The organism is Pedobacter sp. FW305-3-2-15-E-R2A2 (assembly GCF_038446955.1).
GTDB lineage: Bacteria > Bacteroidota > Bacteroidia > Sphingobacteriales > Sphingobacteriaceae > Pedobacter.
This window is the reverse complement of sequence record NZ_CP151803.1, coordinates 5939390-6170075: the sequence shown is the minus strand read 5'-3', so window position 1 is coordinate 6170075 and position 230686 is coordinate 5939390. Positions and strand designations below refer to the sequence as shown.

At 42.2% G+C, this 230686-nt stretch carries 169 protein-coding genes, 4 tRNA genes and 6 rRNA genes (2 of these 179 cut by a window edge); 115 read left to right on the top strand and 64 right to left on the bottom strand.

Annotated elements, in window-relative coordinates:
- From dnaE to AAFF35_RS24885, 3 genes are all read left to right on the top strand, one after another.
- Positions 1-1220: the end of a DNA polymerase III subunit alpha gene (dnaE, locus tag AAFF35_RS24895; protein WP_342329246.1), read on the top strand. The gene continues 3211 nt to the left of window position 1, outside the view; 1220 of the gene's 4431 nt are visible here — the last part of the coding sequence; the start codon falls outside the window, past its left edge; it ends in the stop codon at positions 1218-1220.
- A gap of 134 nt (positions 1221-1354) precedes the next feature.
- Positions 1355-1675: a thioredoxin gene (gene trxA / locus AAFF35_RS24890; protein WP_342329245.1), complete on the top strand. Its 321-nt coding sequence runs from the start codon at positions 1355-1357 to the stop codon at positions 1673-1675.
- 67 nt (positions 1676-1742) lie between these two features.
- Positions 1743-2663 carry a DUF58 domain-containing protein gene (locus AAFF35_RS24885; protein WP_342329244.1) on the top strand — a complete coding sequence of 307 codons (921 nt, stop codon included), beginning with the start codon at positions 1743-1745 and terminating at the stop codon, positions 2661-2663.
- Between the two features lie 4 nt (positions 2664-2667).
- On the opposite strand, the gene AAFF35_RS24880 is transcribed toward AAFF35_RS24885, so the two are convergent.
- The 6 genes from AAFF35_RS24880 to AAFF35_RS24855 are packed head-to-tail and all read right to left on the bottom strand — an operon-like array spanning position 2668 to position 7421.
- Entirely contained in the window at positions 2668-3861 is a 1194-nt protein-coding gene (locus AAFF35_RS24880; RefSeq protein ID WP_342329243.1) for an aspartate aminotransferase family protein, read from the bottom strand.
- Positions 3862-3876: 15 nt separating this feature from the next.
- Complete coding sequence (locus tag AAFF35_RS24875; protein ID WP_342329242.1) at positions 3877-4326, bottom strand: hypothetical protein; 450 nt, start codon at positions 4324-4326, stop codon at positions 3877-3879.
- An 11-nt stretch (positions 4327-4337) separates the two neighbouring features.
- A complete protein-coding gene (locus AAFF35_RS24870; RefSeq protein ID WP_342329241.1) occupies positions 4338-5018 on the bottom strand; it encodes a hypothetical protein in 681 nt (226 codons plus the stop codon).
- Positions 4999-5559 carry a sigma-70 family RNA polymerase sigma factor gene (locus AAFF35_RS24865; protein ID WP_342329240.1) on the bottom strand — a complete coding sequence of 187 codons (561 nt, stop codon included), beginning with the start codon at positions 5557-5559 and terminating at the stop codon, positions 4999-5001. The genes AAFF35_RS24870 and AAFF35_RS24865 overlap by 20 nt, the downstream gene beginning before the upstream one ends.
- A gap of 52 nt (positions 5560-5611) precedes the next feature.
- A complete protein-coding gene (locus AAFF35_RS24860; RefSeq protein WP_342329239.1) occupies positions 5612-6571 on the bottom strand; it encodes a transketolase family protein in 960 nt (319 codons plus the stop codon).
- A gap of 4 nt (positions 6572-6575) precedes the next feature.
- Complete coding sequence (locus AAFF35_RS24855; protein ID WP_342329238.1) at positions 6576-7421, bottom strand: transketolase; 846 nt, start codon at positions 7419-7421, stop codon at positions 6576-6578.
- A gap of 241 nt (positions 7422-7662) precedes the next feature.
- On the opposite strand from AAFF35_RS24855, the gene AAFF35_RS24850 reads away from it, so the two are divergent.
- Both AAFF35_RS24850 and AAFF35_RS24845 read left to right on the top strand, forming a co-directional pair.
- Positions 7663-8946 carry a sugar MFS transporter gene (locus AAFF35_RS24850; RefSeq protein WP_342329237.1) on the top strand — a complete coding sequence of 428 codons (1284 nt, stop codon included), beginning with the start codon at positions 7663-7665 and terminating at the stop codon, positions 8944-8946.
- 180 nt (positions 8947-9126) lie between these two features.
- Complete coding sequence (locus tag AAFF35_RS24845) at positions 9127-10629, top strand: response regulator (RefSeq protein WP_342329236.1); 1503 nt, start codon at positions 9127-9129, stop codon at positions 10627-10629.
- A gap of 48 nt (positions 10630-10677) precedes the next feature.
- On the opposite strand, the gene bcp is transcribed toward AAFF35_RS24845, so the two are convergent.
- The 4 genes from bcp to AAFF35_RS24825 all read right to left on the bottom strand — a co-directional run bounded on the left by bcp (position 10678) and on the right by AAFF35_RS24825 (position 14030).
- The gene (gene bcp / locus AAFF35_RS24840) at positions 10678-11139 is read right to left on the bottom strand and encodes a thioredoxin-dependent thiol peroxidase (protein WP_342329235.1); all 462 of its coding nucleotides are present in this window, start codon (positions 11137-11139) and stop codon (positions 10678-10680) included.
- Positions 11140-11143: 4 nt separating this feature from the next.
- Positions 11144-12865 (bottom strand): M23 family metallopeptidase, encoded by a 1722-nt coding sequence (locus tag AAFF35_RS24835; RefSeq protein ID WP_342329234.1) that lies wholly within the window; start codon positions 12863-12865, stop codon positions 11144-11146.
- A 5-nt stretch (positions 12866-12870) separates the two neighbouring features.
- Positions 12871-13482, bottom strand: coding sequence for a fumarylacetoacetate hydrolase family protein (locus AAFF35_RS24830; RefSeq protein WP_342329233.1), 612 nt, complete (start codon positions 13480-13482; stop codon positions 12871-12873).
- An 89-nt stretch (positions 13483-13571) separates the two neighbouring features.
- Positions 13572-14030, bottom strand: coding sequence for a T9SS type A sorting domain-containing protein (locus AAFF35_RS24825; protein ID WP_342329232.1), 459 nt, complete (start codon positions 14028-14030; stop codon positions 13572-13574).
- A 251-nt stretch (positions 14031-14281) separates the two neighbouring features.
- On the opposite strand from AAFF35_RS24825, the gene AAFF35_RS24820 reads away from it, so the two are divergent.
- Both AAFF35_RS24820 and bamA (AAFF35_RS24815) read left to right on the top strand, forming a co-directional pair.
- Complete coding sequence (locus AAFF35_RS24820; protein ID WP_342329231.1) at positions 14282-16234, top strand: KUP/HAK/KT family potassium transporter; 1953 nt, start codon at positions 14282-14284, stop codon at positions 16232-16234.
- 320 nt (positions 16235-16554) lie between these two features.
- A complete protein-coding gene (gene bamA, locus AAFF35_RS24815; protein WP_342329230.1) occupies positions 16555-19101 on the top strand; it encodes an outer membrane protein assembly factor BamA in 2547 nt (848 codons plus the stop codon).
- A 482-nt stretch (positions 19102-19583) separates the two neighbouring features.
- On the opposite strand, the gene AAFF35_RS24810 is transcribed toward bamA (AAFF35_RS24815), so the two are convergent.
- From AAFF35_RS24810 to yihA, 4 genes are all read right to left on the bottom strand, one after another.
- Positions 19584-21539 carry an amino acid permease gene (locus AAFF35_RS24810; RefSeq protein WP_342329229.1) on the bottom strand — a complete coding sequence of 652 codons (1956 nt, stop codon included), beginning with the start codon at positions 21537-21539 and terminating at the stop codon, positions 19584-19586.
- A gap of 57 nt (positions 21540-21596) precedes the next feature.
- Positions 21597-23312 (bottom strand): M3 family oligoendopeptidase, encoded by a 1716-nt coding sequence (locus tag AAFF35_RS24805; RefSeq protein ID WP_342329228.1) that lies wholly within the window; start codon positions 23310-23312, stop codon positions 21597-21599.
- A gap of 167 nt (positions 23313-23479) precedes the next feature.
- Positions 23480-24349: a UbiA-like polyprenyltransferase gene (locus AAFF35_RS24800; RefSeq protein WP_342329227.1), complete on the bottom strand. Its 870-nt coding sequence runs from the start codon at positions 24347-24349 to the stop codon at positions 23480-23482.
- 10 nt (positions 24350-24359) lie between these two features.
- Positions 24360-24989: a ribosome biogenesis GTP-binding protein YihA/YsxC gene (gene yihA, locus AAFF35_RS24795; protein ID WP_342329226.1), complete on the bottom strand. Its 630-nt coding sequence runs from the start codon at positions 24987-24989 to the stop codon at positions 24360-24362.
- Between the two features lie 52 nt (positions 24990-25041).
- Here yihA and ubiE point away from each other — a divergent pair, with 52 nt between their 5' ends.
- The 15 genes from ubiE to AAFF35_RS24720 all read left to right on the top strand — a co-directional run bounded on the left by ubiE (position 25042) and on the right by AAFF35_RS24720 (position 39448).
- Positions 25042-25773 (top strand): bifunctional demethylmenaquinone methyltransferase/2-methoxy-6-polyprenyl-1,4-benzoquinol methylase UbiE, encoded by a 732-nt coding sequence (ubiE, locus tag AAFF35_RS24790; RefSeq protein ID WP_342329225.1) that lies wholly within the window; start codon positions 25042-25044, stop codon positions 25771-25773.
- Between the two features lie 37 nt (positions 25774-25810).
- Positions 25811-26572: an outer membrane beta-barrel protein gene (locus AAFF35_RS24785; protein WP_342329224.1), complete on the top strand. Its 762-nt coding sequence runs from the start codon at positions 25811-25813 to the stop codon at positions 26570-26572.
- 125 nt (positions 26573-26697) lie between these two features.
- Positions 26698-27453 (top strand): SDR family NAD(P)-dependent oxidoreductase, encoded by a 756-nt coding sequence (locus tag AAFF35_RS24780; RefSeq protein ID WP_342329223.1) that lies wholly within the window; start codon positions 26698-26700, stop codon positions 27451-27453.
- A 19-nt stretch (positions 27454-27472) separates the two neighbouring features.
- Positions 27473-27919 (top strand): GatB/YqeY domain-containing protein, encoded by a 447-nt coding sequence (locus AAFF35_RS24775; protein ID WP_342329222.1) that lies wholly within the window; start codon positions 27473-27475, stop codon positions 27917-27919.
- Between the two features lie 115 nt (positions 27920-28034).
- Positions 28035-28799: an alpha/beta hydrolase gene (locus AAFF35_RS24770; protein WP_342329221.1), complete on the top strand. Its 765-nt coding sequence runs from the start codon at positions 28035-28037 to the stop codon at positions 28797-28799.
- Positions 28799-29461, top strand: coding sequence for a CBS domain-containing protein (locus tag AAFF35_RS24765; RefSeq protein ID WP_342329220.1), 663 nt, complete (start codon positions 28799-28801; stop codon positions 29459-29461). Before AAFF35_RS24770 ends, AAFF35_RS24765 begins: the two co-directional genes overlap by 1 nt.
- A 9-nt stretch (positions 29462-29470) precedes the next feature.
- Positions 29471-30352, top strand: a complete 882-nt coding sequence (locus AAFF35_RS24760; protein WP_342329219.1) for an NAD kinase — start codon at positions 29471-29473, stop codon at positions 30350-30352.
- A 1-nt stretch (position 30353) separates the two neighbouring features.
- A complete protein-coding gene (locus AAFF35_RS24755) occupies positions 30354-31184 on the top strand; it encodes a DUF6089 family protein (RefSeq protein WP_342329218.1) in 831 nt (276 codons plus the stop codon).
- 18 nt (positions 31185-31202) lie between these two features.
- Positions 31203-31943, top strand: coding sequence for an isoprenyl transferase (locus AAFF35_RS24750; protein WP_342329217.1), 741 nt, complete (start codon positions 31203-31205; stop codon positions 31941-31943).
- A 113-nt stretch (positions 31944-32056) separates the two neighbouring features.
- Positions 32057-34555 (top strand): outer membrane protein assembly factor BamA, encoded by a 2499-nt coding sequence (gene bamA, locus AAFF35_RS24745; protein ID WP_342333376.1) that lies wholly within the window; start codon positions 32057-32059, stop codon positions 34553-34555.
- A gap of 14 nt (positions 34556-34569) precedes the next feature.
- Positions 34570-35100 (top strand): OmpH family outer membrane protein, encoded by a 531-nt coding sequence (locus tag AAFF35_RS24740; protein WP_342329216.1) that lies wholly within the window; start codon positions 34570-34572, stop codon positions 35098-35100.
- 41 nt (positions 35101-35141) lie between these two features.
- A complete protein-coding gene (locus AAFF35_RS24735; protein ID WP_124580800.1) occupies positions 35142-35696 on the top strand; it encodes an OmpH family outer membrane protein in 555 nt (184 codons plus the stop codon).
- Positions 35697-35759: 63 nt separating this feature from the next.
- Positions 35760-36590: a glutamate racemase gene (gene murI, locus AAFF35_RS24730; RefSeq protein ID WP_342329215.1), complete on the top strand. Its 831-nt coding sequence runs from the start codon at positions 35760-35762 to the stop codon at positions 36588-36590.
- A 196-nt stretch (positions 36591-36786) separates the two neighbouring features.
- A complete protein-coding gene (locus AAFF35_RS24725) occupies positions 36787-37329 on the top strand; it encodes a DUF2807 domain-containing protein (protein WP_342329214.1) in 543 nt (180 codons plus the stop codon).
- Positions 37330-37546: 217 nt separating this feature from the next.
- Positions 37547-39448, top strand: coding sequence for an amidophosphoribosyltransferase (locus tag AAFF35_RS24720; protein WP_342329213.1), 1902 nt, complete (start codon positions 37547-37549; stop codon positions 39446-39448).
- Positions 39449-39521: 73 nt separating this feature from the next.
- Here the strand turns inward: AAFF35_RS24720 and AAFF35_RS24715 are convergent, their stop codons facing one another.
- Positions 39522-40148: a LysE family transporter gene (locus tag AAFF35_RS24715; protein ID WP_073232555.1), complete on the bottom strand. Its 627-nt coding sequence runs from the start codon at positions 40146-40148 to the stop codon at positions 39522-39524.
- A gap of 250 nt (positions 40149-40398) precedes the next feature.
- On the opposite strand from AAFF35_RS24715, the gene AAFF35_RS24710 reads away from it, so the two are divergent.
- The 5 genes from AAFF35_RS24710 to AAFF35_RS24690 all read left to right on the top strand — a co-directional run bounded on the left by AAFF35_RS24710 (position 40399) and on the right by AAFF35_RS24690 (position 46278).
- Complete coding sequence (locus tag AAFF35_RS24710) at positions 40399-41829, top strand: MFS transporter (RefSeq protein WP_342329212.1); 1431 nt, start codon at positions 40399-40401, stop codon at positions 41827-41829.
- A gap of 65 nt (positions 41830-41894) precedes the next feature.
- The gene (locus AAFF35_RS24705; protein WP_074612288.1) at positions 41895-42359 is read left to right on the top strand and encodes a dCMP deaminase family protein; all 465 of its coding nucleotides are present in this window, start codon (positions 41895-41897) and stop codon (positions 42357-42359) included.
- A 43-nt stretch (positions 42360-42402) separates the two neighbouring features.
- Positions 42403-43932 (top strand): glutamine-hydrolyzing GMP synthase, encoded by a 1530-nt coding sequence (gene guaA / locus AAFF35_RS24700; protein WP_342329211.1) that lies wholly within the window; start codon positions 42403-42405, stop codon positions 43930-43932.
- Positions 43889-45118 carry an amino acid ABC transporter substrate-binding protein gene (locus tag AAFF35_RS24695; RefSeq protein ID WP_342329210.1) on the top strand — a complete coding sequence of 410 codons (1230 nt, stop codon included), beginning with the start codon at positions 43889-43891 and terminating at the stop codon, positions 45116-45118. Before guaA ends, AAFF35_RS24695 begins: the two co-directional genes overlap by 44 nt.
- A complete protein-coding gene (locus tag AAFF35_RS24690; protein ID WP_342329209.1) occupies positions 45115-46278 on the top strand; it encodes an RsmB/NOP family class I SAM-dependent RNA methyltransferase in 1164 nt (387 codons plus the stop codon). The genes AAFF35_RS24695 and AAFF35_RS24690 overlap by 4 nt, the downstream gene beginning before the upstream one ends.
- A 157-nt stretch (positions 46279-46435) precedes the next feature.
- On the opposite strand, the gene AAFF35_RS24685 is transcribed toward AAFF35_RS24690, so the two are convergent.
- The 3 genes from AAFF35_RS24685 to AAFF35_RS24675 form a co-directional block, all read right to left on the bottom strand.
- Positions 46436-47002: a MarC family protein gene (locus AAFF35_RS24685; RefSeq protein ID WP_074612401.1), complete on the bottom strand. Its 567-nt coding sequence runs from the start codon at positions 47000-47002 to the stop codon at positions 46436-46438.
- Positions 47003-47158: 156 nt separating this feature from the next.
- A complete protein-coding gene (locus tag AAFF35_RS24680) occupies positions 47159-48862 on the bottom strand; it encodes an amino acid permease (protein WP_342329208.1) in 1704 nt (567 codons plus the stop codon).
- A 129-nt stretch (positions 48863-48991) separates the two neighbouring features.
- Complete coding sequence (locus AAFF35_RS24675) at positions 48992-51286, bottom strand: sodium-translocating pyrophosphatase (RefSeq protein ID WP_342329207.1); 2295 nt, start codon at positions 51284-51286, stop codon at positions 48992-48994.
- 416 nt (positions 51287-51702) lie between these two features.
- On the opposite strand from AAFF35_RS24675, the gene AAFF35_RS24670 reads away from it, so the two are divergent.
- Positions 51703-53166 (top strand): amino acid permease, encoded by a 1464-nt coding sequence (locus AAFF35_RS24670; protein WP_342329206.1) that lies wholly within the window; start codon positions 51703-51705, stop codon positions 53164-53166.
- A gap of 58 nt (positions 53167-53224) precedes the next feature.
- The gene (locus tag AAFF35_RS24665; RefSeq protein WP_074612295.1) at positions 53225-53806 is read left to right on the top strand and encodes an XRE family transcriptional regulator; all 582 of its coding nucleotides are present in this window, start codon (positions 53225-53227) and stop codon (positions 53804-53806) included.
- On the opposite strand, the gene AAFF35_RS24660 is transcribed toward AAFF35_RS24665, so the two are convergent.
- The 3 genes from AAFF35_RS24660 to AAFF35_RS24650 all read right to left on the bottom strand — a co-directional run bounded on the left by AAFF35_RS24660 (position 53807) and on the right by AAFF35_RS24650 (position 54820).
- The gene (locus tag AAFF35_RS24660; protein WP_342329205.1) at positions 53807-54277 is read right to left on the bottom strand and encodes a GNAT family N-acetyltransferase; all 471 of its coding nucleotides are present in this window, start codon (positions 54275-54277) and stop codon (positions 53807-53809) included.
- 7 nt (positions 54278-54284) lie between these two features.
- Positions 54285-54482, bottom strand: a complete 198-nt coding sequence (locus tag AAFF35_RS24655) for a DUF5808 domain-containing protein (RefSeq protein WP_342329204.1) — start codon at positions 54480-54482, stop codon at positions 54285-54287.
- Positions 54483-54679: 197 nt separating this feature from the next.
- Complete coding sequence (locus tag AAFF35_RS24650) at positions 54680-54820, bottom strand: hypothetical protein (RefSeq protein WP_342329203.1); 141 nt, start codon at positions 54818-54820, stop codon at positions 54680-54682.
- A gap of 173 nt (positions 54821-54993) precedes the next feature.
- On the opposite strand from AAFF35_RS24650, the gene AAFF35_RS24645 reads away from it, so the two are divergent.
- Positions 54994-55758, top strand: coding sequence for a hypothetical protein (locus tag AAFF35_RS24645; RefSeq protein ID WP_342329202.1), 765 nt, complete (start codon positions 54994-54996; stop codon positions 55756-55758).
- Position 55759: 1 nt separating this feature from the next.
- Here AAFF35_RS24645 and AAFF35_RS24640 read toward each other — a convergent pair whose 3' ends face one another.
- From AAFF35_RS24640 to AAFF35_RS24625, 4 genes are read right to left on the bottom strand one after another with little or no spacing between them, the layout of a single operon-like run.
- On the bottom strand, positions 55760-56665 hold the full coding sequence (locus tag AAFF35_RS24640; RefSeq protein WP_342329201.1) for a DMT family transporter: 906 nt from the start codon (positions 56663-56665) through the stop codon (positions 55760-55762).
- Positions 56666-56722: 57 nt separating this feature from the next.
- A complete protein-coding gene (locus tag AAFF35_RS24635) occupies positions 56723-57292 on the bottom strand; it encodes a Crp/Fnr family transcriptional regulator (protein WP_342329200.1) in 570 nt (189 codons plus the stop codon).
- A gap of 3 nt (positions 57293-57295) precedes the next feature.
- Positions 57296-57592: a CatA-like O-acetyltransferase gene (locus tag AAFF35_RS24630; protein ID WP_342329199.1), complete on the bottom strand. Its 297-nt coding sequence runs from the start codon at positions 57590-57592 to the stop codon at positions 57296-57298.
- Positions 57592-58281 carry an HAD family hydrolase gene (locus AAFF35_RS24625; protein WP_342329198.1) on the bottom strand — a complete coding sequence of 230 codons (690 nt, stop codon included), beginning with the start codon at positions 58279-58281 and terminating at the stop codon, positions 57592-57594. Before AAFF35_RS24625 ends, AAFF35_RS24630 begins: the two co-directional genes overlap by 1 nt.
- A gap of 167 nt (positions 58282-58448) precedes the next feature.
- Between AAFF35_RS24625 and AAFF35_RS24620 the strand changes: the two genes are divergently transcribed.
- The 3 genes from AAFF35_RS24620 to AAFF35_RS24610 all read left to right on the top strand — a co-directional run bounded on the left by AAFF35_RS24620 (position 58449) and on the right by AAFF35_RS24610 (position 61709).
- Complete coding sequence (locus AAFF35_RS24620; RefSeq protein WP_342329197.1) at positions 58449-59270, top strand: universal stress protein; 822 nt, start codon at positions 58449-58451, stop codon at positions 59268-59270.
- Positions 59271-59541: 271 nt separating this feature from the next.
- Positions 59542-60564 (top strand): sugar kinase, encoded by a 1023-nt coding sequence (locus tag AAFF35_RS24615; RefSeq protein ID WP_342329196.1) that lies wholly within the window; start codon positions 59542-59544, stop codon positions 60562-60564.
- 32 nt (positions 60565-60596) lie between these two features.
- Positions 60597-61709 (top strand): D-TA family PLP-dependent enzyme, encoded by a 1113-nt coding sequence (locus AAFF35_RS24610; protein ID WP_342329195.1) that lies wholly within the window; start codon positions 60597-60599, stop codon positions 61707-61709.
- Here the strand turns inward: AAFF35_RS24610 and AAFF35_RS24605 are convergent.
- Positions 61706-62482 (bottom strand): DeoR/GlpR family DNA-binding transcription regulator, encoded by a 777-nt coding sequence (locus AAFF35_RS24605; protein ID WP_342329194.1) that lies wholly within the window; start codon positions 62480-62482, stop codon positions 61706-61708. The two genes, AAFF35_RS24610 and AAFF35_RS24605, sit on opposite strands and share 4 nt — an antisense overlap.
- Before the next feature lie 59 nt (positions 62483-62541).
- Entirely contained in the window at positions 62542-65139 is a 2598-nt protein-coding gene (locus AAFF35_RS24600; RefSeq protein WP_342329193.1) for a family 20 glycosylhydrolase, read from the bottom strand.
- 143 nt (positions 65140-65282) lie between these two features.
- Between AAFF35_RS24600 and AAFF35_RS24595 the strand changes: the two genes are divergently transcribed.
- The 3 genes from AAFF35_RS24595 to AAFF35_RS24585 all read left to right on the top strand — a co-directional run bounded on the left by AAFF35_RS24595 (position 65283) and on the right by AAFF35_RS24585 (position 69467).
- Positions 65283-67601 (top strand): family 20 glycosylhydrolase, encoded by a 2319-nt coding sequence (locus AAFF35_RS24595; protein ID WP_342329192.1) that lies wholly within the window; start codon positions 65283-65285, stop codon positions 67599-67601.
- Positions 67602-67607: 6 nt separating this feature from the next.
- Positions 67608-68921, top strand: coding sequence for a gluconate:H+ symporter (locus AAFF35_RS24590; protein ID WP_342329191.1), 1314 nt, complete (start codon positions 67608-67610; stop codon positions 68919-68921).
- A gap of 72 nt (positions 68922-68993) precedes the next feature.
- On the top strand, positions 68994-69467 hold the full coding sequence (locus AAFF35_RS24585) for a rhodanese-like domain-containing protein (protein WP_342329190.1): 474 nt from the start codon (positions 68994-68996) through the stop codon (positions 69465-69467).
- Here the strand turns inward: AAFF35_RS24585 and AAFF35_RS24580 are convergent.
- The 3 genes from AAFF35_RS24580 to AAFF35_RS24570 form a co-directional block, all read right to left on the bottom strand.
- The gene (locus AAFF35_RS24580) at positions 69415-70035 is read right to left on the bottom strand and encodes a hypothetical protein (protein WP_342329189.1); all 621 of its coding nucleotides are present in this window, start codon (positions 70033-70035) and stop codon (positions 69415-69417) included. The genes AAFF35_RS24585 and AAFF35_RS24580 overlap by 53 nt on opposite strands.
- A gap of 424 nt (positions 70036-70459) precedes the next feature.
- Complete coding sequence (locus AAFF35_RS24575; RefSeq protein WP_342329188.1) at positions 70460-71608, bottom strand: hypothetical protein; 1149 nt, start codon at positions 71606-71608, stop codon at positions 70460-70462.
- Entirely contained in the window at positions 71569-72207 is a 639-nt protein-coding gene (locus AAFF35_RS24570) for an ATP-binding cassette domain-containing protein (protein WP_342329187.1), read from the bottom strand. Before AAFF35_RS24570 ends, AAFF35_RS24575 begins: the two co-directional genes overlap by 40 nt.
- 171 nt (positions 72208-72378) lie before the next feature.
- On the opposite strand from AAFF35_RS24570, the gene AAFF35_RS24565 reads away from it, so the two are divergent.
- Genes AAFF35_RS24565 through AAFF35_RS24555 form a run of 3 tightly spaced genes read left to right on the top strand, consistent with a single transcriptional unit; the run spans position 72379 to position 75548 of the window.
- Positions 72379-72726 carry a hypothetical protein gene (locus AAFF35_RS24565; RefSeq protein ID WP_342329186.1) on the top strand — a complete coding sequence of 116 codons (348 nt, stop codon included), beginning with the start codon at positions 72379-72381 and terminating at the stop codon, positions 72724-72726.
- 60 nt (positions 72727-72786) lie between these two features.
- Positions 72787-74886, top strand: coding sequence for a TonB-dependent receptor (locus AAFF35_RS24560; protein WP_342329185.1), 2100 nt, complete (start codon positions 72787-72789; stop codon positions 74884-74886).
- A 26-nt stretch (positions 74887-74912) separates the two neighbouring features.
- Entirely contained in the window at positions 74913-75548 is a 636-nt protein-coding gene (locus AAFF35_RS24555) for a hypothetical protein (RefSeq protein ID WP_342329184.1), read from the top strand.
- 93 nt (positions 75549-75641) lie between these two features.
- Here the strand turns inward: AAFF35_RS24555 and AAFF35_RS24550 are convergent, their stop codons facing one another.
- On the bottom strand, positions 75642-76277 hold the full coding sequence (locus tag AAFF35_RS24550) for a hypothetical protein (RefSeq protein WP_342329183.1): 636 nt from the start codon (positions 76275-76277) through the stop codon (positions 75642-75644).
- A gap of 151 nt (positions 76278-76428) precedes the next feature.
- On the opposite strand from AAFF35_RS24550, the gene AAFF35_RS24545 reads away from it, so the two are divergent.
- The 7 genes from AAFF35_RS24545 to AAFF35_RS24515 all read left to right on the top strand — a co-directional run bounded on the left by AAFF35_RS24545 (position 76429) and on the right by AAFF35_RS24515 (position 87203).
- Positions 76429-76995, top strand: a complete 567-nt coding sequence (locus AAFF35_RS24545; RefSeq protein WP_342329182.1) for a sigma-70 family RNA polymerase sigma factor — start codon at positions 76429-76431, stop codon at positions 76993-76995.
- 54 nt (positions 76996-77049) lie between these two features.
- A complete protein-coding gene (locus AAFF35_RS24540; RefSeq protein ID WP_342329181.1) occupies positions 77050-77430 on the top strand; it encodes a glyoxalase in 381 nt (126 codons plus the stop codon).
- 133 nt (positions 77431-77563) lie between these two features.
- The gene (locus tag AAFF35_RS24535; protein WP_342329180.1) at positions 77564-78634 is read left to right on the top strand and encodes a FecR domain-containing protein; all 1071 of its coding nucleotides are present in this window, start codon (positions 77564-77566) and stop codon (positions 78632-78634) included.
- Positions 78635-78804: 170 nt separating this feature from the next.
- Positions 78805-82251: a SusC/RagA family TonB-linked outer membrane protein gene (locus AAFF35_RS24530; protein ID WP_342329179.1), complete on the top strand. Its 3447-nt coding sequence runs from the start codon at positions 78805-78807 to the stop codon at positions 82249-82251.
- A 37-nt stretch (positions 82252-82288) separates the two neighbouring features.
- Positions 82289-84175, top strand: coding sequence for a RagB/SusD family nutrient uptake outer membrane protein (locus AAFF35_RS24525; RefSeq protein WP_342329178.1), 1887 nt, complete (start codon positions 82289-82291; stop codon positions 84173-84175).
- Between the two features lie 143 nt (positions 84176-84318).
- Positions 84319-85776 carry an aminoacyl-histidine dipeptidase gene (locus AAFF35_RS24520; protein WP_342329177.1) on the top strand — a complete coding sequence of 486 codons (1458 nt, stop codon included), beginning with the start codon at positions 84319-84321 and terminating at the stop codon, positions 85774-85776.
- A 311-nt stretch (positions 85777-86087) separates the two neighbouring features.
- A complete protein-coding gene (locus tag AAFF35_RS24515; RefSeq protein WP_342329176.1) occupies positions 86088-87203 on the top strand; it encodes a serine hydrolase domain-containing protein in 1116 nt (371 codons plus the stop codon).
- Positions 87204-87297: 94 nt separating this feature from the next.
- Here AAFF35_RS24515 and AAFF35_RS24510 read toward each other — a convergent pair whose 3' ends face one another.
- The 5 genes from AAFF35_RS24510 to AAFF35_RS24490 all read right to left on the bottom strand — a co-directional run bounded on the left by AAFF35_RS24510 (position 87298) and on the right by AAFF35_RS24490 (position 93837).
- Positions 87298-88368: an SO2930 family diheme c-type cytochrome gene (locus AAFF35_RS24510; protein ID WP_342329175.1), complete on the bottom strand. Its 1071-nt coding sequence runs from the start codon at positions 88366-88368 to the stop codon at positions 87298-87300.
- Positions 88369-88370: 2 nt separating this feature from the next.
- A complete protein-coding gene (locus AAFF35_RS24505) occupies positions 88371-89654 on the bottom strand; it encodes a parallel beta-helix domain-containing protein (RefSeq protein WP_342329174.1) in 1284 nt (427 codons plus the stop codon).
- Positions 89655-89679: 25 nt separating this feature from the next.
- Positions 89680-92433, bottom strand: coding sequence for a carboxypeptidase-like regulatory domain-containing protein (locus tag AAFF35_RS24500; protein WP_342329173.1), 2754 nt, complete (start codon positions 92431-92433; stop codon positions 89680-89682).
- An 87-nt stretch (positions 92434-92520) separates the two neighbouring features.
- Positions 92521-93123 carry a TetR/AcrR family transcriptional regulator gene (locus AAFF35_RS24495; protein ID WP_342329172.1) on the bottom strand — a complete coding sequence of 201 codons (603 nt, stop codon included), beginning with the start codon at positions 93121-93123 and terminating at the stop codon, positions 92521-92523.
- Positions 93124-93318: 195 nt separating this feature from the next.
- Positions 93319-93837, bottom strand: coding sequence for an OmpA family protein (locus AAFF35_RS24490; protein ID WP_342329171.1), 519 nt, complete (start codon positions 93835-93837; stop codon positions 93319-93321).
- A gap of 143 nt (positions 93838-93980) precedes the next feature.
- Between AAFF35_RS24490 and AAFF35_RS24485 the strand changes: the two genes are divergently transcribed.
- Positions 93981-95324 carry a deoxyguanosinetriphosphate triphosphohydrolase gene (locus AAFF35_RS24485; RefSeq protein ID WP_342329170.1) on the top strand — a complete coding sequence of 448 codons (1344 nt, stop codon included), beginning with the start codon at positions 93981-93983 and terminating at the stop codon, positions 95322-95324.
- On the opposite strand, the gene AAFF35_RS24480 is transcribed toward AAFF35_RS24485, so the two are convergent.
- Positions 95314-96552 carry a DUF6266 family protein gene (locus tag AAFF35_RS24480; protein WP_342329169.1) on the bottom strand — a complete coding sequence of 413 codons (1239 nt, stop codon included), beginning with the start codon at positions 96550-96552 and terminating at the stop codon, positions 95314-95316. The two genes, AAFF35_RS24485 and AAFF35_RS24480, sit on opposite strands and share 11 nt — an antisense overlap.
- A gap of 262 nt (positions 96553-96814) precedes the next feature.
- Complete coding sequence (locus AAFF35_RS24475; protein WP_342329168.1) at positions 96815-97978, bottom strand: MFS transporter; 1164 nt, start codon at positions 97976-97978, stop codon at positions 96815-96817.
- A 119-nt stretch (positions 97979-98097) separates the two neighbouring features.
- Here AAFF35_RS24475 and AAFF35_RS24470 point away from each other — a divergent pair, with 119 nt between their 5' ends.
- On the top strand, positions 98098-98457 hold the full coding sequence (locus AAFF35_RS24470; protein WP_342329167.1) for a helix-turn-helix domain-containing protein: 360 nt from the start codon (positions 98098-98100) through the stop codon (positions 98455-98457).
- Between the two features lie 104 nt (positions 98458-98561).
- Here AAFF35_RS24470 and AAFF35_RS24465 read toward each other — a convergent pair whose 3' ends face one another.
- Complete coding sequence (locus tag AAFF35_RS24465) at positions 98562-99032, bottom strand: hypothetical protein (protein WP_342329166.1); 471 nt, start codon at positions 99030-99032, stop codon at positions 98562-98564.
- A 31-nt stretch (positions 99033-99063) separates the two neighbouring features.
- A complete protein-coding gene (locus AAFF35_RS24460; RefSeq protein ID WP_342329165.1) occupies positions 99064-100350 on the bottom strand; it encodes a hypothetical protein in 1287 nt (428 codons plus the stop codon).
- 426 nt (positions 100351-100776) lie between these two features.
- Here AAFF35_RS24460 and AAFF35_RS24455 point away from each other — a divergent pair, with 426 nt between their 5' ends.
- Positions 100777-101313, top strand: coding sequence for a hypothetical protein (locus tag AAFF35_RS24455; RefSeq protein WP_342329164.1), 537 nt, complete (start codon positions 100777-100779; stop codon positions 101311-101313).
- Positions 101314-101344: 31 nt separating this feature from the next.
- Here AAFF35_RS24455 and AAFF35_RS24450 read toward each other — a convergent pair whose 3' ends face one another.
- Both AAFF35_RS24450 and AAFF35_RS24445 read right to left on the bottom strand, forming a co-directional pair.
- Positions 101345-102901: a YdiU family protein gene (locus AAFF35_RS24450; protein ID WP_342329163.1), complete on the bottom strand. Its 1557-nt coding sequence runs from the start codon at positions 102899-102901 to the stop codon at positions 101345-101347.
- A gap of 115 nt (positions 102902-103016) precedes the next feature.
- Positions 103017-103808, bottom strand: coding sequence for a hypothetical protein (locus tag AAFF35_RS24445; RefSeq protein WP_342329162.1), 792 nt, complete (start codon positions 103806-103808; stop codon positions 103017-103019).
- Positions 103809-104022: 214 nt separating this feature from the next.
- Here AAFF35_RS24445 and AAFF35_RS24440 point away from each other — a divergent pair, with 214 nt between their 5' ends.
- From AAFF35_RS24440 to AAFF35_RS24385, 12 genes are all read left to right on the top strand, one after another.
- Positions 104023-104211, top strand: coding sequence for a hypothetical protein (locus AAFF35_RS24440; RefSeq protein ID WP_342329161.1), 189 nt, complete (start codon positions 104023-104025; stop codon positions 104209-104211).
- The gene (locus AAFF35_RS24435; protein WP_342329160.1) at positions 104198-104719 is read left to right on the top strand and encodes a hypothetical protein; all 522 of its coding nucleotides are present in this window, start codon (positions 104198-104200) and stop codon (positions 104717-104719) included. Before AAFF35_RS24440 ends, AAFF35_RS24435 begins: the two co-directional genes overlap by 14 nt.
- A gap of 133 nt (positions 104720-104852) precedes the next feature.
- A complete protein-coding gene (locus tag AAFF35_RS24430) occupies positions 104853-106709 on the top strand; it encodes a 7TM diverse intracellular signaling domain-containing protein (protein ID WP_342329159.1) in 1857 nt (618 codons plus the stop codon).
- Entirely contained in the window at positions 106696-107334 is a 639-nt protein-coding gene (locus AAFF35_RS24425; protein ID WP_342329158.1) for a response regulator transcription factor, read from the top strand. The genes AAFF35_RS24430 and AAFF35_RS24425 overlap by 14 nt, the downstream gene beginning before the upstream one ends.
- On the top strand, positions 107334-107879 hold the full coding sequence (locus tag AAFF35_RS24420; RefSeq protein ID WP_342329157.1) for a hypothetical protein: 546 nt from the start codon (positions 107334-107336) through the stop codon (positions 107877-107879). Before AAFF35_RS24425 ends, AAFF35_RS24420 begins: the two co-directional genes overlap by 1 nt.
- A gap of 330 nt (positions 107880-108209) precedes the next feature.
- Positions 108210-111023 (top strand): TonB-dependent receptor, encoded by a 2814-nt coding sequence (locus AAFF35_RS24415; protein ID WP_342329156.1) that lies wholly within the window; start codon positions 108210-108212, stop codon positions 111021-111023.
- 472 nt (positions 111024-111495) lie between these two features.
- Positions 111496-112425 carry a metallophosphoesterase gene (locus AAFF35_RS24410; RefSeq protein ID WP_342329155.1) on the top strand — a complete coding sequence of 310 codons (930 nt, stop codon included), beginning with the start codon at positions 111496-111498 and terminating at the stop codon, positions 112423-112425.
- A gap of 25 nt (positions 112426-112450) precedes the next feature.
- On the top strand, positions 112451-113422 hold the full coding sequence (locus AAFF35_RS24405; RefSeq protein WP_342329154.1) for a metallophosphoesterase: 972 nt from the start codon (positions 112451-112453) through the stop codon (positions 113420-113422).
- A gap of 258 nt (positions 113423-113680) precedes the next feature.
- The gene (locus tag AAFF35_RS24400; RefSeq protein WP_342329153.1) at positions 113681-114625 is read left to right on the top strand and encodes an FHA domain-containing protein; all 945 of its coding nucleotides are present in this window, start codon (positions 113681-113683) and stop codon (positions 114623-114625) included.
- Positions 114626-114670: 45 nt separating this feature from the next.
- The gene (locus AAFF35_RS24395) at positions 114671-118495 is read left to right on the top strand and encodes a TOMM system kinase/cyclase fusion protein (RefSeq protein ID WP_342329152.1); all 3825 of its coding nucleotides are present in this window, start codon (positions 114671-114673) and stop codon (positions 118493-118495) included.
- A gap of 1 nt (position 118496) precedes the next feature.
- Positions 118497-121487, top strand: coding sequence for a TOMM precursor leader peptide-binding protein (locus AAFF35_RS24390; RefSeq protein ID WP_342329151.1), 2991 nt, complete (start codon positions 118497-118499; stop codon positions 121485-121487).
- Between the two features lie 17 nt (positions 121488-121504).
- Positions 121505-122422, top strand: a complete 918-nt coding sequence (locus AAFF35_RS24385; RefSeq protein WP_342329150.1) for a hypothetical protein — start codon at positions 121505-121507, stop codon at positions 122420-122422.
- 422 nt (positions 122423-122844) lie between these two features.
- Here AAFF35_RS24385 and AAFF35_RS24380 read toward each other — a convergent pair whose 3' ends face one another.
- Complete coding sequence (locus tag AAFF35_RS24380; RefSeq protein WP_342329149.1) at positions 122845-123105, bottom strand: hypothetical protein; 261 nt, start codon at positions 123103-123105, stop codon at positions 122845-122847.
- Positions 123106-123110: 5 nt separating this feature from the next.
- Positions 123111-123854: a ParA family protein gene (locus AAFF35_RS24375; RefSeq protein ID WP_342329148.1), complete on the bottom strand. Its 744-nt coding sequence runs from the start codon at positions 123852-123854 to the stop codon at positions 123111-123113.
- A 664-nt stretch (positions 123855-124518) separates the two neighbouring features.
- Here AAFF35_RS24375 and AAFF35_RS24370 point away from each other — a divergent pair.
- From AAFF35_RS24370 to AAFF35_RS24320, 11 genes are all read left to right on the top strand, one after another.
- Positions 124519-124935, top strand: a complete 417-nt coding sequence (locus AAFF35_RS24370; RefSeq protein WP_342329147.1) for a hypothetical protein — start codon at positions 124519-124521, stop codon at positions 124933-124935.
- A 399-nt stretch (positions 124936-125334) separates the two neighbouring features.
- Entirely contained in the window at positions 125335-125931 is a 597-nt protein-coding gene (locus AAFF35_RS24365) for an RNA polymerase sigma-70 factor (protein ID WP_342329146.1), read from the top strand.
- Positions 125932-126133: 202 nt separating this feature from the next.
- Positions 126134-127165, top strand: a complete 1032-nt coding sequence (locus AAFF35_RS24360) for a FecR domain-containing protein (protein WP_342329145.1) — start codon at positions 126134-126136, stop codon at positions 127163-127165.
- A gap of 245 nt (positions 127166-127410) precedes the next feature.
- Positions 127411-130848 (top strand): TonB-dependent receptor, encoded by a 3438-nt coding sequence (locus tag AAFF35_RS24355; protein ID WP_342329144.1) that lies wholly within the window; start codon positions 127411-127413, stop codon positions 130846-130848.
- On the top strand, positions 130848-132530 hold the full coding sequence (locus tag AAFF35_RS24350) for a DUF4397 domain-containing protein (protein WP_342329143.1): 1683 nt from the start codon (positions 130848-130850) through the stop codon (positions 132528-132530). The genes AAFF35_RS24355 and AAFF35_RS24350 overlap by 1 nt, the downstream gene beginning before the upstream one ends.
- Positions 132531-132537: 7 nt before the next feature.
- Positions 132538-133734: a hypothetical protein gene (locus AAFF35_RS24345; protein WP_342329142.1), complete on the top strand. Its 1197-nt coding sequence runs from the start codon at positions 132538-132540 to the stop codon at positions 133732-133734.
- Positions 133735-133764: 30 nt separating this feature from the next.
- Positions 133765-134850, top strand: a complete 1086-nt coding sequence (locus AAFF35_RS24340) for a fasciclin domain-containing protein (RefSeq protein WP_342329141.1) — start codon at positions 133765-133767, stop codon at positions 134848-134850.
- Between the two features lie 20 nt (positions 134851-134870).
- Positions 134871-136106, top strand: a complete 1236-nt coding sequence (locus AAFF35_RS24335) for a fasciclin domain-containing protein (protein ID WP_342329140.1) — start codon at positions 134871-134873, stop codon at positions 136104-136106.
- Positions 136107-136141: 35 nt separating this feature from the next.
- Entirely contained in the window at positions 136142-137134 is a 993-nt protein-coding gene (locus AAFF35_RS24330) for a fasciclin domain-containing protein (protein ID WP_342329139.1), read from the top strand.
- Positions 137135-137155: 21 nt separating this feature from the next.
- On the top strand, positions 137156-140407 hold the full coding sequence (locus tag AAFF35_RS24325; protein WP_342329138.1) for a TonB-dependent receptor: 3252 nt from the start codon (positions 137156-137158) through the stop codon (positions 140405-140407).
- A gap of 3 nt (positions 140408-140410) precedes the next feature.
- Positions 140411-142624, top strand: coding sequence for an IPT/TIG domain-containing protein (locus tag AAFF35_RS24320; protein ID WP_342329137.1), 2214 nt, complete (start codon positions 140411-140413; stop codon positions 142622-142624).
- 69 nt (positions 142625-142693) lie between these two features.
- On the opposite strand, the gene AAFF35_RS24315 is transcribed toward AAFF35_RS24320, so the two are convergent.
- Positions 142694-143179, bottom strand: a complete 486-nt coding sequence (locus AAFF35_RS24315) for an SRPBCC domain-containing protein (RefSeq protein WP_342329136.1) — start codon at positions 143177-143179, stop codon at positions 142694-142696.
- A complete protein-coding gene (locus AAFF35_RS24310; RefSeq protein WP_342329135.1) occupies positions 143166-143501 on the bottom strand; it encodes a metalloregulator ArsR/SmtB family transcription factor in 336 nt (111 codons plus the stop codon). The genes AAFF35_RS24315 and AAFF35_RS24310 overlap by 14 nt, the downstream gene beginning before the upstream one ends.
- A 243-nt stretch (positions 143502-143744) precedes the next feature.
- On the opposite strand from AAFF35_RS24310, the gene AAFF35_RS24305 reads away from it, so the two are divergent.
- From AAFF35_RS24305 to AAFF35_RS24290, 4 genes are all read left to right on the top strand, one after another.
- On the top strand, positions 143745-143978 hold the full coding sequence (locus tag AAFF35_RS24305) for a hypothetical protein (RefSeq protein ID WP_342329134.1): 234 nt from the start codon (positions 143745-143747) through the stop codon (positions 143976-143978).
- Between the two features lie 63 nt (positions 143979-144041).
- Positions 144042-144584 carry a hypothetical protein gene (locus AAFF35_RS24300; RefSeq protein ID WP_342329133.1) on the top strand — a complete coding sequence of 181 codons (543 nt, stop codon included), beginning with the start codon at positions 144042-144044 and terminating at the stop codon, positions 144582-144584.
- A gap of 55 nt (positions 144585-144639) precedes the next feature.
- A complete protein-coding gene (locus AAFF35_RS24295; RefSeq protein ID WP_124580636.1) occupies positions 144640-144984 on the top strand; it encodes a hypothetical protein in 345 nt (114 codons plus the stop codon).
- Between the two features lie 40 nt (positions 144985-145024).
- Positions 145025-145981, top strand: coding sequence for a TIGR01212 family radical SAM protein (locus tag AAFF35_RS24290; RefSeq protein WP_074612360.1), 957 nt, complete (start codon positions 145025-145027; stop codon positions 145979-145981).
- Here the strand turns inward: AAFF35_RS24290 and AAFF35_RS24285 are convergent.
- The gene (locus AAFF35_RS24285; RefSeq protein WP_342329132.1) at positions 145960-146442 is read right to left on the bottom strand and encodes an SRPBCC family protein; all 483 of its coding nucleotides are present in this window, start codon (positions 146440-146442) and stop codon (positions 145960-145962) included. The two genes, AAFF35_RS24290 and AAFF35_RS24285, sit on opposite strands and share 22 nt — an antisense overlap.
- 330 nt (positions 146443-146772) lie before the next feature.
- Here AAFF35_RS24285 and AAFF35_RS24280 point away from each other — a divergent pair, with 330 nt between their 5' ends.
- The 3 genes from AAFF35_RS24280 to AAFF35_RS24270 all read left to right on the top strand — a co-directional run bounded on the left by AAFF35_RS24280 (position 146773) and on the right by AAFF35_RS24270 (position 149923).
- Positions 146773-148155 (top strand): ammonium transporter, encoded by a 1383-nt coding sequence (locus tag AAFF35_RS24280; protein WP_342329131.1) that lies wholly within the window; start codon positions 146773-146775, stop codon positions 148153-148155.
- Between the two features lie 72 nt (positions 148156-148227).
- A complete protein-coding gene (locus tag AAFF35_RS24275; protein ID WP_342329130.1) occupies positions 148228-149253 on the top strand; it encodes an outer membrane beta-barrel protein in 1026 nt (341 codons plus the stop codon).
- 85 nt (positions 149254-149338) lie between these two features.
- Positions 149339-149923, top strand: a complete 585-nt coding sequence (locus tag AAFF35_RS24270) for a hypothetical protein (RefSeq protein ID WP_342329129.1) — start codon at positions 149339-149341, stop codon at positions 149921-149923.
- Here AAFF35_RS24270 and AAFF35_RS24265 read toward each other — a convergent pair whose 3' ends face one another.
- Complete coding sequence (locus AAFF35_RS24265) at positions 149924-150397, bottom strand: ribonuclease H-like YkuK family protein (RefSeq protein WP_074612365.1); 474 nt, start codon at positions 150395-150397, stop codon at positions 149924-149926.
- Positions 150398-150660: 263 nt separating this feature from the next.
- Between AAFF35_RS24265 and AAFF35_RS24260 the strand changes: the two genes are divergently transcribed.
- From AAFF35_RS24260 to AAFF35_RS24220, 9 genes are all read left to right on the top strand, one after another.
- On the top strand, positions 150661-150879 hold the full coding sequence (locus tag AAFF35_RS24260) for a hypothetical protein (RefSeq protein WP_342329128.1): 219 nt from the start codon (positions 150661-150663) through the stop codon (positions 150877-150879).
- A gap of 19 nt (positions 150880-150898) precedes the next feature.
- Positions 150899-152203, top strand: a complete 1305-nt coding sequence (locus AAFF35_RS24255; RefSeq protein WP_342329127.1) for a DEAD/DEAH box helicase — start codon at positions 150899-150901, stop codon at positions 152201-152203.
- Between the two features lie 51 nt (positions 152204-152254).
- Positions 152255-152503 (top strand): DUF1456 family protein, encoded by a 249-nt coding sequence (locus AAFF35_RS24250; RefSeq protein WP_074612368.1) that lies wholly within the window; start codon positions 152255-152257, stop codon positions 152501-152503.
- 630 nt (positions 152504-153133) lie between these two features.
- The gene (locus AAFF35_RS24245; protein WP_342329126.1) at positions 153134-171544 is read left to right on the top strand and encodes a gliding motility-associated C-terminal domain-containing protein; all 18411 of its coding nucleotides are present in this window, start codon (positions 153134-153136) and stop codon (positions 171542-171544) included.
- 22 nt (positions 171545-171566) lie between these two features.
- Positions 171567-172562, top strand: a complete 996-nt coding sequence (locus AAFF35_RS24240) for a type IX secretion system membrane protein PorP/SprF (protein WP_342329125.1) — start codon at positions 171567-171569, stop codon at positions 172560-172562.
- A gap of 15 nt (positions 172563-172577) precedes the next feature.
- A complete protein-coding gene (locus AAFF35_RS24235; RefSeq protein ID WP_342329124.1) occupies positions 172578-174578 on the top strand; it encodes an OmpA family protein in 2001 nt (666 codons plus the stop codon).
- A gap of 222 nt (positions 174579-174800) precedes the next feature.
- On the top strand, positions 174801-175667 hold the full coding sequence (locus AAFF35_RS24230; protein WP_342329123.1) for an ROK family protein: 867 nt from the start codon (positions 174801-174803) through the stop codon (positions 175665-175667).
- Between the two features lie 11 nt (positions 175668-175678).
- A complete protein-coding gene (locus AAFF35_RS24225; RefSeq protein ID WP_342329122.1) occupies positions 175679-176497 on the top strand; it encodes an alpha/beta hydrolase family protein in 819 nt (272 codons plus the stop codon).
- A gap of 320 nt (positions 176498-176817) precedes the next feature.
- The gene (locus AAFF35_RS24220; protein ID WP_342329121.1) at positions 176818-177912 is read left to right on the top strand and encodes a hypothetical protein; all 1095 of its coding nucleotides are present in this window, start codon (positions 176818-176820) and stop codon (positions 177910-177912) included.
- Positions 177913-177989: 77 nt separating this feature from the next.
- Here the strand turns inward: AAFF35_RS24220 and AAFF35_RS24215 are convergent, their stop codons facing one another.
- Entirely contained in the window at positions 177990-180530 is a 2541-nt protein-coding gene (locus tag AAFF35_RS24215) for an ATP-dependent Clp protease ATP-binding subunit (RefSeq protein ID WP_342329120.1), read from the bottom strand.
- A gap of 534 nt (positions 180531-181064) precedes the next feature.
- On the opposite strand from AAFF35_RS24215, the gene ettA reads away from it, so the two are divergent.
- On the top strand, positions 181065-182744 hold the full coding sequence (gene ettA, locus AAFF35_RS24210) for an energy-dependent translational throttle protein EttA (protein ID WP_342329119.1): 1680 nt from the start codon (positions 181065-181067) through the stop codon (positions 182742-182744).
- A gap of 66 nt (positions 182745-182810) precedes the next feature.
- Here ettA and AAFF35_RS24205 read toward each other — a convergent pair whose 3' ends face one another.
- Positions 182811-183728 (bottom strand): TIM barrel protein, encoded by a 918-nt coding sequence (locus AAFF35_RS24205; protein WP_342329118.1) that lies wholly within the window; start codon positions 183726-183728, stop codon positions 182811-182813.
- A gap of 235 nt (positions 183729-183963) precedes the next feature.
- Here AAFF35_RS24205 and AAFF35_RS24200 point away from each other — a divergent pair, with 235 nt between their 5' ends.
- The 4 genes from AAFF35_RS24200 to AAFF35_RS24185 are packed head-to-tail and all read left to right on the top strand — an operon-like array spanning position 183964 to position 188294.
- On the top strand, positions 183964-184929 hold the full coding sequence (locus tag AAFF35_RS24200) for an SUMF1/EgtB/PvdO family nonheme iron enzyme (protein WP_342329117.1): 966 nt from the start codon (positions 183964-183966) through the stop codon (positions 184927-184929).
- 46 nt (positions 184930-184975) lie between these two features.
- Complete coding sequence (locus AAFF35_RS24195; protein ID WP_342329116.1) at positions 184976-186295, top strand: Gfo/Idh/MocA family oxidoreductase; 1320 nt, start codon at positions 184976-184978, stop codon at positions 186293-186295.
- Between the two features lie 15 nt (positions 186296-186310).
- Complete coding sequence (locus AAFF35_RS24190; protein ID WP_342329115.1) at positions 186311-187321, top strand: FAD:protein FMN transferase; 1011 nt, start codon at positions 186311-186313, stop codon at positions 187319-187321.
- Positions 187322-187358: 37 nt separating this feature from the next.
- Positions 187359-188294, top strand: coding sequence for a TIM barrel protein (locus AAFF35_RS24185; RefSeq protein WP_342329114.1), 936 nt, complete (start codon positions 187359-187361; stop codon positions 188292-188294).
- Between the two features lie 6 nt (positions 188295-188300).
- Here the strand turns inward: AAFF35_RS24185 and AAFF35_RS24180 are convergent, their stop codons facing one another.
- The 12 genes from AAFF35_RS24180 to AAFF35_RS24125 all read right to left on the bottom strand — a co-directional run bounded on the left by AAFF35_RS24180 (position 188301) and on the right by AAFF35_RS24125 (position 201141).
- A complete protein-coding gene (locus tag AAFF35_RS24180; RefSeq protein ID WP_342329113.1) occupies positions 188301-189374 on the bottom strand; it encodes a PA0069 family radical SAM protein in 1074 nt (357 codons plus the stop codon).
- Between the two features lie 39 nt (positions 189375-189413).
- Positions 189414-190682 (bottom strand): carboxypeptidase-like regulatory domain-containing protein, encoded by a 1269-nt coding sequence (locus AAFF35_RS24175; RefSeq protein ID WP_342329112.1) that lies wholly within the window; start codon positions 190680-190682, stop codon positions 189414-189416.
- 62 nt (positions 190683-190744) lie between these two features.
- Entirely contained in the window at positions 190745-191569 is an 825-nt protein-coding gene (locus AAFF35_RS24170) for an SDR family oxidoreductase (RefSeq protein ID WP_124580590.1), read from the bottom strand.
- A gap of 75 nt (positions 191570-191644) precedes the next feature.
- Positions 191645-193300, bottom strand: a complete 1656-nt coding sequence (recN, locus tag AAFF35_RS24165) for a DNA repair protein RecN (protein ID WP_342329111.1) — start codon at positions 193298-193300, stop codon at positions 191645-191647.
- A 112-nt stretch (positions 193301-193412) separates the two neighbouring features.
- On the bottom strand, positions 193413-195374 hold the full coding sequence (locus AAFF35_RS24160) for a M56 family metallopeptidase (protein WP_342329110.1): 1962 nt from the start codon (positions 195372-195374) through the stop codon (positions 193413-193415).
- Between the two features lie 3 nt (positions 195375-195377).
- Positions 195378-195761, bottom strand: a complete 384-nt coding sequence (locus tag AAFF35_RS24155) for a BlaI/MecI/CopY family transcriptional regulator (protein ID WP_124580580.1) — start codon at positions 195759-195761, stop codon at positions 195378-195380.
- A 99-nt stretch (positions 195762-195860) separates the two neighbouring features.
- Positions 195861-196775, bottom strand: a complete 915-nt coding sequence (locus AAFF35_RS24150) for a DUF4835 family protein (protein WP_342329109.1) — start codon at positions 196773-196775, stop codon at positions 195861-195863.
- 26 nt (positions 196776-196801) lie between these two features.
- Complete coding sequence (gene coaBC, locus AAFF35_RS24145) at positions 196802-197998, bottom strand: bifunctional phosphopantothenoylcysteine decarboxylase/phosphopantothenate--cysteine ligase CoaBC (protein ID WP_342329108.1); 1197 nt, start codon at positions 197996-197998, stop codon at positions 196802-196804.
- 43 nt (positions 197999-198041) lie between these two features.
- Positions 198042-198368, bottom strand: a complete 327-nt coding sequence (locus AAFF35_RS24140) for a DNA-directed RNA polymerase subunit omega (protein ID WP_069379952.1) — start codon at positions 198366-198368, stop codon at positions 198042-198044.
- Positions 198368-199297 (bottom strand): outer membrane protein assembly factor BamD, encoded by a 930-nt coding sequence (gene bamD, locus AAFF35_RS24135; RefSeq protein WP_342329107.1) that lies wholly within the window; start codon positions 199295-199297, stop codon positions 198368-198370. The genes AAFF35_RS24140 and bamD overlap by 1 nt, the downstream gene beginning before the upstream one ends.
- A gap of 369 nt (positions 199298-199666) precedes the next feature.
- Entirely contained in the window at positions 199667-200602 is a 936-nt protein-coding gene (locus AAFF35_RS24130; RefSeq protein ID WP_342328044.1) for an IS3 family transposase, read from the bottom strand.
- On the bottom strand, positions 200599-201141 hold the full coding sequence (locus AAFF35_RS24125; RefSeq protein WP_342328045.1) for a hypothetical protein: 543 nt from the start codon (positions 201139-201141) through the stop codon (positions 200599-200601). The genes AAFF35_RS24130 and AAFF35_RS24125 overlap by 4 nt, the downstream gene beginning before the upstream one ends.
- Before the next feature lie 30 nt (positions 201142-201171).
- Here AAFF35_RS24125 and AAFF35_RS24120 point away from each other — a divergent pair, with 30 nt between their 5' ends.
- The 3 genes from AAFF35_RS24120 to AAFF35_RS24110 all read left to right on the top strand — a co-directional run bounded on the left by AAFF35_RS24120 (position 201172) and on the right by AAFF35_RS24110 (position 204753).
- A complete protein-coding gene (locus AAFF35_RS24120; protein WP_342329106.1) occupies positions 201172-201354 on the top strand; it encodes a YdeI/OmpD-associated family protein in 183 nt (60 codons plus the stop codon).
- 74 nt (positions 201355-201428) lie between these two features.
- Positions 201429-202205 (top strand): carboxypeptidase-like regulatory domain-containing protein, encoded by a 777-nt coding sequence (locus tag AAFF35_RS24115; RefSeq protein WP_342329105.1) that lies wholly within the window; start codon positions 201429-201431, stop codon positions 202203-202205.
- Between the two features lie 142 nt (positions 202206-202347).
- Entirely contained in the window at positions 202348-204753 is a 2406-nt protein-coding gene (locus AAFF35_RS24110; protein WP_342329104.1) for a glycoside hydrolase family 3 N-terminal domain-containing protein, read from the top strand.
- A gap of 12 nt (positions 204754-204765) precedes the next feature.
- Here AAFF35_RS24110 and AAFF35_RS24105 read toward each other — a convergent pair whose 3' ends face one another.
- Positions 204766-205152: a DUF5655 domain-containing protein gene (locus AAFF35_RS24105; protein WP_342329103.1), complete on the bottom strand. Its 387-nt coding sequence runs from the start codon at positions 205150-205152 to the stop codon at positions 204766-204768.
- 340 nt (positions 205153-205492) lie between these two features.
- On the opposite strand from AAFF35_RS24105, the gene AAFF35_RS24100 reads away from it, so the two are divergent.
- The 19 genes from AAFF35_RS24100 (at position 205493) to AAFF35_RS24010 (ending at position 229247) form a co-directional block, all read left to right on the top strand.
- Positions 205493-206323 carry an ABC transporter ATP-binding protein gene (locus tag AAFF35_RS24100; protein WP_342329102.1) on the top strand — a complete coding sequence of 277 codons (831 nt, stop codon included), beginning with the start codon at positions 205493-205495 and terminating at the stop codon, positions 206321-206323.
- A gap of 6 nt (positions 206324-206329) precedes the next feature.
- Complete coding sequence (locus AAFF35_RS24095; RefSeq protein ID WP_342329101.1) at positions 206330-207109, top strand: hypothetical protein; 780 nt, start codon at positions 206330-206332, stop codon at positions 207107-207109.
- A 1-nt stretch (position 207110) separates the two neighbouring features.
- The gene (locus AAFF35_RS24090) at positions 207111-207485 is read left to right on the top strand and encodes a GntR family transcriptional regulator (protein WP_342329100.1); all 375 of its coding nucleotides are present in this window, start codon (positions 207111-207113) and stop codon (positions 207483-207485) included.
- 24 nt (positions 207486-207509) lie between these two features.
- Positions 207510-208235, top strand: coding sequence for a hypothetical protein (locus tag AAFF35_RS24085; protein WP_342329099.1), 726 nt, complete (start codon positions 207510-207512; stop codon positions 208233-208235).
- A gap of 774 nt (positions 208236-209009) precedes the next feature.
- Positions 209010-210531, top strand: a 16S ribosomal RNA gene (locus AAFF35_RS24080).
- A 183-nt stretch (positions 210532-210714) separates the two neighbouring features.
- A tRNA-Ile gene (locus AAFF35_RS24075) sits at positions 210715-210789 on the top strand.
- Between the two features lie 14 nt (positions 210790-210803).
- Positions 210804-210880: transfer RNA gene (locus AAFF35_RS24070), tRNA-Ala, on the top strand.
- Between the two features lie 214 nt (positions 210881-211094).
- Positions 211095-213972, top strand: a 23S ribosomal RNA gene (locus tag AAFF35_RS24065).
- Positions 213973-214069: 97 nt separating this feature from the next.
- Positions 214070-214181, top strand: a 5S ribosomal RNA gene (gene rrf, locus AAFF35_RS24060).
- The 16S, 23S and 5S rRNA genes sit together here with 2 tRNA genes alongside, the layout of an rRNA operon.
- A gap of 416 nt (positions 214182-214597) precedes the next feature.
- Entirely contained in the window at positions 214598-215719 is a 1122-nt protein-coding gene (locus AAFF35_RS24055; protein ID WP_342329098.1) for a Fic family protein, read from the top strand.
- 760 nt (positions 215720-216479) lie between these two features.
- Positions 216480-218001: ribosomal RNA gene (locus AAFF35_RS24050) — 16S ribosomal RNA — on the top strand.
- Between the two features lie 178 nt (positions 218002-218179).
- Positions 218180-218254 (top strand) — tRNA-Ile (locus tag AAFF35_RS24045).
- Between the two features lie 14 nt (positions 218255-218268).
- A tRNA-Ala gene (locus AAFF35_RS24040) sits at positions 218269-218345 on the top strand.
- A gap of 214 nt (positions 218346-218559) precedes the next feature.
- Positions 218560-221437 (top strand): 23S ribosomal RNA (locus AAFF35_RS24035).
- A gap of 97 nt (positions 221438-221534) precedes the next feature.
- A 5S ribosomal RNA gene (gene rrf, locus AAFF35_RS24030) occupies positions 221535-221646 on the top strand.
- Positions 221647-221928: 282 nt separating this feature from the next.
- The gene (locus AAFF35_RS24025) at positions 221929-222909 is read left to right on the top strand and encodes an acyl-ACP desaturase (protein ID WP_342329097.1); all 981 of its coding nucleotides are present in this window, start codon (positions 221929-221931) and stop codon (positions 222907-222909) included.
- A gap of 272 nt (positions 222910-223181) precedes the next feature.
- On the top strand, positions 223182-224405 hold the full coding sequence (locus AAFF35_RS24020) for an ROK family protein (RefSeq protein WP_342329096.1): 1224 nt from the start codon (positions 223182-223184) through the stop codon (positions 224403-224405).
- 47 nt (positions 224406-224452) lie between these two features.
- Positions 224453-227599: a SusC/RagA family TonB-linked outer membrane protein gene (locus AAFF35_RS24015; protein WP_342329095.1), complete on the top strand. Its 3147-nt coding sequence runs from the start codon at positions 224453-224455 to the stop codon at positions 227597-227599.
- A gap of 25 nt (positions 227600-227624) precedes the next feature.
- Complete coding sequence (locus AAFF35_RS24010; RefSeq protein WP_342329094.1) at positions 227625-229247, top strand: RagB/SusD family nutrient uptake outer membrane protein; 1623 nt, start codon at positions 227625-227627, stop codon at positions 229245-229247.
- Positions 229248-229324: 77 nt separating this feature from the next.
- Here AAFF35_RS24010 and AAFF35_RS24005 read toward each other — a convergent pair whose 3' ends face one another.
- On the bottom strand, positions 229325-230686 hold the end of the coding sequence (locus tag AAFF35_RS24005) for a methylmalonyl-CoA mutase family protein (protein ID WP_342329093.1). It continues 2031 nt past the right edge of the window; 1362 of the gene's 3393 nt are visible here — the last part of the coding sequence; the start codon falls outside the window, past its right edge; it ends in the stop codon at positions 229325-229327.

Sequence of the window (230686 nt, the reverse complement as noted above, 5' to 3'; positions counted from 1 at the left end):
AATATATGGCGGCGGTACTTTCCAACAACATGAGTGACATTAAACAGGTGGCATTCTTTATGGAAGAGTGTAAGCAGATGGGGGTTTCTGTACTTGGTCCGGATGTAAATGAGTCTGGAACGAAGTTCTCCGTAAATATTAGCGGACAGGTTCGTTTTGGTTTATCGGGAATCAAAGGTGTGGGAGAAAAGGCGGTAGAAAGCATTATTCTGGAACGCAACGAGGGTGGTCAGTACAGGAGTGTATATGATTTCGCTAAGCGTTCAAATACGCGTACAGTAAATAAGAAAGCTTACGAGAGTTTTGTCTATAGCGGTGCTTTTGATGGATTTGGCTACCACAGGGCGCAATATTTCTTTGTAGGGATCAATGATAAGATGAACGGCATCGAGAAGATGATCAAGTTTGCCAATGATTTCCAAAACAATGAATCTTCTGCTCAGTCGTCCTTATTTGGAGGCTCTGTTGCAGACATGATTTATGAGCCAAGCCTGCCGGTTGCTCCGGAATGGAGTTTGATCGACAGGTTGAAATTCGAGAAAGATGCGATTGGGATCTTTTTGAGTGGTCACCCGCTGGATAATTATAAACTGGAGCTGAAAGAATTCTGTCAGCATAAAGTGAAACACTTGTCGTTGGTAAATAAGATCAGGACCGGGGATTCTAATGAGGAGGTGCTTGCTGAATTTGAGGGAATCAAAAACCGGGAGCTGGTGGTTGGTGGATTGGTGGTTATTGCCGCGCAAAGGATGACTAAAACCGGGAAACCTTTCGGAACGATTGTCTTTGAAGATTACGACGATACCTGTGAGCTTGCATTGTTTGGTGATGATTTCATTAAGTTCAAACAATTCCTTACAGACGGATATTTCCTTCAGATTCGTGGAAGGGTTGGTGAGCGTTTTAGAAAAGAGGGCGACTGGGAGTTTAAGATCACTTCGATCAACCTGTTATCCGAACTGCGGGATAAACTGGCCAAGAGTGTAACCATTCAGGTACCTATAGAGAAGATTACGGATGACTTTATGAGTAAGATCCATGCCATTCTGGAAGAGAACAAAGCGAATACGGATCACCAGAATTGTCAGTTATTATTTGACGTTTATGATCAGGAACAAAATGTAAATGTTAAATTGCCCTCGAAATCATTGAAGATTAATCCCAACAATAATTTTTTAGAGCAATTAACTGCCTTAAACGTTAATCCTAAGTTGAACTAATGTCATTTTGGCATTGTCAGGCTGATGGCATTACAATTGATTATATCTTTGTACTCTGGTTTGGGTACGAAGGCAATGCCTAAGTATTCAGGCAAGTAGAAGATAAAAAAACTAATAAAATAAAAATAAGAATTATGGCTTTGGAAATTACAGATGCAAACTTCGAGGAAGTTGTATTAAAATCAGATAAACCCGTTTTGGTTGATTTTTGGGCAGAATGGTGTGGTCCATGTCGCATGGTAGGACCAATCGTAGACGAAATCTCAAAGGAATACGATGGAAAAGCAATCGTAGGTAAAGTGAATGTGGATAACAACCCTCAAATTTCGACTCAATTCGGTATCCGCAACATCCCGGCCCTATTATTCTTCAAAAACGGAGAAGTAGTAGATAAGCAGGTTGGTGCAGTTCCAAAATCAGTATTGGCACAAAAATTAGATAAGCAATTATTATAATCAACTCCATATATACGGATTCAAAAAAGCGTTCATAAACTATGAACGCTTTTTTTATATTTACGCTATGCAGTCAGCGATTGATGAACAAACACTCCATTTCAACGGTAACCTGGAATTATTAGCCAGACAAGTGGTTGAAGGTTTTATTACCGGGCTCCATAAAAGTCCCTTCCATGGATTTTCTGTGGAGTTTGCGGAGCACCGTTTATACAATGTAGGAGACAGTGTAAAGAACATTGACTGGAAGCTTTTTGCCAGGACCGATAAGTTATTTAGCAAGCGGTACGAGGAAGAGACCAATCTAAGGTGTCAGTTTATTGTTGATGTTTCCTCTTCTATGTATTTCCCCGCGAAGGAATATAATAAACTCAATTTTTCTGTACAGGCTGTTGCTTCGTTGATTTATCTGCTCAAAAGACAAAGAGATGCTTTTGGGCTTAGTTTGTTTACCGATCATTTGTTATTGAATACTCCTGCCAAATCAACGACTACGCATCAGAAATACCTGTTTAATCGTTTGGAGCAGCTCCTGGTTTCGGAGCAGATGAATGTGAAGACCGATGTGGCCCAGGCTTTACATCAGATTGCGGATTTGATTCACAAGCGTTCATTGGTAGTGATTTTTAGTGATATGCTGAATACATTTCATGGAGATGATCATATTGAAGCCTTATTCTCTGCACTTCAACATTTGAAATTCAATAAACACGAGGTGATTATTTTTAATGTAACGGACAAATCTAAGGAGGTCGATTTTCAGTTTGAAAACCGCCCTTATGAATTTGTCGATATGGAAACAGGAGCAGTTATTAAAGCACATGCATCAAACGTCAAGGAAGATTACCTTTCCCGGATGAGCAGTTACAGAAAGGCCATCGATCTGAAATGCAGTCAGTATAAGATCGACATGATTGATGCCGACATTGCTGCTGGCTTTCATTCTGTTTTACAAGCTTATCTGATTAAGCGGCAAAAAATGAGTTAAGGAATTAATTTCCGGCAATTGCAATTACATTTCTTAGAATGATCTCGCAAGCTTCATGAATTTCTTCTGTTGTGATGATCAATGGGGGAGCTACACGCATAGAATTGCTGCAATGCAAAAACCAGTCGCTGATTACCCCATCGGCAATACAAGCATCAATGATCTTTTTATTGATCTCAAAGTTTTCAAATTCTATCGCTATCATCAGGCCTTTTCCACGTACTTCTTTAATGGCAGGATGAACCAATAGTTTTTTGAACAATTCTCCTTTTTCCTCTACTCCGTCAACGATATTTTCATTAAGGATCGTTTGAAGGGTGGCGAGTCCAGCTGCACAACTTACCGGATGACCACCAAAAGTAGTCAGGTGACCTAAGATCGGATTCGTTGCCAAAGCCATCATGATTGCTGTAGAGCTGATAAAGGCACCAATCGGCATACCACCGCCAATTCCTTTGGCCAGGAGCAGAATGTCAGGTGTAATTCCGTAATGCTCAAAACCGAAAAGCTTTCCTGTACGTCCGAAACCGCATTGAATCTCGTCGAGGACTAGTAAGGTGCCTGTTGCAGTACATTTGCTTCTAAGGGCTTCAAAATAGGCTTTATCTGCAATTCTGATCCCTGCTTCACCCTGTATCGTTTCTATAAAAACTGCAGCAGTTCGGTCCGTGATTTGGTCCAGATCTGGTAAACTGGCATAGTTGACGAAAGTGATGTCGGGAAGGAGGGGCCTGTAGGCCTGTTTGAATGCCTCATTGCCCATTAAGCTAAGTGCACCCTGAGTGCTTCCGTGATAAGAGTTATGGCAGGAAATGATTTCTGATCTTCCGGTATATCTCTTTGCCAGTTTCATCGCACCTTCCACTGCTTCTGCTCCGGAGTTGACGAAATAAGTACAGTTTAGATTTTCCGGAAGAACGTCAGCCAGTGCTTTTGCGAAATTTACTTGTGGACTTTGAACAAATTCACCGTACACCATAATGTGCATATAGGTTTCTACCTGTTCTTTTACTGCATTGACTACGGCCGGATGACAATGGCCAACATTGCTTACCCCAATACCCGCAATCAGATCCAGGTGCTTTTTTCCTGTTGTATCATAAAGATACATCCCGCTGGCTTTGGTGAATTCTAAAAGAAGAGGCTCTAGTGTGGTTTGGGCGTTATGTTGAAGAAATAATTGACGTTGTGTAAGCATGCACAAAAATACAAATTAATTTCGGTCAGGTCCTCCTTTTTTGTATCTGGAGAGCAGTTCTCTTTTGAAAGTTTCCTGTGCACGGTAGTATTTTCCGATTACTTTTATGGGTAAATTGGATTTGAGTTTGTAATAGTATTTCTTTTCAATGGCCAAGTTTCTTTGTTTAAAATTCAGCTCATTTACAATCAGGGTTTGCACTTCTGTGTCGGAAAGGTTGTCAATCTCAGGGATCTTCCTGAAACTGATCATGTTCTGATTTCTTTCTTTATTTAAAGCGGTCTGTTCTTTCTGAAATTCATTAAATATTGGCCAGAAGACTTTGGCTTCGTCCTCAGAAAGATCCATTTTTTGTGTTAAATAACTAATTCTGAATGCTTCTATTTCCGGAGATCTTTCTCCTCTTTGTGCGGAAGCAAAGAATGGTAACATCAAAAGAAAGGCGACAATGACTCTGTTTTTCATTTTGGTAATAATTATAAATCTGAAGCAATATCATTCTGGCTATAATTGCTGAGAATGTAGTTTTCTAAATCGGCGTCTGCTACAGCAGGGCTTTCCGCTTTCAGACTATTGGATTGAATGTGTTCTATAATGGTATTTTCGTCGATATCGTAAAGCATTTGTTCATTCGCCAGTTCCACGGAGGCCGCCTGTCGGTCGGAAGTCCCTGGGTACAGGTAAATTGCTGTGGTACTGATTAATACGAAGCAAGCTGCAGAAGCATACTTTAATAATTTAGAATGCCAAAGGCGAATGATTTTGGTTTCTTTATTCTTTGTTTTTTCGGAAATCTTAGCCTGTAACTGGTTAAAATAATCTCCCGGAAGGGCAAAACCCTCATTCGGCACCATTTCTTTTAATCGCCCGGCGGCAAGCTTAGCTTCAATTCCTGCACTGAGCTCATCGAAATAATTTTCCGGAACTTTAAAACCATCTTCCGAAAGTTCTGCCTTAAGATTTTCCAGATATATGGACTGATGAATATGCTCAGGAAGTTTTTCGAAATAGCCTTCAGGAACCGCAAAAAGAGATTTCACACCAAGCCCGGCCAGGTAGGGGGCTTCGTTTTTCCAATCGCTATTTTCTAAATCATTTTCCATCACTACTATATTGATACAATCCGGGGCAAAAGGTTTAAAAGGTAATGTCTTCATTTAGCATAAAAACTTCAACTTTCTTTACTGCAATGTGAAAAGAGGCTTTAAGCGCTCCTACGCTCGTTCCTGTGATCTCAGATATTTCTTCATATTTGAGGTCGTCAAAGTATTTCATGTTAAAAATCAGGCGTTGTTTTTCGGGTAAAGTCAGCAAGGCTTGCTGTAATTTCATCTGAATTTTATCTCCATTAAAATAGGAGGAGGCGACGAGGGTTTCTGCAAGTTCTTCAGAAACTTCATCCAGCGGGGTATTGTTCCGTTGTTTCTTTTTATTCAGGAAGGTAATTGATTCATTGGTGGCGATGCGGTACACCCAGGTATATAATTTGGAATCGCTGCGAAACTTATCCAGGTTTTTCCAGACTTTAACGAAGGTTTCCTGAACCAGATCGTCGGTATCGTCGTGATCGATGACTAAACGGCGGATGTGCCAATAGATCTTTTGCTGATATTTACTAAGAAGCAGGTTAAAGCCTTCATGCCGAGTTTTTTCGTTGGAAAATTTCTCTAAGATTTCTGAATCTTCAACCTGCTTCATTTATTGTCTTTTATCTGTGAGTTTTATACAGATACCAGAACCATTACGGTTCTTATTTGTTTGCTCTTTTCATGACTTTCTGAACTGCTTCGATGATGTTAATGGTATCCAGACCATATTTAGTCATCAATTGATCAGGTGTTCCACTTTCTCCGAAACTGTCATTTACTGCAACAAATTCCTGAGGTGATGGAAGCTCTGTAGAAAGTAATCTGGCGACACTTTCGCCAAGACCACCAAATTTATTGTGTTCTTCAGCCGTAACCACACAACCTGTTTTTTTGATAGATTTCAGGATAGCTGCTTCGTCCAGAGGTTTGATGGTATGAATATTGATGATTTCTGCATCAATGCCCATTTCTGCTAATTTCTCTCCGGCTTCAATTGCTTTCCATACCATGTGTCCGGTAGCGACGATGGTTACATCAGTACCTTCATTTACCATCCATGCTTTACCAATTTCAAATTTTTGATCAGGATCAGTAAATACAGGAATTACCGGGCGTCCGAAACGTAAGTAAACAGGGCCTTCAAATTCTGCGATTGCAATCGTTGCCGCTTTGGTTTGGTTATAATCACAAGTATTGATCACGGTCATGCCCGGAAGCATTTTCATCAAACCTATATCTTCCAGGATCTGGTGAGTTGCCCCATCTTCACCTAAGGTTAATCCGGCGTGCGAAGCACAGATTTTTACATTTTTATTGGAATAAGCAACGGATTGTCTGATCTGGTCATAAACCCGTCCTGTAGAGAAGTTGGCGAAAGTTCCTGTAAAAGGAATTTTTCCACCGATAGTCAGACCTGCAGCGATGCCGATCATATTTGCTTCGGCAATGCCGATTTGGAAAAAGCGCTCTGGAAATTCTTTAATAAAGGCGTCCATTTTCAAAGATCCCACTAAGTCGGCACAAAGTGCAACCACTTCGGGATTCTTTTTTCCGGCTTCAAGTAATCCTGCTCCAAAACCGGAACGGGTATCTTTCTTTTCAGTATATGTGTACTTTTTCATGATCTTAGTAGTCTTTTAGGGTCGTGTTTAATTGTGCTAAGGCTGTTGCAAGCTGCTCATCATTTGGAGCAACACCATGCCATTTGTGAGATCCCATCATGAAATCTACACCATTACCCATGATTGTACTCATTAAGTTTAAAATTGGTTTGCCTTTACCGGTTAAAGATTTAGCATAGTGCAATGCTTTAACGATATCGTCCATATCATTACCATTAGAGGTAATTACATGCCATCCGAAAGCTTCAAATTTAGCTTGCAGACTTTCCAATGAAAGTACTTTTTCTGTAGGACCATCGATCTGCTGACCATTGTAATCAATGGTAGAAATCAGGTTGTCTACTTTATTAAAAGGTGCATACATGATGGCTTCCCAATTCTGACCTTCCTGTAATTCACCATCTCCATGTAAGGAATATACGATGGACTTATCTTTATTTAATTTTTTAGCTTGTGCCGCCCCAATTGCTACAGACATGCCCTGACCTAAAGATCCGGAAGCAATTCTGATTCCCGGAAGGTGCTCATGAGTGGTTGGGTGTCCCTGTAATCTTGAATTCAATTTTCTGAAGGTTGCAAGTTCGCTCACCTCAAAGTAACCTGATCTTGCCAATACACTATAGAAAACCGGTGAAATGTGTCCGTTAGAAAGGAAAAATAGATCTTCTCCGATTCCATCCATTGTGAAATCAGTAGAGTGGTTCATGACGTCAAAATACAAGGCAGTCATGAAGTCTGCACATCCTAATGATCCTCCCGGGTGGCCTGACTGGCAACCGTGCACCATTCTAACAATATCTCTTCTTACTTGAGAAGCGATATCTTCTAATTCATTGATTGTATGTTTCATTAATTGGGGTTATTGATTAATATGACAAATGTAATTAAAAATACTTTGGACGTAACATGTTAAGGTAAAGTTTGGTATCAGGCCAAAAGGTAGGGATATTTGTTTATTTTGCTACGCTTTTTGCAAGATAAGCTTGATATTCCATAGAATTCTATATTTTTAGGGACTGATATCTTCGATTTTCATAAAAAAACTAACCAAACACCGCAAAATTGAAAACTAAAAATACTTAAACCAAATCATGACAAACCAAACACAAAAATCAGTAATTTCTCCCATTGTAACCATTGGGGCTTTGTTCTTCATTTTTGGCTTTGTAACCTGGGCCAATAGTACCTTAATTCCCTTTCTCAAATTAGCTTGTGGTCTTAAGACCGATTTCGAGGCTTTTCTGGTAACATTTGCTTCCTATATCGCCTATTTCTTTCTTGCACTTCCTTCTTCCTGGATTTTAAGAAAACTTGGCTTTAAGAACGGGATTATTATAGGTTTACTTATTTTGGCATTTGGCTCGCTGATTTTTATTCCGGCAGCGAATACCAGAAGCTTTGGTTTATTTCTGACTGGTATTTTCATTCAGGGTGCGGCTTTATCCTTATTGCAGACTGCCTCTAACCCATACATCAGTATCATTGGCCCAATAGAAAGCGCAGCGAAACGGATCAGTATTATGGGACTGTGTAATAAGTTTGCGGGTCTGATTGTACCAATTATCATGGGAACTATTTTCCTTAAGAACGCTTCTGCTATTGAAACAAAAATCGCTGATGCGGCGACGACTGTGTTGGAACGTGAAGCTTTATTACAAGAAGTATTGGGTCGTGTTCATGCTCCATATATTGTATTGGCGATCGTTTTCTCTGCTTTTGCTTTGTTTATCAAATATTCGAATCTTCCGGAAGTGGATGTAGATAAAGAAGAGGTTCTGGCAGACAATGAGGTTCGTGTAACTAAAACCTCTATTTTCCAGTTTCCGCATTTGTTCCTTGGGGCCTTCTGTATCTTTGTTTATGTAGCTGCAGAAGTAATGGCAGGTGATATTATCGGAGTTTATGGTAAATCTCTTGGAATCAGTGCTGATATCAGTAAATACTTTACTACGTTGACACTGGCGAGTATGTTGGTTGGTTATGTGATTGGAATTATTGTGATCCCTAAATACATTACCCAACAAGCGGCTTTAAAGATCTGTGCTATTTTGGGTGTGATTTTTATCACTGCAGCCTACCTGACCACAGGTTATACTTCGGTTGTATTTGTAGGCTTATTAGGATTGGCAAATTCACTGATGTGGCCGGCGATTTTTCCTCTGGGAATTAAAGACCTGGGTAAATTTACAAAAACAGGATCTGCAATCATGATTATGGGTATTGCCGGTGGAGCGATCTGGCCGCTGATTTATGGTTATTTAAAAGATTATGCACATATGCATTTCCAGCTGGCGTTTTTTGTCAGCGTATTGCCTTGTTATTTATACATCTGGTTTTTTGCTGCTCGTGGGCATAAGATCAGAACTAAATCTTAAAATAAAACAGGGGAAGCATTCAGCTTCCCCTGTTTTATTTTCTATCTCTTCTGTTCTAAATTAGGTTATCTGTTTAATACTGAACAAAATGAACGGACATTTTAAAAACAAATTCAGGTGTAAAATAGTATTTTTATATATCATCCGATAGGGGGGCCGCTCACGCTTTAACGTTTTTATATGCTCATTTCCACCTTAAGAAAGAGGCTGAATAATATTTCTATTTCAGGAAAGTTATATCTGTTGATATTGCTTATCATCCTCTCTACGCTCATCGGATATGGTACATTACTGTTTTCCGATAAAAGTCCGTTAATGATTGGTTTGTCCTTATTTGCAGGAGGAATGGTTCTCGTTTTATGTTTTATTTTAGTAAAACGTGTTAAAAGTTATTTTGACCAGCCTGAGGCCATTGTCGAGCCGGTATTGCCATCTTATCAGGAACTAAGGGAAGCACTTAGCCATCAAGGAAGTTCTCTGGAGTTAGCAGAGCAGAAGATCATCCGGGAGCAGGGAAAGAGAGAAGCTTCAGAGAAGGCCAAGCAAATTTTTCTGGTAAATATTAGTCATGAGATCCGGACACCAATGAACGGTGTTTTGGGATTTGCAAAGCTACTGGAAGAATCACTGGTGGATGAGGATCATCGGGAATCCCTTCAAATGATTATTAAATCTGCCGACCAGCTTATGGCCATACTTAATGATATTCTCGACTTTTCCAGGTTAGAGTCGGGCGACATCAATTTCGTTAACCAGCCATTCGAACTTAAAGATACCGTGCGTTCCATATATCGGTTAATGGAACCTGCAGCAAAGCTTAAAGGTTTGAATTTCAGTTATTTGATTCCTGAAGAGCTGCCGATGGTCCTTAGTGGAGATGCAGTGCGTTTAGGACAGATTCTTTTGAACCTCACCTCCAATGCGATAAAGTTCACCGAGCATGGAGAGGTCTGGATTTCCCTGCAGTTGGTTGAAAATCTGGAAGAAAGGGTAATCATAGAATTTCGGGTAAAGGATACTGGAATTGGGATTCCTAATGATAAACATCAAAAAGTGTTTGATTTCTTTGAGCAGGTCACCAATGATACTTCCAGAAGGTATGCCGGAACAGGACTTGGGTTAAGTATTGTGAAACGATTGGTAGAATTACAAGGGGGGAAGGTGTTTCTAGACAGTATTGTCGGACAGGGCTCTGATTTTTATTTCAGATTGCCTTTTGGGAAAGTAAGTGATGAAGTCAGCAAAGAAACACAGCATCTATTGTTAAAATTGCCGGAAACCGTTCTGGAAACAGGTAAAGGTGTTCGGATTCTGGTGGTAGAAGATAATCCGATTAATCAGCTTTTGGTGATCAAATTACTGGATAAGAGAGGTTACGAGACTACGGTTGCCGAAAATGGCAGTGTTGCCCTGGAAGAATATCGAAATGGAGATTTTGACATTATCTTAATGGACCTGCAAATGCCCGAGCTGGATGGTTATGAAGCTACGCGGATCATTAGAAAGATGCCTGGAAATAAGGGCGATATTCCTATTGTAGCCATGACTGCCCATACGATAAAAGGAGAATTGGAAAAATGTGCTGATATTGGAATGAACGATTATATCTCCAAACCTTTTGATTCCACAGAACTGTATCAAAAGATAGAAACGCTGGTAGGCAGCACAGCCGGGGGGCTATAGAGAGTCATGACGGCGGCTTTATCAATTGCCGTCGCCATGTCCTTTTTTTTATTTTAACAGCTCCAATACTTGTGCTGTTGAGTTTTTGGTGTCTACCTTACTGATAATATGTGAGATGTTTCCTTCTTCATCAATCAGGAATGTTTTCCTGTTTGTTCCCATGTATTTCTTGCCATACATATTCTTTTCTCCCCAAACGCCATAAGCTTCCACGATCTTTTTATCTGTATCTGCTATAAGGGTAAAAGGAAGACTATGCTTCGTCGCAAATTTCTGATGAGATTTTTCGTCGTCCACACTTACACCCAATACCACAATTCCCTTTGCGGTTAAACCCTGGTAATTGTCTCTAAAGTCGCAGGCTTCGGCAGTACATCCCGGGGTATCATCTTTTGGATAGAAATAAAGGACCACTTTCTTTCCTTTAAATTGATTTAAAGAAATGGCATTTCCATCCTGATCTGTTGCGGTAAAGTCAGGAGCTGCCTGACCTTCTTTTAATTCACTCATAATGTTATTTATAAAACGTGATTGAATAGTTTCTGTTGTTGTCTTTCATATCAGTAACAATTACTTCCAGGGTATGTTTTCCCGGAGTTGTCCTGTCATCAAAGGTATGCCATAGGCTGGCCGACTTGGTGTCGAATTCCATTAAGATCCACTTGCCGTCAATAAAGCCATTGAAACTTTTAATGCCGGATAAGTTGTCCCTTAACTTGAAGGACATCTTGCTGATCCCTGCCATATTTTTCCCATCGCTGATGTTGATCGGTGTGAGTGTAGGAGGGAGGGTATCTATGGCGATAAAAAAGGCACCAAAATTCCGGGGCTTGGCTTTTACATATCCATTCTCAAAGTAACCACCCTGAGAAGATCTGCCTGTATTTACGATCAATGCCTTTTCTTTATATTTACTCAGGCTACTGTCTGCTTTAATCCAGATTTCAAACCCGGTATGAAGCGGAGTCAGGCTATTCTGAATCTGATGAACAGCAGAGTAGGCATTTCCGGCCGGTTTTGGTAAAGTTTTGTAATGGAAATTCAGGTCATTATATAGCGTTCCTTTAGGGAAAATTACTTTTACTTCTCCATTGTTGAATTCATTTTGATTAGCATAGGAGTAAAGTGTTCCAGGGTTCTGCTCCGGGGTATTGATGGTCGATTTGCTATCTGCCTGAACATTAAATGGAAGGATGCTCTTATTGCCTTTTGAATCTGTAATGATGTATTTTAACTCGTGAAGCTTTCCATCTGAGAAGTCAATTCTTCCGTTATTGATCAGATTGCTGTAAATGGTTAATGGATTTCCAGGGTCCACGAAGCTTTTTTGAATGCTCTTTCTGGTATTGATAAACGTAGGATAATCAATATGAGAATTTATGGCTTTACTGTTTTCAAATTTAAATTTCTCTAAAGAGGAAGTGAAGACGGTCTTGCCATCCAGTTCCAGTTCTATAGAATAAACGCCATTAGTACCTGATGCACCATTGTGTTTATCGGTTGTGATGATTCCAAAACCTACTTCTCCGCTGAGGTTGATGGTGTTTACTTTGTTTAGCTTATAATTGCCTGACCCACCAATCACCTGAAAATATTGCTTTGGTGTAAATTCATTAAAGCTTTTTTTATTCAGCCGGTATACATACATCGAATAGATCACCGGAGGAATATTATCCGGAATCTCGAAGCCAAACAACTGAGGGTTGATAGTCGCTTCAGTCTTGGTGTCCCTGACTTCAAAGTGTAAATGCGGACCTCCTGAGCTTCCTGTATTTCCCGTATAGGCGATCACCTCTCCTTTACGCACCGGAATTTGTATGGAATTGGGAAACTCATCTATTTCATAAGATTTCTTTTGATACTGTATCGCCTTTACCTGTGTTGCGATTTTTGGGTTAAATCGCTGTAAATGGCCATATACTGAAGTGTAACCATTTGGATGATTGATGTATAGTGCAAGTCCAAAACCACTATTCTCTACTCTTAGGCGGGAGATATAGCCGTCCGCGATCGCATATACAGGATATCCTTCGCGTTGATTGGTTCGATAATCCATTCCGGAATGGAAATGGTTAGGTCTGAGTTCCCCGAATGAACCTGCCAGTGCCGGAGGAACAATGTCCAGAGGTGATCTGAAATCTACCAGCGGGTATTTGTTATTGCTGAAAATCTGCTGAGCCTGAGCAAAGCCGCTCAGAAATACCAGCGAAAGAAGTAGGAATTTTGCTTTAATCATTGAAGCTATTTTATATCGAAATTAAGTAATTGCTGTCCGGCCATCCAGGCCTCCAGTTTGTCGCCCTGATGAACCTGGCCCACACCTTCAGGGGTGCCTGTAAAAATAAGGTCTCCTTTTTTTAAGGTAATGTATTTGGAGACAAAGGAAATAATGTGCTCATAAGAGAAGATCATATTTTTCGTATTTCCATTTTGTCTGGATGCCCCATTGATTTTAAGTTCAAAAGGGAGGTTGTAAATGTCCTCAATTTCTGTTTTTGGAACAAAGCTGCTGAAAGCTGCACTATGGTCAAATGCTTTAGCGAGTTCCCAAGGCAATCCTTTTTCTTTATGGATGGCCTGAATGTCTCTTGCTGTAAAATCGATCCCGAGTCCCAGCTCTTCATAATAGTTCGGAGCGAACTTTTCCGAAATGTGTTTTCCTTCTTTACAGATCTTCAGCACGACTTCCAGTTCATAGTGAATGTCTGACGAGAAATCAGGGATATAGAAAGGTTTGTTGTCTTTTAAAGCGGCAGTATCCGGTTTAAGAAATATAACCGGGCTTACCGGAACGGGATTGTTCAACTCGTTGGCATGCGCGACATAGTTGCGGCCAATGGCAATTATCTTCATCTTCAGATTTGTGTTTAATAATTATGTAGCTAACAAGATAAAATCCTGAAAGTTTCCTCAAGGCCAAAAATACTAAAGAATAGGAGGAATTATAGAACGGATATACGTTTTACCACAGTTTCAGATCCGGAAACAATCTTTAAGAAATAAATACCACTGTTTAAGCGGTTGGGGATCGTATAACTTTTTGTTTGTTCACCCGAGGGGATACGTTCATTGGAGAGGGTTACCACTTCATTGCCCAGAAGGTCCATTATTTTTACCGAAAGATTCGATTCGCGGTCTAACCTGAGGATCAAGTTGATCTGGTCACTTACCGGATTCGGATATACTTTTAATACCGTAAGGATTTTGTCCTGCTTAATATTGGAAGTAGTCTTTGTATTGGCAACCTCATTGTAAGGAATGTATCCAAAAGTAGATCGGGGCTTATAAGTAGGAATATTTGCTTTGATCTGAGGCGTTTTATAAATCTTTTTTGCCCTTACATTGGAGATGGTACTGTCTGAACGCTGAGCGAAAACATTAAGGCTACAGAAGACACTCATGCATAAAATGCATAAAATGTTTAAGAGCAGCGCTATTCGTAGTTTTCTATTCATGTTTGGATGATGCCAAAAATATAAATAATAAAACAAAAAAATCAATGATTTTGTTTACTTATTAAATATTTAACAATATTTAACAACTTACGTCGTTCCTTACATTTGGCATTTTATAGAAAAAGGAGAGCCTCCTGCATTTTATGGGATTGTAAATTTGTTTATTTACTGTAATTTTACCGCATAATTAGAAGAAAGTGTCAAATCAAAAAAATTTAAATGCGCTCAGTGCCGGAGGGTTACTCATTAGTCTTGGAATTGTTTACGGGGATATTGGTACTTCACCACTCTATACATTAAAGGCAATTTTTACAGTGGTAAAGGGCGCCGGACAGGCAGTTACCCCGGAGTTGGTGCTTGGCGCAATTTCCTGTATCATTTGGACACTGACTTTACAGACGACCATTAAGTACGTGGTCATTACACTTAAAGCGGATAATAAAGGGGAGGGAGGAATTTTTTCGCTGTATTCCCTGGTCCGAAAGAACGCCAAATGGCTCGTCATTCCTGCTGTTATAGGCGGCTGTGCGATGCTCGCCGATGGAATCATTACTCCCAGTATTACGGTAACTACCGCGATTGAAGGATTACAACTAAAGTTTCCTGATGTTCCGGTCATCCCGATCGTCATCATTATCATTTCCATTTTGTTTATCATTCAGCAGTTTGGAACGAATCTCGTCGGGAAACTTTTTGGTCCGGTGATGTTTTTATGGTTCACTGCTTTAGGAGTATTAGGGATTCTATTCGTTGTTCAGGATTTCAGTATCTTAAAGGCATTAAATCCTTATTATGCCGTCACTTTATTAATTAATAATCCTGCGGCGTTACTCATTTTAGGTGGTGTTTTTTTATGTACTACCGGAGCGGAGGCTTTGTATTCTGATATGGGGCATTGCGGAAAGAATAACATCAGGGTGAGCTGGGTTTTTGTAAAAACGATGTTGATTCTGAATTACCTCGGACAGGGAGTTTGGGTATTACACAGACCTCATTATGAAGTAGAGCTAAATCCTTTCTTTGAAATTGTACCTCCTGCTTATTTGCTGTTTATGGTTGCCTTGGCCACATTAGCTGCGGTTATTGCCAGTCAGGCGATGATAACGGGTTCATTTACCCTGATCTCTGAAGCGGTAAGGTTAAACTTATGGCCTAAAGTTCGTATCAATTACCCAAGTAACCAAAAGGGACAGATTTATGTACCTTCGATCAACTGGCTACTTTGGATCGGTTGTGTGGCTATTGTATTGATCTTTAAAAAATCGGGAGCAATGGAAGGGGCTTATGGATTGGCCATCAACCTGACCTTCCTGTCGACCACCATATTGGTAGCGGCTTATATGAAGCGTAAAAAAGTGCCGCTATATGTGATTCTGATATTTCTGGCGATCTATGGTGTGATTGAATCTACCTTCCTGATCGGTAACCTTGCTAAATTTTTCCATGGTGGCTGGATGACCGTATTGATCGGCTCAGCACTATTTACTGTAATGTGGAGCTGGTATGTCGCCAGGAAAATCAAAAATAGATTTGTTAAATATGTGGAGATTGAAGACTACTATCAGATCATTTCTGAACTGAGTGTGGATGAATCCGTTCCTAAATATTCTTCTCAACTGGTTTATCTGACCAGTGCAAACTTTAAAACGGAGATTGAATCAAAAATTATTTACTCTATTATTCAAAAGGAACCTAAGCGGGCAGACATCTACTGGTTAGTTCACGTTGATGTAGTGGATGAACCTTATACAAGAGAGTACAAAGTAGAATTCCTGATTCCAGGAAAACTGATCCGGATTGACTTCAAACTGGGATTCCGGGTAGAGCAGAGCGTAAATCTGTTGTATAGAAAGGTAATCGAAGACCTGGTAAAGAATGGAGAAGTCGATATTACCAGTCAGTATACCTCACTTAATAAACATAAAATTGCAGGAGATTTCAGATTTGTGCTTTTAGAAAAGCATTTGTCTAAGTTCTCGAAACTGAGCTTTTATGAGCGTAGCGTAATGGACTACTACTTTATTCTGAAACGTTTCAGTCTTTCTGAGGAGAGAAGTTTTGGTCTGGATTCCAGTTATGTGGATGTAGAAAAAGTTCCATTGATCTTTGTCACTCCAGATGATATTGAATTGACCAGGCTTCCGGTATAAGGCCATTTAAAATTATTAAAATTGAATCTAAAGGGCCCCATCAAGGGGCCCTTTTATATTTTATGGATTTTTTCTTATTGGTTTACTTTAGGGAAAATAATCAGGTTTGAGTTGTTGCTGTCTTAGGATGAAAATCGGATTCGGTAATGCCTGTTAAAATCTTTTTTTGCCGCCTTTTTATGAATAAACTGTATTTGTCTCTTAGCGATGAGTTGCAATTCCCTCTTAACATTCCTTAACGTTTTTTAGGCTTATTTAACATATTTTAAATTAATTTAACATATGTTAAAACTAATTTGCGATCGATTTTAAGACCGTAAATGAAAAATATATATCAACTGTTACCATTCTTGTTATTGATTGGTTTACCAGCAATGGCACAGATCCGTCCCCAGTCCAATCCTGCAACTCCTACCTTAAAAGTTAATGGCCTGGATCTGGATTATTTTAATCCCAAAGAGTATACGATCGCTGATGTGACGCTTACGGGAGCGAAATTTTTAGACAAAGATGTGATCATTACCCTTTCCAAACTGATCAAAGGCGAACGTATTGTTCTTCCTGGTGAAGCCACTGCCAATGCCCTTAAAATTCTTTGGGAACAAGGTCTGTTTGATGATGTCCAGTTGGATATTGTTAAAATTGAAGGCGATTCCGTTTTCTTTGATATTGAAGTGCTGGAACGTCCGCGTTTAAGTTTCTTTGATATTCAGGGGCTCAGCAAATCTCAAAGAACGGACATTCTGGAGAAGCTGAATGCAAAAGCGACCAAGACGATCATCAATGATAACCTGTACAATACCACTACAAGTACCATTAAAAAGTACTTATTGGAAAAGGGGTATTTCTTTACTGCAGTAACGTATAAAACCAAGGTTGATCCCAATCAGGAAAACCACATGATTTTGGAAGTTGAAATAAACAAAGGCCGTAAGGTAAAAGTTCATGAAATTAACTTTACCGGAAATCAGGCATTTTCTGATGCGAAGCTGCGTAAGTTCTTAAAAAAGACAAAGCAACAGGCATTCTATAAAATCTTTGGTTCGGGTAAATTCAATAAAGAAAAATACGAAGAAGATAAAAAAACACTGATTGCCAAAATGCAGGATAAAGGTTACCGTGATGCGGTAATTCTGAAAGACAGCATATATCAGTATAGCGATAAAGCAGTAAACATTAAGCTGGATCTTTTTGAAGGGCCTAAATACTACTTCGGAAATATTACCTGGGCTGGTAACGCAAAGTATACAAAAAAACAGCTGGAGCAAATCCTTGGCCTTGAAAAAGGGGAGGTATTCAGCGAGGAAAAACTGGAAAGGAAATTAAGAGGCAGCCCTAACAGTGATGACGTTTCCAGTTTATACCTGAACGATGGTTATTTAACTTTTAACATAGATCCTGTTCAGACGAAAGTCTATGGTGATACGGTCGATGTGGAAGTGCGCATCTTTGAAGGTCCTCAATATACCAATAACCGGATTACGGTTAAAGGAAACACCATCACCAGCGACAAGGTGGTATTGCGTGAGATACGTACCAAACCGGGAGAAAAATTCTCTAAGGAACAGGTGGTTCGCACCTTGCGTGAGATTGGGCAGATGGGGAATTTTGACGAGTCTAAAACAATGCCAGTCACTAAACCAAATGCGGCAGATGGAACAGTGGATATTGAATATGCAGTAGAAGAAAAACCTTCAGATCAGATTGAATTGTCAGGTGGTTTTGGTGGCGGTAACATCATCGGTACTTTAGGTCTTACTTTCAATAACTTCTCTTTGAAAAACCTCTTAAACGGAACTGGTTTTCAACCATTGCCCAGGGGCGACGGACAGAAGCTAAGTTTACGTGGACAGACAAATGGCAAATATTACCAATCGTATAGCTTCTCTTTCTCTGAACCATGGTTAGGCGGTAAAAAGCCAATCAGCTTCGGACTCAGTGGTTTTACTTCTATGCAGTCGATTTACAGCTCTGTGCCCAATGCAATACCAGGTAAAATCCGTTTAAATGGAGTGACGGTAAGTTTGGGTAGGAAGTTAAACTTCCCGGATAACTATTTCCAGTTAACACATGCCCTTAGTTTTCAGCAATATGTTTTGAACAATTATCCCGGATATAAGTTTAACACAGGTACAGCCTATAACATCAGTTTATCGCAGGAGTTGAGCAGGGATTCCCGGGACCATCCAGTCTTTCCTACAGGAGGCTCTTTCTTTAAATTTACGATTCAGGCAACGCCTCCATATTCCTTATTAAATAAATTGAATTATGCTACCGCATCAGATAAGCAGTTTTATAAGTTCACAGAATACCACAAATGGAAGTTTGAATCTCAATGGTTTCGTAAGGTGGCTGGTAAGTTGGTACTAAAGGCACAGGCACAGTTTGGTTTTCTTGGGTCATATAACAAAGCAGTAGGAGATCCGGCATTTGAGCGTTTTAAACTGGGTGGTGATGGTATGCAGGGATTTGATTTCCTTCAGGGATCAGAGCTGATCGCTATGCGTGGTTATGAAAATAGTGCTGTTGTCCCCATGGGGGCGAATGTAGATAACGCGCAAAAATCAGGAAGTCCAATTTTTACAAAATACATGTTAGAACTCAGATACCCTGTTATTGCCAGTCCCTCTGCTACTGCTTTCCTTGTGGCATTTGCGGAGGGTGGAAATACCTGGAATAAATTTTCTGAATTCAATCCTTTCAATGTGAAGCGTTCTGTGGGCATTGGTGCAAAAATATTTCTTCCAATATTTGGATTGCTGGGCGTCGATTATGCTTTTCCCCTTGACAAGATACCAGGACTTCCAAATAACGGACAAAAAAAATTTTCCTTCAGTATTGCCCAACAACTTGGCGGGTTTAATTAAATTTCTGCTTCAGAGCGTTCTCTTTAGTAAAGTTAAGGCTTGTGGTGTTTGTAGGATTCTGATCAAATAAAAAAGGCTCCGGGGAGGAGCCTTTATTGCTGGTCATCTAACCAGGCAATTATAGGGATAATTATAGGAGGGCAATTCAGGGATGTCCAGTGTCTTTATTGTCGATTTTGTGGGACATCGTTTTAATCTTATTATTTCTAATAAGTCTAATGTATAAATATATTTTCTAAAAAAATAATATATTGAGAAATATTCTCGAATATGATTTGAAAATAAGGTTTTTCCGGAAAGGAGTCAGGCTTTCTGATTAAGTAGGAGTAGGCGATAATGAATGGAATCTAAAGGTTCAATCGCGAGCGATTTGTTCGGTTGTTGTTCGTAGCTTCTTCGACCGTCACAGCAATAAGATGGCTTTGAGAAAATAAAAGCCCCTGATCAAAATCAGAGGCTTTAGTATAGTCGATCTTTTTGTGCTAAACAGATGGGACAGGTTGTTTCCCCAGCTTGCTATGTCTGTAACCATAAAGGAAGTAAACTACAAGACCAATAATCAGCCAGATGCCAAAACCAATCCAGTTGGAAATACCAAGTTCACACATCATGTATAAACAGCTGATTAAACCAAGTACCGGAATCAGAGACAGGTTTTTGGTAATGCAATAATAGATAATCACCAGACAGATGATCAGGAAAATCCACATTGGGATTTTATGCTTAAATAAGCCCCATCCTGATTCGTATTTTTTCTCTATGCTCACCGTAGACTGGTCCATAAAGCTTTGGTACTGGTCTTCGGACAGGTCATTAAGGTAAGCTGCAGCATCCTGATTTTCTGCCGTATTTATTTTTACTGATGAGTTTTTAATTTCGCCTTTAACCAACTCGAGTTCAGAAGCATTCAGTGAAGTAATAAAATGTACAGGCTCATATACCCTAGGCGTATTGAAGATAAAAGCATTTGTTTCTTTTTTATACTCTGTAAACCCGACAATCAGCATTCCTATAAAAACGATAGGAACAATGTATTTCGAATTGACATAAGGGGTTTTGAACTTCCCTCTTTGAATGTTTGGTTTGTTTTGCAATACCAAAACTCCTGCACATACCAATACGAAGGCGAACAATGTTCCTATAGAACAAAGGTCGGTTACGATAGTGAGGTTCATAAATAAAGAAGGAATGGCTACGACAAAACCAACCACTATAGTTGCAAAGGAAGGAGTTTGGTATTTAGGGTGGATTTTAGAAAATGATTTCGGCAATAAGCCATCACGGCTCATGCTCATCCAGATTCTAGGTTGTCCCATTTGGAAAACCAACAATACACTTGCCATTGCAAATACCGCACTCACTGCAATGATTCCACTCATCAGCTTGAGATTGATGTGATCAAAGACAAATGCCAAGGGATCTCCCACGGCTAAAAGGCTATAATTTACGATACCGGTAAGGACCAGCGCTATCGCTACATATAAGATCGTACAGATAATAATTGCCCACATCATTCCCCTTGGAAGATCGCGCTGCGGATTCTTACACTCTTCTGCAGTAGTAGAGATGGCATCAAATCCGATGTAAGCAAAGAATACCGCAGAAACTCCCTTTAGAACTCCTGAAACGCCATTAGGTGCAAAAGGATTCCAGTTGGCAGTATCTACATAGAAAATACCTACGGCCAGTACCAGCAAAATCACGGCAAGCTTTACAACTACCATGGCATTACTCGCATTTCTGGATTCTTTCATTCCTCTGTAGATTAGCCAGGTGATAAAGATGATGATTGCCAGCGCCGGCAAGTCGGCTACAATATGAAAACCTCCGATTTTAGGAGCTGTTATCCAGGCATTATTGGCAATTCTGGTGGCATCATCAAGATTGGCAAAGCTCTTTCCTGCATTCACCAATGCTTCTGCATGTTTGTGTCCATTGTAAGCAGAAAGGTAATCCATAGTTGCCCAATCGGGAACATGAATGCCTTTAATGCCTAGGGCGGGAATATTTATGGAAGAGAGGAGTCCCGTAAAATAATCCGACCAGGAAATAGCTACCGTAATATTTCCAATAGAATATTCCATAATGAGTGACCATCCAATAATCCAGGCCACCAATTCGCCGAATGCGACATAAGAGTAGGTGTAAGCGCTACCCGAAACCGGAACCATTGAGGCGAATTCTGCGTAAGCAAAGGCCGCAAAGCTACAGGCAATAGCAGTAAAAATGAATAGGAATATAACCGCAGGACCGCCATCGGCACTGGCCTTTCCAATGGTACTGAAAATTCCTGCACCAATAATTGCGGCAATTCCAAAGGCGGTAAGGTCTCTTACTCCTAGTGTTTTATGTAAAGAAGTTCCATGTTCTCCATAGCCTTTTTCTGCATCTTCTAATATTTTGGTAATAGATTTCTTTCTGAAGAGTTTTTCAAACATAGAATATTGGTTAGTTTAGTTTGTATTATTCAAACTTATAAATTTACTTCTAAACTATTAACCTAATTTCTGTAATTCGTCTTTTACAAAAGAGGCCAACTCTTCAATATAGCTTAAACTGAAGTCAAATTTAATCCCTGCCGTCTCATAAATTTCATTGATCGGTTTCGTATAGCCCAGAGAAAGTGCCGCCAGATATTGTTCCATTGCCTTTTGTGGATGCTCTTTGTAGTTCTTCCAAATGGCAATGGCACCCAATTGCGCGATCGCGTATTCTATATAATAAAAAGGAACTTCAAATAGATGAAGCTGTTTTTGCCAAAGGTTGCCAAATTCGGCTTCCTGTCCTTCCCAATTGGAGAATCCGGCACCGAAACGGGCATATATTTGCTTGAACGTCTCTTCTCTATCGGCAGCATTATGACTTGGGTTGGTATAGATCCAATGTTGAAACTGGTCGATCACCGCTACCCATGGAAGGGTTTTTAAGACATCCTGTAATTGTTCTCTTTTTGCACGAAGAAGGTCTTCCTCGTTGTCAAAATAGATGTTCCAGTTGTCCATAGAGATGAGCTCCATGCTCATTGAAGCGAGTTCAGCAACCTCAGAAGGACAGTGTTTGAAATCGTTCAGTTCCAGATGGGCTGTAAGGAAGGTATGGATCGCATGACCACCTTCATGAACCATCGTCGTTAAATCTCTAAGAGAATTGGCGGAGTTCATGAAAATAAAAGGCGCTCCGGTTTCTGCAAGCGGGTAGTTGTAGCCACCAGGTGCCTTCCCTTTTCTGCTTTCCACATCAAACAGATTATTTGCCTTCATTGTGGCCAGCATTTGACCTAGTTTCGGATCAATGGCATTAAAGCATTCAATACTTTTATCGATTAGTTCTGCTCCATTTTTAAATGGTTTTAAAGCAGCTTTTCCGGTTGTACTCACTTCTGTATCCCAGGGTTTAAGGATTTCGATTCCTAAAGCATCTGCACGTTTTTGAGCTTGTTCCTTTAAGATTGGAACGACTTGTTTTTCAATTGCTTCATGGAAATGATAACAATCCTGAGGGGTATAATCAAATCTGCCCAGTGCCTGGAACATATAATCTCTGTAATTCTCAAAGCCGGCATTTAAAGCAACCTGATGACGCATGGCTACAAGTTCATCAAACAACATGTTTAAATCGTCTTTGTCTACCAGGCGACGTTGCTGAATGGTTTCCCAAGCCTGTTGTCTGACGCTTCTATCTGTATCTTTTATGAAATTTGCCGCTTGTTCCAATGTATATTCCTGTCCGCCGATCTCTACACTCATCGCTCCCGTGACACCCTGATATTTCTGCTGGGTAACCTGTAATTTGGTCAGCAGCTCTACATTTTCTTCCCGATAGATTTCTATCGCTTTTCTGATGGCCCTGATGTAAACGAAATATTTCTCCTGATCCAGTTCATCAATAAAGGGGCTGTCGTTGAATTTTTGGTTCAGCTGATTCGCAATAGGGGAGATCTTTGGTTCGATCTCTGTGGCAAAATATTGAAAAGATTGTAGCAATTCTTCATTTGCCGTATCGCAGCTCATTTTGATGTATCTCCATGCAAAATCCTCCTCAAGTGCAGCTTCAAGCTCGCTCTTGTCTTTCAGCCATTGCTCCAGACCGGAAACATCCGCTATCGGACGTGCGAGTAATTCATTTAGAATAGGCTCCAGGTTGTCCCATTTCATTTCCAGGTCTTGGGGGATATAAGCTCTTTGTTTTGCAGGTATATTGAGATTGATCATAGATTTTTAAAAATTAAGGTAAAGCAAATATAAGGAACGGGGAGGTCGTCAGCAATCGGAAAAGACAATTGATTTTAACGAGCGGAAAAGCGATGGGTTTCCATTGGAAGCATAAAGAGCCCGTTTTCAGCTTAAAGTTGAAAACGGGCCCCTTAGATCATAATATATTAATGCAATATTGTCCTGAAAAGTACATCTGCCAGAAAGCAGACGGCAAACACGACAGACGCAAAACCGTTGGTGGTTGCAAAAGCCTTATTGACTTTACTGATGTCGTTTGGTTTTACCAGTAAATGCTGATAAATCAACATAAAGCAGAAAAATGCGACACCTATGTAGTAGAACCAGCTGAAATTATGCGGCGTAAAGAAAATCGGCAGGATCACACATAGCGCGGAGAAAACATGCAATACCACAGAAAGTCTCAATGCATTTTTAATTCCTAAAGCGGCAGGGATGGAGTGTAATTTCTCTTCCCGGTCAAAATCTTCATCCTGCAGGGCATAGATGATGTCGAAACCACTTACCCAAAACAATACCGCAAAGGAATACAATACGGGAACGATGCTGAATGCTCCGGTTACCGCGATGTATGCACCAATGGGAGCCAGAGACAGACCCAGGCCGAGTACCAGATGGCACAATGCTGTAAACCTTTTGGTATAACTATAGAACAAAACGACAAATAAGGCAACAGGCGACAGATAAAAACAAAGCGAGTTGATAAATGCAGTGGTTGCAATAAATAGAATACAGTTAATGATGACAAAGATCAGGGCTTCATTTGCAGAAACCTTTCCTGCGGGAATGTCACGCATCTGAGTACGTGGATTCTTTGCATCAATATTTCTGTCCAGATACCTGTTAAATGCCATTGCAGCATTGCGGGCAAAGACCATACACAACAGGACCGCTACCAATAACACCCAGTTGAAAGGATTATCAGTTGTCGTTACTCCCAGGAAAAATCCAATCATTGCGAAAGGAAGTGCAAAGATAGAATGGGCAAAGAGCACCAGTGAAAAATACTTCTTCATGAAAAGGATATTAAAAATCTGTATCCGGTGTTAAAATAGGCATGGCAAAGTCAAGGTTTGTCTGATCTACAAACTTTAGGATCTCTTCCCTTCCCAGGTTTTTTTCTGAGGAGGTCACAAAGCATGGAGGAATCTCTTCAAACCATCCGCCCAATGCTTTTTTAAAGGCCGCAACGTTTTGATTTGTTTTTGCTGTCGACTGCTTATCTGCTTTCGTGAAAGCCAATACGAAAGGAATCTGAATTTCTCCCATCCAGCAGCAAAACTCAAGATCTATTTTTTGAGGCTCTAAACGGCTATCTATCAATACAAAAACGCATTGTAAGCTTTCTCTTTTTGTAATGTAATTACGGATGAATTTCTCCCAGTTTTCTCTGCTGTTTTTAGAAACTTTCGCATATCCATATCCGGGTAAATCTACGATGTACCATTTTTCGTTGATTAGAAAATGGTTGATCAACTGGGTTTTCCCCGGTCTTTGAGATGTTTTTGCTAAACCATGCTGGTTTACCAGCATATTAATTAAGGAAGACTTTCCAACGTTGGAACGTCCGATGAATGCGTATTCGGGCATATTGGCTACAGGCAAAGCTGAAACCTTTGTATTACTACAAATAAATGTTGCTGATTTTATAATCATTTGACAAAGGTAGAAAATTAGTTTTCAACAATACTTATCTTTGCGCCTTACTATGAACGAAAAGATCTCCACCTCCCACTCTGCAACGGCTCCTAAAAAGGAACAAGTAGCCTCAATGTTTGATAAGATATCAGGAACTTATGATTTTTTAAACCACTTTATGTCGCTCGGAATTGATATCCTATGGCGTAAAAGGGCAATTGCTGAGCTCAAGTCCATCAAACCGCGTTTGATGCTTGATGTCGCAACAGGAACCGGAGATTTTGCTTTTGAGGCGATCAAAATTCTTAATCCTGAGAAAGTAATCGGAGTAGATATTTCTGAAGGAATGCTGGAAGTGGCCCGTAAAAAGATTAATGACCGGAATTTACACCCTGTTTTCTCTGTTCAAATGGGAGATTCAGAAGGTTTACATTTCGACGACAATCATTTTGATGCAGTAACGGTGGCCTTTGGGGTCAGGAATTATGAAAATCTGGAAAAAGGGATAAAAGATATGTACCGCGTACTTAAACCAGGTGGAAAAATAGTTATTCTTGAGTTTTCAAAACCAAGGAAGTTCCCTGTTAAACAAGGGTATAACTTTTACTTTAATTATGTAACACCGTTCTTTGGGAAGGCCTTTTCTAAAGATGCCAGCGCCTATACTTATTTACCAGAGTCTGTTGCCGCCTTTCCTGATGGAGATACGTTTAATGCGATGTTGACAAAGGTTGGTTTTAAAAACGCAAAAGACATCAGGTTGACGTTTGGCATCTGTGCGATTTATACGGGAACAAAATAAAATTTAAAATAACGGGCGAAATTGCTCAGTCATCTATATGAACATGAAACTGCTCCTTCCTTTGATGTGTCTGCTAACTGTTACAACAGTAAGGGCTCAGAATTGGGGTGGCGGGATCGATGACAATAACCTCCATTTTGGATTTACTTTTCAGTATGTTTCTTCGGAATATAAGATTTTGAAGAAAGTGGATTGGAAGGATGTTGATGTCGATCAATGGGGGCTTAATACGAATGTTCCTAAAGGGTTGAGTGCTATTTCTTCAAAACCATCCCCAGGATTTGGAATTGGATTTGTCATCAACCAAAAGATACATGAAAATGTAGATGTCCGCTTAACACCGATTTTAGTCTTTAACGACAGGATTTTAAATTACCGTTTTGAAGAGCCACCAGGTACTGGTTCCGGGCAGGCACCTATGGATGTGCAGAGAAAACTGGAAACCACTTTTGTAGACTTTCCGTTGAGTTTGAAGATCAAGTCCAATAGAAGAAACAACTTCCGGGCCTATATGATGGGAGGGGTTAAGTATACATCAGATATATCTTCCAGGAAAAAATCCGATAACAATAACGTTACCGACCCCATGGAAAAGTTTGTGAATAACCGCCGTAACTTCTTTTCTTACGAAGCCGGACTAGGAATGGACCTGTACTTTGAATATTTCAAAATGTCACCGGAAGTCAAATTGTCTTATTCTTTTGATAGTGTGAAGAAAAACGAAGCACTGCATGTGTTTTCCACTCCGATTGATAAGCTCATGTTGCGACATGTGACATTCAGTTTATTTTTTGAATGATGTGACTTGAAAAAAAGTTTTAGTTTTGTTAAGACAATACCCATCTTAAAAAGGAATAATCATAGTACCAGTGAAACCACAGTTTGATAATGGTTTCATAACCGATAAAAAATAAATATACACAGATGAAAACGGCATTAATTACAGGAGCAACTTCAGGAATCGGAGAAGCCTGCGCAGACTTATTTGCTGCACAGGGGTATCACTTAATTTTAGTGGCAAGAAGAGAAAATTTATTAAAAGAGGTGGCCAAACGCCTGGAAGATAAATATGCCATTGAAACAAAAACGCTTGTTGCCGATGTAAGGATTCACGATGATCTATCTTATGCATTGGAAACTTTACCTGCCCGATGGAAACAGGTGGATGTGCTGATCAATAACGCGGGACTAAGTCAGGGCTTAGATCCTATTGACAAAGGAAATATTTCTGATTGGGATACCATGATTGATACCAATGTTAAAGGATTGCTTTATGTGACCAAGATCGTTTCTAACTGGATGATCAGCCAAAAGTCAGGTCATATCATTAATATCGGTTCTATCGCCGGACAAGAAGTATATCCTAACGGAAATGTTTACTGTGCTACAAAACATGCAGTCGATGCCCTGAATAAAGGTATGCGCATAGATTTGTTGCCTCATGGAATAAAAGTAACGGCCATCAATCCGGGAATGGTAGAAACAGAGTTTTCTAAAGTTCGTTTTAAAGGAGATGAAGGTAGAGCAAAGAAGGTGTATGATGGCTTGGAGCCATTGGTTGCCAATGATATTGCAGAGGCGATTTGGTTTGCCGTAAGCAGGCCTGCACATGTAAATATCAACGACATGCTGATCATGCCTACTGCCCAGGCTACAGGTGCCATTATTAAAAGAAACTAAAATATTAATCGAAACAGATATGATATCAACTACAATAGATCAGGAGATTAAAAAAGCGATGCTGGCTAAAGATCAGGCGCAATTACGAGGTTTAAGAGCGATCAAGGCAGCTTTGTTGCTGGCTAAAACAGAAAAAGGATCAAGCGAAGAGATCACAGAAGAAGCGGAATCAAAGATCTTACAGAAGCTGGTGAAACAACGTCGTGAATCTGCCGACATCTATAAGCAACAGGGGCGTGAAGACCTGAGCGTGATCGAAGAAGAAGAAATTGAAGTGATCAGCCGCTTTATGCCTAAGCAATTGGAACAGGCGGAAATTGAAAGTATCATTGCTCAGATTATCAAAGATTCTGGTGCAGCTTCAGTGAAAGAAATGGGTAAAGTAATTGGCCTTGCAAACAAGGAACTTGCAGGTAAAGCGGACGGAAAACTGATCGCTGAGATCGTGAAAGCGCAATTGGCATAAAATATGCTTGAAAATTTATGTGTTTAAACCTTTTTTCAAAAAATTAATCTTTTAAATTACATTAAATTTAATTTACTCTACTAACTTAGTAGCATTACCTTACTTAACACAAAATATGAAATACGAAGTAATAGACGAAGACGGGTTTAAATATATTGAGGCTGGAAAAGGAGAACCCCTGGTATTACTTCATGGTTTAATGGGAGAGTTGAGCAACTGGGAACAGGTAATTGATCATTTTAAAGGCAATTACCATGTTTTGGTGCCTATTTTACCAATTTATGAGCTCCCTATACTTACTTTAGGTGTAAAGAGCTTATCAAAATATGTAAACAGATTTTTAAAATATAAGAAACTTAGTCAGGTCGTTTTAATTGGCAATTCATTGGGCGGACACGTGGGGCTTGTATTTACGACTTCCCACCAGGAAAACGTAAAAGCACTGGTATTGACAGGAAGCTCGGGCTTATATGAAAATGCTTTTGGCGGATCATTTCCAAGAAGAGAAAGTTATGATTATATTAGGGAAAAGGTAGAGTTTACTTTCTATGACCCTGCAGTTGCTACCAAGGAGTTGGTAGATGATGTTTATAAAAGTGTGAATGACCGTTCCAGGGTAATCCGGATTCTGGCTTTAGCCAAGTCGGCTATCCGCCACAACATGTCGAAAGACCTGTCCAGGATTACGATCCCCGTTTCTTTAATCTGGGGGAAACAGGATAAGGTAACCCCTCCTGAGGTTGCGGAAGAATTTCACGAACTATTACCTAATTCGGAATTGAATTGGGTGGATAAATGCGGACATGCACCGATGATGGAGCGTCCGGAAGCATTTAATGAATACCTGGAAAAATTTTTAAATAGAATATTACTTAAATAATGTTTGCATCTGAACTCATATCAAATTCAATTCCCCCGCTAAAGACTTCTGACTCAGTTCAGAAAGCTTTGGAGCGGATGACTGAGTTCAAGCTATACCATTTACCCATTGTAAATGAAACCCAGTTTCTGGGGCTGCTGGCAGAAGAAGAGTTGATTGAGGTAAGGGATACAGAACAGGCAATCGGCAGTTTGCCTTTGTCTATTTTAAATCCTTTTGTTTATGAAGATGCACACATCTACGACATCATCAGACTTTTTCATCAATTGCACTTATCGGTAGTTCCTGTTCTGGACTATAAAAAAAACTATTTAGGATTAATTGCTATAAATAATCTGTTAGATTATACTGCCGATATTTACGCGGTAAAAGAACCGGGGGGGATTATTGTACTGGAAATCAGTAACCGCAACAATTCCCTTTCTCACATGGCGCAGATTGTGGAAGCCGATAATGCGCAGATCCTTTCTTCTTATGTGCAGTCTTTTCCCGATTCTACAAAATTGGAAGTCACTCTAAAAATCAATAAAACTGAATTGTCGGGAATTATAGCCTCTTTTGAGCGGTATAATTACCAGGTAAAAGCTGTGTTTAACAGCACCATTTCAGATAATGGTACCGAAGACAGATATAATTCATTCATGAATTATTTAAACGTATAAAACCCATAAATGAGAACTGCAATTTACGGTAGAGAGTTCAATAATAGCGTTTTACCATATGTACAGGAAGTATTCAATGTTCTGGGCGAATCAAAAACGCCCATTCTTGTTTCCAAAGATTACCTCGACTTCATAAAAGATAAAATCAAGTTGCCTGAAGGCATTGTTGTTTTTAGTAACCATACCGAATTGGTCGGTCAGGCAGACGTCCTGATTAGCCTGGGTGGGGACGGAACGTTACTGGATACGCTATCGCTGATCCGCGATTCGGGAATCCCTGTGATCGGAATTAACTTTGGCCGACTGGGATTTTTAGCAAGTATCAATAAAGATGAGATCAGAATCGCGATCGAAGCACTTCGCAATAAAGAATATTCTCTGGATAAAAGGACTTTACTGAGTCTGGAATCAAAATTTGACCTTTTTGGTGAGGAAAACTTCGCTTTAAATGACATTACGATTCATAGAAGAGATAAGTCAGCGATGATGATCATTCATGCTTACATGAATAATGAATTTGTGAATTCTTATTGGGCAGATGGTTTGATCATTGCTACACCTACGGGCTCAACGGCTTATTCTTTAAGCTGCGGTGGCCCGATCATCTATCCGAGTTCGCAAAATTTTGTGATCACCCCAATTGCACCACATAACCTGAATGTAAGGCCAGTCATCATTCCTGATGATGTTTCGCTTACATTTGAAGTGGAGGCCAGAAGTGCAAAATTCCTGGTTTCCTGCGATTCAAGAACAGAAACGGTAGACCGTTCTGTAAAGTTGACCTTAAATAAAGCCGCCTTTCATGTAAATCTGATCAGGCTGAACAATGAAAGTTACCTCACCACGTTAAGAAATAAACTACTTTGGGGTATTGATACCCGCAATTATTAAGATGCGATACGGAACAAGGCTTTTCTGTTTTTTTGCGATCTCTTTCATTGGACTTAACGCTGCTGCTCAAACAATGGAGCTCGGCGTGGTCGGTGGAGCTGCAGGATATATGGGCGACCTGAACCAGACAAAACCTTTAAAAATTAGCGGAATGTCTGCCGGAGCTTATGTAAAGATGAATTTTGATCCTTACTGGGCCCTTGGTATCCATTACAATTTCGGTAAAATCAAAGCAAATGACCTGAGTTCTGACAATGCTCAATTTAGAGATAGGGGTCTTAATTTTAAGACTTCTCTGAATGAAATCAGCCTGCAGGTTGATTTTAACTTCTTAGAGTATTTTGCCGGCGGAGGAACGAAAAGGTTTACGCCTTATATATTCACGGGAATAGGAGGGGTTTTCTTTAGCCCAAAAGGATATTATCCGCATGTTGCCGAGTTGGGCGATCAGGAGTATAACCTGAGATTTTACAGAACAGAGGGGCAAACCGAACCTTATAAAAATTACGCGCTGACGGTTCCTTATGGGATCGGTTTTAAAACAAGATTAAAGGAAAACTGGGGGTTGTTTTCGCAGATTGGCTATAGAACAGCATTCAGCGATTATCTGGATGATGTAAGTGGAAAATATCCAGGTATTGATCATCCGCCTGCTGATGGAAACAGAGGGTTAACGCTTTCAGATCCCAACAGAGGTCCCTTAGCATCAGGCACTCCCCCAAGAACTCTTTCAGGGACCCAAAGAGGCGATTTTAGAAAAAGAGATACCTATATGTTTGTAGGTATTGGCATATCTTATACCTTTGTGTCCCAAAAATGTTATACATTTTAAGCATATTTGCAATTATAAATGGGATTTAAAGAACAAATTGACGTTACACGCCTGCCTGAGCACATCGCAATCATCATGGATGGAAATGGGAGATGGGCAAAAAATCAAGGCAAATTCAGGCACTTTGGCCATGAAAGTGGGGTGTTATCTGTAAAAGATATCGTAGAAGGTTGCGCAGATATAGGGATTAAATACTTGACTGTATATGCTTTTTCTACCGAAAACTGGAATAGGCCCATAGAGGAAGTAAATGCTTTGATGGAGCTGCTGATCTCGACCATTAATCAGGAAACCGCAACGCTTAATAAGAATAACATCAGACTTAACGCCATCGGGGATATCTCTTCTCTTCCACAAAAATGTATTGACGACCTGAAAAGTGCGATGGATAACACTGCAAAAAATACGCGTTGTACCCTGACACTTGCTTTGAGCTATAGCGCGAAATGGGAAATCATTGAAGCGGCAAAGAAATTGGCTCAAAAAATTAAAGATCAGGAAATTAATATTGATGAAATCAATGAAAATACTTTTTCAGCCCAGCTGACGACGACCAATATTCCCGATCCTGAACTCATGATCAGGACGAGTGGCGAACATAGGATCAGCAATTTTCTGTTGTGGCAGATGGCTTATACCGAACTGTATTTTACCGATACTTTGTGGCCTGACTTTAGAAGGGAAGACCTTTTTGAAGCAATTGTAGACTACCAAAAGCGCGAACGCCGCTTCGGTAAAATTAGTGAACAGTTGAACTAATTTTACTTTTAACACTTTTTAACATGTGTTTAAATTAACTTAGCATCGATTTTTAGATTTAAATGAAAAGAATATATCAACTCATATTGTTGTTATTGATTGGTTTACCAACAATGGCACAGATCCGTCCCCAGTCCAATCCTGCAACTCCTACATTAAAAGTTAATGGCCTGGATCTGGATTATTTTAATCCCAAAGAGTATACGATCGCTGATGTGACGCTTACGGGAGCGAAATTTTTAGACAAAGATGTGATCATTACCCTTTCCAAACTGATCAAAGGCGAACGTATTGTTCTTCCTGGTGAAGCCACTGCCAATGCCATTAAAATTCTTTGGGAACAAGGTCTGTTTGATGATGTCCAGTTGGATATTGTTAAAATTGAAGGCGATTCCGTTTTCTTCGATATTGAAGTGGTGGAACGTCCGCGTTTGAGCTCTTTTGATATTCAGGGAGTCAGTAAATCTCAAAGAACAGATATTTTGGAGAAGCTGAATGCAAAAGCGACCAAGACGATCATCAATGATAACCTGTACAATACCACTACAAGTACCATTAAAAAGTACTTATTGGAAAAGGGGTATTTCTTTACTGCAGTAACGTATAAAACAAAGGTTGATCCCAATCAGGAAAATCACGTCATCCTGGAAGTTAATGTAGACAAAGGCCGTAAGGTAAAAGTTCATGAAATTAACTTTACCGGAAATCAGGCATTTTCTGATGCGAAACTGCGTAAGTTCTTAAAAAAGACAAAGCAACAGGCATTCTATAAAATCTTTGGTTCGGGTAAATTCAATAAAGAAAAATACGAAGAAGATAAAAAAACGCTGATTGCCAAAATGCAGGATAAAGGTTACCGTGATGCGGTAATTCTGAAAGACAGCGTGTATCAGTATAGCGAAAAAGCGGTTGGCATTAAGCTGGACCTGTTCGAAGGACCTAAATATTATTTCGGAAATATCACCTGGGCAGGTAATGCAAAGTATGCAGGAAAAGATTTGGAACGAATCCTCGGCCTTGAAAAAGGAGAGGTATTCAGCGAGGAAAAACTTGAGAAGAAATTAAGAGGCAGCCCTAACAGTGATGACGTTTCCAGTTTATACCTGAATGATGGTTATTTGACTTTTAACGTTGATCCGGTTCAGACTAAAATCTATGGTGATACAGTTGATGTGGAAGTGCGCATCTATGAGGGGCCTCAGTATACCAATAACAGGATTACGGTTAAAGGAAATACCATCACAAACGATAGAGTTGTATTGCGTGATGTACGTACTAAACCGGGAGATAAATTCTCTAAAGATCTATTGATCCGTACCGTTCGTGAGATCGGACAAATGGGTAACTTTGATGAGTCTAAAACAGTACCTACGCCTAAGCCAAATCCGGCAGATGGAACAGTGGATATTGAATACGCCGTAGAAGAAAAACCTTCAGATCAGATTGAATTGTCAGGTGGTTTTGGTGGTGGTAACATCATCGGTACTTTAGGTCTTACTTTCAATAACTTCTCTTTGAAAAACCTGTTTAACGGGAGTGCTTATAAACCATTGCCAAAAGGTGACGGACAGAAGCTAAGCTTACGTGGACAGACAAACGGTAAATACTATCAGTCTTATAGTTTCTCTTTCTCTGAGCCATGGTTAGGTGGTAAAAAGCCAGTTAGTTTTGGAGTGAGTGCATTCACCTCATTACAGTCTAACGGACTAAAAGAAAATGACAGCCGCGGACAACAACAAAGAATTCGCTTAAACGGGGTAACAGTAAGTTTGGGTAGAAAGTTGAACTTCCCGGATAACTATTTCCAGTTGAGCCATGCTTTAAGTTTCCAGCAATATGTTTTGAACAACTATTCCGGATATAAATTTAGTACAGGTACTTCTTACAACATCAGTTTAGCACAGGAGTTGAGCAGGGATTCAAGAGATTCCCCAATCTTCCCTACTGGTGGTTCATTCTTTAAATTTACGATTCAGGCAACGCCTCCTTATTCCTTGTTGAATAAGTTGAACTATGCTACTGCACCAGATAAAGAATTCTATAAATTCACGGAATACCACAAATGGAAATTTGAATCTCAATGGTTCCATAGATTAGCGGGCAAGTTTGTTGTAAAAGCACAGGCACAGTTTGGTTTCCTTGGGTCATATAACAAAGCAGTAGGAGATCCGGCATTTGAGCGTTTCAAACTAGGTGGTGATGGTATGCAGGGATTTGACTTCCTTCAGGGATCTGAGTTGATTGCCATGCGTGGTTACTCTAACAGTGCGGTGATTCCTAATGGTTCGAATGTAAGGATTGCACAACAATCAGGAAGTCCGATCTTCACCAAGTATATGTTGGAATTAAGATACCCGGTTATTGCCAGTCAGTCGGCTACGGCCTTCCTTGTGGCATTTGCTGAAGGTGGTAATACCTGGAACAAGTTCTCTGAATATAATCCTTTTAACGTTAGACGCTCTGCCGGTTTTGGTGCAAAGATATTTTTACCGATATTTGGTTTATTGGGAATTGATTACGCGATTCCTTTTGATAAGATTCCTGGAGTTGAGAATGGAGGAAAGCAAAACTTTACTTTCAGTATCGCACAGCAGTTAGGTGGATTTAACTAATTAAAAACAGACGAATGAAAAAATATCTTTTAATATGCTTCCTGAGTTTTACCTGCATGGGAGCCTTTGCTCAGAAATTTGCCTACGTGGATACTGAATATATCTTGAAACATCTTCCGGAATATAAATCAGCTTTAACTCAGCTCACTGCCTTATCTAATCAATGGCAGGGACAGGTGGATCAAAACTTTGTAGAGATCGACAAGATGTACAAAGCTTATCAGGCTGATCAGGTTTTATTAACCGCAGACATGCGCAAAAGAAGAGAAAACGATATCATCGAAAAAGAGAAAGCGGCGAAAGATTTTCAACGTAATATCTTTGGTCCTGATGGAGAGCTTTTCAAATCGCGCACTAAACTATTGAACCCGATTCAGGAAAAAGTAACAAAGACCATCAGTGAAGTTGCTAAAGCTAAACTTTTTGATTTCATCTTCGATAAAAGTAGTGAGTCGACCATGATGATTTATGCCAGCAGTAATTATGATGTAAGTAATGACGTGATCAGGCTACTTGGATTTAAACCAGGTTCAACTTTAAAATAACATATACAAATAAGTAAAAACAATTATTAAGATAAATAGAAATGAGAAAGTCAATTAACGCATTTTTTGTAGCAGCGGGGTTATTGTTTACTGCCAACATTGCAAATGCACAACAAAAATTCGCACATTTAAATTCAGCAGTGATTATTGAAGCAATGCCGGAAGTTAAAGCAGCAAGAACAGCATTGGAAGCTTTTGGAAAAACCAAACAAGCTGATGTTGAGAAAATGATCTCTGAGTACCAGGTTAAACTGAAAGCAGCAGAAGATAAACAAAAGTCGTTGAGTGAAGCAAACAAAGAAACTGTAGGTAAAGAGTTACAAGCTATGGGTGCTGACTTGCAGGATCTTCAAAAACGTATCGAAGATGCAAGAGCTAAAGCTCAACAGGAAATGGAAGCTAAAAATGCAGAATTGTTTAATCCTATCCAGGTAAAAGCTGATGCTGCAATTAAAGCGGTTTCTAAAGAAAAAGGTTTTGCTTATGTATTTGATACTGCAAACCAGGCTTTAGTATATTGGGATGGTGGTGATGACATCACTGCAGCCGTTAAAACTAAATTGGGCATCACTGCAACTGCAGCTCCTAAGAAATAATTAGAATTAAAATATTTAAATTGCGGGATTGAGTGATAAAACTCAATCCCGCTTTTTTTTATAATGAATATTGGACAATCTATTGGCGTTTTTGATTCTGGTTATGGTGGTTTAACAGTGTTTAAATCTATTGCTGAAAAGTTACCTCAATACAATTATATCTATCTGGGCGATAACGCCCGGTCTCCCTATGGAGATCATTCTTACGAAACGATTTATCAGTATACACTAGACTGTGTGGAATGGCTTTTTGCTCAGGGTTGTCCCCTGGTGATTCTTGCCTGTAATACGGCTTCCGCAAAGGCTTTACGCAGCATCCAGCAGAAGGTGCTCCCGGTAAAGTATCCGAATCATCGGGTGCTGGGCGTAATCAGGCCAACGGCAGAAGTAGTGGGGGACTTTAGCAGGAGCAAAACTATTGGTGTAATGGGGACCAGGGGAACGGTCAATTCTTTGTCTTACCCCATGGAGATTGCTAAGTTTTTTCCGGAATTGAAAGTCTTGCAGCAAAGTTGTCCGATGTGGGTGCCTTTGATTGAGAATAATGAACACCTGAATCCGGGAGCCGATTATTTTGTAGATAAGTACCTGAAAGAACTGTTGGAAAAGGATGCCGATATTGATTGTATTCTGTTGGCTTGTACGCACTATCCACTGCTGATTCCAAAGCTTAAAGCCATGCTTCCAGAGGGCATTCAATTATTGGGGCAGGCAGATATTGTTGCCGATAGCCTGGATACCTATTTAAAAAAACATCCGGAGATCGCGATAAAGATTGCGCATGGCGGAGAAAAACACTTCTATACTTCTGGCGACCGGCAGGTCTTTGATCAGCATGCTTCCATCTTCTTTGGAGCGGAAATCGAATCTGAACAGATGCACCTTCAAATCTAAATACTTACCAGCCCCTGTCCAGGGGCTTTTTTTTGCGCTATTATTTTTTGTCTGTTGGTCGAATAGTAATGGCAGTTGGTCGACTGTTACTGCGGCATGGTCTAATGTGCCAAAAAACGCTGAAACGTTTCCTGTGGGATGGCGTCTTATCTACAAAACAACAAATAAATAATTAAAAACTTAAAATATAAAAGATATGAAAACTGCCATCAAAACCCTATTCGCTTCAGCTTTAACTGCTATCGTTTTAACTTCTTCAGCCTTCAGTACTTTCGCTAAAGACACCACACCTGTAAGCGCATCTGCTAAAGTAAAATTCAATAAAGTAGTGGTAACCGGAAATGCCAAAGTGGTATTGGTACAGGCAAAATCAGAAAGCATCACTACGAATGAAGAGCTGACTGCAAATACTACCGTTCAACAAAAAGGATATACTTTGTACATCAACTCTACTGAGCAAAGTCCTGCAACGATCTATATCTCTGTAAAAGACCTGCAAAGAATTGACGCTGCCAACACAGCTGAGGTAAAAACCAATGGTAACTTTGACCTTGCCGTTCTTCAGATCTTTTTAAAAGATGGTGCTAAAGCAAATGTAAATGCAAAAGTTGGTAGCCTTTATACCGACATGAAAGACCAGTCAGATTTGAAATTAAGCGGTTCATCTGCAGAACACAACCTGGTTAGAAATGATGTTTCTAAATTAAACCTGAATGATTTTGTAATTGCCAAACTATAAAAGACACCAAGCCATCGATAAGGAAGGAACAAAAATCCTTTCCGCAAGAAACCGCTCATCCAGATGTGCGGTTTTTTGTGTTTAATTGTCTGTTTTTATACTGCTAAACGGTTTAAATGATGTTTGAACATTTGAATATAATCTTTATGAAAGATTCCATTTCTTTCTAGGTTCTAATTATTATTAACGGTAAATTTGCGGCTCAAATCACACACCAATGAGCGACTCGATCAAGCATGAATGCGGAATAGCCTTTATCCGTCTTTTAAAACCTCTCTCATACTACCAGGAAAAATACGGTACAGCACTCTGGGGACTGAATAAGCTTTATCTTTTGATGGAAAAGCAACACAACCGCGGACAGGATGGAGCCGGTATTGCCACCATTAAACTTGATGTTAAACCAGGACACCGCTACATCAGCAGGTACAGGTCTATGGCACAAAATGCAGTTGCAGACATTTTTGGATATGTACAAAGCAAATTTGTAGACATCCAGAATGAAACACCTGAATTAATGCAGGATGCTGAATGGCTAAAATCCAATGTTAGTTTTATCGGGGAAGTTTTATTAGGTCACCTTCGATATGGTACCCATGGTCAGAACAGTATTGAAAACTGCCACCCATTTTTGCGCCAGAACAACTGGATGACCCGTAACCTGGTGATTGCAGGTAACTTCAACATGACGAATGTGGAAGAGCTGCTGGAGCAATTGTATGAGCTTGGACAACATCCAAAAGAAAAAGCAGATACGGTTACTGTCCTTGAAAAAATTGGTCATTTCCTTGACGATGAAAATCAGGAACTTTTTGATGCTTACAAGAAAGAAGGACTGGATAACGTAGAAATTACCCATAAAATCTCTGAAGGTTTAGACATCGCCAAGATCTTACGTCGCTCAGCGAAAAACTGGGATGGTGGATATGCAATCTCCGGAATCGTTGGTAATGGTGATGCTTTTGTACTTCGTGATCCTTCGGGAATACGTCCTGCATTTTACTATGCTGATGATGAAATCGTAGTTGCTGCTTCAGAAAGACCAGCAATTCAGACGGCCTTCAACATTCCATTCAAAGATGTTAAAGAAATCGAACCGGGACATGCTTTAATCGTTAAGAAAAGCGGTAAAGTTACTCAGGAAGTATTCAGAGATCCTCAGGAAAAAAGAGCTTGCTCATTTGAACGCATTTACTTCTCCAGAGGAAGTGATGCTGATATTTATAAAGAAAGAAAACAGTTAGGTGCCTTATTGTGCGATCAGATCCTGAAAGCAGTCAGTGCAGACCTTAAAAATACCGTATTCTCTTTTATCCCGAATACTGCTGAAGTATCTTTCTACGGAATGGTGGAAGGATTGCACAGCTATATCAGAGGGGTTCAAAAAGATACCTTACTGAACCGTAAAGAACAACTGAACGATCAGGAGCTGGATGAATTGCTTTCTATGAACCCAAGAGTAGAAAAGCTGGCTATTAAAGATGTGAAATTAAGAACATTCATTACCCAGGATGCCGACAGGCAGGATATGGTAGCGCATGTTTATGACACTACTTATGGTATCATCAAGAACAATACAGATACCTTAGTGGCGATAGATGATTCTATCGTAAGGGGAACAACTTTAAAGCAAAGTATCATTAAGATCATTGACAGGTTGCATCCTAAGAAGATCATTATTGTTTCTTCTGCTCCTCAGATCCGTTACCCGGATTGCTATGGTATTGATATGTCTAAAATGGGACAGTTTGTTGCTTTTGAAGCGGCCATCCAATTGTTAAAGGAACGCGGAATGGAACACATCATTGAAGAAGTTTACCAGAAATGTAAAGCTTCCCTGTTGTTGCCTAAAGAACAGATTGTAAATCACGTGAAAGACATTTACAGACCTTTTACTCAGGAAGAGATCTCTGCTCAGATTACCAAAATCATTACTCCTGCAAACATTAACGCAGAAGTAGAGGTAATTTACCAGACTTTAGATAACTTACATGTGGCTTGTCCGGATCATACCGGCGATTGGTATTTCTCCGGAAACTACCCAACCCCAGGTGGAAACAAAGTTGTCATCAAGGCTTTTGTAAACTGGAAAGAAGGAAACAACCAGAGAGCTTACTAGAATAAAGCTTATAAAATATAATCCCCGCTATAGTAAAGGCTATAGCGGGGATTTTTGTTTAAAGATCTGATGACTACTTGTAATGCTTGAGGATGACCTCTACAAATAACCTGATTGCAAAGATGATGATCACCGCACCGGCGATTCTGTTCAGGTTCTGAATGGTCTTCTCTTTGATTCTATACCTTAACTTGGCCGCATAATAAGTCTTTATCCCATCTACAGAAAGCTGGGTGGCCATGGCAATAATAAAGAATACAATCTTTTCTGCCATCGTATAATGAAGCTGTACGGATATGATCCCTCCAACCATTACCCAAAACATAAGGGTAGTAGGAGATAAGAGGCACATTAAAAAACCTTTTAGAATATAACCGCGTTTTCTGACTTTGGCGATCTCAGAGATATCGTAACTCACTTTTACTTTATTGAAAAGGTAGTACACCCCTATCCCAAATAAGAAAAGACCTCCAACGATGCCTATATATTGAAAATACTCCGATTTATAATCTACAAACTGCGCACTGAAGATGGTGAGCGTAATAAATATGATGTCACTAAAAATCACCCCCACAGCAAGCGAAAATCCCGCTTTAAAACCTTTCTCAATGCTGGTTTTTATCATGGAAAAGAAAACAGGTCCCGTTAAAAAGGAGAATAAAATACCTGCACCTATTCCTTGTAATATTGCTTCAAACATTCACCTAAACATATAAAATTACGCTAATATGCAATTTTATGAATAAAATTGACCCTATTATAATTAGTTTATTTTACAGGTGACTTCAATTACAAGGCCAGCTTTAATTTTGTTTATCGCTGATTCTCAAATTTGTGTCTGCGATGACCATACCAATTTGGAAATGACGGAACATCATTGTGTAAATTATACACTTTACAAAGCAGTTTTTTTTATTTATGTTTAACCCCAGTATAAACCAATTATAAATATGATTGCAGAAAATTCTCAAACAAAGTGGGGACAGTTCATTCCTTTAGTTACCGTGTTCTTTTTTTGGGGCTTTGTAGCGGCGAGTAATGATATCCTGATTCCAGTATTTCAAAAAGCTTTCCATTTAACACAAAGTCAAAGTCAATGGGTATCCTTAGCTTTTTATATCGCTTATACCGTGGGGTCATTGATCTATATGGGCGTCTCTATTTTAATCAAAAAAGATCTTGTCAATAAAATCGGATACAAAAATGGTCTTGCATTGGGCTTATGTATTTCTGCAGTTGGAACCTTATTGTTTTATCCCGCGGCAAATTATGGTTCATTTCCATTAATGCTGTCTGGTTTGTTTATTGTTGCATTGGGATTTTCCTTACAGCAAACGGTAGCAAATCCCCTGGCCATTGCCTTAGGTCCTATTAAAACAGGATCTCAGCGTTTAACGCTTGCTGGTGGGATCAATAACTTTGGAACGACCATCGGACCGCTAATTGTAAGTTTTGCAATTTTTGGATCTGCAGGCAGCAGCGACATCAGCATTGAAAGTGTTAAAATACCTTATCTGATCCTGGGTGTAGCCTTCCTCGCAGTGGCGATCTTCTTAAAATTATCCCCACTTCCGGACAGACCAGCTTTGGTAGAAGAGTCGGCGGATGATGCCGGAGCGTCCAGAAGTTCTGCACTTAAATACCCTCAGTTGGTGTTGGGTATGATTGCCATCTTTGTTTATGTAGGTGTTGAGGTGTCTACAGCAAGTAACCTGCCTGCTTATATGGAAAAAGAATTGGGTTTTGCCTTGAAAGATGTAGCCCCATACATTTCTCTATACTGGGCGAGTATGATGATTGGTCGCTGGACAGGTGCGGTAGAAGCATTTACTGATAATGTACAGGTTCAGAAGATCCTGAGATTTGTGGCCCCTTATTTAGCTTTTGGTATTTTCTTAGGCGTTAATGCGATTGCAAAACATGATTTAGCTCCTTTTTATGTATATGGCTGGATCATTCTTGTGTTAATTGCTGCTGATATGCTGAGTAAAGGAAATCCTGCACGTATGTTGCTGATCTTTGCTACTATTGGTATCATTGCTTTATTGATCGGTATGTTTACAACAGGCATGGTCAGCGTTTACGCCATCACCAGTGTAGGTTTGTTCTGTAGCACATTATGGCCTTGTATCTTTACCCTTGCGGTGAGCGGACTGGGTAAAAATACCAGTCAGGGAAGTAGCTTCCTGATCATGATGATCATGGGCGGTGGTATCATGAGCTGGGTTCAGGGCTATGTATCAGAATTTATTGGCATTCAAAATAGTTATATTGTCGGAATTCTTTGTTTTGCATACCTGGTATTTTATGCCTGGAAAGTGAGTGGAATTCTTAGGGCTCAGGGCATCTCTTTCGATAAGAAGATTTCAGGAGGCCATTAATCCTATTAAAAAACAGAAAAAGCTTCTCATTTATTTAATGAGAAGCTTTTTAATTTATATCGATAATGAGTAAGAAAAGTTTTGATCATATTTATATGCACCTGGCCGCCGATCTGGCCGCACGATCACATTGTGTAAGGGCACAGGTAGGAGCGGTGCTGACAAAAGATACCAGGATTATTTCCATTGGTTATAACGGACCGCCGCCGGGAACACACAATTGTGATGAGGAATGGCCGGAGACAGGTTGCGAAAGAGATTCCAGAGGAAGCTGTTCCTTAGCTTTGCATGCAGAAGAAAATGCCATATTATACGCTTCAAAAAACGGATCTAAGATCGAGGGATCGACTTTATATACCACACTTTCTCCTTGCATTGCCTGCGCAAGGCTGATCTTGTCATCGGGAATAAAGAAAGTGCTGTACATGGATTCTTATGCGGAATACAAAGGATTACCGAGTGATGAAGGGGTTGATTTTCTGCGCAGGTTCGGTGTAGAAGTGAATAAGTATCAAATCGAGGTTAATTGATAATCTGTCTTGTAGCAGCAGCTAAGTTTTCTTAACTTTGGCCATGCTAGAAAAAATCATTATTCTCGATTTTGGTTCCCAATACACACAGCTAATTGCCCGCAGGGTACGCGAACTAAATGTGTATTGCGAAATTCATCCATTCAACAACATTCCTGAAATCTCATCTGATGTGAAAGGTGTCATCTTTTCAGGAAGTCCATATTCAGTTCGTCAGGAAGATGCTCCTCAGATAGACTTAACCAAATTCCACCTTAAATTTCCGGTTTTAGGAGTTTGTTATGGTGCGCAATATATGGCTCAACAATTAGGAGGTGAAGTTCAGGCCTCTTCGACACGTGAATACGGCAGGGCTAACCTGAATTTCGTTGCTAGCGGAAATAAATTATTTAAAAATATCAACCTGGATTCTCAGGTATGGATGTCTCATGGAGATACCATCACTAAAATCCCTGAAAATTTTGAACTGATTGCAAGTACAGACAGCGTAAAAGTTGCTGCTTATCAGATTAAAGATACCGAAACTTATGCCATTCAGTTTCACCCTGAGGTGACTCACAGTACCGATGGAAAACAGCTTTTGGAAAACTTCCTGGTAGACATCTGCGGATGTAGCCAGTCATGGACTTCTGAAGCTTTTGTAGAAACGACTATTGCAGATTTACAAGCAAAATTAGGTGACGATAAAGTGGTTCTGGCCCTTTCAGGAGGAGTAGATTCCAGTGTTGCTGCCATCCTTTTACATAAAGCAATCGGCACAAACCTTCATTGTATTTTTGTGGACAATGGTTTACTTCGTAAAGACGAATATGAAGGGGTATTAGAACAATATAAACACCTTGGATTAAACATCAAGGGGGTGGATGCTAAAGAACGTTTCTTAAGTCAGCTTGCCGGTGTTACGGATCCTGAATTGAAACGTAAGGCGATCGGTCGGGTATTTATCGAAGTTTTCGACGATGAAGCACACCAGGTACAAGATGTGAAATGGCTTGCACAAGGAACAATTTACCCGGATGTAATTGAATCCATCTCTGTAAACGGTCCGTCAGCAACCATTAAATCACACCATAATGTAGGTGGATTACCTGACTTCATGAAGTTACAGGTAGTAGAGCCATTAAATACCTTGTTTAAAGACGAAGTGAGAAGAGTAGGTACTTCATTAGGATTGGAGCATTTCATTATTGGCCGTCACCCTTTCCCGGGACCAGGTTTAGCGATCAGGATTCTTGGTGAAGTGACTCCGGAGAAAGTAGCGATCTTACAGGAAGCGGATGCCATTTACATCAACAATTTAAAAGAAGCAGGACTATACGATAAAGTATGGCAGGCAGGTGCCATCTTCCTTCCTGTGCAATCCGTAGGAGTAATGGGTGATGAGCGGACTTACGAGAATGCCATTTGCCTTCGTGCAGTAGAATCTGTAGATGGAATGACAGCAGATTGGTGTCATTTACCGTACAATGTACTCGCCAAAATTTCTAATGAAATTATTAACAAAGTAAAAGGAATAAACCGCGTTGTATATGATATCAGCTCAAAACCCCCAGCTACAATTGAGTGGGAATAAATATTGGCTGATCCTTTGTATTGGCTTGTTGTTTTCGGCGTGTTCGCCGAAAACACGGCCCAATACAAATAAAAAACCTGATACTCCCCCAAAAGAAAAAGAAGTAGAGAAACCGGTCGAACGCTTCAGCGAAGCCAATATTTCCTTACTCATCCCTTTTCGTTTAAACGAAATCAAGTTAAAGACGGCAACCAAAGCCGAAGTAGAGAAATCTGCTATGGCCATTGATTTTTATCAGGGCTTTAAGCTTGGGATAGACTCTGCGGCGTCTTTAGGCCTGAATTTTAAAGTCAACGTTTACGATACCCGTGATAATAACTCACAATTGGAAGGACTGATCAATAATGGCGGTCTACTGTCCAGTAACCTGATTGTTGGTCCGGTATTTCCGCAGGGTGTAAAGTATATTACGCAATATTCTATTGCGAAAAATATTCCTGTGGTATCGCCTTTGGCAGCTTCACATCCGGAAGAGTTCTCCAATCCTAATCTGATCTCTATTGTCAATAACATTGACCTTCATGCAGAGAAAATTGGCAATTATATCATTAAGAATTACAATCCGGACAATACAGTGATCGTGCTGATCAATCCAAAGACAACCAGTGATGAGATTATGGCTGCACCTTTGCGTCAGTTTTTTCATTATAATAAAAAGGTCTATCTGCTGCAGGAATACCCTTCGGTATTCAGTTTCGAAACTAAAATGGCAAAGAACAAGCAATACGTGGTGATTGTGACTTCTTCTGACCGTAAGTTTGTAGTGCCTACGCTGGACAGATTGGTGAAGATCAAAAACAAAGGGTTTAATGTAAACCTGTTCGGTCATCCGGATTGGGTAAAACAAAATTATAATATCGACAGGCTTCAGGCCTTAAATACCAGCATTACTTCTTCTTACAAAGTCGATTACCAAAATGGAGAAACGATCACCTTCATTAAGAAATACCGGACTAAGTTCAATTTTGAACCTGGTGAATATTCTTTTAAAGGCTTTGATATTGGTTTCTATTTTGGTAAATTGTTTGCAGAACATGGAGCCAATTACCTGAAATACCTGACCAAAGAAAGATATAAAGGGCTGCATAATTCCTTTACGTTCTATCATAATGAGAAACTGGGCTATATCAATACCAGTTTAATGCTTTTACGTTATAAGAACTTTGCGCTAAACGTTATAGAATGAGAATAGAACATCAAATCAGGGCTTTTGAGCAGATCTTTAAAAACTATGATGGCTTATTGCCTTTGCATCGGTTTTTGTTTATCTATTTCAAGCAGAATAAAAAGATGGGCTCTTCCGACAGAAGATGGTCCAGCCGCTATATCTATAGCTTTTTTAGGCTTGGAAAGGCCCTGATCAAAGAGCAGCAGGTGCTTCGCCTTGCGGTAGCTGATTTCTTATGTAATACTACGCCAAGTCTTGTGGTAGAGACGCATTTGCCTGCTTTGGCAGCGAAGATGGAACTGCCGGTAAAAGCCAAACTGGAACTGGTACAACAGGCATTTGCCGATTTTAAATTGGCGGATGTCTTTTCTTTTCATCAAAACCTTTCAGCAGCGGTAGAGAAGGAAGATTTCTTTGAATCCTTCTTTACACAACCAGACTTATTTTTAAGAATCACTACTGGTCATTTAAAATCATTACTGGAAGCTTTGAAAGCGCATGAAGTGCCTGTTCAGGAGCTGAGCGAGACCACACTGGCCTTGCCGAATGGTACAAAGCTGGAAAATGTATTCCCCAATCAGAAGTTCTATCAGGTGCAGGATCTTTCTTCTCAAAAGACAGGGATGTTCTTTGAGCCCAAAACCTGGGATTACTGGTGGGATTGCTGTGCTGCCTCAGGCGGCAAATCCCTGCTTCTGCACGATCTTGAGCCTAGCGTGCAGCTGTTGGTGAGTGATGTTAGAGAAAATAGCTTAAACAACCTCGATGATCGTTTTCACGAGGCGGGAATTAAAAAGTATCAAAAGAAAGTCCTGGATCTGCTGCAAAACAATGATCAGGATTTACACCATTATGAATTTGATGGGATTATTCTGGATGCACCTTGCTCCGGTTCAGGAACCTGGGGACGTACACCGGAAATGCTGTATTTCTTTGATGAACATAAAATCAGCAATTATACCAGATTACAAAAGGCCATTGCATCGAATGTTGTGAAATACCTGAAACCGGGAAAACCGCTCATCTACATCACCTGCTCTGTTTTTAAGCAGGAGAATGAGGAGGTGGTCAGCTATCTGGAAGAAAACCTTTCGCTGAAACTGGAGAAAATGGAAGTGATCAAAGGTTATAAAGACAAAGCGGATACCATGTTTGTAGCCCGCTTGACTAAGGTTTAGTGCTTTTGCGTACTAAACCAATGCCTGATCTTTTCCTTTGCATGCCTTAGGGCTTCAAAGAAAATGGCCAAAGCGCCAATGATGAGGGTAAATTGCTCGAAGTTATTCATCTTCTTATATTGGTTTCTTAATATAAGACGCGCCCGAAGCAGATATGTTACAGTCCGGTATTGTTACGGAAGAGTTTGATGGCAATCGCAAGTAATATGATTCCAAATGCCTTTCTTAATACATTCAACCCGGACTTTCCAAAAAGTCTTTCCAGTCTGTTTGTATTCTTCAGTACAAAGTATACAAAACTCATATTGATCAGGATGCCCACAATGATATTTTGAGTGGCATATTCTGTTTTTAACGATAAGAGGGTGGTCATTGTTCCTGCACCTGCAATTAAAGGGAAGGCCAGAGGTACAATGGATACGGTTTCAGGAACTTCTTCTTTAAATATGGTTAAGCCGAGGATCATCTCCATTGCAATAAAGAAGATTACAAAGGAACCTGCAATGGCGAAAGATTCCACATCAAGACCAATGACTTTTAACAGGGTTTCTCCCGCAAAAAGGAAGATAATCATTAGCACTGTTGCTACTATGGTCGCTTTTTCAGACTGAATATGACCGGCTTTTTTTCTGAGTTCTATCACCACAGGGATGGAGCCCAGGATATCGATGATGGCAAAAATAACCATCGAACACGACAAGATTTGACTGAAATTGAATTCCATAGCAGTTAATTTATGCTGCAAAGGTAAATTAAATTGTAATAAAAATGAGACAGTTTTACTGTTGAGTGCAGAATATAAGGAAATAACAAGGCCTGATGTTAGGATTAACATCAGGCCTTATCACGTAATAAAGAATAGAAATCCTTTAAACGGTTGTTAGTTTATCTTGGCTTTCACGTTTTTAGAAGTGGAAAGACGATAGGCGTATAATAGTAAATGTACCGCAGCATAAACCAGAGAGAAATAATACAAGCCTGTATCTTTTCCGTCTGTGATGCTATGGTGAATGAAGGCAACAGCAACCAATAGTGCAGCCAAAGCCAGTCCGATTAAGGAAACTACTTTATTGCTTCTTGCCAGTGTTACCGGGTTATTGTCAGATAATAAACTGTTTTTGATACCATAGAACAGGTAAACATCCATACCAAGGATCATCCATACCAATAAACGAACCCAGGTATCTAAAGGAAGGAATACCATCATTCCTAAACATACCACCACACCTAAGATCGGGATTAGTGGCACCAATGGCACTTTAAATGCTCTTGGAAGATCTGGCATGCGTTTTCTAAGAATCACAATTCCGATACATACCAGGATAAATGCAAGTAAGGTACCGATACTGGTCATCTCACCAACTACGCCTGCCGGAACAAATGCAGCAAATAAACTCACAAACACCATGAAAAGTAAATTGCTTTTCACAGGAGTACTGAATTTAGGATGAACACTGGAGAATACTTTAGGCAATAAACCATCTTTACTCATCGAGAAGAATACCCTTGATTGTCCCAGTAACATCACCAGGATTACAGAAGCATAACCACCTAAAATCGCAAGGATGATCAATTTATTTAACCATGGGAACGCAGGCGTAACCACACCGGCCGCATTTTTAACTCCCATATTATCAATAGCAACAGCAACCGGCGCAATACCATCCTGACCTTTAAACATGTCATAGTTGGCAACACCTGTCATTACGTGTGCGAATAAGATGTAAAGAACGGTACATACAAACAGGGAAACGAGAATCCCGATTGGCATATCTTTCTTTGGATTCTTAGCTTCCTGTGCTGCAGTAGAAACGGCATCAAAACCAATATAAGCAAAGAACACAATTCCCGCGGCCCGAATGACACCTCCCCATCCATTGGTAAAGAAGCTGTCATGACCTGGCTTATCTGCAGGAATAAAATATGGAGAATAGTTGTCTGCGTTGATGTATTTCCAACCTAAGAAAATAAATATGAATACGATAACTACTTTAATCGCTACAATCAAACCATTGATAAAAGCAGACTCCTGAGTGCCTCTCATTAATACCAATGACATCAGACATATGATAAATACCGCCGGAAGGTTGAACATTCCATGAACGGTTGTTCCGTCAAGCAATTGTGCAGTCTCAAAAGGTGACATCGTCACTTCCGCAGGGAGGTGGACGTCGTAATAAGCAAGAAACTTAACGAGATACCGGCTCCAGCTGATGGAAACCGTGGCCGCACCAAGCGCATATTCCAACACTAAATCCCAACCAATAATCCAGGCAACTAATTCGCCCATGGTGGCATAAGAATAGGTGTAAGCACTTCCTGCAACAGGAATCATGGAAGCAAACTCTGCATAGCATAAGCCTGCAAATCCGCAACCAATTGCTGCAATGATAAAGGAAATGGTGATGGCCGGGCCGGCATTATTGGCGGCTGCAGAACCGGTGATGGAAAATAGTCCAGCACCAATAATGGCTCCAATACCCAAAGCTACCAGGTTAACGGGGCCAAGGGTCCGCTTCAGGGTGCCCTCTCCGCTCTCAGCAGCTTCTTTTGTAAGTAAGTCGATTGACTTTCTAAAATTCATAATTTAAGATTTAGTAATAGTTTTCTATAGTCTTTGGTTTGTAATCTGATTGTCAAACCTAAATAAAATATGTTTAAAAATAAAAGGGATTCTTATTCAAAATCCCTTTTAGCAGTAACAATTATAATATTATGGCTTGACGGTCAAGGTGTCAATGGTATTTTTTACCGTATCCATTGTTTCTTTTCCCAGAGAATCGACCGTTTTAATGACCCTGATCTCTTTTTTGATCTCCTGTTTTGTTTCTGTCATCACTCCAACGGCAATGTACGGAGCGATCACCAGAGAAACGATAGACATCAGTTTGATCAGGATATTCATCGATGGACCTGAAGTATCTTTGAAGGGATCACCGACGGTATCACCAGTCACTGAAGCTTTATGTGGTTCCGATTTTTTATAGAACATTTCTCCATTGATCGATACCCCTTTTTCAAATGATTTTTTTGCATTGTCCCAGGCACCACCGGCATTGCTCTGGAAAATCCCCATCAATACACCTGATACGGTAACACCAGCAAGCAGACCACCTAAGATCTCCGCAGAACTTACCGAAGGAAATACACCTTTAAGCCCAAAGCCAACGATGATCGGAACCAGTAAAGCGATTGCCCCTGGTAACATCATTTCGCGGATAGAAGCTTCTGTAGAGATCGCCACACATTTCTCGTATTCCGGTTTCGCTTTATATTCCATAATTCCCGGAATCTCACGGAACTGACGACGAACCTCCTGAACCATGTCCATTGCGGCCTTACCAACAGCAGCAATACATAAAGCAGAGAAGATAAAAGGAATCATCGCTCCTACAAATAAGCCCGCCAAAACAGGGGCCTTATAAATATCGATGGCATCAATTCCTGCAACGCCAACAAAGGCCGCAAATAAAGCCAGTGAGGTTAAGGCTGCAGAAGCAATGGCGAAACCCTTACCCGTAGCCGCTGTAGTGTTTCCTACTGCATCTAAATTGTCTGTACGTTCCCGAACTTCTGGTGGAAGCTGGCTCATTTCGGCAATTCCACCTGCATTATCTGCAATAGGACCGAAAGCGTCAATGGCCAGTTGCATCGCCGTTGTGGCCATCATTCCTGCTGCGGCAATGGCCACACCATATAAACCTGCAAAGGCATAAGAAAAGATAATTCCGGCTGCCAGTACCAGAATCGGGGCTACGGTAGATTTCATCCCTACAGATAAACCACCGATAATATTTGTGGCATGGCCGGTTCCTGATTGCTGAATGATCGAATTCACCGGGCCTTTGCCCATAGCGGTATAATATTCTGTAATGATACTCATCAAAGTACCCACGATTAACCCAACAATGATGGCAAAAAATACATCCAGACTGGTAAAGTTAACGCCACGTAAATGCAGCTGAGCAGGAAGCATGAACATCACAATAAAATAAGAAGCGATAGCGGTAAGTACGATAGAGCTCCAGTTTCCTAAGTTCAGGGCAGTTTGTACATTGGAATCTTCTCCTTTAATGCGAACGAACCAGGTTCCTACGATGGAGAACAAAATTCCCAGTCCGCAAATTACCATTGGCAGCAATACCGGCGAGAAACCATTCAGGTTATCGACCGCTACACCATTTAATTTATCTACCACGATTTCTTGTCCCAACACCATGGTTGCGAGTATCGTTGCTACATAAGAACCGAATAAATCGGCACCCATTCCAGCCACATCCCCCACATTATCACCTACGTTATCGGCAATTGTCGCCGGATTTCTTACATCATCTTCCGGAATTCCGGCTTCTACTTTACCTACCAGATCGGCACCTACATCGGCTGCTTTGGTATAAATACCGCCGCCAACACGGGCAAATAAGGCGATAGACTCTGCACCCAGGGAGAAACCTGTCAGCACTTCTATTGCTGTTTTCATTTCTGTACTGTTGGCTTCTACGACATTAAATACCTGCATGAAGACAATAAACAAACCTCCTAATCCCAAGATTGCCAGTCCTGCTACACCCAGTCCCATTACTGTTCCTCCCGTGAAGGAAACTTTTAAAGCTTTGGATAAACTCGTTCTTGCAGCCTGGGTAGTACGTACGTTGGCTTTTGTAGCGGCTTTCATCCCGATATATCCTGCAGTAGCAGAAAATACAGCACCAATCACAAAAGCGACAGCAATGATCCAGCTGGAATGCAATTCCACTCCGTTGACTTCGTGAACGGTTCCGGAATAGGCCAGTAAAGCTGCGGTGAAGACCACGAAAATGCTCAATACTTTCCATTCTGCTTTTAAAAAGGCCATCGCCCCGTCGGCAATATAGCCGGCCAACTCTTGCATGTTTGCATCACCAGGATCCTGCTTGTTTACCCAGGCACTTTTAATAGCCATGACGATAATGCCAATTAATCCCAGGACGGGAATAAAATAGATTAGATTGTTTTGTAAAAACTCCATACTTAATTTCTGTTTATTTGGTTCTTTATTTGGTTTTTGCGGTTAATTGCGGCCCCTTCATTATCATGAGTGGTTAGAGCGTTGATTATGAAGGTAGAGCAACGTAAAAATAAGGGTGTTCTTTTAAAAAGCAAATTTTTAATGAATTGATTGTTAAGCTTTTTTCGAGAAATATTAATTTAATATTCCGAATGCCAATCAGGGCAATCTGATTTTAATTATTTTAAATATATTAGCACAAACTAACCAAACAAAATGAAACCATCAAATTGAACCACAATTAATTGTGCAGATCAGTGCTGACAGGATCGTTTCATTTTGAAAAACCAAAACCAAGTCTATGAATGTTTCAGGTATTGCAGGAACCACAAATGCAACAATTGAAAGATTCAGGGCTAAAAACTAAAACAAACTAAATGGAAAAAGAAAATCAAGATGGCTCTTTCAAGAGAGAACTTGGCTTATTAGATGGTACAATGCTGGTCGTAGGTTCTATGATCGGCTCCGGAATCTTTATTGTCAGTGCCGATATCACCAGGCAGGTAGGATCGGCAGGCTGGCTGATTTTAATCTGGGTCATCACCGGACTGGTTACCGTAATTGCAGCGGTAAGTTATGGGGAATTGAGTGCTATGTTTCCCAAAGCAGGCGGTCAATACGTATACCTGAAAGAATCTTATAACAAGTTGATTGCTTTTCTCTATGGATGGAGTTTTTTCGCCGTCATTCAAACCGGGACCATCGCCGCGGTAGGCGTGGCCTTCTCTAAATTTGCAGCTTACCTTTATGAACCCCTGAGTGAAACAAACATCCTTTGGCAGCTAAAGATCGGGACGGATGCAGCCGGAGCACCGGAATTTTTCTCTTTAAGCGCGGCACAAATTGTGTCTATTCTGACCATTATCCTGCTGAGTTACATCAATAGCCGTGGGGTGAAAGACAGCAAAACCTTGCAGACTTTTCTAACCATTATCAAAATTTTATCTCTTTTCGGACTGATCATATTTGGCTTTACCCTGGGTGCCAAATCAGAAATCTGGAATGCCAACTGGGCAGATGCCTGGAGCACCAGATCTTTTAACGTAGAAAGCGGCTCCTGGATGACGGTTGGAGGTTCTGTACTTTTCGCAGCCGTTTCTGCCTCCCTTGTGGGCTCTTTATTTTCCAGTGATGCCTGGAATGGCGTAACCTTCATTGCCGGGGAAATCAAAAAACCGGAACGTAACGTAGGGCTTAGCCTGTTCCTGGGAACCTTTATTGTAAGTGTTATCTACATCCTTGCGAACTTAATGTATGTTGCCGTGATTCCTTTAAACGACATAGCTACGGCAAAGTCTGACCGTGTTGCGGTAGTTGCTGCCCAACATATTTTCGGAAATGCAGGAACGATTATCATTGCGGTTATGATCATGATCTCTACTTTCGCCTGTAATAACGGATTGATCATGGCAGGGGCAAGGGTATATTATACCATGGCAAAAGATGGTCTTTTCTTTAAGAAAGCGGCCAATTTAAACAAAGCAAGTGTACCGGCCTGGGCCTTATGGATTCAGTGTTTCTGGGCCTCAGCCCTATGTCTTACCGGAAAATATGGTGCTTTACTGGATTTTGTGATGATCATTGTGATGATTTTCTATATCCTGACGATTGTCGGAATTTTTATCCTGAGAAAGAAAATGCCGAATGCCGAACGTCCATATAAAGCTTTTGGATACCCAATATTGCCATTGTTATACATCATCTTCGCAACTGTATTCTGTGTGTCTCTGCTGATCACGCGAATCAGCACCTGTGGATGGGGTGTAGTGATCATGCTGGCCGGGATTCCTGTTTATTATCTGACAAAACAAAAGGAACCGGGCTCTGTTAACACAAATTAGTTTAAATAGAATGGTGATGCGGCTGTAAATTGATTATTTTTGGACAAGAAAAAAAACTATGGAAGAGGATGTAATCCTGAAGATCAGTTACCGGATAAAAGAAATAAGAAAAGAAAGAGGCATCACCATTCAGGAATTGGCGGATCGGGCAGGCGTAAGTAAAGGTCTGATTTCACAAATTGAAAACAACCGTACTGTACCTTCTTTGATGGTGCTGATAGACATTATCAAATCCCTTGACGTTGACCTGAACCAGTTTTTTAAAGACATCTCTGCGAGTTCGAACAAAGCCCCGGTGGTGGTGAAAAGAAAAGCAGAATATGAGTCTTTTGAAAAAGAACAGGCACTGGGATTTCTATACCAGCGGATTCTGACCAAGTCGATCAAGAATTCTACCGTAGATATTGTCCTGCTGGAACTGGAACCTGACGCGACCAGACCAATGGTGACTACCGAAGCCTTCGAGTACAAATATATTCTGGCTGGAAATATCAAATATATCTTTGACGATCAGGAGATCGAATTGTCGGCAGGAGATTCCCTTCTTTTTGATGGACGCCTTTCTCATACGCCAAGGAATATAGGGAAAGATAAAGCAATGATGCTGATCATCTATTTCTTTGAAGAAACCAGAGCCTGATTATTTTTTATTGATCCAGCGGATGGCTACCGCCGACATTTTTTCCAGTTCAAGTCTGGTTTCCGGAAGAATGATGAATTCATTTTTCAGGTAAAAGCCTAATGGAGACCGGTAGTATTCTCCGTTTTCTTTCAGGTCTTTGTTATGATCGATCACCCAGCCATTCAGTTCGGCTGTGTTCTTCTTCATTTCTTCCAGCAGACGACGGCCATGACCTTGTCCATGTAAATTGCTGTCTACTACAATCGCAAACCAGGGTTGGTTATTTCTCGTGAACCGTAGAGCCCAGCCCACTACTTCTTCGGAAGGACCAGTCAGCAGGTGATACTCCACATCGGCAAGACCGCTCAGGTAATCATCCAGCTCTTTTAATTCTCCGTGTTTTAGTTTGGCGGGATATTCTTTATTCCACAGATCATGGATCGCTTTCTTCTGAACCGGATTAATTGTGCTGGACTGAATGATTTTCATTTCCTGTCTATTGGAGATACATCGCCGTATAAATTACAAGCGCCGTAATGACCACTAATATCAGAATGTTAAGTCTATGGGCAAAATTTAAAGTGTAACCCATTGACCTTTCGCGTTTGGGTACGATTAATCTTGAATCTGCGGGATTCCAATAAATGATTCCCACTTTATAATTGACAATATTGTCTACAGGGTCTATATCCATCGTTAAAAAAATAAATAATCTTACTAAGAGCTTTAATGAAAATTTTAGTCAATTTAAGAAAGATTGTGATAGAAACAATACGAAATGTAAGAAAATCTAAATCGAAAGTACTGGTAATGAAGCAGGCAGACCAATAACCCTGTCTGCCTGCGAACCCGACCTCTTCCGGAAGCATATTTTCCGATGAATATTTTGTCTTATTTTGCGCTTTTCTTTTTATGGGTAACCACTTTCTTCGCATCTTTTGCGGAAGTTGCATTTTCCGGTTCAGCGCCCTTTGCTTTCTTTGTGACTTCCTTAAGTTCTTTTTGTTCCGTTTTATTTCCTGGACTTTTCATAGCTATACGATTTAAATTGATCTGAAGTATAAACACACCAGGAACAAATAAGTTTAATATCGATAAAAGCGGACTCTTAAAATTGCTGTTCCTAAAATGATCGCCCTGGTTACTGAAAACAAAATATCTGCTGGTTTGTAGTATAGAAAAGTACAAGATCAAAAACGATACTCATGGAAAAAATGATTCAGGCCTTATTCAATTCTGAAGTGGAGGCATTCAAAGGACTACAGGCATTACAGGAACTTCACCTTACAAAAGATGTTTCTGTAGGAGAAACTTATGTTTTGACCCGAGATGGAGATGGGAAGGTGAATATCCGGTCAGCCAAAAATGAATCAGAAGGAGCGAGGGTGATTGGCGGAGGATTGATTGGCGGACTGGTTGGCCTTTTAGCAGGACCATTGGGCTTTATTGTCGGACTGGCAGGAGGAATGATTGCGGGCTCTGCAGGAGAAACACTAAAAGCCGAAGGGGTGTCAGATTATCTGGATCAGGTTTCTGCAAATATTCCTAACGGCAAATCAGTCTTGATTGCCCATGTTTGGGAGAATTGGGAAACACCTGTGGATACGGTTTTGTTACCACTCAGTACAGACCTGAAGCGGTTTAGTTTAGAGGAAAAGGTCTTTGTTCCTGCAAAGACAGAGCTCGATAGGCTAAATGCGGATATTAAAATGGCAGAAATCAGTGTCGAATCAGCAAGCGCTTCGGAAAAACAGGATTGGGTAGTGACGCTTGCTGATCTGAAGGCCAAAAGGGCGGCCCTGGAAAATAAACTGAAAATTCATACAGACCACCAGGAACAACAATATCAGATCTGGGTAGATGAACATCCTTCAACCGATGAAACCCATGATGAAGAAAGACGTCAATACCTGGAAAACAGAATTAATGAACAAAAGACCCGCCTGGATCAGTTAAAGAAAAACAGATAACCTATACCGCTATTTCTGCCTGCTTTGGTTTCTCGATATTCATGAGCACCACTGCAGCCAGAATGAGTGCAATTCCCAGCCATTGGAACACGTTAACAGGTTCCTTTAAGAGGAGGTGCGCCATCATTACAGATACCGGAATCTCTACTGCGGCAATAATGGTACCTAATCCCACTCCGGTGAGTGGCATTCCCATCGTGAATAGCAGTGGGGGTAAAATGGTGCCAAATAAAGAAAGCACAATCGCCCATCGCCAAAAGATGCTAAAGCCGAAATCTGCGGTCAGAGAAGAATGGAAAATACATAGAATGACGATCAATCCGCCGAGAACAAGGTATAGGCTTCTCCTGATAGAAGGTAAATGCAGGGCGATTCCATTGGAAGCATACACTGCCACCGTATAAGCCATTGCAGCCAGCATACCCCAACCAATTCCACGCCAGTCTATGGCAATCTCTGCGCCCCAAAGATTGGTCGCCAGGACGGTTCCTGCCAGAATGATCAGCACAGCAATGACCTTCCGTGTCCCGGGAAGCTTCTTATGCATGATCATCTCCAGAATGACACCCATCCAGACCGTTTGCATTAACAAAACAATACCTACACTTACGGGAATATATTGTACAGACAGGTAATAAAAAACACTGGTTAATCCCATCGAGGTTCCGGCTGCCATCAGTTTGGTAATGCTTTTCCATTTGGGAACTGCAGTTATCACCTGAGGCGTCTTTTTTGAAAACATGCTCAATAGCAACAGACCAATTACGCCTAAGGTGAATTGAGAAATGGTGACTTCGGCGGTGGTGTAATGTTCTTTATAAGCCATTTTCACAAACGTGGCCAGCATGCCATAGCTGGATGATCCCAAGGCAACCAGAATACTTCCTTTGATAATATTGTTTTTCATTCCGCCGCAAAGAAAGCTCATATTTATGAGCTTCCCCTTTACCTATGTTGATATAATTTATAATACTGCCCTGATTCGGCTCAGCTGTGTTGGGGTAACCCCCAAATAAGAAGCCATATGGTGTTGCTTTAGGCGGGCAAACAACGCTGCATTATTTTCCTTGAAATCCAGATACCTTTGTTTGGCAGTTTGATATTTAAGGCTGATCTCACCGATTTCCTTTTCGATGATCCAATGCTGCTCCATATAATGAATGTAAAAACCTGCAATATCGGGGTATTCCAGTGTCAACTCCCGGAATCCCTCAAAACCATAACTGATAATTTCCGTTTCTTCCAGCGCCTGTATGGTAAATAAGCTGGGCTGCTGCAGTAACATCGCACTGGTGGAGGCAACCAATGTTTGCTCAGGAAAGAACTTTTTGATCACGGTTGCGCCGTCTTGGTCGGTGTAGTAATAAGAGAAAAGCCCTTTTTTTACAAAAGCGATCCTTTTAGGAATACTCCCTTCCATCAGGAAGTATTCTCCTTTACTGATGGTCTTTTCCTGTAATAGCTGCTGCCAGGCATTTTGCGCAGCCTCAGAAATTGCGGTATAGCTTTTGATGTATTGCCAGAACGCTTCCATTTGTTATGAAAAGCCAAAAGTTCCATCCGGACGGTCTACCGTAGACGATACATCCACTTTATCGTAAATCCAAACCTGATCTTCCACAATCCGGTATCGGAAAGCAGCGATTTGGTTTGCTGCAGTCAACGATTTATGTAGGTAATACAAGAAAAATGGAATCCCTTTTGCCTTTGCTGAAGCATAAGCGAGGGTACAATCTATATTTACGGTGACACCAAAAAAAGGTTCATCAAATTGTTTAAAGAAATGAAAATGTTCTTTTCTTGCCCAGCCGTTTAAATCTAAAATTTGTTTCATTATAATAATTGTGGTAAAATCTCGGCCAATGCTTTGACCTGATAAAAGTTATCATGTTCCAGGGTATGGTCAATCTGCTCATGTGCCCAGGTAGTATGATATGGAATATGTACGGCATGTCCCCCGATTTCAAGAACGGGCATCACATCTGATTTTAAGGAATTGCCCAGCATCAGAAAGTGTTCCGGTTTACAATCCAGGTGTTTCAGCAGTTTCTCATAATCTTTCTCTTTTTTATCACTCATGATTTCAATGTGATGGAAATAGGAGGATAATCCCGACTTGGCCAGTTTCCGTTCCTGATCCAGAAGATCGCCTTTGGTCGCAACCACCAGGCGGTATTTTCCTTTTAAGGCTTCTAAAACTTCTTTCACATCGTCCAGCAGTTCAATAGGCTTATTGAGTAATTCTTGTCCGTACTGAATGGTTTTATGTAAGATCTCCGGGTTTGCGGTATTGTTCGTCACCCTCAGCACAGTTTCTATCATGCAAAGCATAAAGCTTTTTACCCCATATCCGTACAAGGAAAGGTTTTGCATTTCCGTTTTGAAAAGCTCCTGAGAAACACTGTGATGGGGAAGGTAATCCTCCAGTAAGGCGCAGAACTTCTGCTCCGCTTCTAAAAAATAAGGTTCGTTCACCCAAAGCGTATCGTCCGCGTCAAATGCGATTACTTTTATATTCTTCATGGTCAAATGTTAGCAAGGCAAAGATCGTTTTTTTTTCTGCCATTCGATTTGTCATATTAGATTGACCTTTCAGTTTGTTTATTGTAAAATTATTTTCTGAGACGATTAAAATCAACAGTCAGGGGAAACTATTGGTTAAATTTACGGATAACCAATACACAATTCTTATGGTAACTATAATTGTCGCAACAGATTTTTCCGAGGTAGCTGAAAATGCAGTAGAGTATGCTGCAGCAGCTGCAAAACATGGTAATGCAAGACTGGTTTTATTCAATTCTTATGTCCTTCCCGTTCATGCCGCCAACACGATTTTACCTGCTTCCAGTATTCAGAAGCTAATGGATGAAAACGAAAACCGATTGCAGGAAAGGGCACTTTATCTTTCCAAAACCTATGGCATCAAAGTCGGTTTCGAAGCCCGCTTTTCATTTGTAGAAGATGAGTTGAGCGATCTGATCGACAGGCATAAAGCAGATTTGCTGGTATTGGGCATGAAAGCCAGAACGCTGGAGCAGGACCTGATGGGAAATACCACTACAGCCGCGATTAAAAAGCTGAAATTTCCTGTGCTCGCAGTGCCGATAGGAGCTAAGTTTGGAGAGATTAAAAAGATCCTGTTTGCATGCGATGTACTGAGAGGTGTGCCTGAAAAGATTTTGAAACGAATTAAGGAACTGGCTACGAGCCTGAATGCTGAAGTAGAAGTTTTCCATGTAAACAATGCGATCGAAGATCTGAAAGCAGATGATCCTGCATTGTCTTCAAAAGATGGAATCGGCAACGGTCTGTCCGGTGTCAGCTATTATTATAAAAATGTGAAATCTAATGAGGTGATTAAAGAGATCGAAAAAGAAATCAAAGAATTCAAAGCAGACCTTTTGATCATGATCCCTAATAAATATGGTTTCTGGGCCTCATTGGTGCACCGCAGTAAAACAAGAGTCATGGCCTCCGGACTGGACATTCCTTTATTCTCTATTCCAATTTAATTCCATGGGACTTCACTCGGGTAGTGTTATGGTTGCGTTGTAGTCGGAGTCGAAGAAGAATGCAAAGAATCGCAGCATATTCGGCCAGAACATAGAGAACGATACAACACAACCATAACACTACCCGAACAGATCCCTGAGATATACCTCTTCAAATGTGTTGTTCTGCAAATATTTTGCATACTATTTATGCAATTTTTACGCATATTAGCTGAACAGTTATATATTTGATAAATTAGCCTATCAAACCAAATATCACAGGTTATTGCCTATGAATCCTACTCCTAATATCACCTGTTTTGGTGAACTGTTGTTGCGTTTTAATACACAGCTGGGCCTGCGCTTTGTGCAGTCCAATTCATTTAATGTTCATGTTGCAGGTGCAGAAGCAAATGTAGCGGTGCTTCTCGCCAGACTTGGTCTGAACAGTAAAATGGTCACCAGAGTTCCCAACAATGCTCTGGCAGATATGGCCATTGCAGAACTCCGGAAGTATGGAGTGGATGCGACAGGAATTCTTAAAGGAGGAGAGCGTCTGGGCACGTATTACGTGGAAAACGGAAACCATATCCGCCCAACACAAGTCATCTATGACCGCTCAGGTTCTTCCTTTTCACAGCTTCAGCCGGGAATGGCCGACTGGCAGCAGTTACTGAAATCATCTTCCTTATTCCATTGGTCTGGCGTTGCAGCGGCGCTTTCCGAGAGTGCCGCAGAAGTGTGCAAAGAGGCGATAGAAATCGCCCACCAAAAAGGAATCATGATTTCGGCGGATTTTAACTACCGTAAGAAATTATGGAAGTATGGAAAGGAGCCGCAGGAGATCATGCCTGGCTTATTGCGTTATTGCCAGGTAGCGGTCGCCGATCTGGATAGTGCAGCCATTTATTTCGGCATAAAAACCAAAGAAGGAATGTCTTTAAGGGATCGGTTTGAATACTGTTTCTCTTTTTTGAAAACAAAAATGCCGCTTCTTAAAACCTTTGCCATGAGCTTCCGGGTAGTAGAAGGGCTCCATCATGAATATTTTGCCGGATTGGCGCATGAAGGACAATTTTATTACTCTACAGTACATACCCTTCCCATGGTTACAGACCAGATTGGAACAGGAGATGCCTTTACCGCTGGATTGTTATATGGAATATCGTCCGGTTTTGATCCTCAAAAGATGGTCAACTGGGCCGCAGCCTGTGGCGTGCTGAAACAAAGTATTCATGGCGACTGGGCCTTAACGGATAAAGAGGAGATCGACGCTTTTATGCAAAGCGGCATCTCGAGTAAAATAAACAGATAACAAGGGAAACCTCCTAATTAATTTATTATAGTATGGAAAACTGGCAGGAAATTTCAAACCTGAATGCGTATGATACCCCCTTATTTGTGGTCTACGAAGCGCGTATTAAATCTAATATAGAAATCGCGCTGGCCATGCTGTCCGGAAATACAGACCGGTTCAGGCCTCATATTAAAACGCATAAGATCGGTGAGATCATCCAGCTTTTTTCCGGATATGGCATCAGTAAGATTAAATGTGCAACGATTGCAGAGGCTGAACTTGCTGCTGCAAATGGAATGAGCGATGTATTGATTGCCTATCAGCCGGTAGGCTTTAAAATCAACAGACTGATCGAATTGATCATGGCGTTTCCGAAATGTTCATTTTCCTGTTTAGTAGATCACCTGGATGCTGCCGATCAAATTGCGGCGATGGCACTGGCGCATCAGCTGGAGATTGCTGTATATCTGGATTTGAATACCGGGATGAACAGAACAGGTTTTCCGGTTACTGGGGAGCTCGTCAGCTTCTGTTTGGCATTAAGTCAGATCAAAGGATTGAAATTACAAGGCCTGCATGCTTATGATGGTCATCTTCATGATTTAGATCCTGCAGTCCGTGCGGAAAAAGCAAAACCTGCATTGGAAAAGGTATTTGCAGCTGCGGATGAACTGGCTAAACTTGGCCTCCCTGATTTGAAGATTGTTGCAGGAGGATCCAATACCTTTACTTATTATGCTGGTCAGGATCGCGTGGAATGCAGCCCCGGAACTTTCGTTTTCTGGGACGACAATTACACGAAGCATTTGCCTGAATTACAGTTTCAGCCTGCTGCATTGCTGATTTGTACGGTGATTTCGCTTCCTGCCGATGACCTGATCTGTGTAGACCTGGGTTATAAGTCGGTCTCTTCGGAAAACCCCTTAGAGAAACGGGTACTCTTTCCATGGAATACAGATTTAATCCCCTATGGTCATTCTGAAGAACACCTGACCTTAAAGCATAATGAATCTATAAAATATCAGATCGGCGACCGCATTTATGGAATGCCTTACCATGTTTGCCCAACCTGTGCGCTTTATGAAGAAGCGCAGGTAGTCAGGGGAAAACAGATTGAAACCAGCTGGAAGATTAAAGCCAGAGACAAAAAGATCTCTATCTAAAGAAAAGTCAGATTTGGGTTGGCTCTTTTGTATGGGCTTAGTAGCTCTGCATCAGGCGAAAGCTCGGTCACGATATAATCGACTTCAGATAAGTTGGCAATCTTGATTTTCATCGTTGAGTTTAACTTCTCAGAGATGGAAACAATGGCTACCTTCTCTGAAGAGGCCAGCATTGCTTTCTTTACCTGAACCGTATCCCAGTCGGAATCAGAAAAACCTCCTTCAATATCTAATGCATTGGTGCCCAGGATGCAAAGGTCAGTTTTGAGGTGCGAGAGCTGGTTAAATACATCCCCGCTAAAGCTCATCTGACTATAAGTAGAAATCTGTCCACCAAGCATGATGGTTCTGATATTGGGCTTATCCAATAATTCCACTGCCGATAAAACACTGGCCGTCACAATGGTGATCCTTAGGTTTCCCGGAATCAGTTTGATGAACTCCCTGATCGTTGTTCCTCCACCCAATAGCAACAACATGTCCTTCCTCAATAGGGGAAGTAATTTCTGAGCGATGGTAATCTTATCATCTTGTGAATAAGCTTTTTGTTCGGAAGTGTGGTGGTAAGCGCTGGCCATCGCACCTCCTTTGACCTTGATCACCAGATTTTCTTTTTCCAGCTCATTGATGTCCCTTCTGATGGTGTCTTCAGAAACGTTGACAATCAATGCTAAATGCTCAAATGTAGCACGGGTATGGATGTTAATCTCTTTAACAATGAGCTGCTTACGTTGCGCTTTTGTTAGGGTAGCTGGTTGTTGATCGGTAGTCATTAATTAGTATATAATTACAATAATACGGCTTAATTATAAAACTCTATACAATTTTATATTTATGGTAACTCCTTAGGAGTCACGTTCCATTCCACTTCGTTTACGATGGAAGTAGACCTTCCTCCGCGTCCCTCGCTGTCGAATGTACGGAACCTGATGAGTCCTTTGGTGGTAATCGGTTTGGTATATACCGGGCTCTTTGCTGTTGGTATCGTTTGATCGGTGGTATAACGGATGGTAATCCCGGGGAACTGATTGTTCAAATGTACCTGTCCGTCTTTTACAACCGCACCGGCAGGGGGTAACCTGTAATTCAGTTCTCCAAATGCAGCGTCTATCCTCGGCAGTTCTTTTTTTCCAAGCCTGTTGGCAAATCTGGCCCAGGCTTTATCATACATTCCTTTTCTTTTGATGGAGTCCGGTTCATTGGCCCATTCCGGATCTGTTGCCCATGCCCTTTCTGCAAGGCCCAAAAGTTTCGGCATGATCATGTACTCCAGATCTTTGCCTCCTTTAATCGTTTCGCTCCATAATAATCCCTGCAGCCCTACAATATTTGCTTTCCCTTTTGCGGTTAACCGTTCTTTAGTATCATAAAAACCAGGTTTTAAGGTATTGCCAAACTTATCCATATTGGAATTGAGAAAGGAATTGAAAGGAATGAAATTAAAAGCCTTATCGATATCCGCATACTCGCCCCAGTAATAGCCTGGTTCATCAAATGATTTCTGATAAGCCATGTCGAAGTATAGATTGCTTACCCCGCCAAGAATCACTTTGTATCCCGTATTGGCCAGTCTGTAAGCCAGGTCTTCTGCACCCCAGCCTATAATGTTGTTCCAGACATTCAGGTGGATGTTTTTATCGCCCAATGCAGGATTGATCACATAGGACTTCTTTCCATCTGCAACAACTGGCTGCATGCCCACTTCCTCCCATCCTGAAAGGTATAAGTTTCTGCTTTTCAAGATGCGGTCTATATTGCTGTAGAAGTAAGCCCAAAGGCCATTTACATCTTTTAGTTCCGGATGTTCTTTAACGAATTTCAGGCTGTTTGGAGAACCTTCCCATGCGCCATCTGGTACTTCATCTCCTCCAAAATGTATGGTTTGTAAAGGTGCGCCTGCGGTTTTATACATGGCGATGATCTCGTCGCTGATCTTTTCTATAAAGGTATACGTGGAAGGAATAGATACATCCATCACATTGTCGTTCCAGTTTTGTACAGAACGGTAAGTAGAGCGGTCGTTGAGGTCATGTAACAGGTAACGCTTTGCTTCTTCAGGCTTGCCTTCTTTCATCAGCCTGTTGTAACGTGCATGCATGGAACGGACTGCTGCCCTGGCATGTCCCGGCGCTTCTATCTCCGGAATCACCCGGATATGACGTGCATTGGCATATTTTAAGATTTCAATGAAATCAGCTTTGCTGTAATGACCTGTTCCATGATGTTCGTTTAGGAAAGGACCCGAACCAAAAGAAGGAGGCAGGTGACTAAGCGTCGTATCCGAAAAATGTCCCCTTCTGGAACCCACCGCAGTTAACTCCGGTAAATCCTGAATTTCCAATCTCCAGCCTTCATCGTCATTTAAGTGAAAATGAAGTACGTTTAATTTGTACATCCCCATCAGGTCGAGTACTTTTAAGATCTCCTCTTTTGTTTGGAAATTTCTCGCAACATCAATCATAAGTCCGCGGAAAGGAAAGCGTGGCTGGTCAGTTACTACAGCATTCTGTAATTTAATAACCGCAACTTTCTGTCCCTTTTTTTGCAAAGGAAAAGTACTGAGTAAAGATTGAATGCCGTAAAAAATACCTGCTTTCTCTGATGCTGTAATCCGGATCTGTTTGCTGTTGATTTCCAGTTGATAAGCTTCCGCTCCTAACGATTTATCCAGTTTTAGCTGAATGGTCTTTCCGGTCTGAGTTCCCTTTCCTGTGCTTAGCACACGGGTTAATCTTTCCCGAAGGAAAGTGCTTTCTGATGTAAAAGCCGGGTCAGCACTCAACTTTACACCCTGGTCCAGGATGAATTCTCCCGCTTTCTCTTCGTATTGCGCCGGACTGGGGAAGATCTTTTGCAAATCTTTCTCAGGAAGGTCTATGCTGTTTTTATTTTGCTCATAAATGATTTGAGGAGTGATGGAAGGAACACGGTCCTGCTTATTCCTGGCAAATTGTGCCGCGCGCGTAGAAGGAATGGCCTTCACATTCCTGATAGGGATTGCCTGTTTCGGTGCGTCATCATAGATCAGGTAAAATCCTTCCGGCGCATCCGTGGCATTCACTGCCCAATCTTTGGAGGCAAATTCAGTCGTAGCCGATGCCCCATTATGAATAGGCTTGAATTTATCTGTCGGACGGATATAGTATAAGTCTCCGTTAACATGTACAATTTCTACATTTCCTGTCGTTGTTCCCGGAACAATCCTCCTGGCAAAGTTGAAATACAGCTTCCAGTTTTTGTTAGATAATGCCAAAGGGCCATTGTTTTGAACATTCAAACTGGACAGGAATTGTCCACCATCAGCATAACTATTTTCTATTATTTGCCAATTAATTGCAATGTTTTTTGCATTTATGGCGTCTTTTTTTACTTGTGCAGTAGAAATTAGTCCCAATAAGAGCATTGGTAATTGAAAGAGTAATCGTCTCATGTTTACATATTAAAGTAGCCTAAGGTAGTTTTATTATAATTAATTTACAACAGGAAATAACTTGTTGTTAATAATTTTAGTCATGCAATGAAAATTAATATTTTAATCCTTATGTTTGAAATATGCAATTTATTGCAAAAAATATGCAAACAAACCAAAGCTGTATGATCTTCCGGAATGCCATGAATAAAACCGTCCGATTGTTTTTACTGATTACCTTTCTGTTTATAGGTTCTGCTTTGCATGCTCAGCAAGCATCGTTCGCCGTCATTCCCGAACCCGTTTACCTCAAAAAAAGCAAGGGCAGCATCAATATCTATGCTGCTACAACGATCACTTATCCTGATGAACTAAAGGCCAGCGGAGCATTGCTGAATGAAGCCATCCGCTCTTATACCGGGGTTCTGCTTGCTGTAAATGCCAAATCCCGCGCAAATCAGATCATCTTAAAGCTGGATTCAGTAGCGGTTAAAGAAAAGGAAGGCTATCATTTGTTGGTGGAAGGTGATCAGATTCTGATCAAGGGGCATGACCAGGCGGGTGTATTTTATGGCATCCAATCTTTAATGCAATTATGGTCGCCCGTAGCGAAAAATACATTACATATAGAAAAAGGGGAAATCAGGGATTATCCGCGCTTTAATTATCGCGGTATGCACCTGGATGTGGGCAGACATATGTATTCCGTTGCTTTTCTTAAAAAGTTTATCGATTTGCTGTCGGTCTATAAGTTCAATATTTTTCATTGGCACCTTACTGAAGACCAGGGCTGGCGGATAGAAATTAAAAAATACCCTAAGCTCCAGTCGGTATCTGCCTGGAGGAATGGCACGATCATCGGTCATAAAAAAGAAGCGCCTCATACCTTTGACGGTCAGAAATATGGAGGTTATTATACACAGGACCAGATCCGTGAAGTAGTGCGTTATGCGACTTCGAAATATGTCAATATACTTCCGGAGATTGAAATGCCCGGACATGCTTTAGCGGCGCTAGCGGCCTATCCTCAATTGGGTTGTACGGGAGGTCCTTACAAAACCGCTCAGTTCTGGGGGGTATTTGATGATGTTTTCTGTGCCGGTAATGAGGAAGTTTATCAGTTTATGGAAGACGTACTGGATGAGGTGGTCACTTTGTTTCCTTATGCTTACGTCCATATTGGCGGAGATGAATGTCCGAAGCTGAAATGGAAACACTGCGCCAAATGCCAGCAAAAGATCAAAGAAAACGGACTTAAAGACGAGCACGAACTTCAGGGCTATTTCATGAAAAGGATAGAGAAATACCTGAACAGTAAAAACAGAAAGGCTGTAGGCTGGGATGAGGTACTGGAAGGTGGGGTTTCTAAAAATGCCACGATTATGAACTGGAGGGGAGAGCAGAGCGGAATTGTTGCTGCAAAAGAAAAGTATGAAGTCATCATGACCCCGGAGAATATGCTGTATTTCGACTATTATCAGTCGCTGGATAAAAATGAGCCCATTGCTGCAGGAAATTACACCCCTTTATCGAAGGTCTATAGTTATGAACCTGTACCGGATTCTTTAAGCCCTGAGCAGGCCGCTTACATCAAAGGCGTTCAGGGTGGCATCTGGACGGAATACATGAAGGAGGAGAAACACCTGGAATATATGGTATTTCCCCGTGCATTGGCCTTGTCGGAAATCGCCTGGTCTGACAAAAAAGGGAAAAATTACCCTTGGTTTCTGAAGAAATTGAGGGACCATAGGGATTTCATGAACCGGATGAAGGTTAATTATTATCCTTATTTTGAGGAGATTACTTCAGAAGTGAAATCTGGAGCCAATGGAAATCCTCTTTTGACCTTAAAAACAAATTTGCCGAAAGCGCAAATCAGATATACCCTGGATGGCTCGGCTCCAAATATGAAAAGTAAACGGTATCAGGGGCCAGTTTTATTGAACCGTTCAATGACCTTGAACGCCGGGCTCTTTGTTGGAAATAAACGTTCAGGAAGGACTTTTAATCAGGCCTTCCTGCATCACTCCGGAATTCAGAAAAAGATCAGCCTGGCTCATGCTCCTGCAGGTAAATACAATTTTCCAGCTGGCCTGCTGCTCAATGGAATGGAAGGACACCATCGTTTTAACGATTCACAATGGTTGGGCTTTAGTGGGGAGAACCTGGATGCCCTTATCGATTTAGGTGCTTTAACACCGGTTTCTCAAATTGGTATCAATGTGCTTCATTACCCCTGGCAAAGGATGTGGGCACCGAAGAAACTGAGTTTTCTGGTGTCTGTTGATGGAAAGGAATTTAAAGAAGTTTATACCGGAGGAAATTTCGATCTTAATGGCATCAATAAAGTCCGTGCAAAGTTTCCTTTGGTAAAAGTTCAATACCTGAGAATAATTGGAGAAAATATCGGCAGAGTACCTGTCGGCGGATATGGAGAAGGAGAAAAGGCCTGGCTGATGGCAGATGAAATCATTATAAACTAAAAATCCATGACTGTACTTATCGTTATCGGTTGCATTCTGTTGCTTGTTTTGCTGACCACCTGGGGCAAGATCAATGCCTTTATTGCTTTTCTTTTTGTGTCTATCCTTGCAGGTTTATCATTGGGTGTTCCCTTAACGGGCATTACTAAATCTGTACAAAAAGGAGTAGGGGACATCCTGGGTTCCTTGATTATTGTGATCGTATTTGGAGCCATGCTGGGCAAGCTTGTTGCTGCAAGTGGAGCTGCACAGAAAATCGCTGCGGTAATGATGAAGATCTTTGGACGTAAATACATTCAATGGGGATTAATGACTACTGGCTTTATCATCGGGATTCCTTTATTCTATAATGTTGGTTTTGTACTCATGGTGCCGCTTATTTTTTCGGTGGTCTACAAATACAAATTACCTGCAGTATACCTGGGGCTTCCAATGCTGGCTGCTTTATCGGTTACACATGGTTTCCTGCCGCCACATCCTTCACCTGCTGCTTTAGTATTACAGTTCCATGCCAATATGGGACTCACCATGTTTTACGGTATCATGCTCGCTATTCCAGCGATCATTATCGCAGGGCCTGTTTATTCAAAAACATTAAAAAATATTGTTGCCGTACCGCTTAAAACTTTTCAGTCTGATGATTTACCTGAAGAGAAATTGCCGGGTACCTGGAATAGTTTCATCTCGGCGCTGTTGCCGGTAATTGTAATGGCATTGACGACGGTCTGTGTCTTGCTGTTTAAAGACAACCCTGCGGTAACGGGCTTTGCCGGTTTCTTAGCTGAGCCTTCCATTGTGATGTTTCTTACTTTATGTCTGACCACTTTCACCCTTGGGATAAAGATGGGAAAGAGCATGAAGGAAGTGATGTCCATCTATGGCGATGCGGTCAAAGATATTGCCATGATCCTGCTCATTATTGGTGGATCAGGTGCTTTAAAACAGGTGCTTTCGGATAGTGGGGTGAGTAAAGAAATCGGGGATGTCCTGGCAGGTTTGTCTATCGAACCTTTATTCCTGGGCTGGCTGATTGCTGCGGTGATCCGCGTTTGTCTGGGTTCTGCAACTGTTGCGGGCTTAACTGCTGCCGGAATTATTGCGCCGCTAATGATCAACTCGAACGTAAATCCGGAGCTGATGGTACTTTCCATCGGTGCGGGAAGTTTAATGTTTTCTCATGTCAATGACCCTGGATTCTGGATGTTCAAAGAGTATTTTAACCTCGGAATTAAAGATACGATCCGGTCCTGGTCTATCATGGAAACGCTGGTAGCGGTGATTGGCTTAATAGGGGTATTGATCTTAAACCAGATCGTGTAAAGAATGTATTGATCTTTCCGGAGTTTTCCGGCTTATGTTTAACTTGCTCCGCTACAGCATTATTTAAAGAATATGAACAATACCACCTTTCGCAGCACGCTGCTGACCCTGTTAATGGTCGGCATATTTGGCTTTTCACAAGCACAGGTACTTCCTTCTACGGGCGCTACTTTACAGAAAAATACCTGGACAAGCAGCCAGTTGATGAAACCTGAAACCCTGGTTAAAATGATCCGTGGGGGTCAGAAGGTTAAGATCTATAACATTGGCGTGGTTCAGAACATTAAAGGAGCGGTAAATATGGGTGCTGCCAGTGAAAAGGAAAACCTGAAGAAATTCGCACAAGCATTAAAAGGACTTCCTGCAAATACAGCATTGGTGGTTTATTGTGGCTGTTGCCCGATGGATAAATGTCCGAATATCAGGCCTGCATTTCAGCTGCTCAACGACCTGAAGTTTAAGAATGCCAGGCTATTGGAATTGCCTGTAAATGTTAAGACGGATTGGATTGATAAGGGCTATCCTTTAGCTGAAAATACAAAGTAAGGACTTTGCATAACCACCAGATAAAAACGAGTACATACGCCGTTACTAAAAAAGCAATCAGGTAGAAAGGCCAGATGAAATCTGCCGGGATCATAAAAAAGAAGATTTCCAGCAGGAATACCTGGATCAGATACCTTAAATATTGAAGGATATTGGTTGTTTTATGGGTTTCCTTATTGCGGAGAAAAAAGCCGAAAACATTACATAACGTATAGCCGAGTGCATTGGCATACCAGTATTTAAGCTGAAGTGTTTCCAGAGCGGTAAACATCTGAGAGAGACAGAACAGGGCTAGGAATTGAGGGATATAGTGCCAGTAAAGCGGGCGTTTTGATTTTTTTGTCTGCTCCTGAGCAACCCATTCCTGTGCAACCAGAAGGACCGTCAAGACTAAAAACAACAAGCGGAAGAAAGAAGTACTGGTTAAAAAATTGGTTAAAGTAGCAGCGGAACTGATGATATCCGGTTGGACAGGAGTTTTAAGTGCCAGTTGAAAAAAGCTTAAACCAATCACAGTACCGTACATCGCCTGTATAAATACAGGCATTTTCTCTTTCCTACTCCTCATGTATGTGTCGCTTTTTATTTCCCCTTTAGCAGGCTGCAAAATTACATTAATTGCAAAACACTTCCAAATCAATAAGTTGCAGGGCTTGATGATTCAATTTAAATAGAATAATTTGCATAAATATTTATGTTAAGAACGATACAAGGAGCTGGTTTAAAAATTATATACGGCATAGGGGTTTTCCTGGTTAGTCCGATCATTTTATTTTTTATATGGCCAGAGGAAGTTTTCCCTTTCCAAGGATATATTCAAGTTTTTTTTAGTGGACCATTACTCCTGTCTGTAGGAATAATTTTGTTCTTTGCCTATAAAAAGAGAGTCTCTGGGCTCTTGTTTTTTGGAATAGGTTTTTGCTTACTTTGTGCCATCGCTTACGAACTTTACGACTATTTAAGCTAATATTGATTGCTGCTGAAATCCTATTTTACCGGTAATAATTTCTGAAAAACAAGGCATAGGATAAAAAGAAGTTTATCGGAATAAGAACCCAGATCCACTGAAACATAATGATCCAGAAGAACAGGATAAAAAGTCCAAAGACCCAGGGCAGGTAACTGTTCATATGGAGTCCCAGCCAATACAGCAGGCTGCGGAACAATAAGGTAATGCTCAGCATCAGAAGAAATAAACCTGATGCGGTGATCGCATCAAAGCGGATGAACAGCCAGATTCCTTCAGGCAATAAAAGCAAAACATACAACAGGGTGAGTTGTACATAAAGCCTGTTTCTGGAATAAGGAAAATTTTTAGAAAAGCTTAAATACTGAACCTCAAAACGCTGCCCCTGATAGATCAGGAAAGTATGGGCAACCGCAACCCCTAATATCGCCATTCCTGCGATCCTGAGATCGTTTCTTAAATCTGCAAAAAGCAAAAATATACCCGATAAAATCGCCCAGCAGAGTATTTTAGTGATTAAAAAAGCCAGTTTCTTCCGGTGGATGATGTCATAAAGAAACAAAATGGAGAATGGCTTTTTCCAACTATTCGTCAGTTTGTTTAGCGTGGTCGATTCCTCGTTTCGCATGATGCGGTTCATCAGCTGAAGATAAAGGAAGGCGCTGATGCCATTTAATAACAGCAGGTAAATAACGATCAGCACAGGGATGAGGTAATGTCCATAAATGGCTCCTGCAACCAGACTGAATAATCCATAAACAATGAGGGGAATGGAAATGAACAGTTGCGCGAAAAACCAGCTTTTAAATTGTTTTCTTTTACTCAGGGCAGTACTGCTGTAAAAAAGGAACTGGTATTGATCCATGCGCAGTTGTGCCGCTACATATTGCCAGCTTTTTACGGTATAAATCAGCCAGACGATAAAGACGAGAATCATCATGATCGGGGCGCTCGCAAAGCTGAGCAGAAAAATAATGTTAAATACCAATGCTTTGTCTGGCGTGATCGTTCCTGCCGTCAGGATAAAGAAACAATAGCTGAAAACTGCGACAAACAAAAACAGCAACATTCCCGAATGCACACGGAAGAAGCCTCTGGAGAATGTTTTGATCAGCAGTTGCGTTAAAGATCCGGTCATTGGGCAATGGCTTTTAAAGTCTGCTTTTCTACCCATAATACCTGGGCTTTGGAAAGGCTTTCATGTTCCAGTGCCTGGTGAGAAGCCAATAGAAAACTGGTTCCATCTTTTTGATGCTTTTCTACGATCCAGGAGTAAAGGACCTGGAGAGAGTCGCTGTCAATGGTAATTAAGGGTTCATCCAGTAAGATCAGTTCGGGCTGACCAATGAAGGCCAGAACGAGTGATAATTTCTTCAGCATTCCGCTGGAATAAGTACTGATGGGTTGCTTTACATAGTGCTGCATTTGCATGCTTTCCAGGTAATCTCCCGCTTGTCCGGGCTGACCAGCTTTGGCACTGGTAAACATCTGGATCATTTCCTCTCCCGTCAGGAATTCGGGGAAGATCGGTTCGGCCTCCGCAAAATTGACGACTTTCCGATAGGCTACACTTTGTTTTTTCAAGTCGATACCAGGAGAGAGGCTGATCTGTCCTTCAAAAGAAAGCAGTCCGGCTATGGCTTTTAACAACGTACTTTTTCCTGATCCGTTTGCGCCCTTCAGCCAGTAAATCCCGGGATCGATGGTCATTTTATCAATTTCAAGGACAAGGTGCCCGGCGTATAATTTTTTGAATTGTTGAAAATCTAACATATCGGCTTTGATCTTTTAATGGCATAAAGCTTTTATTTAATTAAGATGGAGATCAGCTTATATTGTTACAATGAGCGAGTTACGGTTGCAGAGATCTTTTGGTAAGCGCCGGATTCAAAAATAATCTGGGATCGAGTATGAAGTTAAGGAAATAAAACGCAACTTTGTTGCGTGATAAAAGGAAGAAAAGAACTGTTTTTATGGGTAGCAACAAGATTGCTCCTCTTCCTGATGGTTGCTGTTTTTTCGGGGATGCCTATTTTGGAGATGCATCACCATCACGACGAAGGTTTGGAATTGAGACCTGATGGTCATGATAAATTGAGTACCAACCACATCAAATGTAATTTTTGTCAGCTGCTGACGAAGCATCATCCCATCCCTTTAATTGCTATCACTTCAGTTTTCCTGGCCCATCTGGATATAGCTCAGCTTACGTTTGAAGCCACTGCTGAGAAAGGGTTAATCCGTTTGCCGATCGTTGGCCGGATCAACAGAGGCCCCCCGGTTTTAGCTTAGGCTTTTATTTTTCTATGCGTTGCATCCAGCGCATCATCATTTCATTTTTAATTTTTTTCTATGTTAAAGAGGTTATTTTTAATCCCTTTTGCCCTGTATTTATCTGCGGGTTATTCCTATGCGCAGAAAACTCCGGATACCTTGTCGAAACCTGCTGTGATTCAGCTGAAAGAGGTGGGGGTAAAAGGAGGGCAAAAACAACGGCCTAAAACCAGTATTTCTACCACACTAAATCAAAGGGAGCTGGAACTTTCTAAGGGAGGAACATTGGCGGAGACCTTAACTGCTGTTTCGGGCGTAAGCATGCTGAAATCAGGTGCTACCATTTCTAAACCAGTGATCCATGGACTACACAGCAACCGCATCCTGATCCTGAATAATGGGATCAGACTGGAAGGGCAGCAGTGGGGGGCAGAACATGCTCCGGAAATTGATCCGGCAATTGCAACGCGGATACAGGTGGTCAAAGGAGCTGAATCTGTCAGGTACGGTGCAGAAGCACTCGCGGGGGTGGTGATTGTAGAACCGCCTGTTTTGCCAGTCTCTGAAGGGATTGGCGGAAGTATAAACCTCAGCGGGGCTTCGAATGGAAGGGCCGGTACTGCTTCCGCAATGCTTAACGGCGGACTGAAACAATTACCTGGATTTGGCTGGAGGGTTCAGGGGACATTAAAGAAAGCTGGAAATATCCGAACTGCTGATTATTACCTGGGAAATACCGGAGTCAACGAACTGAATTATTCTGCTGCATTGGGATACACGACTGCGAATTCAAGTTATGAAGCCTTCTATAGCCGGTTCAGTACGGAACTGGGAATTTTATACAGTGCACATGTGGGCACAAAGGAAGATATTGAAGCCAGAATAGCCCATGGACGGCCTTTGGAATCGTATGATTTTACCTATCGCATTACTGCTCCGAGACAACGGATTTTCCACGACCTGATGAAGCTAAAAGCCAATTATGATTTTAAGGAAGGAAAATCCCTGTCTGTGGTTTATGGTTATCAGCGGAATCATAGAAAAGAGTTTGATTTCCGGCGTGGAGACCGGGAGGCTTTACCGATCACAGACCTAGTACTCCGTACGCATACCATGGACCTGAATTTCGAACAACAGCTGCAAAACGGATCTAAGCGTTTGTTTGGATTTAATGGAACTGTTCAGGTCAATAACAATATCCCTGGAACACTGGCCAATACTTTTATTCCAAATTACGACAGCTTTACATCGGGTGTATTTTTGATGCAGCGTTGGGCCGGAAAGACTTTTGAATTTGAAGCAGGAATACGTTACGATTTTAAAACATTTGAAGCTGCAGGGTTCAGGTATCAGTATGAACAATCCGAATCTTATGGCGGACAGCGTCGTTTTCACAATGTAACGGGATCTGTTGGCGCATTATGGAAAATCAATCCAGAATGGCATTTGTCTTCCAATATCGGCCTTGCCTGGAGGGCACCAACGGCAAATGAGTTGTTTAGTAACGGCTTACATCATGGTGCCGGTTTATTTGAAATCGGAAATGCAGACATCAAAGCCGAACAAGGCTATAAATGGGTAAGCTCCATCAGACGTATTTCTTCTGAACTTTTTTTCAATCTGGATGTATACGCCCAATACCTCCACAATTATATCTATACCAGGCCGGATGACAATTTCCGCCAAACCATCGCGGGGACTTATCCGATATTCAGATACGGGCAAACCAATGCCTTATTTACAGGAGCTGACTTGTCAGGAACATACACTTTCCTTGCTCATCTGTCTTATCAGCTAAATGCAGCTGTTGTTCGGGCGAAAGACCTGAGCGAAGATAAATACCTGCCTTATATTCCATCCGACAGAATCACCCATTCCCTGAAGTTTGATCTGAATCCCGATCAACAAAACACGGCGTATTTACAGCTGGGACATAGTCTGGTCAGAAGACAAACCCGGTATGAACCGGAAAGTGATTATGCAGCTCCTCCGCCAGGCTATCAGCTGATTCAACTGGCAGCAGGTGCCCGATTCAAATTTGCTGCCCGGGAATTGGGTTTAAACCTGACCGTCGATAACCTTTTCAATACGGCCTACAAAGATTACATGAACCGCTACCGGTATTATACCCATGATATGGGAAGAAATATTACCCTTCGTTTAGCCTATAAATTTTAATTGCTTACCAATAATAAATTACAAACATGAACAAATTACGTCATTACTCATTAGCTGTTTTAGTTGCAATCATTGCATTAACTTTTAACGCCTGTAAGAAGGATCCGAAACCAGAAATACCGGAAGAAGAAATCGGAAAGGCAGAGCTTACTTTCCTGGAAGTGGAACGTGAAGCCCATAACGACCACTTCCATTACAATCCCATCGCTGATGCGAAACCCGAAACCATTTCTTTCGATAGTAAAGGCTTGGCGCCCGTAGGAACGCATATGCACCTGACCGCAGGCAAGACTTATAAACTAACCTTGAAATCCTTTGACTTTGCCAACCGGGAAATGCAGCAGGAGTTTTTAAGTAAGCATGACATTCATCAGGCTTTTATTTTGGGAGCACCTGCCGGAGTCTTAACCTATGCTTATGCAGACCGGGATAAAGACAATAAAAAGGTGAACGTAGGTGTAACAGGCTACCTGACCGTTGATAAAGCATCTGAAGGATTTACTTTTCGCTATGTGTTGCGCCACCTTAACCCTGGGGTGAAAGCCAATATCACTGCTGCTGATTGGAGCGATGTCAATTTTGCCAGCAGATTTGCCGGAGCCAATGACCTGGATTTGAAGTTTGAGCTTCATCCGGTTGCCGCAGGTGGCCATGGTCATTAACTGATGTAAATGTACATATGGGAGACAAATACTTCCATATGTACGTTTTATACCCCATGTCAACTTATAGTCTGCCGATCAAAGTAAATAGGATCAGTCAATTGCCGGCTGATTGCTGAGTTGTTGTGCTTTTCTTTTCTTCAGGATATATTTGACCACTACGAGAAAAACGATAGTAAATATAATCACATTCAGGTAACCCCAAAAGACCGTTAATGCCACGATTCCCAGCGCATAAGGCATCCATAGATAGGTATTCTTAATCACCTCCATATAATGATAAATGCTGATCAGCAGGAAACAACCAATCATGACCACTAATACCGAAGGGGAATTGAAATAATCTGTTAAAATATCAAACCAGGCGGGTTGAATGACCTTTCCTTCTGCTTTGATTCCAAAAAAGCTGCCTGTAGATTTTTTCATCAAAACAGACACTTGTTTCCCGGATTTGAGGTCTGCCGCTTTCGGGTGTGGCGCATACCACCATAGTGGATAGTTTTGACGTAAGGTCAGGTTGCCGGAATCCAGTTTCAGCGCAACCGTATGGTTGTTCTGATAATAACCAATTCCAATAATGGCGGTATCAATTTTTCCGCTTGCCTTTTCATAAAAAGTTTCCGGAAATGTCGCTTTCAGAAAGCCAAAAATAAAAGTAAAGGAAAATATTACGACTAATATTAACCCAGGCCAGCTTGTTTTATAGAATGAGATTGCCTTTTTATACATTGATTCAAACCCCGTTAATGTACAAATAACACTATAGCTTAACACTACTAACAGTTTTAAGCTCAGAAAGTTCTGAACTTAAGTAAATATACAAAGATTTGGATGGTATTGTTAAATTCATACATTTGAATTAATCTAACCTAAACCTCCTATGTCCAAGCATGCACCCGACTTAAATAGCCTGATCAGTCACATTGCTTTATATGACAGTCAGAGTTCCTATGAACAACTTTTTAAGGGACTGTTCCCTTCTTTGTATCGGTTCAGCTATTGCTTGTTAAAGTCGAGAGAGTTATCGGAGGAGGTGGCAAGTGATGTCATGATTACGCTATGGAAGAACAGGCAGAAGCTGCCGGAGGTGGAAAATGTGAGGGTTTATGCTTTTGTGATTGCCAGGAACCTTTCCCTGAATGCCCTGAACAAACACGCCCGGCAAGAACTGGTATCCATTGATGACATCGAGGTTGAAGTTGCCCTGGACGCCTTGAATCCTGAACAATTGCTAATCAACGGAGAGCTGAAGAAAAAACTGGAACGCGCTACGCAATCTTTGCCCGGCAAATGCCAGCTGGTATTCAAGCTCATTAAAGAAGATGGTTTGAGTTACAAAGAAACGGCGGCCATTTTAAATATCTCTGTAAAAACCGTAGATGCCCATCTGGTTACCGCAGTAAAGAAATTAACGGCCATCCTGAAGATGGAACTTAACCTGATGTAAAGCTAATATACGCCTTGCATATTTTACAATAGGAAAAATGATATGATGACAAAAATGGACCCTATAATAGCTGTAAAAGATGTTGAAACCAGTGCTAAATGGTATCAAACGGTCTTTAACTGGAGAAGCTTGCATGGAGGAAAGAAGTTTGATATCCTCGTTTCTGAAAATAATGAAATTATAATGTGCCTTCATCAATGGGGAGAAGACGAACATCCAACCATGATGAACCCGAATATTACACCAGGCAATGGACTGATCCTTTATTTCAGGACTGAAAATATGCCTGTGATTCGACAAAATGTCGAAAAGCTGGCTTGGCCTATTGAAGAAGATGTCCACTTAAATCCCAATTCAACGAAAATGGAATTTTCACTTAGAGATCCGGACGGATATTACTTAACGATCACCGAATTTCACAAGTATGAAGGGTAGATCAATAATTTAATCCCCAAAATTGGGAGTCCTGTAAATTATTTTCATTTTTTTTCTTATCCGACTAGGGAGTTTCCTGAAAAATATTGTCCTATACAAACAACCAATATAAACTTCAGAACGAACCGTCCAAATGGATAGCAATAGAATAATGGAACTATTGGCCCGAAAAATGGCCAATGAAGCTACAACGCATGAGTTGGAAGAGCTGGATGAACTCATGGCTATCTATCCTGATTCCCTGCATTATGAGGAGGTGTTGAAAGAAATCTGGAGCGATTCCGGAGCAGAAAAGCCTTCCCATAACCTGTACATTAACCGAATCTTTGAACAACATAAACTAAAATTTTCTGAAGAGTTTGAACCTGTACTCCTGGAGGAAGAAATACCTTCCAGCTGGTATAAGAAATATGTAGGCGTTTTTGCCATTGCCTGCAGCCTCTTTTTGATTTGTCTTGCTGCTTTATTTCAGCTGAATAGAAAAACGGTAGATTTTGATACAGTAATTGTGAGTGGCAAAGGAATGCGTAAAAAGATCACACTTCCCGATGGCACACTTGTTTGGCTCAATGCAGACAGCAAACTCTCTTACGATAGTAAACTCAATGAAAAAGGAAGACGATTGGTGTACCTGATCGGAGAAGCATTCTTTGATGTGGCCCATCAGAAAAACCGCACTTTCATCGTGCAGACCAACAAGATTTCCATAAAGGTTTTAGGGACGGCATTCAATGTAAAAGCTTATGACCTGGATCAGGTCTCTGAGGCCACCCTGCTCCGGGGCTCTATAGAACTTTCGGTCAACAGCAAGTCTCAGCAAAAAATTCTTTTAAAACCATCTGAAAAATTCGCGCTTACAGAAAACAAGAAAACAAAGGATAAAAAAGCCCTGCTTCAGGATTCAGATGACCTGACGTTAAAAATCGAAAATATAGCCCCTGTACGAATTGCAGGACAGGATTATATCGAAGAAACATCCTGGAAAGATGATGTCCTGGTCTTTAAAAACGAATCATTTGAGGAATTAAAACCTAAACTGGAGCGCTGGTTTAACGTTCAAATCGAGATCGCCGCGAACGTACCTAAATCTTATCGTTTCACCGGAATTTTTAAAAATGAAAACATCAAAGAAGCCTTAACGGCGATGCAATTAATCAAACCTTTTCACTTTAAACTTAAAGCAGATGACGTAATTATTTACTAAAAAAAAAAGGGAGTAAATGCGCCAACATTTTCCCCCTTTTCCAAACCTTCAAGGGTAGCTAAAGCTACCATTATCAGATTTTTAACTTTGAAATTCACAAATCTATGAAAAAAAAAGGACTGTGCAATAAAGTTCTATGTGCCGGCTTTTCCCGAAAAAAAATAATACTAATGTTAAACTGGAGCTTTGTTTTTTCGTTCCTCCTGTGCATACAGGTATCGGCAGCGACCTATTCACAAAATACCAAGGTGGATCTGGACCTCAGAAAAGTGAAATTAAAAGATGCCCTGACCATCCTCGGACAGAAGGGTAATTTCAGATTGCTTTATAGCGAGGAAGACCTTCCTGCAACCAAAAGCATCACCCTCATCGAAAAGGACATTCTCGTGTCTGATGCACTGGATATTTTCTTAAAGGGAACCGGATTAAAATTCCAGTCGCTGGAAGATAACCTGGTGGTCATCCGCTCAAAAAATGCAGATGCAGCGGAAATATTGGTGAAAGGAACAGTAACCGATGCCAAGGGCGTCGCTGTTCCAGGAGCAAGTGTCAAACTCAAAGGCAGCAGCATCGCGACCACAACTGATGCCGTTGGAAAGTACAGCATCAAGGTTCCGGATAATGGTGTCCTGATGTTTTCGTATATCGGATTCGTAAGTCAGGAGATCGATGTGAACAGCCAGGGCACGATCAATGTGAAATTACTGGAAAATAGTCAGGACTTATCGGAGATTGTGGTTGTAGGATACGGTACGCAAAAAAAGGCGGTAGTTTCCGGAGCGGTAACCTCTGTAAAAGGGACTGATCTGGCCAAAACGCCAACGGCAAACCTGTCCAATTCCCTTGCAGGAAGGATGCCTGGGGTAACAGCTATGCAATCGAGCGGAGAGCCGGGGTATGATGGTTCTTCGATCCGTATCCGTGGTGTCAACTCCCTTGGAAATAGTGATGCCTTAATCGTGATCGATGGAGTGCCTAACAGGGCCGGTGGTTTGGAACGTCTGAACCCGAATGATGTAGAAAGCGTATCCGTATTGAAAGATGCTTCGGCGGCCATCTACGGATCCAGAGCAGCAAACGGTGTAATTTTAGTAACGACCAAACAAGGTAAAGCAGGTAAACCTCAATTTTCTTACGATTATTCCTACGGGTTACAACAGCCTACCAGAACACCTAAAATGTCGAACTCTGTTCAGTATGCAGAGATCCTGAATGAGTTGAAAATCTTTAGCTCAGATCTGCCGGACAACCAATGGAGCGCAGCTTCTCAGGGTTTCAAAAATACAGGTTCTTACCTGAGAACTGATAATGGGAATACGATTACTGCTGCTTTTCGCCCGGATGAAATGGAGAAATTCAGAAACGGCTCAGATCCGCTCCGCTATCCGAATACCGACTGGTTCAAGACGACCCTTAAAAACTGGTCGCCGCAGCAAAGACATAACCTGCAGATCAATGGAGGTGCGGAAAATATCAAATACCTGATCTCAATGGGCTACCTGGATCAGGATGGTTATTATAAAAAGTCGGCAACGGGTTATAAGCAGTACGACATGAGGATTAACCTTGAAGCGACATTAAATAAATACATCACCACTACCCTTGGGGTTACCGCAAGAGAAGAGCTGCGGAATTTCCCTACGGTAGGTGCTGGAGATATCTTCAGGATGCTGATGCGCGGAAGACCGAATGAAGTGGAGGTCTGGCCCAATGGTTTACCGGGACCAGCCATTGAATTTGGCTACAACCCTTATGTGACGACCACAGATCTCACGGGTTATAACAAAGATAAAAGAGACTATTTCCAGACTACCGGTAAAGTAGAAATCAAGATTCCCGGCGTAGAGGGATTAAAATTAACGGGTACAGCATCCATTGATAAATTTGCAGGCCGGCAAAAAAGATGGCAAACGCCATGGACCTTGTACAGCTGGGATAAACAGACTTTTGAAGCCGATGGGGTAACACCGAAGCTGGTTGGAGCGGTGAGCTCGGAACGTAAAGATGCCAGTCTGACGGAAACTGCCGGAGATCAGCTGGCGATCAACCTGATGACCATGGCCAACTACGATAAGAAAATCGGAGAACATGCTTTTAGCCTGATGGCAGGTATGACGAGTGAAAAGGTAAATAACGATGGCTTCAATGCTTCACGCCGCTATTTCCTTTCTACCGCGCTACAGGAGCTGGTTGCAGGAAGTGATAAAGAGCAAACGGTAGGCAACCCTGCAGATGCACCAAATAACTTGTTTAACAGAGCACGTCTGAGCTATTTCGGAAGGCTGGGTTACAACTATAAAGAAAAATACCTTGCCGAATTCCTTTGGAGGGTAGATGGTTCTTACATCTTCCCGGAGGATAAACGTTATGGCTTCTTTCCGGGAGTATCCCTGGGCTGGCGCTTGTCTGAAGAGCCTTTCTTTAAAGACAACGTGAAATTTGTAAACAACCTGAAACTAAGAGGTTCCTGGGGACAGATGGGAGCCGAAGCCTATTTTGGCGATGCGCTGGCAGAATATCAATACCTGAGTACCGCAGGTTTTGGAAACTATGTCGTGAACGATCAACTTAGCCAGACCTTGTCTGAAAACCGTGTTCCCAATCCGAATTTTAGCTGGGAAGTAGCGAACAATACTAATATCGGTTTAGATGCGTCCTTTCTGGACAATAAGCTGTCGCTGGAGTTTGACTATTTCTCTAATAAAAGAACAAATATCCTCATCAGCAGAGGTAATTCCGTTCCTGAAAGTTCAGGAATTATAGACAAACTGCCTCCGGTAAACCTGGGGAAAGTGAACAACAGCGGATATGAATTTAAACTGAGCTATAATGACCGGGCCGGAGAGTTTGGCTATGGCATCAGCGTAAATGGAGGATATGCAAAAAATAAGATTGTTTTCTGGGATGAAACTCCAGGTGCACCGGAATGGCAACGCTCTACAGGCATGCCTACCAAAACAGAACTGGCTTATCAGTTTGCAGGGGTTTTCAGAGACCGGGCCGAAATTGAGGCAAACACGATCGACTATAGTTCGATTACGCCGAAGTTATTGCCCGGAGACATGAAGTTTCAGGACACCAACGGAGATGGAAAGATCAATGCCGACGACCAGATCAGGCTGGATAAAACAAGTACGCCAACCTTTACAGGCGGATTAAACTTAAACCTTCAGTATAAAAACTTCGACCTGTCTGTATTGGTTCAGGGTGCTACTGGTGGGGTACAGATCATCGGCTTAACGGAATCGGGTGATATCGGAAATTTCCTGGAGTGGTCTTATAAAAACCGATGGACGATAGACAATCCAAGCTCCGAAAATCCACGCCTTTCTAACCGCGGAAAAACCTATTACACCGACATGAACAATGCTGCCAGAAATACTTACTGGATTCGCAGCAACAACTATATCAGATTAAAGAACGTGGAGTTGGGTTATTCTTTATCGGGTACTTTGAGTAAAAAGATGGGACTAACTGCTTTGAGGGTTTATGTAAGCGGACTGAACCTGTTTACACTGGATAAAATCAAAATCTGGGATCCGGAATCTACCAATTCCAGCGCTCAGTACTATCCGCAGGCCCGGGTGATCAACACCGGAATCAAAGCTACTTTTTAAGTCAAACCAGGACCACTGAAACTAAAAAATATAGAAGATGAAATTAACAATCAAGAATACATATATATGGGCAATTGCTGCAATGGCTTTGCTGGCAACGGGTTGCAAAAAAGACTTTCTTTCTGAAAAACCGCCAACCACTATTCCTACAGAACTGATCTGGCAGGATGGAGGTCTGGCAGACGCTTTTGTACTGGAGATTTACAACGGCCTGAGTGTAGGCGGTTTCTCGGAACAGATGTTGTCGTCGGTATCGGATGAATCGCTTTTTACCCATCCAAACAGAGGAATAGATCTGGTCAATTCCAGTACAATTAACCCTTCTACACTGGGTTGGGTAGACGATACCTGGGGATATGCGAAAATGTATAACCGCATCCGGACTTGTAACATCACGATAGAGAAATTATCAGGAACAGAGAATGGCATTACTGATCAGACGCTGAAAGACAGACTCCTGGGAGAAGCTCATTTCCTTCGTGCCTATTTTTACCACCAGCTGTTAAGGTACTATGGCGGTGTTCCGCTGATTACAAAGGTCTATGTTTTGAATGATGACTACAATGCAAAACGCGGAACCTATAAAGAATGCGTTGATTTTATCCTTAAGGATTGCGAAGACGCGAATAGATTGCTAACGGGTAAAACTATTGGAAAAGGAAGGGCTCCGGCATTGGCTGCGCTGGCTTTAAAATCGAGAGTTTTACTCTATGCTGCCAGCGATTTACACGACCAGACCAAAGCAAAAGCGAAATCTACTTTGCTTGCAGGTTTAAATGCAGAACAACTGGCACCATTGGTGTATACGGATGGCGATCAGCAGCAACGCTGGAGAGACGCACAGCTTGCCGCTAAAGCGGTAATGGATGCACCGGGACGAGGATATAAACTGGACCTTTCTGCTAAAGTTTCTCCGGAAGAAGGACGCAATAATTACAAAAGTCTGGCCATGGGTGGCGGAAGTAAAGCGCCCGGTATTGATGGAGCGGCAGGTTCAGAACTCATCCTGGCCAGGTATTTTATCGACCGTAGCGACATGCGTTATGCACGTGCAAATGGTCCGAATGGATACCGCAACTGGGCAGGTAATACCCCTGTAGGTTTACTGGTTGATGATTATGAAATGGCCGATGGCACAAAGTTCAGCTGGGCTGATCCTGAAAAAAAAGCAGCCCCTTACCAAAACAGAGATCCCCGGTTTTATGCCACTGTGCTGTATGATGGTGCGGGATGGAAACCGAGAGATAAGGTATCTGGAAATGTAGATCCCGCAAGCCAGATTCAAACCGGGGAGTACGACCTGATGGTAGAAGGAAAGCTGATCACTGCTAAAGGATTAGATACCCGTTCGGGACCTATTGAAAGCTGGAATGGAAGCTGGACAGGTTATTATACCCATAAATTTATTGATCCGGATCCGAATATTGTGGATGCTTCTATGCCTCAGTTTGTGCCTTGGCCATTCTTCAGGTATACGGAAGCGGTGATGAATTATATCGAAGCAAGTATTGAAGTTGGTCAGGTAAGCGAGGCGCTGCTTTGGTTAAACCGGATTCGCTTCCGTTCAGGAATGCCGGCCATAACACAGATGGGACAAGATCAACTCAGAGAGATCTACCGACATGAGCGCCGCATAGAAATGGTGTACGAAGAGCAACGTTATCACGATGCCCGCCGATGGATGATTGCCAAAGAAACACTTGGCCGGAAAACCACTTATATCAAGGTGACAGGTAAGTTTAAGGCTGGAAAGACACTGGCAGATAAGTACAAATATGATCCTTCTATTTACGATTATACGTATACGCCTACCACAGAGACCGCCCAGGAAGACCGTTCCTGGAATGATAAGATCTATTTCAGGCCTTTTAGTCGTGATGAGATCAACAAAAACAAAGAATTGAAACAAAACCCAGGCTATTAACCGCAATCTCTCGCTTTTTTGATATCTATCGACCGTACCGGCTCACACACCGGTACGGTCTTTTTTTATGGATATTATCTCCTTTCCCTAAAGAATATCCTGATGGTTTTTCTAGCTTTGTTTGAAACAACAAAGAGATAGTAATGGAAGTCAAAAATTTAGAACCTCAGGAACTTTGGAATAATTTTGCAAACCTCAACGCAGTACCACGAGCTTCAAAAAAAGAAGAACAGGTGATTGAGTTCATGGTTAACTATGGCAACAGCCTTGGTCTGGAAACCATTCAGGATAAGACAGGCAATGTCGTGATCAGGAAAGCAGCTACTGCCGGTATGGAAAACAGACAGACGGTGATCATGCAATCACACCTGGATATGGTTCATCAGAAAAACGGCGACAGTAATTTCGACTTTGCAACACAAGGAATAGAGATGTTTGTAGATGGCGATTGGGTACGTGCAAAGGGAACTACACTTGGAGCAGATAACGGAATCGGTGTGGCGACCATCATGGCCATCCTCGCTTCCTCTACCATTGTTCATCCTGCCATCGAAGCTTTATTTACCATCGATGAAGAAACCGGAATGACGGGTGCTAAAGAACTTGATCCTGCCAATCTATCGGGAACTATCCTGTTAAACCTGGATACAGAAGAAGATGATGAATTGACCATTGGCTGTGCCGGTGGGATAGATACGAACAGCATTTATCACTATAAACAAATACCAATCGCTAAAGATCAGCTGGCTTACCAGATTACGATCAAAGGCCTTGTTGGCGGCCATTCCGGAATGGACATCCACAAAGGAAGAGCAAATGCCAATAAATTGATGAACCGCCTGTTTTACGCTGGACTTAAATCAGTGGACTTACAATTAAGTACGGTAGATGGTGGAAGTTTAAGAAACGCAATTCCACGTGAATCTAAAGCAGTCGTTAGTGTTCCTGCAAGTCAAAAAGATGCTTTTCTTACTTTTATCGCTGATTTTTCGGCGATTCTAAAAGAAGAATACCAAAGCATCGAAGCTGGTTTAAGTATCAATGCTGAAGAAACCGCCCTTCCTGAACATGGAATGGATAAAGTCGATTTCCAAAAAATTGTAAATGCAATTTATGCGATTCCAAATGGGGTATTCCGAATGAGCCCTGATATTGCCGACCTGGTTGAAGCATCTTCAAACCTGGCCAGGGTTATCATCAAAGGTGGCGAGTTTATTACGCAATCCCTGCAACGCAGCAGTGTAGAAAGCACTAAAGACGATGTGGCAAATGCAGTAGGCGCAGCATTGGCAAATATGGGCTGTGATGTTTCCCGCAGTGGAGATTATCCGGGATGGAAACCAAATGCAGATTCTGATATTTTAAGATTGATGACTACGTTGTATAAAACAACCTTTAATGCAGAGCCAAATGTAAATGCTTGTCATGCTGGTTTAGAGTGTGGTATCTTAGGTGCTCACCTTCCGGGAATGGATATGATCTCTTTTGGTCCTACCATTCATGGGGCACATTCTCCCGATGAATGCGTGAAAATCTCTTCGGTACAGAAATACTGGAGTTATTTATTGAAAGTTTTACAGGAAATTCCTGTTAAGAAATAGCCGGAAGGCCTAATGAATCAGGTATAAAGCGAAGCCATATACCTGATTTTTTCTTTTGTAAACCCTCAGAAAACTATTTTTTTCTGAACCTTATAAATCATATACACTTAACCTGAATTTTACAATGCAACCTTAGTTTTGCGCCATAAATATTTGGTTAGTATTTATAGTTTAGGTTTAGTTGATACAGGAGCCCCGATGGATGTCGTGGCTTTTGTCTTTTATAACCAATCCGGATCTGTAACTTTAATACATCGGTATGCTCTAATGTAGGTAACGCTTACCATGCACGACCTTAACCATTTCTGAATATGAGTAAAATCAACCTTCCTGTAGGTGTATTGATCATCCTGCTGTTCCTTAGTTTTAAAAGCACTGCGCAATTACAAACCCTCAAAGGAAGTAAGCTGAGTGTAGAACAATTAGACGAATTTATTAAAAAACAGATGGATTCTCTGGGGCTCCCTGGTTTATCGTTTGCGCTGATCAACAATGGAAAAGTGGTTTACCGCCGCTCCCTTGGAGTTTCAGATATCGTGACTAAGAAAAAGCTGGATGCGAATTCCCTTTTTGAAGCGGCGTCCTTGTCAAAGCCCCTGTTCAGCTATTTCGTATTGAAGTTGGTTGATCAGAAAGTGCTGAACCTGGATACTCCTTTGTACAGGTATTTGCCTTATCCGGATATTGCCAAAGATGAATGCTACAAGCTGATCACGGCACGAATGGTCTTGTCTCATACCACTGGCTTCCCAAACTGGCGTTACTTCGATAAGCGTGATGAAAACCGTTATAAATACGGTGAATTATATATCAAGTTTACTCCGGGAACGCAATTTGCCTACTCAGGTGAAGGGTATTCTTATCTTGCCAGAGTTATTGCGCATTTAAATCACTTGACTTTACAGACGCTGGATCCGTATTTTCAATCAGAGGCAGCTAAGCCGCTTCAGCTCAAAAACTCCTGGTTTAGTGGAAATGACTACATCACAAAACATAGGGTGAAAGGGCATGCCGGCGGAAAACCGACCGGCAAACCCTGGCCAATTGCCTTTCCGGAGCAGGATTCCACCTGGTTTGAACCTGCAGGAGGATTACATACAGAGGCCGTAGATTATTCGACCTTTTTGATTGCACTGATGAGGGGTAAGGGGCTGTCAAAAAAGAGTGGGGATGAGCTGTTCAGAGAACAGGTACAGCTCGATAAAAGTACGCCACATTATCTGGTCAATGGAGATACGGCATGGGGGCTTGGAATTGCAATCCGACCTGTAAGTTATGGGGTAATATATGAACATGGCGGAAATAACGGAGACGCTCAATCCGGGTTCAAGATCAATAAAGCGAATAAAAATGGTTACGTGTTTTTTACCAATTGTGATAAGGGAATCGTTTTTAACAAAAATATAGGCACTTTGCTTGGCAATTAAACAGATGATTTGGCTTGAATTTAAAGCAGGATTTATGAATCTGGCATTAGAATAATATGATATTCATAAATCCTGCTGATCTTATTTCTGAAAGCTATTTCTGTTTTGGTAAACTTTTAATCCATTCTCTGATCAGTTCCACACCCTCTTTATGAATAATGGTTCGTGCCAGTTCCGGCATGGCCGTTCCCGGTTCTGTACTGTTCATTCTGTACAAGAGTATGGATTGTTCAGGTAGCCCCGGAACGATGTCATAATCTAATCCTCCGGCGCCTCCACCCGCAGAAACCGGTGCTTTTCTCATCCCCAAATGATCTGGGTTTGTTTCCTGATAATCTAAAAATAATCCGGTATTGTAGGCATCGCCACCTTTAGTATGACAATGTGCACAATTTATATCCATATATGCCCTGGCCCTTTGTTCCAGACTATAGTGTTTTTTGTCCGTCCAGACCGGGAGCTGATGCACTTTGCTCAGCTCAGGCAATCCAGTAATCCTGGCTTTGGCTGCCCATTGGCTCAATTGATTTACCGTTTGTCCGCTAAGGGTAAAGTTGAGGTTTCTTGCTTTAGGCCCGATCGGGGTCAGGATCCCATCCTTGATGTGACACCTTTTACAGTCGTTGGTATTGGGAACCTGATAATTGGTAAAATATTTTTTTCCTTCCTCATCAAGTAAGGTAATCGGAACCCTGGCCCCGGTAATGTGTTTCAGGGCCTCCGTTTGCTCCTTGTTCCAGAGGTAGTTCATCACTTTCCATTTTTTATCCTTTGGATCTTTTACGAGCAAGCGGGTTTCAATCATCACTTTTTGATGTTCGACATTGGTATATGCGAAATTTTTAATGATGATGCTGGAATCAGGAAAGTCTAAAGCCCCATTTTCGGTATATTTTATCGCCTTGCCAGCCGGTAAAACAATAAACCGGTCTTTAATGGCATAGTCGGTAAACAAAGGGGTACTCAATTCATAGTTAAAAATCCCATCTGCAGGATTCAGGTCTTTGAGTTTTCCTTTGAAAAATCCATAATCAGAAAGCTTTTCTTTAAATTGAAAATCGCCTTGATTTACAGGCTTGGTTTTATTTTTGCAGCCCTGCTCCATCAACACCGAAAATGTAGTGCTAAAGAGGAGCAAGGTGCTAAAAAGATAAGTTTTACGCATCTTTATTTGCATTGGTATGGGCTAATATTTGTATTGGGTTTCCAGTTTTCAGGTTTTGAAATGTTGAGGAAATCGGCATTCACGAAGACATTGTCGCCGGGCTGTTTGATACAAATAGAATCCGGATTTGCTGCGGTTCCTTTGGTCAGGATATTGCTGGTAATTCCATCATACATGATCCATGGAATCCGTTTGTTTTTGCGGGCAGGATCCAGTCTGTTCAGCTGCGCTTCTGTTGCCACCAACAATTGCCCGATCCGGTGTTCATAAGCAGGCTTAGGAAAAGCAGGTCCCATCTCTATGGTGTTGTCGTGAATCCTGATGTTTTTCGGAATAGGCGAATAATTGGCATTGATCTTCTCGCCAGCTTTCTCATCTACGGCAAAGCCGGAAGCAATGGTGATGGAAGAAGTGTTGTTGTTGATAATTTTATTGTTATAGATCTCAATGTCTGAGGCTGCGAGGATGATGATCCCGCTTCCCGGCGAGGCATTTCCAACACCCCAGGTGGTACCGAAACTACCTGCTTTAGCGAAATTTCTAAAGTTGTTGTCGTGGATGTTATTATTATAAACCTTCACATGACCCCCTCTTTTTGAAAGATCGGGAAGGTCAAAAATCAAGAAACCTGCGGTATTGTTGTAAAACTCATTGTCGTAGACCTCTGCATTGGAAGTATTTTCAATTTCACAGCCAGCCACATTTTTAGCAGCTTTACATTTCCTGACAATGGCGCTGTCGGTCTGGCCAACATAAATTCCGGCATCCGAAGAACCCTCTGTATAGCAGTTTTCAATGAGCACATTTTTGCACAATACCGGATAAATGGCATAACCGCCACTGGTAGAATCAGCCTTGCTCCATACCGCATGCAGATTGGTTACGGTTACGTTGCTGCTTTTATTGATCTTTAACAAATCTCCTTTGGAGTCCCGGATGGTCATGGCATCAATGGTAAAGCCTTTCACATCAGTTACCCGGATGCCTTCGCCACCCTGCGTCTGTCCGGAAAAATCAAGAACGGTCTTGTCATGGCCTTCCCCCTGAATCAGGATATGGTTGACCTGGGCAATGCTGAGGTTGTCAAATTTATAGTTCCCTGCTTTCAGCAGGATACTCGTGCTGTCTTTTAAAGAGAGAAAGGCTTCCGCAATTTTAGCTTCTTCACCGGGTTTAAAACTTAGGATAGTGGTGTAAGTATCTTTTTGATCTGATTTGCTGTTACAGGAGCCCAAAATACCGGTAATCAGTAGTAAGAGGAGTGTTGTAGTGATGGAATGTTTCATATTTGGTTAGTTTTTGTGGGTTTGATTAAAAGATATTGTAAGCATAAGTCACATAGTAGACTGCCCCGATATTCGGATTGGCAACCCCTGTGGTATAGTATTGGTTGGTGATATTGGTGGCACCCAGTCTGATTCCCGAGCGTGCTTTGATGAGCTTGTAGCTGATCTGTGCATCGATCACTGCTGAACTTGGTACCTGTCCAGCAGCAAGGCCACCGGAAACGACATAGAAATAACCCGGTTTATAGCGTAGGCTGGTACTGAATGACCATTCTTGTTTTTTACCGAAACCACTGTTTCCAAATTCCATATTGATGTGGTAACTCGGGGTATTGAAGTTATTGATCTGAGAATTATTTTTATTCCTGATATGGTCTGAAAAGTAATTGACCTTGGTCAGGAAATTATGGCCGAGGTCTACGCTGACACTGGCGGCATAGCCATAGGTATTTACCATTTGCCCGCCATTGAAGGCAATGTTGTATTGGATATAGGTGCTATGGTCTTTAAAGGCAGTCACATCATTCGTTCCTGGTGTATTGGCAACATTTGCATAGCCAATAAAGTTTTTCCAGGTAGAGAAATAACCCAGCACATCGAAGATCACCCGTTTTCCGATCAGGGCGGCATAACCGAGTTCAAATGCATTGACCGACTGAGGTTTGATGTCATTGTACTGGAATTTCTGAAGCACACCGGCATCACCTGTCTGCTGATATTTGGTCACACTTTCCAGGGTATAAGGTGGAAATTTGTTAAACTGATAATTGTCATTGAGCAGGAGGGAAGAACCGCCGGAAGAAAAGCTGTTGTAACCGCTCAATGTGTTTTGTAAAGCCTGGATATTAGAAGGGAAACTATAAGCATTCTGATAAGAGAACCTGATGAAGTTTTCTTTTACTGCTTCAAAAACCAATGAAGCCCTCGACGTGACTTTCGGTGAGGAGAACAACGTGTTTTTATCATAGCGGAAGGAAGTGCTGATGCTGAGTTTATCGTCTGCAACTTTCTTCGCCAACTGGATATAGGCACTGTATTCTTTTACATTGATGGGTTTGTTCTTATCCGGAAAAAGCGTGTTTTTACTGTTCAGACTGTACAGTCGCCAGTTTACCCCTGCAATGACACTCATGAACTTCACCAGATCGGTAAAATTATACTGCGCTTCTGCATTGTATAACTTACTGCGGTCGAGGAAGAGCGTGCCTCCATCAGAAATAGGGGTGTTGGTGATGCTGTCCTTCAATCGGTTAAAGAGAGGACTTCCCAGTTCTGCCCGTCCCTGATCAGCAAATGCACGGGCAGCTAAATGTGCTTCGTTTAGTCCTGATCCTCCCGCCAGCGCATTGATCAGGCCGTAAGTATATTCCGGATACCATCCTCCGGTATTGCCGTCATAACTTGTTTTCCAGGACTCATTGATGTACTGTGCTGTAGGTCCGGCAACGATGGTCCGTCCGGAATTCTCCTGAGTGGTATAACCGCGGATAAACCATTTGTCGCTTTTAAGTTCCATTCTGTACTGACCTACTTTAAAGCCTTTCAGCTGGTATCGTGTATCATTGGTATACACAATATTTCCTGTTCCATAAGTTCCGGAGATCAGGGCTTCAAGTTTTGGATTGATCTTATAGCGGAGCTCTGCATTGACTTTGAAGAGCCTTGCTTTATTGTCCAGGTAACCAAATTCAGGGTAACCGGTCCTTGCTACATAATTCGACTTAGTGAGCAATGGATCGATAATTGGGGCCAGTGCGGGATCTCCGGCGAGTGCTGCCTGTAGAAATGGCGAGATGTCAACAGAAGTTGCGCCTCCATAATAGTTTGCTCCATTGTAATTCGGATCAGTAAGGGCGGTTCCTGTTCCGTTTTTATTGCTGGCATCATTCGCCACCCAGTCTTTTGCCTGGGTATATTGGGAATTGATTTTAAAGGCGAATTTCTCATTGATCTGTTTCGCGTAACGAATGGTCCAGTCGTAATAAGCGGAAGGGGCTACGGGATCATTGTGGTTCTTATTGTTCAGGTGGTTCGCCCCCTGAGTGACGAGTACGCTTAAACCCTGATATTTAAAAGGATCTTTGCCAGACATGATCATCGTTCCATTCAAACCTCTGGAGCCGTAAAGTGCCGACGAGGCCCCGGAAAGCATTTCTATGTTGTCTACATCAAGTTGTGTTAAACTGATGGCCGATCCGAGGGGGAAGTTAAGCCCGGGTGCCTGGTTGTCCATTCCGTCTACAATCTGCGTGAAATTGGTATTTCCACTCGTATTAAATCCCCTGGTAGAGATACTGGTAAAACCGATGCTGGAAACCGTCACATCCACGCCTTTTAAACCCTGAATCATGTCGATGTAGTTCAACTGCGGCGAATTGCTGATCTCCTTACTGCTGATCTGTTCGATGGTGACGGGGGAGGCCAGCTTTTTTTGTACCGTCCTGCTGGCAGACACGACCACTTCCTGTCCAAGTACAGATGCGGGTTCTAATCCGATTTCCAGGATGCCGGAAAAACTTTGAACCGCTACTTCTTTAGATTCGTAGCCGATGGAGGAAATGATCAGGGTAAGCGGGAGTTTCTTTGATGTTTTCAACTGAAACCTGCCGCGGTCATCAGAGTAAGTGCCTTCTGTCCCGTTTTTTACCTTTACGGAGACCGCGTATGCAGCTTCCTGCGTGGCGTTGTTCTTAATGTTTCCTTTGATTAGATTTTGCGCCCTGAGGGAATCGGGCATACAGAAATAAAGAATCAGGCTAAGTAACATGACTTTGTTCATATTTGGTTTGGTTTAGGTTGGCAACAAAATTTTAAATAATAAAATAGCTTAAACCCCTTTAACCGTCATGAAACTACGAGAGTACCGCTATTTTCTTATTCCTGTAAAGATCAGTGACACCAAAAATTTAATGTCCTGAAGACTTTGTGTGTAATCAATTTCAGTTTCCCCTTTCAGGATCGCCTGCTGTTCTACACTATGTTTTAAAGCATCTGTAAGGTTGATGAGCACGGATGCCGTATTTTCCGGATCAGTCATCATCAGGTTTTCCTCCTTTGCCGCTTTTTCCAGCAGCTGTGTTAAGAAGATTTTCTCCCTTTTCATCAGTGCATTGTACAATTCAAAAAAACGAGGCAGAATCTTGTTCAGGGTATCTACGGACACCCGGTTCATATTGAGCACGTTTTTATAATAATTGAACCTCGACTCCAGATAAAATGCAGTCCTGTTTTCTATTCCCTCTTTAAGCAAGGTGGTTTCCTGAAGGGAATTGATAAAATCTTCGCCTTCTTTGAGCGCCACCTCGATAAATATGTCTTCCTTATTCTTATAGTAATAGTATAACGATGCTTTATTCAGGCCAACGGCCTGGGCAATGTCATCAAGGGTAGTTTTATCAAGACCAAACTTTGCAAAACACTGCATGGCTGATCTTCCTATCTTTTCCTTTACCAGTTCTTTTTTACTCATATCCCTTCCTTAAAACTATAAACATATTTTCAATTTTCCAAATGTTTTAACAAAACGTTTGAAAATTGAAAAACCACTGTTAATTCTTGTAAACTTAAGGATTCAGGAATTAAAAGTAAGGGTATAGAAAAAGGGCTGTCTTTATTTCTAAAAACAGCCCTTTCCGGAAAGTCGGTAATGAGTTTTCCTTTTAATTTATTTTAACAGGGTGATTTCCACTCGTCTGTTTTTTAATCTGCCTTCTTTGGTTTTGTTGTCATCGATCGGTTTGCTGTCGCCAAGACCCGCAGTTGTAATTCTGTCTGCATTGATTCCAAGGCTAACCAGATAGGTTTTAACGGAAACTGCACGTTTCTCAGAAAGCCATTGATTGTATTTTGCCTCTCCGGTTTTATCAGAATGCCCCTCAATAAGAATGGCTCTTGATTTGTCTTTTTGTCCGATGACTTTAGCAACATCCGTAATTCTCTTTTTAGACTCCTGATTTAATATAGAAGAGTTGGTAGGGAATAAGATCTCTGAGCTAAAGGTGAACTTAATGCCCGCTTCTGTTCTTTCTACCTGATCCTGTGGTAAGTCTTTTTTGATTTTATCCAGCTCTGTATCAGTTGTTTTCTCTACAGGTGTTGGTGTGGTAACCACTGCTTTTTTTGTTTTGCAGGAAAGGGTCACGGTAAGCAATAGTGCTAAAACTAGTTTCGTTGTGTGTGTCATTGGAAATTAAATTGAGCGTAAATATAACAATGTCAAAATGAAATGCGGTGATCGTCACGAATCCCTTACGGTGGCTTTTTGCATTCTATTGGATCCGCAAACAAGAGATTTGTATATTGCGGCCAAAAATTTTAAGCCATTATATGAATTGGGAAAAGTTACTATCGGCGAAACGCTGGGGGAATGAGGATAGGTTTGCAGGGAATCAGAAAGAAGCGAGGTCAGAGTTTCAAAGGGATTACGACAGGATCATTTTCTCTTCACCGTTTAGGAGACTGCAAAATAAAACGCAGGTATTTCCTTTGCCGGGAAGTGTGTTTGTTCATAACCGCTTAACCCATAGCTTAGAAGTAGCTAGTGTTGGCCGTTCATTGGGGACGATCTTTTACAATAAGATCAAGGAAAGTGATGCAAATATCGATGAGACTTGTCCTTTACTTTGTGAGATAGGAAACATTATTGCCTCTGCCTGCCTGGCACATGATCTTGGAAACCCTGCTTTCGGACATTCCGGAGAATCGGCAATCTCTCATTACTTTACCGATGGTGATGGCCGTCAGTACGAATCACAGGTAACTCCCGGACAATGGGAAGACCTGATTCATTTTGAAGGAAATGCAAATGCCTTGAGAATCCTAACCCATCAGTTTGCCGGAAAGGGGACAGGAGGTTTTGCCTTAACTTATGCTACATTGGCTTCTATTGCGAAATACCCTTGTGCTTCACTTGCCGGACACAACAAAAAGAACATTTATACCAAGAAATATGGATTCTTCCAGTCGGAGGAAAGTGGTTTTGAGAAGATTGCAATAGAAATGGACCTGATTAAGGTTCAGGACGAACCTCTGGTCTACAAACGTCATCCATTGGTTTACCTGGTGGAAGCTGCGGATGATATTTGCTATAATATCATTGACCTGGAAGATGCACATCGCCTGAAGATACTTTCTTATGAAGAGGTGCAAACCTTGTTATTGCCTTTGTGTAATGATCCTAAATTGCCTGCAAGATTGGCGGAAATGGAAGACAATGATGCCAAAATTACCCTGATGAGGGCAAAGTCTATCAGTACCCTAATCTGGCAATGCTCTACCGTATTTTTTAAAGAACAGGAAGCAATCCTGAATGGTGATTTCAACATCAGCCTGATGGATGCAATTGACGAACCTTTCCTTTCTGTAATGAAAGAGATTGAAAGGATTTCTTATAAAAAGATCTATAACTATTCTTCTGTGGTACAGATAGAGGTGGCAGGTTACCAGGTAATGGGTGGTTTGCTGGAAGAGTTTATTCCTGCGTATTTGCTAAATGAGTCGAAATACCACAAAAAACTGGTAGAACTAATTCCCAAACAGTTCCTGACCAAAGAAACAGATGCTTATTCTAAAATTCAAAGCGTACTGGACTTCATATCCGGGATGACCGATATCTATGCAGTAGAGCTTTTCAGAAAGATTAAAGGGATTTCTTTTCCTTCTATGAGCTAAGTGCTGCGGAATAAAAGGGCGATGTCATCTGGACCCAGCCATTTCCTGGAGCAAAACGGTCCATGTGCGCTAATTGCAATTCTGACAACTTATCGGCATCAATCATGTTTTTTTGCGGTTGATTTTGTGCAAAAGTAATGCTGTTCAGGAATAAAGAGCAGATGATCAGAAGATGATTTTTCTGCGCCATCTGGTAATGGTTGGTGATCAATTTTTGATTCAGGTCTGATACAATAATAGCAGCATGATTTTGAAGCCTGGCCGGAAGCTGCAGGTGTTTAAAACTTGTGGTATCGGCTTTACAAATAAACGCGGGAAGTTCATTCGATGGTGTTTCTGGCCCCAAAATTCCCTGATTTTCGGGGTTTTTGATATAAAGCCGGATATCGGTTTCCGAATTTCTTGCCTTGACGACTGCTATTGTTTTATGAATTAATGGTTGTTTAAAAGCTTCCTCATTCCCTGCAATGGTCGGCAGCTCCCTGGATTCTTTGACTGAATCCGCATGGTCTTGTTCTGGTTCGGAAAGAAGCGTCTCTACGACTTGCAGAGGAGTATTTGCGTCTTCTTTGTGCGTTTTATCATCATCCGGATCAGGAATATTGATCCTGCCTAAATACTGGCTGTCAGACTGCTTTGACCTGTCCTTAGCCACAACAGCGATATAGATGTCCAGATTTTTACCTTTTAAATCGTTTGAAAGCCTCAAAATATCCGTACCTGAACCTCTAAAATTGCCCAGACATTCGTAGCATGCATTTTTTTCTTCCAGATCAATTGCCAATAGCATTACCTGATCTTTTGGAGAAGCGCCGTATGCAAGCGCTGAATTCCAGTTAAACCTTAGCAAGTCATCACGTTCCAGTTCAAATTCCACGTTGTTTAATCCGGGAAGTACACCACCGCTAAACCTGAAGCGCTCTGGGTCGATCGCACAGTCATCGCCATTTAGCTGAACGGCCTTGGTTTTGTTATAGGAAATCGCACCTCTGGTGCCTCCTGTCTTGGTCCAGTAGTTTTTGAATCCAATTTTTATTAATTCTTTAATGCAGTTTAAGGTGTCCTGCACCAGTTTAAACTGTTTTCTGTTTCTGAGTTCTGCTGCTGTAGCAGGCGCGGTACGGTCAGATAGAGATCTCATCCTGTCTACGCCATAGGTGCTATAGCCGACAACATTACCTATTTTACCAGTAAAACCACCCAATATTCCATTTTTAATTGAGGCCATCTTAATTATTTAAAAATTAATCTGATAGCAATATAAGGATAAATAAAAGATTTATTTGGGAATTATTTGATATTTATTGGAAATTTAAACGGTGGTTACACGATAATAAGACGCTTCAGACCGAGTGTGCACCGAGTAAGTATCGTGTAATGAGCTTGTTTGTATCTTGTGGTTCTGAAACTTGCTTTTGTCCGGTAATAAAGAAATTAAAGCCATTTAAATAGGAGGATAATATTGCGGTAAGATGAATACCTGAACTTGTTTAAGCTTCAAGCTTCATCGGGGATTCGCTGGTTTTCCTGATGTTTTTCATTAACAATATGCCCAACGACAGCGCAAGAAGGACGATACTGGTAAAAGGTATCTGATGAATTCCGGCTTTTGTGATGGTCAGGCCACCAACTGTAGATCCTATTGTAACGGCTAAATTTCCACAGGAAGTAAAAATGCTGTTTACAAATTCGGGCGCTTCAGCAGCCGACGAAGTTACATTTACATTGCTGATCAAAAAGCCACCGGTATGCACCAATCCCCAAAAAAAGACCATCACAATCATCGGAATAAAATAAGATCCGAAGAAAAATAACAGCAGGTGAACAATGGCCAGCAGGACAATAAATACCAATGTTGTGGTGTCGATGTTTTTGCTTAAATATTTTCCTGCCAGCCAATTTCCGGCTACACCTGCGATGCCAAAAAGTAACAGCATCAGGCTAATTTCTCCGCCTTTCATTTTGGTAATTTGTGCTAAATATACCGCCATATAGCCGTAGGTTGAGTACATAGCTGAAATCATTAGACAGGCCAGCATCAGGTTGATCCATAGTATTTTCTTTTTGAAAATCTTTGCCTGACCCACTGCTTTATTTTTCTCTGGCGTAGGAATAGGCGGTAGGAGCCACAATAAGCCCGCAAAAGATAGGGTGTTTATTAATGCTGATAATATAAAAGAGGCTTGCCAGTTAAAAATATCAGCCATAAAAGTAGCCAGAGGAATTCCGAAAACACTTGCAATGGTAAATCCTGCGAACACGATACTTACGGCTTTGGGGGATTGCTCAGGCGGTACCGAATTGGCCGCTGTTGCCAGGCCGATCGACCAAAATACGGGATGGAGAAATGCCGGTAAAATCCTTGCGATTAACAAGACATTGAAGCTGGGGGAAAATGCAGCTATTATATTGGATACCGCAAAGATTGCCAGTACCAACGCCAGTATTTTCTTGCGATCAAAACCAGATACCAGCATCATCATAAATGGGCCAAATAAGGCAATAATTAAAGCAAACGCACTCAAGAGCCAGCCCGCTTTATCAATGCTGACATGAAAAGCGGAGGAGAGTTGTGGTAAAATTCCGATGACGCCAAATTCGGTGGTGGCAATGCCGAAAATGCCAAGAGCAAGTACATAAAGTGTTCGTTTCATAAAATTTTTGTAGCTGTTGTTTTTTGTGCAAATTTGCCGAATAAGCTAACCTGATTTATCGTACACACCTTTAGGTATGATACTTACTTTTAGGAAAGTATAAAGCCAAAACTCACCTTATGCCAGAATTTTTTCATGATAAAAAACTGTATTATACCCCGATTGAATTTGCTTTAAATCATATTGGTGGGACATGGAAAATGCCCATTCTCTGGCGTTTGCAAAAGAATACGCTAAGGTATGGGGAGTTGAAAAAAGACATTCCACATATCACGGACAAGATGCTGACAACCCAATTGAGAGATCTGGAAGAAAAGGGCTTGATCGAACGAAAAGTTTACCCTGTTGTGCCTCCAAAAGTGGAGTATCGCATTACTGAAAAAGGATTAAAGGCAATTCCGGTTATTGAAACCATTATGAAATATGGTTATGAGTTAATTCAGGAGGCAGGAATTGAGTTTCCTCCAAAACAGCGTTGATTTAGTGGAGTGCAGGATAAGATTACTTGTCTATTTCGTATTCAAAAGTATATTTTTTTAGTGATTTTGGCAAGCTATCGGTTTTGATAGCTCGCCAAAACCACTTATTCTGTGATTTTCAGTAATCCATTGTTTCTGAAATCGAGTAAATTACCTTTTCTTGTTTTCGGTTTTCCTTCTATCTCGGTCTCTTTGTTTGTCTTCATATTGGTAATGGTGATACCTGTTTCCGGTGTTTTATCATAAACCGTATACTTATAGCCTTTATTATTGAAATGAATATAATTCAGGTCCATTCCTTCATTTTTAGCACCGCCACCTCTGAAGTAAAAAGAGTAGGTGAATTTTGACCAGCTCTCTTTTGTTTTTTCAGGGAATTCAAATTCAATCTTTTGAGCAGTTCCAAAACGATATATCATATAGGCATTGGCTTTGTCTTTTGCCAATACTACACGCTTGTTGTTTTTTGTCGTGAATGATAAAATAACCTCCTCATTTGGGAGGATATATTTTTGTGCATAAGAAGAAACAGAAACGAATAGCAGAATTATAATTGTAAAGGTGTATTTTTTCATAGTGTAAAAGTAAAAAAGATTTGTGAGCTTGCTAATCAATACTCAGACCGTCATGCTCATACGGGGTGTCTGTTTGTAACTGCCTGTTAAAATATGGAGCATCAGCGAGATACTGTAATATGGATTCAGGATCTTTATCTTTGACCTGGTTAGCGGTGAATTCCTGCAGATAACCCAATCCCAATAAAGAGCCACATCCTGCATCTTTGAATAATTTGCTCAGTTTTTCATTTTGGTCAATATGGTAAGAATTGAATGCCGGAAGCGTGTCAATCGCCAGGTATTCTTTATCAATTTTGTTGATATTTAATAATCGGCTAAGTTTTTCTCCTTCGAATGTGTCGTTATTGGTTAGGAATAGAAACGTACGAACCACGAGCTTGTCGCCATGTAATTTTACTGCAAAATACCCTACTTTCTGGTCCGCTATACAGAAATCTACCTGACTCTCATTCCCAGACCAGCGGTGTGGAATCTTATTTTGTAGAAAGGTAAGCAACAGGATTTCATGCATGATTCCCGGTGTGATGTTGATCCTTTCCCTAAGCCTGTCCAGTGCATGAATCGTAATGTATAATGGTAAGGGAATATCCAGTCCGGCTGTCTTAAATCCTAGTAAAGATGGTTTTACATTAAAGTATTCCATAACCTGATCCGGAGAAGCCCAGCTGAGGCGTATGGCACTCCGGAAACTATCTTTTACCATGATTTGGTGTTTTTCTGGTTTGAAGGGATGAATGATGATGTCATTCTGCGGATTAAAACGGGCAAAATAGGGTGTCATGGAAAGATCGGCACTATAAATCTGATCGTTATAGTCGGCTAAAAGCCGACAGGTATGGGTAACCAGGTTAACCAGTCCATCCTGAAGCTCCCTATGTGTTTTGCTGTCGTGTAAGTAAGGGAGAAAATGTGTTTTGAGGTCTGATAAATCAGGATCAACAGCTACATCAATCTCACCCACACAGTCTATCAATGTTAATCCTTCAGAAAGGTACCAGGTTAAAGGGATGGTATTTCCATTATCGAGTTCGATGTCTATACCCTCCATGAGCTGATACATCAGTTTGTTGAACTGAACGATCCGTGTTTTGGACATCTCTGACCCTGGTGCAGCTTTTGCTTTCAGTACCGGATATCGGACTTCGTATAAGTGATATATAAAGATGGGAGGAAATTTGGCTAGCAATTCCGGACCGCCAATCAGTGTGATGATTTTCTTGATGCGGTCCATGAACCGCTCTTTTAAAGCCTTACGTACCTGTTCTACATTAGCTGCAGATTTAATCGCCGCCTGTTTCTTCTTCTTTCTGTCCATATGGAGCAAATTTGATATTTGGTGAAATTAAATAAACATTTTGGTAAAACCAGTAAGAGCGTTGGTTATATAAGTATTTATTGGATTACAAGAAGTGAAATATAAAGAACCTATAGACCTGACTATCGCTAAATTCTAAAGCCAAAGTGCTGATTCATCAATAGCCTGCTTTCTGCCTTATAAAATTGTGAATGGTGTAATCCAATTTCTTGAACCCTGGACGGAGTGAATTTTGATGTAATTTATGAGTTTTGGCGCGATATAACTTCTTATATCACGCCAAAACTACCTTTTTTTATAGGGTTTTGGCGTGATATAGATTATTATAACGCGCCAAAACTCATTTCTCTCGATCGTGCGAATTAAAATGGAATTCATCTGATCGATCTATGTTTTATATTTACATTTGACTAAAATCTTAATTAAATGACGCCTCAGGACCAAACAGATGATCTCGGTCAACCGATTTTCTATAATGATGAAATCGAACCTCAGTATCTAATTAAAGAATCTAAATTCCTATTGTTAAGTTTCTTAACCTTTGGGTTGTATCCAATTTGGTGGATTTATAAGGCCTGGGTCTTTTTTATTCAGAAGGAAGGATCTAATGCTAATCCGGCAATCAGAGTCCTATTTAATCTCTTTTTTATGCTGGCTTTGTTAACTAGAATTCGGCAGTTTGCCATACAGGAAGGATATAAAGGGAGCAATTTCCCGGTAATTAGTTATATTTTAATCATTGGAGTTAGCATGTGCTCTTTTTTTCCTCCTCCTTTTTTTCTGCTTAGTCTTTCGAGCTGTTTGTTTTTCCTGCCTAGTGTGAGCGCTTTAAATTATGGTTTACAAGAATCTTCTGAGGTACGTTCCTATGAAGATGACGGATTAAGTACCAGACAAATCATATTGGTTGTAATAGGCCTCATACTTTGGGGACTTATTGTAATCGGATTATTGTCTTCATAGCTCAATGAAAAAGCATTGCTTTTTCATTGAGCTATGAACTGCAGGATAGTGTGGCGCTGCCTGGCTGCTCGTTTGCCCATTCCGGCCTCAGTACAAAGAACTCATCATGAGTTTTAGCATATGGATCTTGTAGCGCAGCTTGTAGTCTTTTGAAAAGTCCATCTTCTCCTTTTTCCAATTCCTGTATAGCCTGATACAGCAAGAAATTCCTTAGAATGAACCTTGGATTGTTGGCCCTCATCTGTGATTGAGCATTTACTCTTGAGGTCTTATTCAATGCTAACCTTGCCTGATAATTTTTGATATTCTTGCTCAGAAGTTCGCGTTCGCTGCTGCTTGGCTGATCATATAATGCAGGGGTAAAATAAGTTGTAATTGCTTGTTCATCCTGCAAATCTTCCGGCAATTCAATCAGTAACTGATAAAAAATGGTCATGTCGGGTTGTAGTGTCGCCAATAGATTTTCGAACTGATCAATCAGTTCAATATCATTTCCTTTGACCTCATCTAATCCCATTTTTCCGGCCTTCATTGCATAATATTTTTCGTAGAAAACAGGAGCGAAGTTCTCCAGGGCTTTAACAAGTTCGGCAGTATCTTCAAAAAGAGGAGCGATGGCATTGGCCAGGCAACCCAGGTTCCAGTAAGCAATAGAATGTTGCTTGCCAAAGGCATAACGGAGCCCCGGGTGGTCAGTGGTATTCGGACTAAAGTTCGGATCATAAGCATCCAGGAATGAAAAAGGCCCGTAATCGATGGTCAGTCCGAGGATCGACATATTGTCGGTATTCATCACGCCATGGACAAAACCTACACGAAGCCATTCTACGACCATCGTTGCCGTCTTTTCCAGGACTTCTTTAAACCAGGTTAAAGTCTTGTCTTCCCCTTTTATATGAGGGTAAAAGTTTTCAATTGTCCAGTCGGCAAGTTGTCTTAAATGATCATATTCCTTTCTTGCCGCCAGCATTTCGAAGTTCCCAAAGCGCAAAAAGCTGGGCGCTGCGCGCATCACTATAGCCCCTGGTTCATTTGCCGGTCTTCCATCATAAAACATATCACGTCTCACCGGATCGCCTGTAGCGACTAAACTCAAAGCCCTTGTGGTTGGAACCCCCAGGTGATACATGGCTTCACTCATCAGGTATTCTCTGACAGAAGAACGAAGTACTGCTCTTCCATCAGCCCTGCGGGAGTAAGGAGTCATCCCTGCACCTTTCAGCTGGAGTTCCCAGGAATTACCCGATGACTGTGGCCATTCTCCCAGGGTAATTGCCCTGCCGTCGCCCAATTGTCCTGCCCAGTTACCAAACTGATGCCCTGCATAACAGGCAGCATAGGGTTGCATTGTTGGATTAACAAAGTTTCCTCCAAGTAGTTCTACATCCTTCTCATCCGGTGTGTTTATTCCCAACGCCGCAGCAAGATCTTCTGTCCAGGCCAGTAACTGAGGTTTTCTAACCGGACTTGGCATCACTTTGCTGTATAAAACTCCGGGAGTTTGTCTTGGCTGCAGACTGCCACTTTGATCTCCATCGAAGCTTTCGGTAAAATTATTGACGAATGTATTGGAACTTAGATTTTGCATAGGATAAACAGATTTTCATCGAAAAGACAAATATCGGGTTAATCTGTAAGACCTATGCAAGGATCACGCGTAAATAGAAAAGATATGACTTTAGAGAAATGATAAAGGACAGCAGCTATCCGAATAGCTTTTTCCAAAATCCTTTCTTTTCCTTTTCTTCGACTTCTTCCATATTTATCACTGTGCGCCCTACATTGTTTGTGATTTCTCCGGGCTGAAGGTTATTTTGTTCTTCCATCGCTTTCATTTGCTCCATTGCAGCCTGTTTGAAAAGGTAGGCGCCTTCCTGATCACAATTAAATAAATTGGAATAACAGGCGGAATCATTGAGGTTTAATGGGTTGGGTTCTATAACTTCCGTAGCCTCCAGTAAACCAAGTTCTTGTTGTTTTGCATCTTCCAATGCCTTTAGGAAAACCCCGATTCTGCCATCAGAAAAAAAACCGTCAAGATCTGCCCTCAGCGCTGCATCATTTGCATAATCTTCCAGTAACTGAGTTACCTGCTCGGCTGGAATAAATACACCTGAACTGTAATTCTGAGCAATTCTATTGCTGATCGGATTGCTGATGCTTTCAGGGACTATCGTTTTAAAATCTTTGGTGTATCTTTCAAAATAGGGTCTTTCTTCCAGTAAAAATGAAAATGCAGAACCTCGGGTATAGTAATACTTACGGAGAAAGCCTTGTACAACTGCGAGGTAATAACCGTGGGAACGTTCAAAAGAATCATCAGGCTTTGTTCCTGATCCAATGCTGATTACTTGCTGATATTTCTCTTTATAGAAATCGTCTACCTGATGTTGCGCTGTGATGCCGGAAATTAATTCCGGATCGTTAAGTACGTCAAAATACCAGGCTTTAATCTCTGTTTCATTTATCGGGTGATAGCTGATGTCATATCCCATAATGCTGATGTTTTTTAATGTTTTGTAAAGTACGTAAAAAGCAATATTCTGTCAATATTTAGGTTTATCTAACTTTTGTTGTTAGTTGTATTTGTATTTTATTTAGATTTGTCTAAATAAAGTTTAGGAAACTCATCTGTAACGCAGGTAAAAGCCATAGGTTTCCTTTTGAGCGCCTGCATTTGCAGGCGCTTATTTAATTAAATTATGAATTATGGAAATTGCAATAAAAGTACTCCAGACAGAAATATCGAATAGAAAAGTGTTGATCAGCAGAGAGAACCTGATGTTTAAGGATCGGAAAAAGGCGACAGAATTGCTTAAAGAAATCTCAAAATTGAAACAGGCATTAAAAGTTGTAAAAGACCATCATCAAAGAAAAGGAGCATATGATCTTGACTAAATTTTACTGGTGCCTGCTCCTGGGTGTATTCCCTTTTATAGGCTTTGCGCAAAAGAGCGATGTTGCGATTTCTTTCGGGGCCTTGCCCGATAGCTTAGCCAAACACCCAAAACCGATCATTATTAACGTGTATACAGATTGGTGTACCTATTGTATGATGCAGGAAAATGGGATAAAGAAGTCTGCAGAACTTGCTGCGCTGTTAGGTAAGGAGATGTATTACCTCAGGCTGAATGCAGAAAATAAGGAAACCATATTTTTTAATCATGAACAGTATCATTTTCAGCCGAATGGGCCGTCTACCGGAGTTCATGAACTGGCATTGGCTCTGGGAAAAGGCAATAAAGACATTGCTTATCCGATGTGGTTCATCCTGGACGAGCACTATAAGCTGCAATATAGTTTCTTTGGTTACCTCAAGCCAAAGGATTTAAAAGCATTGTTACTCGCTTATCTGAAAGAAAAAAAGACCCAATCATCTGATCAGGTCTTTGAGGGCATAAATTGATTTCTCTATTGTCCAGCGGAGTTTCCGTTTGCTACTCAAAAATGAAAAAGAGGCAATTTTAAAACAATACCTACAAAGGAGTATTTTAGCGCCATTGTATTCATTTCGAAATTGTATTGTTTACTTTTATGAGATGCCAGGGAAACTGCTGATTTATATTTTGTTGCTTTTTACAGCTCCAGCTGCATGGGCGCAACTGGAAATCACCAGTAATGGTCGCCAGATTGACTACGCGGGTGCCCGCATTCAGTATGCATTTAGTCCGGGCAATGATTTTAGCGATTCGACCTTTTTAAAAATGAAGGATTGGAAAGTGCTCAGTACCGGTAAAATACCCATTAGTAACGCTCCACATTGTGTTTGGCTTAAAATTCCGATCCGGACCTTGCTGCGGTACGGGGATTTCGATTTTATTGACATCAACAATCCTCATATTAATTTTCTAAGGTGCTGGATCATTAGAAAAGACAGTATTGTAAAGGCATTTGAGCGCAGTGGGGATAACATGAATTTTTCTACCAGGCCCTTGCCTACGGCCTCCTTCATTTATCATATCAATGGTCAGGACTATAAAGACTGTGATTTTGTAATTGCCACAGATAAAAGATATACCAAACTCGATCTTCCGGTTAACTTTTATACAGAATCACATTACCTGTATGAGAGTCAGTCTAAAAATCTGCTCTTTGGTTTATTTCTTGGAATCACCCTGTTTCTTTTTGTTTTTAATTTTTATCTGTTTATCAGCATCAGGCAGAATATGTATTTATGGTACAGCATTTACATTTTGATGATTGCCTTTTACCTGGGAACGAGCATGGGACATCTGTTCATGTATTTTTATCCTGATTATCCTTTTATGAATGATATCATCAGGCCTGCTGTTTTTGCACTTAGTTTTATACCTCAGGTAAATTTCTTCAATAACCTGATGAATCTTCCAGTGAAAATGCCCAGAATCTACCTTTTCAATAAGCGGCTGCTGCTGGTCTTTGGCATTTTATTTATCCTTGCAGTTGCTACTTCTGCTTCAGGGAATTATAAGATTCAGGGATATTGGGTGCATACCAACAGGGTCGTTTATCCTTTGGTGTTGATGGTAATCCTTGTGGAAGGTATTTATTGCCTTAAAAAGGGCATCCGCTACGCTGGATATTCTGTGGTCTCCCTGCTGATTATTTTTGCTTCCTCATTGATCTATGTCCTTCAGCAAAATGAAATTCTGCCAAGGAATAATTTTACTTCTTCCGCGGTCTATTGGGGCCTGTTTTTTGAAGGTATGGTGATGGCCTTTGCTCTGGCCCTGCGTTTCAAATCCTATAAAGATGATTCAGAAAGGCTATTGAAGGAAACTCAGCTTCAACAGGAAAATATTTTTAATGAAACCGCCATCTATCAGCAAAAAGAAATGCAACGCATGTCGTCACTTTTGCACGATACGGTAGGGGCGAACCTCGGATTTTTAAGATTGGAAACGGATAATATGTCCCTAACAGAAGAGGGACGGGATAAAATAGCCGGGGCCATTACCAGGTTGGGGCAGGAGGTGAGGACGATGAGTCATGGGTTCTCTCCCCTGGTCCTGCAGGATAAAGGACTATATCTGTCCATTGCCGAAATGGTGAAGTTAATTATCAATAATGGTAAGATCGATTTGCAGTTTGAATGGCTGGGGAATAAAGACAGGATCTCCGTACAATACGAGATTATTATCTATAGGATGGTGCAGGAAATACTGCAAAATCTGCTGAAACATTCCAAAGCAAGCTCCGGATTTTTACAGGTGATGGTGGAGCAGGATCTGGTCTCCATCTACGCGGAAGACAATGGCGTTGGTTTAGCGCAGGATAAAGTGAGCGACGGTGTGGGTTTAAAAAGTTTGGAAGATCTGGTCAAACTGCTAAAGGGTAATTTTAGCATAGACAGCGGTGAAGATAAAGGTTTTAGTATTTCTATTGAATTTAATCAGCACAATAATGAGCACCTATAATATTGGCATCACCGACGATCACGTATTGTTTGCAGAAGGCCTGAGCAACATCATTTCCGGCAGTTCTGACCTGCAACTGAGCTTTGTGGCGGCTTCTGTTCCGGAAATGTTTAGTTTATTGAGACAGCACCCGATTGATTTTTTATTGCTTGACATCAACTTGCCCCCTTATAACGGATTGGAATTGCTGACCAAAATAAAAGAAGAATACAGAGGTCTTAAAATCATGATTTTGTCGATGTATCAGCCTTCAGATATTGGTTTGAATCTGGCTAATTTTAAAGGGGATGCCTATGTCCTGAAAATATCAGGAAAAAACATTCTGGAAGAAGCACTTGAGGGGATGAAGAAAGGAGTCTTATATCTTGACCCAAACATCATTGTGGCGCATACTTTTGAAGATGCTTTCACGCAGCATCTGAGGTTAACAAAACGGGAAAAAGAGATCATCTCACTCATCGCCATCGGCAAAACAAGTAAGGAAATTGCAGAAGCGCTATTTGTGGCGGAGCTGACCATTAAAACACACCGAAAGAATATAGGAAAAAAGCTGGGCACTAAAAATGTGGCCAACCTGATTTCCAAAATGAGTGGAAATGCGATTGATCCACAAACTGGCAACTGATGAGAAGGAAAAAACTGCAAAAATTAAAGGAAGCACAATTCTGGTCGGATTTCTGTTATTTCAACCTCCCTGATGGTGTCAATGAAATTCCTACTTTTTTTAAACGCGTTAATTTCAGGCTTTACAATGTAGACGACGAAGGGCTGTTAAGAATGGTTGGTTATGTGCGGTCTATCGTACAGTTGGACCTGGATGGAACGGATATCACTAACGCGGGGATTCGCTATTTAACCCAATTGGAGAGCCTGAAAGAGCTGAGGCTTAAAGAGTGCAGGGCGATAGACAATGGCTGTATTGATTTCCTGTGTGAAATGCAAAGTTTAGAGCTGCTTCATTTAGGAGGAACCGGAATCATCCCGGATGGATTAGAGAAAATCGGCTGTTTGAAGAATTTAAAACTACTCCTGATTTCCGCTTCGGAAGGAGAGGAGGAATTCTTGTCAAACATTGAAGCTGCTTTACCGCCGGAATGTAAGTTTGTGGTGAACCATAAAGCGTACGAAAGAAAAAAAACTGATGATTTTAGCGGATTCTGGAACGCTTAATAGAATGCTTTGCCCGGTGCTTTTTATAAAATTCAGCTCAGATTCGGATCTTCTGGCTGTGTAAATACCCTTCCTTTGTCTAACAACATAATCCTGCCGAAGTCCAGGGTGTTGCATCAGATGTTTCTTAGTCTAATCTGTATTTTTTCTTGGTTAATACTAGTTTTTTAGTCTTTTTAAAACGGTAATTGGCTCGTTTTCAGGGTCTCTTATGCGCGTTTTTTGTGTTAAGACATTGTTATCGTTTGTTTACTATTTGTATACAATAGTAATTAATGCTAAACATCAACTTAGGTTTGTACTATCGATTAACAACGAAAAAAAAGCCTGATGAAACTAAAACTTTTACTCTCTTTTACGCTGGTATTGCTGAGCAGTATCGCATCTGCTCAGAAAGGAGCATTAACCGGTAAAATTACCGATAACACAGGGCCACTTCCCGGTGCTTCCATCTTCCTGAAAGGGAATGGTTCAGGAAGTAGTTCTGATGTGAAAGGAGAATTCCGGATGTCGAATGTGGCGGCCGGAAACTATACTTTATTTGTGAAATTTATTGGCTATAAGCCATTGGAAAAAGAGGTGACGGTGAAGGCAGGAGAAATTACCAATCTCGGTACATTATCGCTCAGCTCGAATGAAAATACCCTGACTGAAGTTCGGGTAAACGGCTCCTCTTCCAGAAGAGGAAGTGAAGCCAGGGCATTAAATATGCAAAAAGAAAGCCCGAGAATTGTGAATGTGATTGCGGCCGAGGGGATTGGAAAATTACCGGACCGTAACGCTGGTGAAGCAGTTCAAAGGGTTGCCGGTGTAGTTCTGGAAAGAGACCAGGGCGAAGGAAGGTTCATTTCTCTAAGAGGATTGCCTGCAGAATGGAGTTCTTCGAGCATTAATGGCGACAGGATCCCAACCGCAGAGGAACAAACGAATTCACGTTCTACTGCCTTCGATTTTTTTCCTACAGAACTGATTCAATTTGTGGAAATCTCTAAAGCATTGACTCCGGATATGGAAGGTGATGCGCTGGGTGGAAATGTTAATTTTATTACCCGGACTTCTCCGGATAAGGAAACTTTCGACATTTCGCTGGGTGGTGGTTATAATGCAAAAGCAAATGGAGGCGCCTTTAGTGGAAATGTGCTTTATGGCAACCGCAGTAAGGATGATAAGTTTGGCTTCCTGATCAATGGTTCCATCTGGAACAGACAATGGGCAACAGACAATTATGAACCTCGTTTTGCTGGTCAGAACATCGCGCGCATGGAATTGAGGGATTATTACGGCCGTCGTCGTACCATGGGTTTTAATGGGGCTGCAGATTATAAAGTGGGTAAAAACTCTAAAATCTATGTGAGAGGAATGTATGGCTCCTTAAATGACAACGAAAAGCACTATAAACTGCGTTTGCGTTATGAAAAAGACCGTGCTGAAGCTCAGAATATCCATAATATCCTAAAAACAAGGTTATTTGGTGGTGATGTAGGTGGTGATTTCAGCTTGGGGACAAACTCAACTTTGGATTTTAAAATCTCCCATTATAACAATGATTTTAACTATGGAGACATCCCGAACAAAGACTTCCCTTCGTATTATATCGTTCAATACGATCAGAACAAAGTAGGCTATACCAATCTGATCGGAGGTAAGTACGCGGCTTATCAGGTGGACGGAGGTGATATTGATCCCAACTCTCCACAAACGCACCTTCCAGATCCGAATGCCATTAATGATGCCAGTAAATATACTTTTAGCTCGGTACAGATGGAGCTTCATCACATCAACGAAACAGATCGTGTAGTGGCTCAGGTAAACTTTAAAAATAAAATCAGCCGGGATTTTGAATTCAAAGCGGGATTGAAATACAGGGATAAATTGCGTACCGAAAGGTATGAACTGCCAACCTGGACCTGGGATAATAAGGGAGGAACGATGCCTCCGCCGGCTTACACCGATTTTAACCTGGTGAATAAGCCTTATGCCAATGATTATGCAAAGGAATTTGGTAATCAGTTTACAGGAATCTTCCCTAAGTTCATGTCTATCTCAGAGACGGATAACTTCTTTAACAAATACCAGGCTAACCTGAAAGTCGATTCAGCGGGTTCTGCATTGCTGGCAAATGGGGTGCAAACCGGATCTAATTTTGATGTGTATGAAAAGCAAAGTGCAGGATATGCCATGGGTACATGGAAAGCTTCTGAAGAGCTGACAGTAATCGGCGGACTAAGGGTTGAAAATACGGAGCTTAGGGTGGATGGCTGGTTATATGAAGCGGTAGTGGGACAACCGAATTACAGAGGCAAACTGACCCCTCAAACTAAAACGAATAATTATACGGTACTGTTGCCGATGCTTCATTTGAAATATACTCCAAATGATCATGTAAATGTTCGGATTGCGGCAACGAAGACATTTGCAAGACCAGATTTTGGTTCATTGGTTGCCGGAGGTACGTATACTCCGCAGGATAATAAGTTCATTTATGGAAATCCTGCGATTAAGCCGGTTAAGTCTTATAATCTGGACCTGATGACGGAGTATTATTTCGGAAATGTAGGTGCCATCACCGCAGGTGCTTTTTATAAGAATGTGAAGGATCCGATCTTTTCTGATGCTAAGTTTTATGCGGAATTTAATGGTAAACAGGATGCAAGGGTGGTTCAGGATCAGAATGGAGCAGATGCAAGCGTTGCCGGATTTGAATTGGGCCTGAGCAAAAAGCTGGATTTCCTTCCAGGTATACTTGGGGGCCTGGGAATCAATGCCAATTATACTTTTATCCGTTCCAGGATGTCTATTCCTGACAGAACAGAGAAAGTACGCATCCCCGGACAAGCGAATAACCTGTTTAACCTGGCCTTATTTTATGAAAACAAAGCACTGCAGGCAAGAGTTGCCTTAAATCATAAAGGGAGCAATATTGTAGCGCATGGCAGTACTTCAAACGGGGATGAATACTTTGGTAAAAATACCTCGATGGATGCCAACCTTTCTTGTCGCATCAGTTCGAAGCTAATGTTGTTCGCAGAAGCGAATAATTTACTAAATACAGAATACCGATATTATTTCGGAGTACCGGAACGTCCTTCGCAAGTAGAAAGTTATGGAGTTCGAGGACAAGTAGGCGTAAAGCTGAGCCTGTAGTTTTGTAACTGGTCACAAATAGATAATACCCTTAACCCTGGTTGTCTTGCTGTGCTAAGTAAGCTAATCAGGGTTAGTTTTGTTGAGGGCTAAATTGAGTTTTGTTTAGTATTTGTTCTTTTTTAAAGAATTGAGTGACGGTGCGGATTTAGCATGTTTTAACAGCCGGAAGAAGAGGCTGAAATACTGATTTGTTTAGTTTTGATCATTTTATTGTTGGTGTGACGCATTTTTTTGGGTGCTCAACTGTTCGTTATTTTTTCATTCTTTTTTCTTTTTTTTGATAAAAACAACTACATTTAAATTAAAATTTGTTTAGTATTTGTAATCATTTCTGCTAATGAGGCTTAATGGTTCTTGTAGGCGGGATATTGCAAATGAACCAATTGGAAAGTAAACAGAACCAATATAAACCATTCGTTTAATGAGGTCATTCGTCTCCATACCCAGGAACGCTTGCCTGATGTCAATTATGAAAAGAAGAGATTTAATTAAAAAGTTAGGACTTGCTGGCGGAACGCTTGCGCTAAGTGGTATGACGGGTACTGCTGCGCTTGCCTCAGCTCCAAAAAAGAAAAGAGTTTTAAAAATCGCACACCTCACCGATGTGCACATCAGACCAGAGTATAATGCCGTAAACCGGTTTAAGAATTGTCTGGAAAAAATAAAAAAAGATCAGGTGGATCTGATTCTGAACGGTGGCGATTCCATCTACGCCGCAGATTATGACCACATCAAAAAAGAACGCGTACTGGAACAGTGGGCCTGTTGGAAGGACAGCGTTAAAATGGTAACTGGTATTCCAATGCACCATGTTTTGGGAAATCACGACATGTGGTGGCAGGGGAAAGGCGACGAAATGTATGGCAAACCAGGGGTGCTGAAAATGCTGGGCATGCCGCACAATTATTACAGCTTTGACCGGAACGGCTGGCATTTTATTATGCTGGACAGCAACCATCCTACCAGTCCGGGAATGCTTGATGAAATCCAATGGAACTGGTTTGTAAATGATGTGGAAAAAAATAGTCAGGGTAAACCGATTCTCATCATGTCTCATTATCCGCTGCTCAGCTGTACAGGGATTACGGATAGTAAGCCGGATGCAACCGGGCCTTTTAAAATAAGTGGAAGCTATAACCACCTTGATGTGATGAAATTTATTGAAGTGTTCAACAAAAATAAAAATGTGAAGCTTTGCTTAAGCGGACACATTCATTTGCTGGATAAGGTCTGGTATAACGACGTCACCTATCTCTGTAACGGGGCAACAAGTGGTTTCTGGTGGGAGCCGGGGGATGATGGGAAAAGTGCTTATAAACAGACCGTACCCGGATATACCCTGCTCAATCTTTACAATGACGGAAGTTTTGATCATGAATACATCAAATATGAAGCTTAAAAATTAAGGTTAATCATCAACACAAATGAACAGAAAAGAGTTTCTCACAAAAACAGGACTTGCAGGAGGTACCTTCCTCTTGGCACGTTATCCTGAACTTCAGCCAGCGGATAAAAAGGTTCGCTTTGGTGTGATTGCAGATTTGCACCATGACATTATGCATGATGGAATCGAACGGTTATCGGCGTTCATCAATGACATGAATCAAAAAACTCCGGATTTTATCATCCAGATGGGAGATTTCTGTATGCCAAAGAAAACAAATGCTCCGCTAATGGAAGTCTGGAATCAATTTAAAGGAGCTAAATACCATGTGATCGGTAACCATGATACCGATGGAGGCTTTAAACCGGATGAAGTGGTTGATTTCTGGAAAGCGGAGGGAAAGTATTATTCTTTTGATCGCAATGGCTTTCATTTTGTGGTACTCAATGGAAATGAGCATAATGAAAGTAAGTCCCGGCCTGAAGGCTATGCAAGGTTCATTTCTGCCACACAACTGGACTGGCTGAGAAAGGATCTGGAAGCGAGTTCCCTGCCTTCGGTGATTTGTTGTCATCAAGGGCTGGACAATGACTCAGGAGGACTTGAAAATGGTACTTTGCTGCGTTATACGCTGGAACAGGCCAATCAAAAGGCGGGCTGGAAGAAAGTGATCCTGGTCTTGAGTGGTCACCATCATCAGGATTATTATAACCGGATCAACGACATTCACTATGTGCAGATCAATAGTGCCTCGTATCAATGGTTGGGGGATGATTTTAAGGAAATACGTTATTCTGATGCAGTGGATAAAGCACGTCCGAATATCAAATATACGGTTCCATACCAGGACCCGCTCTGGGCAATGATTGAAATTGATCATAAGGGCAGAATTACCATTCAGGGTAAGAAAACTGTTTTTGTGGGCTCTTCGCCCGAAAAATTAGGCGTAAAGGCCGATGATTACATTTATCCGATCGTTCCCTATATTTCCAGTAGGAATTTGACTAAATAAATATGATTTGGACATTGATTGATGACTTACGCTTGGTTCTTTAGGAATAAGAGGGGAATTCGTTGAGATAATTTTAAATTACAAAGGAAGACATTTTATAAACTATAAAGTGTCTTTTTTGATTTTATAAATAGTCAATATTCAGGCATATATGTGTTAAAAAAATGGTATTTTTAGCCGTTTTTGTCCGGTTAAAAGCACATAAGTTCGAAGTATAAATGCTGAACCAACATTAGCGCTTACTTACACAGATACGATATGGCAATAATTAAGAATTTGCAAACGGAAGAAATAGTGGTTCTTTTTTCTGAGCATAATTTTGGACGGGGAAAACACAACCGGACCGTTGTTCCGGGGAATGACATTTCAAAATCACATGCGGTTGTTAGTTTTGTCGACAATGCCTGGTATTTGGCAGATCAAAGCAGTAATGGAACCCTGTTTAAGGGGAAACGGATCAATCATTTGAGTATGAAGCTGGCTGCCGGTAATCAAATCCAATTCGGACAGGAGCAGGACACCATTTGGCTGGTATTAAATGTCAATCCTCCAATCTGCTTTCTGGAATCATTATCTGAAAATAAAGAAATTATTGAGCTTTCAACTTATAGTGCCTATCCAAATGAGGAGTCTCCTGAGGTCTCTTTCTATAGGACTGCGGATAACCGGTGGCATGTAGATAATGGCCTTCAAACCATTGCATTGACGCATGGTCAAAGTCTTTTTTTCGCGGATAAAGAATGGTGCTTTTATGAAAATGAAGTACTCGATCAAACCTTGTGTATTCCGGAAATTTCAGTTGAAACCTGCTTTTTATTCTCTTTGAGTGTAGATGAAGAAGAGGTGGCCATAAAGATTAAGATTAACAATCTAGAACTGGACCTGGGGCAGCATACCTATAATCAGGTCTTACTTGCTTTGGCCAGAAAAAGGCAGGCAGATTTAGAAAAAGGTTGCCAGGAAACAGAACTGGGATGGATTTCGATGGAAAAATTAACCTTTCTTCTGGGCAAAGAACTGCTGAAAGAAATTGATAACTATTACGTGAATTTACAAATTCATCGATTGAGGAAGCGCTTAATGGAGTTGAACCCTTTTGGTCATCTCCTTTCAAATGTTATCGAAAGGCGAAATGGAGAGTTGCGGTTTGAGCATAATAACTTTCGGATAAATAAAGAAAATGCCATTGGTAGTTTGAATTAAATAAAGTTCGTTCTGAAAAAACACCTTATACAAAAAACAAATCTCATGTCATATACAATGGACAATAAAGAAAAGGATTTTCTACTTCACGATAACTATACCCTCGATGAAAAAATAGGAGAAGGAGGCTACGGGTTAGTTTACAAAGCGAAGCAGATCAGTACTGGACAAACGGTCGCTATAAAAATGCTGAAACTCCAGAAGGAAAAAGGAGAGCAGTATCTGAAACGTCAGATTTTGCGTTTTGAGCGGGAAACCCAGCTCTGTGCTGAAATGAACCATCCTAATATTGTTAAATTGCTGGACAGGGGTTATGGTGCCGAAGGAGAACCCTTTGCGGTATTTGAATACATCTCCGGATGTTCTCTGAAAGAACTGATACATACCAATCGTGGCTTGTCGGCCATCGCTACAAAAGAACTGATGGGTCAGGTTTTAGATGCATTGGCATGTGCCCATTCTCTTGGGATTGTACACCGGGATCTAAAGCCGGCCAACATCATGGTCACACAAACAGGATCGAAGCCTCATGCGAAGATCCTGGATTTTGGAATCGGGGCCTTTACCAAAAATAATCAAACCAACGACACCAGGGATCTGACCCTGATTACGGAGGCTTTGGGAACACCAACCTACAGCGCTCCTGAACAATTACGTGGAGAATATCCAACGCTGAAGTCAGATTTATATGCCTGGGGTTTGATTTTGATAGAATGTTTAAAGGGACGGCCTGCCATTGAAGGTGGATCTGTTGCTGAAGTATTTCATAACCAGCTCAACGCTTTGAATGTTCCTCTGCCATCTTTTATCGCAGGACACCCATTGGCAGATTTGCTGAGACGTGTTTTGGATAAAAGTCAGCATAAGCGAATGGGGGATGCGAAGGCGGTGTTTGAAGAATATGCAGGAATCAACTTCAATACGATCGTAGGTGACCTCAGTGACAGGGATTCAGAAGAACTGAATGAGGAAGACGATGCGTTAACCGTCGCTAATTTCATTTTGAAAAAAAATGCGTTCACCGAGAAAAAGCAAATGACGGTATTGTGTCTCAAGTTGAATTTAGAGATCACAGAAAAGACAAAGTCAGACTTGGAAATCAGGGAAGCACTCCAAAAAGATCAGCTTAACCTGTGCCGGAATACCGCGATACAATTTGGAGGTACGATCGCAGGAAGCATCACCAATCATATCGTTGTTTATTTTGGTTTTCCTGAAGTGAATGATACGGATGCCCGGAGGGCAGGCAGAACTGCACTGGAATTGCTGAGTGAGGTGCGGCGAAGAAGTGCGGCGCTATATCAGCAGCATGGGGTGAGGCTGGAAATTCAAATGGGAATAAATACGGGGAATGTTATGGTATTTGACCACCAACTTCCCGAAGGACTGGTTGCCAATACTGCTTTTGACCTGATGTATCAGGCCAAACCAGGGCAAATTCTGGCGAGCGAAAGTTCCCGTAAATTGTTGCAGTCTTTTCTTGAATTTGATTCCCTTCCCGCAGATCCTGCCGCCAATCAGGTTACGTCTGCCTTTTTATTGAAAGGGGAATGTGAGGCAGAAGCGCTTTCCTTTTTAAGGCCCTGGAGTACCGGGCGTAAAATGATAGGGAGGGCGACGGAGCTGGAGCAGATTCTAAATGAATGGAAATTCGAAGACTCCCCGGAAAATAAGGTGGTCTTGCTAACTGGTCAGGCTGGTATCGGCAAGTCCAAGTTAAGCTATGAGGTGGTCAAAGGTATTCGCACAAGAGCAGGGCTGGTCAAAGTAGCCCAGTGCCTTCCTGAACATCAGAATAATGCGCTTTATCCTTTCCTGACGATGTTCTACAGTCAGTGGGGAATCAATAGTTCAACGGATAATAAAGAAAAATCAGCAAGGTTGAAGCGCGCTTTAACTGAAGCAGGATGCGATCTGGAACGAAGCTTTCCGATACTTTGTTCCTGGCTGGCAATTCCTGTGCCCGATGACCTGAGCATTAGTCAGGTTTCTCCGGAAGAGCAAAAGAAAATACTATTTGACACTTTAGTAAAGTGTTTTTTTGCGATAGATAAAGGTTGCTCCTTCCTGCTCCTGGTGGAGGACTTGCATTGGTCTGACCCAACCAGTGAGGAATTTATTGAATTTATAAGCCAATCCGGACAGGGAAAGGTGATGATCCTGCTGACTGCACGTCTGGAGTATGCACATCGCTGGTCGCAAATACAACCAATAGAAATTACATTACAACCCTTTGCGGTAAATTCAACCAGAGCATTGATCGAAGGTGTTTTGGGTGGTAAATTTATTTCAGATATTGCGCTTGAGTATATGATTCAAAAAACAGATGGTGTTCCATTGTTTATTGAGGAGTTTACCCTGATGCTGGTTGATCAGGGGCATTTGATTTTAGAGGAGGAGACCTATCAGCTGAGGGACACCATTTCAACGGAAAGTATTCCAACGACACTTCAGGACCTGCTAAACGCGCGACTGGATAAATTGAAGTTTTCAAAAGAAACAGCGCAGCTTGCGGCTGTTATCGGAAGGGAGTTTAGTTATGATCTTTTGGTTAAATCTTCCTTATCGGAAGAAGCGGTGGTGCAGGCTGATATTGAGCAATTGCTGAAGAAAGACCTGATCTACCTGCAACGAAATGTACAGGGAGAAAGCTATATTTTTCGCCATGCGCTGATCCGGGATGCAGCTTATGACGGAATGCTCAACGCGCATCGAAGAGAGACGCATGAAAGAATTGCAGAAGTCTTAGAGGTCGATTTCCCTGCGATCGTTAAGGAAAATCCCTTTGAGATCGCAAGACATCTTGCCGAAGCTGCAGCGCATCCGAAAGCCGTACATTATGGAATTCGGGCGGCCAAACAATCTTTAGACAGGTCTTTAAACAGCGAGGCATTGGCCTATGCAAAACAGGTCATTGGCTGGCTGGGTTGTCAGGAGGAAGAACTGAAGAGTAAAGATGATGAATTGACGATTTATTGCATTCAAACCAATGCCCTGATGGCAAAGTATGGCTGGTCTGCCAAAGAGGTGAAGGACAGTGTGCAAACGGCCTTTAAACTGGTGCAGAATCCTGGAGAAAGCAATGTTTCGTTAATGAATTCCGTTTCCTCTTACTGGGCATTGATTACGTATTACCATGTGGCGAGTGAGCGCGACAAAGTAAAGGAGATCACACAGCATCTGATACAGCTTGCAAAGGAGTTGAACGATCCCACATTGGAGACATCTGCGGGAATTTTAAAAGGAATTCACCTGTATGTTGATGGGGAATTTGATGCCTCTATTCTCATTCTGGAGACGATCATGAATGCTTTAAATCATGATGTTGACCAGCCAAATGAATTGACGATCGGGATCGATAATCTTTGTTATGCTTCTTCCATGCTGGGGCAGGTGATGTGGTTAAATGGTCAAAAGGAAGAAGGAAAAGAACGGGCAGATTGGGCAATTGAACGGTCCAGAAAGATCAGCCATATTCCTTCCCTTTGTCTTACCTTGATGTATCGCAGTGCAATACACCAGTTTGAAGGAGAAAAAGAAAAGACGGCAGCGCTGACCACCGAAATTTTGACTCTGGCTAAAGAATATGGCCTTGTTGCCTTCTCTGCTTACGCAGCCGCATTAAACTGCTGGGCCATCGACGATGTACACTCGATAGATCAGATCATCGCACAGCTGGATGGCATGGGTTGTAAATTAGGATTAACTTATTACCAGGCATTACCTGCCGTTTGGGAGTTTGAGAATGGATTTCAGGAGCAGGCAATGGTACGGATAGATCGGTGTCTTGCACTTTGTGAAGAAAATAAAGAATACTTCTATAAAGAAGAATTACTAAATACAAAATCAATGTTTATAAAATCAAAATAACTTGACTAAGAGCGCTCCTTCCATCCTTTCCAATAAAATAGAACTGTTGGAATCGATGTCTTATTCTATGATGTATACTTTGGAAGCAAGGGCTTTAGCTACCTTGTATTATCCGGAATTTCAGTTTTCTGATCCGTATGCGGTCGCGATAAAAAATGAGGTTAAAGCGGCCGTTCCGATTGATAAAGAAGATAAGGATTTCATCTTTTCCATTACAGAACGGGCAAAAATATTTGATCGGGTCACGAGCGCATTCCTGTCGAAAAACCGGGAAGCAATTGTGCTGAATTTGGGTTGTGGTCTTTGTTCCCGTGCGAACAGATTGCCCATAAAAGGAAGCGGTTATCAATGGATTAACATTGATCTGAAGCATGTTGTTGAGGTTAGAAATGTACTTTATGAGGAACAATCGAATATCAGCAATAAAGCTTGTGATGACATAGAAAATGCAAATTGGCTGGACGAACTGTGGAACCAAGATGCTCGGCCTGTATTGCTGATTATGGAGGGTGTGTCTCCTTATTTAACGCAGGAAAAACTAGAAAAATTACTTTATAATATTGGTCAGAAAGCAAGGCAGCAGGCTGCAAAAGTGAGCATCTTATTTGATTATTGCCATCCTGATTATTCTTACGACGGGACGATTATCAATAACAGAAGCGCGAAGAAAGTACATTTTCAGGCAGGGTTTAAAAATACCAATGCAATGACGGGCCTTGTTTCAGGGATTGAAATTATCGGCCGTTACAATACTTTAGCAGGCAGTTCTCCGGCGTATGCCAGTGCTGAAGCAGATTTTAAAAATGAAAATAACGGGGAAGTGCCTTACGAAATCGTCCTGCTGGCTTTTGAAGGGAAAGGGGAAGAGAAGAAAAAGAATTTTGATTATTTTGGTAAACCTTTATTTTGGAATAAAAGGTACAGCCAGCAGTCGGCCGGCAATGGAAATTATCTTTTTTTAGCCGAAACTGATCACTTTATTTGTTCGCAGCAGGAGTATGAGGCAACGGTTTCTTTCCTGTTGAACGGAAATAAATTGTTCAATAGCCTTCAGGATGAGGTTTTTGCGGTGTATGGTGTGAATTTATTTCAGGATGCCGGACTATTGCTGGATAAAGAGCCGGAAGAACTGGTCTTTGTGCCTGATTACACTTCGAATCCAAAAGAGGTGCTTGTTGGAAAACACAGTGTACTACTGCTGACTGATATTCCCGAAACCTCACTGTTGTCGGACTTCGTTAAAGAGATTTCAGTAGACATTCCTACACTTTTTGTCTTTACTGATGATTATCTGGATCCACGGTTAGGTAGGGTACAGGCAGAGTTTTTAAAGGATATGACGCAGTGGGTGATCATTAAACTGAGTGGAACGCAATTAATGCTGGGGCCTTTGTTTAAGCATTTATCTTCGTCAATTGCCTGTTATGATTGCCTTTCCCTGCAGCTCTGGAGAAATCAACCAGTCCGTAAATGGGGTACTGGGCACAAGTTATGGCCAATGGCAATTCCTGTTGTTTTTTCTGTTGATCATTTCCTTCTTCACCGGAATCTTCTTGTGGATACATTAAAGGGGATCATGGAGGGAAATCTGTCCAGGCTGACAACGATAGATGCTTTGACTGGCGAAATTGCAGTGCATCCGGTCAGTCCTCAACATCGTTGCAGGCAATGTAATGAGCCACAGGAAAAGCAGCAGTCAGCCCTTATATTCAGCTCTGGGCTTAAAACAAAGACGAATGATGGTGGCTATCGCACGGTTAGTCCTGCACAGTCCATTAAAAATCTGGAATCTGTTATCAGTTCGGTCACAGGAATTGTACATCCGGTTAATTGTCTGACGGGTGATGAGGATGCATTAAGTGTTTACGCTACGGTTTTCTTTAAAGTGCCTCAAAAGAAAGGTTTACTGAAAAGTGATGATTTTATTCAGTATTCCTTAGGAAAAGGGATTTCAAAAGAACAGTCAAAAATAAGTGCCTTATCGGAAGCGATAGAAAGGTATAATGCCATGTATGATGGTACGGAAGAATGCGTGTACGGTAGGGGGGATCAGTTGGATGCAAAAGTGTTTTTTCCGGGGGCATTAAAGCGTTATAGTCCGGATCAGCTGCTGCGGTTTGCTCAAGATTTGAGCGGGCGGCAAGCGGTAAAGGAGATGCCAGACGATGCGGAATTACACTGGACACCTGCATATTCTTTATTGAATCAGGAAAAAGCCTGGTTCCCATTTACGTTTTGTTATAGCAATACACCTTATCCCGATGAGGTGTATATGCGTTTTGATTCTAATGGATGTGCAGCGGGAAATACACTTGAAGAGGCTGTCCTGCAGGGTTTTTTAGAGTTGATAGAAAGGGATGCAGTAGCGATATGGTGGTATAACCGCGTCTCCAGACCAGCTGTTTGTTTAGAGGAGTTGAATGTGGATGCGCTGGGTAAAATCAAAAATGCCCTGGATGAACATTGGGATTATTGGATCCTCGATCTGACCCATGATTTTGGAATTCCTGTTGTTGTTGCTGTTGGAAAGAATAAAATGAGCCATGAATTCCGCCTGGGCTTTGGTGCTCATCCGGAGATTGGGATTGCTTGTACGAGGGCATTAACAGAGTTGTATCAGATCGTTGTGATTAATAAACAGCACAAGACCGCTTTTAAGTTTAGTCAGATAGCAAACGAGTCCTTTTTGTATCCGGCCACAAACATTCGTCAGAAAGTCTTTGAGGATTACCCTGTTGTAGTCCGCACAGACATTAAGGAAGATGTGGAATACTGTATGGCGCAAACAGCAAGATTAGGATTTGATCTTTTTGTGGTCAACACGACAAGGTCAGCTGCACTTTTAAATACCGTCAAAGTCATTATTCCCGGCTTAATTTTCATCTGGCCGGAATTGGGGAACAGCCGTTTGTTTGATCTTCCGGTACAGCTCTCCTGGCAGGCGGCGAAGTTGTCAGAATCAGAATTAAATAAGCAAGAATTATTTCTTTAACATAAAAAAACCAAACAATGAATTTAACCTCCGAATTAATGGCTTTTCGTACAGCCTACTTACAAAGTATCGCCCGTGGCTGGAAAGATGATGAATTTTTGAAAGAATTCATCAGTGTACCTAATGTTAAATGGACAAACATCCTTGAAAATGAAGTGTTTAAAGGGTTTCTCCCAAAAGAGCAGAAGCTCAACTGGAGAGCGAATGTGTTTATCATTGAAAATGTGGAGAAACATGAAGGCCAGCCGCCAACGCCAATATCCGTATATTCTCCTTACGATCCCAATTCTAACAATGGCTGGTTAGGTGGTTCGGATCTTTTTGTGATCAAAATTCCTGCTGCGCCTGCTCCGGAAGAAAGACCAGCAGCATTGGCTGCTTATTACTCCCTTTTTACTTCTTTATTTGGCAATGGCTATGAAGTGACCGATACGGGAGGTGCTATTCCTTGTTCCCATGCGAATGTGGAAGAGATCATGGCGACAAACTACAAAACTTTCAGCCTGAATAAGGCAGATTACAATGCCGCGATGGAGAATAATATTGAGGATGATCTGGGTGCCGGTGGTGATGAATCCTTTCTTGGATTTGGTGCGATCGTGATGGGCATGATTTCGTTCTGCTGGATTAATCCAGGATATCTGGAATTCCTTACTGAAAAAAACAGGACGATTTCTCCTGTAGGAACGGAAAACTCTGTAATTAGAGATGAATTTGTTTCGTTCAAAAATCCATGGGCGTTTAACATCCGTTTTGATGAGGTGGTAGAAGGAAATTCCATTTGGAATGCGGAGCGTGGAGCATGGGAAAAGCTTGAAGTGAATGATATTTTCCTTCAATTTCCAACGAAACCAAATCCTGAAAGTTATTCCGATGCACGTGCTTTATCGAGGTATAATGGTACAGGTCCGGCTTATCCTTTAACCTGTCCATAAGCTATTTTTTTTATTCTTTACTGGAATATATTGAACCCCCGGAAATTACTTTTTTGGGGGTTTATTGTAGGATTTATAGGTGTTTGTGAATTTTTTTTTGCTTTCATCCAATCGTTGAAATAGGCTGAAATATTTATTCGGCCCTTTCTTCTTTACATTTGTTGTGTTAATTAAAAGATGCAAAGTTCAATTATTTAAATATATAAGTATACAATGTTAGTAAGGAATATTCCTCCATTGCCATAACAAGAAATTAGAGTCAATCTATATATCCCCCCAGACGATTCTGATAACAAAATCGATCCCTAATGCTCTCTCAATACTAAAGCCTCGGAAACCACAGTTCTCGGGGCCTTTTTTATTAAAAGCGCTGATGTATAGAAATCAATATATCTACACATCAGCGCTTTTCTTTGCTGGATTTACAGTTCGTAGGCTTTGTCTACTACAGAAAGAATCAATTCTTTCACCGTAACGCCCCGCTGTGCCGCGAGTATTTTTAAAGCTTTTAAGGAGCTCTTTTTAAGTCTCAATGGGTAAGTAACGGTTTCCTCTTCAGCGAGTGGTTCCGGTCTGCCGGCTTTGGTAGCAGGGATCTCTTTTGAGGGAGAATTGAATAAGGCAGATACACCTCCTAAGTTCTTGTTGTTATCCTCTATATCACCTAAGTTCTTTTTTGCCATAATCTTTATATTTTTTCTACAATTTCATCAGTCAGATTTGCGTAATCGACTGCTGCATTTGATATGGGAGCGTATTCAAATACATCTACTCCTTTGAGCTGCGCTTCTACCAGTGCAACGTTAACCCTGATCGAAGTTTCGAATAGTTTGTCGCTGAAGTATTTCTTGATGCTTTCCGTGATTTGTTCTGTGATGACACGTCTTGGGTTGATCTTAGTAATGAATACTCCGCCAATGGTCAGGTTTTCATTGTAATGTGTCCGGACGTCAGAAATGATAGAGATCAAACGGTCAATTCCTCTGTAGGCAAAATATTCCGCTTCTAAAGGAATCATTACGGTATCGGCTGCGACTAATGCGTTAACCGTTAGCATTCCTAAAGCTGGTGCGCAATCAATCAATACATAATCATATTTTCCTTCTACACTTTTTAACAGTCTTTTAAGGATGGTTTCTCTTCCTAGTCTGGAAACCAGTTCAATTTCTGCTCCTAATAAATCAAGAGAAGAGGGGATGATGTCCAGGTATTCTGAAACGGATGCTATTGGAAGTGCTACATCGTCTTTGATGCTGTCGTAAATCGAAACTTTCACATCCCTGAATCCTAAGCCCTCCGTTAGGTTCGACTGAGGGTCAATATCAACCAGTAAGGTTTTCTTCTTTATACGCGCTAATCCAGCGCCAATATTTAGGGTGGAGGTTGTTTTCCCTGTACCACCTTTATGGTTTATTATAGCAATAATCTTCATATCAATATATCTTTATACAAGAACACAATGATACTAAGATATATTGATATGGATGTTTCTTTGGTTCAATATATCTGGATATATTCTATATGTGATTAATATATAGCAGATTAAAATTGCGATATAGATGCTTTAAGAGGGTGTTTTGTACTTAGGTCTGGTCTGTGTGTGTCAATGTATAAGTATATCAATACATCTATTATATATTGATGTCTAGATGTTAATATGTCTATGTATGTGATTTGTTTTGGATTTATTTATATATAGATATCTGGATGTGAATATGTAAATGTATTTTGATGTCATTATCTCTTTGAAAAAAACATGTTGACCTGAACTTTTCTTTTTTGAGTTGTGTTGCTGTTGTTTCTTTCTCATTTATAGGTAGATAGGTTTATTTTTTCTCTGCGGACTTCTATTGTTTTATGGGAAAAACAGGTTGATTTATTTGCTGCTGACTGAGCATGATGAACATAAAAACTGATTTTTCCTGTTAAAATACCTTTAAAGAGTTCAGGTAGGGGATTCGTTGATAATGGGTATTAACGTGAAACGTTTTTATTTTTCTGAAGAATAATATTTTTATATCTATTTGTTTTATTATAATAATTTTAACTAAATTGTATGTTAATAGTTATTAATCAACCCTTAAATATTAAAAACAATGAAAAAGACTGTAATTTTAAGCTTGTCGCTATTTATTTTGATTGGTTCATTAAGTGTTAATGCAAATAATGACACGGGTTCAAAAGGAAAAACAGTATCCACAAAGACCTTAATTAAAAAAAGTAAAGTGTTGCTTAACATGACCGGACCCCGCAATGTTAGTCTGAGTGGTGGCCCTTATGAGTATACTGCAAACGTTGCATTTGGTACGGGTACTGCGACGGATCTCAGGTGGGTCGTAATGGGAAACCCACGACTGGAGTTTTATGCCTCTGCGCCTGTGAATGGTAAAACTTCCATCACACTTAGCGGAGCAGATTTTGGAGCAACCGGTCAGCAGTTTATTTACCTTATCGGAGAAACTGATTTTGGTCCCACCATTTTCGCCAATATGAGTGTCAATGTGGCGAACTAGATTTTAGCTGGATATTTTGTTCCTCCATATGGTCTTGCTTTCTTCTTTAGCAGACCAGCCGGGCGGTAGTGTTTGTCATGAGATTTGGCCGTCCGGTTAATTCATTTTGTATATTTCTATCCATATCTGTCATTTCAATCCACCCATAAGTTAATACACCTACAATTGGGATACAGATACTATGTATAAATAGGAGCTCAAGGAAGACCGGTGACATTTGGCTGATGTTTTAAAGCCGGAAGGTAAATATTAAATATATAGCGTTGTTCATTTTAAATATATAGATGTGTTTATTCTCCTATTGTTGTTACGAGCACTTCTTTATAAGTTAATGTTCCCTTAATATACCCACGGATTTCAGCTCCTATTTTTGCGTCAAAGAGTTTCTTTGATACAAGCATGTCAGAATCAATTACATCACTAGGGGATAAAATTTTATTGGAAAAATATAGTCAGGGGAATACTTCCGCCTATAATGTTCTTTTTAAGCGTTATTATGACCCGCTTTATGGCTATGCTTTAAAAAACGTAAAAGAAGCAGAGATTGCTGAAGAGCTTACGATGGATGTCATGCTTGGCCTCTGGAAAACTAAAGGAGCAGTATCCATCGAGGATAACCTTAAAGCCTACCTCTATCGTTCTGTAAAGAATGCCATCTATAACCATTACCGCAAAAAGATATTAAATACCGTGTCCCTGGAATTGATCTCCGAAGATTCAAATCATACGTCGAGATCTGCCGATCATGAACTGGACAGCAAAGAACTGGAACAAGTTTACCGCCAGAAGTTAAACCAGTTGAGCCCCCAGCGCAGAAAGGTTTATGAAATGAGCAGAGAAGAGAACATGACCTATTCAGAGATTGCCAGAAATCTTGATCTATCTGTTAACACGGTAGAAAACTACATGGTTGCTTCTTTGAATTTTTTTCGCAAACAATTGAAGGAACACGCCGACTTTACGCTGATCCTGTTGATCAGCTTATTGCTGGGTTAGTTGGCTTCTACGTCTCCATTTTTCAAATAAGTAATTAGAGGGGCAGGTCGGCCCCTTCTGTCTTTGCCTTAAACGTGGAATAACTGATTCCCATCGGCTTTGCCCAACGCTACTTTCCATATAAGAATAAATGTTATTTTTTTTATCCTGCATAGGTGGTGTCCTCTGATAATTGTGTTTTACATCATGAAGGACAATAAGAATGGAGCCAGAGCATAAAGATAAAACCCTGATTAGAAAATACCTCAATCACAATTGTACGCCCGAAGAGATGAAGGAAGTAAAGAGATTGATGTTGGTTCCAGGTACACAACAAATTTTTGACGAGCTGCTGTCGGAAAGCTGGACAGGGCTGGAAGCAGAAGAAAATACAGATCAGCCACACCTGCAGGAAAAGCTGCAACAGTTTTATAAAAAACTGGAAGGGGAAGAGGCGCAGCGTTTTCATCAAAATGAAGAAAACGAGAATATAGTCCGCGTTATAAAACAGAGAACCTATTTACGCTACGCTGCGGTTTTAGCCGTCATCTTCCTTGGCCTGGGTACTTATGGAATGCTCCAATTTAAAAAAACTCCGGTAGTGGAGCAGATCGCTATGCGTGAGATTCAGAATCCCCGCGGACAACGCTCAAGGGTGGTGTTGCCAGACAGCTCTGCTGTTTATCTGGGAGCGGGAAGCAGGATCACTTTTCGGGAACAGTTTGAAGCAAGTTCCCGCGAGATAGAACTGGAAGGTGAAGCTTTTTTTGAAGTGACAAAAGATCCAAAGAAACCTTTCATTGTCCATACCGGAAAAGTGCAGACCAGAGTCCTTGGAACTTCCTTTAAAATAGATGCTTTCAAAAATCGTCCGCTAACCGTAGCAGTGGCGACGGGAAAAGTAAGGGTGGATGAATATATAGAACAGCGTAGTAAATCACTGGCCATTCTAACTCCCGGACAAAAAATAACCTACGATCAGGGGATGATTAAAACTGCAAATACAGAAATCGATGAGATCAGCGGATGGAAAGCTGCGCGTTTGGTCTTTCACAATCAATCCCTCAAAGAGATCACGACTGAACTGGAGCGCTGGTACAATGTAGACATCAGCTTTGAGCATAAAGGAAAAGCAAAAGAAAAGATCTCCGTCGTACTGCAGGCCGATGTTCCCCTCAACAAAATCATGAAAATACTGGCAGCAACAGGCCATTTTAAATATCACATCAGCGCTCGCAATGTCTCCATTAATTAATACTACAAAACAGGAAAGGAAAGCTATGTAAGGTTGTCTACAAACAAACATTCCCCGCCTGGAAGGGCAGGGAACGAATTTAATGTCCATAAACCGTATGATTTCGACGTCCTAACGGTTTAAAGCAACCCGTACCTGTAAACAGCTACGGAATTTTAACAGATCATCGCCTCGCAGCGAATAAACCAGTAATGTTCAAAAATATGCAAAAAGGATTAAAACTATATCCTTCAATTCGATTTATTATGAAATGCTCTTTTATCCTCATTGCGGCCCAGCTTACTTTTATAAGTGTCCTGATGGCCAGTAATGTAAAGAGTCAGGATCTTGATCATAAAATAAGCCTGCGGTTAGAAAATGTGACCATCGCACAGGGATTGTCTGCAATCGGGAAGGTAGGAAACATCCGGTTTTCTCTGAGAGAGCAATCTATGCAAAGGGAAAAGAAGAATGTTACGCTTGTTGCCGCACAGATCAGTGTCAGGGAAGCCATCAATAAGCTACTGGCCAATACCGGTTTGCAATATAAACTGGTGGAAGGTTATGTGGTGATTGACAGCAAACCTGTTCCTATTGTCATTACCGGAACAGTGAGCGACGCAAAAACCAGGGAAACCCTGATCGGCGTAAGTGTAAAACTGAAAGGAACGAATACCGCAGCATCTACCGATGTGAACGGTAAATTCAAAATCTCAGTTCCCGAAGGCGGAGGCATTCTTGTCGTTTCTTACATGGGATACCAAAGCAGGGAAATTAAAGTGGATGCGGCGACAAAAGAGCTGAATATCAATCTTATTGCTTCTTCTACTCAACTCAGTGAAGTAACCGTTCAGGCCAGAAGAAAAACGAATACCGAAGTTGCTGTATTGGACGAACGTAAAAAATCGGCCGTTGTACAGGATGCGATTTCAGCGGTTCAGATAGAACGTACCGGAAGTATTACCACCACTCAGGCTTTACAAAGGGTTTCAGGAGTGACCATCACAGATGATAAATATGTGGCGATTCGTGGTTTGGGAGATAGAAGTGTGATCGGACAATTAAATGGTGTCCGTCTGGCTTCTTCTGATCCGGACCGCAGTTCCATTCCTTTGGACCTGGTTCCGGCCTCACTTTTAGACAACATCACGATTTATAAAACGGTGACCCCGGATAAACCTGCAGATGCTGCTGCCGGAATTGTAGAGCTAAAAACGAAATCCGTACCAGACAGTATGGTCTTTGATGTAATTATTCAATCTGGTTTCAATTCCAATATTGGTATCGGCGGACAACACAATAGCTTTTTCAATAGTGATATGGGTTTCTTAGGCGATAAAATCAACAAGAAAAACTTATCCTCCGATTTCTTAAATCTGGCCACACAATACAAAGGCGGACTTCCGCAAATCCAGAGCATGATCGCCAACAGCGGATACAGTCCGGAGATGAAACAGGAAGTGAAAAGGATCAATGGAATTATGCAGGGTTTTGATCCGGTAATGACCACGCGTTACAAACAAAGTCCTCTAAATCAGTTGTACTCGGCTACTTTCGGAAATAGCTATACCCTGTTTAAAAAACATAAACTAGGGGTAATTGCAGGTGGGAATTATTACCGCCGTACCACAGATATTTCTGGGGGTGACATCCAGCAGTATAGTATCTATCAGGGAGTAGTAACAGGTAATCCACAGGTGAGCAGCCCAAGGAATATACCCAACTACATTACCCCAAATAGCTTATATATGGGTAAATATCAAACCTATAAAGAGAATACAGGAACAGAAACCCTGAATTATGGAACTTTATTGGGTTTAACTTACCGTTTTAGCCCGCAGCATGAAATCAGCATGCAATACCTGGGCAGCTGGGGTGGTGAAACACAGGCGACCAATATGTTTGGGGGCTATGAGTACACCGGACTGCCTGGTGATGTCCGCAGTACGATCTACTCGCTTAAACAATCTTACCGTAAGCTCAATACTTTTAACCTTCAGGGAGAGCATAAATTCCTGACCGGTGAGTATGCGCCAAGGCTAAGTTATAACATTGCTTCCTCGAGAGCAGGTCAAAATGATCCGGATTATCGCTTTGTAACCCTGGCAGACTATATGCCTAAAGGGGATGCTTATTATGGCAAACCAACGACAGGTCCCAATAGCGGGGTCAATGACCAGGTGAGCTCAGATCATTTATATGCATTGTCGTCTGGTTATGTAAATGGATTTGGTGCGTATGGCATTATCCAGGCAGAGCCTAACGGACGACGTTACAGAAATCTGGATGAGAAGAATTATAACTATAAAGCAGACATCAGCATTCCTTTTAAACTCTTTGGGGAGAAGCAGGAATTTAAAACCGGGGTCAATTACCTGAATCGCGACCGTGATTTCACAGAGAATGTGTTGTTTCTTCCAGGCTCTAACTTCTCTTCTTTAGGCGCATTGCCATTATATAGGGTAGAAGGAAATTTGGACCGTTTGGTAAGCCCGGAGGTGATCGGGATTCGTCCGATGGCCCCAGGGACCGGAGAAGGTGCAGCTCCGGTGGGTGGATTTTTATACAATAGTCAGAAATCCCCGAACAATTATACTGGTTTCTTTGAAACCAAGGCAGCCTATGCAATGGTCGACCTGAAAGTCACAAAAGACCTGAGGTTAACCGGAGGTGTACGTTTTGAATCTACCAATATTCAATCGGCAGTAGATACGGCAGGTGTATTTTTAGATCCTGCACTAACTGCTCCGGGAGCAGGTGGGACAAGGATTCCATTGTCTTTAACGAGTCCTAACTCTGTTTATAAGACAGGATACAAGCCTTACTATTCCTTAAACGCGACCTACAATTTTAAAGATAAAATGAATTTCAGAGCTGGATACAATACCACATTGGCCAGACCTGAGCTTAGAGAGATCACCAACGTATTCGAATTTGATGCTTTCCAAATGGGATTGGTAGTAGGAAATCCAAACCTGATCAACCAGTACACACAAAACCTGGATTTCCGTTGGGAGTATTTCCCGAACAACGGCGAAGTGGTTGCCGTATCTCTATTCGGAAAGCGGATTCAAAACCAATTGTATAAAGTATTTAGTCTGCAAACGAGTGGTCTGGCAGCGACCTATCCGGAATATCCAACCATCAGGTTCGAAAATGATCCCAACATTGGTAAAGTATGGGGATTGGAGCTGGAAATTGTAAAGGACCTGGGCAGAATCTGGGACCCGCTTCAGAATTTCTTTGTCGGTACCAACCTGCTGCTTGCCCAAAGTCAGATTAAAAAATCACCGGAGCGTTTGGAAGCAAACCGTTCCCTGGACAGACATACGCCAAGCAATAGTCCGCTGTTTGAACAAGCACCGTATTCCCTTAACGGATGGTTGAACTATAATAACAAACGCTCCGGAACAAGTCTTACCGGAACATTTAACATGGTAGGGGAGCGTCTGGTACAGATCAACCTGACAGGTGAGCCTGACCTGTATACCCGTCCGGTTCCAGTCCTTGATTTTGTATTCAGTCAGCGGATTTTTAAGAACGTGATTTTTAAAGGTTACATGAAAAACCTGCTGAACCCATCTATCAGAACGGTATATGCGAATCCGGGAACAGGTGGTACCTGGTATGGAAACGAATACCTGAACCGTGGCTATAAACGTGGCAGCGAATTTATGATGGGTTTCACTTATAATTTGTTTTAATGATGAAAGCACTAAAAAAATATATGCTGTTTGTTTTTTTACTGGCTATTGTAGCTTGTAAGAAGGATAAAACAGATTTTCAATCTGACAATCGTAAAGTAACGGATGCCCGTAAAAATTCGACGGTAAGGCTGGTGAATCTTGGAGGTTATAATCAGATACAGCTGAATGGAGATACCCTGACGAATTATGTGGTCAGGGCACCAAATGACCCCAAGGGAGGAATGTATCCCGGAACGCTTTATTTTCCTGATAATGGCAGATTAGGAACAACCTGGTATATCCCCCAAAATCTTCTGGATAAGGGTGTTGCAAAGGTATTGGTAGAAACCAAAGTCTATAACCCTTCAAAAAACGCATTGGAACTGGAAGTTCGCGAAGATCTTCAGCAAGGGATGGATTATTACCTTTTGCCTACTGAGATATTTGGGGTAACCGGACAACCTCCGTTTGTCAAAATACCAAGATCGGTCGCTTCCCCTGCCAACCCTGCAAATTTTAAGGTCAGGATCTTAAACTTGTCTGCCAGGGTTCTTCCTGATCAGGGAATGGAAGACCTGTTGGGCCCAATGAGCCTGACCTGGGCGGATGGAACAGCAGTAAGCAGTAAAACTAATAACATCTTACCGGGGCAATATTCTGAATACGTAGAGCTTCCTTATGGTGCTGCCCAGTTAAAAGTACTGACGCAAAATGGCATTCAGATTTCCGGTGGAGGACCAGATGTCCTGGATGCAACAACGTCAACGATATTTGGTACCACACTAACCTATGCCCCGGTAAAAACTTATGTGCCCGGAGGTGTTTATACCATTGTAGTGGCGGCAAGGGAATTTGATATTCCATACAGAAGTGGTAATCCAGGAGAGACGGTAAAAGGATATCAGAATTCATTCCGCATCATCAATGACATCTCGGAGCCTTTGAACCTCACTTATGGAAGGGTTCAGGCCGTAAATGCGGTTCCCGGTACTACGGGAATGAAAGTATTGATCAACGGTAAAGTTTTGGATGCACCTATGGATTATACAGCACAGACGGCATACCAAAGCCTGATTGTGGGTGGATACAATATCGAAGCGGTAGATGCTTCAGGTGTAGTGCTGGCTACAAAAACCTTTCAGCTGGATGCCAATACCAATTTCTCTTTTTGGGTTCATCCGGACGCAAACGGGAAAACAACGATCAGTGCAGTTGCCAATGATTTGAGTGGAATATTTGTTGGGGAAGCCGGAGATGATGCTTCTTCATCACGATTTACACAGGAATATCCTTTCGGTATCCGGTTCCTGAATCTTTGTCCTGATGTTCCTTACCTCACCCTGACTACAGATAATGCCCAGGCATTTTCCAGTCTGTACGGGTTTAATACTGTTGCAGTGAATAACCTGAGACCAGGAATTGCAGCGACAGTAGCACCTTATATCAGACCTTATCAGGACGCGAAACCTTATCAGATTATGGCTTTCCGTTCTTCACCTTCTGTAGTTCCGGGGACCTGGGCGAGTGACATTCCGGTGCTGACCGGTAGAAGTCTCATCGCCAGACCTGAATTGTATGTGAGAGGAGAATTGCCAAATCATGAGCCTGGTTTTTATACCGTTGCATTGGTGGGAAGTACAAAAGCTTCCGCAACTAATGCCGGAAAAGCAAAAATGATCATTGTGAAACACAATAAATAGAAGCGTTATGCCACAATTAAGATTACAAAATATACTGTTCTGCGCTGCGGTTCTCCTGCTTTTCGCCAGTGGCTGCAGTAAAGTCGATTATGCGAAAATAGATGATCCTGCTTATTTAAGGGTCTTCAATAACCTGAATTATGTTGTCGGACTGGAAAATAAAGATGAAGAAGTTCCTTTCCTGACGATGTTGATTGATCCGGAAATGGATAAAGATGGAATGCCGGTCAAAGCAGGGATTAAAGGAGATTTTCTGGATCAGCGGGAGCCTTATGCACCTCCATATCCTTCTCATGTGGGGAGTAGCACTTCTTACAAAAATCCGGAATATCCGGGAAAGGAAAATGTCCTCGTAGGTCCTGTCCTGAACGGCTTTGACCTGAGCAGTTGGGCGCAAATCCCTTCTGGAAAACACCGGATTGTATTTATGTTCCGCCCGGTAAATAATGTGCCTTTCTTCAATCTGGAATCCCGTTTGAAACAGAAAGTGCTGATTGATACCACCATTATGCTGGACTCAAAGGAGGTGTATACGCTTCACATCCTGCAGAAAAATTTCCTGACCAAGAAGAACGGAATCTACCTGAGAAAAGAAAATTTTCATAAGCTCTCTTTGTCGGATTCACTGGTTTACGTGAATTTCTATAACATGAGTGCGAAAGGGTTTCGGGAGTCTAATGACGACCTGAAAGAAGCGAATAGAAAATCAGGTTCATTGAGATATGGAATCAAGGACAACATGAATATTTTTCAATCGCTGTTCACTAGTGAGAAAACGATGTTGAGTCCGGTTTATTCCAGTACTTATAAATTCATGGGCCAGCTGACAAGGAATTCTGAAGTTCTGGAGGTGAGTAAATATTATAGCTTTCCACTGTTCGCAGATCCTAAATCAGATGGGATATACACCAATATCTGGCAACGTTTTGACCTGATGGCGGTCGGTATGAACCCTGCAAATAATCCTTATGAACCCTATCTCATGAATACCGAAGGAAACTGGGCCCCGATCAACTGTATGTTGGATGGCAAATCGACACTGTTGGGAAATGACAATGGAGCACAGTTGCCAAACATGATTGTAAACATCCATTCCGGAAAATACAATCCCCGCTCTTTTGCAACGGTGAATACGATAGAAATTGTAAACGGTAACGTTTACCTGACTACGATTCAGCGAAAATATGCCCCACCTATCTATTAACAATGCAGATCAGATTCTAAAAATATGCTAATGAACACTAGAAAATCAATAACACAGTCATTACTTCTGATCCCCGTATTCTTGCTGCTGGTTCTCCAGTCCTGCAAGCACAATGATCTGGAAATTGAAAAGGAAAATGAAAATTTCAGGCTGGCGACAGATTTTATAAAGAACAATTATGACATGACACTTTTTTACGCTGCTGTGGAAAAGGTCGGACTGGCAGATAAACTGAGAGAAAACGGGCCCTATACCTTATTGGTGCCTAATGATGCGGCCTTCCGGGAATTGGGTATTAACCGTCCCTCAGATTTCAGCAAAATGAACCAGGATAGTCTTAAAAGTCTTGTGGAAAGACACGTTCTGAGCAGACGCCTGTTGTTTAGCGATATGCCTCACAATGGGGTAGATGTACGTTATGCAACTTTGGCAGGAACAGAGGTATATGCTTCTATGGCAGGTTACGCTCCCGGAGGAGAAGCTTTTGCCGTAAATGATCTTTATTTCAACGGTTCTTCGGTAACGCGCAAAGATGTAACCCTGGCGAATGGAACCCTGCACATGCTCAATAAAGTAATGAAATATACACCTGCAATGACCATTCAGGCTTGGTTAGCAGCCCGTCCGAAGTATAGCATTTTTGTAGCGGGGTTGAAGAAATTTGGATTCTGGGATCAGCTGGCCACAGCCGGGCCATTCACGGTATTTGCGCCAGACAATGAAGGCTTGGAAGCAAAAGGGATTACTGAAGCTTCAATTGCTGAGATGGATGTACAGAAATATCATGGAACACGGTTATTTGGAAGTTATATCCTGTCCAGAACCCATTTCTTCCTTTCAGATTTTGAGGTGTTTAAAGTCAACAATGGCCAGGAGTTTCTGGCGAAAAAGATTGAGAATGATACCTGGTTTTCATTTGTGTCTACGACGAAAGACTTTTTTACAAAAGTGATTACAGGAGGCGTAAACCTGAGAACGGCACCTTCCTATCCCAATGTAATCTATGGAAGCGCAGGAGCGGGTGCTCCGGCCTTATCAGATCACCTGTTTGATAACGGAGTCTTGCATGAAGTAAAAGGGGTGTTATTGCTACCTGAACAAGCCTTAAAAAATTGATAAAATTAAAGACAAAACAGATGAAACCAATTCATATCCTTACTTTTTGCCTGCTGTTTTTTACACTGGCATCCTGTAGAAAAAAAGAGTTTATGCCCGAAGTGGAGGGGCAACCGGTTCCGCATCCGGAAATTACGGCCAGCCTGAAAGACGTACTGAATACTTCTCCTTATACCCTATTCAAAGCCGCCTGGGAGCGGAGTAATATGGATAAGATCATGAAAGAAAAGGGAGATAAGGCGTATTATACGATGCTTGTGCCTACAAATGAGGCCTTTATTGCTGATGGACTAACCATGGAGAAAATCAACAGTACTGAACCGGCTTTATTGGACAGCATCTTACTTTACCATACGCTAACCGGAGCTTTTAATCCTGAAGATGTAAAAAGCAGCGTAGATAATTATCCGGGGAAATCCCTGTTGGAAAATCCCTATCTAAGGGTAAAAGCCCCCTTTGCGGGCTCAGCTTTAGCTGCTCCTTATTTTTACCTGCAATACCTGAAAGTAAGTGGTAATGAGCTTTTTGTAAATGGTAAAAAAGCAGGGACTGCGGCTGCTGTTCTGGCAAAGAACGGCGTGCTTTTACCTGTCAACCGTGTTTTACACAAGCCAACAAAGACAATTTTGCAGGTGCTTCAGGAGGATGGCCGTTTCGGAATGTATCTCGACCTGACTGCCCGTACAGACGCTTTATTTGCAGAACTGACTTACGGGAATTTTCAACATGATTTTACAGCTGGTTTGAAGGTAAGCGAGATTGGAGATTATAACATTACTTTTCATTCCATTTTTGCCATCACTGATGATGCTTTCCATAAGGCGGGCTACAATACGGTAGAAGAAATGATGGAATTGAATAACCGGAATCCATTGCCCTATGTGGATTGGGATACCTATGCTGTAAAGGGAGGACTGGTAACCGATACTTTAGTTGGATACCACAGGTGGGGAACCTTCTTTTCTCATGATGAACCAAACGCAGGCAGGGGTACTGCCAATGCCACTAATTTTTACTCCAATGATTTAAATAATACGGTGCTGGGAGATTATACGCTGGTTCTTGGAGGCTATCCAACACCCTTTCCTGCCTACAAAATGCCATTGGATTTCACTAACGAAGGCGGGGTCATTAAAGTAAAAGTAAAAGGATCAGATTACCCGGCAGCGAGTGTGATCGAATCGGATATCAATACGATTATGGGGCCGGTTCATATCGTAGACCGATTGCTGCTGCCAAAGGGCTTCAAATTGTAATTCCCGGATATCACGAATGATTTAACATGAACGCAATGAATAACTTTAAATATATCCTGATGCCTGTACTCGCATTAAGTGTGGGCCTTTCTGCTTGCAAAAAAGAGGAAAAACAGTCGTCCGGAAAAGACAGCAATAAAATCAGCGCTGTAATTGCAGATAATTTTAACTTATCTGTATTCAGTACAGGACTTAATCGTAGCGGATTAAAAGCAAAGATGCAGGAAACAGGCCCTTTTACGGTAATCGCTCCTTCGGATGATGCTTTTCTCAAGGCGGGCTTCGCAAATGCTGTGGCGATTCTTAGTGCAGAGCCTTCCCGGATTTCTGCAATTATGAACTACCATGTGTTAAACGGAACCTACGAATTGAATAAACTGCCCTTCCTGTTTAACCAGGAGATCCGCTCTGCAAACGGAGGAAAGCTATTTGTTACCCACTGGGTAAAAGGTCCGGATACAGTGCTTACTATTAACGGTTCCAGGCTCTTATCACAAAATATCCGTGCGACTAATGGATTGATTCAGGTGGTAGACCAGATGCTGGAACCCTATACACATGAACTGGTGACCGAAGCAATTGCTTCCGACAGGAACCTGAGTTTGTTTTATCAGGCCATTCAACGGTCAGGCTTGATGACGGTACTCAATGGTAAAGGTTCTTTTACCGTATTCGCGCCTGAAAATGCAGCCATGGCTGCTTATGGGTTGTCCAGTCTGGCTGATATCAATGCCGCAGATCCTGCAACACTTGCTGCGTTAATGCGCTATCACATCATCACAGACCGCCGTTTTGTCTATGATTATATCCTGAGCACAAGCGCAAGTGGAAAAAGCGATCAGACGATGATGGATGGGAATTCTATTCAGATTCAGCTCATTCCAAATGACAATGTTCCGGGTGCTTTTACAGGAATTAGATTACAAGGAACGGGAAATACCGCATTTATTGCTGTAAAAAAACAGGATGTACTTACCGGAAACGGAGTGCTGCATACCATTGCTGGTATGTTGAAGATCACCCAGTAATTAAAAATTAAGATTTCAGAGATGATTTTAAATAAGATACTCAAAAAAATAAGTGTATTCCTGATGCTGATGCTACCCTTTGTAGCAACAGCTCAGGAAACCAGCGGTACCCTGAATGGAACGGTCTATGACGCCGGCGGACAAGCTTTGCCTGGCGCTTCGGTGATTGCCATCCATCAACCATCCGGTACTAAATATGCCACCTCGGCCGATGCCAAAGGGCGCTATTATTTACCCAATCTTCGCATCGGCGGACCTTATTCCGTAGAAGCTGCGATGATCAGCATGAAAACGGACAAGAAAGAAGGCATTACGATTCGCCTGGGTGCCGCGATATTGTTAAAATTTGCATTAACCGATCAGGCCCAGCAACTGGGAGAAGTGGTGATCAAAGCCACAAAAAGAGGGGCTCAGGCCAGTACTTATGGAACAGGTAAAAACATCAGTGCCGATCAGGTGCGCAATATGCCGACGGTTTCCAGAAGTATTACCGACATCACCCGTCAGGTGCCGCAGGCCAGCAAGGACAATAGTTTTGGCGGAACAAATTTCCGTTACAATAACGTCACGATCGATGGCGCCATCAATAACGATGCAATTGGCTTTAGTCCATCTTTAGGCGGACAGTCGGGAACTTCAGGTATGGCCGGAAGCTCTACCCGTACCAATCCCGTATCCCTCGATGCCATCGAAGACATGCAGGTCTATCTTGCTCCCTACGATGTGAAGATTGGAAACTTTACCGGCGGCTCCGTAAATGCGGTGACCAGAAGCGGAACCAATACCCTTAGCGGATCTGCCTATGGTTTTGGCCGGAATGCCAGCTTAACAGGTAAGGATAGGGTAGGAACATTGGGTAAAATGAACAATGATTTTTACGACTATCAGGCAGGTTTCCGCTTAGGTTTTCCCATCATTAAAAACAAGCTTTTCTTTTTTACCAATGAGGAATTTACCCGCAGGAGAGATCCTTTGCAACTGTTGGCCGGAAGAGCGGAAACAAGTCATATCCTGAGTGGGGATGACGCAAAGGCGATCAGTGCCGCTAATTTCCTGGATGCAGGTACCGCAGGTGAATTTAATACCTATTCGAAATCTCGTAAGTTCTTCAACCGCCTGGATTGGAACATCAACGATAAACATCAATTGGCCATCAGGAACAATACCATCGTTTCTGAAGCCACGCATATGGACCGTGATCAGCAGGATTTCAGGTTCAGCAGCATGGCCTTTCTACAGAAAAATAACCAGAGTTCTACCGTGGCTGAATTAAAAAGCAGGTTCAGTAATAACTTGTCAGGAAATTTACTGGCGGGTTATACGATGGTAAACGATTCCAGAGATCCATCGGCTGATCCAAGCCTGCCACAGGTGCAAATCGCCGGACGTACCCCAGGTACAACGATCTATTTAGGAACAGATCGTGAGGCCAGCATCTTTGATATGAAACAAAGAACACTGGAGCTGACCGCCAACCTGAACTGGAACCTTGGGAAACATACCCTCACCCTGGGTACCCATAACGAGTTTTATAACATCACCTATGGTTTTGTGAATGCATGGAATGGAAGGGTAGATTATTTAAGTATTGAGGATTACCTGAACAACAATCCATACCGCGTTCGTGGGGCTTATAACTACCAGAACAACAATAGAAATGACATCCTGGATCATCCGGGTGCAAAATTTAATGTCAACCTATATAGTCTTTACTTCCAGGATGAGATCCGTGTTTCTGATAAATTAAAAGTCATCCCCGGACTTAGGGCTGATATGGCGCACTTGCCGGAAATGCCGCAGCTGAGCGATAAAACGCGTACGGCTATGGATGATCCCTTTTTCGGAAGTACCTATACCTATACACCACTAAAAAGAATCACCAATAATTTCCTGAACAAAGTACAGCTCTCACCAAGAGTAGGATTCAGGTACGATTGGATGGGTGATCAGAGTCTGATCCTCAGAGGGGGCGCAGGCTTGTTCACCGGAAGGATTCCAATGGCATGGCTGGCTTATGCCTTTTACAATACCGGGGATAGTTATGGTGGTTTTGATCAGAAAGCAGATCAGAAACCTTTTGTCTCAGGTAGTAATCCATTAAAAGGAGGTCTAAATGGAATCGCAGATTTCATTCAGGAGAATGGTGCGGCGACCAATAACCGCAATAGCGGAAAAACTCAGATTGATTTGGTAGACAATGGGTTTGTAATGCCACAAGTGTTAAGAACAAGTCTGGGAATTGATTATACTACGCCTACGCAATGGAAATTTGGCCTGGAGGCGATTTATACTAAAAATATTAAGGATGTGCTTTTCCAACAACTCAATGTGCAGGACAATCCTACTTATTATGGATATGATAAAGCACGCCTGCAACCGGTTTATAGCGGAACTGTAGATCAGCGCTTTTCTAATACTTACCTGTTAAGTAACACCAGCAAAGGATACCGTTACAGCCTTACCGGAAGTATTAGTAAAAATATTGCTGAGGTATTGCAGGCTTCGGTTGCTTATACTTACGGACAGTCTAAAGATTTGTCGAACGGCGTACGTAACTCTATGGAATCGAACTGGCAGTTGAACCAGTCGCTGGTACCTAATAATCCGGTATTGGCCAATAGTAATTTTGACATCAGACACCGTATCGTCAGTACCATCAGTTACAATAAAATATGGAACAAAGGTAAAACAAATGTTTCCTTGTTCTTCAGTGCACAATCGGGAAGTCCCTTTACTTACGGTGTTGTAAATAATAGCATTCAGGGTTTGCCACAACAGGTGAGTCTGGCATACATCCCGAATAGAGAAGAAAGTATCCGCTATTTTCAGGACCACAATACAGGTGGACAACTGGTTACTGCTCAGCAACAAGCCGAAGCATTTAATGCTTATGTGGATGGAGATGAATACCTGAGCAACAGAAGAGGGCAGTTTACCGAAAGAAATAAAGGGCGTACACCATGGAACCTGCAGGCCGATTTACACCTTTCCCATGATTTGTTTGTTTCAGGAGATAAGAAACAATTCATCACCCTGACTGCAGATGTGATGAACCTGACCAATCTGATCAGTAAAAGTTGGGGCATTCAATATTTCTCACCCAATACCTTTAATTCTACTTCCAGTGTGGGATTAACTCCTGTATTGTTTCCGCCACAACAAAATGCAGGTGGATATCCTTCTTTCCAGTTTAATGCGCCGGGTAAACCTTATAGCGTGGATTATTATGGTTCAAGAAGTCAGGTGCAATTTGGTTTAAGATATACTTTTTAAGCAATGAAGATGAATCTACATGTAAAGAATATGATGAAAAAAGGATTGTTCGGTTTCGGCCTGGTCTTGCTGATGCTGGCTGCCTGTAAAAAGGACAAAACGGAAATGATTAAAGAGCCGTTAAAGCTGACAGACTATTATCCCAACAGTGGGAATCAGGGAACATTGGTAACCGTAGAGGGAACCGGTTTCAGTAATAATCCTTCGGATATTTCCGCTACATTCTCAGGTACACCTGCGGATGTGGTGAGCGCAACGGCTACCGCGGTAGTGCTCAGAGCGCCCCAAAAAGGAAGTACAGGAGAGATCGTGATGAAAGTATCGGGAGAGACACTGAATATTGGCCGTTATACTTATCAGGAATTAAGTGTGCAGCGGATCAGTCCCTCAAATGGTGCTGCCGGGGCACACATCCGGATTTCAGGAGCTGGTTTTAGCAGCTTAAAAGGTCCTGCTGAAGTGTTCATCAACGGGAAAGCGAGTGTTGTGGTGAGTGCCTCAGATACGCTTTTAGTGGTGGAGGTGCCTGAAGCAGTAGGTACCGGACCGGTGAAAGTGAAAGTAGATGGGAAGGAATCCATGGGGCAGACCTTTAAATACCAGGCGATTTCAGGCATTAGCCCATTAACCGGGGGTAAAGGGACCCAGGTGAGGATTACCGGAGAGGGATTTGAAGAACTTGCGGAGGGTAATTATGTAGACTTTAATGGTAAGCCCGCATTCGTGAAAGAAGCCAGCGGAACATCTCTCCTGGTGGTTGCTCCTGCGGAAGTAGGTACAGGACCATTGTCGATCACGATCAATAAACAAAAAGTTACCGGACCCGTCTTCACTGTGGTTCCCCCACCAGTGATCGAGACCGTTTCTCCCCTGAGCGGTCCCGGAGGTTCGGTGATGACCATTGTCGGAAATACTTTCAGCACAATTCTGGAAGAGAATAAAGTAAGCATTAACGGAAAAGTTATTCCGGTAACTACTGCTTCAGCAACAAAGCTGACTTTAACACTTCCCGGAAATACCGGAAACGGAAAAGTAGTATTAAGTGTGAATGATCAGGTAGTGCAGGGACCGGAATTTAAAGATCAGTCGCTGGGAATTAATAAACTGAGTCCTGAGAACGGCCTTGCCGGTACCCAGGTGACGATTACAGGTACAGGGTTTAATGCCAATGCCGCTCAGAATATCGTGACATTTAACGGATTACCAGCATCGGTGATCAGTGCTACAGAAACCCAAATCGTGGTTAAGGCGCCGATAGGTCTAAGTACAGGACCTTTGAAAGTGGTTAATAATGGGGCTGAAGCCGTTGCACCGGTAACCTTTAGGAGAGCAGGAGTAGTGACGATAGCCGGAGGATTGGGAAGCAAAGACCTGGATCTTTCGTCTTTCCGTACCGGTAGTTTGGCGATAGACCGCCAGGGAAATATTTTTGTACTGGAAGTAGAAAAGAGCAGGATCAAGAAAATCAGTCCTCAGGGAGTGGTTACTTTATTTGCAGGAAGTCCTACCGGGGAGCGTGGCAATAAGAACGGAAAAGGAACTGAAGCTTTATTTAATTTCGGTTCAAATCCGGGAATGGATATCGATGCAAATGATAACCTCTTCATCAGTGACGGTAACCTGAGCGTAAGAAAAGTCAGCCCTCAGGGAGAGGTTAGCAATTTTGCCATAGGCTTTGGAAATATCAATAAACTGGCATTTGACAATCGGGGTATATTGTATGTTCTTGGTTCTTTTAGCGGGGCCTGGAGAATTAATGCGGAAGGTTTGAGGACTGCAATTAGTGCCAACGCATTCGCTGACCAGTGCCGGCCCGTGGTCATGGAGAACATGATGTATAAGTTAAACTTTGAGGGGTATTTTATCGATGCTTTTAATTTGACAACTAACCAGAATGTTGGCATTGGCATTGGCGGAAACTTTGGCTATGCTGATGGCTTTGGCAGAGATGTCGCCTTTGCAAGTATAAACGGTATGGTTGCTGATAATGAGGGTAACATTATCGTTGTGGATGCAGGTAATGTCGCTTTGCGAAAGGTCAATTTGAAGACTAAAGAGGTGACGACAATTGCTAAATTCAATCGCGGAGGAGCAGTAGATGGCAGTTTAGATGAAGCCAGTGCAGGTAATATGGGGGATGCGATTGTGGATAAAGCAGGAAATATTTATTTCATCGATAGTAGTAATAATGCGGTAAGAAAGGTCTTTCTAAAATAAGTAAACACCTTAGATTTTTTCCTTGTACCGGGTCTGGCGAAAGCCAGCCCGGTTTTTTTATGACTTGTATTAGTCCCTGAAAATTGCGTCCAGTTTGTTAAACATTTTGATCCAGCTCTGGTAAGCGCCAGTTTCTTTGGCTGCTGCTTCCGCAACAGTTTGATGTACAGAAACGGTAGTTTGATTTCCAAGGGGTTTAAAGGTGACTGTAGTCAGAATTTCTTCCGGCCAGTCTTCCGGTTTTCCTGCTTCCACAGATCGGAGTGAATGCCCTTCTTCATTGGTTAGTACCATAGAGAAGACTAGTTTTTCCGGAATAATAACTTCCTGATAGGTTCCCATAATCCAGCAGTCTCCATGAACGGGGTCATGAATACAGGAATGAAAACTACCTCCCTCTTTTACGGTTATAGATTTAAATTCAATGGTACATCCATCCGGGGCATACCAATGTTTCAATTGCTCAGGATCTGTCCATGCTTTGAATACCAATTCTGGAGAAGCATTGAAAAGGTGGCTGATGAGCAATTCTTTTTCTTTCTTATTTTGTTCCATGGTCTTTGGTTTTGATTTCATTTAAATAGTTATCCAGTTTTTTAAACTTGTTAATCCATTGTTTTTTAGACTCTTCTAACCAATCTGATACTTCATTTAGCTTTCCAAGCTGTGCCTCACAATAACGTTCCCTTCCTTTTTGGGTAATGACCACCAGGCCGCATTCTGTAAGGATTTGGATATGTTTGGAAATTGCCTGCCGACTGCTGTTGAAAGTGTCTGCGATGGTGTTCAGGTTCATCGCTCCCTGAGCGATTCTTTCAATAATTTGCCTGCGGGTTGGATCTGCTATGGCCTGGAATACATCTCTTCTTGTTTTCATTGTGCAACTATATGGTTGCAAATATAAATGCAATCATTTGATTGCGCAATAGGTTTTTTAAAAATAATTTAAAACCAGATTTAGGGATTGATTTAATTTTTGTTATTAATTGTAGGTTTAGAATTGACCGCTTATATTTACATCTGCGTAGTAATTATTAATAAACTTTCAGCAGAGTCGAAGATATTGTGTAATTAACCGCTGACAGTGCTAATGGATGTTCTTTATCAGGCAAGGATATTAATGAAAAGATTGTGTATAAAAACGAATAAGAAAGTTTACGATGTCCAGCAATTGGTGGATGGAGTAGACTTATTTAAGGTGGAAGTGAGTGATTGCCTTTATGAGGTGTATAAATCCAGTTCAGGAAAATGGAAGTTATTGTACCATTTGCCTGATTGCAGAGAATTACCCCTGGAATCGTTGGGAAATATGATAGACATTGAGATGTTGGCGTTGCATAAGCGGGGAGGCTAGTGTTGTATTTGAATATATTGCAAAAAGGTTGCAATACTGTTTATTACCTTTGCAAAAAAAGGGATGAAAAGAACAGGGGTATTTTTAGCATTGGTTTTCATCGGTTTTTCCTGTTTCGCGCAGGAAGTAACCGATTGTGAAAAGATCCTTGATCAGGAACCTTATTTTGTAAAGCATAAATCCGGAGAACAGGATCTGGCTTTAAAGCGGGATATTGAGATCTTAAAACGCTGCGGGAATTTTGATCCTGTCGACAGTGCCTTTCTGAAAGGACCGATGTTGGGGGTACTGATGTTGCAGGAAGTGAGGGCTGGTAAGCCGGCGACTTACCGGACGATTGTTAACTTCTTCTCCAATTTCAGGAAAACCGCAGAGTATAAGGATTTTTCTTACGGATTGTCGATGTATCGGAAGCTTGGTGGGAAGAAAGTGAACCTTAAAGATTGGGAGCAGGACAAGGAATTGTTTGTAAGAATGGGCTTTACGGTCAATGATCTGGAGGATTTTAAGACTTTTATTGGTCGGCCGGAACATTCATCACTCAGTTATCTACAAGCTTTCTCTCAGTATATGAGTGAGATAGAAGCAATGCGTGTCGATAAATAAAGAAATGTAAAATTATTTTTCTTCTTACTAAGAATACTACTAATATTGCGCTGTTATGGATGTGCAGGAATTTGTAGAAATTGATCAGCCGCATTTTAATAAAAATATGGCGAATTGGGTACGCGCGAATCGCCACATTATGCGTGCGATGTCGGATTATAGTCGGCTTATTGTCATGAATGGTCCCACCTTACGTATCAATCTGAATTATTTTAACCCTCAATATCAGTATAAATTTATTGATCATAATTTTGAGCATTACTGCGAGAAATTTATAGACAGGCTCAATGAGCCCATTTCTATCTATCTGCGAACGTACGGATTTGCAGGTTACCAGGTGACTTTTATCTTCCTTCTAAACGGGAAAAGCTACGAGAAGTTCATTACCTATAAAGTGTAACAAAAATAAAAGCTGTACTTTTGTGAAAAATTAAAAGCAATTGGGAACTCTACTGGACTTAGGTATAAAAGGATATAATAATTACGGGACACACTTGAAAGAGAAGTATAAGGGGCAGCGTGTATTCAAAGTAATCGTTGATGGTGGATTCACTTGTCCTAACCGTGATGGTAGCAAAGGCTATGGCGGATGTACCTATTGTAATGTAGATTCTTTTACACCTGAGCTTTCGCGAAAATTACCGACCATTCGCGAACAGCTGGAGCAGGGAATGGAGAGGGGAAAAGGTTTTTATAAAGCAGATAAGTTTATCGTTTATTTTCAACCCAATACGAATACCTATGCACCAGTACATTATTTAAAGATGATGTATGATGAGGCCCTTTCAATCAACACAGAAGATGTGGTCGGTTTTTCAGTGGGTACCCGTCCCGATTGTATTGATGCAGAGAAAGTAGCTTTACTGGAAAGTTATACGGATCGTTTTGATGTTGATCTGGAGATGGGGATGGAATCCATCTATGATGATACGTTAAATCAGATTAACCGTGGCTGTAGTCATGGGGAATTTGTAGAAGCTGTAAAATTACTGGACAATTCTAAACTGGATTTATGTGTGCATACCATCTTTGGTTTTCCATGGGAAACAGAAGAGATGATGTTGGGTTATATCCATGAAATCAATAGATTCCCTAAAATTAAATTCGTGAAATTCCACCACCTTCACATTGTGGAAGGATCAATTATGGGAGTAAAGTATAAAAAAGAACCTTTTAAATTGTTCTCTCTTGAAGAGTATACCGATTTGCTTTGCAAACTGATTCCTTTGTTGAGGCCTGATATTGTGATTCAGCGTTTATTCGGAATTTCAGATTGGGACTTATTGATTGCGCCTAACTGGGGATTGAATAAATCTGCCATTCAGACCTATATTGATAAAGAAATCGAGAAAAGAGGAGTGGTTCAGGGCTCGGCTTATGTTCCTGTTGCTGGATAATCGCCAAATAATTCAATTACTTTCTTTCTTCTGTAGCTAAAGATTTGTTGAAGCTTGTTTGCTACATATAGACTATTGGCTATTTTTCCAAAAATGCCCATTGGTAAACCATAGGTCAGGATATCGCTCATTTCTACGCCGCCTTCAATGGCTTTGAAGTGGTGTTGGTGATGCCAGAACTGATATGGACCGAAGCGTTGCTCATCTATAAAATATTCCTGCGGTTTTACCTGGGTGATTTCCGTCATCCAGTTGAGCTTGATCCCTGTGATCGGTGATACCTTATAAGTAATGATCATTCCCGGATACATCTTTTCCAGTTGTTTCAGGTCTGAGGTTACTTCAAAGGCCATGTCCTCCGGCGTGATTTTGGCCAGATTCAATGGGGAAGAGAAGAAATTCCATGCTTCTGCTAAGGAAATTGGGAGCTGCTGACTAAAATTTAAATGATAAGACTTCATAACGTTTATAAAGATACGGTATTTGCTGCTTTTTGGTTTTGTCTTGCTGTTTTTTTGAATTCTCAGTGATTTTTGTCTCTTTTTTAGTTTTAAGTCTTGTTTATTTTTAATATTTCATTCTAAATGTCTGTTTTGCCTGGTTATTTATGATTTTGTCATAAATAACCAGCTTTTTATTTGCTATTTTTCATTTATTATCTCGTTTTATTGGTATTTATATAACGATTTCGTGATTTTATTGTGTTTTTATTTGATGAAAATAGATTTATTTCATATTTTTATATAAATAATCAACGACAATCAGTTATAAACTAGTAAAATCTAATAATTATGGCCAAAATTTTATTAAAACAGGTGGGTCCTTTTGTAGTTTTATCAATAATTGCAATTTTAGCCCTATTTACACCCCTTCTTCCGAACTTTGATGAGGGGAAATACAACGCATCTGACATTGCATTCATTCTTGTCGCCACTGCGCTTGTATTTTTGATGACTCCAGGCCTTGCTTTTTTCTACGGAGGTATGGTTCATCGCAAAAATGTGATCTCTACCATGATTAAAAGTGTGGTAGCTGCAGGAGTAATCAGCGTTTTATGGGTGACGGTAAGTTTTAGTCTCGCTTTCGGTGAGAGTATTCATGGACTTATCGGTAATCCATTGACCTTTTTGTTCTTCCACGGTGTAAACTCAGGTCCTGCATGGAGCCTGGCACCTACCATCCCACTAACCTTATTTGCGTTGTTTCAATTGATGTTTGCCATCATTACACCAGGTTTGGTTGTTGGTGCTGTTGCGGAAAGGATTCGCTTCACTTCTTACATCTTATTTATCGTCTTGTTTGCTTTATTTGTGTATTCGCCATTGGCACACTGGACCTGGCACCCGGATGGCATTCTGTTTAAAATGGGCGTGCTTGACTTTGCCGGAGGTACGGTTGTTCACATCTCTGCAGGTATGGCTGCCTTAGCTGGTGCGTTGGTGTTGAAAAGAAGAAGAAGTCACCAGGACCATCAGGAAATTCCTCCTGCCAATATCCCTTATGTATTAATCGGTACCGGGTTATTATGGTTCGGATGGTTTGGATTTAATGCAGGTTCTGCATTGGGTGCGAACAGCCTTGCTGTATCTGCTTTTGCGACGACTAATATTGCTGCTGGTGCAGCGGGTTTATCATGGATGTTCTTTGATGTTGCCCGCGGTAAGAAACCTTCTGTGCTTGGTTTTTGTATTGGTGCGGTGGTAGGCCTTGTAGCCATTACACCGGGTGCTGGTTTTGTTAGTATTCCTTCCAGTATATTCATTGGTGCAGCCGCGGCAGTAATCTCTAACCTTGCGGTAGTGTGGAAATCTAAAACCAGTCTGGATGATACCTTAGATGTTTTTCCATGCCATGGTGTAGGAGGTATTGTAGGGATGTTGCTGACCGGAGTATTTGCGACTAAAACAGTGAATGCTGCTGGTGTAGATGGCCTTTTCTATGGCAATCCGGCATTTTTCTTTACCCAATTGAAAGGGGTATTAATTGTAATTGCCTTTAGCTTTGTGGTTTCATTTGTCATCTTCAAGTTCATTAATTTGATTCAGCCGATCCGGGTAACTTCTGAAGAAGAAGAGGAAGGTCTTGATGCCAGTCAACATAACGAAAAATACTTCCAGGGTACTTTGATTGTTGCCAGTACCGGAATGGAGATAGAACATGAGCCGACTACTTAATGTTCTGAGGATACTTACGACCATATTTATTTGATTTTCATCACAACCTAAACCAACCAAACCAACCAGACCATGAAATTAAAATCAATATTTACCACTGCCTCTTTATCTGTTGCCTCTTTTTCTTACGCTCAGGAAGCTGCTCCTTTGCAGATCTCAGGTTCTGTAGATACCTATTATAAATACGACTTTGCCAAGGTGCCCAATATCGGAACCAGTTTTGCCAACGATCAGAATTCCATCTCCCTTGGGATGATTGATCTGGCCTTAAAGAAAACAACTGGTAAGGCTTCATTTGTAGGAGAGCTGTCTTTTGGACCACGCGGACAGTATGGATCATTATTAAATGGAGATGGCACTGACGATAACTCTTTTCATATTCAAAACCTGTATGCTTCTTATGCTTTTACAGATAAGTTTACCATGACTGCAGGATATATGGGAACCTTTATTGGCTATGAAGTGATTGCGCCGACAGGAAATTTCAATTATTCTACTTCTTATCTGTTTACCAACGGACCTTTTCAGAATGCCGGGATTAAAGGTGCTTATGCTTTTTCCAATAAGGTGAGCCTGATGGTCGGTTTGTTTAATGATTGGAATGTGTATAAAGATTTGAATGGGGTGTCTCATATCGGTGCTCAGCTTACAGTAAGTCCTGTCGAAGGCTGGACTGCTTATCTGAATGTATTGTCCGGAAAATCTGCTGGGGCCGTTGGAACAGGAACGATTCTGGATCTGACTACTTCTTATCAGGTTACCGAAAAGGTGAAATTAGGCTTAAATGCTGCTGATTATTCTGTTACTAATGATGGTGGTGGTTATAGCGGAGCGGCACTCTATGTCCAAAATGCCTTTACTTCTGCTTTCTCTTTAGGGTTGAGAGGAGAGTATTTCAACTGGAAAGGTGTGGCAGAAGAGTCTGATGAACATGTTGCTGCGGTAACCCTTTCGGGAAATGTGAAAGCCGGTGGCCTGACTTTCATTCCGGAGGTAAGATTTGACAATGGTTCTTCCTCAGATATGTTTAAGAAAAAGAACCTTAACCCATCAAAAAATGCATCTCAGTTTGCATTGGCCGTGGTATATGCTTTTTAGTCTCTGTTAATTCATAAGAAGGAGCTGTCTGAAGGTGTATTTTGATACCCCCGTCAGGCAGCTTTCCTTCATTAAAGATCTCGCTATGAAAAGAGGATTGTTTGTTGCTTTATGGTTGTGTTCTGTTGCCGGATTTGCGCAAGATGTGGAATTGCCTTTTGACGAAAGGGGAAAGTTTATCTATTATGAAGTCGTTGTTCAGAAAGATGTTCCTGCTTCGATGCTAATGGAACGGGCTACAAAATTTTTTAATGCCTCAAAGGAATTGAAGTTGAAGACATCTCCTCAGGATACACTTTGGATGGCGAGAGGGAAGATGGTGATCAATAAAACAGCCTTTGTACTTAGTCGCCCTTCAGGAGAAGTAGGGTATCATTTGTATGTGGATTTTAAAAATGGTAAATACCGGTTTTGGCTGACTGATTTTAGTTTTATTTCCTATCAAAGGGATCGCTATGGTAATTTTGTGCCGGAAACAACCGTCGCCATTCCATTGGAAAAGAAGCCGGGAAGATTAAATGCGGGTGAATGGACTGCTTATTCAAAAGCGACAGCCAGGGAGGCGAAGCTTTTTGCGGAGCGCTTTAAGAAAGGGATGTTAGAAAGTGCAATAAATCCCCCTACAGCTAAAGCTGTTCCTTCCGTTGATACAAAAAATCAAAAATGGTAGTTAATGTACCATTTTATCCGCGCAGGTAGAGCTGGCAAAAGCTTCAGGTTTTGCTTTAAAGATAAAGCCCATGCTTAGGATATAACCCATTGCCTCGTTTAAAGCTTTGTTAGATTTAAACATTGGATTGGTGTTAATGTCGGCATGTACCTCCAGGTCTACATCGTACAGGTCCAAAAGATCGCAAACAGAATAGGCGGTCTCAATAGATTTCTGTACTTCTACCAGCATTCTTTCCTTAATGCTCATCTTCTGAAGGGTTTTTTCCTGATGAATGTACATGAAGCCGCCGTGGTGCTCTCTTAATAACACGATAACAGTGGCAAAATCAGTTACAGGACCTTTTACCTGTGAGTCTGTACCGATACAAACCTTGAGGTGGAACCCTTTTTCAGTTTCCCTGATGATGGCTTGCTCTACTTCTTCTAAAATTGACGAGTGGATCACCTCGCCGCTAAATTTCTTCCAGTTCATACGTTATTGGTGTTATGGTGAACAACCCGTATTCAGGTTTCCTAAAAATAAGTTGATTAAATTAAAAAGCGGTTAATTATTTATTGTTTAATTGCTAACAAATCCTTAATTTTCAACAGATTGCGTGTCTGTTTGTCTTAATTTAGGTCGTAACGGCCTTTTTTGAACGTTAAACCTTTCGAAAAGATTTTTGTTATACTAATGTCTTTTGACTTTCCGTTCAATATAATAAGGATCAATTTGTTAACATAAATATAAGCATTATGAAGAGCGAATTATTAAACGAATTTTATTTACTTCAACAAAGCAGGGCTCCTTACGATTATCGGGAAGCCCTGGATGAGCAGGTTTATATGCCTATAAAGAAGGTAAACCGCAAAATGAGCAGCTGGATTTCCAAACGTGGAAGCATGCTGATGAGTCTCGATGTGAAATTAAATAGCTCGATGAAACACTTGAGGAAGAAGTATTTGAAATTTTAAGCCTTATCTTTGTGCCATTATGGTAGAAAAGATACTGGAGAAATTAAAAATTACTTCTTTGAACGAGATGCAGCAGGCATCGCTTGTAGCGACCGGAAAGGGGAGTGATGTCGTATTACTGGCACCTACAGGATCGGGAAAAACTTTGGGGTTTTTATTTCCGCTGTTGAAGAATCTCAATGCAGATATTAAGGGAGTTCAGGCCCTGATTCTTGTTCCTTCGCGTGAGCTTGCTTTACAGATTGAACAGGTATTCAAACAGATGGGAACCGGCTTTAAGGTGAACTGCTGTTATGGAGGTCACCCTGTGAGAACAGAACGAAACAACTTTGAGCAACCGCCGGCAGTGTTGATCGGTACGCCCGGAAGAATAGCTTACCATTTGCGTCATGAGAACTTTGATGAATCACCAATTCATACTTTAGTACTGGATGAGTTTGATAAAGCACTGGAATTTGGTTTCCAGGAAGATATGTCCTATATCATTTCTAAATTACTTTCTTTAAAACAGAGAATTCTGACTTCGGCCACAGCCATGGAAGAGATTCCTGCATTTACAGGAGTTAAAAAAGCAGTGGAAATTGATTTTTTGAAGGATGTGAAGGTAGCACCGGATCTGAAACTTAAAAAAGTATTTACTACAGCAGAAGATAAACTGGATACTTTGTTTCAATTGATCTGTAAAATTGGCAATAAAACAACCTTGATTTTTTGTAATCACCGGGAAACGGTAGACAGGATCAGTGACCTGCTGATCGATAAAGACCTGGCACATGATATTTTTCATGGCGGCATGGAGCAGGATGAACGGGAGCGTGCCTTGCTGAAATTCAGAAATGGAAGCATCAGGATTCTGATTACTACAGACCTTGCTTCGCGTGGTTTGGACATTCCGGAAGTGGAATATATCATTCATTATCAATTGCCCTATACTGAGGATGCTTTTCTGCATCGTAACGGACGTACGGCCCGTATGAACGCAAAAGGAACTGCTTATCTGGTAATTGCCGATGAGGAAAAATATCCTTTCCTGAAGGGAGATATTGAAACGGAGAATCTAAAGGGAAATTTCGCTTTGCCTAAGGATAGTCAATGGCAGACACTTTACATTGCTGCAGGTAAAAAAGATAAAGTCAATAAAATTGATATTGTTGGTTTATTGCTGAAAAAAGGAGGTTTGCAAAAGGAGGACGTTGGTTTAATCGAAGTGAAAGATCAGGCTTCTTATGTGGCGATAAAAAGGAATATGGTGGGCCGCGTACTAGGCACCTTAGCTAATGAAAAGATCAAAAATAAAAAGGTTAAGATTGAGATTGCGATGTAAGTCGCTGAAAATTAATGACTGATCAGAATTTAATACATAAAGTTCAAAAAAATGAGCAATAACGATATTTTTAAAAAATTGCGCGTGGCGCTGGAGTTGACAAATGATGATATTATTAAAATTATGGAATTGGTGAACTTCAAGATCACCAAAAGCGAGCTCGGTTCCTTTTTCAGAAGCGATGACCATCCAAATTTTAAACCTTGTGGAGACCAGATTTTAAGAAATTTTTTAAATGGCCTTGTGATTTATAAAAGAGGACCGAGAGAACCTAAGCCAGCAGCTGAGCCCGGAGTTTAAGATTTCTTTTGTTCCTAAAAACAGGCAAGAAAATAATTTATTTTCTTGCCTGTTTTTTTTGTAACCAATTTAAAATGCCTCTTGGTGGCATTAAATTGGTTTATTGTGCTGTAATTTGTTGGTAATTAGGTTAATGGGTTTGTGGGTAAATTTTATTGAAAATTTTTTCTGATTTAATTACGTAGATATTAATGTGCAACAAAATGTACAGAAATTTGTATATTGACATTAAGATGAGAAAACTATTGCCTTAAACTGGCGGGTGGGTGTTCCTGTAAAGGTGGAACGTGTATTGTAAAGGCAATTAAAGAGTTATCTGGGATAACGCTAAATACCTTTATTTATTATATACCATATCTACCTAATATGAGTACATCTACACCTCTCTCAGCAGATTCTGCTGTTCGACTATGTTTATCTTCTTTTTTTGAGAAAAATTTCCCGATTCGTCTTCTGGTCACTACCCGATCTACAGCCCTTTCCCAACCTTTCATTCTTTAATTGCAGTTTATGAAAAAAAACTTCTACTCAAAGCAAATACTGAATTCAGCTATTTCTTTATATGATACAATAAGGTTGTTCGCTAAAAATCAAAGACGGGTATTTTCTGCCATCTGTATTTTGTTTTTTATGTTTTCATTTTCAGCTAATGTTTCTGCTCAGGTTCAGGCCACAGGAGGAACAGGCTTGTATAAGAACAATATTTACTGGTTGAATTTTACGGGATTGGACCTGGCGGCAGGGCAAACTAAAACATTTACATTCACTGTTAACGGAACTGTGGTTACAGCGATTATTGATAATGTAGTTTTCTCTTCGGGTGGTGCAGGGGCAAGGCTAAGACCTTATAGATCTGGCTCATGGCAAGGAGACCGGTTGGATCGCTTATATAATATTGGTGGGACCTCTACAAACAATACATTGGTCAATGCCATTACCACTATACCAGATGGCGCGGATGCGACCTTCCGAATTCGTACCTATGCAACTACCGGTTCCAGCCCTGCGGATATCGGACTGGTTTTCGGAAATGCCGAGGACGACTCCTCTGTTGAATTTACACAGGGTACAACAGATGGAAACAACTGGAAATTACTGGAAAGAATCGTTACCAATAACAACTCACCAAGATCAATCATCTTCAGTAATTTGGATAAAACTGTTCGCTTAAACTGTAGTGAGAATGCTGCACTTTTGTATACAGATAAACCGGTAACAAGCCTTTTAAGTCCTTTAACAATCAATTGTTCTATTCAGGCAGGCGGACTTACTGCCATGGCATTAGGCCTGATGACCTATACGGAAAAGTCGGATGGGCCATTGACTTATGGTTCGCCTGTTCATACACTTACCCCTACCATTACAGGTGGAAGTAATCCTACACCAGGTGTGAATAATACGGTATCCATTGCAAATCCGGAACAGATTGTTCCAGGAGCAGTGACGAAACCCCCAACTCCAAAACTTGGAGCAATAGCGGGGGATTTTGACCCTGCGTCTTTCACTGCTTTAGGGACAAATGCAGATGCCGACAACCTGAACGGAGAAAATGATGAAGATGGGATTGCAAGTTTTCCCAGACTTCGCGTTAATGCAACAACCTATAGTCTGAATGTTGCCGTAGGAAATACTACGGGGCTTCCGGTAAACCTGGTGGGTTGGATAGATTTCAATAGGAATGGAACTTTTGAAGCAGCTGAAGGTGTGCAGGTTAGTGTACCTAATGGAGCGACAACGGCGACTTTAACCTGGACTGGTTTATCAGGACTGGTTGCAGGGCAAACCTATGCCCGTTTCAGAATTTCGAATACGATCGCATCGGTACTCAATACCGCGACCCCGGAATCAGTTATCAGTAACGGGGAAGTAGAAGATTATACTTTACAAATTTTACCACTTGATTTTGGTGATGCGCCAAATAGCTATGGTACCAGGCTGATCGACAATGGACCAAGGCATGCCCTGGACAGCAGGCTTCGCATCGGGGCTACAACTGACGGCGAACCAGATGGACAACCAGTTGCTGCCGGAGCAGATGCCAATGGAACCAACGGGGATGGTCTGGATGAAGATGCTTTTACAACACTGCCGGTGCTCACTGCAGCATCAACGAGCTATAGTATGACTGTTCCGGTTAGCAATACCACAGGTGTTGCTGCGCGGATGCTGGCGTGGGTAGATTTTAATAAAAATGGCACTTTTGAAGCTTCAGAAGGTTTATTGGTCAGTGTCCCTAACAATGCGACTTCAGTCGTATTGAACTGGACCGGCTTGGCGAACCTAAGTGCCGGACTTACCTATGCCCGATTGCGTCTGACCACCGATCCTGTATCTACGGCAACAACGGGAGGAGCAATGACTGATGGAGAAGTGGAAGATTATAGTGTAATGATCGATCGCTCCTATGATTTGGGACTGCTCAAAACTTCGAATCCAACTACTGTTAATGCCGGACAAGGGTTGACTTATACCATCACACTAACCAACAATGGACCAAGTCCGATGTTAGCAGCAGATGTAATTAAAGTGGTAGATAACCTTCCTGCCGGGTTTACGGCCACAAGTTATACTCCTGCGCAAGGTACTTATACCAGTGGTAACGGGGATTGGACAGGACTGACGCTTAGCGCCGGGCAAAGCACAACTTTAACAATAACCGGAACGGTAGCTGGAAATGTGACCAGTGCACTAACAAATACTGTAACGGTAACCAATCCTCCGGGAATCACTGATTTTGTGCCGGGAAACAATACTGCATCGGTTGTCACTAATGTAAACCGTGTAATCGATTTTGAGGTCACAAAAATTTCTACTCCAAATCCCGTAACTGCAGGAGTTGCTTTAACCTATACGGTCACACTAAAAAATAATGGTCCAGGTAGTTTATTGACTTCGGATATCGTTAAGGTGGTAGATGTTTTGCCTGCAGGTTTTACTGCGACAGGTTACACGGTGGCCAATGGCACTTATACAAGTGTTAATGGAAACTGGACCGGACTTACACTTGCCAATGGACAAAGTACTACTTTGACGATTACAGGTACAGTAGACGCAGCGATGACGAGCTCGCTAACAAATACTGCTACGGTAACTGCTCCTGTTGGAATTACAGATCCAGTGCCGGGAAACAATACAGCTACTGATGTCAACACGACTCAGGTAAAACCAGTATTGCTCATTACCAAATTGGGGGCTGCAAATGTAACGGCGGGTAATATTGCGACTTATACCTTAACGATTACCAATACAGGCAGTAGTAATGCGGTTAACGCAGATATTACTGATGCGGTACCTGCAGCATTAACAAATGTAAGCTGGAGCACTGCAGTTGCCGGGGCTGCCCTGGTGACTACTGGCGCCACAGGTACTGGTAATGCGGTAAATCTTAAAGCTAATATTCCTGCAGGAACCGGAAATACAGTTACCGTAACCATTTCCGGAACGGTGAATCCAGGTGCCACAGGAACCGTTAGTAACACCGGAACAGCTACTCCTGCAGAACCAAATGGTACGGGTAGCAATTCAACGGTAAATTCAAATGTGACGAGTACTTCCGGGGTCGTAATTACAAAAACCGGTCCTTCAAATGCGGTCGCCGGAAATGTAATCAGCTATCAGATTGAAGTTGGCAATAATGGACCAAGTAATGCGACAGGAATTGTGATTTCGGATCCTGTTCCTGCTGCTTTAACGAATGTCAGCTGGACTACGCAGATTGCGGGTATATCGACTGTTACTGCAGGCGCTACAGGAAGTACGTCAAATGTAAATGTAACAGCGAATATTGCTGCAGGAGCAGCGAATAAGGTCATTGTTACGGTAACAGGAACTGTTAATCCTGCTTTTACAGGAAATATTACCAATGTCGCGATTGCAACACCAAAAGAAAGCGGAAGCACACCTGTGAGTTCACAAGTGGTTACAGCGGTTCAAAAACAACCTGTATTTACGGTTGCCAAAACCGGACCTGCAACGGCTATTGCGGGCGATAATATTGGTTACATCATTACAGTCAAAAATGCAGGACCTTCCAATAGTTTAAATACAATCATCACGGATGTCGTTCCATCGACCATCAGTAATATAAGTTGGACAAGTGCTGTAACCACTGGTACTGCGCTGATTAATTCAGGAGGGAGTGGAACAGGGAATGCCATCAGCCTTAATGCCGATTTCAACGCAAACAGTACGATACAGATCACTGTTGCGGGAACTATAAATTCAAATGCTACCGGTACGATCACAAATAGCGCCACAGCAACACCTGCAGAACCAGGTGTAACACCAATTACCTCAACGCCGGTAAATACCGTACTTAGTGCAAAATCAGGGTTAACTATCTCGAAAACTGCACCTGCAACTGCAAACTCCGGTGCGGCGATTTCTTATACCATCACCGTTGGAAATACAGGGCCAAGTAACGCCATCGCTGCAAGTATTAACGACATTATTCCTACAGAAATTCAGGGGGTAACCTGGAGCTCTTCCATTACGGGGGCAGCAACAATCACTTCCGGAGCTAGCGGAACGGGTAATAATCTACAGGCAGTGGCCAATATTCCGGCCGGAACAGGTAATAAAATTGTATTCACCGTCAATGGAACTGTTAGCGCTGCTTTCAACGGAAATAGCGCCAATACCTCCTCAGTAACAGCAACAGAACCGGATAGTCCTTCACCTACCTCTACAGCGACTACCGCTGTAAGCAGGATCCCAGAATTGCTGGCCACGAAAAACGGACCTTCCAATATAATTGCAGGAGATGCCATCAGCTATAAAATCATCATTAGCAATACCGGTATCGGTGATGCTATTGGTACCACAATTAAAGACGCTGTTCCTGCGAAGATTACCAATGTCAACTGGGTGGTCAGCAAGACAGGAACGGCAAGTTTTGCGGGAAATGCATCCAATACAGGAAACAACATCAGCTTTACAGGAAATATTCCAGCCGGAGCTGGGAACACGATCGTTATCGATGTGACCGGAACGGTACTGCCTTCTGCGACAGGAAACTTTAGCAATATGGCATTGGCGATTCCGATAGAACCAGTACCTACCGTAAATTCGAATACGGTAGTCACCACGATCTCTAACCAATCCGGATTGGTGATGTTGAAAAACGGACCTTCCACCGCACAAGCAGGAACTGCCATATCTTATACTTTAAAAATTAGCAATACCGGCTTGAGCGATGCGATGAATGCCTTGATTACAGATGCAGTTCCGGCACAAATTAAAGGTGTTAGCTGGAGTGCTGCAGTTCAGGGAGCAGCAACACTTATCGGCACCGGCAGCGGAACAGGAAATGCAGTAAGCCTGAATGGTAATATTCCAACGGGTGCTGCAAATGCCATTCTGGTGACGATCAACGGAACTGTTGATCCTTCCTTTAGTGGCAGCATTAGCAATACCGGCACAGCAGATCCATCAGAAATTGGCAGTCCTTCTTCCAGTTCTACCGTAACCACACAAGTGGGTCGTACTCCGGTACTGACCATTACTAAAACAGGGCCTGCTACTTTAAACGCAGGTCAGAACATCAGCTATACCATAGAAGTAACCAATACCAGTGTCGCTGATGCACAAGCATTGGTGATTACTGATGCTGTGCCTGCAGAAATCGGGAATGTAAACTGGAGCGCCAGCACTGCAGGTGCTGCAGGATTGATTGGCACAGGTACGGGTACAGGGAATGCGATCAGCATTACCGGTAATCTTCCAACGGGAGCGGCGAATAAAATCACCATCACGGTGACAGGAACCGTTGCGGCTTCATTTAATGGATCACTGGCAAATACTGCAACAGCTGAGCCGGCGGAACCGGGAACAACCCCTAAATCTGCAACCGCTACGACTGCTGTTAGCAGAAAACCAATTTTGAGCATTGTAAAAGCGGGACCTGCAACAATTACCGCAGGTCAGCAGATTACCTATACAGTAACGGTTTCAAATACGGGAACTTCCAATGCAGTTGCAGTTGCAATTGCAGATTTGATCCCTGCCAGTATTAAAACGGTAACCTGGACTTCAGCAGTATCAGGGACCGCTCTGGTGAACACCGGAGCCACAGGCTCAAACAATAATCTGGCAGTTTCTGCCGATATTCCCGCTGGTTCGGCAAATAAGGTGACTTTAACGATTAGAGGAACGGTAGATCCGGCCTTTAGCGGAAGTATCGTCAATACCGCTACCGCTACACCATCAGAAGCTGGCACTACGGCGGTAACCTCTACTACAACGGCCACAGCAAGCCGTACTCCGGATGTGAGCATCAGTAAAACTGGTCCTGCAACATTGATTTCAGGGCAGAATATCAGCTATACCATTACTATAAATAACTTCAGTAGCTCTGATGCCAAAGCGTTGGTGATTGCGGATCAGGTGCCGGCAACAATTACCGGGGTGAACTGGTCTGCCGCAGTAAGTGGAGGAGCAGTCATTAATGGTACGTCAAATGGAGTAGGAAATGCGATCAGTATTACCGGGGATCTCCCTGCAGGAACGGGGAATGTGATTACCATAACAGTAAACGGAACCGTATCTCCAGCCTTCAACGGTACGATTACCAATACAGCCAGTGCGACTCCGGCAGAGCCAGGAACGGTTGCCAAAACAGCAACGAGTACCACTACAATTAGTAAAATACCTTTATTAAGTATTCAAAAAACCGGGCCTGCAACGATTTCTGCAGGTCAACAGATCAACTATACATTAACAATTAACAATACAGGAACAGCGAATGCAGACAATGCCACCATTACAGATGTGGTTCCAGCGGGAGTTTCGAATGTAAGCTGGACTGCTGTTGCCGAAGATGGAGCTGCCATTGTGGGTACGGCATCAGGTACGGGCAATAACATCAGTGTCAACGCGAATATCCCGGCAGGCGTAACTAATGTGGTGAAAGTAAACATTCAGGGAACAGTCAATGCATCGGCAACGGGCACGTTGAGTAATACCGGCACCGTGACCCCAGCTGAAGCAGGAACTACACCTAATAGCTCTAATGTGACCACGACTTTGCAATCTACTCCTGGTATTACATTATCCAAATCCGGTCCTTCTCAAATTGCGGCAGGACAAACCGTTACTTATACCGTGATTGCGGGCAACAGTGGCCCATCTGACGCGACCAATTTAAGCATTAGCGATCTTGTACCAGCCCCGTTAACCAATGTCAGCTGGAGCACAGCGGTTGAGGGTACAGCAAGTGTAACTTCTGGTGCCAGTGGAACCAATAACAATAGTGTGGCAGTTAATGGAAATATTGCCGCAGGAGCAGGAAATAGGATCTTGATTACCATAAGCGGGCAAGTACCTTCCTCTACAGGATCAACTTCATTCGCGAATACCGCTACGGCTACACCTTCAGAACCTGGAGTACCTCCGGTGAATTCGAATACCATTACGACGACTATCAATAAAAAGATAACCATCTCGGCAGTGAAATCAGCAACTGCTGCACTATTTGCCGGTGAGAATATTACCTATACGCTGGAAGTGAAGAACAGTGGGCCAAGTGATGCTTTAAATTTGTTGGTGGCTGATCAGCTGCCTGCAGGAATCATCAATGTCAACTGGACGACTAGTGCCTCAGGTACAGCGTCGTTGATTTCAGGAGGAATAGGGAGCGGATCTGCATTGAGCCTAAGCGCAAATATCCCGGCTGGTGCTGCCAATGGAATTCTGGTAACTGTAACAGGTAAAGTAGACCCATCGTTTGCAGGTACACAACTAGTCAATGTCTTTAATGTAACGCCTTCAGAACCGGGCAATCCGCCGGTAACTTCCAATACGACGACGACATTAATCAGTAGAAAAGCAGACCTTCAGATTCAAAAAACAGGACCTTCAACGGTGGTTGCAGGTCGCGCTATAAATTATACGATTACCGTAAATAATGCAGGGCCTTCCAACACGGACAACGTAAATATCGCCGATGCGGTTCCGGCAGGAATCACAGGTGTGACCTGGATGGCTACGGCTCAGAATGGGGCAGCTATAAATGGCAGCGCGTCAGGGTCAGGGAATAGTATTGCGGTTCTGGCCGCAATTCCTTCAGGAGCGGGTTCGGTAACAATCAATGTCTCAGGAACTATTGCAGCAAACTTTGCAGGAACCTCATTGATCAACACGGCTACGGCGACACCAGAACCAGGTATTACAGATCTTACACCAGCCACAAGTACAGTGACGACTGCAGTCGGCCGTGTGGCAAATGTGAGGATCATTAAATCCGGACCTGCAAACGTCATTGCAGGAGATGGGATCACTTATAATATTAGAATTGTTAATGATGGTCCGAGTGATGGACCTGGAGTCGTTGTTTCAGATGCACTTAATGCCTTGGTTACGAATGCTACCTGGACAGCTACAGGACTTAACGGCGCTACAGTAAGTGCAACAAACGGATCCGGAAATGTGAACTTTACTGCAGGAATCCCTGCCGGAACAGGAGAGGTTGAGGTGGTCATCACAGGAACAATAAATCCTGCGGCTACTCCAACTACGTTTACCAATACGGCAACGGCGGATTTCCCTCCGGGAAGTCTGGTTACCGATCCGGATCTTTCTTCCAATACCAGTACAGTTCCAACGGAAGTCGTGCTGCAAACTGATTTGCTGGTTTCCAAAAGTGGACCTGCAACGATTGATATTGGGGATAGAATCGATTATTCCATAGAGATTAAAAACGGAGGAATCAGTAACATTACCAATGCATCCATTACCGATATTGTTCCGAATTCCGTTGAGGTCACGAACTGGACAATTACGCCTTCAAATGGAGCTACTATTGCCGGTTCTCCCAATATGTTAACCGGAACAGGCAATTCTATTGTGACTACCGGTGATATTCCTGCTACTGCCCCTGGCATGATGCCTGCTCTCATTCTGATCAGGATAACAGGCACCGTGAAAACCACTGCTGCTGCAAGTTTTACCAATGAAGTTGTGGTAACTGCGAACGGAGAAGAAAGGAGCGCGGTAACCACCTCTGTAAATCAATCTACCGATGTTTATGTCGAGAAAAGTGGCCCTCAATCGGTGATTGCAGGATCTACGATAAATTATCAGCTGAAAATCGGAAATGACGGACCTGTTAATATTACCGGTCTGACTATCGCTGATAACATCCCTGCAGACATTAAAAATGTTATTTGGACCAGCACTCTGTTTGGAACTGCGACACTTACGGGCGCTACCCAGGGAAATACCAATAGCATCAGCACTACGGCAAACATAACAGCAGGTGCAGCCAATTATATTCTGATTAATGTTCAGGGAACAGTAGATGCTGCAACAGCAGGTAAAAACATGACCAATACTGCAGCAATTACGCTGCCTCCGGGTAAATCAGATTTTAATAACGCTAATAATACCAGTTCAGTAGTCACCGCGATCACTTCCAAATCAGGACTGTCTGTTCGTAAGATGGGACCTTCTGATGCTGTGTCAGGTGCTGAAATTACTTATACCGTTCTTGTCTCAAATGCCGGACCGAGTAATGTTGTACAGACGGCGATTACTGATGTCGTGCCTTCAAACATAAAAAATGTAAGCTGGACTTCTGCTCAGACCGGAAGTGCAAACATTACTGCTGGTGCAACAGGAACAAACAATAATAATGTCAGCCTTGTTGCGGATATTCCGGCAGGTGCAGGAAATGAAGTGAGTATTACGATAAAAGGAACCATCGATCCCGGATTTGCGGGGCAATTGGTTAACAATGCAGTGGCTACACCTGTAGAACCAGGGAACCCGCCGGTAACTTCAGAGAATGTAACCACCAATGTATCTAATAAATCAGGTTTAAGCATTGTGAAATCCGGACCTTCCCTGGTTGATGCCGGAGGAACGGTACAATATAGTATTGAGGTCAGCAATGCAGGACCGGGTAACGCAGTTGCTGCGGTCATTACTGACCAGGTTCCTGCAGGTTTAACCAATGTGCGTTGGACAACAGCAACGACCACAGGTGCTATAGTTACTGCCGGAGCAACAGGAACGAATAATAATGCGGTTTCGGTAACGGCAAACCTTCTTGCAGGAGCAGGGAAATTAACGATTACGATTATCGGGGATGTACCGGCAAACAGTGCGGTGGGCAATCTGTTGAATTCGGCAATAGTGACGCCAGCTGAACCTGGCAATCCGCCGGTAAGCGCTAATGAGGTAACCACGGCAATTGTTAAGAATGTTAGCCTGAGTTTAACCAAATCCGGTCCTGCCACATTGAATGCAGGAGAAGCCATTACTTATACCATAGCCATAAAAAATGCAGGACCTTCGAATGCAACGGCAGCAAGACTGACAGATGTGGCTCCGGAAAATATCAAAGTGGTGTCCTGGACAAGTACGGTAACTGGAGGTACGGTGATCGGTTCAGGAGGTACGGGAACAGGAAACAACTTGGATCTGACTGCCGATATTCCTGTAAACGGAACAATCCTGGTTAATATAAAAGGTACTGTAGATCCATTATTTGCGGGAACACTGACCAACACAGCTACATTAACACCAACTGAAGCGGGAGAGACACCAATTAATGCAGTGGCCGCCACAACGGTTAAAAAATTAACGAAATTACTGATCAGCAAAAGCGGCGCAGCAAATGCCATCGCCGGTCAGGTGATGACCTATCAGATCAAAGTATCCAACGAAGGACCTAGTACGGCACTTGGGGCATTGATCACAGATGCCATTCCGGCTCAACTGGAAGAGGTCAGCTGGACAACAAATGTAACTGGTGGATCAGTCGTTACTGATGGTATAACCGGAACGGGGAATGCTTTAAGTGTAAAAGCAAATATTCCGGTAGGACAACAACATGAAATTACCATTACCGTTACAGGTAAAGTTTCTGCATCTTATGCGGGAACAATCAGCAATATCGCTACAGTAACCCCTGCTGATCCGGACAATCCGCCGGTAGTTACCCCACCGGTAGAAACAGTGGTTGTTCAGCGCCCTGTGATTGTCATAAGTAAAACTGGTCCGGCTACGGCTACTGCTGGTGGAGCCATTACCTATACGATTGAAGCCAATAATACCGGGTTGAGTGATGCCACTAATCTGGTCATTACTGATGCGGTACCTGCAGACATCAGGAATGTAAGCTGGACAGCTGTCGTTTCGGGTAACAGTACCATTAATGGATTGAATCAGGGATCTGGTAATTCGATCAGTTTAAATGGCAATATTCCTACAGGAGTCAATCATAAAATTACGATTACCGTAAATGGAACGATAGATCCTTCTTTTGCCGGCACATTGAGCAATACAGCTACTGCTACCCCTGCAGAGCCAGGTAACCCACCTGTGGTTACGCCACCTGTGACTACGGTGGTGACACAGTCGCCGGTAATTGTTGTCAATAAAACCGGTCCTGCCACCGCAACTGCGGGTGGAGCGATCAGTTATGTGATTGAAGTTAGCAATACCGGTTTGAGTAATGCTAAAAACCTGGCGATCTCAGATGTCCTTGATCCTGCAATTACTGGAGCAACCTGGACAGCCTCAATCGCTGGAAGCAGTACCATCAATGGTGCTGCTACGGGATCTGGAAATGTAGTATTGAATGGTAACATTCCTGCTGGTACTGGTAATAAGATCAGTATCACCGTGAATGGAATATTGAATCCTGATTTTGCAGGTAAGATTACCAATGTGGTTACCGGTACGCCTTCAGAACCAGGAAATCCTCCGGTGGTTAGCCCTCCGGTAGAGACCAATGTAGAGAAGAATCCTGTGATTGTCGTAACCAAAACCGGACAGGCAACTGCCACTGCGGGAGGAGAAGTTACCTATACAATTGTAGTGGTCAATAATGGATTAAGTAACGCATCGGGTACGTCTGTTGTAGATGACGTTCCTGCAGAGCTGATTAATGTGAACTGGACGGCCGTACAAACTGGTGCAGCAACGGTGATTGCCGGAGCTTCAGGAACAGGAAATCAGGTTCGGGTAACCGGAGATTTACCTGCAGGAAATTCAAATAATAAAATTACCATTACCGTAAAAGGAACGGTTAGTCCTGCATTCTCAGGAAAGATCAATAATGTGGCTACGGCTTCGGTTCCAGGAATCAATGTTCCAAATGTAGTTACTCCCCCTGTAGAAACAGAGGTAGGATCTAAACCGGGAATTGTACTTCGTAAGGACGGCCCTTCTGCTGCAATTTCGGGATCACAAATTACGTATACGATTACGGCTGGAAATACAGGATTGAGTAATGCACAGAACCTGTTGATTACAGATGATGTTCCGGCCTCACTAAGCGATGTGAGCTGGACCTCAAATGTCACCGGAACAGCAGTTGTGAACAACGGAGGAAGCGGAACTGGCAATCTGATCCAGTTAATGGGTAACCTTCCTGCCGGCATCGCCAATACGATTGTCATTACGGTTAAGGGAACCATTGATCCTTCATTTAATGGGAATCTGACGAATAAAGCAACGGCCAGCCCATCAGAGCCTGGTATTGTTCCGGTAGATGCAACGAGTACTGCGGTGGTGAGTAAAACACCTGTTTTGGCTATCGCTAAAAACGGACCTGCTGCGATCTCTGCAGGTCAGGACATTACGTATACGATTAATGTTAGCAATACTGGAACCGCAAATGCAGACAATGCTTCCATTATTGATCAGATTCCGCTGAATATAACCGGTGTAACCTGGACAACAACTATAAATGGGGCAGCAAGTGTCTTGAGTGGTGCAGTAGGAAATGGCAATAACCTTTCTGTCAATGTGAATGTTCCTGCAGGTGCAGCGAATACGATTTTGATTACTGTAAAAGGAAAAGTAAACCCATCGGCAACGACAGATTTAGTGAACAAAGCAACGGTAACGCCGTCAGAACAAGGTACCGTTCCGGCAAGTTCAACGGTAACGACGACCATCAAATCGGAACCTTCAGTAAGCCTGGTTAAAAATGGACCATCGCAGATCTCTGCAGGTCAGACCGTAACCTATACTTTAATTGCTGGGAATAACGGACCATCAGATACACGTGATCTCGTGATTACTGACCCTGTTCCTGCCGGACTGACCAATGTAAGCTGGTCTGCAACGACTGAGGGTGCAGCTACGCTCATCAGTGGCGCTACCGGTTCAGGCAATGCCGTTTCTGTAAAAGGAGACATCAATGCCGGTGCTGCCAACCGCATCCTGATTACTATTACCGGAAAGGTTCCGGGATCAGCAGCAGCAGGAGTATTAACAAATACAGCCACTGCAACACCATCAGAACCAGGTATTCCTGCGGTACCTTCCAATACCATCACCACTACCATAGATCATAAATTAAACATCAGGGCAGTGAAATCTGCACCAACTTTCATTGCTGCAGGAGAAGGCATCAGTTATACCCTCGAGGTATTTAACGATGGCCCTGCCGATGCAGCGAATCTGGCGATCAATGATGTGATCCCTTCAGGCATCCTAAATGTGAGCTGGACAACGAGCACTGCGGGCACCGCTGGTATTGTGGCAAATGGAAGCGGTAGCGGCACTACGGTAAACCCAAGGGTGAATATCCCTGCGGGTGCTGCAAATTCAGTAACGGTACTGATCAAAGGAGATGTTGATCCTGGTTATACAGGCGCAACATTGAAAAATAGCTTTACTGCGACTCCATCTGAACCGGGTAATCCTGCGGTGCCATCTGAAGAGGTGATCACCAATGTGGTTAAAACAGCGGATCTTCAAATTCAGAAAACAGGACCTTCTACAGTAGTTGCAGGTTCTGCCGTCAGTTATACCATCAATGTGAAAAATGCAGGTCCAAGTCATGCAGGAACGGTAAATATTGTGGATGTTATTCCTACTGGTTTAACCGGTATCAGCTGGACGGCTACCGCTCAGAATGGTGCCGCCATTATCGGAGCCAATACCGGAACAGGTAACATCAATTTAAATGCATCGATCCCTGCAGGTAATGCAACAGTGCAGATTCTGGTAACAGGAACAGTTGCGGCAAATTACACAGGTACCAGTCTGGTGAATACTGCTACAGCAACACCTGGAGCCGGAATTACAGATCCAACGCCTGCAACAAGCACAGTAACTACTGCAATTACCAGGGTGGCGAATGTGAGGATTACTAAATCCGGACCTGCAGATGTTGCAGTAGGGGAAATGATGACTTATAACCTTCGTATTGTTAATGATGGACCAAGTGATGCGATAGGTGTATTGATCAAAGATGTGATTCCGGGGAACCTGGAAGCAGGGGCAACATGGACAGCAACGCTGACCGGTACGGGAACATCGTTAAGTGCCATTAACGGTACCGGCGACCTTGATCTTGTGGGAAATATTCCTTCGGGAACAGGTGTCATTAGTATCAATATCAGTGCGAAAGTAAAAGCAAGTAATCCGGATAAAGCAATCTTTACCAATACGGCAACTGCTTTCTTCTCTCCGGGAAGTTCGGTTACAGATCCGGAATTAAGTTCGAATACCAGCACTGTACCAACCATCATCAACAATGATCCGGTGCTTAGGGTATCGAAAAGTGGACCTTCAGCGGTCAATATCGGCGATCCGATAAATTATAGAATTGTGATTAGAAATGGTGGTGCAGGTAACATTACCAATGCCGATATTTCAGATCCTGTTCCTGCGGATGTGGCGGTGAGCAGTTGGACTGCAACCAATACAGGCAGTGCAACCATTATCGGAACTGCTACAGGTACAGGGAACAACATCAATTTCAAAGCAGACATTCCTGCAGATAATAATCCTTTGACTGCAATAACCATCGATATTCAGGGAACGATTAAAGCTACAGCTGGAGCCATCTTTACCAATACGGTAACGGTTACTGCTAACGGAGAAAGGAAAAGCTCAGTGGTGACTGCGGTAAATCAGTCTACTGATCTTAAGATAGAGAAAACAGGACCTCAGGCATTGACTTCAGGATCTAGCATTGCGTACACGATTAAAGTAAGCAATCAAGGTCCGATAGATGTAGCTGGCCTGACCATTAACGACAATGTTCCTGCAGAAATCGGCCAGATCAACTGGACCGCTCAGGCCTTTGGGACTGCAAGTTTGGTTGGTGCCCCGGGCGGGTCATCAAATGCGGTGATGGCAGTAGCAAATGTTCCGGTAGGTGCAGCCAACTACGTTCTGATCAATGTGAATGGAGTAGTCAATGCCAATACGCCATCAGGTAGCATCAGTAATGTGGCCACTGTAAGCGTGCCAAATGGTATTGCAGATTTCAATCCGACGAATAATACAAGTACAGTAAATACGCAGATCAGTTCTGTATCCGGATTAAGCATCAGCAAATCAGGACCTCCAAGCGGAGTTTCCGGTTCTGCAATTACTTACACCATAAGAGTGAAAAACAGTGGACCAAGTAATGCCAGTCAGGCACAGATTAAAGATGTGGTGCCGGCAGGAGTGACAGCGGTTAGCTGGATCGCAACTTCAGCGGGTACTGCAGTCATCAATTCGGGAGCTACCGGAACAGGAAGTACAGTGATCGTTTCGGCAAACATTCCTGCAGGTGCAGCGAATGAAATCAACGTTACGATTAACGGAACCATAGATCCTGGATTTAGCGGACAACTGTTAAACAATGCAACAGTTACGCCTTCAGAACCAGGCAATCCTCCGGTAACCTCGGGCGATGTGACGACTACGGTAAGCAATAAGTCAAATGTGAGGATTGTGAAATCCGGACCAACAAGTATAGAAGCGGGTAAAATGGTCAATTATACCCTTGCACTCAGCAATGCAGGTCCTGGAAATGCGATGAATGTGGATGTATCCGATGCGGTTCCTGCAGTGTTAAGAGGAGTTAGCTGGACAGCTACCGCCAATTCAGGAGCGGTAATCAGGTCAGGTGCAACAGGCGGAGGAAATGCAGTCGCCCTTAAAGTGGATCTTCCCGCAGGAAATGGTACTGTAACGGTCAATATTACCGGATTAGTACCTGCGAATGCAGCAAATGGAAGCTTCAGCAATACGGCTACTGCGACTCCTGTTGAGCCGGGAAATCCTGCAGTACCTTCTAATATCGTGACGACTGCTATTGTCAATAATGCGAATTTAAGCCTTGTGAAAAGCGGCCCTGCGGCACTAAATTCCGGAGAAGCCATCAGCTATACACTGAGGATCAGCAATAGTGGACCATCGGATGCAATAGGATTGAAAATTAATGATGTTGTTCCTGCTCAGGTAACAGGCGTTTCCTGGACCAGTACCCTTGAGGGTGGAGCAACGATCAGCTCAGGAGCAAATGGTACTGTAAATAATGTAGACATCACAGCGAATGTACCTGCAAACGGAAATATTCTCGTAACCATTATCGGTCGCGTAAATCCAACTTTTGCGGGAGTTATCCTAAATAAAGCGACCATTACTCCTGCCGATCCTGCCAAACCAGTGATTGGTTCAGAAGTGAGTACTACGGTTAAAAATCTGTCCAGCTTAAAAATCAGCAAAACAGGTCCTGCAAGAGTAACCGCAGGTCAGGTAATGAAATACCAGATTAAGGTAAACAATAACGGTCCTGGTACGGCACAAAATGCAGTCATCAGCGATGTTGTTCCTGCTCAATTAAAAGGAGTAAGCTGGATTGCCACCGCTACAGGAAATGCGACGATCTCTAATGGACAGACCGGAACTGGAAACATCCTGAGTGTAACTGCAACGGTTCCATCCGGAACAAATGACGTCATCACGATTGACATCACCGGTACGGTTGATGCCTCTTTTGCAGGTAAATTAAGCAATACTGCAACGGTAACGCCGCTAGAACCTGGTAATCCGCCAGTGGTTACGCCACCGGTAGAAACGGTATCAACATTGAGACCAGGTGTCACGATTACTAAAACAGGTCCGGCAACAATTACCGCGGGAGCTCCGATTACCTATGTAATTACTGCAGGTAACACGGGACTGAGCAACGCCAAAGACCTGATGATTACCGATAATGTGCCGTCACAAATCAAAAATGTACAATGGATAACCAGCATTTCCGGAACAGCGGGAGTAACAACCGGAGCAACCGGATCGGGTAATGCTGTTGCTGTAAAAGGAGACATTGCCGCAGGAGCAGCGAATAAAATCACCATTACCATTACCGGTACGGTTGATCCTGCTTTCTCTGGTAAGCTGAGCAATTTTGCCACAGGTACTCCTGCAGAACCTGGTAATCCGCCAGTGGTTACGCCACCGGTAGAAACGACTACGGATCAAAAACCGGGTATCACGATTACCAAAACAGGTCCGGCAACAATTACCGCAGGAGCTCCGATTACCTATGTGATTACAGCGGGTAACACTGGACTTAGCAATGCAAAAGACCTGGTAATTACCGATAATGTACCATCACAAATCAAAAATGTACAATGGACGACCAGTATTTCGGGAACAGCTGGAGTAACAACCGGAGCAACCGGATCAGGTAATGCTGTTGCTGTAAAAGGAGACATTGCCGCAGGAGCAGCGAATAAAATCACCATTACCATTACCGGTACGGTTGATCCTGCTTTCTCTGGTAAGCTGAGCAATTTTGCCACAGGTACTCCTGCAGAACCAGGTAATCCTCCGGTAGTCACGCCGCCGGTAGAAACGACTACGGATCAAAAACCGGGTATCACGATTACCAAAACAGGTCCGGCAACGATTACTGCGGGAGCTCCGATTACCTATGTGATTACTGCGGGTAACACTGGACTGAGCAATGCAAAAGATCTGGTGATTACCGATAATGTGCCAGCGCAAATCAAAAATGTACAATGGACGACCAGCATTTCCGGAACAGCGGGAGTAACGACCGGAGCAACCGGATCAGGTAATGCTGTTGCTGTAAAAGGAGATATTGCCGGGGGAGCAGCAAATAAAATCACCATTACCATTACCGGTACGGTTGATCCTGCTTTCTCTGGTAAGCTGAGCAATTTTGCTACAGGTACTCCTGCAGAACCAGGTAATCCGCCAGTGGTCACGCCACCGGTAGAAACCACTACGGATCAGAAACCGGGCATCACGATCAGTAAAACAGGTCCGGCTACCATCGGCGCAGGGGCAAACATTACTTATGTAATTACTGCAGGTAACACCGGACTGAGCAATGCCAAAGATCTGGTGATTACGGACAATGTACCATCACAAATCAAAAATGTACAATGGACGACCAGCATCACCGGAACTGCTGCGGTCACAGCCGGAGCAACCGGATCAGGTAATTCGGTTGTTGTTAAAGGAGACATTGCTGCCGGTGCGGCCAATAAGGTGATCATTACCGTCACAGGTACTGTTGACCCTGCTTATGCCGGTCCTTTAAGCAATACCGCAACGGGTACACCAGCGGAACCAGGTGTTCCACCGGTAGTGACCCCTCCGGTAGAAACTGAAGTGAGCAAAATAGCGGCACTGACGATTACCAAAACCGGACCTGTCCAATTGAAATCCGGCGACCTGATCACCTATGTCGTAGAGGTTAGCAATACTTCTTTGAGTAATGCAGATAACGCGACCATTGCCGATTTAATCAGCAGTGATATTCAGAATGTGAAATGGACCACCGAAGCGCTGGGAACCGCAAAAATCCTATCTGGAGGAACTGGAAGCAGCAGCAACGTAAACGTTGGGGCAGATCTTCCGGCGGGTGCAGGAAATAAAGTGATCCTGACCATTACGGGTAACATTTCCAAATCATTTACCGGCAAGATCGAGAATACCGCAAGGGCGCTTTCCAACGGAGGGACTACGGAAGTCAGCAGTAATTTGGTTTCCACAACGGTAGACAATGCAGACTTTATCATTCCTAATGTCATTACACCAAACGGAGATGGCAGCAATGATACCTTCAAAATCAAGGGACTGGAAAACTATCCGGGAACACAGGTGACGATCTTCAACAGATGGGGCAATGAAGTTTACCGTTCTGGCAATTATACCAATGATTGGGATGGTAGTCAGCTGAATGAAGGTACTTATTACTACCTGATCCTCAGGAAAGAGAAAACAGGTAGTACGACCACGTTTAAAGGATGGATGTTTATAAAAAGGTAATACAAATTAAGACAGACTAAAGATGAAAGATTTAAAAAAATATAGTTTATTATCCCTGCTGATCCTCAGTTTGAGCAGTGGATACGCGCAGCAGACGATCCAGTTCAGTCAGTATGTTTTTAATGGTCTTGCCGTTAATCCAGCCTACGCCGGTTATAAAGAGGATTGGACAGCCAACTTCAGTTTCCGCTCTCAATGGGTGGGAATTGAAGGGGCTCCACGTACCGCAACGGCCTCTTTTGATGGGGTAACCGATCAGCAGGGAAAGAAGATGGGTTTGGGTTTTATTGCCGCAACAGACCGTTTAGGCCCTCAGAATACCTCTGCTTTTTATGCCAATTATGCCTATCGTTTGCAATTGGATGCTGAAGATACCAAGCGCTTGAGTTTTGGTATCGGTGCCGGGGTTACCCAATACAACCTGGATGGTGCTAAGTTTATCGCTACCGATCCGGGAGATGGGGCAATTCCGATAGGAAATGAAAGTAAGCTGAAACCGGACGTTCGTTTTGGCGTTTATTTTTATACGCCTAAGTTTTACATTGGTGCATCGGTCATGGACCTGCTGTCGGGCATGAGAAAAGAGGACATTCAGACCGAAGGAGATTACAAAGTGCTGCGTCAGGTTCGACACATTTACCTGACAGGTGGGGTGATGATCCCTTTGTCGGAATCATTGGACCTGAAGCCGACCTTTATGCTGAAAGAAGATTTCAAAGGACCAACCAATTTAGACCTGAATGCTTATTTGCTGATCAGTAAAGTGGTCTGGCTGGGTGCTTCATATCGTACCGGGGTGACCTTATGGGATAAGAAAAACCTGCAAAAAGGCTTGAATCAGAGCGATGCAGTTGCCGGGATTATAGAGCTTCAGATGAGCAATCGTTTTCGTCTGGGTTATTCCTTTGACTATACGACGAGTAAACTTTCCAGCTATCAGAGCGGGTCGCATGAGCTTTCTTTAAGCATCAGCTTCCCTGGAAAAAAAGCAAGAGTATTGAGTCCACGTTATTTTTAAGCTGAACAGAATTATATGAACAGAACAGCCTACAAAAGTCCAAATCTACTGATGAACAAAATTGTGATCATTAGCATGATGGCATTATTCTTTGGCAATTTAGCAATGGCCCAGGAACAACTGAGCCGTAAACAACAGGCGGATGTATTCTTTAACCGCTTTGAGTATTATAATGCCGCAAAGCTTTACCTTCCACTTGCAGAACGGAAAAATCCAGATGTGAAACTGCTGGAAAAGCTGGCTGATTGTTACCGCATGATGAATGCGTACGAGGAAGCGGAGAAGTGGTATGGAAAGGCGGTAGAAAACAAGAAAGCACAGCCGATGACCCATTACTATTATGCCGAAGCTTTGCAGCGGAACAAAAAGTTTGATCTCGCAAAGGAGCAATATCGTGCCTATGGCAGCAGTACAGGGAAACCTGAGGAAATGGCCATCAGAATCAATTCCTGCGATACAGCGGCACTATGGACCAGCCAGCTAAAGGACGTCCTGATCAAAAATGTGGCCGCTTTGAATACCAAATCCGCAGACTGGGGATTAAATTATTATGGGAACGATGGTTTTGTGTTTACCTCAGAACGGAATACCGGGGGGAATGAAAGCAGCAATGATATTTATAAGTGGACCGGAAATCCATGGTTGAAATTGTTTTTAGCGAGCCCGGATGCACAGTTGAAAGAAGAACTTCAGGTAGTGACCAAACAAAATGCACCGACCAAAACCGAATACCATGTGGGGCCGATGGAGCTGAATGGGGCAGGAGACGTCGCCTATGTGACGATTGCAACAAGGGTTTCTAAATCTGATTTACCGCTGGATAAAACGGGTAAGCTCAAAGAGCGTCTTTATACCCGCAGACTGGAGCTGATGACCGCAGTAAAAAAAGATGGAAAATGGGGAGAATTAAAACCCTTCGCTTACAACAACGTAAAGGAATATTCTTTAGGACATGCGGCACTTTCAAAAAACGGGCAGCTCTTATACTTTGCTTCAGATATGCCCGGCGGACTCGGGAAAACAGACATCTGGTATAGCGAATTACAGACAGATGGAAGCTGGGGGAAACCAGTAAACTGTGGGTCGGAGATCAATTCCAAAGAAGAAGAAGCTTTTCCAACTACTGGCCGAAATGGAGAATTATATTATTCTTCTAAAGGAAGAATAGGGATGGGAGGGCATGATATTTATAGCAGCAGAGGAGAGAAAACAACCTGGAGCAAGCCTCAGGATCTGAAATATCCGATGAATTCTACCAGTGATGATTTTTATTTCATCAGCAATGATGGAAAGACGGGCTATTTCTCTTCCAACAGAGAAGGTGGAGCTGGGGATGATGACATTTATAGTTTTAATGATCAAACCAGTCCGGTGATGATTCTTGCCTTAGATGGCACGGTCTATGACCAAAAGACCAAGTCTACTTTAGACTCGGTATTAGTGACCTTAACAGATGGAAACGGAATGGCCCTTAACCGTAAGGTGACGGAGCAGAATGGAAAGTTCTTTTTCGGCTTAACGAAGGATATGGATTATAAGGTGGAAATCAGTAAGCTGGGTTATGCTTCGGTGCGGAAAACGCTAAGTACAAAAGGAATCACTAAATCTGACACCTTAACGATGGAGGCTTTTCTGGATAAGGATAAGTTTGAACCCGGTAAAACCTATGTGCTGAGAAACATCTATTATGATTTTGACAAAGCGAATATCAGACCGGATGCAGCAAGGGAATTGAATAAGTTGTTGGCCATCTTAAAAGAGAATCCTTCCATTTGGATCGAATTGGGTTCACATACAGACAGCAGAGGAGCGGATCAGTATAATCAATGGTTATCTCAGCGAAGAGCCAATTCTGCAGTACAATACCTGATCGACGGAGGAGTTGAGAAGGAACGCATTAAGGCCAGAGGTTATGGAGAAACGATGCTGCTGAATAAATGTGGAAACGGTGTGAAGTGTAGTCATGCAGAACACCAGCTCAACAGAAGAACAGAATTTAAGATCATCAAACACTAGTATTTAAAGCAAAAAAATGTAAAGCGGGATTCCTAAGAAAGGATCCCGCTTTTTTTATATTAGCCTGGCAATTTAGCGTTGGAAAAAAGCAGCTTTGTTTTAATCTGGAGTAACCTTAAAATAAGCTTGTTAAAAATATTGCTAAAACTATTTAACAACTATTAGAATATACAAAAGTTATTAATTAATTTGCTGAGATTTTAAATATAGATAACGGCTAAAATGAATTCAACATCTTCTAAACTTCCCTATATAGGAGTAGATATAGGTGGCTCTCACATCACTGCTGCTCATGTAGATGCGACCACATATAAAGTAATCGACAGCACGATGAAACGCGAAAGAGTCGCGTCAATGGACTCCGCAGAAGTAATTCTCGAATCCTGGTTAAAAGTACTTTCTTCTCTGATCGTCAGGACCAATGGTGAAAATTCCAAAATAGGGATTGCTATGCCAGGGCCATTTGATTACGAGCATGGCATTTCTCTGATGAAGGGCATGCAAAAATATGATGCTTTATACAACATCAATGTGAAAGAAATCCTGGCTAAGCGCCTGGAAATACCTGAAGAAGATATTGTATTCATCAATGATGCGGAAGCTTTTCTGCGTGGTGAGCTGGCCTCAGGTGCCGCAGCAGATAAGGAAAGAGCGATAGGGGTAACCCTTGGAACCGGATTAGGCTCTACAAGTAATGCCAGTGGGATTACGGTGGATATGAACTGGGCATTCCGTCCTTTTAAAGAGAGTATTGCCGAAGAGTATATCTCTACAAGATGGTTTATGAAAAGGTATAAGGAAATTACCGGTGCAGAGGTTAAAAACGTGGAAGAAATGCTGGATACTGCAGCAGCTTCTGTGAAAGATGAAATTTTTGAAGAATTTTCAGACAATCTGAGTATCTTTCTGAACGATTTAATTGCTCAGGAGCAGCCGCAGGTGGTCGTGATTGGTGGCAACATTGCCAAAACATGGGAACACTTTATCGATGCCCTGACGCATAAGATCACAGATAAATCTGTAGCGATCAGACAAAGCGAAATGTGGGAAGATGCAGCTCTGGTAGGTGCAGCGAGCGCATGGGCATAAAACTAAGATAGATGAAGAAATACTTTTTTATTGCAGGACTATTGTTCCTGCTGAATCATTCAAATGCCTTTGCGGCAAAAGTAGATACAGTGCAAACCTATAGTGCTGCAATGAAAAAGAAAATAAAGGCTGTCGTTGTGGTTCCTGACAACTATCAGCAAGTGAAAAACTTTCCAACAGTCTACCTGCTGCATGGTTATGGAGATGGCTATGATGGCTGGATCAATACGGTTACCGTGCTGAAAAAGTATGCGGATGATTTTCAATTGATCCTGGTTTGTCCGGATGGCAATATTTCCAGCTGGTATATGGATAGCCCGGTAGATCCGGAATGGAAGTATGAGACCTATGTCGCCACTGAGCTGGTGAGCCAGATCGATCAGCAGTATAAAACGATTAAAGACAGAAAAGGCAGGGCAATTACCGGTCTGAGCATGGGTGGACATGGCGCGTTATACCTTTCTTTTAAACATCAGGACGTGTATGGCGCGGCAGGAAGCATGAGTGGAGGAGTTGACATGACACCCTTTCCGCTGAAGTGGGACATTGCCAAAAGATTAGGCAGCTATGAAACGCAGCCAGAACGCTGGAAAGCAAACAGTGTGGTCAATATGACGCATTTGCTCGTTCCAAATAAACTGGCTTTGATTATTGATTGCGGTAAGGATGATTTCTTCTATGACGTAAACAATAAGCTCCATGAGGAATTATTGTACCACAATATCCCTCATGATTTTACAATCAGACCCGGAGTACATAACTGGGATTACTGGAAAAATGCAGTCGGCTTTCAGCTGATGTTTTTTAGTAATTTTTTCAATAAAGCTTAGTTATGGCGATCAGGAAGTATGATCTTCTTCTTCTGAATTCTTTTTTTTCTTTAAAACACATGTTTCTGAAACCCGGTCATGCCAGTCGCTGCGGGCAAAAAGAAAGTGCATTAAATAGAGTCCAGCTTGCAAAGGTTCTCGCCAGAGATGTAGCTGGAGAAGCCTGAAAGATAACTCATTCCCAATTTACAGCCCGGCATCCTTTGAAAGACCATTAATCGAAATTCAATTGACGTTTTCGGTAATTATTTTTATAAAAGAATAGTTTTTTTGATTGATCTACGTTATAAGTAATTAATATTTGACTATTTTAACTATCTATGAGACATTATATTTTCGCTGGCCTCTTCACCATGATCGGTTTCAGTTCATTTGGACAGGATAACAAACCCTGGATCGCATTCCATAACAAGGATACTACATTAATCGGTTTTAAAGACAGCAAGAATATCGTAAAGATTGAGCCCAAGTTTACCGGGTTTATCAGTGCCAATAAGTTTGATGACATTATTGGGGTAACAGAAAGAATAGCTGAAACGTGGCCCAGTTATTACCTGACAAAATCAGGAAGAATTGTGGGTAGAGACAGCCTGCATATATTTGATAATGGCGTAGATTGTGAAAGTGAGGGTTTTATCCGCTTCAGGGATAAGAAGACGGACAAAGAAGGGATGTTTGACCGCAATGGTGACATCGCTATTCCTGCGAACTATAACGCCTTAACAAGCGTTAGAAATGGGATGGTCATCGCATTACAGGGGGCAAAAAAAGAGGAATGGGGAAAACATTCTGGGGACTATCATTTCAGTTGGGTTGGCGGAAAGCAAGTGTTAATTGATACCCATAACCGGCTCCTTATCGATGATTTTAAATCGGAGCGTAATTTAAATTTCTTCTCCCTGTTGGTTTCCGATAAGCCTGACGAAGATCCGATCAGACAGAATTTTAAAACTGCCCAGGGTAAATACTATTCGTTCATAGATTTTGGAAAAGAATTCGATACCTGGCTAAAAAAATCATTACTTAAGCAGTTTACGAAAGAAAGTTTATCGGAGGCTACCTATAAAGAGCTGACCTTCTGGAATGAGAAAGATGGGTGGAAAACTGAGGATAAGCAGAGCTTTATAAACCGGAATTTCGAGCTTATAAAAGCGAAATTGCTGGAGCTAAACCGTCCAGATTGCAAATATCAGATCTTTGACGATGGCCTGAACAAATTCATCTTTGAATCTGCAGAATACGAGCGCTTTTTCGACAACTGCGGAGCAGCAAAGGAATGGATCTATCCGTTAAAAAATATTGTCATTTCCTATGAGAAAGGAAAAGAGCTTTTTCAAGATCATTTTTCTTTTTTAAGAACAGAAGAGGGCTATAAACTGATCAGTATCAGCTTAGGGAAAGGGGCGTTAAAGTAAATACCATAAATGTGCTCCAATCAAAAAATCCCCTTCCAGCTTACCTGAAAGGGGATTTTCTAATTATTCCGGAATTGTTATTCTACACTTCCTTCTTCTTTTTTCTTTTTCTTGCCCGGGCTTTTGTTTTCTACCACAATTTGATCGCTCTCTTTGTCGTAATCAATTTCCAGCGTATCGCCATCATTGATCTCGCCTTTTAAGATCTCTTCTGCAATTGGATCTTCCAGGTATTTCTGGATGGCACGTTTAAGCGGCCTTGCACCAAAATTGATATCGAAACCTTTATCTGCGATGAAGTCTTTAGCTCTTTCGGTTAGTTTTACTTCATAACCTAAGTTATGTACACGACCGAATAAAGATTTCAACTCAATGTCAATGATTTTGAAGATCTCTTCTTTACCCAAAGTATTGAAGACCACAACATCATCTACACGATTCAGGAATTCCGGAGCAAAAGCACGTTTTAACGCGTTTTCAATCACACCTCTTGAATGTGCGTCCACTTGATTTGTCTTAGCTGTAGTCGAGAAACCAACGCCTTGTCCGAAATCTTTCAATTGACGTGCACCAATGTTCGAAGTCATGATGATGATGGTATTTCTAAAATCTACTTTACGGCCTAAGCTATCAGTCAGCTGTCCTTCGTCCAATACCTGTAACAGGATGTTGAATACATCAGGGTGTGCTTTTTCGATCTCATCCAAAAGAATTACTGCATAAGGCTTGCGACGAACTTTTTCTGTCAGCTGTCCACCTTCTTCATAACCTACGTATCCCGGAGGCGCTCCCACTAAACGGGAAACCGCAAATTTCTCCATGTACTCACTCATGTCGATCTGGATCAATGAATCATCACTGTCGAACATAAAGCGGGCTAATTCTTTTGCCAACTCAGTTTTACCAACACCTGTAGGGCCTAAGAAGATAAAGGAACCAATTGGTTTCTTAGGATCTTTTAATCCGGCTCTGGTACGTTGAATTGCTTTTGTTAGCTTTTTAATGGCATCATCCTGTCCGATAATTTTCGTTGCCACCGTATCGTACATGTTCAATAGCTTAGCGCTATCGGTTTGTCCAACACGTTGCAATGGAATTCCGGTCATCATGGAAACCACTTCTGCCACGTTATCTTCCGTTACGGTATAACGTTTGGTTTTAGTTTCTGCTTCCCATGCCGCCTTAGCACGATCCAGCTCCTCTAAAAGATTCTTTTCAGTATCCCTCAATTTCGCAGCCTCTTCGTATTTCTGGCTTTTTACCACTTTATTCTTTTCAAGCTTGATCTCTTCAATCTTGTTTTCAATCTCAATGATGTTCTCAGGAACGTGGATGTTTGTTAAATGCACCCTTGAACCAGCTTCATCTAAAGCATCAATTGCTTTATCCGGTAAGAACCTGTCGGTAATGTACCTTGAAGTCAAAGCCACACAGGCATTGATCGCTTCGTCGGTATAAGTTACCCCATGGTGATCTTCGTATTTTTCTTTGATACGGTTTAAGATCTCAATAGTTTCATCTGGTGTAGCAGGCTCAATCATTACCTTTTGGAAACGACGGTCTAATGCCCCATCTTTTTCAATGTACTGACGGTACTCATCTAAAGTAGTCGCACCGATACATTGAATTTCGCCCCTTGCCAAAGCAGGTTTGAACATATTCGAGGCATCCAGTGAACCTGAAGCACCACCGGCACCTACAATCGTGTGAATCTCATCAATAAATAAGATCACATCTGTAGATTTTTCCAGCTCATTCATCACCGCTTTCATACGTTCTTCAAACTGACCACGGTATTTAGTACCTGCCACTAAAGAGGCAAGATCTAAAGTCACCACACGTTTATTGAACAATACCCTGGAAACCTTGCGTTGAACAATACGTAATGCCAGTCCTTCTGCAATGGCAGATTTACCTACACCCGGTTCACCAATCAAAATCGGATTGTTCTTTTTACGACGGGATAAGATCTGAGACACGCGCTCAATTTCTTTCTCACGACCTACAATAGGATCCAGACGGTTTTCCTCTGCTGCTTTCGTTAAGTCTCTTCCAAAATTATCTAAAACCGGAGTTTTTGATTTGATATCCGATACTTTTTTAGGGCTGCTGAAGCTTTCCTCCTCACGATAATCATCGTCACCACCAGTTGATGCGCTATTTTGAGTCTCATCTCTGAAACCGTTTTTATTCACTTCAACTTCCTGTTTGAAAATCTCGTAATTGATGCTGTATTGCAATAAGATTTGAGAAGCAATGTTATCGTCATCGCGTAAGATCGACAGCAACAGGTGTTCTGTTCCAATCAAATCGCTCTTGAAGATCTTGGCTTCCAGATACGTGATCTTTAATACCTTTTCGGCTTGCTTGGTCAACGGGATATTTCCCAGATTAACCGTAACACTGGACGTACCTCTAACAGAGTCTTCTATCGAACGACGAAGTTTTGAAGTATCAACACCCAGTGATTTTAAGATCTTGATGGCCATACCGTCGCCTTCGCGAATTAGGCCCAACAAAAGATGCTCGGCGCCTATATAATCGTGACCTAATCTCAGGGCTTCTTCCCTGCTAAAAGATATCACGTCTTTTACTTGTGGAGAAAATTTAGCTTCCATATATACCTTTCTAAATCGGGAATGCTCTAAACTATAAAAATTGTTTTATAAAAAGGCACCCCTGATTTTATTATTTTATCAACAATTACGCCATTGCGGCGGAAACGGATGTCGAGACTGCCGATATTTCAGAAATCTTACTAAGTTCTGACTTTATTGGTGATATTTACAAATCCATACGCAAATATGTCAGACGAAAGAACATCTTTTGTAGCAAGGGAGCTAAATCCCTATCGGTCAGAATTTTCATAGTTTTAAATAATTAGCACTCAATTTACGCAATGGGGAAATTTTTATGCAAATGTGGACATGTCATTGTAGACCAAACGGATAATCTCCCTTATAAAGGATACTTTATTAAAGATACGTATGTTGAAGGACTATATGAAGTATTTGATCATATCAATGACTAAATTGACGCAATTATTGTGATATCTGCTAAACAATTTTTTAATGGGGATTACATCCTTATCTTTGTGCCCCTAACCTTAATTCTATAAAGCCTGCTAAAGGCATAAAATATAATAAGCAAATATGTCAGACGAAAAAATAATCTTTTCAATGGCGGGGGTAAATAAGATTTATCCACCCCAAAAGCAAGTTTTAAAAAACATCTACCTTTCCTTCTTCTATGGCGCCAAAATCGGTGTGATTGGTTTGAACGGATCTGGTAAATCATCCCTTTTAAAAATCATCGCAGGTTTAGATAAATCCTTCCAGGGAGAAGTAGTTTTCTCTCCGGGATATACCGTTGGTTACCTGGCTCAGGAGCCTGAACTGGATGAAAATAAAACAGTTAGAGAAGTAGTAGAAGAAGGTGTGGCTGAAATTACAGCGATCCTTAAAGAATACGAGTCGATTAATGAGCAGTTTGGCTTACCTGAAGTTTATGAAGATGCAGATGCAATGGATAAACTGATGACCAAACAAGGTGAATTACAAGATAAAATTGATGCCTCAAATGCCTGGGAGCTGGACAATAAGCTGGAGCGTGCCATGGATGCGCTTCGTTGCCCTGATCCGGATACCAAAATCGGTGTTTTATCGGGTGGTGAGCGTCGCCGCGTAGCGATGTGTCGTTTGTTGTTACAGGAACCGGATGTATTGTTACTGGATGAGCCTACGAATCACCTGGATGCCGAAAGTATCGATTGGTTAGAGCAATTCCTGAAAGATTATAAAGGAACTGTGATTGCGGTAACCCACGATAGGTATTTCCTTGACAATGTAGCAGGCTGGATCCTGGAATTAGACAGAGGTGAAGGTATTCCATGGAAAGGAAATTATTCTTCCTGGTTAGATCAGAAAGCAAAACGCCTGGCACAGGAAGAAAAAACAGAAAGCAAACGTCAGAAAACACTGGAGCGTGAGCTGGAATGGGTACGTATGGCACCAAAAGCCAGACATGCCAAATCTAAAGCACGTTTATCAAACTATGACAAACTGGCTTCTGAAGATTCAAAAGAAAGAGAAGACAAACTGGAGCTGTTTATCCCTGCAGGACCAAGATTAGGAAATGTGGTGATTGAAGCCAATAACATCACCAAAGCTTATGGCGATAAGTTATTGTTTGAAAACCTGAGCTTCTCTTTACCTCCGGCAGGTATCGTAGGGATCATCGGTCCAAACGGTGCAGGTAAAACCACTTTATTCCGTTTGATCACGGAGCAGGAAACACCGGATACCGGAACATTCCGTGTTGGAGAAACTGTTGCTTTAGGTTATGTGGATCAAATGCACAACGACCTTGATCCTAATAAAACTGTTTATGAAAACATTACTGATGGTTTAGATAACATTCAGTTGGGTAATAAAGCAGTAAGTGGAAGAGCATATGTATCTAAGTTCAACTTTAACGGTGGTGACCAGCAGAAAAAAGTAGGTGTACTTTCCGGTGGAGAGCGCAACAGGGTCCATTTGGCCATCACTTTGAAAAAAGGCGCTAACGTATTGTTACTCGATGAGCCAACCAATGATATTGACGTAAACACGTTAAGGGCATTGGAAGAAGCACTGGAAAACTTTGGCGGATGTGCAGTAGTGATCAGTCACGATCGTTGGTTCTTAGACCGTATCTGTACGCATATCCTTGCTTTTGAAGGTGATTCACAGGTTTACTTCTTCGAAGGAAACTACAGCGATTACGAAGAAAACCGTAAAAAACGTCTTGGAGATGTAACTCCACACCGTTTAAAATATAAAAAACTGGTTTAAACGACCACAAAAGAAAAAACGGCTGCTCCGAAAGGAAGCAGCCGTTTTTGTATATAAAAAGCGGGCTTAGAATTTATTCCTGACACGTTCCAGTAGTTCTTTTGTTTTTCTGATTCCTTCTTCTTCGGATAAGGTCGACCCTTCATATTCTATCCCTACAATTCCAGTCCATTTGGCCGCTTTGATGATCTCAAACATACGGGTATAATCGATGTCTGTTTCCTCTCCGTCTTCTTTAAAATTATGAGTTTTGGCGCTTACACCTTTCGCGTATGGCATCAGGTCTTTTACGCCCTGATATTTATCATATTCCTGCTCTGCACTGATTCTGAAGTTTCCGAAATCAGGCAAGGTACCGCAATAGGAACTGTTTACACCCTTGATCACCGATGATAACCAGTTCCCGTCTGAAGAATATCCGCCATGGTTCTCTACGATAATATTGATCTTGTTTTGCTTACCATACTCGGTAAGTTTCCCTAATCCGTCAATCGCAGAAGCTTTTATCTCTTCTGCTGTTCCTTTTCCTGCCGCATTTACGCGAATGGTTTTGCAACCCAGAAATTTAGCAGCATCCACCCATTTGTAATGGTTTTCTACCGCAATCAATCTTGCTTTATCATCCAGATCACCCAAATTACCTTCTCCATCGATCATGATCAGGTGGTTTTGGATGCCTTCGCTATCTGTTCTGTCTTTAAGTTCCTTTAAATAGGTTTTGTCCGTTTCTTTCTTTTTGAAGAAAGGGCTCACATATTCTACAATGTGGATGTCAAAATCATTTTTTGCCTTCAGCGGGAAATCCATATTCGTCATCTTTCCGGCGAAGAGTGCTTTGTGAAATGACCACTGAGCAAGAGAGATTTGAAAAAAATCTTTTTTATCTGCAGCAAAACCTTCCAAAGGAAGGAGAGAAGAAAGGCCTGCAGCGGCAGATAAAATGCCCAGGTCTTTGATGAAATTTCTACGGTCTGTTATTTTCATTTGTGGTTAGTTTTAGCGATGAATTATACAAGGTATTAATTTATGTCTGTACTAAAAAGTACTTTCAAAAAAAGGCTGCTATTGGGCAGTTAATGTCAATATTAGTAACAACTTAGTGTGTTTTTAACACATTTTGTTAATTAATGCACCTGTAGATTTTGGATTTCGGCTAAATGCTTCTATTTTAGAGATTAAATAGGTCAGGTAAAATATCAGTTGAATCAAAATCTCATAGATGAAAGTTAAATTATTATTGACAATTCCATTCTTTATCTCTGCTTTTTGCGCCTCCGCTCAGGAGAAAAACAGCACTTACAAACAACAAATTGACGGCACAAAATTAAGCTTCGAAATGAAGGCCATTCCCGGTGGAGAATTCCAGATGGGGAGTAAAAAAGGAAAAGCAGATGAGCAACCTGTTCATAAGGTCACCATTGACCCTTTCTGGATGAGTACCTATGAAGTGATCTGGGACATCTATGAACCTTTCTTATATAAAGATTACGAAACCACACACAGTACCGGACCGGTTCCTGCAAATGTAGATGCGGTAACCAGGCCAACGAAGCCCTATCTCGACATGACCTTTGGTATGGGAAAAGAAAATCATCCCGCATTGGCGATGACCCATTATAATGCCATTCAATACTGTAAATGGTTATATGCAAGGACAGGTGTTTTTTATCGCTTGCCGACAGAAGCCGAATGGGAATATGCCAGCAGAGCCGGAAGTGCGGAAGACTATGCCTTTGGCAATGACGCCGCTAAACTTGGAGATTATGCCTGGTTTAAAGAAAACAGTGCAGGAAAAACCCATGTAGTAGGACAAAAGAAACCAAACCAATGGGGATTATATGATATGTACGGCAATGTAGGAGAATGGACCTATGATCAGTATGTTCCTGATTTTTATAAAGGGCTGACAGGCGAAAAAGCGAAGAACCCGGTTTCTGTTCCTGATAAGTTGTATTCCCATGTGATTCGTGGAGGCTCTTATGATGATGTGGCTAAAGATCTGCGTTCTGCAGCCAGGCTAGCCTCAGATCCGGTATGGAAACAGTTGGACCCACAGATTCCAAAGAGCAACTGGTGGTTTCCTGAAGCCCCTTTCATTGGAATGCGACTGGTAAGACCAGTTACCCCTCCTTCAAAAGAAGCCATAGATGCCTACTACAATAAACCGGTAATCGCAGATTACTAAAACGAAGAACTCACACTAACAACCAATATAAACCAACCAACAGACTATGAACAAGGAAGAATTGCGCGATAAGCGCCGTGAATTTTTAAAGACATCTGCATTAGTGGCAGGTGGCGTAATGCTAAATCAATTTGCCTTTGCAGGTGGTCATTCCTCTACGGATGATACCATAAAAATTGCACTGATCGGATGTGGTGACCGTGGAACGGGAGCTGCTTTTCAGGCATTGAGCACCAAACAGAATATTAAACTGGTCGCTATGGCTGATGCTTTCCAGGACAGACTGGACAACAGCTATAAAGTACTTTCAGATAAATTTAAAGAAAAAGTAGATGTTCCTCAGGACCGAAGATTTGTAGGTTTTGATGGTTATCAGAAAGCCATCGCCCTTGCGGATGTGGTATTGCTGGTGACCCCTCCGGGATTCAGACCTACACATTTCGAAGAAGCGATTAAGCAGGGAAAACATGTATTTATGGAAAAACCGGTTGCAGTAGATGCGCCTGGAGTCCGTAAAGTACTTGCTGCAGCAGAATTGGCGAAACAAAAGAAATTAAACGTAGTTGTTGGTCTGCAACGCAGATACCAGGCAAACTATAGAGAAACCTTAAAACGCATTGAAGATGGCGCGATAGGTGACGTAGTGAGTGGTCAGGTGTATTGGAACAGTGGTGGGGTATGGGTGAAAAAACGCCAGCCAGGACAAACGGAGATGGAATATCAAATGAGAAACTGGTATTACTTCAACTGGTTGTGCGGAGATCATATTGTAGAACAGCATGTTCACAATATCGACATTGCCAACTGGGTTAAAAATGCCTATCCTGTTTCGATTCAGGGAACCGGAAGCCGTGCCTGGAGAACGGGTAAAGATTACGGTGAGATCTATGACAACCATGCGGTAGAGCTGACTTATGCGGATGGATCTGTGATTTACAGCCAGTGTCGCCATTTCGAAGGGATTGCAAACCGTGTAGATGAAACTTTCCAGGGCACAAAAGGTCGCGTATATCTTTCTGCGGGTAATAATGGGGTACTTTGGGACCATAAAGGAAAAGAAATGTTTAGTCACCCAACCAAGGGAAATGCCAATCCATACCAGACCGAACATGATGAGCTTTTTGCGGCAATTGCAAAAGGGGAATATAAATTCGCTGATGCGGAACGTGGGGCAAAAAGTTGTTTCACAGCAATCGTGGGCAGGTATGCAACTTATTCCGGACAAACGATTAAATGGGATGAGGCCTTAAAAGCAGACAACAGTCTGATGCCAGAGCAATTGAGCTGGACGGCAAATCCAAAATTAATGCCTGATGAAAATGGCTTGTATCCAATCCCTACTCCGGGAAAATCAAAAATAATTTAAACAAGGATTCCGCTTGTGGCCATTGTTCCCAAATCGGCAATCCTGCTGTTACCGCTGCTGATCTCTCTTTTTTCACAAAAGAAAGATCAGCAGCAGTATAGTATCCACGGCTATGCTCAGGGGACAGATTATTCCATTAAATATTTTGCAGAAGACAGCATAGTGACCAAAAGGGCAGTAGATAGCATCTTGTTAAAGATCGATTCTTCTATGTCCCTTTACAAATCCTATTCGCTGATCAGTCAGTTCAACAGAGCAGAGAAGGGAATCCTGCTGGATGCTCATTTTGCTGCGGTAATGAGAAAATCCTTTGAGATCTATACAGCTACTCAGGGGAAGTTTGACGTGACGGTAGCGCCCCTGGTTCAGGCCTGGGGCTTTGGGCCAAAACCCGTGGAAAGCTTTCCTGATCGCACAACGGTGAAACTACTGTTGCAAAATGTAGGAATGAATTACCTGGAACTCCAGGGGAATTACCTTAAAAAACACAAACCAGGAGTAAAGATCGACCTGAATGGTATTGCCCAAGGCTACAGTGTAGATGTGGTTGCCGATTACCTGCTACAGAAAGGCGTTCGCTCCTTTGTGGTAGAAATCGGAGGAGAACTGCGGGTTGCAGGACCAAAACCAGACGGTTCCGTGATGAGAATCGGAATTGAAGGACCAGCCTTATCTGCACAATCAGAACCGGAAATCAGGCACATCTTAAGTTTCAGCAGCGGTGCAGTGACCACTTCCGGAAATTACCGGAAATACCTGCAGCGGGGTAAAGGGAAGATTGCACACCTGATCAACCCAAAAACAGGTTACCCTTTAGACAATCAGCTGATCAGTGCAACGATCTATGCCAAAGATGCCATTACTGCCGACGGTTATGACAATGCTGTTATGGCCATGGGGGTAGAGGAGGCACTGGCCTTTGTGAGCGCTAAAAGAGGAATGGAGGCTTACCTGATCTACCATCGTAAAGATGGAAGCGTAGCCGATACCCTGACAAGCGGTTTCAGAAAGATGATTTTAAAATAAACAATGATTTACAACCAGACCAACCAAAGCATAATTTATGAAAAGAATAGAATTTTTAAGAAATAGCTTTATTGCCACAGGTGCGGCATTGGCCGGATCTTCGCTAAGCGCAGCTGCGGCACCTTCCGAAAGCAGTTTAGCAACAGGACTTGCAGGAAAAACTTTTAACCTGGATTATGCGCCACATCAGGGCATGTTTGCCAATCATGCGGGCAAAAGCTTCCTGGATCAGATTCAGTATATGTATGATCAGGGCTTTCGCTCTATTGAAGACAATGGCTATCTGGGCAGACCGATCGAAGAACAAAAGAAAATCGGTGATTTGCTCGCCAAACTGGGCATGAGGATGGGCGTGTTTGTCGTAGATGGTGGCGACAACTGGAAAACTTCCCTCACCACAGGAAAGAAAGAATTTAAAGACAAGTTTGTGGAAACCTGCAAACAATCTGTAGAAGCAGCAAAAAGGTGTAATGCAAAATGGATGACCGTTGTTCCGGGATTCTATGAGCGTAAACTTCCTTATGGAAACCAAATGGCAAATGTAGTCGATGCCATGAGGGCAGGGGCGGAGATCTTTGAACCGCATGGCCTGATTATGGTGTTGGAAACACTGAGCGATACGCCAGAGCTTTTCCTGCAGCAGACGCATGAAACCTTTAATGTGTGTAAAGCAGTAAACAGCCCTTCCTGCAAGATTCTATACGATATTTACCACATGCAGAAGACCGAAGGCAACCTGATCGTGAACATGGACCGTTGCTGGGACGAGATTGCCTATATCCAGATCGGCGACAATCCGGGAAGGAAAGAACCGACCACCGGAGAGATCAATTATAAGAATCTATTCAAGCATTTATATAATAAAGGATATAAAGGCGTGATGGGAATGGAACACGGGAATTCTAAAGGGGGTAAGGAAGGAGAACTCCGTGTGATCCAGGCTTACCGCGAGTCCGATGATTTCCTGTCTTAAAAACGCTTAAAATAAGCTAAACTGGGCTTGTGGAACTTTAAATAAGCCCGAGTCCAGTTTTATTACCTGTTCATTTAGATGGTTCAGCCGGCAATGGAGTTTAAAGCTGTCTCTGATCAGCTTTGCAATATTGCCATCGCCCCTCATTCTTTCTCCAAACCTGCTGTCGTTTACATTTCCTCCATGGCAGGACTGAATCGCATGCCATACCTTTTCAAAGCGGTCCGGATAATTCTTGCGGAGCCAGTCCTCAAAGATGCCGGAAATTGCACCATTCAGCCTCACAATCGTATAACCTGCTGCCTGAGCGCCTGCATTGGCTACCGTTTTTAGAATGGCCGGAATTTCATGGTCACTTAGTCCGGGAACCAGTGGAGCCACCATAACACCCATCGGAATACCTGCCTTGCTGAGCTCTTCCACTACTTTTAATCGTTGTTTGGCAGTGGTGGTCCGGGGTTCCATCTTTTGCCGAAGCTTTTCATTCAGGCTGTTAATCGAGACATATACCATACACAGGTTCAGCTTTGCCAGCTCGGTTAGCAGGTCCAGGTCCCGGAGGATCAATGCATTTTTGGTAATCAGGCCTATTGGCTGACGGTATTCCAGGGCGATTTCCAACAGCTGGCGCGTGAGTCTGAATTGCCTTTCTGCAGGTTGATAACAATCGGTATTGCCGGAAAGTGAAATGACAGCCGCATCCCAGCCTTTGCGTTCCAGAAATTTTTTGAACAACTGTGGTGCATCTTTCTTGACGATGATCTTTCTTTCAAAATCCAGGCCGGCACTAAATCCCCAGTATTCATGGGCATTCCGGGCATAACAATAGGTACAACCATGTTCACATCCCTGGTAAGGGTTGAGGGAATAGGCCATTCCAACATCCGGACTGTCTACCTTATTGACAATAGATTTACTTTGTCCGATGATGAAGGTTGTCTTTTGATCTTCTTCCTCCCAATCGTCTATTCCTTCCGAATGTTCTTTTACATAATCATCCTTCGCAAACCTGTTGTGCGGGTTGAGCTGTGCCCCCCTGCCTTTAAAGTAATTGTCCTTAGGTTCTTCGTCTAATATCATTAGTTAAAATTACTAATAATATTAGCAATTTGCAAATGATTATTCTTCTTTTACATTGGGGATATAATCCATAGGAACCATGTCGGCGATTTTCTCATAAGCCCAGAACCCGCCCAGAAGAACTGATTTGGGATTGAAGATACCTCCGTTAGGGTAAAAATGAATGGGGCCTTTCAGGATGTGAAGGGTGGAAATCTGGTAATTGGGGATATCGAGTGGCCTGGCAACCGCATGTCCGGAAAAAGCGGTATAATCTTCAGTTTCGCGTTCTTTGGTGTTGATCACATACAGGTCTCCGTCGAAATTCATTGTTTTTACATCCTTATACAATTGGGTAGCCAGGGTATCGGTCAGGATTTCGGACCTGTCCAGGACGTTCAATGATTTTGATACGGCCCGCTGTTTGAGCCAGTAGCTGATAGAGTCGTTTAGCGGGGAGGTAAAACCCGGGCCAATGCGGACAATGGTATTTCCAGGTTTGTACAAGCGCTTAATGCTGGCATTAATGAGGCTGTCCGGAAGCCTGTTTCGGTTGGCAACACTCCTCATCTTATGAATGATAAACCCCTCCGTTTTCGTCGTATTCTGATATAGGGAGCGGAAAAAATGCTGGGAAGAACCTGCATAGGCGATTTCTCTTTTCTTCAGCCAGCTTTTTCTTTTTGAGGAGGAGGCAGGCAGTTCTTCAAAGGAAGGGTGGCCGGCATAGAAAACCACATTGTCTACGAAATCTCTTTCAAAATACTCCAGAAGGTATTTGATGCGGTAACCCAATGATTTATTTTCGATGAGGAGGAATTCATTGGCCGTGACCCTCAATACTTTTCTTTCTTTGTCGTACTCCGTTTGAATGACCTGAGGATTGAGGATTTTACATTTCTCGGAATTGGGCGTTTTCCCAATGAAATGTTCTTTGAACATTTCCAGGTAACGTGCCCGGTTTGGATCCGCTTTGATGACCACCTCTTTCAGCTGAATGGTGTTTTCCTTTAAAATAGCCTCAATTTTAACAGATTTATCCGAGATCAGCACGTTTTTACTCAGGGGAAGGTAACCCATCATCTGGATCAGGACATCGTAATTGCCCACGGCTACATTGCTCAATACAAACTGTCCGTTGCCATCGGATACGGTGGCTGCTTTATATCCGGCCAAATAGATGCCTGCTCCCGGAAGAGGTTTCCCTTCTCCATCCTTTACCGTTCCGGAAATACTGAATAGATTTTGTCCGAAACCGTTAAAAGAGAAAAATAAAAGCAAAACACAACAGGAGTACCATTTCATCATCTGGCTAATGTAACCAATCATTTATAGATTTAAAAGCATAAAAAAAGCCCTTTTCAGGGCTTTCACTACTTGTCTATGGTTGATCAGGATTCTGATTCAATTCCCAGTCTTTTCATCACATCATCACTTACTCCGGTAGAAGAGTAACCTCCATCATGGAACAGGTTCTGCATGGTTACCATTCTGGTCAGGTCTGAGAACAGCGTGATACAATAATCTGCACAGGATTCTGCATCTGCATTGCCCAGTGGAGCAACAGAATTGGCAAAATCAAAGAAGTCGCCGAAGCCTTTAACCCCTGAACCTGCAGTAGTTTTGGTCGGAGATTGTGAAACCGTATTGATGCGGACCTTTTTCTCCAGGCCATAATGATAGCCAAAGCTTCTGGCAATAGATTCCAGCATGGCTTTAATGTCTGCCATATCGGTATAAAAAGGATAGGTTCTTTGTGCCGCCATGTACGTCAGGGCGACCACACTACCACCTTCACTAATGGCATCTAATTTTTTAGCTACTGCTAACATTTTATGAAAAGAAAGCGCAGAAACGTCAATTCCTTTCATGAAATAATCGTAGTTGGATTCTGTATAAGGGATCTTTTTGCGAATGTTTACGCTCATTCCGATCGAGTGGAGTACAAAATCTATTTTTCCGCCTAATATCTCTTGTGATTGGGTATAAAGGTTAGTGAGGTCTTCCACGCTGGTTGCATCAGCAGGAATGATCTTTGAGCCTGTTTTTTCGGCTAAAGCATTGATCTCTCCCATTCGCATGGCGATAGGGGCATTGGTTAAAACAAATTCAGCACCTTCTTCATGCGCTTTTTCAGCCACTTTCCATGCAATGGAATTCTGATCCAGTGCACCGGTGATGATGCCGCGTTTACCTTTTAATAAGTTGTACATAATTTCTTGTTTTGTTATCTGTTACTTCGTGTCGAAAGTAATAAAAATTAACAAATACAAGCCAGTTTACACGCCTTTTTAATAGCCCAGGAGTTCTTTTGCATTTGCGATAGCCGGGTTACCCGGATCTTTGCCGCTCAGCATTTCTGCGATGACCTGGATTCGCTCTGCGGGAATTAACCTGCGGATTCCTGTGGTAGGGCGGACTCCTTTTTCATTTTTATACACGAAATAGTGTGCTTCTCCTTTGGCTGCTATCTGAGGAAGGTGAGTAATGCAGATCACCTGCATATTTTTCTCCAGATCTCCGATCACATCGCCTACACGCAATGCGGTTTCGCCGGAAATACCCGTATCAATTTCATCGAAGATCAGGGTAGGTAAAGCGGTATGTTTGGCCATGATGGACTTGATCGCCAGCATCAGCCTGGAAAGCTCTCCTCCCGAAGCGACCTTTCCTACCGGAGCAGGTGGCTGGCCACTGTTGGCAGAGAACAGCAGTACGATATTGTCTTTTCCGTCTTTATTCAGTTCTTCAAGAACGGTCTTTTCTATTTTAATTCTGGCCTTAGGCATTCCTACCTGTTGGAGAACTGCGGCAACCTGGTTTTCGGTACTGATGATAGACTTCCCACGGTCGGCAGAAAGGGTATCGGCCATCTCCGTTAACCTGGCTTTTAAGGCCGTGATTTCTTTGTTCAGGCGGTCAATCTCTTCATCGCCGCTAAGCAAGGTATTCAGGTTGTCTGACAATTGCTGACGAATGCCAATCAATTCCTCCACACTGTTAACCTTATGTTTTTGCTGAAGCGTATAAATCACATCTAACCTGCCATTGATCTCTTCAATTCGCACCGGGTTAAAGACAATGCTTTCTTCCAGGTTCATGGTTTCCGCAGCGATGTCTTTTAGTTCTATCAATGCCGAGCGCAGGCGCTCATTTAAGTTGGCATAGTCAGGGTTAAAGCGTTCTATGTTCTGAAGCTGAACGATGACTTCTTTAAGAATAGGGAGTGCCGAAGCTTCTTCTTCAGAGAGCAGGTTATATGCATTGACGAGGCTTCTCTTGATGCTCTCCGCATTGTTGAGGGTTTGAAGTTCTGTTTCTAAAAGTGTTTGTTCGTCCGCTTTCAGGTCTGCAGCTTCCAGTTCATTGAATAAGAACTGTTCATAATCCTGTCTGCTTTTTGCTTCATCTGCTGCGGTTTGCAAAGCAGATAAATGCTGCAGGTATTTTTTATATTGTTTGTAACCCTGGCGGTAGTCTGATAACAATGGCTGATGGTCTGCCAGGGTATCTACCACAGAAAGCTGGAATCCGGGATCATTGATTTCTAAAGTAGCATGCTGGGAGTGAATATCGATCAGTTTTTCGCCTACCTGTTTCATCACCACAAGGGTAACAGGCGTATCATTGATGAAGGCTCTTGATTTCCCATCGGTAGAGATTTCCCTTCTTAATATCGTCTCCTCATGAAAATCAATGTCATTGTCCTCAAATAAATGCTGCAGGTTATGGTCTGTCAGCAGAAATTGTCCTTCAATAATGCACTTCTTTTCCTGATTAAAGAAATATCTGGTTTCTGCACGCTGGCCCAAAATCAGCGAGAGGGCACCCAGCATAATGGATTTACCGGCACCTGTTTCTCCAGTGATGATGTTTAAACCCTTGTCCAGGTTTAGTTCAACACTGTCTATTAAAGCGTAGTTACGAATAGAAAGTTTCTGTAGCATATTACGCTGCTAAAATATGAAAACTTAATCAATGGGTGTTCATACTTTTCCACAAAAAAGGCAGAAGAAAAATCCTCTGCCTCCATCTTCGTTTATTTGTGGTTTTAATGCCTTAGTTGTTCGCTTTTGTCGCCGCTTCGGCTTCTTTTTTCTTTTTCAGTGCTTCTACTTCTTTGTCGAATTTCTGTTTTAGTGCTTTATACTCAGCAGAGTTACGGACTTCTTTGTTTTCCTGAGCCATTTTTTTGATTTCAGACAAATCATAAACGATCCCGCCCTCAGCAGCGTTCTTGCGGATTTCTTCTAATTGTTTTTTCCATTCCGGAGAGTTGAAGTATTTACCGGTTTCTTCTGCTCCTTTCTGGATCTCTGCCAGGTTTTTTTTCCATTCAGGGGAATCATAATACTTTTTGATTTCTTCTGCGTTTTTCTGAATCCCTTCCACTTGCTTTTTCCATTCCGGAGAGTCAAAATGCCTGGTCATTTCTGCAGCATTTTTCTGGATGGCTTCCTGCTGTTTCTTCCATTCCGGAGAATCATAATATTTACTGATTTCTTCTGCGCTTTTCTGGATTGCTGCTTGTTGATTTTTCCATTCCGGAGAGCTATAGTATTTGCCGATTTTCTCTCCGTTTTTTTGGATTTCAGCGATGTTTTTCTTCCATTCCGGAGAGTTAAAGTGCTTGCTCATCACTTCGCCTTGTTTCTGGATATTTGCGATGTTCTTTTTCCATTCCGGAGATTTTAAAAAGGCAAGACTTGCAGAAGTAACGCTGTCTACAAAAACATTGAATTCACCTGATTTTGGGAAGCTGACAAAAGTTTTGTCAAAGACTTCGCTTCTTAAACTATCAGGAACCTCTTTAATCGAATTGTATTCATGTTTGGTTCCATTTGCATCCACTGTGATGATTTTAAACTTGCGTTTCTTTTTAGTGGTATCTGCATATTCGTATGGCGTATTTTGTATCAATTTCAGTGCTTTTAAGTCCTGAACTTTGAATTTTAAGCCTACACCGGCAATCTCCATGTCTTCGGTCAGTGGTGCAGCGGGAGCGGTTACTTTTTCCGCTTTGGAAGGTTTAACCCATGCTAAGGAAATTACCGTAGCAATCGTAAGTGTGATTGCAAAAATCTGCTGTTTTGCATTCATATAATTCGTTTTCATGTCTGTGATTCTTTTAATACGGTGATACAAATGTTGATTTTTCCCTGTCGCCGCCATAGAAAGGGCAGGGGCGGATTTATCTTTCAGGATTTCCAGCTTTAGCAAGGCATGGGCATAAGTTACCGGCGTCCCGGTCAGTTCTACCACAAGGTCATCGCAGGCATGTTCACGTTCTATGTTGATGAACCTGCCGCTTAGCCAGATGAAAGGATTAAAGAACAAAATGGTTTCTATCCCCGTTTTGATGAGGTTTAGGAGGTAATCATTTCTACGGATGTGTGAAAGTTCATGGATCAGGATGGCTTCCACCTGTTTGAGGTCAAGCTGTGTAGCCAGGGCAATCGGAAATAAAACTACCGGTTTAAAATATCCGATAACCAGCGGAATATTTACTTTTTCCGACAGGTAAAACCCAATTTGTTGTTTGAGGTTTAACTTGGAGACCATCTCTTCAAATACAGCGGTCCATTCTGCGGGTACTGCCAATTGAGTTGCATTTTTAAGCTGGTTCATTTTTCGGTATCCGGCGATCAGGATAAAGAGCTGAAAGAGGATTCCGATTCCGTAGACCGTCACGATATAAGGAAACAAGGTTTCCGTTTTGCTGCTGATTTCCTGGGGCAGACTTCTCAGGTACTCATAATAAACCGCACTGATATGTAATTCTGCTCCTGCAGTACTTCCATTACTTACCGGAAGTTTAAAGATGGAGAAAAAGGTAATGCAAAAGGAAACGAAGATCAGGCACATGGCGCCGTAAGCGAGGTTGTGCTTCAATTGGGACCGCAACTTTGGCATTGCCATTACGGTTAAGAACAAAATGGCATAGATGATGGCGCCTTGCCATAAGGAGTGAAAAATACTCCAGCCTGTGGCTTTGATCAGGTTGTTTACAATTGCTTCCATGGTTTATTTGTTGCTAAGGTTATCCAGGTATTTTTTGATCGAATCTATTTCGTCGGCACTGGCACTATGGTTTCCGAGCGCCTGCATGACCAATCGTGCAGCAGAACCGTTAAACACATTGTCGATCATTTTACTGACTAGGTGTTGTTCTGTTTTCTGTTGATTAACCAGGGCTTTATAGATATGGGTTTTGGAAGAAGTATCACGAACCACCAATCCTTTTTCCGACATGATCTGCATCAGTTTCAGGGTGGTAGTATAACCTGCATCTTTATTCTTTTCTAAAATCTCGTGGACTTCTCTTACCGTACAATTTCCTTTCTCCCATAATATCTGCAAGATCTCTAATTCACTTTCGGTAGGTTTAAGGGGTGTCGCTGCTGTCATATCCTTTATATACGAATTGTTTCGTAATCAAATGTACGAATCTATTCGTATAAACAAAATATTTTGTTTTAAAAACAGTTATTTTTTTATAAAATAGGGTTATAGGCCTTGTTTAGCGGGTTTTAAGCTTTCGTATTTATTGATGTTGGCCGGGTCAATGTCTACCAGGAGGTTGTATGCTTTTAAGCGTTCCTGAGAATTTCCGATAGAGAGCAGGTTCACGATTTCATCGGCTTTGGTCGCGAAGTATACGTTAGGGAAGATGGAACCCAGTTTTTGACGGTCCATTTTTGTGAGTCCCGAAAGCAGGGAGATGATCTTTTTGGAGCCCTTGTCCATATCTTCCTGGAGGCGGTCCATGCCATTATAATGATAACTAAAGATAAATTCTCTTAAATCCTCAAAGCTTTTGTTGAGCAGGTTTTCATTCAGCCAATACCGGTTTCTCAAGCCATCGGATGCTTTCCAGCCTTTATTGCCCGATTGTTGTGCCAGGTTGAGGATGTTTTGTGCTTTATTGTAAAATGGGGTTCCACCAAGATTGCTAAAACTGTCTTTATCCAATCCGATAATCGTATTTGCATAAAACCCGAGCAGGGAGCTCAGGTTGGAAATGAAGTTCTGGTCGGAGTAGTCCAAAGATTGTCCTTCGTTATAGTTGAAGTCGAAGTCTTTGTCGCTGATGTTCAAAATGGTGCTGTTATAGGCCGTTCCATAGACCGGTCTGCTGGATTGGATCTGTGCTTCCGCTTTATAACCGGCGCTGCCATCCCAGGCGGTCACTGTGATCACGAAATTAGTTTCTATACGTTCCTGAGGGGTATAAGTTTCATTGGTCCACTTGTTGTTATTTAAAAACTCTCTGATGGTATTTTGCAAAACCTCTATGTTTCTCTTATTGATATTCGGTACCGTTGGTGCCATTACGGTAACCCTTGCATTTAATTCCTGGGCATGAACATCAATCTGGCAAAGGAAGAAAGAGAGGACGAAGAGGAAGAGGCGTTGTTTCATTTGGAGCGTTTTTACAGTCAGGATGCTTATACAACTAATTTTAATATTTCATTGCAAATGTCTTTTGCAACTTCATTCTTTGATTTTGTTTCAAAAACCACTTTTTCAGCAGCTTTATTAAATATAGTGATTTTATTGGTATCTCCCTTAAACCCGGCACCTTTGTCGTTGAGTGAATTGAGCACAATCAGGTCCAGGTTTTTCTTGCTGAGCTTGGCTTTTGCATAAGCTTCTTCGTTTTCCGTTTCCAGGGCGAAGCCGACAAGGATTTGCTGCGCAGTTTTTGTTTGTCCGAGGGTAGCAAGGATGTCTTCTGTCTTTTTCAGTTCCAGGCTAAATTCCGGATTTGTCTTTTTAATCTTCTGGCTGGCTGCAGTAACAGGGGTATAGTCTGCTACGGCGGCACTCATGACCATGATGTCCGATTGGGGGAATTCCGCTTTGCAAGCCTTCAGCATATCTGCTGCGCTGACTACGTCGATCCTCTTGATTTGTGCGGTCGTTTTTTCCGCAGTTGGTCCGGTGATCAGGGTCACTTCTGCACCTAAACCGGCAAAGACTCCGGCGATGGCAAAGCCCATTTTTCCGGAAGAATGATTCCCGATAAAACGAACAGGATCTATCGCTTCATAGGTAGGCCCGGCGGTAACGAGTACCTTCTTACCTAACAATGGAAGCCCTTTTCCAGCTGCTTCATTCAAAAAGGAAACAATTTCTTCTGGTTCCGCCATGCGGCCTTCCCCATATAAACCACTGGCAAGCTCTCCTTTTCCAGGAGGGATGACCTCGTTCTCGTAGGAGATCAGCTTTTCGATATTTTGCTGCGTGCTTTCATGCTTCCACATGTCCAGGTCCATTGCCGGAGCAACAAAAACCGGGCATTTGGCCGATAAGTAGACTGCTGTTAAGAGGTTATCACAAATGCCTGTTGCCATTTTAGCCAACGTGTTGGCGCTTGCCGGGGCAACGACCATAAAGTCAGCCCACAGGCCCAACTCCACATGGTTACTCCAAACACCGGTTTCGGCGTCGAAATATTGGGTGTAAACAGGATTTTTTGATAAGGTAGCCAGGGTGAGCGGGGTAATGAAATTCGCCGCATCGGCCGTAAGAATAACTTTAACGTTTGCGCCAGCCTTTACCAGTAACCTGACCAGTATCGCTGATTTATATGCTGCAATGCTGCCGCAAACGCCAAGAATAATGTTTTTATTTTCTAGCATGGTTTTTTAATGCAAGAATGCAATTGAATACCTATGCCTGATCTTATTGTTGCTCTTTAGCAGGGTTTCTGTGATAAATTTTATCATTCAGGAACTCATCGATAGCAATCAATGAAGGCTTAGGCATACGCTCATAATGCTTACTGATTTCGATTTGTTCTCTGTTTTCAAAGATCTCTTCCAGGTTGTCATTTGAAGAAGCAAACTCAGCTAATTTACCGTGTAATTCTTCTTTAATGTTGTTTGAAATCTGATTAGCCCTTTTAGAAATAATTACTAAAGACTCATAGATATTCTCAGTTTTTTGATCTAAATCATTAACATTTCTAGTAACCGTAGTATTCGGTACAGCAGGTTTGTTCGTGTTCATTATTTGATTGGGGTTTTAATTTTGGTATTGGTACTGTCTGCTTTAGCTTCTTTTTCAAGCATTGCTTTATATTTTTCCTGGTCCTTCTGGAACTCGGCAATTACACGTTTTGCATGTGCTATACCTTCTTCACTATCTTTCTTTAAAGCTTTAGCCTGATCAACCAATTTACTCTGAGGATGAGCTTCTACAAATTCATCAGCATAGGTGATGGCTTCGTTATATCTGTCTTCCTGACGTAATTCAATACTATTTTTTGCATAATTATATTGAGATTTAACGATCAAAAGATCCATCTCTTCCGCATACTTAATATCAGGGAAATCAATCTGCGCATTTTTCAAAGCAATAACGGCCGATTTATAATTACTGATATCCCATCCGCCCAGGTCGAAATATAACTTCGCATTTTCAAATGCTTTAGTTTCCAGTTTCGAACGTAAGTCGGCAATATATTTACTGGCATCAGCCACACGCTCACTCTTAGGATAGAAGTTGATAAACAACTGTAAAGCATCAATTGCTTTGTAAGTGTTCTCCTGATCTAATGAGAATTTAGGTGATTCCAGGTAATAGCAATAAGCACCCAGGTATCTGCATTCTTCTGCATATTTACTGGTTGGATAAGTATCAGCAAATGATTTAAACTGATATCTTGCAGTGGTATAATCCCTTAATTTATATAGGGTTAGGGCATAGTAATAATTTAAGTCTTCGGCTTCTGCCCTTCCTCTGTATTTCTGCGAAAGGTCTTCAAACAGAATGATAGCTTTGGTATAATTCTTCTTGTTGTAGAGCTTCATCGCCTCCTGATATTTCTTGGCTACATCGTTGCTCAATCTGATTTTTTCAAACTGGCTTTTGCAACCCGCGATAGTCAGGGCTATGATGGTGAAACTTAATAGTAATACGTGTTTAATTTTAAACATTCTGCAAAGATAAGTTAATAATACGATAACGTCAATTAAAAATAATAGGACGCTAAGCTATGTAAAGCGTTTCATCCCGTCAAACCCTTAACATAATTTAACAAATCAGGTTTTATAAGACACATTTTTACGTTCAAAAAAGCCGGGTAAAGGTACGGAATCCGGCAGCTAAGTGACAAGTGGATACCTGGTTGCAGGAAGCTCCGTTTTTGCCCCGGTTTTGACGCGTTCCTTACCCGCCTTTAACAGGCTTTCAAGCGGGCTTGCACCGAGTATAGACCGAGTATAGAGCGAGGTTAGAGCCTGTATAGATAAAAGCTGTCTTATCCGTGTATGGCTATACAGGTTATTGAATTAATTTTAAATTGACTATACACTCAAATTTGTTATTCCTGATCGGGTTATACAAGTTTGATTTTCCTTTGTTTTGTACTTTTTAGGCTTCCATCTTTTCTTAAAGATTCCCCGTTTAAGATGCGCCTGTTCTGGTGTGAGATAATCACAGCTTGCATGCGGTCTTAGTTGGTTATAAGTTTGAATATTCTCTCTGATTCTCTTTGTTGTTTCTTTAAAACTTGCTTTAGAACTATGCATATCAAACTCCGCTTTTAATATTCCATTTACCCGTTCTGCTATTGCATTTTCATAAGGGTCTCCATTTTCAGTCATGCTTATTGCTACCTGATTTTCGGTAAGCAGGTCCACATAGTTTTTACTACAATATTGTGATCCCCGATCAGAATGATGTATGAGCTGATCTTGGGGGTGTTTACGTGTTTTGACAGCCATATCAAGCGCGTCTATACATCCTTGAGCAGATAAATCAGTCCTAAAAGCCCATCCCATGATCTTTTTAGAATAGGCATCTGTGATAAGGCTTAGATATCCCCACTGTTTTGTCAACTGAATATAAGTAATATCACTTACCCAGACCTGTTCGGGACGGTGGATGATCAATTCCTTGATCTGGTTATTATATTTTCGCATCCAATGCCTTGAATTAGTTGTCACCGCTTTCCTTTTTCGTGTTCTGATATGGAGGCCATGCTCCCGCATTAGGCGAAATAAATAGTCCCTTCCAATTTTAATATCGTGCGCTGACAACACTTCCTGCAGCATAAAATGCAGTTTCAACGTACCTATTCGCTTTTGCTTTTCCCGAATACGCAGTACATGCTGCAAAATGATCTCATCTTTTAAACCCTCATCCTGTACTCGCCACTGGTGGTCGTAATACGCATGTCTTGTTTTGCCAAACAGTCTGCACAGCAACCTGATCCCAAGTTTTGGGAAGTCCTGTTTCATTTTGATGACTGCCTGGCACCAGACTTTTTTCTGATGTCGATTTTAAGCTGTTCTTCTGCAATATCGATCAGAGTATCAAGGGCCTGGATTTTCAAATTGGCCTCTGCCAAAGCTTTTTGTAAAGCTTCGAGTTCTGTACTACTGGAATCAGTTGTCGTGTTTTTGGCCACTTCTAGAGGTTTGAGAAGGCTAATCTCTACATTTTCTTCCTTATTTTTCTTGATCCAGTGTCTTATAATACTTGGATGGGAAATATTATATGAAACCTGGGCCTCCCGAATGCTCATACCGTTTTCTACCGCCCGAATTACCGAACGTCTTTCTGACGGTGTATAGGATTTACGTTTTGAACCCGATAAACCCGAGTTTCCCAGCCATTCTACAAGCGTGCTGCTTGACATACCGTATTCTTCCATAAGATCTCTACGGGGAACGCCTTGGGCTTCGAGCTCCACAATATGCGCTATTAATCGCTTGTCATAACGCTGATTTTTACTCCTTCTTTCTGAAATGATAAATTCTGTTTCTGTTATTTCCATACACTGTTTTTTTGTATAGCCTTTTTAGGAATGGACAAGCTGTCTTTTGGCTGTCTCGTCCGGCTCTGGCTATACCAGCAAAACGATTACCTCGGTTGGATTGAAAGGGCGAAGCTGCCGGATACAAAAGAGAAAAGGATGCAACAAATGCTAACCGAGTTAAAAAACGGGACTGTATATATGAAAATGAACTGGAAATCAAAACAGGTTTAACAGCCCTTAACACCTAAGTTAAAGATTGTTAATTTATCAGGGCCAGATCAGCAAGCATTTATATTTACAGGAATATGAAAGCAATCAGTCTGCTCTGCTGTATGTTGATTTTCGGTACTGTTCAGGCACAGGTAATCAGAGGAAAAGTAATTGATCAGGAATCAAAACGTCCTTTAGCCAATATCCTGATCAGGATAAAATACGGAAAAACGACTACTGGAGCTAATGGTGAATTTGCTTTAATTCCCTCGAAAAATGATACCCTCCACTTCTCAGGATTTAATTATGCGCCCTATCAGCTGGTTTATACAGCCGGTCTGAAAACGGAATTTCTAATCGAACTGAAGGAGCAGGCCTTGTCCTTAAACGAGGTGGCTATTTTTTCAAAGAGAAACCATAAAGAAGATTCTTTGAAACTTAGAAAGGAATATGCCAGGAATTTCAATTACAAACAACCAGGTTGGAAATCTGTATTTGTACCCCTTTCCACAAGCCGGAAGGTCCTGCCCTTTGAGATGGTTACCTTAGATGTGCTCGGCCTTGCGAGAATGTTAACCAGGAAAAACAACAAAGAGAATAAATTTAAGCGGAAACTGCTGCGGGACGAATCCTCAGCCTATGTGGATTCCAGGTTCAGTACGGACCTGGTAGGAAGCCTTACCCGGCTTGATGGCGATTCTTTATACCTGTTTATGGATAGGTATCGCCCTGCGAAAGACAGCTTGCTCCAGATGTCCGATTATCAGCTCATGATGTCCGTCAAATCAAATCTGCGGAAGTTTAAATCCGACAATCAGGGAAAAGAAGAAATGCTAAAATCACTGAGGAAAATGCCATTCCGGAATAATTAAATTACCTTATTTTAGTAGGATTTAGAAAACCGGACATTGCAATTGCCCATCATGAGGAAACCATGATGATCTTACCGCTCAGATCAGCAAATGAAGATAAGATCATGACCGTTTCATCACTATAATAAAACAATATATACGAATGAAAAAGACGCTGATGCTTTGTGCTGCCCTCTTCTCTTTGGAGAGTGCTTCATTTGCCCAACATAAAAATATCTACCAAAAAAACTGGATTGACTTTAATAAAAACGGAAAGAAGGATGTTTTCGAAGATCCATCTCAGGAAATAGAAAAAAGAATTGCCGACCTGCTTTCTCAAATGACAGTGGAAGAGAAAACTTGTCAGATGGCGACCTTATACGGTTATGGAAGAGTCCTGAAAGAAGAGATGCCTACGCCCGAATGGAAAACAAAGGTCTGGAAGGATGGGATTGCCAATATTGACGAAGCTTTAAACAGCCTCGCCTATAATAAAAAGGCTCAAACCGCTTATTCTTATCCCTTCAGTAAACATGCAGATGCCATCAATACACTTCAGAAATGGTTTATCGAAGAAACAAGAATGGGAATTCCGGTTGATTTTACCAATGAAGGCATCCATGGGCTTTGTCATGACCGGGCAACGCCTTTACCTGCACCTATAAATATTGGAAGTACCTGGAATAAGGCTATGGTAAGGCAGGCCGGGGATATTGTTGGCCGCGAAGCCAAAGCATTGGGTTATACCAATGTTTATGCCCCTATTTTAGATCCCGCCAGAGACCAGCGCTGGGGAAGGGTCGTAGAATGTTATGGGGAAAATCCTTTTCACATTGCCGAACTGGGCAAGCAAATGGTACTGGGAATTCAGGAAAACGGAGTCGCAGCAACCTTAAAGCACTTTGCTGTATATAGTGTGCCTAAAGGTGGGAGAGATGGGGACGCACGTACCGATCCGCATGTGGCCTTAAGAGAGTTACACCAGATTCACCTTTATCCATTTAGAAGAGTCGTTCAGGAAGCTTCGCCGATGGGAGTGATGAGTAGCTATAATGATTACGACGGTGTTCCGATTACCGGAAGCCATTATTTCCTGACCGAACTGCTGAGAGAAAAATATGGGTTTAAGGGATACATTGTTTCTGATAGTGAGGCTGTAGAATACCTTTATTCCAAGCATCATGTGGTGGATGATTATAAAGGGGCGATCAAACAGGTGGTGGAAGCCGGACTGGATGTGCGGACCAATTTTACCATGCCGGAGCAATACATCATGCCTTTAAGAGAATTGATCAGCGAAGGAAAGGTTTCCATGAAAACGATCGATGAAAGGGTCGCTCATGTATTGCGGGTTAAATTCAGGTTGGGCCTGTTTGACCGGCCTTATGTACCGAATACGAAAGCCTCAGACCAGGTGGTACATACGGCGCAGAGCGAAGCCTTTTCAGCAGAACTCAGTCGCCAGTCGCTGGTGCTCTTGAAAAATGAGCAAAACCTCTTGCCTTTAGCACTGAATAAATTGAAAAATATTCTGGTGACCGGCCCTTTGGCTGCCGAGGTAAACTATACAACGAGCAGGTATGGCCCCTCGAATAACCCGGTCACTTCGGTTGTGGATGGCATCAAAAAATATACTGCTGGCAATGCTCAGGTGAATTATGTGAAAGGTTGTGACATCATTGATCCCAACTGGCCGGAAAGTGAAATTATTCCGAGTCCTCTTTCTGCTGCTGAGCAGGCAGGAATTGACGAAGCTGTTGCACAGGCTAAACTGGCCGATGTGATCATTGCCGTGGTTGGGGAAGATGAGAAAAGAGTAGGAGAAAGCCTTACCCGTACCGGATTAAACCTACCCGGCAGACAATTACAATTGTTGATGGCACTTCATGCCACGGGAAAGCCAGTGGTCATGGTGATGATCAATGGACAGCCTTTAACGATCAATTGGGAAAACCGCTATTTACCGGCAATTCTGGAAGCCTGGTTCCCTGGCCCCCAAAGTGGAAACATTATTGCAGAAACTTTATTCGGTGATTATAATCCCGGAGGTAAACTCCCGATCACCTTCCCTAAATCTGTTGGTCAGCTGGAATATAACTTTCCTTTTAAGCCGGCTTCGCAGGCGGGACAGCCAAGTAGTGGAAACAATGGCTATGGCAAAACCAGTGTAAATGGGGCATTGTTCCCATTTGGTTATGGCTTGAGTTACACGGATTTTGAATATAGCAATTTGGAGGTTAAACAGCCGACACAGAAAGCGGGTTCGGATATTGAGGTAAGTGTAAGGGTGAAGAATACCGGTAAACGTAAAGGAGATGATGTGGTGCAGCTTTATCTTAAAGATCTGGTGAGCAGTGTGACGACTTACGATTCCGACCTTCGGGGATTTGAGCGGATTACATTGCTTCCTGGAGAAGAGAAAACAGTCCGTTTTATACTCCATCCGGATGACCTCTCGATTTTAGACAAAGACATGAACTGGAGGGTGGAACCAGGTAAATTCAGGGTCATGATTGGTCAGTCTTCCGAAGACATTAAATTGAAACAGGAATTTGAAATCCTACCTTAAAATGGCAGGGTTTTATTTTCCGTTTTCATAGGCCATCCGGAGGTAGCTGAATACTTCCTCGTTTAAGTCCTCCGGCAGGTAAATTCGCAGATGGTGGTTGTAATCGTCACTGCCTGGTACGGCTTTGATTTTTCGAAAGCATAAGTTGTCTTCGTAAGGCTGCTTAAAAGGGAGTACGATATCTATAAAATCTTTTCCCATCTGTATCACGTAAGCGAAATTTATCCTGGCGGAAAAGGCAATCATGGTTTTCGCCGCATGGAATTCCACCGTTCCGATTGCTTTGAAAGTAGCGGCCAGTTCTTCGAAAAGCGCAATGCTGACTGCTGATTTGTTTTGCAGAAAATCTGCCATGGCTTTATCTGAATTTTCTATCATTAGTTCATTATTCGTCAGCATCTATTGTTTTTATCTGTATTCATGAGCTCAAAAGCTAAGTTGATTACCCTTTGTAAAACGGTAGGCTTATGCTAGTTTCATTTTGTCTGGTGAAATTCCGAATTTTTTCCGAAAACCCTGGTATCAAAGAGTTCTTTGTTGTAGCACATAATTGGCCACGATTAGAAATGCAGATCAGATTCTTGTTCTTAAAGAAGCAGGGTTTATACCATCACCTATGGGGGATTCAGCAACAATTGGGGGGCTGGAAAATAAAAAAAGCATAAAATATTTGGAGAAGTAATTCTATTGTATACATTTGTAGTGTACTAGTGAAGTGGTACACTAAATTTGTAACGCTATGATAGAAATCTCCAATTTAACTTTTGGATACAGCAAAAAGAACCTGTTGTTCAAAAACCTAAACCTGAAGCTTCAGATGGGCCATATTTATGGTCTTCTGGGTAAGAATGGGGCGGGAAAATCAACCCTTCTTAAAAACCTTGCAGGTCTGGTCTTTCCTCAGGAAGGACTTTGTTCCCTAAAAGGGTACCATTCCGCGAACCGTTTACCAGGTTTTTTGCAGGAATTATTCTTTATTCCTGAGGAAATGCATTTGCCATCCATTACTGCCAGTCAGTTTGCAGGAAGCACGGGGCACTTCTATCCTAAGTTTAATAAAGAACAGTATTTTAAAATGCTGGCGGAGTTTGATGTTCCGGTTTCCAGCGTATTGGGTAAACTGTCTTTTGGTCAGCAGAAAAAAGTAATGATTGCTTTTGGTTTGGCTACGAATACCGCTTTGCTGATCATGGATGAGCCTACCAATGGCCTGGACATCCCTTCTAAAGTTAAATTCAGAAAAATCATTGCAGGAGCACTTACCGATGAACGTTGCATCGTTATTTCTACACATCAGATCCGTGACCTGGATAGCCTGATCGATAGCGTGCTTGTTTTACACGAACAGGAGATTGTGCTGAACCGCAGTCTGGATGAAATTGCCGAACGCCTTCAATTTACTACGACTGCGCAGGCCAACAAAGCTGCGATTTTGTATGAGGAATCAAATGCGATAGGCATCAATACGATTAGCGAAAACCATAATGAAACTTTTAGTAAGGTAGACATGGAAATGCTTTTCAATGCCATCATTAGTGGTCATAAATCAGTAACTGACATTTTAAAATAACGCCCCATGAACAATACATTTAGCTTTCGAAGATTTTCGCTTCTTTTTAGTAAACATACTACCGAATATTATAAAACCTATTTACTGTCTGTAGCCGTATTGTTGGGCCTGTTGGCGGCGATACTTGGATTTTCTTCCTATGTAAGCGGTGGTCCCATTCATGAAAAAGCCCAGCTTGCGATTTTCTGGGTTTTCTTGCTGAGCGCAGGATCAATCTTTACAAGTATGGTCTTTTCAGATTTTGGAGATAAAAGGAAGTCAATTTCCATGCTTACTCTGCCGGTTTCTCATTTTGAAAAGTATTTAGTGGCCTGGCTTTATTCCTTTGTGATTTTTCAGTTGATTTTTTTAGTGAGTTTTTATGCGGTAGACTACCTGGTTCTTCTGATTGGTAACTCTGGGGAAAGTCAGGGATTGAAGATCATGAACGTGTTCTCAGCAGAAGAGGATTATAAACTTGTCTTTTTGTTCTATGCGATTCTTCATAGCCTGGCTTTCCTGGGAGCCATCTTTTTCGAAAAGATCCATTTTATAAAAACCGCCTTTGTGGTATTGTTGCTTTGTCTGTTGGCGGTTTTGGTCAATCAGCCTATAGCGGATGCGCTCTTCGATGTGAAACTGGAGAAGGTTGTGCCTTTTGTTAGTATTGGTATACAGGAAGGAGGCCATTATTATCAGATTAGTCCATTACCTTCTATTGAACCGGTTATGTTTGGCTTATCCCTGGCCTGCATTGGACTATTGTGGATAGGGGCTTATTTTAAATTGAAAGAAAAAGAGGTCTGAGATGGAATTTAGAGAAAATGAAGCCATATATCTGCAGATTGCTGCTTATGTTGGTGAAAATATTATGCTGGGTAAATGGCCGGTTAATGAGAAAATCCCTTCGGTTAGAGAACTGGCTGTGGAATTACAGGTAAACCCGAATACGGTAGTCAGGGCGTATGAGTTTTTACAGAATAAAGAAGTGATTCTGAATAAGCGGGGAATAGGTTTCTTTATTACCGCTGATGCCGGAGAAAAAATAAAGGGCTACAGTAAGGAACGCTTCCTTGGAAATGAGCTCCCTGAATTTTTCAGAAATATATTTCTCCTGGATATCAGTATGAAAGAGATTGAAGAACGCTTTGAAAAGTTTAAATCGGAACATTACCAGAAGTAATCGTAACACATAAAATTAAAAAAGATGAAATTGAGCACTATATTTATTATCGCAACTGCGGTTGTCTCCTTGGGAATGCTGACCGCTTATAACTTTTCTTTGAAAGCATCTTATCAAAAAGGTGGTTATAAAAATCGTTTCAATGAGATGGAGTTTAGTCAGGCCAAAGGCCTGCAAGAAGTCCGGATCAATTCTGCAAACAGATTGGTCATCAATGTAGAAAAAGGGGCAAAAGAAGGATTATGGATCAGTAACCGGATTAAGGGGCTTGTTAAGGTTGGACAGGCTGGAACTACGTTAACGATTGACCTGACGGATGAAGCTAGAGAAAAAGGTTTTCGTACGAATGAAGGTGACATCATTCTGTTTTCAAATAGTTTGAACATCATAAACACGGCTTCTTCTTTTACCAAAGAGCAACATGCACAGAAGCGATTTTATGATAACGGGCGAATCCGCGTTAAAGGTTTGACCGGAGATTTATTAGACCTTAGGCTTGGTAAATTTACGTCGATCCATATGGATGAGGTAAAGGTGGCAACCTTAAAGGCGAGGGTAGGCGAAGCAGGGATGGAAGGTGCATCTCTAACCGTTGATGCCTTGAATCAGATTGGTTTTGCCGATTTGAGTGTTTTGGGCAGGAGCACAATCGAACTTTTGAATCCGAAAATTGTTAAAACTCATTATAACCTATCAGACAGTGCAACGGTAACGTTGAGTGGAGAAGTGCTGAGGGGCATTAATAAATAGAATTTTGGATCGTCATCCGGATGAAGAACTATTGGGGTTGCTGGTTTGGCAGCCCCTTTTTTGTTGAATAGGTATATAGTATATATATACTATATACGTTGATTTGTATTCTGTCCCTTGTTTTAAAGGCTGTTTATAGTTGATCGTGGATTCGTGTGTGCCTTACGTTAAGTCTGTTTGATGTTTTTGTAGCTGTAAATCATGCAGTTATGGGTGCGATACAATTATAATGGATGAATTGTTTTGAGACCGGTTAAATTTTCCTACTTTTGCATCCCGCTTCGGAGGAAGAGAAAGATTGAGGTTGATACAGAGAGAAGGATTTGAAAGATTGCAGTAGAGAGATGTCAGAGGTTGTTTTGACCGGTTTAATAACCAGATAAAACAAAGTAAAAAAGTTTAAGAAAAAGCTTGACAATAACAAAAAGATTTCTACCTTTGCAGTCCCAACGAAAACGGGGGTTACCAAACGGAGTTTAGTAACAAAAACAAAAAGACTGAAACGATCAGAAGTTTGAAACTGAAACCAGGAACATTAAGACCTGGAGGAAACAGAGAAAAGAAGATTGCAACATAAAAGAAGAACCGCGAGGAGATTCGAAAAGTTCATTAAAGAGATGTCATTTATAGCGTAGCGAGGTAAGATAGTACCGTTTCAAAGTACATGAAAACCAAAGCTATTTTTTCAAGTCAGAATCTGACAGACAATACAAAAAAAGAATAAAGACTATTATTAACAAGTTAAGAATGGTCAGCGTTCAAACCACACATTTTACAATGGAGAGTTTGATCCTGGCTCAGGATGAACGCTAGCGGCAGGCCTAATACATGCAAGTCGAACGATAGTGAAGGGCTTGCTCTTCACGAAAGTGGCGCACGGGTGCGTAACGCGTATGCAACCTACCTTAATCAGGGGGATAGCCCGAAGAAATTCGGATTAACACCGCATAAAATCACAGTACAGCATTGTACAATGATCAAATATTTATAGGATTAAGATGGGCATGCGTGTCATTAGTTAGTTGGCGAGGTAACGGCTCACCAAGACCACGATGACTAGGGGATCTGAGAGGATGACCCCCCACACTGGTACTGAGACACGGACCAGACTCCTACGGGAGGCAGCAGTAAGGAATATTGGTCAATGGAGGCAACTCTGAACCAGCCATGCCGCGTGCAGGAAGACAGCCCTCTGGGTCGTAAACTGCTTTTATTCGGGAATAAACCTACTTACGTGTAAGTAGCTGAATGTACCGAAGGAATAAGGATCGGCTAACTCCGTGCCAGCAGCCGCGGTAATACGGAGGATCCAAGCGTTATCCGGATTTATTGGGTTTAAAGGGTGCGTAGGCGGCTTATTAAGTCAGGGGTGAAAGACGGTGGCTCAACCATCGCAGTGCCCTTGATACTGATGAGCTTGAATACACTAGAGGTAGGCGGAATGTGACAAGTAGCGGTGAAATGCATAGATATGTCACAGAACACCGATTGCGAAGGCAGCTTACTATGGTGTCATTGACGCTGAGGCACGAAAGCGTGGGGATCAAACAGGATTAGATACCCTGGTAGTCCACGCCCTAAACGATGAATACTCGCTGTTAGCGATACACAGTTAGCGGCTAAGCGAAAGCGTTAAGTATTCCACCTGGGGAGTACGCCCGCAAGGGTGAAACTCAAAGGAATTGACGGGGGCCCGCACAAGCGGAGGAGCATGTGGTTTAATTCGATGATACGCGAGGAACCTTACCCGGGCTTGAAAGTTAGTGAATGATCTAGAGATAGATCAGTGAGCAATCACACGAAACTAGGTGCTGCATGGCTGTCGTCAGCTCGTGCCGTGAGGTGTTGGGTTAAGTCCCGCAACGAGCGCAACCCCTATGTTTAGTTGCCAGCACGTTAAGGTGGGGACTCTAAACAGACTGCCTGTGCAAACAGAGAGGAAGGAGGGGACGACGTCAAGTCATCATGGCCCTTACGTCCGGGGCTACACACGTGCTACAATGGATGGTACAGAGGGCAGCAAGCTGGCAACAGCAAGCAAATCTCAAAAAGCCATTCACAGTTCGGATAGAGGTCTGCAACTCGACCTCTTGAAGTTGGATTCGCTAGTAATCGCGTATCAGCAATGACGCGGTGAATACGTTCCCGGGCCTTGTACACACCGCCCGTCAAGCCATGGAAGTTGGGGGTACCTAAAGTATGTAACCGCAAGGAGCGTCCTAGGGTAAAACCGATAACTGGGGCTAAGTCGTAACAAGGTAGCCGTACCGGAAGGTGCGGCTGGAATACCTCCTTTCTGGAGTAGTTCAGACTACTCGCTACGTAAATGATATAAATGACAAAAAAATCTCAAAAGAAAAACCCATAGGATGAAGCATCATAATAGTGTTCCATACTGAGAGAAGGTATTTGCAGAGTAAGACAAGGATTTGTGAACTGAGAAATCAATACTCAAATACAATCTGCTCGAATAACAAATAGTCCCGTAGCTCAGTTTGGTTAGAGCACTACACTGATAATGTAGGGGTCAGCAGTTCAAATCTGCTCGGGACTACAGATATATTCTAAGGGGGATTAGCTCAGCTGGCTAGAGCGCCTGCCTTGCACGCAGGAGGTCAACGGTTCGACTCCGTTATTCTCCACCATTACCCATGCCTAATACAAAAGGCTGATAAATATGATCACGGATTGTGATCAGGGGAACTAAAGTTCTTTGACATATTGGAAGAAGTTAAAAAAGAAGAGCAAACAACAATAGAGACGTTGTTAGCTTGAAGGAATGAATAAGCAATTATTCAATCCGTAGAGATAACAACAATCAAAAAAAGCATTTCCATAGGCGCAAAAGGCTATGGAGAGAAGAAAGTAAATAAGAGCACACAGGGGATGCCTTGGCTCTCAGAGGCGATGAAGGACGTGATAAGCTGCGATAAGCTTCGGGTATTAGCAAATATGAATTAATCCGAAGATTTCCGAATGGGGAAACCTGGCTAGTTGAAGACTAGTCGTACAATGTACGCAAACCTGCCGAACTGAAACATCTAAGTAAGCAGAGGAAGAGAAAATAATAATGATTTCCTAAGTAGTGGCGAGCGAAAGGGAAAGAGCCCAAACCACTTATGTTACGGCATATGTGGGGTTGTAGGACTACGATGTGGTATTAATGAAATGAAGTGGAACAGGATGGGAAGCCTGGCAATATAGCGTGAGAGCCGCGTACACGTAAGTAACATTAGCCTAGTAGTATCCTGAGTACCGCGAGGTCGGAGACGCCTTGTGGGAATCTGCCGGCACCATCCGGTAAGGCTAAATACTCCTGAGAGACCGATAGTGAACCAGTACCGTGAGGGAAAGGTGAAAAGAACCCCGAACAGGGGAGTGAAATAGAACCTGAAACTGTGTGCTTACAAGCGGTCGGAGCGTCCAGGTGGCGTGACGGCGTGCCTTTTGCATAATGAGCCTACGAGTTACTCTTCTCTGGCAAGGTTAAGTGTTTAAGACACGCAGCCGAAGCGAAAGCGAGTCTGAATAGGGCGTATAGTCAGGGGAGGTAGACGCGAAACCTTGTGATCTACCCATGGACAGGTTGAAGGTGCGGTAACACGTACTGGAGGACCGAACCGATAAACGTTGAAAAGTTTCCGGATGATCTGTGGGTAGGGGTGAAAGGCTAATCAAACTGGGAAATAGCTCGTACTCCCCGAAATGTTTTTAGGAACAGCGTGGTGGTTAAGTTATATAGAGGTAGAGCTACTGATTGGGTGCGGGGGAGTCAAATCCTACCAAATCCAGACAAACTCCGAATGCTATATAATATACACTGCAGTGAGGCCCGGGGTGCTAAGGTCACGGGCCGAGAGGGAAAGAACCCAGACCATCAGCTAAGGTCCCCAAGTTATAGTTAAGTTGAACTAACGAGGTCCGATTGCATAGACAGCTAGGATGTTGGCTTGGAAGCAGCCATTCATTTAAAGAGTGCGTAACAGCTCACTAGTCGAGCGATCGGGCATGGATAATAAACGGGCATTAAACTATACACCGAAGCTATGGGTAATATTAATATTACGGTAGGGGAGCATTCCAGCGGCAGCGAAGTTATGACGTAAGTTGTGGTGGAGCTTCTGGAAAAGCAAATGTAGGCATAAGTAACGATAAGGCGGGAGAGAAACCCGCCCACCGAAAGGATAAGGTTTCCTGATCAACGCTAATCGGATCAGGGTTAGTCGGGGCCTAAGGAGAACCCGAAGGGGATATTCGATGGACAACTGGTTAATATTCCAGTACTTTTTATAACTGCGATGTGGGGACGGAGTAGTGACACTGCCGCGATCTGACGGAATAGATCGTTAAAGGGCGTAGGTATTAGGACTGTAGGTAAATCCGCAGATCTAGCTGAAACCCGATAGTACTGCAAACCTTCGGGGGCGTAGATAGCGCAGGTAATCAGACTTCCAAGAAAAACCGCTAAGCTTCAGGTTATAAAAACCCGTACCGCAAACCGACACAGGTATCCGGGAAGAGAATTCTAAGGTGCTCGAGTGAATCATGGCTAAGGAACTCGGCAAAATGGCCCTGTAACTTCGGGAGAAGGGGCGCTGGTAGCAATATCAGCCGCAGTGAAAAGGCCCAGGCGACTGTTTAACAAAAACACATGGCTTTGCAAAATCGAAAGATGAAGTATAAGGCCTGACACCTGCCCGGTGCTGGAAGGTTAAGAGGGGATGTCATCCGCAAGGAGAAGCATTGAATCGAAGCCCCAGTAAACGGCGGCCGTAACTATAACGGTCCTAAGGTAGCGAAATTCCTTGTCGGGTAAGTTCCGACCTGCACGAATGGTGTAACGATCTGGGCGCTGTCTCAGCCATGAGCTCGGTGAAATTGTGGTCCCGGTGAAGACGCCGGGTACCCGCAACGGGACGGAAAGACCCCATGCACCTTCACTACAATTTAACATTGACATTGGATACAAGATGTGTAGGATAGGTGGGAGACTATGAAGGGGCGTCGCTAGGCGTTCTGGAGTCAACGTTGAAATACCACCCTTTTTGTATTCGGTGTCTAACCCCTTTCGGGGGGGACATTGTTTGATGGGTAGTTTGACTGGGGTGGTCGCCTCCAAAAAGGTAACGGAGGCTTTCAAAGGTAAGCTCAATACGCTTGGTAACCGTATGAGGAGTGCAATAGCATAAGCTTGCTTGACTGTGAGGCAGACAAGCCGAGCAGGGTCGAAAGACGGATATAGTGATCCGGTGGTTCTGCATGGAAGGGCCATCGCTCAAAGGATAAAAGGTACGCTGGGGATAACAGGCTGATCTCCCCCAAGAGCTCATATCGACGGGGAGGTTTGGCACCTCGATGTCGGCTCGTCACATCCTGGGGCTGGAGAAGGTCCCAAGGGTTCGGCTGTTCGCCGATTAAAGTGGCACGCGAGCTGGGTTCAGAACGTCGCGAGACAGTTCGGTCCCTATCTGTTGTGGGCGTAGGAATTTTGAGTGGGGCTGACCTTAGTACGAGAGGACCGGGTTGGACTAACCTCTAGTGAATCTGTTGTTCCGCCAGGGGCATTGCAGAGTAGCTACGTTGGGAATAGATAAGCGCTGAAAGCATCTAAGTGCGAAACTAGCCACGAGATGAGAATTCCATATAGGACCGTAGCAGACTACTACGTTGATAGGTTACAGATGTAAAGGTGGTGACATCAAAGTCGAGTAATACTAATAATCCGAAGCTTTCAAGAGCAATAAACTGTTGTTTGTTCTTCCTAACTTAACTTCTTTCAATAATATGTCATTGTTTGACCGCACCAATAAGGAGCAAGAAAACAATAAAAATATTTAGGTGCCTATATCGGTGGTGTCTACCTCTTCCCATTCCGAACAGAGAAGTCAAGCCCACCAGAGCCGATGGTACTGCGGTAACACGTGGGAGAGTAGGTCGGTGCCAAATCTTAAAGAAAGCCTGTAGGAAACTACAGGCTTTTCTTGTTTATAGGGTTTTTGGGTATCCCCTGGAAAGATGGTGCTCATGCTATATGGAAACCCTTTATTTCAACTATTATTCTTCGTATTTAATGACTCTCTGATGCGATTAACATTTCATATTTCTTCAGTGGCTTTCCTGCGAACAGTTTCTCTTTGGCATCATTTGAGGTGATGAGGTCAGTTTAACCTTAAAGTATTGAAATTTTAAGGTTAAACTATGGACAGTCATACTATTTTGAGGTCATAATCAGAGCAGACCTTAAAATGCTTAAATTTTAAGGTTAACTTAAGGATCTGCTACTATTTTAAGGTCACAATCAGAGTAAACCTTAAAATATCATTATTTTAAGGTTTACTCTGATTGTTTAGCTATATTTGAATATGGCTTATAAGATTAATGCTGACCGCAATAAACCCTGGAATGATTTACCAGACCTTCCTATCGATAAAGATTTATATGAAGACTTAGAGGTTTATAAACAACTAGGACAGGCAAAGGCTGCTATAGGCAGACTACAAGGACGTAGCATTGCTATTCCTAATCAGGGGCTACTGATAAATTCCATTAGTTTGCAGGAAGCAAAAGCCTCAAGTGCCATTGAAAATATCTTCACAACAGATGATGAGCTCTATAAAGCATATAGTGAAGATCAGACCAAACAATTGGATGGGCCGGCAAAAGAGATTCTTAATTATAGGGAGGCACTCTGGCTGGGCTATGATCATCTGAAAGAAGGTGGACAATTTGATAAAGCTTATTTTATAAAAATGTATCAGGTGGTGAGCCAGTTTAGTGATGGAATCAGAACACCGGTCGCACAGATTTACATTAAAGAAGCTGGGACCGGGCCAAATGCCGGAAAGGTGTCTTATACACCACCCAGAGGTACAGGAATTATAGAAGCAAAACTTGATAACCTAATTGAGTTTTTAAACGAGGATCAGAAATATCCCATAGATCCCTTGCTAAAGATGTGCATTGGACATTTTCAATTTGAAGCAATTCACCCTTTTAGGGATGGAAATGGGCGTACCGGTAGGATCTTTAACATCCATTATCTGACCAATAAGGGCTTGCTGGATTATCCAATCCTGTTTCTGAGTAGTTATATTATGGCAAATAAGGACGATTATTATGCAGGTTTATCTGGAATAAGCCAAAGAGGGAGCTGGAAGAACTGGTTATTATACATGTTGAAGGCGATAGAGCAGACTTCGAATCTGACCTATTATAAGATTAATGATATTATTGCGGCCAAAGAAGCTATTTTAACGGCAATTATTGAAGAGGGGAATATATTGAGGCCGGAAACGCTGGTTTCTGCATTATTTAGTCAGCCTTATACCAGAGTAAAACACATCACCACTATGGGATTGTATTCGGAAAATACCGCAAGGAAATACCTGGATCAACTTACGACATTGGGAATTTTAGAAAAACGAACCATCCAGGGCGCAAATTATTACCTGAATATGGAGTTGTACCGAATTCTTTCAGAGTAAAACAAGGCATTTGGATATTCTTTCTAATGATTTTAGCGAATAAAAAGACTCCTTTACTGTGTTGATTCAGGAAAAAGGCAGGCCTTTTTTAGGGGAATTTTTATTAGTCCTTTTTATTAACAGGTGATATCCCGCTGTATGAGTTTGTTTTTTAGATGACCACTGGTGTTTTTATAGCTGTAAATCATGCAGTTAGGAATGTGATGCAATTATAATGGCTGAATTGTTTTGAGACCGGTTAAATTTTCCTACTTTTGCATCCCGCTTCGGAGGAAGAGAAAGATTGAGGTTGATACAGAGAGAAGGATTTGAAAGATTGCAGTAGAGAGATGTCAGAGGTTGTTTTGACCGGTTTATTAACCAAATAAAACAAAGTAAAAAAGTTTCACAAAAAGCTTGACAATAACAAAAAGATTTCTACCTTTGCAGTCCCAACAAAAACGGGGGTTACCAAACGGAGTTTGATAACAAAAACAAAAAGACTGAAACGATCAGAAGTTTGAAACTGACACCAGGAACATTAAGACCTGGAGGAAACAGAGAAACGAAGATTGCAACATAAAAGAAGAACCGCGAGGAGATTCGAAAAGTTCATTAAAGAGATGTCATTTATAGCGTAGCGAGGTAAGATAGTATCGTTTCAAAGTACATGAAAACCAAAGCTATTTTTTCAAGTCAGAATCTGACAGACAATACAAAAAAAAGAATAAAGACTATTATTAACAAGTTAAGAATGGTCAGCGTTCAAACCACACATTTTACAATGGAGAGTTTGATCCTGGCTCAGGATGAACGCTAGCGGCAGGCCTAATACATGCAAGTCGAACGATAGTGAAGGGCTTGCTCTTCACGAAAGTGGCGCACGGGTGCGTAACGCGTATGCAACCTACCTTAATCAGGGGGATAGCCCGAAGAAATTCGGATTAACACCGCATAAAATCACAGTACAGCATTGTACAATGATCAAATATTTATAGGATTAAGATGGGCATGCGTGTCATTAGTTAGTTGGCGAGGTAACGGCTCACCAAGACCACGATGACTAGGGGATCTGAGAGGATGACCCCCCACACTGGTACTGAGACACGGACCAGACTCCTACGGGAGGCAGCAGTAAGGAATATTGGTCAATGGAGGCAACTCTGAACCAGCCATGCCGCGTGCAGGAAGACAGCCCTCTGGGTCGTAAACTGCTTTTATTCGGGAATAAACCTACTTACGTGTAAGTAGCTGAATGTACCGAAGGAATAAGGATCGGCTAACTCCGTGCCAGCAGCCGCGGTAATACGGAGGATCCAAGCGTTATCCGGATTTATTGGGTTTAAAGGGTGCGTAGGCGGCTTATTAAGTCAGGGGTGAAAGACGGTGGCTCAACCATCGCAGTGCCCTTGATACTGATGAGCTTGAATACACTAGAGGTAGGCGGAATGTGACAAGTAGCGGTGAAATGCATAGATATGTCACAGAACACCGATTGCGAAGGCAGCTTACTATGGTGTCATTGACGCTGAGGCACGAAAGCGTGGGGATCAAACAGGATTAGATACCCTGGTAGTCCACGCCCTAAACGATGAATACTCGCTGTTAGCGATACACAGTTAGCGGCTAAGCGAAAGCGTTAAGTATTCCACCTGGGGAGTACGCCCGCAAGGGTGAAACTCAAAGGAATTGACGGGGGCCCGCACAAGCGGAGGAGCATGTGGTTTAATTCGATGATACGCGAGGAACCTTACCCGGGCTTGAAAGTTAGTGAATGATCTAGAGATAGGTCAGTGAGCAATCACACGAAACTAGGTGCTGCATGGCTGTCGTCAGCTCGTGCCGTGAGGTGTTGGGTTAAGTCCCGCAACGAGCGCAACCCCTATGTTTAGTTGCCAGCACGTTAAGGTGGGGACTCTAAACAGACTGCCTGTGCAAACAGAGAGGAAGGAGGGGACGACGTCAAGTCATCATGGCCCTTACGTCCGGGGCTACACACGTGCTACAATGGATGGTACAGAGGGCAGCAAGCTGGCAACAGCAAGCAAATCTCAAAAAGCCATTCACAGTTCGGATAGAGGTCTGCAACTCGACCTCTTGAAGTTGGATTCGCTAGTAATCGCGTATCAGCAATGACGCGGTGAATACGTTCCCGGGCCTTGTACACACCGCCCGTCAAGCCATGGAAGTTGGGGGTACCTAAAGTATGTAACCGCAAGGAGCGTCCTAGGGTAAAACCGATAACTGGGGCTAAGTCGTAACAAGGTAGCCGTACCGGAAGGTGCGGCTGGAATACCTCCTTTCTGGAGTAGTTCAGACTACTCGCTACGTAAATGATATAAATGACAAAAAAATCTCAAAAAAGAAAACCCATAGGATGAAACATCATAATAGTGTTCCATACTGAAAGCAGGTATTAGATGAGGCAAAAAGGATTGTAAATGAGACACCTCAGAACAATAACCGCTGCTGATATTAAATAGTCCCGTAGCTCAGTTTGGTTAGAGCACTACACTGATAATGTAGGGGTCAGCAGTTCAAATCTGCTCGGGACTACAGATATATTCTAAGGGGGATTAGCTCAGCTGGCTAGAGCGCCTGCCTTGCACGCAGGAGGTCAACGGTTCGACTCCGTTATTCTCCACCATTACCCATGCCTAATACAAAAGGCTGATAAATATGATTACGGATTGTGATCAGGGGAACTAAAGTTCTTTGACATATTGGAAGAAGTTAAAAAAGAAGAGCAAACAACAATAGAGACGTTGTTAGCTTGAAGGAATGAATAAGCAATTATTCAATCCGTAGAGATAACAACAATCAAAAAAAGCATTTCCATAGGCGCAAAAGGCTATGGAGAGAAGAAAGTAAATAAGAGCACACAGGGGATGCCTTGGCTCTCAGAGGCGATGAAGGACGTGATAAGCTGCGATAAGCTTCGGGTATTAGCAAATATGAATTAATCCGAAGATTTCCGAATGGGGAAACCTGGCTAGTTGAAGACTAGTCGTACAATGTACGCAAACCTGCCGAACTGAAACATCTAAGTAAGCAGAGGAAGAGAAAATAATAATGATTTCCTAAGTAGTGGCGAGCGAAAGGGAAAGAGCCCAAACCACTTATGTTACGGCATATGTGGGGTTGTAGGACTACGATGTGGTATTAATGAAATGAAGTGGAACAGGATGGGAAGCCTGGCAATATAGCGTGAGAGCCGCGTACACGTAAGTAACATTAGCCTAGTAGTATCCTGAGTACCGCGAGGTCGGAGACGCCTTGTGGGAATCTGCCGGCACCATCCGGTAAGGCTAAATACTCCTGAGAGACCGATAGTGAACCAGTACCGTGAGGGAAAGGTGAAAAGAACCCCGAACAGGGGAGTGAAATAGAACCTGAAACTGTGTGCTTACAAGCGGTCGGAGCGTCCAGGTGGCGTGACGGCGTGCCTTTTGCATAATGAGCCTACGAGTTACTCTTCTCTGGCAAGGTTAAGTGTTTAAGACACGCAGCCGAAGCGAAAGCGAGTCTGAATAGGGCGTATAGTCAGGGGAGGTAGACGCGAAACCTTGTGATCTACCCATGGACAGGTTGAAGGTGCGGTAACACGTACTGGAGGACCGAACCGATAAACGTTGAAAAGTTTCCGGATGATCTGTGGGTAGGGGTGAAAGGCTAATCAAACTGGGAAATAGCTCGTACTCCCCGAAATGTTTTTAGGAACAGCGTGGTGGTTAAGTTATATAGAGGTAGAGCTACTGATTGGGTGCGGGGGAGTCAAATCCTACCAAATCCAGACAAACTCCGAATGCTATATAATATACACTGCAGTGAGGCCCGGGGTGCTAAGGTCACGGGCCGAGAGGGAAAGAACCCAGACCATCAGCTAAGGTCCCCAAGTTATAGTTAAGTTGAACTAACGAGGTCCGATTGCATAGACAGCTAGGATGTTGGCTTGGAAGCAGCCATTCATTTAAAGAGTGCGTAACAGCTCACTAGTCGAGCGATCGGGCATGGATAATAAACGGGCATTAAACTATACACCGAAGCTATGGGTAATATTAATATTACGGTAGGGGAGCATTCCAGCGGCAGCGAAGTTATGACGTAAGTTGTGGTGGAGCTTCTGGAAAAGCAAATGTAGGCATAAGTAACGATAAGGCGGGAGAGAAACCCGCCCACCGAAAGGATAAGGTTTCCTGATCAACGCTAATCGGATCAGGGTTAGTCGGGGCCTAAGGAGAACCCGAAGGGGATATTCGATGGACAACTGGTTAATATTCCAGTACTTTTTATAACTGCGATGTGGGGACGGAGTAGTGACACTGCCGCGATCTGACGGAATAGATCGTTAAAGGGCGTAGGTATTAGGACTGTAGGTAAATCCGCAGATCTAGCTGAAACCCGATAGTACTGCAAACCTTCGGGGGCGTAGATAGCGCAGGTAATCAGACTTCCAAGAAAAACCGCTAAGCTTCAGGTTATAAAAACCCGTACCGCAAACCGACACAGGTATCCGGGAAGAGAATTCTAAGGTGCTCGAGTGAATCATGGCTAAGGAACTCGGCAAAATGGCCCTGTAACTTCGGGAGAAGGGGCGCTGGTAGCAATATCAGCCGCAGTGAAAAGGCCCAGGCGACTGTTTAACAAAAACACATGGCTTTGCAAAATCGAAAGATGAAGTATAAGGCCTGACACCTGCCCGGTGCTGGAAGGTTAAGAGGGGATGTCATCCGCAAGGAGAAGCATTGAATCGAAGCCCCAGTAAACGGCGGCCGTAACTATAACGGTCCTAAGGTAGCGAAATTCCTTGTCGGGTAAGTTCCGACCTGCACGAATGGTGTAACGATCTGGGCGCTGTCTCAGCCATGAGCTCGGTGAAATTGTGGTCCCGGTGAAGACGCCGGGTACCCGCAACGGGACGGAAAGACCCCATGCACCTTCACTACAATTTAACATTGACATTGGATACAAGATGTGTAGGATAGGTGGGAGACTATGAAGGGGCGTCGCTAGGCGTTCTGGAGTCAACGTTGAAATACCACCCTTTTTGTATTCGGTGTCTAACCCCTTTCGGGGGGGACATTGTTTGATGGGTAGTTTGACTGGGGTGGTCGCCTCCAAAAAGGTAACGGAGGCTTTCAAAGGTAAGCTCAATACGCTTGGTAACCGTATGAGGAGTGCAATAGCATAAGCTTGCTTGACTGTGAGGCAGACAAGCCGAGCAGGGTCGAAAGACGGATATAGTGATCCGGTGGTTCTGCATGGAAGGGCCATCGCTCAAAGGATAAAAGGTACGCTGGGGATAACAGGCTGATCTCCCCCAAGAGCTCATATCGACGGGGAGGTTTGGCACCTCGATGTCGGCTCGTCACATCCTGGGGCTGGAGAAGGTCCCAAGGGTTCGGCTGTTCGCCGATTAAAGTGGCACGCGAGCTGGGTTCAGAACGTCGCGAGACAGTTCGGTCCCTATCTGTTGTGGGCGTAGGAATTTTGAGTGGGGCTGACCTTAGTACGAGAGGACCGGGTTGGACTAACCTCTAGTGAATCTGTTGTTCCGCCAGGGGCATTGCAGAGTAGCTACGTTGGGAATAGATAAGCGCTGAAAGCATCTAAGTGCGAAACTAGCCACGAGATGAGAATTCCATATAGGACCGTAGCAGACTACTACGTTGATAGGTTACAGATGTAAAGGTGGTGACATCAAAGTCGAGTAATACTAATAATCCGAAGCTTTCAAGAGCAATAAACTGTTGTTTGTTCTTCCTAACTTAACTTCTTTCAATAATATGTCATTGTTTGACCGCACCAATAAGGAGCAAGAAAACAATAAAAATATTTAGGTGCCTATATCGGTGGTGTCTACCTCTTCCCATTCCGAACAGAGAAGTCAAGCCCACCAGAGCCGATGGTACTGCGGTAACACGTGGGAGAGTAGGTCGGTGCCAAATCTTAAAGAAAGCCTGTAGGAAACTACAGGCTTTTCTTGTTTATAGGGTTTTTGGGTATCCCCTGGAAAGATGGTGCTCATGCTATATGGAAACCCTTTATTTCAACCATTATTCCTCGTATTTGAAACTTATTCTTTGATCGGATGTTGTTTAGTTATATCGCCAAATATTATGTCGGCAAAGCGCTTTTATAAGGCCCTTAATTGCGAATAAAATAATGTCGAAACGATAAAATATGCAATTTTTGGTTATCTTTGGAACTAATTTAAAACATAAAAAACAATGAGTTTTTTCGCAGAAAAGAGAAGGGAAGTGATGCTACACATTGAAGGCTATATGCTGGATATGATGGACACCTACTTGAAACCGATTGACACTAATTGGCAACCGTCTGACTTCCTGCCTGATTCAACCAGCGAAACATTTTTCCAGGATATAAAACTATTGCGTGAGAATGCTGATGGGTTATCTTATGACCTTGTTGCAGTATTAATCGGAGATACCATTACAGAAGAGGCTTTGCCTACTTATGAATCATGGTTAACAATGGTAGATGGTATCACTAAAAATGAGCAAGGTGGCTGGATGAAATGGGTGCGTCATTGGACTGCTGAAGAGAATAGACACGGAGACTTATTAAATAAATATCTTTACCTGTCGGGACGCGTTGATATGCGCCAGATGGAAATTTCTACGCAGTATTTAATTGCTGATGGTTTTGATATTGGAACAGGCCATGATCCGTATAGAAACTTTGTATATACGAGTTTTCAGGAATTGGCAACGAATATCTCCCACAGAAGGGTCGCATCGATGGCTAAAAAAGATGGTGATACCTTACTTTCTAAAATGTGCGGAGTAATTGCTTCTGATGAGGCACGTCATGCAAAAGCATATAAGGACTTTATGGCTAAAATCTTTGAAGTGGATCCTAATGAAGCGATGATTGCTTTTGAAGATATGATGCGTCAAAAGATCGTAATGCCAGCGCATTTCTTGCGCGAAATGGGACTTAAGATCGGACAAACTTTTGGACACTTTACAGATGCTGCACAACGTCTTGGCGTATATACAGCAGTCGACTATGTGGAAATCATGCAACAGCTGATTGAAGAGTGGAAACTGGAAAGCATGCGCGATTTAAATGACGCAGGTGAAAAGGCCCGTGATTATATCATGGCATTACCTAACAGATTGTTGCGTGTTGCTGAAAGAATGAAAACCCCAACAATGGATTATAAATTTAGCTGGATACACGCTTAGTCTAAACTTCTTAATATAATAGAAAAGCCTGAATACTTGTATTCGGGCTTTTTTGTGATCCGTATTTTTCTTTTCCTGCCTGATCGGTAGGGAATCCCTTATCAGCAGAGTCTGACAGGACTGCTATGCTTCTTTTTCTTCTTGATTTATCTCGTTAACTGTATTTAGTTATTAACATATATTTGATTTATTTTAAAAATAATTGAATAATTTTAATAATAATTGGAAGATATTAAAATATTTTATTAAGTTTAATAAACAAACTATTTTTTATGAAGATTAAACTTGTAAAAGCATCTGAGTTGAAAAGCGAGATTTTAAAAAAGCTTTACTATGAAAATGCTCTTTCATGTGCAGAATTAAGTGTCCTTTTTGGTAAAAGTTTACCCATCATTATGAAAGCCATTAACGAGCTGATTGATGAAGGATTTGTTGTGGAAGTTGGATACGCGCCTTCGAGTGGAGGAAGAAGGCCTTTGAACTATGCCGTTAAAGCGGATGCTATGTACATTATGGCCATTGCAATGGATCAGCTTTCTACAAGAATTGCAATTGTTGACCTCTGTAACCGGCCAGTCGCAGAGGTAGAGATGGTAGAGTTACTTTTGAATAATAATGCCGTTGCCTTAGACAAACTGATAGAATACATCAATGCCTACATTTTAAGGAACGGAATAGATACAGCACGAATATTAGGAATCGGAATTGGAATGCCTGGTTTTGTAAGTGCTGCAGATGGAATCAACTATTCCTATCTCGACGCACAGGGGCAAAGTCTGAATGAATATATTTTTAAGGCAACCGGCTTACCAACTTATGTGGCCAATGACTCAAGTGTGATTGCATTGGCAGAACAGAAATTCGGCGTTGCAAAAGCTCAGGAAGAGGTTATGGTCATTAACCTGGGCTGGGGAATTGGTCTGGGAATGATTGTTAAAGGCGAAGTGTTTAGAGGTTACGATGGCTTTGCCGGAGAATTTAGTCACATTCCATTATTTGAGGATGGTGCATTGTGTATCTGTGGCAAACAAGGCTGCCTTGAGGCCGAAGCTTCCATGTTAGTCGTGGTAGAAAAAGCAAAGGAAGGCATTAAGCAAGGTCGCTTATCCACGTTACAATCCGTTATTGACGATCCTTTGAAATTAATGGGAGATGCCATTTTCGAGGTGGCGGCAACAGGAGATCCTTTTGTGATTGAATTGCTTTCTGATGCCGGATATAAGATCGGCAAGGCATTGGCCATTCTGATCCATATTATGAATCCAAAAACGATTGTGCTGAGTGGAAGAGGAGCAAAGGGAGGTAAGATCATGATGGCACCTATTCAACTCGCGCTAAACAAATATTGTATCCCAAGATTGGCAGCAAACATAGAGATTTTGATTTCGGAACTTGGTTTCGACGGAGAGATTATTGGCGCTGCTATATTGGTGATGGAGAATTTTGACCAGGAGAAACTAATTGTAAATACTAAAAGAATTCAAATGAACACATAAATATAATTAATCAATCTAAAATTAACCTAATCATCCACTAAGTAACAATGAAAAAATCATTACTATTGACCGTAGTAATGCCCTGTCTTGCGCTGGGAGCTTTGGCTTCCAATGCAGATCATGGTGCATTAAGATTCCGATCCGTAACCGGGATCGAGTTTTCAAAAAAAGCAGAAGCTATTAACGGAACCGTACGAGATGCCAAAGGGCAGCCTCTGGCAGGTGTTAACATTTTGCTCAAAGGTACAAAGACTGGTGTTTCCGCAAATGGAAATGGTCAGTTTACGATACAAGCCAATATTGGCGATGTATTGGTCGTTAGCTATTTAGGATATACGACGAAAGAAGTCGTGATCAGTTCTAAACAATTAAATATTGTTCTTGAAGAGGATGCCCAGCAACTCGGCGAAGTCGTGGTAACCGCCCTCGGAATTAAGAAATCAGAAAAATCAATTACCTATTCCAGTCAGCAGTTAGCAGGATCTGAATTAACCAGAGCAAAAAGCGACAACCTGATGAACTCGCTGAATGGTAAAATAGCGGGCGTAACCATTTCACCCAGTGCTTCTGGTGTGGGCGGCTCTGCTAAAGTCGTCCTGAGAGGTAATAAATCAGCTGGTGGTAACAATCAGCCACTCTACGTGATCGATGGTGTGCCCATTTCAAATGGATCAAATGCCAACGGACAGCCTAATAATACCTTCGGATCCAATGTTGGACAAGGAGGAACGACCCCTGTTAGTGCGAGTCAGGATGGTGGTGACGGTATTTCTAACCTGAACCCGGATGACATCGAGAACATCACGGTATTAAAGGGTGCTTCCGCCTCGGCCTTATATGGTAGCCAGGCGCAGAATGGGGTGATCATGATCACCACTAAAAAAGGAAAAGCAGGGAAGCCGGTCGTTAACTATTCTTCTTCTTTTACCCTGGATAAGATTGCTTACAAACCAAAATTACAGGACAGTTATGGCGAAACAAAAGTCGGCGCAACAGATAGCTGGGGCGATAAATTAACAGATGCAACGGACAATGTATCTTCTTTTTATCAAACAGGAAGAAACTGGACAAATTCGATTAACCTTTCAGGAGGTACTGAAGCTGCACAATCTTATTTTTCTTATGCAAACACCGCATCGAGAGGAACAGAACCTACGAATGAGCTTTCGAGACATAACCTTAACTTCCGGGAAAGTGCTAAATTTTTTGACAACAAGTTAAGCGTCGATGGAAACATAAATTACATTTCGCAAACGATCAAAAACAGCCCTGGATTGGGATTGTATTTGAATCCATTAACCGGTTTGTATTTGTTTCCAAGAGGAAAAGACCTTTCTCCTTACAGAAGTCAGTTTGAATTGCCTGCAGTTCCGGGTGGAAATGGTGCGCCAACTCAAAACTGGCCTTTTAATGAAGATGTACAGCAAAATCCATGGTGGATTCTGAACCGTAACCTTAACGAATCTAAGAGAAACAGGATCTTGTTGAATGCCAGTGCAAAATATGATTTTACCAGTTGGTTAAATCTACAGGCACGTGGTAGTATCGACCGGACGAACGATAAGTATGAACAACGCCTTTATGCGGGAACACATCCGGTATTGGCAAAAAAGAATGGTCAGCTGCTCATGAGTGATCAGACCAACGAACAGAAATATGCAGATTTATTGCTTACTTTTTCTGTTCCCGGCGAGTCGAGTTTGAAAATAGACGGGGTCCTGGGAACGAGTATTACCGATTCAAAAACGGTAGGAACACGTACTGGTCCGGATGCCAGCAATAATTATACGGAACCAGGATTGACCATTCCTAATATCTTCCTGCCTGAAAACATTGCAACAGCTGCCGGCGGACCTCCGACACTGACTTTGCCAAATAACCACAGTCAGATTCAATCTGTATTTGCGAATGCGAATTTCTCTTATAAAAACTGGGCTTTTCTAACCCTTACCGGAAGAAATGACTGGTCATCAAATCTGGCCTTCACGCCAAATAAATCATATTTTTATCCTTCAGCAGGTTTATCCGTTATTTTGAATCAGGCGCTGACATTGCCAGAGGTGATCAGCTATGCTAAAATCAGAGGTACGTACGCACAGGTGGGAAATACAGTCCCTTCTTATGTGACCAGACCTCTAACGCATATGTTTATTGGTGGTGGTGTACTTTTGAATTCTGTTGCCCCCTTCCCTCAGTTGAAACCTGAAAAAACAAAATCCTTCGAGTTTGGTGCGGACCTCCGCTTTCTCAGCAACAGACTGAGCCTGAGCTTTACTTACTATAAGTCAAATACTTTGAATCAGTTTATTCAGGTCATTCCAGCTTATACCACCACGTTCTCTCTGGGATATGTGAATGCGGGTGATATTCAAAACTCTGGTATTGAATTTAACTTAGGATATGATGTGATCAAAAATGGCGACTTTAACTGGAACACTTCATTTAACGGATCGGCCAACAAGAATAAGGTCATCGATGTGGATTCGAAAGATGGAATAAACCGCTTTGTATTGACGCCTAACCGCAACAATACTTACGAATCCGTATTGAGTACAGGAGGTTCTTTCGGTGATATTCATGGCGTTACTTTCCAGCGTGATGCACAGGGTAGAATTTTAATTGGTAGTGGTGGCACGCCAATGGTGAATCCTGGATTTAATTACATCGGAAATCCTAACCCTAAATTTCAATTGGGTTGGAGCAATACTTTCGATTACAAAAGTTTCAGTCTGAGCTTCCTGGTGGACGGGAAATTTGGAGGTGAGGTTCTTTCTCTTACTGAGGCTTTATTGGATAAATATGGGGTGTCTAAAGCTTCCGGGGAAGCAAGAGACCGCGGTGCTGTAAATATCAATGGTGTGGATGCCGCTAATGGCACGCCAATCAGTAGTGTGGACCCTAAAAAATGGTTTACTACTGTGGGTGGACGTGATGGGATCACCGAAAATTACATTTATAGCGCAACGGCAATTCGTTTACGTGAAGTATCTCTTGGGTATAGCGTACCTATTACCAAAGGATTTGTGAAGAATTTAAGGCTTTCTTTAATCGGAAGGAACCTTTTATATATTCATAAGAAAGCGCCATTCGATCCGGAAGTTACCATGTCAACAGGTAACGGACTTTCTGGTGTAGACGTATTTAGTCAGCCGGCAACACGCAACATTGGTTTTAGCCTGAATGTTACCCTATAGATTATTCAATTTAAAAGAAAAAGCAATGAAAACACCTCATATATTAATGGTACATCATGGAGCTAAGTTCTGCCAGGCAGTCTTATGTTTCCTCCTGTTATTTTCGTTTAGCAGCTGTACAAAAGACTTTGAAAAATTCAATACTGACAATACCGGTTTTACTCCGGACCAATATCATATCGGCTTGGTTTATCCTGGGATTCAAAGTGCAATTTTTGGCCTGGAAGGCGATTACCAATTGACCCAAAACTTAAATGCAGATTGCTATGCAGGTTATATGATGTCTCCGAATCCTTTCAGGGGAAACATCAATAACTTAAATTATGATCTGGTGGATGGTTGGAACAGGCAGTCATTTATCGTTTCTTATACCAATTCATTATTTGCGATCAACTCGATCGCCCAGGCTGGAACGAGAACTAAACTTCCCGACTTTTGGGGAATTGCCCTGATTCTTAAGGTGGAGACCTTTAGCCGTTTAACAGATAAATTCGGCCCTATTGCTTATAGTAAGGCAGGAAGTTCTTTAATCGCAACTCCTTACGACAGTCAGCAGGAGCTATACAAACAGTTTTTTCTGGAATTAGATACGGCGGTTACTAACCTGAATACTTACGTAAAAGCTGCAGCTCAAAATTCGAGCATGGTGAAAAAACCGTTTGAGAAATTCGATCTGGTATACGGAGGAGATTATGAAAAATGGATTAGACTGGCAAATTCTTTAAGGTTGCGTTTGGCGATGCATATTGTAAAAGTTGATCCTGCTACTGCTCAGACACAAGGTCAGAAAGCCCTGGATCCTACTAACGGCGGATTATTGGCCACAAATGCAGATAATGCAGGTATTTCAGGCGGTGGATACCACAATCCTTTAAATGTTATTGCAACCAGCTGGACAGATATTTCCATGGGTGCTTCTTTAGAGTCTTACATGACAGGTTATAATGATCCAAGGTTACCTAAGTATGTAACACCTGCTACTGATGCACTTTTTAAAGGCCAGTATAAAGGAATCCGTATCGGATCGGCAGTAACCGCAAAGCCGGGTTATAACGGCTTCTCTACTTTAAATGGAGCTACTGCCTTTGGCTCAGCCTCACCAATGTGGATGATGACTACTGCTGAGGTTTATTTTCTAAAAGCAGAAGCGGCATTGCGTAACTGGGCTGGTGCAGGAGATGTAAAACTCAATTATGAAACCGGTATCCAGGCTTCCATGGACCAGTGGGGCGTATCAGCAGGTACTTATAAAGACGATGCAACGAGTTTGCCTAAAGCTTATGTGGATCCGCTAAATGCAGCAAATAATTCACCTGCTGTTTCTACGGTGACCATCAGTTGGGATGCTGCAGCTTCTAATGAACGTAAACTGGAGCGCATCATTACACAAAAATGGTTGGCCATGTTCCCGGAAGGACAGGAGGCATGGACAGAATTCCGTCGTACCGGATATCCTAAATTGTTTACCGTAGTAAACAACAATAGCAATGGGGCGGTAGATACCCAGATTCAGATCAGAAGACTGGCTTATCCGGCCAATGAATATTCTACGAATGGCGCAGAAGTTCAGAAAGCCGTTCAGTTATTGGGCGGACCGGATAATGGTGGAACGAGGCTATGGTGGGATGTGAATAAACCTAATTTTTAACAGGTCATATCCCTCATAAAAAAGGCTCCGTCATTGACGGAGCCTTTTTTATGAGGGTACCAGCTGTAAATACAGGCTTACATATTTCTTCTGTATTGTCCACCTACCTCATATAAAGCATTGGAGATTTGACCCAACGAACAAATCTTACCTACTTCCATGAGCTGTTCGAAGATGTTATCTCCGGCGATGGCAGACTTTTGTAATTTTCTAAGTGCAGCAGCAGTCTGATCGGCATTCCTGTCCTGGAAGGCTTTTAGTGTCGTAATCTGGTATTGTTTTTCTTCCTCCGTAGCACGGATCACCTCTCCGGGAACAATGGTTGGAGAACCATTCTTGTTCAGGAAGGTATTTACGCCTACAATAGGATATTCACCTGTATGTTTCAGGGTTTCATAGTACAGACTTTCTTCCTGGATTTTACCTCGTTGGTACATGGTTTCCATCGCGCCTAATACTCCACCTCTGTCATTGATCCGCTTGAATTCAAGTAATACAGCCTCTTCTACTAAATCGGTCAGGTCTTCGATAATAAAGGCACCCTGGAGTGGATTTTCATTCTTGGCCAAACCTAACTCCCTGTTAATGATCAGCTGGATGGCCATCGCCCTGCGTACAGATTCTTCTGTCGGTGTGGTGATCGCCTCATCATAAGCATTGGTATGCAGAGAGTTACAGTTATCGTAAATTGCATACAAAGCCTGCAAGGTAGTCCGGATATCATTAAAATCGATCTCCTGCGCATGTAAGGAACGACCAGAGGTCTGGATATGGTATTTTAGTTTTTGTGAACGGTCGTTTCCTTTGTATTTGTTCTTGATGGCTTTTGCCCAGATTCTTCTGGCAACACGGCCGATCACCGAATATTCCGGATCGATACCATTGGAGAAGAAAAAGGATAAGTTAGGGGCAAAATCATCGATATTCATTCCCCTGCTCAGGTAATACTCTACAAAAGTAAATCCGTTGCTCAGGGTAAAGGCGAGTTGTGAAATAGGATTGGCACCTGCTTCAGCAATATGATAACCTGAAATCGATACGGAGTAGAAGTTACGTACTTTTTCGGTGATGAAATAGTGCTGAATATCCCCCATCATCCGCAAGGCGAATTCTGTAGAAAAGATACAGGTATTTTGTGCCTGATCTTCCTTCAGGATATCTGCCTGAACAGTCCCCCTTACCGTACTGATCGCATAAGCCCTGATTTTGGCATAGACATCAGCTGGCAGCACCTGATCTCCGGTTACGCCAAGCAACATCAGGCCTAAGCCGTTATTACCCGCCGGAAGATCACCACTATAGCTTGGTCTCTCTACTCCTTTGTCTTTATAAAACGCGGCTATTTTAGCTTCTGTTTCTTCCTGAAGCTCATGTTCAATAATGTATTTTTCACATTGCTGATCGATGGCTGCATTCATAAAGAAGCTCAGTAGCATCGG

Bases quoted from the DNA above. Each gene is read 5' to 3' on its own strand.
- trxA (WP_342329245.1), top strand. From the start codon at position 1,355: ATGGCTTTGGAAATTACAGATGCAAACTTCGAGGAAGTTGTATTAAAA.
- AAFF35_RS24885 (WP_342329244.1), top strand. From the start codon at position 1,743: ATGCAGTCAGCGATTGATGAACAAACACTCCATTTCAACGGTAACCTG.
- AAFF35_RS24880 (WP_342329243.1), bottom strand. From the start codon at position 3,861: ATGCTTACACAACGTCAATTATTTCTTCAACATAACGCCCAAACCACA.
- AAFF35_RS24875 (WP_342329242.1), bottom strand. From the start codon at position 4,326: ATGAAAAACAGAGTCATTGTCGCCTTTCTTTTGATGTTACCATTCTTT.
- AAFF35_RS24870 (WP_342329241.1), bottom strand. From the start codon at position 5,018: ATGAAGACATTACCTTTTAAACCTTTTGCCCCGGATTGTATCAATATA.
- AAFF35_RS24865 (WP_342329240.1), bottom strand. From the start codon at position 5,559: ATGAAGCAGGTTGAAGATTCAGAAATCTTAGAGAAATTTTCCAACGAA.
- AAFF35_RS24860 (WP_342329239.1), bottom strand. From the start codon at position 6,571: ATGAAAAAGTACACATATACTGAAAAGAAAGATACCCGTTCCGGTTTT.
- AAFF35_RS24855 (WP_342329238.1), bottom strand. From the start codon at position 7,421: ATGAAACATACAATCAATGAATTAGAAGATATCGCTTCTCAAGTAAGA.
- AAFF35_RS24850 (WP_342329237.1), top strand. From the start codon at position 7,663: ATGACAAACCAAACACAAAAATCAGTAATTTCTCCCATTGTAACCATT.
- AAFF35_RS24845 (WP_342329236.1), top strand. From the start codon at position 9,127: ATGCTCATTTCCACCTTAAGAAAGAGGCTGAATAATATTTCTATTTCA.
- bcp (WP_342329235.1), bottom strand. From the start codon at position 11,139: ATGAGTGAATTAAAAGAAGGTCAGGCAGCTCCTGACTTTACCGCAACA.
- AAFF35_RS24835 (WP_342329234.1), bottom strand. From the start codon at position 12,865: ATGATTAAAGCAAAATTCCTACTTCTTTCGCTGGTATTTCTGAGCGGC.
- AAFF35_RS24830 (WP_342329233.1), bottom strand. From the start codon at position 13,482: ATGAAGATAATTGCCATTGGCCGCAACTATGTCGCGCATGCCAACGAG.
- AAFF35_RS24825 (WP_342329232.1), bottom strand. From the start codon at position 14,030: ATGAGTGTCTTCTGTAGCCTTAATGTTTTCGCTCAGCGTTCAGACAGT.
- bamA (WP_342329230.1), top strand. From the start codon at position 16,555: ATGAAAAATATATATCAACTGTTACCATTCTTGTTATTGATTGGTTTA.
- AAFF35_RS24810 (WP_342329229.1), bottom strand. From the start codon at position 21,539: ATGTTTGAAAAACTCTTCAGAAAGAAATCTATTACCAAAATATTAGAA.
- AAFF35_RS24805 (WP_342329228.1), bottom strand. From the start codon at position 23,312: ATGATCAATCTCAATATACCTGCAAAACAAAGAGCTTATATCCCCCAA.
- AAFF35_RS24800 (WP_342329227.1), bottom strand. From the start codon at position 24,349: ATGAAGAAGTATTTTTCACTGGTGCTCTTTGCCCATTCTATCTTTGCA.
- yihA (WP_342329226.1), bottom strand. From the start codon at position 24,989: ATGATTATAAAATCAGCAACATTTATTTGTAGTAATACAAAGGTTTCA.
- ubiE (WP_342329225.1), top strand. From the start codon at position 25,042: ATGAACGAAAAGATCTCCACCTCCCACTCTGCAACGGCTCCTAAAAAG.
- AAFF35_RS24785 (WP_342329224.1), top strand. From the start codon at position 25,811: ATGAACATGAAACTGCTCCTTCCTTTGATGTGTCTGCTAACTGTTACA.
- AAFF35_RS24780 (WP_342329223.1), top strand. From the start codon at position 26,698: ATGAAAACGGCATTAATTACAGGAGCAACTTCAGGAATCGGAGAAGCC.
- AAFF35_RS24775 (WP_342329222.1), top strand. From the start codon at position 27,473: ATGATATCAACTACAATAGATCAGGAGATTAAAAAAGCGATGCTGGCT.
- AAFF35_RS24770 (WP_342329221.1), top strand. From the start codon at position 28,035: ATGAAATACGAAGTAATAGACGAAGACGGGTTTAAATATATTGAGGCT.
- AAFF35_RS24765 (WP_342329220.1), top strand. From the start codon at position 28,799: ATGTTTGCATCTGAACTCATATCAAATTCAATTCCCCCGCTAAAGACT.
- AAFF35_RS24760 (WP_342329219.1), top strand. From the start codon at position 29,471: ATGAGAACTGCAATTTACGGTAGAGAGTTCAATAATAGCGTTTTACCA.
- AAFF35_RS24755 (WP_342329218.1), top strand. From the start codon at position 30,354: ATGCGATACGGAACAAGGCTTTTCTGTTTTTTTGCGATCTCTTTCATT.
- AAFF35_RS24750 (WP_342329217.1), top strand. From the start codon at position 31,203: ATGGGATTTAAAGAACAAATTGACGTTACACGCCTGCCTGAGCACATC.
- bamA (WP_342333376.1), top strand. From the start codon at position 32,057: ATGGCACAGATCCGTCCCCAGTCCAATCCTGCAACTCCTACATTAAAA.
- AAFF35_RS24740 (WP_342329216.1), top strand. From the start codon at position 34,570: ATGAAAAAATATCTTTTAATATGCTTCCTGAGTTTTACCTGCATGGGA.
- AAFF35_RS24735 (WP_124580800.1), top strand. From the start codon at position 35,142: ATGAGAAAGTCAATTAACGCATTTTTTGTAGCAGCGGGGTTATTGTTT.
- murI (WP_342329215.1), top strand. From the start codon at position 35,760: ATGAATATTGGACAATCTATTGGCGTTTTTGATTCTGGTTATGGTGGT.
- AAFF35_RS24725 (WP_342329214.1), top strand. From the start codon at position 36,787: ATGAAAACTGCCATCAAAACCCTATTCGCTTCAGCTTTAACTGCTATC.
- AAFF35_RS24720 (WP_342329213.1), top strand. From the start codon at position 37,547: ATGAGCGACTCGATCAAGCATGAATGCGGAATAGCCTTTATCCGTCTT.
- AAFF35_RS24715 (WP_073232555.1), bottom strand. From the start codon at position 40,148: ATGTTTGAAGCAATATTACAAGGAATAGGTGCAGGTATTTTATTCTCC.
- AAFF35_RS24710 (WP_342329212.1), top strand. From the start codon at position 40,399: ATGATTGCAGAAAATTCTCAAACAAAGTGGGGACAGTTCATTCCTTTA.
- AAFF35_RS24705 (WP_074612288.1), top strand. From the start codon at position 41,895: ATGAGTAAGAAAAGTTTTGATCATATTTATATGCACCTGGCCGCCGAT.
- guaA (WP_342329211.1), top strand. From the start codon at position 42,403: ATGCTAGAAAAAATCATTATTCTCGATTTTGGTTCCCAATACACACAG.
- AAFF35_RS24695 (WP_342329210.1), top strand. From the start codon at position 43,889: ATGATATCAGCTCAAAACCCCCAGCTACAATTGAGTGGGAATAAATAT.
- AAFF35_RS24690 (WP_342329209.1), top strand. From the start codon at position 45,115: ATGAGAATAGAACATCAAATCAGGGCTTTTGAGCAGATCTTTAAAAAC.
- AAFF35_RS24685 (WP_074612401.1), bottom strand. From the start codon at position 47,002: ATGGAATTCAATTTCAGTCAAATCTTGTCGTGTTCGATGGTTATTTTT.
- AAFF35_RS24680 (WP_342329208.1), bottom strand. From the start codon at position 48,862: ATGAATTTTAGAAAGTCAATCGACTTACTTACAAAAGAAGCTGCTGAG.
- AAFF35_RS24675 (WP_342329207.1), bottom strand. From the start codon at position 51,286: ATGGAGTTTTTACAAAACAATCTAATCTATTTTATTCCCGTCCTGGGA.
- AAFF35_RS24670 (WP_342329206.1), top strand. From the start codon at position 51,703: ATGGAAAAAGAAAATCAAGATGGCTCTTTCAAGAGAGAACTTGGCTTA.
- AAFF35_RS24665 (WP_074612295.1), top strand. From the start codon at position 53,225: ATGGAAGAGGATGTAATCCTGAAGATCAGTTACCGGATAAAAGAAATA.
- AAFF35_RS24660 (WP_342329205.1), bottom strand. From the start codon at position 54,277: ATGAAAATCATTCAGTCCAGCACAATTAATCCGGTTCAGAAGAAAGCG.
- AAFF35_RS24655 (WP_342329204.1), bottom strand. From the start codon at position 54,482: ATGGATATAGACCCTGTAGACAATATTGTCAATTATAAAGTGGGAATC.
- AAFF35_RS24650 (WP_342329203.1), bottom strand. From the start codon at position 54,820: ATGAAAAGTCCAGGAAATAAAACGGAACAAAAAGAACTTAAGGAAGTC.
- AAFF35_RS24645 (WP_342329202.1), top strand. From the start codon at position 54,994: ATGGAAAAAATGATTCAGGCCTTATTCAATTCTGAAGTGGAGGCATTC.
- AAFF35_RS24640 (WP_342329201.1), bottom strand. From the start codon at position 56,665: ATGAAAAACAATATTATCAAAGGAAGTATTCTGGTTGCCTTGGGATCA.
- AAFF35_RS24635 (WP_342329200.1), bottom strand. From the start codon at position 57,292: ATGGAAGCGTTCTGGCAATACATCAAAAGCTATACCGCAATTTCTGAG.
- AAFF35_RS24630 (WP_342329199.1), bottom strand. From the start codon at position 57,592: ATGAAACAAATTTTAGATTTAAACGGCTGGGCAAGAAAAGAACATTTT.
- AAFF35_RS24625 (WP_342329198.1), bottom strand. From the start codon at position 58,281: ATGAAGAATATAAAAGTAATCGCATTTGACGCGGACGATACGCTTTGG.
- AAFF35_RS24620 (WP_342329197.1), top strand. From the start codon at position 58,449: ATGGTAACTATAATTGTCGCAACAGATTTTTCCGAGGTAGCTGAAAAT.
- AAFF35_RS24615 (WP_342329196.1), top strand. From the start codon at position 59,542: ATGAATCCTACTCCTAATATCACCTGTTTTGGTGAACTGTTGTTGCGT.
- AAFF35_RS24610 (WP_342329195.1), top strand. From the start codon at position 60,597: ATGGAAAACTGGCAGGAAATTTCAAACCTGAATGCGTATGATACCCCC.
- AAFF35_RS24605 (WP_342329194.1), bottom strand. From the start codon at position 62,482: ATGACTACCGATCAACAACCAGCTACCCTAACAAAAGCGCAACGTAAG.
- AAFF35_RS24600 (WP_342329193.1), bottom strand. From the start codon at position 65,139: ATGAGACGATTACTCTTTCAATTACCAATGCTCTTATTGGGACTAATT.
- AAFF35_RS24595 (WP_342329192.1), top strand. From the start codon at position 65,283: ATGCAAACAAACCAAAGCTGTATGATCTTCCGGAATGCCATGAATAAA.
- AAFF35_RS24590 (WP_342329191.1), top strand. From the start codon at position 67,608: ATGACTGTACTTATCGTTATCGGTTGCATTCTGTTGCTTGTTTTGCTG.
- AAFF35_RS24585 (WP_342329190.1), top strand. From the start codon at position 68,994: ATGAACAATACCACCTTTCGCAGCACGCTGCTGACCCTGTTAATGGTC.
- AAFF35_RS24580 (WP_342329189.1), bottom strand. From the start codon at position 70,035: ATGAGGAGTAGGAAAGAGAAAATGCCTGTATTTATACAGGCGATGTAC.
- AAFF35_RS24575 (WP_342329188.1), bottom strand. From the start codon at position 71,608: ATGGGTAGAAAAGCAGACTTTAAAAGCCATTGCCCAATGACCGGATCT.
- AAFF35_RS24570 (WP_342329187.1), bottom strand. From the start codon at position 72,207: ATGTTAGATTTTCAACAATTCAAAAAATTATACGCCGGGCACCTTGTC.
- AAFF35_RS24560 (WP_342329185.1), top strand. From the start codon at position 72,787: ATGTTAAAGAGGTTATTTTTAATCCCTTTTGCCCTGTATTTATCTGCG.
- AAFF35_RS24555 (WP_342329184.1), top strand. From the start codon at position 74,913: ATGAACAAATTACGTCATTACTCATTAGCTGTTTTAGTTGCAATCATT.
- AAFF35_RS24550 (WP_342329183.1), bottom strand. From the start codon at position 76,277: ATGTATAAAAAGGCAATCTCATTCTATAAAACAAGCTGGCCTGGGTTA.
- AAFF35_RS24545 (WP_342329182.1), top strand. From the start codon at position 76,429: ATGTCCAAGCATGCACCCGACTTAAATAGCCTGATCAGTCACATTGCT.
- AAFF35_RS24540 (WP_342329181.1), top strand. From the start codon at position 77,050: ATGGACCCTATAATAGCTGTAAAAGATGTTGAAACCAGTGCTAAATGG.
- AAFF35_RS24535 (WP_342329180.1), top strand. From the start codon at position 77,564: ATGGATAGCAATAGAATAATGGAACTATTGGCCCGAAAAATGGCCAAT.
- AAFF35_RS24530 (WP_342329179.1), top strand. From the start codon at position 78,805: ATGTTAAACTGGAGCTTTGTTTTTTCGTTCCTCCTGTGCATACAGGTA.
- AAFF35_RS24525 (WP_342329178.1), top strand. From the start codon at position 82,289: ATGAAATTAACAATCAAGAATACATATATATGGGCAATTGCTGCAATG.
- AAFF35_RS24520 (WP_342329177.1), top strand. From the start codon at position 84,319: ATGGAAGTCAAAAATTTAGAACCTCAGGAACTTTGGAATAATTTTGCA.
- AAFF35_RS24515 (WP_342329176.1), top strand. From the start codon at position 86,088: ATGAGTAAAATCAACCTTCCTGTAGGTGTATTGATCATCCTGCTGTTC.
- AAFF35_RS24510 (WP_342329175.1), bottom strand. From the start codon at position 88,368: ATGCGTAAAACTTATCTTTTTAGCACCTTGCTCCTCTTTAGCACTACA.
- AAFF35_RS24505 (WP_342329174.1), bottom strand. From the start codon at position 89,654: ATGAAACATTCCATCACTACAACACTCCTCTTACTACTGATTACCGGT.
- AAFF35_RS24500 (WP_342329173.1), bottom strand. From the start codon at position 92,433: ATGAACAAAGTCATGTTACTTAGCCTGATTCTTTATTTCTGTATGCCC.
- AAFF35_RS24495 (WP_342329172.1), bottom strand. From the start codon at position 93,123: ATGAGTAAAAAAGAACTGGTAAAGGAAAAGATAGGAAGATCAGCCATG.
- AAFF35_RS24490 (WP_342329171.1), bottom strand. From the start codon at position 93,837: ATGACACACACAACGAAACTAGTTTTAGCACTATTGCTTACCGTGACC.
- AAFF35_RS24485 (WP_342329170.1), top strand. From the start codon at position 93,981: ATGAATTGGGAAAAGTTACTATCGGCGAAACGCTGGGGGAATGAGGAT.
- AAFF35_RS24480 (WP_342329169.1), bottom strand. From the start codon at position 96,552: ATGGCCTCAATTAAAAATGGAATATTGGGTGGTTTTACTGGTAAAATA.
- AAFF35_RS24475 (WP_342329168.1), bottom strand. From the start codon at position 97,978: ATGAAACGAACACTTTATGTACTTGCTCTTGGCATTTTCGGCATTGCC.
- AAFF35_RS24470 (WP_342329167.1), top strand. From the start codon at position 98,098: ATGCCAGAATTTTTTCATGATAAAAAACTGTATTATACCCCGATTGAA.
- AAFF35_RS24465 (WP_342329166.1), bottom strand. From the start codon at position 99,032: ATGAAAAAATACACCTTTACAATTATAATTCTGCTATTCGTTTCTGTT.
- AAFF35_RS24460 (WP_342329165.1), bottom strand. From the start codon at position 100,350: ATGGACAGAAAGAAGAAGAAACAGGCGGCGATTAAATCTGCAGCTAAT.
- AAFF35_RS24455 (WP_342329164.1), top strand. From the start codon at position 100,777: ATGACGCCTCAGGACCAAACAGATGATCTCGGTCAACCGATTTTCTAT.
- AAFF35_RS24450 (WP_342329163.1), bottom strand. From the start codon at position 102,901: ATGCAAAATCTAAGTTCCAATACATTCGTCAATAATTTTACCGAAAGC.
- AAFF35_RS24445 (WP_342329162.1), bottom strand. From the start codon at position 103,808: ATGGGATATGACATCAGCTATCACCCGATAAATGAAACAGAGATTAAA.
- AAFF35_RS24440 (WP_342329161.1), top strand. From the start codon at position 104,023: ATGGAAATTGCAATAAAAGTACTCCAGACAGAAATATCGAATAGAAAA.
- AAFF35_RS24435 (WP_342329160.1), top strand. From the start codon at position 104,198: ATGATCTTGACTAAATTTTACTGGTGCCTGCTCCTGGGTGTATTCCCT.
- AAFF35_RS24430 (WP_342329159.1), top strand. From the start codon at position 104,853: ATGCCAGGGAAACTGCTGATTTATATTTTGTTGCTTTTTACAGCTCCA.
- AAFF35_RS24425 (WP_342329158.1), top strand. From the start codon at position 106,696: ATGAGCACCTATAATATTGGCATCACCGACGATCACGTATTGTTTGCA.
- AAFF35_RS24420 (WP_342329157.1), top strand. From the start codon at position 107,334: ATGAGAAGGAAAAAACTGCAAAAATTAAAGGAAGCACAATTCTGGTCG.
- AAFF35_RS24415 (WP_342329156.1), top strand. From the start codon at position 108,210: ATGAAACTAAAACTTTTACTCTCTTTTACGCTGGTATTGCTGAGCAGT.
- AAFF35_RS24410 (WP_342329155.1), top strand. From the start codon at position 111,496: ATGAAAAGAAGAGATTTAATTAAAAAGTTAGGACTTGCTGGCGGAACG.
- AAFF35_RS24405 (WP_342329154.1), top strand. From the start codon at position 112,451: ATGAACAGAAAAGAGTTTCTCACAAAAACAGGACTTGCAGGAGGTACC.
- AAFF35_RS24400 (WP_342329153.1), top strand. From the start codon at position 113,681: ATGGCAATAATTAAGAATTTGCAAACGGAAGAAATAGTGGTTCTTTTT.
- AAFF35_RS24395 (WP_342329152.1), top strand. From the start codon at position 114,671: ATGTCATATACAATGGACAATAAAGAAAAGGATTTTCTACTTCACGAT.
- AAFF35_RS24385 (WP_342329150.1), top strand. From the start codon at position 121,505: ATGAATTTAACCTCCGAATTAATGGCTTTTCGTACAGCCTACTTACAA.
- AAFF35_RS24380 (WP_342329149.1), bottom strand. From the start codon at position 123,105: ATGGCAAAAAAGAACTTAGGTGATATAGAGGATAACAACAAGAACTTA.
- AAFF35_RS24375 (WP_342329148.1), bottom strand. From the start codon at position 123,854: ATGAAGATTATTGCTATAATAAACCATAAAGGTGGTACAGGGAAAACA.
- AAFF35_RS24370 (WP_342329147.1), top strand. From the start codon at position 124,519: ATGAAAAAGACTGTAATTTTAAGCTTGTCGCTATTTATTTTGATTGGT.
- AAFF35_RS24365 (WP_342329146.1), top strand. From the start codon at position 125,335: ATGTCAGAATCAATTACATCACTAGGGGATAAAATTTTATTGGAAAAA.
- AAFF35_RS24360 (WP_342329145.1), top strand. From the start codon at position 126,134: ATGGAGCCAGAGCATAAAGATAAAACCCTGATTAGAAAATACCTCAAT.
- AAFF35_RS24355 (WP_342329144.1), top strand. From the start codon at position 127,411: ATGAAATGCTCTTTTATCCTCATTGCGGCCCAGCTTACTTTTATAAGT.
- AAFF35_RS24350 (WP_342329143.1), top strand. From the start codon at position 130,848: ATGATGAAAGCACTAAAAAAATATATGCTGTTTGTTTTTTTACTGGCT.
- AAFF35_RS24345 (WP_342329142.1), top strand. From the start codon at position 132,538: ATGCCACAATTAAGATTACAAAATATACTGTTCTGCGCTGCGGTTCTC.
- AAFF35_RS24340 (WP_342329141.1), top strand. From the start codon at position 133,765: ATGAACACTAGAAAATCAATAACACAGTCATTACTTCTGATCCCCGTA.
- AAFF35_RS24335 (WP_342329140.1), top strand. From the start codon at position 134,871: ATGAAACCAATTCATATCCTTACTTTTTGCCTGCTGTTTTTTACACTG.
- AAFF35_RS24330 (WP_342329139.1), top strand. From the start codon at position 136,142: ATGAATAACTTTAAATATATCCTGATGCCTGTACTCGCATTAAGTGTG.
- AAFF35_RS24325 (WP_342329138.1), top strand. From the start codon at position 137,156: ATGATTTTAAATAAGATACTCAAAAAAATAAGTGTATTCCTGATGCTG.
- AAFF35_RS24320 (WP_342329137.1), top strand. From the start codon at position 140,411: ATGAAGATGAATCTACATGTAAAGAATATGATGAAAAAAGGATTGTTC.
- AAFF35_RS24315 (WP_342329136.1), bottom strand. From the start codon at position 143,179: ATGGAACAAAATAAGAAAGAAAAAGAATTGCTCATCAGCCACCTTTTC.
- AAFF35_RS24310 (WP_342329135.1), bottom strand. From the start codon at position 143,501: ATGAAAACAAGAAGAGATGTATTCCAGGCCATAGCAGATCCAACCCGC.
- AAFF35_RS24305 (WP_342329134.1), top strand. From the start codon at position 143,745: ATGAAAAGATTGTGTATAAAAACGAATAAGAAAGTTTACGATGTCCAG.
- AAFF35_RS24300 (WP_342329133.1), top strand. From the start codon at position 144,042: ATGAAAAGAACAGGGGTATTTTTAGCATTGGTTTTCATCGGTTTTTCC.
- AAFF35_RS24295 (WP_124580636.1), top strand. From the start codon at position 144,640: ATGGATGTGCAGGAATTTGTAGAAATTGATCAGCCGCATTTTAATAAA.
- AAFF35_RS24285 (WP_342329132.1), bottom strand. From the start codon at position 146,442: ATGAAGTCTTATCATTTAAATTTTAGTCAGCAGCTCCCAATTTCCTTA.
- AAFF35_RS24280 (WP_342329131.1), top strand. From the start codon at position 146,773: ATGGCCAAAATTTTATTAAAACAGGTGGGTCCTTTTGTAGTTTTATCA.
- AAFF35_RS24275 (WP_342329130.1), top strand. From the start codon at position 148,228: ATGAAATTAAAATCAATATTTACCACTGCCTCTTTATCTGTTGCCTCT.
- AAFF35_RS24270 (WP_342329129.1), top strand. From the start codon at position 149,339: ATGAAAAGAGGATTGTTTGTTGCTTTATGGTTGTGTTCTGTTGCCGGA.
- AAFF35_RS24265 (WP_074612365.1), bottom strand. From the start codon at position 150,397: ATGAACTGGAAGAAATTTAGCGGCGAGGTGATCCACTCGTCAATTTTA.
- AAFF35_RS24260 (WP_342329128.1), top strand. From the start codon at position 150,661: ATGAAGAGCGAATTATTAAACGAATTTTATTTACTTCAACAAAGCAGG.
- AAFF35_RS24255 (WP_342329127.1), top strand. From the start codon at position 150,899: ATGGTAGAAAAGATACTGGAGAAATTAAAAATTACTTCTTTGAACGAG.
- AAFF35_RS24250 (WP_074612368.1), top strand. From the start codon at position 152,255: ATGAGCAATAACGATATTTTTAAAAAATTGCGCGTGGCGCTGGAGTTG.
- AAFF35_RS24245 (WP_342329126.1), top strand. From the start codon at position 153,134: ATGTTTTCATTTTCAGCTAATGTTTCTGCTCAGGTTCAGGCCACAGGA.
- AAFF35_RS24240 (WP_342329125.1), top strand. From the start codon at position 171,567: ATGAAAGATTTAAAAAAATATAGTTTATTATCCCTGCTGATCCTCAGT.
- AAFF35_RS24235 (WP_342329124.1), top strand. From the start codon at position 172,578: ATGAACAGAACAGCCTACAAAAGTCCAAATCTACTGATGAACAAAATT.
- AAFF35_RS24230 (WP_342329123.1), top strand. From the start codon at position 174,801: ATGAATTCAACATCTTCTAAACTTCCCTATATAGGAGTAGATATAGGT.
- AAFF35_RS24225 (WP_342329122.1), top strand. From the start codon at position 175,679: ATGAAGAAATACTTTTTTATTGCAGGACTATTGTTCCTGCTGAATCAT.
- AAFF35_RS24220 (WP_342329121.1), top strand. From the start codon at position 176,818: ATGAGACATTATATTTTCGCTGGCCTCTTCACCATGATCGGTTTCAGT.
- AAFF35_RS24215 (WP_342329120.1), bottom strand. From the start codon at position 180,530: ATGGAAGCTAAATTTTCTCCACAAGTAAAAGACGTGATATCTTTTAGC.
- ettA (WP_342329119.1), top strand. From the start codon at position 181,065: ATGTCAGACGAAAAAATAATCTTTTCAATGGCGGGGGTAAATAAGATT.
- AAFF35_RS24205 (WP_342329118.1), bottom strand. From the start codon at position 183,728: ATGAAAATAACAGACCGTAGAAATTTCATCAAAGACCTGGGCATTTTA.
- AAFF35_RS24200 (WP_342329117.1), top strand. From the start codon at position 183,964: ATGAAAGTTAAATTATTATTGACAATTCCATTCTTTATCTCTGCTTTT.
- AAFF35_RS24195 (WP_342329116.1), top strand. From the start codon at position 184,976: ATGAACAAGGAAGAATTGCGCGATAAGCGCCGTGAATTTTTAAAGACA.
- AAFF35_RS24185 (WP_342329114.1), top strand. From the start codon at position 187,359: ATGAAAAGAATAGAATTTTTAAGAAATAGCTTTATTGCCACAGGTGCG.
- AAFF35_RS24180 (WP_342329113.1), bottom strand. From the start codon at position 189,374: ATGATATTAGACGAAGAACCTAAGGACAATTACTTTAAAGGCAGGGGG.
- AAFF35_RS24175 (WP_342329112.1), bottom strand. From the start codon at position 190,682: ATGATTGGTTACATTAGCCAGATGATGAAATGGTACTCCTGTTGTGTT.
- recN (WP_342329111.1), bottom strand. From the start codon at position 193,300: ATGCTACAGAAACTTTCTATTCGTAACTACGCTTTAATAGACAGTGTT.
- AAFF35_RS24160 (WP_342329110.1), bottom strand. From the start codon at position 195,374: ATGGAAGCAATTGTAAACAACCTGATCAAAGCCACAGGCTGGAGTATT.
- AAFF35_RS24155 (WP_124580580.1), bottom strand. From the start codon at position 195,761: ATGACAGCAGCGACACCCCTTAAACCTACCGAAAGTGAATTAGAGATC.
- AAFF35_RS24150 (WP_342329109.1), bottom strand. From the start codon at position 196,775: ATGAAACAACGCCTCTTCCTCTTCGTCCTCTCTTTCTTCCTTTGCCAG.
- coaBC (WP_342329108.1), bottom strand. From the start codon at position 197,998: ATGCTAGAAAATAAAAACATTATTCTTGGCGTTTGCGGCAGCATTGCA.
- AAFF35_RS24140 (WP_069379952.1), bottom strand. From the start codon at position 198,368: ATGAACACGAACAAACCTGCTGTACCGAATACTACGGTTACTAGAAAT.
- bamD (WP_342329107.1), bottom strand. From the start codon at position 199,297: ATGTTTAAAATTAAACACGTATTACTATTAAGTTTCACCATCATAGCC.
- AAFF35_RS24130 (WP_342328044.1), bottom strand. From the start codon at position 200,602: ATGAAACAGGACTTCCCAAAACTTGGGATCAGGTTGCTGTGCAGACTG.
- AAFF35_RS24125 (WP_342328045.1), bottom strand. From the start codon at position 201,141: ATGGAAATAACAGAAACAGAATTTATCATTTCAGAAAGAAGGAGTAAA.
- AAFF35_RS24120 (WP_342329106.1), top strand. From the start codon at position 201,172: ATGGACAAGCTGTCTTTTGGCTGTCTCGTCCGGCTCTGGCTATACCAG.
- AAFF35_RS24115 (WP_342329105.1), top strand. From the start codon at position 201,429: ATGAAAGCAATCAGTCTGCTCTGCTGTATGTTGATTTTCGGTACTGTT.
- AAFF35_RS24110 (WP_342329104.1), top strand. From the start codon at position 202,348: ATGAAAAAGACGCTGATGCTTTGTGCTGCCCTCTTCTCTTTGGAGAGT.
- AAFF35_RS24105 (WP_342329103.1), bottom strand. From the start codon at position 205,152: ATGCTGACGAATAATGAACTAATGATAGAAAATTCAGATAAAGCCATG.
- AAFF35_RS24100 (WP_342329102.1), top strand. From the start codon at position 205,493: ATGATAGAAATCTCCAATTTAACTTTTGGATACAGCAAAAAGAACCTG.
- AAFF35_RS24095 (WP_342329101.1), top strand. From the start codon at position 206,330: ATGAACAATACATTTAGCTTTCGAAGATTTTCGCTTCTTTTTAGTAAA.
- AAFF35_RS24090 (WP_342329100.1), top strand. From the start codon at position 207,111: ATGGAATTTAGAGAAAATGAAGCCATATATCTGCAGATTGCTGCTTAT.
- AAFF35_RS24085 (WP_342329099.1), top strand. From the start codon at position 207,510: ATGAAATTGAGCACTATATTTATTATCGCAACTGCGGTTGTCTCCTTG.
- AAFF35_RS24055 (WP_342329098.1), top strand. From the start codon at position 214,598: ATGGCTTATAAGATTAATGCTGACCGCAATAAACCCTGGAATGATTTA.
- AAFF35_RS24025 (WP_342329097.1), top strand. From the start codon at position 221,929: ATGAGTTTTTTCGCAGAAAAGAGAAGGGAAGTGATGCTACACATTGAA.
- AAFF35_RS24020 (WP_342329096.1), top strand. From the start codon at position 223,182: ATGAAGATTAAACTTGTAAAAGCATCTGAGTTGAAAAGCGAGATTTTA.
- AAFF35_RS24015 (WP_342329095.1), top strand. From the start codon at position 224,453: ATGAAAAAATCATTACTATTGACCGTAGTAATGCCCTGTCTTGCGCTG.
- AAFF35_RS24010 (WP_342329094.1), top strand. From the start codon at position 227,625: ATGAAAACACCTCATATATTAATGGTACATCATGGAGCTAAGTTCTGC.